The sequence below is a fragment of the Rathayibacter sp. VKM Ac-2856 genome, assembly GCF_013205055.1.
Classification (GTDB): Bacteria; Actinomycetota; Actinomycetes; order Actinomycetales; family Microbacteriaceae; genus Rathayibacter.
Genome location: NZ_JABMLF010000004.1, coordinates 282,593 through 483,839, shown reverse-complemented (window position 1 = coordinate 483,839; position 201,247 = coordinate 282,593). Strand labels below are relative to the sequence as shown.

Below are 201,247 nucleotides of genomic sequence, written 5' to 3'. Positions count from 1 at the left end.
TCACAAGACCCGGACGGGGTTATAAATTTGGCATTGAACATAGTGCACGCTGTTGAGTTCTCAAGAATCGGACACATTCCGCCTCCACACCACAGAAGGTGCTTCACAACGGAAGTGATCGAAGATGTTGCCTTAGTCAGTAGACTTCGCTAAGCTGAGGAAGTTGTTCTCTCAGCCGCCGTGGCAACTTGACTAACTTAGCACATCCGCAGGCCGTGTCAAGTCCGGCTTTTCCGCCCTGCCGAAACGCTCGTAGGCGCTCCGACGTTGCTCGGTTCCGGACCTGAGTCCGTCGCCGGGCGGCGAAGGTGCCGGATCCGATGGATCCTGCGAAGGCTTTACATCCGTGCGGCAGACGTGACCCGAAGGACTGTCTTACCGAGTGGATGGTGCCGAATGAGGCCGGGACGTCGAACCGTGCTCCAGCGGAGCTCGTTTCTTCCGTTTCCCTGCGGCCTGTGTGGCGACTTGGAATAAGTTACGGCTCGTTCCGGGTGCTGTCAAACCGGCGGCCCGGAACCGCTCATCCCGGGCGTGTCGCGTATCGGCGTCCCCATCGGCTCTCCTCCCCATGGCAAGGATGTCCGCCACTCTCCACGGAGTGGACGACGCACCGGGAGGGGCGCTCGTCCCCTGACGAGAATGGGCGCATGCCACGCCCCGATCGGTCCCGACCCGAGTCCCGCCCCGCCCTCACCTCGATCGACGAGGCGGTGACCGCGATCCTTCGTGCCGGCGAGGACCGCCCGCTCCTGCTGGTCGGACTCACCGGATCGCCCGGCGCCGGCAAGTCCACGATCGCCGAGCGGCTCCGCACCCGGATCCCCGGTGCTCTCGTCCTCCCGCTCGACGGGTACCACCTCCCCCAGGAGCGCCTGCGCGAACTCGGCCGGCGCGATCGGATGGGCGCTCCCGACACCTTCGACGTCGACGGCTTCGTCCGGGCGGTGCGGAGACTGCGGTCCGCTCGCCCGGGCGAGGTCGTGCGGGTCGCCGCCTTCGACCGCTCGATCGAGGAGCCCGTGCCGGATGCGCTCCCACTCCCCGTCGGCGAGCGGACGATCGTGCTGGTCGAGGGCAACTACCTGCTGCTCGAGGACGACGGGTGGGCCGAGGTCGCCGGCCTGCTCGACCTCACACTGCACCTGCGGATCGAGCCGACGCTGCGCCGACGGCGACTCGTCGCCCGGCATCTCCGCTTCGGCAAGACCCTCGAGGAGGCGATCGCCTGGACCGACGGTCCCGACGAGCGGAACGCCGAGCGGATCGAGGCGGCGGGAGAGCGGGCGGACGCGGTCCTCGAGGAGCGGGCTCCCCGCACCTTGCGAATGCTCCACCTCTCGGACACTCACCTCCTCGCCGACCCGACGGCGCGGTACAACCGCATCGTCGATCCGCGCGCCGCGCTCGAGGCGCTGCTCTCCGCGCACTCGGCCGTCGCCGACCTCGATGCCGTCGTGGTGTCGGGCGACCTGACCGACGACGGGGATCCGGAGTCGTACCGGGTCCTCCGCGCACGGCTCGAGGAATGGTGCGCCGAGAAGGGCGCCGCGCTGGTGCTCGCCCTCGGCAATCACGACGACCGGGAGGGCTTCGGCTCGGACGGGCCGTGGAACACCGAGGTCCGGGTGCGCGGGGTGCGGATCCTCGTCCTGGACTCGTCCGTTCCGGGCGGAGCGTCCTGGGGGCTGCTCGCCGAGCCGACGCTCGCGTGGCTGCGGGAGCGGATCGCCGCGGACCCGTCGGCCCCGACCGTCGTGGTGCTGCACCACCCGCCGATCGAGGCGGTCACTCCCCTGCACCGGCGGATGGGACTCGCGAATCCGCACGACTTCTGGGAGGCCGTCGCCGGGTCGAGGCTGCTCGCGGTGCTGGCGGGGCACTGGCACCACGCCTTCGTCGACACCTCGAACGCGGCTCCGGTGGTGGTCGCACCCGGTTCGGCGAATCGCACCGACGTCCTCGCGGGGCCCGGGCACGAGCGGTCGATCGCCGCGTCGGGAGCCGCGATCGTGGAGATCCTGCCGACCGGAGTGCGGGTGACGAGCACCGAGATCGATGCTCCGCACCGGGGTGCGGAGCTCTTCGACGTCATTGGGGAGGTGCTCGCCGAGTGGCAGCGGCGCCTCGGCTTCCCGGGCTGAGACTCCCGTGCCGGAGGGCGGGGACGACTCGAACGGGGAAGCGGACGGTGCGGGGCCGCATGCGACAGCCCGCACCGCCCGCTGCTCGTGGGCGCTCGGTCCGGGGGGACCGGGCGGAGGAGCGCGGTGCCCGGGAGTGATCACCCGGGGACCGCGCTCCGGAGGTCAGGCGTGGATGCCGACCTCTTCCGGCGAGACGTCCGCACCCGGGGCGGACGGCTCGAGGGCCTCGGCGACGCGCTGCGACAGCGAGCTGTCGACGTTCGCCCAGTACTGGAGCACGCGCTGGCGCAGCTCCGGGCGGGTCACCTTGGAGACGTGGCCGGCGATGTTGGCGACGAGGCGCGCCTTGGCGTCGTCGTCGAGGACGTCGCGGTAGAGCGTGCCGGCCTGGCCGAAGTCGTCGTCCTCGGGGTGCAGGGTCGCCGCGGCCCGCGTGAGCGCGCCGTCGGTCTCCCAGCCGGGTCCCTCCGCCGCACGGGCGGGGTCGGCGTGCGCGCCGCCCGTCGTGTTGGGCGCGTAGACGGGCAGCTCGGAGCGCTGGAAGTCGAAGCGCATCGCGCCGTCCTTCGAGTACGAGTGCACCGGCGACTTCGCCGCGTTGACCGGCAGCTGCGCGTGGTTGGTGCCCACGCGGTAGCGGTGCGCGTCGGCGTAGCTGAAGATGCGCGCGAGCAGCATCTTGTCGGGGCTGGCCTCGATCCCGGGCACGAAGTTCGAGGGGGCGAAGGTCGCCTGCTCGATCTGCGCGAAGTAGTTCTCCGGATTGCGGTCGAGCGTCATCGTGCCGACCTCGATCAGCGGGTAGTCCGCGTGCGGCCAGACCTTGGTGAGGTCGAACGGGTTGAACCGGTAGGACTCGGCCTCGGCGTACGGCATCACCTGGACCGACAGGGTCCACGAGGGGTGGTCGCCGCGGTCGATGGCGGCCGAGAGGTCGCGGATGTGGAAGTCCGCGTCCTCGCCCGCGATCTGGTCGGCCTGCTCCTGGCTGAGGATCTCGATGCCCTGGTTCGTCTTGAAGTGGTACTTGACCCAGAAGCGCTCGCCCGCGGCGTTGACCCACTGGTAGGTGTGCGAGCCGAAGCCGTCCATGTGCCGCCACGAGCTCGGCAGGCCGCGGTCGCCCATCAGCCAGGTGACCTGGTGCGCCGACTCGGGCGACAGGGTCCAGAAGTCCCACTGCATGTCGTGGTCGCGCAGGTGCGTGCCGGGGAGGCGCTTCTGCGAGCGGATGAAGTCGGGGAACTTGATGCCGTCGCGGAGGAAGAACACCGGGGTGTTGTTGCCGACGAGGTCGTAGTTGCCCTCGCTCGTGTAGAACTTCAGCGCGAAGCCGCGCGGGTCGCGCCAGGTGTCGGGCGAGCCCTGCTCGCCGGCGACGGTGGAGAAGCGCGCGAGCATCTCGGTCTCGACGCCGGGCTGGAACAGCGCGGCGCGGGTGTAGGCGCTGACGTCGCCGGTGGTGACGAAGCGGCCGAAGGCGCCGCCGCCCTTGGCGTGGACGACGCGCTCCGGGATGCGCTCGCGGTTGAACTGCGCCAGCTTCTCGAGGAGGTAGTGGTCGTGGAGAGCGATGGGGCCGTCGGCTCCGACGCTCAGCGAGTGCTCGTCGCTGGCGACGGGCGCTCCGGCGTCGGTCGTCGTGAATCGTTCCTCGGTCATGAGTCCTCCTGTCGGCGGGGACCGGTGGGGCCCTCCGCGGCGGTGATGGCGGGCGCGGGCCGGGTCTCGGCCTGCGCGAGGCAGTCGGGGCAGGTGCCCCAGAACGTGATGTCGGCCGTGTCGACGGCGAAGCCGCTCGACGAGGACGGGTGCAGGCAGGGAGCGTGGCCGACGACGCAGTCGACGTCGGCGACGGCGCCGCAGCTGCGGCAGACGACGTGATGGTGGTTGTCGCCCACGCGCAGCTCGAAGCGGCGGGCGTGACCCTCCGGCTCGATGCGGCGGGCGAGGCCGGCCTCGGTGAACGCGGCGAGCACTCCGTACACGGCCTGCGCCGAGGTGTCGGGCAGATCGCCGCGCACCCGCGCGAGGATCTGGTCGACGTCGGAGTGCGGGTGCCCCTCGAGCGCCAGCAGGACGGCCCGCCGGGTGGCGGTGGCCTTGAGCCCGGAGGCTCGCAGGCGGTCGTCCGTCATCGTCATGGGGACAAGGCTACCGAGTTGTGTTGAGTTATTCAAAACAACGGCGCGTCGCGAGGGGTGCGGGCGCGCGGTGCGGTGGGCGGGTCTCGATACGCCGCTGCGCGGCTGCTCGACCAGCATGAAGGGGGGCGCCGCGACGTGACTCCCCCGAGAGCACGCGATCCATGCTGATCGAGTAGCGCCCGCAGGGTGCGTATCGAGATCCACCGTCATCGACACGTGGGTCTCGATACGCCGCTGCTCGACCGGCATCTGGTCAGGCGACCGGGCCCTCGACGAGGGTGACCGCGGCGGACTGCGAGGTGCCGGCGGCGGTGGTCCAGGTGAGGGTGACGGACTCGCCGGGCTCGCGCTGGGCGAGGGCCGCGGAGAGGGCGTCGGCCGAGGTGACAGCGGTGCCGTCGACCGCCGTGACGACGTCGCCGGCGGCGAGCCCCGCGTCGGCCGCGGGAGTCCCCTCGATGACGCCCGCGATGAGGGCGCCCGCGACGGTGGACGTGGACGGGACTCCGTAGACCGCGCCGGAGGCACCGCCCGCGGTGCCCGAGGACAGCGAGACGCCGAGGAAGGCGGGGTAGCCGATCTCGATGGTCGCGGTGTCGGCTCCCGCCTCGATCCCGGCCACGATGTCGAGCGCGGTGGAGATCGGGACGGCGAAGCCGGTGATGTCCGCCGTCCCGCTCGAGGCGGCCGTGTCGATGCCGACGACGGCGCCGGACGCGTCGACCAGGGGGCCGCCGGAGTCGCCGGCGACGATGTCGGCGTCGACCTGGATCAGCCCGGTCAGCGACTCGCCGGTGATGCCGGCCTCGGACTGGGTGGTGATGCTCTGCCCGAGCGCGGTGACCGTGCCGGCCGCGGCGACCAGGTTGCCGGTGCCCTTCGCGTTGCCCACCGCGGTGACCGCATCGCCGACCGCGACACCGTCGGTGTCGAGCGTCGCCGGGGTGAGGCCCGAGGCGCCCTCGAGCTGGAGCACGGCGATGTCGTTCGTCTTGTCGGTGCCGACCACGCGGGCGGTGTACTCCCGGCCGGTCGACTCGACGGTGACCGTGATGCTGGTGGAGCCCTCGACGACGTGGTTGTTGGTGAGGATCATGCCGTCCGAGGTGAGGATGACGCCGGTGCCGGCGGAGGTCGCTCCCTGGTAGGTGAGGTCGGAGGTGATGGTGACGACGCCGGCGGTCTGCGCAGCGCTCGCGGCGACGGCGTCGGTCGAGGTCGAGGTGGAGGTGGAGGTGGAGGTGGAGGACGAGCCGGAGCCGTAGCCGGGGACCGATCCGCTGCCGTACCCGTAGGTCGACGAGCCCCCGGAGTAGGGCAGCACGACGATGCCTCCGCCGAAGGAGCCGCGGGAGCCGCCCGGGTAGACGGTCGTGGTGGCCGTGCTGGACGAGGCGGCGGTGCCCGACTCCGCGCCGCCGGCGAGCGAGACACCCCCGGCCGTGACGCCGATCAGCAGGGCGAGCCCGGCACCGCCGGCGATCAGCGCACGACGGCGCCGACGGCGGTCGTCGGTGCGCAGCGCCCGGCGCTCCTCGGCGCCGGGGTCCACCGGGGTGGAGTCGGTGCCGGGCTCGCGCTCGGCGCCGTCGGATTCGTGTCGCTCGTTCATGGTTCGTCCTCGTGGCCGGGGCCGCCCCTGACGGCGACCGGAGTCCATTCGACGACCCTCCGCCTCGCGCGGGCTGGACGGGAGCTATGCCGATCCTATGAACCCGAGACGTCGCTCCGCCGGCTCGTTCTTCGAGGAGGAAATAGTTGTGGCTACAACTGAGTTGGACCTAGCATGACCGGCATGACCACCTCCTCCCCCGACCTGCTCGCCCCCGACACCGTGATGGGGGCGGTCACGCTGCGCGTCGCCGACCTCGACGGGATGGTCGCCTACTACCGCGACGCCGTCCTGCTCGACCTGCTCTCGCAGGACGGCTCGGTCGCGGTCCTCGGCCGGGGCGGCGTCCCGGCGGTGATCCTCCAGCACGCCCCCGAGCTGCGGCACGCGGCCCCGCGCAGCGCCGGGCTCTTCCACACCGCGATCCTCTTCGAGACCGAGGCGGCGCTCGCGGCCGCCGTGCACAGCGTCGCGACCCGGCACCCCGGCTCCTTCACCGGCAGCTCCGACCACCTCGTGAGCAAGGCGTTCTACTTCGACGACCCGGAGCACAACGGCGTCGAGCTCTACTGGGACCGCGACCGCACGCAGTGGTCCTGGACGCACGGGCGGATCGAGATGTCGACGCTCTTCCTCGACCCGAACGCCTTCCTCCGCGAGCACCTGACCGAGGAGGCGATCGCGCAGCCTCGGCTCGGCGGCGCCTCGGTCGGGCACGTGCACCTGAGCGTGGGCGACGTCGCGACGGCGAAGGAGTTCTACGTCGACCGGCTCGGCTTCGAGACGACGATCGCGTACGGCGGTCAGGCGCTGTTCGTCTCGGCAGGCGGCTACCACCACCACATGGCGATGAACACCTGGAACTCGCTCGGCGCCGGGCGGCGGCAGCTCGCCCTCGGACTCGGGCAGGTCGAGATCGTGGTGCCGGCGGCGGACGACCTCGGTGCCCTCGGCGAGCGGCTGCGCGCGGCGAGCGTCGCGACGGCGGACGACGGGCGCACGCTGTCCTTCGAGGACCCGTGGGCGAACACGCTGCGGGTGACCGCGGCGGCCTGACCGGGCCGATCCGCCCCCGTCCATCGGGCGGCGGATCGCCGGAAAGCCGGGCGGGTACGATGGGCCCGCGGAGATCCGCACAGCCCTCGAGACCCTCGGAGAACCCGGTGCCCACGATCGTCGTTGAAGTCATGCCCAAGGCCGAGCTGCTCGATCCGCAGGGGAAGGCCGTCGCCGGCGCGCTCTCGCGCCTCGGCCACTCCGCCGTCACGGGCGTGCGGGTCGGCAAGCGCTTCGAGATCACGGTCGACGAGGTCACCGACGAGGTCCGCGCCTCCGTCGCCGCGCTGGCCGACGAGATGCTGTCGAACTCGGTGATCGAGGACGTCGTCGGCATCCACTACCCGGAGGCGTGAGCATGCGCATCGGCGTCATCACCTTCCCCGGCTCGCTCGACGACCGCGACGCGCAGCGCGCGGTCCGCTTCGCCGGCGCGGAGCCCGTGGCCCTCTGGCACGGCGACCACGACCTCGACGGCGTCGACGCGATCGTGCTGCCCGGCGGCTTCTCCTACGGCGACTACCTGCGCTGCGGCGCCATCGCCTCGCACTCGCCGATCATGCGCGAGGTCATCGACGCCGCGAACGCCGGCACCCCCGTGCTCGGCATCTGCAACGGCTTCCAGATGCTGACCGAGGCGCACCTGCTGCCCGGCGGCCTGATCCGCAACGACGTCGGCTCCTTCGTCTGCCGCGACCAGCGGCTCGTCGTCGAGAACGCCTCCACCGCGTGGACGAGCGACTTCGAGGCCGGCCAGGAGATCACCATCCCGCTGAAGAACGGCGAGGGCGGCTACATCGCCTCGGCCGAGACGCTCGCCGAGCTCGAGGGCGAGGGCCGCGTGGTCTTCCGCTACCTCGGCGCCAACCCGAACGGCTCGATGAACGACATCGCCGGGGTCGCGAACGCGCGCGGCAACGTCGTCGGCCTGATGCCGCACCCCGAGCACGCGGTCGAGCCCGGCTTCGGCCCGGACACCCCGGCGGCGATGCGCTCCGGCGTGGACGGGCTCGCGTTCTTCACCTCCGCGGTGCGCGCGCTGGTCGCCTCGGCCTGACGACCGTCGCTCTGCGCGGTCGCGGCGCCCGGTCGCGCTAGCGGCCTGAAGCGCGACGGGCGGCGATCTCGCGCGCCGCGGCGTGCAGGGCGAGGAGCGCCTGGGCGTGCGCCTCGGGCGCGAAGCCGGCGAAGGCCCGGCGGGCCGCCGCGGCGGCGGCGCGGACCGGGGCGCGGTCGCGGCAGAGCCGCTCGAGGTGCTCGGCGAAGGCGGCGGGCTCCACGGGGGCGAGCAGCCCCGGGCCGTCGAGGCCCTCGGTGAGGGCGGGGTCCACGTGGAGGACGCCGCGGCCGCCCTGCAGCGCCTCGACGACGACCATCGGCTGGTTGTCGAAGCCGAACGAGGTGAGGACGACGAGGTCGGACCGGCGGACGGCGTCGCCGATCAGGCGGTTCTCGACGAAGCCGCTGAAGACGATCGCCGGGGATCCCGCGGCGAGGCGGCGGGCGCGCGCGAGCTCGGGGCCGGTGCCGACGACCTCGACGGCGAGGGCTCCGGGGTCTCGCGCGAGGACGGCGAGGCAGGACTCGAGGAACGGCACGAGCCGCTTCTCCGGAGCGCACCGGCCGACTAGAGCAGGCGGAGCGGGCCGGTCCTGTCCGCGGAGTCGGCCGGTCCGCTGTCGGCGGGGTCCGAGTCGTCGGGGTCGGAGTCGGCGGGGTGGGGGTCGCGGGGGACGACGGTGTTGGGGAGCACCGCGACCGGTGAGAGTCCGGAGCGGCGGAGCGCCTCGGCCTGATGGGCCGACGGCGAGATCACGAGGTCGGCGCGGGCGGCGGCGCTGCGCGTGACGTCGCGGAGGAGGGCGCCGAGACGGTCGTCCCTCGCGTCTCGGCTCGGGTGCGGGCGGCGGCCGGTCACGGCGGCGACGTGCGCGGCGGCGAGCGGAGCCAGCAGTCGCCCCGCGAGTCCGGGCACGCCGCGCCAGAAGAAGGTGTGCACCGTGGCGATCGAGGGGATCGCGAGTCGCTCGGCGACCGCCAGGGCGGCGACCGCGAGGCCGAACTCGGAGTGCACGTGGACCGTGCGGACGTCCTCGTCGCGGAACAGGCGCTCGAGCAGCGCGCGGGTGCGCCGGCTGCTGCGGACGATCGGCAGCTGGACGACCGGGATGCGCACCGCCGGGATCGGGCGGACGTCGATTCCGGCGAGCGGGAGGGTGGTGTCCGAGCGCGGGACGACGAGCAGCACGCGCAGGCCCGCCTGCACGAGGGCCCGGCCCTCCGCGACCATGGCCGTCTGCGCGCCGCCCGTGTAGTCGAGCGCGTAGTCGCTGACGACGGCGACGGTCGTCGGCACGTGCGGGGGGACGCGAGGGTTGCTCATGATCATCGGGTGACGCTAGCAGCGGAGCGCGGTGGGGGCGGCTCGCAGGCGCGTCGGGGCGCGTGGGGAGTGGGGGCTCCGGGGTGGTCGAGCAGGCCTGGAGGGGCGGATGGAGGCCGCCGTCTCTGCGGTGGGAGATCTCGATACGCCCGCGAAGCGGGCTACTCGATCAGCATGGAGCGGCCCGCGACGCGGGCTACTCGATCAGCAGGGAGAAAGGGGCGCGGCACACTGCAGGGCGGCACGTTCATGCTGGTCGAGTAGCCCCGGAGGGGCGTATCGAGACCTCACGTGTCTGCGGCGGGAGATCTCGATACGCCTGCGGAGCGGGCTGCTCGATCAGCATGGAGAGGAGCGGGGCGCCGCGGGGCGGCGCCTCCATGGCGGCTACGGGCCGGTGAGGACCTCGGGCTCGGGGGTCATCGAGATGGTGGGGATGGAGGCGGTGATGACGGTGCCGTCGGAGCGGCGGGTGCCCTCGATGTCGGAGGTGGTGGGGGCGCCGACGAGGCGCGGGCCCTGGTGGCCGAGGTCGACGCGGACGGGGTTGCCGGCCTCGACGTGCACGCGCTCGCCGCGGACGGTGATCGCCGCTGCGTCGCCGTCCTCGACGGTCAGCAGCACCTCGGCCTGGGTCACCTCGACCCGCACCCGCGTGCCGTGCAGCGTGATGCGGAAGATCAGGCGGTCCCAGTCGTCGGGCAGGCGCGGGTCGAGCGTGATCCGACCGCCGTGGTCGCGCATCCCGCCGAAGCCGTAGACCAGCGCGCTCCAGACGCCGCCGGTCGAGGCGACGTGGATGCCGTCGGCGGTGTTGCGGTGCAGGTCGGCGAGGTCGACGAACAGCGCCGAGAGGAAGTAGTGCCGCGACAGATCGCTGTAGCCGACCTCGGCCGCGATGATCGACTGCACGACCGCCGACAGCGTCGAGTCGCCGGTGGTCAGGGCGTCGTAGTACTCGAAGTCGGCGCGCTTCTGCTCCGCCGTGAACTCGTTGCCCTGCAGCAGCAGGGCGAGCACGACGTCCGCCTGCTTGAGCACTTGGAAGCGGTAGATCACCAGCGGGTGGAAGTGCAGCAGCAGCGGGCGCTTGGTCGCCGGGGTGTTCTCCAGGTCCCACAGCTCCTTCTCGAGGAAGGCCGCGTCCTGCGGGTGGATGCCGGCCCGCTCGTCGAAGGGAATGTGCATCTTGTCGGCCGCGCGGGCCCACTCGAGGACCTCGTCCTCGTCCAGCAGCAGCCGGGCGACCATCCGCTCGTAGGCCGACGGCTCGACGGCCTTCAGCAGCTCGACGGCGCGGGCGGCGGCGCGGAGGTTCGAGCGCGCCATCACGTTCGTGTACAGGTTGTCGTTCACGACGGTCGTGTACTCGTCGGGCCCGGTGACGCCGTGGATGTGGAAGTGGTCGTCGCCGTTGCTGCGCCAGAAGCCCAGGTCGGCCCACATCCGCGCGGTCTCGACCAGGATGTCGATGGCGCCGCGGGCGAGGAAGTCGTCGTCGCCCGTCGCGGCGACGTACTGCATCAGCGCATACGAGATGTCGGCGTCGATGTGGTACTGCGCGGTGCCGGCGGCGTAGTACGCCGACGACTCCTGGCCGTTGATGGTGCGCCAGGGGAAGAGCGCGCCGCGCTGGTTGAGCTCGGCCGCGCGGGAGCGGGCCGCCTCGAGCATGTTCTGGCGGAAGCGCAGGGCGTTCCGCGCCACGAGCGGTGCGGTGTAGCTGAGGAACGGGAGGACGTAGACCTCGGTGTCCCAGAAGTAGTGGCCGCCGTAGCCGGAGCCCGAGACGCCCTTCGCCGCGACGCCGCCGCCGTCGGTCCGGGCGGTGGACTGGGCGAGCTGGAAGAGGTTCCACCGGGTGGCCTGCTGGATCGCGGACTGGCCGTCGATCCGCACGTCGGAGCGGGCCCAGAAGTCGTCGAGCCACTCGCGCTGCTTGGTGAACTGCTCCTCCACCGGCGTCTCGCGGGCGCGGTCGAGCGTGCGGTCGCAGCGGTCGGCGAGCTCGCGCACGGGGACGCCGCGCGAGGTGTGGTACGTCAGCGTCTTGATCAGGCGCACCGGCACGCCGGCCTTCGCCTTGACGCGGTAGACGTGCTTGGCGAGGTCGTCGTCGATCTGGGAGGTCTGGTCCCACTCGTTGTCGGTCTCGAGCACGTGCTCGGCGCCGCAGGCGACGGTCATCCGCGAGTTGGTGGTGCGGTAGCCGAGCAGGTAGCGGGTGCCGCTGACGCGCTTGAGGCTCGGCTGGAGCACGCGGTCCTCGAAGGACTCGGCCTTCCGCGGGTCGAAGCCGGCCGCCTCGCTGCCCGAGGGCGCGTGGTACTCGTCGACGCCGTCCTGGCGGTTGAGGATCTGGCTCGAGATGAGCACGGAGGCGTCGTGGTCGAGCATCTCGACCTCGTAGTCGAGGATCGCGAGGTGGCGGTCGGTGAAGGAGACCAGCCGGCGCGAGCGGATCAGAACGCGCTTGCCGGAGGGGGTGCGCCACTCCAGCTCGCGGGTGAGCACGCCGTTCGCGAAGTCGAGGCGGCGCGTGTAGGCCAGGACGTCGGCCTCGCTGAGCACGAACGGCTCGTCGTCGACGTAGAGCCGGATGATCTTCGCGTCGGGCACGTTGACGATGGTCTGGCCGACGCGGGCGAAGCCGAACGCCTCCTCCGCGTGCCGGATGGGCCAGGTCTCGTGGAAGCCGTTGATGAAGGTGCCGTAGGCGTAGCCGTCGCGGCCCTCCTCGACGTTGCCGCGCAGCCCCAGGTAGCCGTTGCCGGTCGCGAAGAGGGTCTCGGTGCGTCCCTGCAGCTCGGTGGCGAACTCGGTCTCGATCAGAGCCCACTCGTCGACCGGGAAGCGGTTGCGGTCGAGCGGGTCGGAGGTGATGGGGTTCATGCGGCGTCCTCGGGGGCGGGGGCGGAGGGGAGGAAGGGGAGCAGCTCGGCCAGGTCGTCGACGACGATGTCGGCGCCGTGCTCGAGCAGCGTGTCGCGGCCGACGCCGCGGTCGACTCCGACGACGAGGCCGAAGGCGCCCGCGCGGCCGGCGGCGACTCCGGAGTGGGCGTCCTCGACGACCACGCACTCGGCGGCGGTGAGGCCGAGCAGCTGCGCGGCGTGCAGGTAGGTGTCCGGGGCGGGCTTGCCGGCGATCGAGTCGCGGGCGGCGAGCAGCCCGTCGACGACGACGTCGAAGCGGTCGCGGATCCCCGCGGCCTCGAGCACCGGGACGCCGTTGCGCGAGGAGGTGACCACGGCCACCTCGACGCCCGCGGCGATCGCGGCGTCGACCAGGGCGAGCGAGCCCGGGTAGGGGGCGACGCCGTTCTCGGCGAGGGTCGCGTTGAAGGCGTCGTTCTTGCGGTTGCCGAGGCCGCAGACGGTCTCGAGCGCTGGGTCGTCGCTCGGCGAGCCCTCGGGGAGGGTGATGCCGCGGGAGGCGAGGAGCGCCCGGACGCCGTCGTAGCGCGGTCGGCCGTCGATGTAGCGGAAGTAGTCGGCGTCGGTGTAGCCCTCGGCGACGCCGCGCGACTCGAGGTAGGGCGTGAAGAGGCGCGCCCAGGCCTGCATGTGCACGTCGGCGGTCGGGGTGAGCACCCCGTCGAGGTCGAAGAGCAGCGCCCGGGCCCGGCGGAGGGCGGAGGCGTCGGGGCGCGTCGGGGAAGCAGTCACAGCGGTGAGGACCTCTGGTCGGGGCACGGGTGCGTCGGGCTCCGCCGTCGACAGGCCGTCCGCGCGGACAGCAGGTATCGTATACGCCCCCCGGTCGCTGTCTGGAACCGTTTGCACGTCCGGCCTCCCCCGTCTCGGAGGGTCTGCGCGCCCTGCGCGCGCCGGTGCCCGCGGAGTCGCCCGCAGGACGACGGCCGGACGACCGGATCCGCCGATTCCACGGCGATCCCGGACGCTCGGCCTTCGTTCCGCGGTGGCGTCAGGCGGTCCTGTCGAGCGCGTCCCCCGCGTCGGGGACGGCGGTGAGCTGCGAGACGCGTGCGGGGCTGATCCGCAGGGCGGCCGCGACCGCCTCGACGGTGTAGCCGTCGGCGCGCAGGGCGCGGACGGCCTCGCGGCGGAGCTCGCCCGCGTGCCGCAGCGCGGCGCGCGCCTCCTCCTCGGCGCGGGCGCCCTCGTTCCACCGCGCCAGGACCTCGGGCGGCGCCTCGACGGTCACGCTGACCTCGACGTCGTCGACGCCGACGTCGAGGTGCACGGCGGCGAGCTCGCGGGCGGCGGCCTGGATGCCGCGGGTCGAGACCGCGCCTCCGGTCGCGACGATCTCCGCTCCGTTCGGGGCGATCGACGTCAGCTCGGGGATCTCGATCGTCCACCAGGGAGTGCCGTCCCGGTAGGCGCGGGCCGCGAGGACCCGGGGTCCGCTCGTCATGGTCGGTTCCAATCGCTCGGGGTGTCCGCGAAGACCGCCTGCAGTTGTCGGACGACACCGGGCGAGACCTCGCCCCGGTGCTGCACGAGGGTGACGGTCGCCCCGCCCCCGGCCGGGCTCCACGTCTCGTGGCTCCCTCGCTGCCGAGTGCGCTCCCACCCGCGCGAGCGGAGGAACCTCGTGACGTCGCGGTACTTCTGCGGCCTGGTCATCAGGGTATTCCAGCCCACCCTTCCACTCAAGAGCCAGGGTGGGCTTGAACTTCGTGGAGAGCTCGGCGATCACGCGCCTGGGGAGGAGCTCCGCTCCGCCGGCGTCCAGCTCCTCGCGTGCACCTTTCGAGGCGCTCGGCCGCGAGTGGACGCGGAACGGGCTCCGACACGACGCCGGGCCCCGTTCCGTGTCCACTCGGTCGGAGTGCGGCCCGCGAGACGACTCGGGACGGGGGCTGCTCCGGCCGCGGGGCCCGGTGGGCGTCCGGTCGGCGCGGCGGAGCAGGGGTCAGCCGAGGGGCTGGAGATCGGCCTCGCTCGGGCCGCCGGTCAGGCGGTGGCGGCCGAGCGGCAGCATCAGCGGGGTGCCGGAGGTCGGGTCGGTGATGATGCGGCTGTCCAGGCCGAAGACGGCGCGGACGGTGTCCTCGGTCAGCACGTCGGCGGGGGTGCCGGCGGCGTGCACCGCTCCGCCGGCGAGGGCGACGAGGTGGTCGGCGTAGCGGGCCGCGAGGTTGAGGTCGTGCAGCACCATCACGACCGTGGTGCCGCGGCTGCGGTTGAGGTCGACGAGGAGGTCGAGCACCTCGACCTGGTGGCTGACGTCGAGGAAGGTGGTCGGCTCGTCGAGCAGCAGCAGGTCGGTCTCCTGCGCGAGGGCCATCGCGATCCAGACCCGCTGGCGCTGGCCGCCGCTGAGCTCGTCGACGGCGCGGTCGGCGAGGGCGGCGGTGTCGGTCGCGTCGAGGGCGGTGGCGACGGCCTCGTCGTCGTGCGCGTTCCAGCGGCTGAGGATGCCCTGGTGCGGATGGCGGCCGCGGCCGACGAGGTCGGCGACGGTGATCCCCTCCGGAGCGATCGGCGACTGCGGCAGCAGGCCCAGGGTGCGCGCGAGCTGCTTGGCCGGCGTCCGGTGCACCGCCTTGCCGTCGAGCAGCACGGTGCCGGCGCGCGGGGCGAGCAGGCGCGACATCGAGCGGAGGAGGGTCGACTTGCCGCAGGCGTTCGCGCCGACGATCGCGGTGATCCGGCCGGGCGGGACGACGAGGTCGAGGCCGTCGACGACGGTGCGGTCGCCGTAGCCCAGCGTGAGCGACTCGACGGTGAGGGTGTGCTCGGCGGTCACAGGGACCCTCCCGATCGGTTGCTGCGGACGATGAGGTAGATCAGGTACGGCGCGCCGAGGACGCCGGTGACGACTCCGACCGGGTAGCGCAGGCCCAGCGCGTACTGCCCGACGAAGTCGGCGACGAGCACGAGCAGGGCGCCGACCAGGGCCGAGGGGATCAGCAGCGAGCGGCCGGGGCCGACCAGGCGGGCGGCGATCGGGCCGGAGAGGAAGGCGACGAACGCGATCGGGCCGGCGGCCGCGGTGGCGAAGGCGATCAGGCCGACGGCGGCGACGATGACGACGAGGCGCGTGCGGTTGACCCGGATGCCCAGCGCCGAGGCGGTGTCGTCGCCGAGCTGCGTGCCGGAGAGGTCGCGCGAGCGGGAGAGCAGCACCGGGGTGAGCACGACCAGGGCGATCAGCACCGGCACGACCTCGCTCCAGCGCGCGCCGTTGAGGCTGCCGGTGAGCCAGCGGCTCGCCTCCTGGTAGTCGAACGCGGCGGCGCGGGAGAGCACGTAGGCGGTGACGCTGTCGAGCATCGCGGCGACGCCGATGCCGATCAGGATCAGCCGGGTGCCGGCGACTCCGCTGCGATAGGAGAGGGCGTAGACGACCAGCGCGACCAGCAGGCCCGCGAGGATCGCGACGACCGAGACCTGCGTCGCTCCGAGCGACAGGGTCACGATCGCGAAGGCCGCGGCGGCGCTGGCTCCGGCGCTGATGCCGATGATGTCGGGGCTCGCGAGCGGGTTGCGCAGCATGGTCTGGAAGGCGACGCCGCCGAGGCCGAAGCAGAGGCCGACGAGCACGCCGAGGATCGCGCGCGGCAGGCGCAGCCGCCCCACGGTGAAGGAGGCGCCGGGCACCTGCTCGCCGAGGATCACCCGGACGACCTCGGACGGCGAGTAGACCGTCTGCCCGACGATCAGCGAGACGGCGAAGACGAGGACGAGGAGCGCGACGAGCACCGCGACCACGAGGCGGCGGCGGGCGCCGCGGCGACGACGGCCGACCGCGACGGCGAGGGCGGTGGTGGTGGGCGCGGCCGGGCGGGCGGCGGGCCGGGACTGCACGGCGGTCACAGCTCGCGCACCTTCTGCCGGCGCACGATCGCGATGAAGACGGGGGCGCCGATCAGCGCGGTGATGATGCCGACGTCGATCTCGCTCGGGCGCGCGACGATGCGGCCGGCGATGTCGGCGGTGGTGAGGAGGACGGCTCCGGCGACCGCGGAGAAGGGCAGCAGCCAGCGGTGGTCGACGCCGACGATCAGGCGGCAGGCGTGCGGGACGACCAGGCCGACGAAGCCGATCGGCCCGGTGATCGCGGTGGTCGCTCCGCAGAGGACGACGGCGCCGAGGGCCGCGGCGCCGCGGGCGAGGGCCACGCGCTCGCCGAGGCCGGCGGCCAGCTCGTCGCCGAGGGCCAGGGTGTTGAGGCTCTTCGCCGAGACCACGCAGAGCGCGAGCCCGGCGGCGAGGAAGGGCAGGACCTTGCCGATGCTGTCGAAGCCCCCGCCGCCCACTCCGCCGATCTGCCACGAGCGGATGCCGCCCGAGAGGTCGGCGCGCGGCAGGACGATCGCGCTGATCACCGAGACGAGCGCGGCGGAGGTGGCGGCGCCGGCCAGCGCGAGCTTGAGCGGCGTCGCTCCCCCGCGCCCGAGCGACCCGACCACGTAGACGAAGACGGCCGCGACGGCGGCGCCGCCGATCGCGACCCAGATGAACCCGGTCGCGGTCGACAGGCCGAAGAAGACGATTCCGGTGACGACCGCGAGCGAGGCGCCGGTGTTGACGCCGAGGATCCCCGGGTCGGCGAGCGGGTTGCGGGTGACGCCCTGCATCAGGACGCCGGAGACTCCGAGGGCCGCCCCCGCCACGCAGGCGAGCACGGTGCGCGGGATGCGCTTGGCGACCGCGGCCTGCGCGAAGCCGTCGGTCGAGCCGCCGAGCGCCGCGACCACGTCGCTCCAGCTCACGTCGCGCGAGCCGATCATCACCGAGAGCACGCCCACCGCGGCCAGCACCAGGAGGGAGACCAGCAGCCAGAGGGCGCGCAGACGCCTCGGGCGCCGCACGGTGGCGGCACCCGAGGCGGGAGGTGCGGTGAGGATCACGCGGGGTCGGGGGTGACGGTGATCACGCCGCCTTGTCCGCGGCCTCGGCCAGCATGGCGAGGTAGTCGTCGAGGACGTACGAGATCGACAGCGGGGTCGGGTTCGCGGCGGTGCCCAGCGGCGTGGAGGGCAGGCGCACGATGGCGTCGTTCGCCACGGCCGGGATCTGCGAGAGCAGCGGGTCGGCCTTGAGCGTGCTCACGAGCTCGTCGTCGCCGTAGGTGACGATGACGTCGACGTCGTTGAAGGCGTCGGCCTGCTCGGCGCTCTGGGTGAGCGAGAACGCCTCGGTGGTCGCCGACGCGGTCGCGATGCTGTCCGGAGTGGTCAGGCCGAGGTCCTCGAAGAAGGCCGGACGGGTGTCGTGCGTCGTGTAGAAGCTGACCTGGCTGAGGTCGGTCGGGTCGACGTGGGTGAGGAACATCGCCGAGGTGCCGGCGAGCTGCGGGTGCGCGGCGACCTTCTCCTCGATCTCGCCCTCGAGCTCGGTGATCAGCGCGGCGCCCTCGTCGGCCATGCCCATCGCCTCGCTGTTGAAGGTGATGGTGTCGCGCCAGGAGGTGCCCCAGGCGGTGTCGGGGTAGGCGACGACCGGCGCGATCTCGGTCAGCGTGTCGTAGTCCTCCTGCGTGAGGCCGGAGTAGGCGGCGAGGATCACGTCGGGCTGCGTGTCGGCCACGGCCTCGAAGTCGATGCCGTCGGTCTCGTCGAAGAGGACCGGGGTCTCGCCGCCGAGCTCGTCGAGCTTCTCGGACACCCAGGGGAGCAGTCCGTCGCCGTCGTCGTCGCCGAAGTTCGCGGCGGCCATGCCGACCGGGACCACGCCGAGCGCGAGCGGGACCTCGTGGTTGGCCCAGTTGACGGTCGCGACGCGCTCCGGCTGCGACTCGATGGTCGTGGTGCCGAGCGCGTGCTCGATGGTGATCGGGGTGAAGCCGGAGTCGGCGCCCTCCGATCCCGTCGCGGCGGACGAGCAGCCGGCGAGGCCGACGGTGAGCAGAGCGGTCGCGACGAGGGCGAGCGACTTGGTGGCGCGGGGCATTGTTCCCTTTCGGAAGGCTGTGGTCGTGAGGCGCGGCGGGCTGTGGACGCCGGGCACTAAGGACAGCCTAACCAAAGAATGTGCAGTCTCTCAGCCCGAAAGGGCTGGGCGATCCGCATCTCAGGCCGAGACGAGCTTCTCCACGGTGCGGAGGTTGCGGGTCGTGGTCGTCGAGCGGAAGACGGCGCGCGCCAGGATCCTCGCCGCCGGGGTGTCGGTGGAGGAGCCCTTCGGGCAGCGCCAGTAGAGGACGCCGTCGCCGCGGGCCAGCAGCTCGACGGCCGGGTCGGTCGCGCCGATCGCGGTCTCGGCCGCGTCGAGGGCGGCGGGGTCGGAGCCGAAGACGACGTAGGGGTGCGCGGTCTCGTCGATCCGCTCGAAGGGGTAGGCGGCGGCCGCCGCGGCGAGCGCCTCCTGCGTCACGAGGACGATCCAGGCGTCGTAGCCGAAGCGCTCGCCGAGGGCCGCCTCGAGCGCGGGCTTCAGCTCGGCGGCGGCGCGGTCGGAGTCGAAGGCGGCGTTGCCGCTGGCGAGCACGGTGCGGACGGCGGTGCCGCCGACGCTCTCGACGGTGGCGGCGAGGTCCGCGCTGCGGACGGTGCGGCCGTTGACGTTCACTCCCCGGAGCAGGGCGACGAAGCGGGTCATGCCGCCGACGGTAGCGTGGCGGGATGGCGCGCGGTGGACGGATCTTCGGGAGCGGGACGGGTCTGCGGAGCGGGGCGGATCAGCGGGGCGGGGCGCGCGAGTCGGGTGAGCCGCTCGAGGCGCTCGAGGCGGCGATCGTGCGCGCGAGCACCCGCGGGCCGGGCGCGCGGACCCGGGCGGAGATCGTGCCGCCGTCGGGTCGGCACCTGGTGCTGCCGTCGTCCTCGGGGACGGTGCTGGCCGTCGACGTCGACGCACTCGTGGCGCTCGCCGCGGCGGAGGACCTGCTGATCGCGCTGGAGCGGCGGCCGGGCGACTTCGCCGTGGCGGCGACTCCGCTGCTCTCGTGGTGGTCGGCGGACGAGACGGTGCCGGACGAGGAGACGGAGCGACGGCTCGACGCGCGCGCGCTCGCGGCGGTGACGCTCGGGGCCGGTCCCGGGGCGGACGTGGAGTCGCGGCTGCGCGGGCTCGTCGCGCGGGCGGACGTCGACGGGCTCGCGGCGGCGCTCGCGATGCTCGCCCGGGTGCCGGATCCGCCGGCGGGCTTCCAGGACGCGGCGGGATTCTGGCGGGTGCTGGTGCCGGAGGCGCCGTTCGAGCGCCGGCTCGCGCTGGCACTGGCGGTGGACGCGCCGGCCGAGCGGGTGCTGCTGATGCTGCGGGACTGCGGCTTCACGGCGACGCTGCCCCGGCGGCGCGCGGTGATCGCGGCGGCCTGCGCGCGGGTCGTCGAGGCGTCGCCGGACCCCGCGGCGCTGGCCCCGCTGGCGGAGGCCGTCGACGACGCGCTCGAGAAGCGCTGGCGCGCCCTCTGACGGCCGGCGGCGCGCAGCCCGTCCGCGTCCGCCCGACTACCTCCGGCACGCGGAACCACCCTCGGCACGCCGAAACCACCCGATTCCGCGAGCCGGAACCGAATCCACGAGCCGAACCTCCACCACGCACCACCTCCGGCACGCGAAAACACTTTCGGCACGCCGAAACCACCCGATCCCGCGAGCCGAAGCCGAATCCACGAGCCGAACCTCCACCACCCACCACCTCCGGCACGCGAAACCACCCTCGGCACGCCGAAACCACCCGATTCCACGAGCCGAAGCCGAATCCACGAGCCGAACCTCCACCACCCACCACCTCCGGCACGCGAAAACACCCTCGGCACGACGAAACCACCCGATCCCGCGAGCCGAGGCCGAATTCACGAGCCGAAGCTCCCCACCCACCACCTCCGGCACGGGAAACCACCCTCGGCACGCGAGAACCCTCGATTCCCACGAGCCGACGCCGAATCTCCGAGCCGAACCTCCCCCATTGCCACCTCCGGCACGCGGGAACACCCTCGGCACGCGGAAACCACCCGATTCCGCGAGCCGGAACCGAATCCACGAGCCGGAGCTCCGCCGCACCCACCTCCGGCACGCGGAAACACCCTGGGCACGCGGGAACCGCTCGATTCCGCGAGCCGGGGACGGTTCCACGAGCCGGAGCTGCGCCGCCCGGCGCCCGGAGCACCCGCGCAGGACGGGTGCCTAAGCTGGACGGATGTCCCTCCCCGGTCTCGAATTCCGTCGCTTCCCCGCCGCCCTGACCGCCGAGGGCGGGCCCGATGCCGCCACGGCCGCCTGGGGCGCCGCGATCAACGCGGGCTTCCACGAGAAGGAGTACACGCCGGAGCAGTGGCGCGACTGGGCCGAGCACATGGTCGCCGACCGGCGCGAGCTGACCGCGGTGCACGACTCCGCCTCCCCCGAGGGCATCGACGGCGAGGCCGTCCCGGTCGCCACCTACGCCGCGTTCCCCGGCTCGCTGCAGGTCGGGCGCGGACGCGAGCTCGCGGCGCACCTCGTCTCGCAGGTCACCGTGCGGGCCACGCACCGCCGCCGCGGCATCCTCCGCGCCATGATCACCGATGACCTGCGCCTGGCGCGCGAATCGGGTGCCGCCGTCGCCGTGCTCACCGCGAGCGAGGCCTCGATCTACCGCCGGTTCGGCTTCGGCCGCTCGGCGTTCACGCGCTCGATCCGCGTCGACACCGGCCCGCGCTTCGCTCTGCAGGTCGCGCCGGCCGGTCGCGTCGAGGTCGTCGCGACGACCTGGCTGCAGTCGCGGGTCGAGGAGGTCTTCCGGGCCTTCCACGCGCGCACCCCCGGCTCGCTGACCCGCCAGTCGCGCTACGCGGCGAACGCCGTCGGCACCGAGCCGGGCGAGACCGCGCCGGGCCGCGCCGTCCGCTCGGCCGTGCACCTCGACGCCGACGGCGAGCTCGACGGCTACGTCACCTACAAGGCGGTCGGGCCGGACGAGGACGACCGCACCCTCGAGGTCGTCGACCTGGTCGCCGCGACCTCCGACGCCTACCTCGCGCTCTGGGGCTTCCTCGGCGCCGTCGACCTCGCGTCGACCGTCACCTGGGACATGGCGCCCGTCGACGACCCGCTGACCTGGGCGCTGCGGGACGCGCGCGTGGTCTCGGTGACGACCGTCGCGGACCTGATCTGGACCCGTGTGCTCGACGTGGCGGCCGCCTTCTCCGCGCGCCCGTGGACGAGCGACGGCACGCTGGTGCTGGCGGTCCGCGACGAGCTCGGCCTCGTCGACGGCGGCTACCGGATCACCGTCGAGGGCGGCGAGGGCCGCGTGGAGCGCACCGATGACGCGCCGACCCTCGAGCTCGACGTCGCCGACCTCGGCACGCTGCTGCTCGGCTCCGCCCGCCCGTCCACGCTGGCCCGCGCCGGCGCCGTGACCCTGGCCGCCGCGGACCACGAGAGCGTCGACCGCTTCTTCGCGCCGATCGCGGCGCCGTACTGCATCTCCTTCTTCTAGGCCGCGCTCCCTTCCGGGACGTGCTCCCTCCCGGGCCACGCGGAGGTCACGCCGCCCCCTGTCCGATCTGCAGGCGATCCGAGCGGGAGACCGTTTCCCGCCGCGCCGCTCGCGCCGTGCGGCCCGGATCACCTGCAGATCAGACGAGGACCTGCAGATCAGACGGGGACCTGCAGAGCGGTTGAGGACCTGCAGATCAGACGAGGGCCTGCAGGTCGGACGGGGACCTGCAGATCGGACGAGAGCCTGCAGATCGAACGAGGACCTGAAGATCGAACGAGGACCTGCAGATCGGACGAGAACCGGCGGCCCGCACCGGCACCGGCACCGGCACCCGCAGCCCACCCGCCATCGCACCCGACGCGCCGCGCCAGGGACTCGCAGGCTCCTCCGGGTGTCCCCGCATCCGCCGTCGGTCATGCTGGAGCATCCCGACCCGACCGCGAGGAGTTCCGCATGGGCGCATCCGTGATCGTCGACGTCATCGTCGTGCTGAGTCTCATCGGCGCGCTCGTCGACGGCCTGCGCCGCGGCTTCCTCCGCACCCTCGGCGGCCTGGCGGGCGTCGTGGCCGGCGCGATCGCCGCCTCCTTCGCCGTCCCCGCCGTCTCGGCCTGGGCCGCGGGCAGCGAGTGGCGACTCCTCGCCGTGATCGGCACCGCCGTCCTGCTGCTCGGCGTCGGCTACGCGATCGGTGCGACGATCGGTGCCGTGGTCGGCCGCGGCGCCGACAAGGTGAAGCTGGGCCTCCTCGACCGCCTCGCCGGAGGAGTGGCCGGCGTCGCCATCACCGGGCTGGTCTGGATCGCGGTCACCTCCGCCGTGTCGCTGCTCGGCGTCCCGCTCGTCACGACCAGCGTCGCCGGCTCCACCGTCATCCGGACCATCGACGACCTCACCCCGGACCCGGTGCGCGGCTTCCTCGCGCAGCTGCAGTCGACCGTCGTCGACGAGGGCACCTCCTGGGTCGTCGAGGCCCTCGACGCTCCGACCGAGGCCCCGGCCATCCCCAGCGTCGCGACCGACGACCCCGAGGTCGCCACCGCCTCCGACTCGGTCGTCCGCGTGTCCGGCACCGCCTGGGCCTGCGACGTCGGAGTCACGGGCAGCGGCTTCGTCGTCTCCGACGACCGGGTGATCACCAATGCGCACGTGGTGGCCGGAGTGGAGCAGCCCGTCGTCGAGGCGCCGAACGAGCCGCCGCGCACCGGCCGCGTCGTCTACCTCGACGCCGCCGCCGACCTCGCGGTCATCGCGGTCGACGGGCTCTCCGCCGCGCCGCTCGCCCTCGACGACGCGGTCGTGGCGGGCGACGACGGCGTCGTGGCGGGCTACCCGTTCGGCGGTCCGCTGACCCTCGGCTCCGCCCAGGTCTCCTCCGACGCCACCGTGTCGCTGATGGTCGACGGCGCACCGACCTCCCGCGAGGTGCTGACGCTCGCGGCCCTGGTGAACCAGGGCAACTCCGGCGGACCGCTGCTCTCGCTCGACGGCACCGTCTCGGGCGTGGTCTTCGGCAAGGCGGCCTCGGTGGACAACGTCGGCTACGCCATCCCGCTCTCGGTGCTCGGCCCCGTGGCCGCCGAGGCGCCCGCGCTGACCGCGACCGTCGACTCCGGACCCTGCCGCGAGGCCTGATCCGGGCCGGCACCGGCGGGCTGCGCGCAGAACATCAGCCGAGAGCCGAGCTCATCGCTCATCGGCGATGACGGGCACTCCTGGCTGATGTTCTGCGCGCAACTGCCGCCCGCACCGAGCCGGTGGCCGCTTCACCCGGCCGATCCGCGCACACGCCCTGATCGCTGGCCCCCCAAACGCCCTGTTCGCGCGACCCCCGAGGGGCGGGCGCCCGCCCCGGTAGGATCGTCGCGCATCCCCACCCTCTCTCCTGGAGCCTCCAGCACATGGCAGACAGCCGCACTGCAGACAGCCGCATCGCCGTTCCCGACACCACCGCGAACGCGGAGGCCACCCCCGAGAAGGAGCAGCCCTACGCGGCGCTCGGGCTGAAGCCCGACGAGTACGCGAGCATCCGCGAGATCCTCGGCCGGCGCCCCACGAGCGGCGAGCTGGCGATGTACTCGGTGATGTGGAGCGAGCACTGCTCGTACAAGTCGTCGAAGATGTACCTCCGCCAGTTCGGGCAGAAGGTCTCGCCCGCCATGAAGAAGAACCTCATGGTCGGCATGGGCGAGAACGCCGGGGTCGTCGACGTCGGCGAGGGCTGGGCCGTCACCTTCAAGATCGAGAGCCACAACCACCCGAGCTACATCGAGCCCTTCCAGGGCGCGGCGACCGGTGTCGGCGGCATCGTCCGCGACATCATCTCGATGGGCGCCCGCCCCGTCGCCGTGATGGACGCGCTGCGCTTCGGCCACATCGACGACCCGGACACCGCCCGCGTCGTGCACGGCGTCGTCGCCGGCATCTCCTTCTACGCGAACTGCCTCGGCCTGCCCAACATCGGCGGCGAGACCTACTTCGACTCCGTCTACCAGGGCAACCCGCTCGTCAACGCGCTCGCGGTCGGCGTCCTCCGCCACGAGGACCTCCACCTCGCCAACGCCCGCGGCGTCGGCAACAAGGTCGTGCTGTTCGGCGCGCGCACCGGCGGCGACGGCATCGGCGGCGCGTCGATCCTCGCCTCCGACAGCTTCGCCGACGGCGGCCCGACCAAGCGCCCGGCCGTGCAGGTCGGCGACCCGTTCGCCGAGAAGGTGCTCATCGAATGCTGCCTCGAGCTGTTCCGCAAGGACCTCGTCGAGGGCATCCAGGACCTCGGCGCCGCCGGCATCTCCTGCGCCACCTCCGAGCTCGCCTCCAACGGCGACGGCGGCATGTTCATCGAGCTCGACTCGGTGCTGCTGCGCGATCCCTCGCTCACGGCCGAGGAGATCCTGATGTCGGAGTCGCAGGAGCGGATGATGGCGGTCGTCCGCCCCGAGAAGCTCGACGCCTTCCTCGAGGTCGTCCGCAAGTGGGACGTCGAGACCAGCGTGCTCGGCGAGGTCACCGACTCCGGCCGCCTCGTCATCAACTGGCACGGCGAGGAGATCGTCAACGTCGACCCGCGCACCGTCGCCGTCGACGGCCCGGTCTACGAGCGCCCGATCGCCTACCCGGCCTGGCTCGACGCCCTGCAGGCCGACTCCTCCTCGCGGCTGCCGCGCTCGAGCGACGGCGACGCCCTGCGCGCCGAGACCCTCGCGCTGCTCGGCTCGGCCAACCTCGCCGACAAGAGCTGGATCACCTCGCAGTACGACCGCTACGTGCTCGGCAACACCGCGCTGAGCTACCCCGACGACGGCGGCATGGTCCGCGTCGACGAGGAGTCCGGGCTCGGCTTCGCGGTCGCCACCGACGCCAACGGCCGCTGGTGCCAGCTCGACCCGGCGCAGGGCGCGCGCCTCGCGCTCGCCGAGGCGTTCCGCAACGTCGCCGTCACCGGAGCGACCCCGGTCGCCGTCTCGGACTGCCTCAACTTCGGCAGCCCCGAGAACCCCGAGGTGATGTGGCAGTTCCGCGAAGCGGTCGGCGCCCTCGCCGACGCGTGCCTCGAGCTCGAGATCCCCGTCACCGGCGGCAACGTCTCGTTCTACAACCAGACCGGCGACGTGCCGATCTTCCCGACGCCCGTCGTCGGCGTCCTCGGCGTGATCGACGACGTGGCGCGCCGCATCCCCTCCGGCTGGCAGGACGAGGGCGACAACGTCTACCTGCTCGGCGTCACCCGCGACGAGCTCGACGGCTCCGCGTGGGCCGGGACCGTGCACGACCACCTCGGCGGCCGTCCTCCGCAGCTCGACCTCGCGGCCGAGAAGGCGCTGGCCGACCTGATCGCGGCCGGCTCGACCGAGTCGCTGATCGCGTCCGCGCACGACCTCGCCGACGGCGGCCTCGTCGTCGCGCTGGCCGAGTCCGCGCTGCGCTTCGGCGTGGGCGTGCGGATCTGGCTGGACGAGCTGATGGAGCGCGACGGCGTCGACGCGACCGCCGCCCTCTTCTCGGAGTCGACCGGCCGCGTGCTCGTGTCGGTGCCGCGCGAGGACGACGTGAAGTTCCGCGGGCTCTGCGAGGGCCGGGGCTACCCGGTGCTCCGGATCGGCGTCACCGACGCCGAGTCGCCCGTCGTCGAGGTCCAGGGCCTCTTCACGGTCCCCCTCGAGGAGCTGCGCGCCGTCAACGGCGCCGTGCTGCCCTCCCGCTTCGCCTGAGGCGGGCGGCCTCCCCACCCCTCCTTTACGTCCTCCACTCCCCAAAAGTTGCGGTAGTCGCACCCGACTACCGCAACTTTCGAGGAGTCGCGCGGGGGTGCACCTGCGGGGGCCTCGTCAGTACGCAGAAGTTGTCGGAGTCGCGGGGCGAGTACGACAACTTTCGAGGAGTGGGCAAGATGCACCCGCGAACACTCGCGAGCGGACAGACACTGCTTCACTCTGCAGAAGTTGCGGTAATCGCGCGCCACTACCGCAACTTTCGAGGAGTCGAGCGGGGCTGCACCCGCGGGAGCCTCGTCAGGACGCAGAAGTTGTCGTAGTCGCGGCGCGAGTACGACAACTTTCGAGGAGTCGGCGGGGGTTGTACCCGCCGGGCGCCCGCGAGTGCGCAGACGCTGCTCACTCTGCAGAAGTTGCGGTAGGCGCACTCGACTACCGCAACTTTCGAGGAGTCGAGCGGGGGTGCAGCTGCGGGGCCTCGCGAGTGCGCAGAAGTTGTCGTGGTCGTGGGGCGAGTACGACAACTTTTGCGGAGTGGGTGCGGGCGGGTTCCGGGATTACGGAATGTTTGCAATAGTGGAGCATGGCCTCTTCGCGTGATCTCGCTGCCGAGCTGGACGAGCTGCGGGAGCGGGTGGAGCGGATCGAGAGCGCGGGCCCCGTCGCCGCGGCGCCCGGCACCGCCGATCCGACGCAGGACGACCCGCTCTGGGCGCTCACGGCGCTCAAGCAGCGGATTCCCGCGCCCGGCGGGGTCGTGTTCGCCGGCGCGGTCGCCACTCCGGCCGGCCCGGTCGAGTGGCAGTACGGCCTCAGCACCGACGCGTTCTTCGAGCGCGACTGGGGGTCGAGCCCCGGCCCGGCGGCGCTGGCCGCGCTGGGCAGTCCGGTGCGCCTGCGCTTCCTCCAGGCGGTCGCGGGCGGAGTCGAGACGGTCGCGCAGCTCGCCGAGAGCGAGGGCGCGGGCACGACCGGCCAGATCTACCACCACGTCAATCAGCTGGTCGCGGCGGGCTGGCTCGAGGCGCGCGGGCGCGGACGCTACGGCATCCCACCCGAGCGGCTGGTGCCCCTGCTGACGATCCTGCTCGCCGCAGGAGGTCCCCGATGAGAACCCGCACCCGCGTCATCGCGGCCGCCGCGGCCGTCGCCGTGCTCGCCGGAGGGGTGCTGCTGCGCCCGGCCGCACCCCGGCTCTCGGACGAGCGGACCGGCGACGCCGCGATCGCCGCCTGGCTCGCCGAGCACGGCGGGGGCGGCACCCGCGACAGGCTCGTCGCCGCGGTGGTCACTCCCGAGCGCGTCCGCTTCGCGGGGCTCGGCGCCGACGAGAGCACCGAGGTCGAGATCGGCTCGGTGACGAAGACGATGACGGCCCTGCTGCTCGCGCAGAGCGCCGAGGCGGGGACGGTCGCCCTCGCCGACCGCGCCCGCGACCACGCCGAGCTGGACGGCTTCGACGGCACCCTCGAGGAGCTGGCGAGCCACCGCTCCGGACTCCCGCGCCTCTCGCCGAACCCGCTCGACCTGGCGGCGACGCTCGTCGCGCAGCTGCGCGGCGTCGATCCGTACGCCACGTTCTCGGCGGAGGACGTGCTGGGCCAGGCGGTGAGCGCCGGTGGCGGCGGGGCGGACGAGGTCGCGTACTCCAACCTCGGGGCCGCCGTCCTCGGGCAGACCCTCGCCCGCGCGGAGGGGGCCGACTACGCCGATCTCGTCCGCGAGCGGATCTTCGCGCCGCTCGGCATGACCGCCAGCACAGTGCCCGTCTCGATCTCGGCCCTCGCGCCGGACGCGCCCCGGGGCCACTCCGAGAGCGGCCGCCGGGTGGGCCCGTGGACGCTCGAGGGCTACGCGCCGGCGGGAGGCGTCTGCTCGACCGCCGCGGACATGGCGCGGTACGCGCGCGCCCTCCTCGCCGACGACCCGGCGCTCGGCGTCCCGGCCGCGACCGTCCTCGACCCCCGCTTCGACGCCGGCGACGGGGACCGGATCGGCCTCGCCTGGTTCACCTCCGAGGCGCCCGGCGGAGGAGCGACGACCTGGCACAACGGCGGGACCGCCGGCTACGCCACGATGCTCGCGATGGACCGGGAGCGCGGGGTCGCCGTCTTCGTGAGCTCGACCACCGCGACCTCCGTCGACGCCCTCGGCCTCGACCTCCTCGCGCATGTGCGGGAGGAGGTGTCGTGATCATCGCCTCGCTGATCGCGCTGGCCATCACGGTCTACACGGTCGGCCGCTTCGCGCTGGGGACCATCCCCTGGCGCCGCACCGCTCAGCACCTCGACCGCGACCGGCTGCGCGTGCTCACCCGCGGCGTCGAGTCGGTGCTCGTGCTGCTGCTGGCGCGGGTCTTCGCGGACTGGACGCTCGTGAGCCTCGCGCCGTGGTTCGCGCTCGTCGTCCTGGCGGCGGCGGGAGCGGCCGGCGCCGTCGTGCGCTGGCGGAGCCTGCCGTGGCTCGAGGACCCCGCGAAGCGCCGCGCCCGGACCACCGGCTTCGCCGGCACCGTCGCGCTCTCGGCGCTGCTCGTCGGCGTCGTCGGGCTCTGACGGCGGCGGATCTCGATGCGCTTGCTCCGTGGGCTGCCCGATCAGCACGGGTGGGGCGCAGCTCCATGCTGGTCGAGTAGCCCCGGAGGGGCGTATCGAGACCCACGCTCATCGACAGGGCGGTCCGCAGACCCGACATCCGGCCACGGTGGATCTCGATACGCCCGCTCCGCGGGCTACTCGATCAGCATGACCGCGGGCTGCTCGATCAGCATGAGTGGGGCCGCGCGTCGCAACTCCGGCTCAGCCGGCCTGGCGGGGCAGCGGCTCGGGCTCGGCGTTGGCGCGGACGCGGCCGTTCTGGTCGCCGACAGTGAGGACCGTCGAGGGATTCAGGTTGAGGGTGTCGCCGCCGTAGAGGCTGTCGAGGGTGACGCCGTCGCGGCGGACCGAGTTGAGGGCGTCGAGGTAGCCGGCGCTCACGCAGAAGCGGTCGGCGATCCGCGCCGGGCTGTCGCCGGCCGCGACGACGTACGCGGCGGGCGCGCCGTCGGTCGCGGTCCGCACGGTCCCCGCCGCGCCCTCGCGGGTCCCCCGGTCGCGCACGACCTCGAGGTCCACGTCGCCGATCGAGCCGGCGGTGTCGAGGGCGGAGACCACGCACTCGCCGGTCGCGGCGACGGGCGCCGGCGCCAGCGTCACGCTCGGCACGGGCCGCGGGCCCGCCTCCGCGGCGTCGGCGGTCGGCGTGCTCGCCACGGACGACGAGCCCACCGCGCCGGAGCCCTCGGTCGGCGTCGCGTCCGGGATGTCGGCCGCCGACGTGCAGCCGGCGAGCAGGAGGGTGCTCGCGAGCACGATCACGATGCGCTGAGTCGTCTTCGATGCCACTCCCAGACTCTAACCCGCAGCGCGATTGACCTCCTCCCCCGCTGAATCCCATCGCCACCCCCTGTTGGACACCGCGCCCTCGACGGCGTGGACTGGAGGCATGAAGTACACGCACCTCGGCCGCACCGGTCTGTCCGTCTCCCGCGCCGTCCTGGGCACCATGAACTTCGGCCCTGAGACGACCGAGCCCGACTCGTTCGCGATCATGGACCGCGCCCACGAGCTCGGCGTCAACTTCTTCGACACGGCGAACGTCTACGGCGGCGAGGGCGCCCGCGGCGCGACGGAGGAGATCGTCGGCCGCTGGTTCGCCCAGGGCGGCCAGCGCCGCGAGCGCACCGTCCTCGCGACCAAGCTCTACGGCGACATGGAGCAGCACGCCGCCCCCGGCGCCGAGCGCGGCCGCGACTCCTGGCCCAACGGCGGGCGCCTCTCGGCGCTGAACATCCGCCGCGCGCTCGACGACAGCCTCCGCCGCCTGCAGACCGACCACATCGACCTGTACCAGTTCCACCACGTCGACCGCACGACTCCGTGGGACGAGATCTGGCAGGCGATGGAGGTCGCCGTCCAGCAGGGGAAGGTCCTCTACGTCGGCTCGAGCAACTTCGCCGGCTGGCACCTCGCCCAGGCCCAGGAGGCCGCGCGCGACCGCCGCTTCACCGGCCTCGCCTCGGAGCAGTCCATCTACAACCTGCTCGTGCGCGACATCGAGCGCGAGGTCCTGCCCGCCGCCCGGCACTACGGACTCGGCGTCATCCCCTGGTCGCCGCTGCAGGGCGGGCTGCTCGGCGGAGTGATCGAGAAGACGGAGTCGGGCAGCCGCCGCGCCTCCGCCCGCTCGCTCGAGGCGATCGAGAAGCACCGCCCGGCCCTCGAGCAGTACGAGGCCTTCGCGCGCGACCGCGGCATCGCGCCGGGCGAGCTCGCGCTGGCCTGGCTGCTGCACCAGCCGGGCGTCACCGGCCCGATCACGGGCCCGCGGACGATGGAGCAGCTCGAGAGCGCCGTCGCGGCCGTCGACATCGCGCTCGAGCCCGGCGACCTGGCCCGCCTCGGCGAGATCTTCCCGGGGCACCGCACGGCGCCGGAGGACTACGCCTGGTGAGTGCCCTGCCCCGCTGATGCGGCGGGCTCTGCACTCCTTGCTGATCCAGCGGAGCCCCCTCCTCATGCTGATCGAGCAGCCCGCGCAGCGGGCGTATCGAGATCCGCCGGGTTCGATGTCGATGGGTCTCGATACGCCCCTCCGGGGCTACTCGACCAGCATGAGCCCGCCCCTCCGGGGCTACTCGACCAACATGAAGCGGGGCCGCCCCTCCGTGGCTGCTCGACCAGCATGCATTCCCCACCACCCACGACCCCGAAGAGAGACACCCATGAAGCAGCGCAGCATCGGCGACGTCAGCGTCGGCAGCATCGGACTCGGCGGCATGCCGATGTCGATCGAGGGCCGCCCGGACCGCGAGCGGTCGATCGCCACCATCCACGCCGCCCTCGACGCCGGCGTCACCCTCATCGACACGGCCGACGCCTACCACCTGGCCACCCAGGACGACCTCGGCCACAACGAGCTGCTGATCGCCGAGGCCCTCCGCGGCTACGGCGGCGACACCTCCGCCGTCCTCGTCGCCACCAAGGGCGGCCACCTGCGCCGCGAGCCCGGCCCCTGGGACCAGGACGGCCGTCCCGAGTACCTGAAGGAAGCGGCCCGCGCCTCCGCGCAGCGCCTCGGCGTCGACGCGATCGGCCTGTACCAGTACCACCGCCCCGACCCCGCGGTGCCCTACGCCGACTCGATCGGTGCGCTCGCCGAGCTGCTCGACGAGGGAGTCATCCTCCGCGCCGGCATCTCGAACGCCGACCCGGACCAGATCCGCGAGGCGCACGGGATCCTCGGCGACCGCCTGGTCTCGGTGCAGAACCAGTTCTCGCCGAAGTTCCGCTCCAGCGAGCCGGAGCTCGAGCTCTGCGCCGAGCTGGGACTCGCCTTCCTGCCGTGGAGCCCGCTGGGCGGCATCACCTCGGCGGCCGAGCTCGGCACGTCCTTCGCGGCGTTCGCGACCGTCGCCGAGGCGCACGACGTGTCGCCGCAGGTCGTCTGCCTGGCCTGGGAGCTGGCGAAGGCGCCGATCGTCGTCCCGATCCCCGGCTCGTCGCGTCCCGAGAGCATCCGCGACTCGGCCACGGCGGCCGAGCTGGAGCTCACCCCGGAGGAGCTCGCCTCCCTCGACTGAGACGCGGCGGATCCGTGCTGGTCGAGTAGCGCGGAGCGCGTATCGAGACCCACGTCCGATCGACGGTGGATCTCGATACGCCCGCTCCGCGGGCTACTCGATCAGCATGGGGGGGCCGCGCCGCGGGCTACTCGATCAGCATGAAGGCGGCAGCCCGATCAGCGTGAGTGGGCGGCGCCCCCATGCTGGTCGAGTAGCGCGCAGCGCGTATCGAGACCCACGTCCGATCGACGGTGGATCTCGATACGCCCGCTCCGCGGGCTACTCGATCAGCATGGGGCCCGCTCCGCGGGCTACTCGATCAGCATGGGGCCCGCTCCGCGGGCTACTCGATCAGCATGCAGGCGGCAGGGCCGCGACGAAGGCGCGGGCCGCCGCCGTCGGGCGCTCCGGCAGGGCGACCATGGTCCGCCAGACGAGCAGAGGGTCCTCCAGGGGCACCGCGCGCAGGCCACCCGGCCGCTTCTCGGCGAAGTGCGCCGGCACGACCGCCACGCCCATGCCGTACTCGACGAGGTCGAGCAGGGTGTGCACGTCGTTGACCTCGAGCTCCACCTCGAACGGCAGCCCGTGCGCGGCGAACGCCTGCGCGGCGAGGTGGCTCGCTCCCCAGTGCTCCTGCAGCCCGACGATCGTCTGGCCCTCGAGGTCCGGGATGCGGCACACCGGCCGGTCGGCGAGCGGGTGCTCCGGATGCGCGAGCACCGCGAAGCCCTCCGCGGCGAGCGGTCGCGTCACCACTCCCGCCGGCGTCGCGCCGATGTCCGCGACCAGCGCGAGGTCGAGCCGCCCGCTGCCGACCGCCTCCAGCAGTGTCCCCGATCCGTCGTGGGTCAGCCGCAGCCCGACGCCCGGGTGCTGCTCGCGGAAGGTCGCCAGCTCGCGCGGCAGGTGCACGCCGCCCAGGCACTCCTCGGTGCCGACCGCGAGGCTGCCCCGGAGCACGCCCTGCACCGCCAGCACCGCGTCGCGGGCCGCGAGCGCACTGGCGACCGACTGCTCCGACTCCGCCAGCATCGCCCGCCCGGCCGGCGTCAGCTCGACCCGGCGGGTGCTCCGCGTGAACAGCGGACTGCCCAGCTCGCTCTCGAGCGCGCGGATCGACGCCGAGAGGCCCGACTGCGAGATCTGCAGCGCGCTCGCCGCGCGGGTGAAGTGCTGCTCCTTCGCCACGGCGAGGAAGTGTTCGAGCTGGCGCAGTTCCATGGGTCCATCCTCGTCTCGCGCGGGCACCACCGGTTACCCGTTGCGCGCCGGCCGATCAGCGGCGACGCATCGGCACACGGCCGTTCAGCGGCGCCGCGTCAGCGCCGGCCCCGTCAGCGCCCGCCCCGTCAGCGCTCGACCGAGATGACCAGCACCACGTCGGTCAGCGTCGCCCGCAGCCGCTCGAGCGCCGCCTCCTCCGAGTCGTCCTCGAGGATCGACGACTTCACGGCGTCGTCGTAGCTCGCGATCAGCAGCCGGACGGCGGTGGTCGGCGGCAGGCTGAAGTCGCGCTGCACCTGCTGCAGCGCGCCCCGCACGATCCCGATCAGGGTCGCGTCGAAGCCGGCGCGGAAGTCGCGGTACTGCGGGGCGATGGCCGGATCGCGCATCGCCAGCAGCTCGAACTCGGACTGCACGACGCACCAGCGCCGGTTGTCGGTGAACGGCCCCTGCAGGAAGTCCAGGATGACCACCGCGAGCGTCTCCGCCGTGAGCGGCTCCTCGGACTCGGCGACCTTGGGGATCGTCCGCCCCATCTGCTCGATCAGCCCGTTCAGCCGGGCGGTGTTCTCGCGCTCCATCAGCGCGAAGAACAGCTCCTCCTTCGTCGAGAAGTTGGAGTAGAACGCCCCGCGGCTGAAGCCCGCGCGCTCGCAGATCTGCTCGACCGAGGCCGTGTGCACGCCCGTCTCGGCGAAGACGTCGTACGCGGCGTCGAGGAGCCGCTCGCGCGTCCTGCCACGGCGCGAGGTCTCGACGGAGTCGGTCATCCTGAGTCCTTCCCCGGCGGGCGTCAACGGCATTGAGATGCATCACTGTATCGGATACATTCGCGTATCGGATACGTTCTTGTATCGAGCAGGGTCCTGCCTCGAGCAGGCTCCGGTTCCGAGCACAGAGTCGTGTCCCTTTCCACTCCCCGTCGTCAGGAGACACGCGTGTCGTCGATGCTCTACCGACTCGGCCGCTGGGTGTTCCGCGCCCACCGGCTGGTCGCCGTCCTCTGGCTCGCCGTCGTCGTCCTCGCGGGCGGCGGCGCGCTGCTGCTCAACCAAGGCACGGACAACACCTTCTCCATCCCGGGCACCCAGTCGCAGACCGCGCTGGACCAGCTCGAGCGGACCTTTCCGCAGGTCAGCGGCACCTCGGCGCGCTACGTCGTCGTCGCGCCCGACGGCGGCAGCGTCGAGGACGGGGACATCAGCGGCCCGGTCGGCGAGGCCGTCACCGCGCTCGAGGGGATCGAGGGCGTCGCCGCCGTGACCGACCCCTACTCCGACACCGTCGAGGGCACGATCTCCGAGGCCGGGAACGCGCTCGTCATCACCACGCAGATGGACGGCTCCGCCACCACCACCTCCGAGGCGTCCCGCGACGCGCTGCAGGCCGAGGCGACGACCCTCCGCGACGCGCTCCCCGAGGGCTCCGTGGTCTCGCTCGGCGGCGACCTCTTCTCGCAGAGCCTGCCCGGTGTCACCGTCACCGAGGCGATCGGCCTCGTCGTCGCGCTGGTGGTCCTCGTGCTCACCTTCGGCTCGTTCCTCGCGGCCGGCATGCCGCTGGTGACCGCACTGCTCGGCGTCGCGCTCTCGATGTCGGCGATCTTCATCGCGACCCGCTTCGCCTCGATCTCCTCGACGACGCCGCTGCTGGCGCTGATGCTCGGCCTCGCCGTCGGCATCGACTACGCGCTCTTCATCATCAGCCGGCACCAGGACCAGCTGAAGCAGGGCATGGCCCCGGAGGAGTCGGCCGCCCGCGCGACCGCGACCGCCGGCTCCGCTGTCGTCTTCGCGGGACTGACGGTCATCATCGCCCTGGCCGGCCTGTCGGTCGCGGGCATCCCGTTCCTCACCACGATGGGCATCGCGGCGGCGGGCGGAGTCGCGATCGCCGTGGTCATCGCCCTCACGCTCACCCCCGCTCTGCTCGGCTTCGCCGGCGAGCGCCTCCGGCCGAAGGAGCGCCGCGCGAAGAAGGCCGCGGAGAAGAAGGACGCCGCGGTGGCCCGGACGACCGCGAGCGCCTCCGCCGGTGCCACCGCCACCGCGACCACCGGCGCCCACGCCGACCCCGACGCCGCGGCGGACGCGAGCGCCCCCTCCCCCGGCGCGCACCCGCACGCCGAGGTCCCGCGCGGCTTCTTCCGCGGCTGGGTCCGCGTCGTCACCCGCTTCCCGATCCTCACGATCATCGCGGTCGTCGGCGTGCTCGGCATGGCGTCGATCCCCGCGCTCAGCCTCCGCCTCGCCCTGCCCGACGCCGGCTACCAGGCCGAGGGCACCCCCGCCCGCGACACCTACGACCTGCTCGCCGAGAACTTCGGCCCCGGCTACAACGGCCCCCTGATCGTCACCGGCACCATCATCGGCTCGACCGATCCGCTCGGCCTGATGGACGACCTCAAGACCGAGATCGAGGGCCTGGACGGCGTCGCCTCCGTGCCGCTGGCCACTCCGAACGAGACCGCCGACACCGGGATCATCCAGGTGATCCCCGAGGGCGGCCCGGACTCCGAGGCGACCAAGGCGCTCGTCGCCGAGATCCGCGACAGGCACGACTACTTCGAGCAGGAGTACGGCGTCGACCTCGCGGTCACCGGCCAGACCGCGGTCGGCATCGACATCTCCGACACGCTCGCGAACGCGCTGCTGCCGTTCGGCCTGCTGGTGGTGGGGCTCTCCCTGGTGCTGCTGACGATGGTCTTCCGCTCGCTCTGGGTGCCGCTCAAGGCGACGCTCGGCTACCTGCTCTCGGTCGGCGCGTCCTTCGGCGCCGTCGCCGCGGTCTTCGAGTGGGGCTGGTTCGCCGACGCCCTGCACGTGGACAAGACCGGCCCGATCATCAGCTTCATGCCGATCATCCTGATGGGCGTGCTCTTCGGGCTGGCCATGGACTACGAGGTGTTCCTCGTCTCGCGGATGCGCGAGGACTACGTGCACGGCCGTCCGGCGCGCGCGGCGGTCGAGTCGGGCTTCGTCGGCTCGGCGAAGGTCGTCACCGCGGCCGCGGTCATCATGTTCTCCGTCTTCGCGGCGTTCGTCCCGGAGGGCGACACCAACATCAAGCCGATCGCGCTCGGCCTGGCGGTGGGCGTGTTCGTCGACGCCTTCATCGTCCGGATGACGCTCGTGCCCGCGGTGCTGCACCTGCTCGGCGACCGCGCCTGGCACATGCCGCGCTGGCTCGACCGCGTGCTCCCCTCCTTCGACGTGGAGGGCGAGGGCCTGACCAAGGAGCTCGCGCTCGCGGACTGGCCCGAGCCCGGCGCCACCGACGCGGTCGCGGCCGAGGGGCTCCGCCTCGACGGACCCGACGGCCCGGTCTACCGCGACGTCGACGTCCGCGTGCCCGCCGGCGGCGCGCTGGTGGTGCACGGCCCGCACCGCTCGGGCCGCACCGCCCTGCTGCTCACGATCGCGGGGCGCCTCGCCCCCGACTCCGGCCGGCTGAAGGTCGACGGCCTCGTCGTCCCGATCCGCTCCTCGGCGGTCCGCGGGCGCGTCGGACTCGTCCGGCTCGCGGGCGCGGCCGACCCCGTCGGCGAGGTGCGGGCCGCGCTCGAGACGGCCCCGCCGCTGCTCGTGCTCGACGACCTCGACACCGTCACCGACCCGCTGGTGCGCGAGGGCGTCCGCGCCGAGCTCGACCGGGCCCGCTCCAGGGCCGCGCAGAAGGAGCACTCCTTCACGGTGATCGCCTCCTCCGTCGACGCGGACGCGCTCGACGACCTCCTCCCCTCCGACCGCGACGAGCTCGCGGTCTCCCCCGCGGCCGAGCGCCGCGCGATCGCAAAGGTCCGCTGACAGATGGCTCTCTTCTCCCTCGAACGCCCCCGCGGCGTCAAGAAGGTGTCCTGGGTGACCCTTCTCGGCATCGTCCTGGTCCCCCTGGTCATCGGCGGCCTGCTGGTCTGGGCGCTGTGGAACCCGACCGAGCGCCTGGACACGATCACGGCCGCGGTCGTGAACGAGGACACCCCGGTCGAGATCAACGGGCAGACCGTGCCGCTCGGGCGCCAGCTCGCGGCCGGTCTCGTCACCGGCGGCGAGACGGACGACTCGGCGACGCCCGCCCCCTCCGCCTCGGCCACTCCGTCGGCGTCCGCGAGCCCCGCGGCGAACGTGTCCGGCTCCGACTCGACCGGCAACTTCACCTGGGTCCTCACCGACAAGGACGACGCCGCGAAGGGCCTCGCCGACGGCAGCTACGCGACCGTCGTCACCATCCCGTCCTCGTTCTCGGCCGCCGCCACCTCCTACTCCGGAGACGCCGCCGCCGCGACCAAGGCCACGATCGACATCGCGACCAGCGAGAAGGCGAAGCTCGTCGACGACGCGATCTCGACGACCGTCACCAGCACCGCCACCGCGCTGCTGAACACCCAGCTGACCACCGCGTATCTCGAGAACATCTACGTCGGCTTCAACACGCTGAACGAGCAGATCGGCCAGGCGGCGGAGGGCGCGGGCACTCTCGCCGACGGCGCAGACGAGCTCGGCACGGGCGCCTCGACGCTCGCCGACGGCACCAGCACCCTCGCCGACGGCATCGACGACCTCGCGACCGGCGCCTCCGGCCTCTCGGACGGCGTCGCGCAGCTCGGCACGGGCGCATCGTCGCTGGCGGACGGAGTCGCGCAGCTCGGCACCGGCGCCTCGGACCTCTCGGGCGGCGTCTCGCAGCTCGCGACCGGCGCGCAGCAGTCGGCCGGCGGGGCGACCGAGCTCGCCACCGGCGCGGGCTCGCTCGCCGACGGGCTCGACGGCCTCGCCGCGGGAGTCTCGACGCTGGGCGACACCGCCGCGACCGCCTCCGGGCTCGCCGCCCAGTCCGCGACCACCACGGGCACCTCGCTCGGCACCATCGCCGCGCTGGCGCAGTCCTGCGCCGCGACCGACCCCGTCTGCGCCGCCATCCTCGCGGAGGCCGGCAGTCAGCTCGACACCACGAACCAGGCCGGCGCGCTCTACCAGGCGGGCGCGACCGCGCAGTACGCCGCGGGAATCTCGGCCGGCATCAACGACGGAGCGAACGGTCAGCCGTCGCTCGTCGCGGGGACCGCGCAGTCGGCCGCCGGAGCGCGCGGCGTCGCCGACGGAGCCGGTGCTCTCGCCGGCGGGCTGACCCAGCTCTCGACCGGCGCCGCCACGGCCGCAGGCGGGGCCTCGCAGCTCGCCACGGGTGCGACGTCCGCCGCCGACGGCGCGCGGCAGCTCGCGACCGGGGCCACATCGGCCGCGGACGGCGCCACGCAGCTCGCCACCGGCGCCTCCTCGGCGGCCGACGGCGCGCGACAGCTCGCCGACGGCGCGGGCGGAGTCTCGGACGGGGCCCTCCAGCTCGCCGACGGCACCCGCTCGCTCGCCACCGGCCTCGACGCGGCCGTCGCCCAGCTGCCGACCTACACGGAGTCGGAGTCGCAGAACCTCGCCGACGTCGTCTCCGACCCGGTCGAGAACTCGAGCAGCAGCACGGACCTGTTCGGAGCGTCGAGCGTGCCGTTCTTCGCGACGATCGCGCTCTGGCTGGGCGCCCTCGCGACGTTCCTCGTGCTCGCCGCGTTCTCGCACCGCGCGCTGTCGTCGACCCGCTCCTCCGCGGCGCTCGCGCTGTCGTCGTACGTGCCGGCGCTCGTGATCGGACTCGTGCAGGGCCTCGCCGTCGCGATCGTGATGAGCGCGGTCGCGAGCCTCGACCTGGTGACCTGGTTCGGCTTCGCCGCGCTGGCGATGCTGGCGGGCGCGTCCTTCGCCGCGGTGAACCAGGGCCTGGTGGCGCTGCTCGGCGGGCTCGGCCGGTTCGTCTCGATGGTCGCGGCGGTGATCGGCCTCGGTGCCGGCATCATCTCGACCGTGCCGGGCGTCTTCGACGACGCCCTCGCCTTCCTGCCGCTCTCGGCCGCGCAGAACGCGCTCGCCGGCGTGGTCGAGGGCACCGGAGGCGTCGCCGCCGCGGTCGTCGGCCTGCTGATCTGGCTGCTCTTCGGCCTGCTCCTGACCGTCGCCGCCATCGCCCGCCGCCGCGTCACGTCGGTCCGAGCCCTCTCCCGCCCGGCCGCCGCCTAGTCGCGCTTTCGCGAGATGCCACTTGTGCACGCGACACGCCGTGTCGAGCGTGCACAAGTGGCATCTCGCGGGGATCTCGATACGCCCACCATGCTGGTCGAGTAGCCGCCGCCGGCGGCGTATCGAGACCCGGCGGCGTCAGTCGGCCGCGCCGCTCGCGATCTGCTCGTGGTGGTGGATGACCTCGGCGACGATGAAGCCGAGGAACTTCTCCGCGAAGGCCGGGTCGAGGTGCGCGTCCTCCGCGAGGGCGCGCAGGCGCGAGATCTGGCGCGACTCGCGCTCGAGGTCGGCGGGCGGCAGGCCGTGCGCCGCCTTCAGCCGACCGACCTTCTGGGTGAACTTGAAGCGCTCGGCGAGCAGGTGGATCAGCGCCGCGTCGATGTTGTCGATGCTCTGACGGATCTGCTCGAGCTCGGCCAGCGCGTCCGCGTCCGACCCCTCGCGCGACGGTTCCTCGATCATGCCTCCGACCCTAACGGACGGGTGCCGCAGGACCGGCGGCGGCACGACGAAGGCCCCCGCCCGCTGTCGGGAGGGGGCCTTCGCGAGGGGTGGCGTCAGTCGACGATGTTGAGGACGACGTCGACGTTGCCGCGGGTGGCGTTCGAGTACGGGCACATCGTGTGCGCCTTCTCGGCGACGGTGTGCGCGTCCTCCGAGCTCGCCTTGGGCACGTGGATGTCGAGCTCGACGGCGAGGCCGAAGCCGCCGTCGTCGTTCTTGCCGATCGAGACGCTCGCCGACACCTGGGCGTCGGTCGTGTCGATCGAGAGCGCCTTGCCGGAGCCGTGCAGCGCGCTGAGGAAGCAGGCCGCGAAACCGGCGGCGAAGAGCTGCTCGGGGTTCGTGCCCTCCCCGGAGCCGCCGAGCTCCTGGGGCGGACGGGTGTCGAGATCGAGTCGGTCGTCCTCGGTGCGGACGTGGCCGTCGCGTCCTCCACCGGAGGCGTGGGCGATGGCGGTGTAGAGAGCATCCATCCCTCCATCACACCACTGCGCAGCCGGGTGCGGGGTGAGCATCGGATGCACGTCCTCCCGACATCGGCTCAGAGACCGAGGGGAGGAGGACCGACCCGCTGTGGACGGAACCGCTGCCCCACGGCCCGGGAGGAGCCTCCGAATCCGGCTCACCGCCCGTCAACCCCCTCCCGGCGCGACGGCGACAGGTGTGGCCTGGTAGCACCGGCGAGAGCCGGAGGATCACCGGCGAGAGCCGGGAGAAGGAGGAAGCATGCGCGCACTCACGTGGCAGGGCATCGAGAAGGTCTCGGTCGAGACGGTTCCCGACCCCCGCATCCAGCAGCCGACGGACGCCATCGTCCGCATCACCTCGACCGCGATCTGCGGCTCCGACCTGCACCTGTACCGCCTGCTCGGCCCGTACCTCGACAAGGGCGACATCCTCGGCCACGAGCCGATGGGCATCGTCGAGGAGGTCGGCGCCGGCATAACGAAGCTCAAGGTCGGCGACCGCGTCGTCGTCCCGTTCAACATCGCCTGCGGCGAGTGCTTCATGTGCCGCCGCGGTCTGCAGTCGCAGTGCGAGACCACCCAGGTCACCGAGTACGGCTCCGGGGCCTCGCTCTTCGGCTACACGAAGATGTACGGCCAGGTGCCCGGCGGCCAGGCGGAGTTCCTCCGCGTGCCGCTCGCCGACTACAACACCGTCGTCGTCGGCACGGATCTTCCCGACGAGAACTACCTCTTCCTCAGCGACATCGTGCCGACGGCCTGGCAGGGCGTCGAGTACGCGAACGTGCCGGACGGCGGCTCGCTCGTCGTGTTCGGCCTCGGGCCGGTCGGCCAGTTCGCGGCCCGCATCGGCGCGCACAAGGGCTACCGCGTCCTCGCGGTCGACCCGGTCGCCGAGCGCCGGGCGATGGCCGCTCGCCACGGGATCGAGGTCTTCGACTTCACCGACGACATCAACGACCAGCTGCGCGACCTCACCGACGGCCGCGGCCCCGACTCCGTCGTCGACGCGGTCGGCATGGAGGCGCACGGCTCGCCGATGGGCTCGTTCGCCCAGACGATGGCCGGGCTGCTGCCCGACCCGATCGCGCGGAAGGCGATGGACACGGTCGGAGTCGACCGGCTCGCCGCGGTCGTCTCCTCGCTCGACCTCGTGCGCCGCGGCGGCACCGTCTCGCTGAGCGGCGTCTACGGCGGCGAGGCGGACCCGCTGCCGCTGAAGTCGATGTTCGACAAGCAGATCACCCTGACGATGGGCCAGTGCAACGTGAAGCGCTGGATCGACGACCTGCTGCCGCTCGTCGAGGACTCCAGCGACCCGCTGGGCGTGAACGACCTCGTCACCCACCGCGCCCCGCTCGAGGACGCCCCCGGTCTCTACGAGACCTTCCAGAAGAAGGAGGACGGCTGCATCAAGGTCGTCCTGCAGCCGTAGGCGGGCGCGGAGCGCCGCTCCATGCTGCGCGAGTAGCCGCGCAGCGGCGCCCCATGCTGATCGAGTAGCCGCGCAGCGGCGTATCGAGATCCCGCGTCTGCACACGTCGGTCTCGATACGCGCCTGCGGCGCTACTCGACCAGCATGGGTGGGCGTCTGCGCCCCGGCCGAGGAGTGCAGCGCGCCGCAGGACGGCGCTCCATGCTGATCGAGTAGCCGCGCAGCGGCGTATCGAGATCCGGCGGACACGACGAAGGCGGCGTCCCCGAGGGGGCGCCGCCTGAGTCGTGGTGCGGAGAAGACCTACTTGAAGACGTCCTTGATGTCCTCGCCGGTCTGCTTCGCGGAGGCCGAGGCCTGGTCCTTCTGGCCCTCGGCCTTCAGGCTGTCGTCGTTCTTGTGGTCGCCCAGGGCTTCCTTCGCCTTGCCGGCGATGTCCTGAGCGGCGTTCTTGATCTTGTCATCGAGCCCCATAGTGGTGCCTCCTTCGTGATCGTCGTGCGCTGAACTGTCACCCGAAGGTAGGAGCGCTGTCTGCTCGTCGGCTGGGAGCGTGAAGGGGCTTGCCCGAGCGCTCCCCGGGGTGGCACGATCGTCCGTTGCCCGCGCGACGGGACGCCGGCTCAGGTAGCGGGAGTCGCCGTCTCGGACGGCGCGGTCTGCGTCGGCTCCATCGTGGGCGTGGGCGTCGAGCCGTCGTCGGCGCTGGTCGGCACGGCGCTGCCGGACTGGTTGGGGGTCTGCGCGTCGCCGGTGCAGCCGGCGAGCAGGCCGATCGTGAGGGCGGAGGCGCCGAGCGCGCCGAGGACGCGCACGGTGCGGGACGGACGAGTGCTGAGCATGGGGTGCCTTTCCGGATGCGGTGACGGGCGGTCGTCACCCCGTCCCCTCGACGCTAGGCAGCGCTCCTCTCGGGCGAGAAGGGCTTGACGCTGCGCGTCCGACGGATCAGCAGCCGACGTCCAGGAAGGCCGACGCGAGCGCCCGCCCACGAGGGGGCGTGATGGTACGCCTCCGAGCCGCCGCTCCGCTACGCCCTATCTCGGTGCGGTCCGCACTGCCCAGACTGGCGACGCCGGCACGCAGATCACCACTCCTCGATCCTGGAAGGGACAGACGATGTCGAACATCGATCCCGCTTCACCTCCATTCGGAGACGGCGCGGCGAACGCCCGCGCCGCCGACCCCTCGAACGACAGCACCTACGACGCACCGCTCGGCTCCGAGCCGTTCTCGTCGGACAGCACGACCACCGACACCACCTTCGGCGCGCACAGCGTCGGCGGCGGCTCGGTCGGCGGCAGCACCTCGGGCGGCAGCGCCTCGGACGCAGCCGGATCCGCCAAGGAGAAGGCCGCCGAGACCGCGGGCGCCGCCAAGGAGCAGGCCGGCGCCGTCGCCGGTGACGCCAAGCAGGCCGCGAGCGACGTGCTCGAGACCGGCAAGGAGGAGGCCGCCAACGTCGCCCAGGAGGCGAAGGTGCAGGTCAAGGACCTCCTCGACCAGAGCCGCACCCAGCTCACCGAGCAGGCGCACGCGCAGAAGGAGAACGCCGCCAAGGGTGTCCGCGCCTTCAGCGACGACCTCACCTCGCTCGCCAACGGCGAGGGCGGCGAGGGCAACGCCGCCGCGAAGCTCGTCTCCCAGGCCGCCGAGCGCGCCCAGGGCGTCGCCTCGTGGCTCGAGAGCCGCGACCCGGGCGAGCTGCTGGACGACGTCCGCTCGTTCGCGCGCCGCCGTCCCGGAGCGTTCATCCTGATCGCCGCCGCGACCGGCCTCGTCGCCGGACGCCTCGTCCGCGCGCTCACCGCCGAGGCGAAGGACGAGAAGGCCGCGACGACCGACACCGCCGGACCCGAGTTCGCCGCGCCCGCCGCGGCCGACTACTCCGCGCCCGCCGCGGCCGACTACACCGGAGGCGGCACGACCTCGTTCGACGAGCGCGGCGGCGAGTACGCGCCCACCGAGCCGGTCGCCGACCCGCTGAGCACGCCGATCACGCCCGGCTACGACGGCTTCCCGAACGGGACCCGACCGTGACCGATCCGCTGGGCGCGCATCGCGCCGCCGCAGAGCCGACCCCCGAGCAGCGCGCCGGGTCGACGTCGCTGGGCGATCTGCTCGGCGAGGTCTCCCGCGACCTGTCGACGCTGATCCGACAGGAGATGGCGCTGGCGAAGGCCGAGATCAAGGAGTCGGCCGGCAAGGCCGGGAAGGGCGCCGGTCTCCTCGGCGGCGCGGGCTACGCGGCGCTGATGGCTGTGCTCTTCCTCTCGATCGCCCTCTGGTGGGCGCTCGGCACCCTGATCGGCAACGGCTGGTCGGGCGTCGTCGTCGCCGTCATCTGGGGCATCGTCGCCGCGATCCTCTTCGCCGTCGGCCGCAAGAGCCTCAAGCAGGTCGACGGTGCTCCCGAGACGGTCGACTCCCTCAAGCAGATTCCCGAAACCCTCAAGCCGAACGGGGCAGGACGATGACCTACGACGCAGGACAGAACAAGACACCGGAGGAGATCCGGGCCGACATCGAGCGCACGCGCCTCGAGCTCGGCGGCGACGTCGACGCGCTGGCCGAGAAGGTCAGCCCGAGCGCGATCGTCGACCGGCAGACCGACAAGGTCAAGGCCGCCGTCGGCTCCGTCCGCGACCGCGTGATGGGGTCGGCGCACGACGCCGGCGACTCCCTCTCCGGCACGGCCGGATCGGTGAAGAGCAAGGCGAACGGCAACCCGTTCGCGGTGGGCCTGATGGCCTTCGGCGCGGGCCTCCTGGTCGCCTCGCTCATCCCGGCCTCCAGCGCCGAGAAGGACGCGGCCGGCAAGGTCAAGGAGCAGGCGCAGCCCGTCGTCGACTCCGTGACCGGCGCCGCGAAGGACGTCGCGAACGAGCTGCGCGAGCCGGCCGAGCAGGCCTTCGCCTCGGTGAAGGACACCGCGACCGACGCCGCGCAGAACGTCAAGGAGGCGGGCGGCAGCGCCGCCGCCGACGTGCAGGACTCCGCCCGCGAGGCCAAGCACGCGGTGCAGGAGAACGTGACGCAGGACAGCGACCGCACGTAGTCCCTGCCCTCCCTCCGCGAGATGCCACTTGTGCGCGCCCGTCACGGCGTGTCGCGCGCACAAGTGGCATCTCGCTGTTCGTGGGAATAGGGAGGGGGCCCGGGGGCTTCGGGTTCGTATGCGATCCGTCATCTACTCCCGTTCCGGCTCCTCCTCCGTCCTGTCCCTCGTCGAGCGCGAGCCGGGCACTCCCGGCGCCGGCGAGGTGCGCGTGCGCGTCCTCGTCTCGGGGGTGAACCCGACCGACTGGAAGGCGCGGGCCGGCGGCGAGCCGCCCTTCGCCGAGGTCGTGCCGAACCAGGACGGCGCCGGTGTGATCGACGCCGTCGGCGAGGGCGTCGAGGGATTCACCGTGGGCGACCCGGTCTGGTTCTACCTCGCGGCGCACCAGCGCCCCACCGGCTCCGCGCAGGAGCACGCCGTCCTCCTCGCCGAGCACGTCGTCCGCCTCCCCGCCGGCGTCGACGCCGAGCTCGGAGCGAGCCTCGGGGTCCCCGCGATGACCGCGCACCGCGCCCTGACCGTGCACGAGGAGGGCCCCGCCCGTCTGGCGCCCGGCGCCCTCGCCGGCCGCACCGTCCTCGTCCAGGGCGGCGCGGGAGCGGTCGGCCACGCCGCGATCCAGCTCGCCGTCTGGGCCGGGGCGACCGTCATCGCGACCGTGAGCAGCGACGCCAAGGCGGAGCTCGCCACCGCGGCCGGCGCGCAGCACGTCCTCCAGTACCCCGACGAGGAGCTCGCCGCGAAGATCCTCGAGCTCGCCCCGGACGGCGTGCACCAGATCGTCGAGGTGGCGCCCGCGCAGAACGCCGCCCTCGATGTGGAGGTGCTCGCCAACCACGGCAGCATCGGCTACTACGCGAACAACAACGGCGACGAGTTCACGATCCCGATCGTGCCGAGCTTCGCCAAGAACGCCCGCTGGCAGGGCCTGCTGCTCTACACGGTCGGCGAGGCACCGCTCCAGGCCGCGGCCGAGGACATCACCGCCGCACTCGTGGACGGCGCCCTCCCCGTCGGCGAGGAGGCGGGCCTGCCTCTGACCTGGTTCCCGCTCGAGGACACCGCCGCCGCCCACGACGCCGTCGAGAGCGGCGTCACGGGCAAGGTGCTGATCCGCGTCGCCGAGGACGCCGCGGCGTCGTAGCGGCCGCTGCCCTCGCAAAGGGCGCCCCTCCATGCTGATCGAGTAGCCCTCGGAGAGGGCGTATCGAGATCCACCGTTCTGCAGACAGCGGGTCTCGATACGCCGCTCCGCGGCTACTCGACCAGCATGCAAGCGCGTGCTGATCGAGCAGCCCTCGGAGAGGGCGTATCGAGATCCACCGTTCTGCAGACGCCGGGTCTCGATACGCCGCTCCGCGGCTACTCGACCAGCATGGAGCGCTCCGCGCCCGTGTGGCATGAGCGCCTGGGCGCCCGTTCTCGCATGGGAGCGCGGCCGCGCCCGCTCCTGTGGCGCGGCGCGCTTGCGCGTCCCTGCGGGGCGGGCGGGCTCAGCCGCGCAGCGGCGGGGAGCCCGCGATCGTCGCGCGGTCGCCGAGGCCGTCGAGCAGCTCGCGCAGGGCGTCCTCCGCAGTGGCCGTCGGCTCCCAGCCGAGAACGGTGCGCGCCTTCTCGGTGGACATGACCGGAGTGTTCGTCGCGATGTCGAGCCAGCCCGCGTCGGTGCGCTGCAGCCGGAGCCGCCAGGTCGCGGAGACGACGGAGCGGAGCAGGCCCGCCGGCACCGTCACGAGGCGCGCGCCGACCACGTCCGCGATCCGCTGCGGCGTGAGCACCGGCTCCGCCGCGATGTTGAAGGCGCCACCGGCGCGGCGGTCGAGCGCGCGCCAGAAGGCGTCCGCGACGTCGTCGGCGTGCACGCCCTGGAAGATCAGCGTCCGCGGCAGCGGCAGGACGGGCGGCCGCACCGCTCGCAGCCAGCGCGTCGGGTACCTCGGTCCGGCGAAGAGGCCGGCGATCTCGGTCGCCGCGCCGCGCTGGAAGACCAGCCCCGGGCGCAGCCGGGTGAGCACCACCTCCGGGTGCTCCGCCTCGAACGCGTCCATCGCGCGCTCGTTCGCCGCCTTGTGCCGGCTGTAGGTCGACGTGTGCAGACCGCCCGTGGGCCAGGTCTCGTCCACGCGCAGGCTCTTCGGCGCCGCGCTGTAGGCACCGACGGAGGACGCCACGGCGACCTGGCCGACACCGCTCGCCGCCGCCGCCGCCGCGAGCACCGCCGCGGTGCCGCCGACGTCGACGAGGCGCTGGAACGGCTCGTCGTGGCTCGGCTGCAGCGCCCACGCCAGGTGCACGACCGCGTCCACGCCGGTGAACGCCTCCCGCAGCCGCCGGCCCGCGTCGCTCGCGGCCACGTCCACCTCGTGCCAGCGCACGTCGCGGTACTCGGCCGCACCGGGCCGGGGCTCGCGCCGGGCGATGCCGACGATCTCCTCGACCGACGCCTCCCGCTGGAGCCGCCTCAGCAGGGCGGTGCCCAGGTTGCCCGTCGCTCCGACGATCGCGATCCGCATGATGTCCCTCCGCGAGCGGCACCCGCCGCCCTGCTCCGAGGCTAGGCAGCGCTCCTGCGCCCCGGCAGCCGCTTGACACTCCCCACCCGGCGCCACTCCCGCCCGACGCCACTCCCGCCCGCGCCACTCCCCCGCCCGGCCCCGCTCCTAGCCCACCCGACCGCCGCCGCGCATCCCCGCGCGGCGAGCCGAGCACCTGCCTAGCCTGGAGGGCATGCCCCGCACCCGCCGCTCGTCCGCCTTGCGCCACGAGATCGACGGGATCGAGCTGCGCACCGTCGCGACCGGCGCCGGCGACGCCGAGCGCACCTTCGTCCTCATCCACGGCATCGGGATGTCGCACCACACCTTCTCGACGCTCGCCGTCGCCCTCCGCGCGCACGGCCGGGTGGTCGCCGTCGACCTCGCCGGCTTCGGCGCCAACCGCTCGCCCCGCCGCCGCGTCGGCATCGCCGACCACGCGCGCCTGGTCGAGCGGGTGCTGGCGCAGCGCGGCGTCACCCGCGCGGTCGTCGTCGGCCACTCGATGGGCAGCCAGGTCGTCGTCGAGCTCGCCGCGCGCGCCCCCGAGCTGGTCGAGGGCGCCGTCCTCATCGGCCCGGTCGTCGACCCGCAGCGCCCCGGCGCCGTGCGGCAGGGACTCGCGCTCGCCCGCGACTGCCTCGGCGAGCCCGTCGGCGTCGACGCGCTGCTCTTCGTCGACTACGTCCGCGGCGGCCTCGCCTGGTACCTCCGTCAGCTGCCCGAGATGCTGCACTACCCGATCCAGCGGCGGCTCGCCGCGGTGACCGTCCCCGTGCTCGTCGTCCGCGGCGAGGACGACCCGATCGCCACCCGCGACTGGTGCGAGCGGCTCCTGGCGCACGCCGTGGACGGGCGCCTCCTCGAGTTCGCCGGCTCCCGGCACGTGGTCCCGCGCACGCAGCCGGAGGAGCTCGCACGGGCCCTGGCCGCCTTCGCGACGGCCCCTCGACCGCGCCCGGCCCCGCCCGTCGCCGCCGTCCCCGCATGAGCCACCTCGTCCGCGACGCCGTCTGGTGGATCCGCGACTACGCCTACGCCGTCGCCTGGCAGGTCCGCGCCTTCGTCTCGCGCCGCGCCCCCGAGGACTACCTCGACGGCGACCAGCGTCCGATCGTCGTGCTGCCGGGCATCTGGGAGACCTGGGCCTTCCTCCGCCCGATCATCGATCCGCTGCACCGCCGCGGCCACCCGATGCACGTGCTCACCAGCCTCGGCTGGAACGGCCGCCCGGTCGCCCGCACTGCGGAGGACGTCGCCGCCTACCTCGCCGAGCACGATCTGCGCGACGTCGTGATCGTCGCGCACAGCAAGGGCGGGCTGATCGGCAAGTACGTGATGACCGAGCTCGACCCCGACGGCCGCGTCGACCGCATGGTCGCCGTCGCGACGCCCTTCGGCGGCTCCCGCTACGCCCCGTACCTGCTGCTGAAGAGCCTCCGCTCCTTCTCGCCGCGCGACGCGACGACCCTGCTGCTGTCCAGCCGGGCGGGCGCGAACGCGCGGATCACCTCGGTCTTCGGCCTGTTCGACCCGCACATCCCCGAGGGCAGCATGCTCGAGGGCGCCGTGAACGTGCGGATCGAGACGGGCGGCCACTTCCGCATCCTCAGCGACCCCGAGACGCTCGCCGCGGTCGTCGCGGCGGTGGACGCCCCCTGACAAGGCCCGGTCCGCGAGCGCGGTGAGGACCCGCCGCGGAGGCGCCGGCTCAGGCGGAGGCGTCTGCTCAGGCGGCCGGCGGGGTGATCGTCTCGGCGTCCGCCGGGCACTCGATCACGGCGACTCCCCCGCCGTCGGCGTCGTCGACCACGGCCCCGGCCGAGGCGAACGGGGCCCGGAAGCAGTAGGCGTCGGGCAGATCGGCGACGTCGGGGAACGAGGCGGCGTCCACCGGCGCGCGGAACGACAGCGCCCCGAACTCACCGCCCTCGGTCATGGCGTCGTAGGACTCGATCCCGATCAGGTCCACGCCCTCGACGGCCTGCTCGCTCGCGAGGCGCGCGTAGCCGAAGGCGTCGTCCTGCGGACCGGTGAGGGAGGAGACCAGGGCGAGGACGCGGTCGCGCGACTCCTCGCGCGGCGCCGCGTCGTTCGAGACCGTCACGTCGGGCGCCGGCGCGGTGCACCCCGCGAGCGCGAGCACCGCCAGGGCCGCGGCGATCGTCAGGGCCGGTCGGGTCCGCGTCAGCTTCACGCGACCGACCCTAGCCGCTGCGCGCCCGCCCGGCCGTAGCAACTGCTCCTCGCCCGGCGGAAGCCCCTCGGCGGCGGCGGCACCGGAGCGGAGCATGGAGGGATGAGCTCACGCACCAGCACCGGACCGACCGAGCTCCTCCTCGTGCGCCACGGGGAGAGCGTCGCCAACATCGCGGCCAGCGCCGCCGAGGCGGAGGGCGCCCACGACATCGCCGTCGACCGGCGCGACCCCGACGTCGAGCTGTCGGCGGCGGGGCAGGAGCAGGCCCGTGCGCTCGGGCGCTGGCTCGCCGACGGCAACGCCCCCGTCGCCGCCTGGTCCTCGCCGTACGTCCGCGCCTCCTCGACCGCGCGGCTCGCCTTCGAGGAGGCGGGCCTTGACCTCTCGCCCCGCCTCGACGAGCGCCTCCGCGACCGCGACCTGGGCATCGCCGACCGGCTGACGACGGCGGGCTTCCGCGCCCGCTTCCCCGAGGAGGCGGCCCGGCGCGACTGGCTCGGCAAGTTCTACTACCGGCCGCCGGGTGGCGAGTCCTGGACCGATCTCGCCCAGCGCGTGCGGTCCTTCCTCGACCACCTCGACCTCGTCGCGCCGGCCGGGCCGGTCGCGCTGTTCTGCCACGACGCGGTCGTCCTGATCATCCGCGCCGTCTGCGAGGGCCTGTCCGAGCGCGAGCTGCTCGACATCGGCGGGGCGACCCCGGTCGCGAACGCCTCCGTCACCCGGCTCCTCCGCGACGGCGACGCCTGGACGCTCGAGCGCTTCAACGAGACCGCGCACCTCGAGGACTCGAGCGCGCCCGTCACCCGCCACGACGATCGCGAGGACCCCTCGCACGGAAGGAGCGACGCATGAGCGCCGTCGTCGACCGCCCCCTGCTCGAGCGGCGCTGGCCGCTGCCCGACCCGGCGGGCTCCAAGCACGCCCGCGGCGACGTGGTCGTCGTCGGCGGGGCCCGCAAGACCCCCGGGGCCGCGATCCTCGCGGGCGTCTCCGCCCTCCGCGTCGGTGCGGGGCGCCTCACCCTCTGCGTCGCCGAGTCCGTCGCCGCGGCGACCGCCGTGGCGCTGCCCGAGTGCGGCGTCGTGCCCTTGGCCGAGACGCGCGGCGGCTCGATCTCGGGCCGCGGACTCGAGGACCTCGAGGGCGAGCTGAGCTCGGCGGACGTCGCGCTGGTCGGCCCGGGCCTGGACGATCCGAAGGCGACCGCCGCCACCCTGCGCACCATCGCCCCGCTGCTGGCCGGCGTCCCCGCGGTGCACCTCGACGCGTTCCCGCTCGGCGTGCTCCCCGGGCAGCGCCGGGTCGCCCGCGCACTGGCCGGTCGGCTGCTGATGACGCCCAACACCGAGGAGGCCGCGCGGCTGCTGGGCGCGGAGGTCGACGATGTCGAGGCCGCGGCGATCGCCCTCGCGCGGCGCTACGACGCGGTCGTCAGCCTCTTCAACGTGATCGCGGCCCCCGACGGCGTCGCGGTCAGGATCGAGGGCGAGCACCCGGGTCTCGCCACGGCGGGCAGCGGCGACGTCCTCGCCGGAGCGACCGCCGGACTCCGCGCGCGCGGCCTCGACCCGCAGGGCGCCGCCGCGTGGGGCGCGTTCCTGCACACGGAGGCGGACACCGTGCTGACGCGGCGGCTCGGCCCGGCGGGCTACCTCGCCCGCGAGATCCCGGGCGAGTTCCCGGCGCTGCTCACGGGGTGAGGAGGCTCAGTGCGCGACGTCCGCGACCGAGAACGCCACTCCCGGCGTGATCAGGATCGACGTCTCGCGCGGCTGCCCCTCGCCCTGGTTGACGGTCAGCCACGGGGACGCGGAGCCGTCGAGCGCCTGCTCGATGCTCGCGCGGACGTCCGCGGCCGTGGTGTCGTGCAGGCTGTAGGGCGTTCCGCCGTACAGGATCTCGACGCGCTTCACAGCATTCCCTCCTCGGTCTGACGGGCGTTCCCGTGCGGCTCCTCGCTGATGCGCAGGCCGTGGGCGCTGTGCGAGTCGGCGAGGAGCTGGCGGATCCAGTCGGGGTTGATCGCCGGTGCGCGACCGCCGTGGTACTTGAAGCGCAGCGGGATCGCCGGGTGCAGCCAGATCGAGGTGCGCCCGTCGCCGACCGACTGGGAGTCCTTCCACGACAGGTAGAAGGACTCGTTGCGCGAGAGCTTCGAGCCGATGACGATCTGCAGGTGCGCGAGCAGCCGATCGTCGAAGTCGGCTTCGAGGGTCGAGTCGTAGATCAAGCGGCCCATGGGGGCGGTCTCCGTTCGCAGTGCACTCCGGCCGGCGGGGGCTCGGCAGGACGGTAGGGGTGGATTCTATCGAGCGGAGGGCCGACGCTCAGCGTCGATCGTCGAGGGAGAAGTCCTCGTACTCGAGGTCGGGCAGCGGGTGGGCGTCGTCGTCGTCCGTCTCCGCGACCGGCTGCGAGACGCCCAGTCGGGCGATCTCGACGGTCAGCATCTCGACCAGCGCGGCGTCGACGAGCTCCTCGCCGGCGTCGTCCTCGACCTCGGAGAAGAGCTGACTGGCCGGCCCGATCAGCAGGGTGGCGCGTCCGATGCCGCCGGTCGGTCGCCGGATCGGGATGTCGACGGTCATCGCGCCCTTCCGCAGCGCGAGCGCCTCGGCGCAGCCCACGAGCGAGTGCGCGATGCGGCTGCCGGTGAGCACCGAGCTGCCCGCGTAGTGGAGACGATCCATGCTCCGTTTCTACCGCGCGTCCCCCGCACGGGGCATCCCGTTGCGCCGAGCGGGCCCGATTGCTAGGCCGCCGCGATCCGCCGCTCGAGCCCCTCGCGGACCGCCGGCCACTCCTCGACCAGGATCGAGTGCACCGCCGTGTCGCGCCAGGAGCCGTCCGCCCGCCGCTGGTCGTGCCGCAGCACGCCCTCGAAGACCGCGCCGAGGCGGAGGATCGCGGCCCGCGAGCGCTCGTTCGCCGCGTCCGCCTGCAGCTTCACCCGCGAGAAGCCGCTGCGGAAGGCGAGATCGAGCAGCAGCAGCTTGGTCTCGGGGTTCACGGCGGTGCCCCAGACCTCGGGGGCGTAGGCGGTCCAGCCGAGGTGCGCCGACTCGCGCCGCTCGTCGAAGTCGGTCAGCGAGGAGGTGCCGACGACGCGGCCGTCGACGAGCACGGCGTACGGGTTGCCGGTCTCCCACGGGTAGTAGGCGCGGGCGAAGGCGCGGAACGCCTCGGCACCGTCGGGCAGGCCCGAGGGACCGCCGCCGTACCCGGCCGCGAACACCTCCGAACGCCCGATCGCCGCTCGGAGCGGCTCCAGGTGCTCCTCGGTCAGCGGCTCGAGGAGCACGCGAGCGCCGACGAGGGCGGTGCGGGCCGGGCGGACGGCGCGGCCCGGACGGTCGGGGGAGGCAGGGCTGCTCATCCGGCCAGTCTGCTGGTCGCCGCGGCCCGCCGGCGAGTCCAGGACCCGTGCCAGCATGAGGTCCATGGACAGCCTCGCGATGTTCGCCGCCTCGGCCGGCGCCCTGCTCCGCCTCGTCGAGCGGATCGGCGACGAGCAGTGGGTGCTCCCGGGGCTGGGCGTCTGGGACGTCCGCGGGCTGACCGGGCACGCCTCCCGGGCGATCACGACGGTCGAGACGTACCTGCTGGCCGACGAGCCGCCTGCGGCGACGGTCCCGGACGCACTCGGCTACTACGCGGCGCTCGCGGGCGGGCGGGCCGATCCCGCGGCCGTCGCGCGGCGGGGCGTCGAGACCGGCGCTCTGCTCGGCGAGCGGCCGGCCGAGGCGATCGCCGCGTCGCTCGGGCGGACGCTCGAGCTGCTCGCGCAGCAGCCGCCGGGGCGCCTCGTCGCGATCGGCGAGCACGCCCTGGCGCTCGACGAGTACCTGCGGACGCGCGTGCTCGAGCTGGTCGTGCACACCCTCGACCTGTCGCGGGCGACCGGCCTCGCGCAGACGATCCCGCCCGAGGCGGTCGAGGCCTGCTCCGCGATGGCGGGAGCCCTCGCCGCTCGGGCGGGACGGGGCGAGGAGCTGCTGCTCGCGCTGAGCGGGCGGGAGCGGCTCGCGGAGGGCTTCTCGGTGGTCTGAGGGTCCGGGCCCGGCGCTCAGGCCACGGCGAGCGCCTCCACCGGCGACACGCGCGTCGCCCGGCGGGCGGGCAGCACCGCGGAGACGGCGGTGAGCACGATGCTCACCGCGAGGACGGCGACCAGGATCCCGACCGGGATCGTCGGCGGCACCAGCCCGATGCCGGGCAGCGAGCCGAAGATCGCGACGGCGCCGCTCCAGCCGTAGAAGGCGCCGAGCACGAGGCCCAGGACCGCCGCGGCGATCACCATCTGCGCCGCCTCGACGACGACCATCCAGCGCACCTGCGAGCCCGTGAAGCCGAGCGCGCGGAGCAGGCCCAGCTCGCGCCTACGCTGCAGCACGCTGAGCGAGAGCGTGTTGACCATGCCGACGGCCGCGAGCAGCACCGAGAAGCCGAGCAGGACGCTCATGATCGCCGTGCTGACCGAGACGAACTGGTCGAGCGCCGCGAAGACCTCCGGGCTCATCTGGGACGAGGCGCGCATGATCGACGCGAACGTCGCCGCGGCGACCGCGAACATCGTGACGAGCGTCACTCCGATCACGAGCCCGACGACGGCCCGCGCGCTCCTCGCGGGGTTGCGCGTGGCGTTCGCCGACGCGAGGCGGGCGACCGGGCCGCCGCCGAACGCCCGCCCGACCAGCGAGATCAGAGGCGGGAGCAGCACGGGCGCGCCGAGGACGACGCCGGTGAAGGAGAGCATCGCGCCGGCCAGGCCGATCAGGACGCCGAAGGGGCTCACGAGGCCGACGACGACCCCGAGGCCGAGGAGCGCGAGACCGACCACCAGGAGCACGATCGCGAGGACGTTCCGCCCCGTGCGGCCGCGGAGCTCGTCGTAGCGGGGCTCGGCGGCCGAGCCGGCGGCCTGCGACGGGGCGACCGAGAGCACACGCCGCGATCCGGCCCACGAGGCGATCACGGTCGACGCGATCACGGCGAGCGCCGGCAGCAGCAGCCCGGGCGAGGCGAGCGGCACGGCGATCCGCGTGAAGGTCCCGGTGCTGAAGGCGATCTCGGCGCCCACGGCCACCAGCACGACCGCGGCGACGAGGCCGAGGACCGCGCCGATCAGCCCCTGCACGAGGCCGGTCCGCACCACCTCGGCGCGGAGCGAGCGGCCGGAGGCGCCCAGCAGGCGCAGCAGCGCGATCTCGCGGGTGCGGCCGGCGATCACCGTCGAGACCGCGTTGGAGGTGACGATCGCGCCGACGAACACCGCGATGCCGAAGAAGACTCCGCCGACCACGCCGAGGGTGGTCGCCGCCTGCGCGATGCCGGTCAGGCCGGCGGCGTCGAAGGCCGCGACCAGATCGGCGATCACCATCACCAGCACCCCGCCGAACGCGGCCGAGAGCGCGGCGACCGTGATGATCGCCCCGCCGCCCTGCCCCGAGGCGGCGCGCAGACCGGTGCGGGCGCTCACGACGCTCCCTCCATCGAGAGCATCGCGCGCGAGATCTCCTCGGCGCTCATCCCGCGGCGGTCGTCGACGACGGCCCCGTCGCGGAGGAAGACGATGCGGTCGGCGAAGGCCGCGGCGATCGGGTCGTGGGTGACCATGGCGATCGACTGGCCGTACTCGCGGGTGGAGGCGCGGAGGAGGCTGAGCACCTCGCGGCCGGTGCGCGAGTCGAGGTTGCCGGTCGGCTCGTCGGCGAAGATCAGCTGCGGGCGGGTGGCCAGGGCGCGGGCGATGGCGACGCGCTGCTGCTGGCCGCCGGAGAGCTCGTGCGGGCGGTGGGTGAGGCGCTCGCGGAGGCCGAGCGACTCGATCAGGCGGGCGATCCACTCCTCCTCCTCGGCTGTCACGCGGCGGCCGTCGAGCTCGAACGGGAGGCGGATGTTGCCGCGCACATCGAGCGTGGGCACGAGGTTGAAGGCCTGGAAGACGAAGCCGACGCTGCGCCGGCGGAGGACGGTGAGCTCGGCGTCGCCCATCGCGGTGATCTCGACGTCGCCGAGGAAGACGCGACCGGCCGACGCGGTGTCGAGCCCGGCCAGGACGTGCATCAGCGTCGACTTGCCGGAGCCGCTGGGGCCCATCACCGCGGTGAACTCGCCGCGCTCGATCGAGAGGGTGACGTCGTCGAGGGCGACGACGGGCGGCGTGCTGCCGTAGAGCTTGCGCACGCCCTCGACGCGCGCCACGACGGAGGAGGTCTGGTTCTGCATGCCTCCGACGCTACGGACGCGCCTCCGTCGCGGTCATCGCCCCCGATAACCGCCCCCGTCATCCCCCCGAGGGACCCGTGCTGGTCCCTCCGGCCCCGCGAGATGCCACTTATGGGCGGAATCCTCGGCGTGTCGTGTGCACAAGTGGCATCTCGCGGCGGGGAGCAGAGGGTGCGGGTCAGTGGGGGCGGAGGCCGGCTCGGCGGAGGGCGAGGGCGGAGAGGGCGGTGGTGGCGGCGGGGTCGCCGGCGCGCCAGGCGGGGACGGCGCGGGGGTGGGCGGCGAGGACGTCGCGGAGCGGCGCCTCGGCGAGGGCGCGGAGGGCCAGCAGCTCTGCGCCCTCGGGGGTCGCGCCGAGCGCGCGCAGCTCGGCGGCGCGGCGCGCGAAGCGCAGGCGCGGGCGGAGCCAGACCAGGGCGAGCAGGAGCAGCGGCAGCCCGCCCACGGCGAGCCCGGCGACGATCGCCAGCGCGCTCGCGAGCTGCTGCTGGTCGCGCCCGGCCGCGGCGAGCACCGAGCCGGCGCCGCTCGCCTCGTCGAACGGCGTGCGCACCGCGTCGCCGAGCAGCGGGATGCCGCCGAGCGTCGATCCGGCGTCGCTCATGGTCGAGCCGAAGCCGCTGCCCGCGCTCTCGAGCCGGCGGCCGATCTCGGCGAGGCCCGCGATCAGCGAGCCGACCGCGATCCCGGCGGCGATCGCGATCACCGCGACGGCGAGCGCCAGGGCGTCGGCCGTGAGCTGGCGGGCGCGGACGGCGGGGAGGTCGGCGTAGATCTGCACCAGCCGATCATCCCCCGCCCGCGGCCCGCGAGGGACCCCGCCGAGCCTCAGTCGAGGAGGTCGTGCAGGACGACGACCTGCTCGCGCTCCGGCCCGACGCCGATCGCGGAGAAGCGGGCACCGCTCATGGCCTCGAGGGCGCGGACGTAGTCCTGCGCGGCCTGCGGCAGGTCGGCGAAGGTGCGGCAGCCGGTGATGTCCTCCTGCCAGCCGGGGAACTCCTCGTAGATCGGCTTCGCGTGGTGGAAGTCGCTCTGCGAGACGGGGACCTCGTCGTGGCGCACGCCGTCGACGTCGTAGGCGACGCAGACCGGGATGGTCTCGAGGCCCGAGAGGACGTCGAGCTTGGTGAGCACGAAGTCGGTGACGCCGTTGATCCGCGCGGAGTAGCGGGCGATCGGGGCGTCGTACCAGCCGCAGCGGCGCGGGCGGCCGGTGGTGGTGCCGAACTCGAAGCCCTGCTTGCGGAGGTACTCGCCCCACTCGTCGAAGAGCTCGGTCGGGAACGGGCCGGCGCCGACGCGGGTCGTGTACGCCTTGATGACCGCGATGACGCGCTCGATGCGGTTGGGCGCCACTCCGGAGCCGGTGGCCGCGCCGCCCGAGGTGGCGTTGGAGGAGGTGACGAACGGGTAGGTGCCGTGGTCGACGTCGAGCATCGTGGCCTGGCCGGCCTCGAAGAGCACGGTCTTGCCGGCGTCGAGCGCCTGGGCGAGCACGAGCGAGGTGTCCGCGACCATCGGGCGCAGGCGCTCCGTGTACTGCAGCAGGTCCTCCATGACCTGCTCGACCAGGATCGCGCGGCGGTTGTAGACCTTCACCAGCAGGTGGTTCTTCTGGTCGAGGGCGCCCTCGATCTTCTGGCGGAGGATGTTCTCGTCGAAGAGGTCCTGGATCCGGATGCCGACGCGGTTGATCTTGTCGGCGTAGGCCGGGCCGATGCCGCGGCCGGTGGTGCCGATCTGGCGCTTGCCGAGGAAGCGCTCCGTCACCTTGTCGAGGGTGCGGTGGTAGCTGGTGATGACGTGCGCGTTGGCGCTGACGAGGAGCTTCGACACGTCGACGCCGCGGGCGCTGAGCGCCTCGAGCTCGTGGAAGAGCACCTCGATGTCGACGACGACGCCGTTCGCGATGACGGGCACGACGCCCGGCGTGAGGATGCCCGAGGGCAGCAGGTGCAGCGCGTACTTCTCGTCGCCGACGACGACGGTGTGGCCGGCGTTGTTGCCGCCGTTGAACTTGACGACGTAGTCGACGCGGCTGCCGAGCAGGTCGGTCGCGCGTCCCTTGCCCTCGTCGCCCCACTGGGCGCCGGTGATGACGATTGCTGGCATGGCGTGTCCTTCGCGGGTGGGAGCGGAGTCGTGGGCGTGCACTCGGTCTCGAGCGCGAACCTCGGCGGGCCGGCGGGGTGGAGACGGCGCGACAGCGCGACCAGCCGATCGATTCTAGCGGAGGGGGCCCTCCGGCGGCTCGTGCCCGTCCGCCCGGATCCGGGGCGGGGATCCGGAGCCCGATCCGGAGCGCCGACCGATAGCCGAGCGATGCTCTCGAACCCGTAACGACGCGTTCACACGTGGCGCATAGATTCGAAGTCGTTCACACTCCACCGATCACGCGAACAGGAAACCGATGCGCAGACTCCGCGCCGCAAGCCTCCTCGCCGTCGTCGCACTCGGAGCGGCCACCGCCGCTCCCGCCGCGACCGCGGACACCCTCGACGACGGCGTCGAGCTCACCCTGGTGTCGACGACCGACACGCACGGGCACGTCTACAACTGGGACTACTTCGCGAACGCGCCCTACGAGGGCGAGGACACGCTGGGTCTCACCCGCGTCGCGACCGAGGTCGACCGCCTCCGCGCCGAGAAGGGCGACGACTCCGTCCTCGTCTTCGACAACGGCGACGCGATCCAGGGCACGCCCCTGACCTACTACTACGGCCTCGGCGACGGCGCCGCGGGCGTCCTCTCGGGCGAGACGACGCACCCGATGGCGACCGCGTTCAACACCATCGGCTACGACGCGCAGGTCGTCGGCAACCACGAGTTCAACTACGGCCTCGACATGCTCAGCGCCTACGAGGGCGACCTGGACGCCCCGCTGCTCGGCGCGAACGTCGTCGACGTCGCCACCGGCGAGCCGTACCAGAAGCCGTACACGGTGATCGAGCGCGAGATCGACGGCGAGACCGTGCGGGTCGGCGTGCTCGGCCTGGTCACCCCGGGCGTCCGCGTCTGGGACAAGCAGTACGTCGACGGCGTGCTCGAGTTCCGCGACATGGTCGAGACCGCGAAGGAGTGGGTCCCGAAGGTCGAGGCCGAGGCCGACGTGGTCGTCGTCCTCGCGCACACGGGCCAGGGCACCGTCCCGGACGCCGAGTACGACCCGGCCGACCTGAACGAGGACGTCGTCAACAACATCGCGACGCAGGTCCCCGGCATCGACGTGGTCGTCGCCGGCCACAGCCACCAGGACGTGCCTGAGACGCTCTACACGAACGTCGCCGGCGAGCAGGTGCTCGTCACCCAGCCGTACTTCTGGGCGCAGGGGCTGACCGAGGTCACCCTGAACCTGGTGCCGGACGCCGCGGGCGACCTGCAGGTCGACTGGACCGCCGGCAACGCGCCGGTCGTCACGCCGGTCTACGCGCGCGACATCGCCGAGGAGTCGACCGCCGTGGTCGACGCCCTCGCCGAGCCGCACGCGACGACGATCGAGTACGTGAACACCCCCGTCGCCGAGTCGCTCGAGGAGCTCTCGGCCGAGACCTCGCGCTACGAGGACACCCCGATCATCGACTTCATCAACAACGTCCAGGCCGAGACGGTCGACACCGCGCTCGAGGGCACGGAGTGGGCCGACGTCCCGGTGATCTCGCAGGCGTCGCCGTTCTCGCGCACCGCGGTCTTCCCGAAGGGGCAGGTCACGATCCGCGACATCGCCGGTCTCTACATCTACGAGAACACCCTCCGGGGCGTCGAGATGACGGGTGCGGAGGTGCGTGCGTACCTCGAGTACTCGGCCCGCTACTTCACCCAGGTCGCCCCGGGCGCTCCGTTCGACCCGGCCACCGGCACGAACGCGATCACCGCGGACCGCCCCACGGGCATCCCGGACTACAACTACGACGCGATCTCGGGCCTGGACTACGTGATCGACATCTCGCAGCCGGCCGGCTCGCGCATTCGCGGCCTCGCGCAGCTCGACGGGACCCCCGTCGCGGACGACGACCGCTTCGTGATGGCCGTCAACAACTACCGGCAGAGCGGCGGCGGCGCCTACCCGGCCGTCGCCGCGGCGCCCCTCGTCTACGACGAGCGGCTCGAGATCCGGCAGCTGCTGATCGACTGGGCGAGCGCGCGCGGCGTGATCGACCAGGCGGACTTCTACGACCAGAACTGGTCGCTGACGTCGGTCGCGGCGGAGGTCCCGGCAGAGCCCGGCGCGCCCGGCCAGCCCGGTCAGCCGGGTGAGCCCGGTCAGCCCGGCACGCCCGAGCCCACCGAGCAGCCGACGGCCACCCCCGTGCCGCTGCCCTCCGCCACGCCCGTCCCTGTCGCCGGGGGCTCGCACTCCGGCCCGCTCGCGAACACGGGCGTCGAGACGGCCGGCTACGCGGGAGCCGCGGTCCTGCTGCTGCTCGCCGGCCTCGCGCTGACGGTGCTCCGCCGCCGCCGCTCCGCCCACCAGGCGGAGTAGCCGCCCGCAGCACGCGCACGACCAGACGGCGCCGCCCTCACTCCCGAGGGCGGCGCCGTCTCGCGTTCCAGGCGGCCAGCGCACCCGTCGACCACAGCGCCCAGAGCACGAGCAGCGGCTGGAAGAGGAGCCGGATCGCGCGCGCCGCATCGGTCTCGAGGCCGAAGGCCGGGGTCCGGGTCACGAGCTGCGAGACGTTCCCCGGGAACACGGCGACGAAGAACGCGGCGACCACGATCCCCACGAGCACCCGCCGGCGCCGCAGCAGCAGCAGCGCGAGTCCGAGCGCGATCTCGACCACGCCCGACGCGAGGACCACGACGTCGGGGTCGAGTGGCAGCCACGGCGGGACCTGCGCCTGGAAGGACTGCCGCGCGAAGGTCAGGTGCCCGGTCCCCGCGAAGACGAGCACCAGACCGAGGAGGAGGCGGGCGATCGTGCGCGGCAGGCTCATCGTCCCAGTCTGCGCCCGCGCTTCCCGCGCACCGGCCGTGCCGCCCCGTATCCTCAATACCGCGCGAGCCGCGCCGACCTGTCCGCAGACCGTGAAACGAGTTCCATGAGCACCCTGCCCCGCCTGATGGCCTTCGACCTCGACGACACCCTCGCCGCCTCGAAGTCCCCCGTCGACCCGGCGATGGCCGACCTCTTCGTGAAGCTGCTCCAGGCCACCGAGGTGTGCATCATCTCCGGCGGCCAGATCGGCCAGTTCCGGATGCAGGTGCTCGACCGCCTCGAGGGCGCCGACCCCGCCGTCCTCGCGAAGCTGCACCTCATGCCCACCTGCGGCACGCAGTACTACCGCTACGAGAACGGCGACTGGGCGCAGATCTACGCCGAGAACCTCACCGAGGACGAGAAGTCGCGCGCGCTCGCCGCCGTCGAGGAGAAGGCCAAGGAGCTCGGCTACTGGGAGTCCGAGACCTGGGGGCCCATCCTCGAGGACCGCGACTCGCAGATCACCTTCTCCGCGCTCGGCCAGGCCGCCCCGGTGCCCGTCAAGCAGGCGTGGGACCCGACGGGTGAGAAGAAGAACACCCTCCGCGAGGCCGTCCAGGCCGTGCTGCCCGACCTCGAGGTCCGCTCCGGCGGCTCCACCTCGGTCGACATCACCCGCAAGGGCATCGACAAGGCCTACGGGATGAACAAGCTCACCGAGCTCACCGGCATCCCCCTCGACGAGATGATCTTCGTCGGCGACCGCCTCGACCCCGACGGCAACGACTACCCCGTCAAGGCGATGGGCGTCGAGACCTTCGCCGTCGAGGGCTGGCACGACACCGCCGCCTACCTCCGCTCCTACGGCCTCTAGCCCCTCCGCGAGATGCCACTTGTGCGCGCGACACGCCGTGCGAGGCGGTCACAAGTGGCATCTCGCGGGGAGCGCCGGGCTCGGGCGGGGGACGGGGTCGGGCGGGTCAGGCGTCCTCGGTGAGGGAGCCCGTCGCGGTGCCGTCGAGGGCGAGGCGGAGGCGGCGCGGCAGCTTGGCGACGATGATCGCGTGCGACTCCGCCAGCAGCTCGCGCACCAGGCCCTCGTCGACGCGGCCGCCGGCGTCGACGGTCACCCAGTGCTTCTTGTTCAGGTGGTAGCCGGGCTCGATGCCGTCGACGCCCGCGACGAGGTGCACGACGTTCTCGGGCAGCGCCTTCACGCTGACGACCGGACGATCGAGCCGCACCATCTCGAGGGCGAAGACCTTGCCCTCGACCTTCCACACCCGGGTCTCCGGGCCGAAGGGGAAGCTCGCTCCCGCGCCCGGCAGGTCGGCGAGGAAGGTCTCGAGTGCGGCGGCGTCCACGCCCCCATCATGCCCGCGGAGACACCGCGCGCATAGGCTCGTCCTGTCGTCCGTCCAGCCAGTGGAGCAGCCTCCGCCGTCGGACGACCGGAATCGGATCCGACCATGCCAGATCAGGCCACCTCCTCCTCCCCGTCCCCCGTCGCCTCACCGCTCGGCCGAGCCGCCTCGCGGTACGCGCGGACCTTCGCCCTCCCGGGCTCGCTCGCCTTCTCCTCCGCCGGCTGGTTCGGCCGCTTCCCCAAGGGCAGCCTCGCGATCGGGGTGCTCGTCCTCGTCTCTGCGCAGTCGGGCAGCTACGCGCTCGGCGGCGCGGTGTCCGGCGCGCTGACCCTCGCCCTCGCCGTCACCGGACCGCTCTGGTCGCGCGCGATGGACCGGTGGGGGCAGCGGCGGGCGCTCGCCCTGTCGCTCCCGCTCCTCGTCGCCGCGTCGGCAGGCCTCGTCGCCGCCGTGCTGCTCGGCGCCCCCGTCTGGACCTGGTTCGCGCTCGCCGTCCTCGCCGGCGCGGCCGTCCTCGACGTCGGATCCGCGGTCCGCTCGCGCTGGAGCGCCGCGACCGCGGACCCGGGGCTCCGCCACACCGCCTACTCGGTCGAGTCGGTGGCGGACGAGGCGGCCTTCGTGGTCGCGCCGCCGATCGTCACGCTGCTCGCCTCGCTGGTGCACCCGGCGGCCGGGGTCCTGGTCGGGCTCGGGATCGGCGTGGCCGGCGGGCTCGCGCTGCTCGTGCAGACGGGGACGCAGCCGCCGCTCGCCCCCGCTCGCACGTCCGCGTCGCCCGCACGCGTGCGACTGCCGCTCGGCCTCCTCGGGATCACCGCGGTCTTCGCCACCATCGGCGGGGTCTTCGGATCCTTCAACGTCGCGGCGATCGCGACGGCGGAGGCGTCGGGCGCGGGGGCCGCGTCGGGACTGCTGCTCTCGGCCTACAGCATCGGCAGCGTCCTGACCGGGGTCGTCGTCGGCGCCGCACGCCTGCCCGGCGGACCGCGCTCGAGGTTCCTGGTCGCGGGCGCCGTGTTCGGAGTCGTCGTGCCGGTGCTCGTGCTCGCCGGGTCGCTGCCCGCGCTGATCGCGCTGGCCTTCGTCGCCGGCCTCGCGACGTCGCCGCTGCTGATCACCGGATCGAGCCTCGTCGAGTCGATCTCGCCGCGGAGCCGCCTCACGGAGGCCCTCGCCTGGCCGCCGACGGGCGTCGCGCTCGGCGCCACGGCCGGCTCCACCCTCAGCGGCCTGGCCGTCGAGGCCCTCGGCCCGCAGTCCGGCTTCCTCGTCACCGCGGGCTCGGCCGCCCTCGGCACGCTGCTCACCCTCGCGACGGTCCTGCTCCTGCGCGCCCGCGCCTGACCCCGCCGCGCGACGAGCCGCCGCGGCGGCCCGCCTTCATGCTGATCGAGTAGCCCGCACAGCGGCCCCCGCTCATGCTGATCGAGTAGCCCGCGCAGCGGGCGTATCGAGATCCACCGCTCTGCACACGCCGGGTCTCGATACGCCCCGCCGGGGCTACTCGACCAGCATGGGCGGCGCGCATCCGGATCATGCTGATCGAGGCATGCAGGCGGAGCAGCCGCCTTCATGCTGATCGAGTAGCCCGCACAGCGGGCGTATCGAGATCCACCGTGCAGAGACGGCGGACCGTCGGCCTACCCGATCGACAGGGGACGGATCAGTCCGCGCCCAGGATGACGATGGCCGCCGTGGGAGGCAGCGCGTCCTCGTGGTAGCGCTCGATCTCGGGGATCGCGGCCGGGTCGGCCTGCTCGAGGAAGCCGGTCAGGCGGGCGACCTCGTCGGTCTCGCCGATCGACTCGGCGGCGCGGCGGAGGGCGTAGAGCGCGAGCAGGAAGCCGCGATTGGGTCCGTGGCGCCACGGGATCGGGCCCTGACCGCGCCAGCCGGCGGTGCGGAGGAGGTCGAGCCCCCGGTGGTAGCCGACGCGCGCGTAGGCGTAGGACGGCAGGGCGGCGTCGATCCCCCAGACGCTGTCCGCGAGCAGCGCCCACGCCAGCGGCGAGCGCGGGTGGGCGGCGGCGAGCGCGGCGTACTCGACGGCTCCCGGGTTCGCGTGCTTCGCGACAGCCGCGGTGACCGCGGGGTCGTCCGGGAGGAGGGTCGGTTCGGGGCCCAGCAGGTTCTCGCCATTCATGTCCTCAGGGTAACCCGCGCGCGCTGTGCCGCCACGGGGAGCCTCCCGGCCCCCTCCCCCGACCTCCTCGCGCGCCGCTGCGCCGATAGCATCGACCCCATGGCGACGAACCGCAGTGAAGTCGAGGCCTGGCTCACGGACATGGACGGTGTGCTGGTGCACGAGAACCAGGCGCTCCCCGGCGCGCCCGAGCTGATCCAGCAGTGGACGGACTCGGGAACCCCGTTCCTGGTGCTCACGAACAACTCGATCTTCACCCCGCGGGATCTCGCGGCGCGGCTGCGGGCGTCGGGCCTGCACGTGCCGGAGGAGCGGATCTGGACGAGCGCGCTCGCGACCGCCGACTTCTGCGCGTCGCAGATGCCCGGCGGCAGCGCCTTCGTCATCGGCGAGGCCGGCATCACCACGGCCCTGCACGAGGCCGGCTTCATCATGACCGAGACGGCGCCCGACTACGTCGTCGTCGGCGAGACCCGCAACTACAGCTTCGAGGCGATCACCAAGGCGATCCGGCTGATCGTCGGCGGCGCCCGCTTCATCGTGACCAACCCGGACGCGACCGGCCCGAGCGCCGAGGGCGTGATGCCCGCGACCGGAGCGATCGCGGCGCTGATCACGAAGGCGACCGGCAAGGACCCGTACGTGGTCGGCAAGCCGAACCCGATGATGTTCCGCTCGGCGATGAACAAGATCGGCGCGCACAGCGAGAACACCGGCATGATCGGCGACCGGATGGACACGGACATCGTCGCCGGCATCGAGGCCGGACTGCACACGGTCCTCGTCCTCACCGGCATCAGCGACCGCGCCGAGATGGACCGCTACCCGTTCCGCCCCGACGAGGTGCTGACCGGCGTGCACGAGCTGCTCTCGACCGACCCGTACGAGTCCGAGTTCCCGCCGGACGACGCGATCCTCTGACGGGCGGCGGGGGCTCCCCGTCACTCGTCCGCCACTCCTCCTGCTCCTCGTCCCCGCCCCGCCGCTCCCCCACTCCTCAGAAGTTGCGGTAGTGGCGCACGACTACCGCAACTTCTGCGTACTCGCAGCGCACCGGCCGGGCGACCGGGCTGCCACTCCTCGGAAGTCGCGGTAGTCGGGCGCGAGTACCGCAACTTCTGGAGGGTGGGGGCGGGATCGGGCGGGCGGGGCGCGTCAGAAGCGCACGTGCTGCAGGATCCAGGCGTGCATCGCGACGGCGGCGGCGGCGGACGCGTTGATCGAGCGGGTCGAGCCGAACTGCGAGATCTCGAGGACGGCGACGGAGGCGGCGATCGCCTCCTCCGAGAGGCCCGGACCCTCCTGCCCGAAGAGCAGCACGCAGCGCTCCGGCAGCGCGAAGGTCTCGATCGGCACGCAGCCGGGCACGTTGTCGATCGCGAGCAGCGGCACGTCCGCCTCGGCCGCCCAGCGGGCGAGGTCCTCGACGCTCTCGTGGTGCTGCACGTGCTGGTAGCGGTCGGTGACCATCGCGCCGCGCTTGTTCCAGCGCCGTCGGCCCACGATGTGCACGCTCTCGGCGCCGAACGCGTTGGCGCTGCGCACGATCGAGCCGATGTTCATGTCGTGCTGCCAGTTCTCGATGGCCACGTGGAAGGGGTGCCGCGACCGGTCGAGCTCGGCGACGATCGCCTCCATCCGCCAGTAGCGGAAGCGGTCGATCACGTTGCGCGAGTCGCCCCGCTCGAGCAGCTCGGGGTCGAGGCGGTCGTCGTCGGGGTGCGGGCCCACCCACGGCCCCACGCCGTTCGTCGTCGCCTCGCGAGAGGCGGAGGGCCCGGCCTCGTCCACGTCGCGCGCCGCCCGGCTCAGGCCGACGGGGTGCCGTCGACCGAGCCCAGCATGTCGCCGCCGCCGGCGCGGTCGACGAAGCAGTAGTAGCTGCGCTCGCCCGCGTCCCACTGCTCCTGCGTCACGGGGAACGAGCCGGAGACCTGCACGTCGCCGTACGCCTCGGCGCCCGTGACGTCGACGACGCCCTGCGCCTGGCAGAGCGAGGAGACCGAGACGGCGAGGGCGTCCTGCCCGGGGAACGCCGCGTCGGTCAGCTCGCCGGTGGCGACCATCTCGCCGGTGTGCGCGGTCGCGCAGTCGACGACCGTGAACTGCTCCGCCCAGACGGAGTCGAACGGCTGGAGGCACTCTCCGCCCAGCAGCGCGGTCCAGGCGTAGCTGCCCGCGGGGAGCGGGCCGACCGTGGGCAGGGCGGCGGTCGGCGCCGTCGTGGGAGTGGCGCTGGGCGCGGACGGAGCGGCGGTGGTGGCGGCGGGAGCGGGCGCCGCCTGCTCGCCGCGGTCACCGGCCGCACCGACGGCGAAGCCGATGGCGAGGAGGGCGCCGAGCAGGAGCACGACGCCGAGCGAGATCAGGCCGATCAGCAGACGACGGCGGCTGCGGGCGCGCGCCGGGGTCGGCGCGCCGACGCTCGTGAGCGAGGGGACCGGGGCGGGCGCGGGAGTCCTCGCGGGCTTGTCGGCGCGCGGCTTCTCCGGACGGGGCGTGTCGGCGCGGGGCTTCTCGGCACGGGGCTTCTCGGCGCGGGACTTCCGGCCGCCGCGGGTCGAGCGCTGGGCGGCGTTGACGTGGTCGCGGGCCGGGGTACTGAAGGGCGCGCCGGGAGTCGCACCGGCCGGCGTCGCGGCGGCGGCGGAGTCGCCGTCCGGCGCACCGGCCGCGTCGGAGCCGGCGGGCTCGGCCGCGGCGTCGTCCTCCGGCTCGAGATTCCAGGCGTAGGCGCCGGCGGTCTCGCGCCACAGCTCCTCGTCGCCGCCGTCGTCGTCGGGCTCGTCGCGCGGGGCGACGACGTCCTCCCAGACCGGGGGCTCGTCCCAGCCGCCGCGCGGATCGGGCCACTGGTAGACGTTGGGGGCCGCGGGCTCGCGGGGCTCGGGCTCGGTCGCGCCCTCGGGGCGGTCGCCGCGCAGCTCGGCGCGGTCCCGCCGATCGCGGAGCGCGGGGGGCGCGGTCGGCAGATCGGCCGGCGGGGACGCGACGGGAAGGATCGGCGCGGCGGAGGGCTGCTCCGAAGCGGGCGCCGCGGGAGTCGGCGCGTCGGAGGCCGGCGTCGCCGTCGGCGCGGCGGCGGGCGGCCGCACGGCCGTCGGCTCGGGGGTCTGCGGGAGCACGGGGCCGAGCGGGAATCGGGGAGCGGGGGTGACCGGGCGCCCGGGAGCGGGCTCCGCGGTGACGTCGGCGGCGGACTCCGGAGCGGCGGAGTCGTCGGCGCCGGGCTTCGACCGTGGTGCCGTGAAGGCGGCCCAGATGCCGCGGCGCACGGAATCGGCGTCGTTCTCGGGCTCGGGCGCCGACTCGACACGGGCGGTCGGCTCGGCAGCAGGTTCGGCCTCGCCCGAGGGCGCGGCCTCGACGGCGGGCCCGGCATCGCCCGGGCGCTCGCCCTCGGCGGCGGGCGCACCGGTCGTGGGCGCGTCGTCCTCATCGGAGGAAGTGGATCCGGCCGAGGCGTCGGCCCCGGACACGTCGGAGCGCTCGGTCTCGACCGGTTGCTCGGCGTCGACCTGCGCGCTCGGCTCCGCCTCGGGGGATCGCTTCGCCTCGGCGTGCGGCTCGGCGTCGACCGGCTGCTCGGTCTCCACGGACTGCCGGGTCTCGGCGGGCTGCTCGACCTCGGCGGGCTGGTCGGCTTCGACGGACCGCTCCCCCTCGACCGACTGCTCGACCTCGACCGACTGCTCGACCTCGGTGGAACGCTCGACGTCAACGGGTCGCTCGGCCTCGATGGAGGGCTCAGCCTCGACGGACCGCTCTGCCTCCACGGGCCGCTCGGCCTCCACGGATCGCTCGGCCTCCACGGATCGCTCGGCCTCGGTCGGCTGCTCCACGGCGGCGACCTGCTCGGTCTCCGCGGTCTCGACGGTCTCGGAGGCCTCCTGCGTCTGGGCGGGCTGCGGCTCCTCCGCGGGTGCGGGCTCGCCCGCGGGCACGGTCGCGCTCGGCGACGCGGGGGTGCGCGGCGCGTCGAAGATGCTCTTGAGGCGGCCTCCGCTCAGCTGCTCGAGCAGCCACTCGCTGCCGCCGGCCCGGCGCTCGGGCTCGGGCCGGTCGCCGGCGCCGTGCTCGCCGTCGTGCTGATCGCCGCGCTCGCGGCCGCCGTCGTCCACCATCAGCTCAGCCCGAGGTCGGCCAGCCCGATCGCGGCGAAGTAGGGGTATCCGGCGTCCTCGATGATCTCGCGGGCGCCGGTCGCGCGGTCGACGACGACGGCGACTCCGGCGATCTCGGCGCCGACCTTGAGCAGCGCCTCGATCGCGGCGAGCGGCGAGCCGCCGGTGGTGGAGGTGTCCTCGACGACGACGACGCGCTTGCCCGCGAGGTCCGGCCCCTCGACCTGGCGGCCGCGGCCGTGGTCCTTGGGCGCCTTGCGCACGACGAACGCGTCGTACTCGAGGCCGCGGAGGACGCCGCGGTGCAGGATCGCGGAGGCGATGGGGTCGGCTCCCATGGTCAGACCACCGACGGCGTCGACCCGCTCGATCGGGGCGATCAGGTCGAGCATCACGTCGCCGATCAGCGGGGCGACCCGGTGGTCGAGGCTGACGCGGCGCAGGTCGACGTAGTAGCTCGCCTTCTTGCCGCTCGTCAGGGTGAAGTCCCCGTGGAAGACGGCGTCGGAGCCGATGTACTCGATGAGCTGCTGGCGTGCGTCGTTCACGCGCCTACTCTACGGGCACGCCTACGGCGCGGACTCGGCCCCGCCCGCGCGCGTCGCGCCCGTCTTCTCGCCCCGGCCCTCCTCCGCTCCGCCGCGGAACTGCGTCATGTAGAGGTCGTAGTAGACGCCGCGCCGCTGCAGCAGCGCCTCGTGGGCGCCCTGCTCGACGATCCGGCCCGCCTCCATCACCAGGATGGTGTCGGCGTCGCGGATGGTGGAGAGGCGGTGCGCGATCACGAACGACGTGCGGTCGGTGCGCAGCGCCGCCATCGCGTGCTGCACGAGCAGCTCGGTGCGGGTGTCGACCGAGGAGGTCGCCTCGTCGAGGATCAGCAGCGACGGGTTGGCCAGGAACGCGCGGGCGATCGTGATCAGCTGGCGCTCTCCGGCCGAGACGCTGCCGCCGTCGGCGTCGAGCACCGTGTCGTAGCCGTCGGGGAGCTGCTGCACGAAGCGGTCGACCATCGTCGCCCGGGCGGCGTCGGCGATCTCCTCGTCGGTGGCGTCGAGGCGTCCGTAGCGGATGTTCTCGCGGATCGTGCCCTGGAAGAGCCAGGCGTCCTGGAGCACCATGCCCACGCGCGAGCGGAGGTCGCCGCGGCCGATCCGGGTGATGTCGACGCCGTCGAGCAGGATCCGTCCGCCGGTGAGCTCGTAGAAGCGCATGACCAGGTTGACCAGCGTGGTCTTGCCGGCGCCGGTCGGCCCGACGATGGCCACCGTCTGACCGGGCTGGGCCGAGAAGGTCAGGCCCTCGATCAGCGGCTGCTCCGGGTCGTAGGAGAAGGAGACGTCCTGGAACTCGACGTGGCCGTCCGTGCGCTCGGGCAGCGATTCGACCGCGGTCTCGGGCTCCTGCTCCTCGGCGTCGAGCAGCTCGAAGGTGCGCTCGGCCGAGGCGACGCCCGACTGCAGCATGTTCGCCATGCTCGCCAGCTGGGTGACCGGCTGCGTGAACTCGCGCGAGTACTGGATGAACGCGGTCGCATCGCCCAGGGTGAGCTGGCCGGAGGCGACCCGCAGGCCGCCGACGACGGCGATCAGCACGTAGGACAGGTAGGACACGAAGGTCATCGCGGGCATGATCATGCCGGAGACGAACTGCGCGCCGAACGAGGCGGAGTAGAGCGCGTCGTTCCGGCGGTCGAACTCCTCGAGCATCTCGCGGTCGCGCCCGAAGGTGCGGACGATCTCGAGCCCGGAGAAGGTCTCCTCGATGTGGCCGTTCAGCGCGCCGGTGTTCTTCCACTGCGCGGCGAAGAGCTTCTGCGAGCGGGCGCCGATGACGCCCGCGATCACGACGGACAGCGGGATCGAGACGAGGGCGATCAGCGCCAGCTGCCACGAGACGATGAACATCATCACGGCGATGCCGATGATGGTGAGCACCGACTGCACGAGCTGCGAGAACGCCTGCTGCAGCGCCGTCTGGATGTTGTCGACGTCGTTCGTCACGCGCGACATGACGTCGCCGCGCTGCCGGGTATCGAAGTAGCGCAGCGGGAGGCGGTTGATCTTCGCCTCGATGTCCTGCCGCAGCCCGAAGACGACCCGCATCACCAGGCCGTTGAGGATGTAGCCCTGGGCCCACATCAGCACGGACGCGACGATGTACATCAGCAGCACGACGATGATGAGGCGCCCGAGGACCGTGAAGTCGATGCCCTCGCCGGGCACGATCGCGGTCTTCGAGAGCATGTCGGCGAAGGTGTCGTTCCCCGAGGCGCGCTGCTGCTCGATGATCTGCTCGAGCGGGACGCCGGCGGGCAGCTGCGCGCCGATCACCCCGTTGAAGATGGTGTCCATCGCCTGGCCGAGGATCTTCGGCGCGATGACGGTGAGCACGACCGACGCCGAGACGAGGGCGACCACGAGGATCATCCGCGCGCGCTCGGGGCCGAGCAGGCTGAAGAGCCGCTTCGCCGAGGGCCAGAAGTTCTGGGCCTTCCGCGCGGGCGGGCCGTCGCCGAACATCCCGCCGTCGCCCTCCCCGGGCTCGAACGCGGGCTCGAGGGACTCGTCGACCGGAGGCTTCTCGGCCGCGGTGTCGCGTGTGCGCGCCATCTCAGGCCACCCCTTCCACGCTCAGCTGGGATTCGACGATCTCGCGGTAGGTCGCGTTCGTCTCGAGGAGCTCGTCGTGCGTTCCGCGGCCGACGATGCGGCCCGCGTCGAGCACGACGATCTGGTCGGCGTTCCGGATGGTGGACACGCGCTGCGCGACGATGATCACGGTCGCGTCGGTGGTCGCCTCGGCCAGCGACTCGCGCAGGCGGGCGTCGGTCGCGACGTCGAGCGCCGAGAACGAGTCGTCGAACAGGTAGACGCGGGGCTTCGCGACGAGCGCCCGGGCGATGCAGAGCCGCTGCCGCTGACCGCCGGAGACGTTCGTGCCGCCCTGCGAGACCGGCTCGTCGAGGCCGCGCTCCTTCGCGCGGACGAAGTCCTCGCCCTGGGCGATGCGCAGCGCCTCCCACAGCTCGGCGTCGGTCGCGTCCGGGCGGCCGAAGCGGAGGTTGGAGGCGATGGTGCCCGAGAAGAGGTACGGCCGCTGCGGCACGAGGCCGACGACCTTCGCCAGCTGGGCGCGGTCGAGCGAGGAGACGGGGACGCCGTCGATCGAGACCGAGCCCTCCTGCGGGTCGAACAGCCGCGGAACGAGGCCGAGCAGCGTGGTCTTGCCCGCGCCGGTCGAGCCGACGATCGCCGTCGTCCGGCCCGGCTCGGCGACGAGGTCGAGCTGCGAGAGCACGGGCCGCTCGGCACCGGGGTAGCCGAAGACCACGCCCGAGAACTCGACGCGGCCGGCGGTGGGCGCCTCGACCCCGCCGGTCGGCGTGGTCAGGCTGGTGCGCGTGTCGAGGACCTCCTGGATCCGCTCGGAGCAGACCACCGCGCGCGGGATCATCATCACCATGAAGACGCCCATCATCACGGCGGTGAGGATCTGCAGCAGGTACTGGAGGAACGCGGTCAGCGAGCCGATCTGCATCTGACCCGCGTCGACCCGCTGCCCGCCGAACCACAGCACGGCGGCCGTGGCGAGGTGCAGGATCATCATGATCGCGGGGAACATCAGCACGAAGATGTTGCCGACCTTGATCGACACCTCGGTGATCGCCTCGTTCGAGCGGCGGTAGCGCTCCGACTCGAAGGGCTCCCGGACGAAGGCGCGGACCACGCGGATGCCGGTGATCTGCTCGCGCAGCACGCCGTTGATCCCGTCGATGCGGTCCTGCATGAGGCGGAACAGCGGCAGCAGGAGGAAGACCAGCACGCCGACGACGAGGAACAGCACGGGTACCGAGACCCAGACCAGCCAGGAGAGGCCGACGTCCTCGCGCAGGGCGAAGACGATCCCGCCGACGCACATGATCGGCGTCGACACCATGAAGTTGAGCGTCATCAGCACGAGCATCTGCACCTGCTGCACGTCGTTCGTGCCGCGGGTGATCAGGGTGGCGGTGCCGAAGCGGCCGACCTCGAGCCCGCTCAGCGAGTCGACCCGGCGGTAGACGTCGCGGCGCAGGTCGCGGCCGACGGCCATCGCGGTGCGCGCGCCGAAGTAGACGCCGCCGATGGCCGCGGCGACCTGGACGAGGCAGACCGTGAGCATCGTCATGCCGGTGGCCCAGATGAAGTCGGTGTCGCCCCGGCCGATGCCCTGGTCGATGATCTCGGCGTTGAGGCTCGGCAGGTAGAGCGCCGCCAGCGTCGCGATCAGCTGGAGCACCACGACCGCCGCGATCGACCGGGAGTAGGGCTTCGCGTACGAGGACGCGAGACGGAGCAGGATCATGGGTCCTCCGGTCGGGGCGGGGCGGGGCTGGGGAGCACTGGGGTGGAGAGAGCGGAGGGAGGCCGGGCCCGACGGGCTCGGGAGAGACCGGCGGAGGATCGGCCGGCACGGGCCGGCCGGGGCTTCGGGGCCCGGGCCGGGCGGAGCGGAGGAGCGGCCGCTTCGGGGACGGCGCAAGACAACCATCGACCACCGACACCGCTTCCGCAATCGGTCGTCAGGAGGAGAAGCCGGCCCGCCGCCGATGCGCGGGCGGCCCGGCCGCCGGCGGCCGCGCGCAGGAGTCGTGTCGGCGGCGGCTCCTAGACTTCCGGAATGCGCATCGCCACCTGGAACGTCAACTCCATCCGGGCCCGCACCGGCCGCGTCGTCGACTGGCTCGTGCGCGAGGACGTCGACGTGCTGGCCATGCAGGAGCTCAAGTGCAAGCCCGAGCAGTTCCCGCACGAGGCGTTCGCCGAGGCGGGCTACCACGTCGAGATGGTCGGCCTCAGCCAGTGGAACGGCGTCGGCATCGCATCCCGCCTGCCGATGGAGGACGTCCAGGTCGGCTTCCCCGGGATGCCCGGCTTCGCCAAGGAGGCCTCGGCCGAAGGCTCCTTCCCGCTCGAGGCCCGCGCGATCGGCGCCACGGTCGACGGCGTGCGCGTCTGGAGCCTCTACGTGCCCAACGGCCGCGCGGTCGGCGACCCGCACTGGCACTACAAGCTCGAGTGGTTCGCGGCCCTCGAGGCGAGCACCCGCGCCTGGCTCGCCGCCGAGCCCGAGCTGCCGCTCGCGCTGGTGGGCGACTGGAACGTCGCTCCGCTGGACAGCGACGTCGGCGACCCGACGCTCGGCCCCGGCTCCACCCACGTCTCCCCCGAGGAGCGCGCGGCCTTCGAGGCGTTCACCGCCGCCGGCCTGCACGACGTGGTGCGCCCGCTCGTGCCCGAGGGCTACACGTACTGGGACTACAAGCAGCTGCGCTTCCCGCGCAACGAGGGGCTGCGGATCGACTTCGTGCTCGGCTCGCGGGCCTTCGGCGACCTCGTGACCGGTGCCTCGATCCACCGGAACGAGCGCAAGGGCGACGCCCCGAGCGACCACGTCCCGGTGGTCGTCGACCTCGACCTCGACACCTCGCTCGACGACGACCGCCCGATGATCTTCTGACCGTGGCCTCCTCGAAGAAGAAGCGCGCCCGCTCCGAGCAGCCGCGCCCCTCCACCGCCCAGCGCGCCGCCGCGAGCCGTCCCGCCGTCGCGCGCGCGCACGACGAGTTCCGCACCGAGGCGTACCGCTCGGTCCGCGAGACCTTCGCGGCCGGGAAGCCGCTGCGCCGCCGCTGGGACCTCGTGCTCTCGATCCTCGGCTGCCTCGCGCTCGGGGCGCTCTGCGTCGTGCTCGGCTACCTCGCCGCGGTCCTGGCCGTCTTCCCCGCGCAGTGCGAGGGTCAGAACATCGCCTGCGACTACGACCGGATCGACTGGGGCGTCTCGATCGCCCTGCTCGGCCCGCCGATCCTGACGCTGATCGCCGTGGGCGTGACGGTCATCCGCTACCTCGTCGGCCGCCGGGTGTTCTGGATCCCGATCGTCGCCTTCGCGCTCTGCGTCGGCACCGCGTTCCTCGCGTCCTGGCTCGTCACCAGCTCGATCCCCGGCTCCGCGCTGGCCTGAGCCGCGGGCCGGGGCTCGGCGTCAGCCGGCGCAGGTCGGGTCGTCGTTCAGCGTCACCTCGGTCTTGTTGATCATCGGCGTGACCCGGACGGCCTGCTCGCCGAAGGTCGCGGCGGGGTCGGCGGCGGTGAAGCCGACGGTCACCGTGGTCGACTCGCCGGGAGCGAGCTGCACCGCGACGCGCGCCACCGGACGGCCGAGGTCGTCGGTCGGCTCGAGCACCCGGGCCGCGTCGCCGAGCGGGTCGGACCACGAGGCCTGCGCCTGCGAGGTCGTCGTGCCGGGAGGGCCGTAGACGTAGACGTTGGTGACGAAGTCGCCGAGCGGGAAGCGGTTCCCGCCGTTGGCCGCCACGTACTTGGGCAGCGTGCGCGCCACCTTCTCGCTGATGGTGTTGGTCAGCGTGACCTGGGTGGAGAAGCTCGTGCCGCCGGCGGCGCAGCGGTTCGTGCTCGACTGGGTGACCGCGGTGTCGAGGTAGTAGTCCATCTTCGAGCCGACCGACGCGTCCTGGAAGAAGACGCCGGTGGTCGAGGTGTCGTCGTTGTCCGTCGGCAGCACGCCCGCGATCGGCGTCGGCGCGAGCAGCGTCTGCTCGTCCGCGTCGGTGCTGTAGGCGAGGATCCGGCTCTCGCCGACCGCCTTCACGATCGCGGGGAGCATCTTCGAGGGCTCCATGTCGCCGCCGAGGATCTTGCCGAGGATGGTGGCGCTGGCCTCGGAGAAGAACGCGTCCGTCGCCGCGCCGACCGTCGCGTCCGGGTAGCGGAAGTAGACCTTGTTGAGGAGCGTCGAGACGGTGTTCTCGCTGGTGAGCTCGGTGCCGTCGGTGAGCGTCACCGGGCCGGTCGAGGCGAGCAGGTACTGCAGCGCCATCGGGTCGATCGCGAGCACGCCGTCGATCTTCTGCTCGGGGAACTTCTGCGCCCAGAACTGCGTCGCGATCGATGCGGCGGTGGGGAAGTCGGGGCGGCTGGTCGACACGTTGAACGTGGTCGCGAGGTTGCCGCCGAAGGTGTCGAGCGCGCTCTGGTCGACCGTGACCGACTGCAGACCGCGGAAGTCCTGGCTCGACTGCTGGGTGCCGACCGAGATCGCTCCGCCGTCGACGTTCAGCTGCATCACCGAGGAGGCGCCGCCGCCCAGGGCCTGCGCCTCGGCGAGGTTCTGGAAGAGGACGAGGTAGCTGCGCGGGCCGCTCGCGCCCAGGGCGTCCGGGAGGATCGCCGTGATCGGCTGCACCTGGTCCATCGCGCTGGTCGCCGTCGCGAGCTGCGGCGCGAAGGCGTCGAGCGCGGAGGCGACCTGCGGCACGAGCGCGCCCCGGTCGATCCCCTCGACGCGCGCCTGCGCCTCGTCCACGACGCCCTTGGCGACGGTGATCTTGTCGGAGAGCGCGGTGATCGCCGCGATGTCGACCCGGCCGTCGACAGGCTTGAGCACGTCGAGCGAGGTGGAGGAGAGCGGGGTGACGATCTTGCCCGAGACGTCGTCCGCGATCTCGGTCGCGGCGCGCACGGCCGAGAGGTTCGGGCCGAGGAACGGCACGATCTCCATGACCCGCCACACCGGGTCGTCGGTCTCGTCGCGCGCCTCACCGGTGAGGGTCGCGATCTGGCCGGCCGTCGACTCCGCGCCGGCGGTGTCGAAGCCGGTGAGCTGGTCGGCGACCTGCGAGACCAGCGGGATGGCCGAGGTGAGCCTCGCGCGCACCGTCATGGCCTTGTCGTAGGTCTGGACCGCGAGGAGGACGGCGACGACCGCGCCGATCACGAGGACCAGCAGGACGGTCAAGGTGATCCAGAGGCCCCGTCTGCTGCGGCGAGGGGAGCCGGAGGCGCGGCGAGAGGCGGTCGTCGTGGTGCTCATTCGAGAGAGCCTAAGCGACGCCCGCCCGGCCGCGGGGGCCGCCCGCCCGCGCGATCAACCCAGGAGGAGGGACACGGCGATGAGCACGGGCACCGCCGTGACGGTGGTCACGAGGGCCGTGTCGCGCGCCACGGCGACCCCGCGGTCGTAGCGCGAGGCGAAGTTGAAGATGTTCTGCGCGGTCGGCAGCGCGGCCGTCACCGTCACCGCGAAGAGGTGCTCGGCGTCGAGCGCGAAGGCGAAGCGGCCGAGCAGGTAGGCGGTCGCGGGCATCACCAGGGTCTTCAGCAGCGAGGCGACGGCGACCTCGATCCGACCGGGCCCCGGCTCGAGCGGGCGCTGGCCGCGCAGCGACATGCCGAACGCCATCAGCACCAGCGGGATCGACGCGTTGCCGATGATCGAGAAGGGCTCGAGCAGCGGCGCCGGCAGCTGCACCCCGGTGACCGAGACGACGAGGCCGAGCGCCGAGGCGATGATCATCGGGTTCCGCAGCGGCTGGGTGAGGATGCTCCCGACCGAGGCGCGCCCGCTCGTCGTGATGTCGAGCACCGTGAGGATGGTCGGCGCGAGCAGGAGCAGCTGCAGGAGCAGGGTCGGCGCGACCCACTGCGGGTCGCCGAGCACGTAGATCGCGACCGGCAGGCCGATGTTGTTGGCGTTCACGTAGGAGGAGGAGGCGGTGCCGATCACCGTCTCCGGCACGGGCCGGCGGAAGAACAGCCGCGACGCGAGCAGGTAGAGCACCGCCACGATCGCCACCGAGGTGAGGGAGACCAGGAGGAACGAGGAGAACAGCACGGTCACGTCGGCGCGGGCGAGCACGGTGAAGAGGAGCGCCGGCGTGGTGACGAAGAATGCGATGCGGGTCAGGACGGCGCGGCCCTCGGGCGGGACCAGCCCGAAGCGGGCGATCAGGTAGCCGACCGCGATGACGGTCCCGATGATCGCGAAGCCGGTGAGCACTCCCTCCACGGCGTCCTCCGTCTCGTCGGCGGAGCCTGGCGGCTCGCGGGCTGGATCCTCGGCGCGGGTCGGCGCACCGCCTCCAGCCTAGGAGGCGCTGATCGTTGCTCCGCCGCGGGGCCGGGCCTACGGTGGGCGCATGCCGCATCTCGAGGTCCTCGGAGCGACCCTGCACTGGGAGGCGGACGGCCACGCCTCCGCTCCCGCCCTCCTGCTCGTGCACGCGGGCATCACCGATCTGCGGATGTGGGATCCGCTCGTCCCGGCGCTCGCGGAGGACCACCTCGTGATCCGGTACGACACCCGCGGCTTCGGTGGGACCAGGACGGACGACGTCGAGTTCGATCCGAGGAAGGACGCGCTCGACGTGCTCGAGCACCTCGGCGTCGAGCGCGCGACGGTGATCGGCTGCTCGCGCGGCGGCTCGCTCGTGCTCGACCTGACCCTCGAGCACCCGGACCGCGTCGCCGGCCTGGTGCTGATCGCCCCCGGCGTCGGCGGCTTCCCCTACCCCGACCTGACGGAGGAGGAGGACCGCCGCTTCGACGAAATCGACGCGGTGCTGACCAGCGGCGACCACGAGCGCGTCGCGCGGATGGAGGCGGAGCTGTGGGCGGTCGGCCCCGACCGCGACCCCGCCTCGCTCGATCCCGCCTTCGTCGAGACGGTGCGCGAGCTCGCCCGCGGACGCTCCGGCCACGAGGCGGAGAAGCCCCGGCCGATCGCGATCGAGCCGCCGGCGTACGACCGCGTCGTCGACATCGCCGTGCCGACGCTCGTCACGGTCGGCGCGCACGACGTCTCCGAGTCGTTCCCGGTGCACGAGTACCTCGCGGCGACGGTTCCGGGCGCCGAGGCCCACGTCTTCGAGGACGCCGCGCACCTGCCCAGCGCCGAGCACCCCGAGGAGTTCCTCGCCGTGCTGCGGCCCTGGCTGGCGGCCCACGGCCTCTGATCCGGGCCCGTCAGCAGCCCGTCGGCGACGAGCTCCGCCGGCTCGACCCCGGCGCGCGTGCAGATCATCAGTCAGGAGTCGTCCTCATCGCCCATCAGCGATGAGAAGTCGTGCCGGCTGATGTTCTGCGGCCGGAGCCGCGCGCAACGTCAGCTGAGAAGGGGGTCCCTCCTCCGACAGGGGACGCCCTGTGCTCTCAGCTGACGTTGTGCGAGCCGACGTGTGGGGCGACGACGGCGATCCTCGGCGGGACCGGGCGCTACGGCGCGCCTTCATGCTGGTCGAACAGCCCCGCAGGGGCGTATCGAGACCCATCGACCTCGGCACGCCCGCTCCGCCCGCTGCTCGATCAGCATGATCGGCCAGCGCGGGACACCTGCTCGGAGGTTCGGGAGTTCATGCTGGTCGAGTAGCGCGCAGCGCGTATCGAGACCCCACGCCTGCAGAACGGTGGATCTCGGTGCACCCGCTCCACGGGCTGCTCGATCAGCGTGAGGGGCCCAGGGGCGCCGTCAGCGGTTCTTGAAGTAGCGGAACAGGTGCCTCTCGCGCGTCGTCAGCACGCCGAGGAGGACGCCCGTCACCGCGCCCAGCAGGGCGACGGCCGGCGCGCGGAGGCCCTGGACGAGGGTCGCGCCCGCGTCGAGGGGCGGGCCCGTGCTCGAGAAGAACAGGGCCACGGCGAGGCCCGCCGCGACGATCGGGATCAGCCACCCGAGCGACTCCAGCAGCAGGATCGCCAGCAGCTCGACGCGGTGGATCCGCGAGTGCAGGGCCGAGGCGAGCTCCACGCGGCGCAGGGCCGTCGCCGCCCAGCACGCCGCGAGCGCGAGCAGGCCCCCGAGCGGCACTGCGGCCACGGTGATCCGCTCGGCGTTGCGGGCACCGCCGTCGAAGGCCGTGCCGAGACGTGCGTTCAGCGGTGCGAGCGCGGGCGGCGGCTCGTCCGGGGCGGTCTCGCCGAGCAGCACGGTGGTGAGGAGGAGGGCGCGGACGCCCTCGCTCTGCGGCCAGGCGTCGATCCAGCACTCGTCGAAGGGCCGCTCGCCGGCCGGGGCGCCCGCCAGGGCCGCGTAGCCGAAGCCGCGTCGGCGCCCGTCGTCCGGGTAGTCGTAGTCGCCGCGGATCACGACGGAGCCGCCGTCGGCGAGCGCGAGGTCGCCGCCGCGCCCGAGGGCGTCCGAGGCCTCAGGGCCGAGGACCACGCCGGTCCCGGGCCTCGCCGCTGAGCGGAGGATCCCGGGGACGCCGGCGGTGACCTCGAAGAGCGGGATCGGCGAGCGGGGCAGCGCGGCCGCGACGAGATCGGCGGCCGCGGTGCGGATCGCTCCCGCCGCCCGCACCGTCGCCGAGTCGGCGAGCGCCGCGCAGGCCTCCCCGTCGATCCGGCCGGGCGCCGCGAGGGTCTGCACGGAGGCGCCTGCCCGCTGGTACGCCTCCGCCTCCCGCACGTGCTGCCGCGTCACCGCGAGGTCGGCGATCTGGATCGGCAGGGCGACGAGGAGGACGCACGCGCAGAGCAGCAGCGCCCGCGAGGCGCCGGTCGAGACGTTGCGCCAGGCCTCCCGAACCAGGGTCGACAGCCTCACTCGCCGCCTCCGAAGGAGTGGAGGGCGAGGTCGAGCGACGCCGTGCAGGAGTCGCGGGTGCCGTGATCATGCGTCGCGACGACGATGGCGCAGTCCGGCGTCGCGGCCTCGGCGATCGCCCGGTTCACGGTCTGCGCCGTCCGCTGGTCGAGCTGGGCCGTCGGCTCGTCGATGAGGAGGAGGGTGGGGCGCGCCGCGAGGGCCCGTGCCAGCATCAGCCGCTGGGCCTCGCCTCCCGAGAGCTCGCGGAAAGCGCGGTCGGCCGCGTGCCCGAGCTCGAACCGGTCGAGGAGGGCGGCCGCCGACCGATCGGCCTCGGCGCCGGAGACCCCGCCGGCCAGGAACGGCAGGGCGACGTGATCGAGCGCCGACCGCCGGGCGACGCCGTGCGGATTCTGGAACACCCAGCCGATCCGCTCGCGAGCGCCCCGCTCGACGCCGCCCTCGGCCGGCTGCACCCAGCCCGCGAGCAGCGCGAGCAGCGTGCTCTTGCCGGATCCCGACGGGCCGACGACGGCGCGGGTCTCGCCGACCCGGAAGTCCGCGTCGACCCCGCGGAAGAGCCAGGAGCCGCCGTCGAACCGGTGCCCGAGCCCGTGCACCCTCACCCGCAGCTCCGCGCCTCGGGCAGGACCGCGACCGAGGCCGGCTCTTCACCGTCGGGGAAGACGACCGCCGTCCGGCCGAGCTCGGAGGAGACGACCTCGACGCGAGCCGGGGAGCCGTCGGCCAGGACGCAGCCGTGCACGCCCTCGAGCGCGACGAGCGCGGACGGCGGGACGACGCCGACCCGGACGGGAGCCGCGAGCTCGGAGGTGGCGCGGACGCTCGTCGTCCCCTCCGTGGCGAGCGCCGACCGGGCGGACACCGTGGCCGCGAACGATCGCAGATCCGCCTCAGCGGTGACCGCGCCCTCCGGGGAGAGCGCCAGCACCGCGTCGTCCACGAGAAGCCGCCGCTCACCCGGCAGCGCGTCCGTCGGCACGGACCCGAGACGCAGCGCCGCGATCCCGCCGGAGACGACGGCCACGGTGCTCCCCGGCTCGACCGGGCCGCCGACCGAGAGCCCGCAGGACGCCGTGGTGACCGTCGGTGCGGGGATCCAGAGCAGCCGCGACCGCGGGATCGACGTGAGCCGCTCCTCCTCCCCCGACGCCTCCTCGAGCAGGTGCTCGAGGGCGCGGATCGAGCCGTCGCCGAGGATCCCGTCGGCGACCAGCGGTGCGCCGAGGCGGATCAGCTCCTCCTGCAGCGCGCGCACGTCGGAACCGGTGTCGCCCTTCACGAGGTCGCGCCAGAGCGGCGTCGCCGTCGCGAGGGACAGCACCGGCGCGCCGTCGACGGCGAGGGCCGACGAGCCCGACGAGAACGATCCGCCCGCCCGGCAGGAGGAGGCGGTCAGCAGTCCCGCCACCGCGGAGACGAGGGACACGTCCGGCGCGCGCTCGAACCCGACCTCGACCTGACGAGGATCGACGAACTCCTCGAACGGGACGGGAACCGTCTCCGGACCGGACGACTCCGCCAGGCTCGCGGGCACCGTCGGCGTCACCAGCAGCAGGGCGGTCCCCGCGCCGCCCGCCGCGAGCAGCACCGCGACGACGACGCCGAGCGAGAGGCGAGCGGCCCGCGACGGCCTCATGCCCGGACCGGCTCAGCCATCGATGAGCCCCAGCGGATCGTCGGAGCACTCCTCGTACTCGCCCTTGCGGTCGGCGGGGACCGACGCGGGCAGCGACGACACCGCGTTCTCGCGCGTCCAGTCCTCCGCCGTGTAGTCGGCGCCGACCAGCCCCGTCCGATGCAGGCAGTCGACCATGATCGACGCCTCGTCCACGTTCTCCGGATTCCGGTTGATCCACGTATAGAGAGCGCCGATGGTCCGCTCGCCCGACTCGACTCCGCAGTCGTCGGTGACCTGCCGAGTCGTGTCGGGGTCGACGGGCGAGAGTGGCGTGGCGGAGTAGGAGCCGTCGCGTCCGAAACCGGAGAAGTCGTACCCCGCGGCCTCGAGGCAGCCCGAGAAGCGGTCGGTCATCTCCGAGTACTCCTGGTCGGTGATCTCGCCGTCAGCGAGAACGCCACGCTCGAAGTCCGACACAGCGTCGTCGAAGTGCGAGCGGAACTCCGCCGCCCAGGGGCCGGCGAACGCCGGTCCGTTGACGGCGGCAGCCGGAGCATCGGGGCTCGACTGTGCGCATCCCCCGAGCAGAGCCGTCAGAGCGACTAGGACGGGCGCGACCATCGCCGCGCGATATCGACACATCGGTTGCTATCGGACGTCGTAATACCAGTGGTTGGTTCTGGTGTTGTAGTTCGAAGCCTGCTCGGGAGCCTTCGCCCATTCGCCCCTCTTGATCCAGCCGGAGGTCTTCAGCGAGCCATCGTGCTTGATAGTGCTCGCTTTGTGTTCTTTCGAATCGTGCAGGTACTCGGAGTAGAGGTACGGGGTGCTCGAGTACTCGCGGATGCCGTACTCCCACGTACCGCCCTCCGGGTGATCCGTCGTGGCGCTGGCACTGATCGCGCCTGCTCCGACCAAGGCGGCGACCGCACCGGCGGTCACCAGGACTCGTAGTGCGGATCGCTTGATCTTCGTGTTCATGAGGCTGGTCCTCTCCGCCCTCTCGGCCAGGCCCGAAGGGATCTCGGAGCCAGGACGAGCGGAGGGGACGATCCTCGGCCCGCACGGCGACACTATTCGAGATATCCTCGACACACCTCGCTGGACGTACAACGTCGCATCCGATCGACGCCGCGCACTAGCTGGAGCGAGTCAGCCGCGTCGATACCCAGTCGTCGTAGAGCGCGAAAAGCCAGGGCCGACCGAGATCGAGCCGCCCGCCTGCGGCCCGAAGAGTTCCTCTCGGTGCTGCGCCCGCGGCCGGCGACCCACAGCCTCCGACGCGAGCGGCGTCAGCGATCCGCACCGGCGGCAGCGGGCGCGACGGCGCACCGGGATGCTGGTCGAGTAGCCCCGCAGGGGCGTATCGAGACCCGGCGTCCTCAGCAGGCCGGTTCTGCAGACTCGACTTCTGACGCTGGTGGATCTCGATACGCCCGCTGCGCGGGCTACTCGATCAGCAAGGACGGGCCCAGCGCGGCCGAGACGCGTGAACATCCCGGCACCCCGCTGGTCGCGGAGCACGCAGGGAACGGGCGCGACGGCGCGCGATTCGGTCGCGGAGCTCGCAGGGAACGGGCGCGACAGCGCGCGATCATGCTGGTCGAGTAGCGCGAAGCGCGTATCGAGACCCCGCGCTCTGCAGGAGGGTGGATCTCGATACGCCCGCTGTGCGGGCTACTCGATCAGCATGGTCGGCCAGCGCCGGGAGCGGGGCGCGCCGCCGCTAGGCCACGTCCGCCAGGTCGAAGGCCCAGTCGGCGTAGAGGGCCGGCGGGTCGCCCGCCTCCACGACGTCGACGCGGTCGAAGCCGGCCTCCACGCAGATCGCGCTGTCCTCAGCGTCGTCCGCGGGGACGTACGCGTGCACGAAGCGCGGCATCGGGAACGCCGCCGCCTCCGCGAGGAGCAGGCGCACCGACCGTGCGACGACGCCCCGATCACGGGCGGCGGGAGCGATGCTCCAGCCCGTCTCGTAGGCAATGACGCCACGCGAGTGGCCGTACCAATAGCCGATGGAGCCGACGCAGTGCCCGTCGAGCTCGATCGCGTAGAAGAACCCGCTCCCCTCGGCCCAACCGCGCAGGTAGCGGTCGTGCCGGTCGAGGAACTCGCCTTCGGTCTCGAGACCGTCGTCCGACTCCGCGAGGTCGCTGCGGAGTGCGGTGACGTCCGCCTGCGGCCAGGGCAGGAGGCGGAGGGTCTCGGACTGCTGATCGATGCTGACTGTTCTGTGGTCGCTTCCGGGTTCGGGTCCCGTCACGCGATCCGATCCTTTCTCTCAGGATGGACCGACGTCCGTGCCGCTCCGCCAGGGTGTTCGGAGCTGCAGGTCGATCGGATGGCCGCAGGGTGGGGGCGGCCGTGATGTCCGCACCATCTTCGACCCCCAGGGCGGGTCACGGCGGGAACCCAGTGAATCTAGCCCCGGAAGGGGGGTCCTACCTGCGAAAAGGCTGGTCGCGGGCTGAAATCACCGACGGTCACCCCCGCCGATCCGGCGAAGAGGGGCCTTTCCGGCGGAGACGTGCGCGCCGATCGCCGACCTCGCGGATTCGCTCCGGCCCCACGCAAGAAAAGCGCGCGCCACGGCCCATACGCTCGGAGACGGGCCGCATCCGGTCCGCACCACCCGGTTATACGAGCGTGAGGAGGATCACCATGTCGCAATTCGTGCAGAGCACCGTCGTCGGAGAACCCGAGGTCGTCGAGGACCGCATCGAGACCTCCCGCGACTGGCTCCGCCTCAAGGCCGCCGCGACCGCGCTGCAGCCGCTGCAGGCGCAGGACGGCTCGCTGGCAGATCCGGACCGCCTCGACGAGGCCCGCGCCGAGATCGAGCAGCTCGTGGACGCCGTCCGCGCCCTCGCACCCGCCTTCCCGCACGACGCGGCCTACCTCGAGGCGCTCGTCCTCGACTTCGAGCGCTGGAGCGCGGAGGGCCTCGGCGTTCCCGACTTCCTCGACTCGCTCCAGGCGTTCCAGCCGCAGCTCGACCGCATCGACGGGCTGCGCCACCTCGTGGTCTTCCCGATGCTCACGCAGAACGGCAGCCGCGACCGCCACGTCGAGGCCGTGCTGGTCGAGGTCGTCTGGCCGCGCTTCGTCGCCGAGCTCGAGGCGGGCGACTACTCGAACGCGCTGTTCGTGCCGGTCCGCTTCGTCGACTTCACCGCGGGCTACGACACGGACAGCGCCGTGCTCTTCCCCGAGACCGTCGCGATGCGCGCCGTCCCCGCCTTCACCTGGGGCGCGATCTTCGCCGACCGCGAGGCCGCGCGCTTCCGCCGCGTCGTCTCGGCGGCGGCGGAGATCACCCGGCTGGAGCTGCCGGCGGACGCCCGGCGGATGCTCGAGGACCAGCACACCGCGGAGGAGGCCTTCGTGATGTGGGACCTCATCCACGACCGCACGCACATGCGCGGCGACCTGCCGTTCGATCCGTTCATGATCAAGCAGCGGATGCCGTTCTTCCTCTACTCCCTCGAGGAGCTGCGCTGCGATCTGACCGCGTTCCGCGAGTCGGTGGCGATCGAGCGGCGCCTGGCCGGGCAGGAGCGTCGGGACGCCGACGAGGACGCGCTCGCCGCCCGGGCGCGCTCCGTGCAGTACGCGATCCTGTTCGACCGGCTCTTCCGCTTCCCGCTGACCGGCTCGCGCGTGCGCAACTACGACGGGCTCGGCGGCCAGCTGCTCTTCGCCTGGCTGCACCAGCACGGCGTGCTGCACTGGACGGACACCCGCCTCGCCTTCGAGTGGGACAGCGTCGCGGACGTCGTCGTCGCCCTGTCGGACGCCATCGACGAGCTCTACTGGCGCTCGATCGACCGGCCGAAGACGGCGCACTGGCTCGCCGCGCACGCGCTCGTGGCCGCGACGGTCACGCCGCACCCCGCCTCCGCCTGGGCGCGCGGACTGCCGGACGAGGTGCTCCTGGGCGCCCCGCGAGGACTCACCGACGCGGTGCTGGACGACGAGTTCCCGCTGTCGATGTTCTACGAGGCCCTCGGCAAGAAGATGGGCGACGTGATCGCGTCGACCGCCGGCATCACCGGCCGCGACTGACGTGGCGGTGCCCCGGCAGCGGGTCCCACCACGCTGATCGAGCGGGTCCGCTGAGCGGGTCCCGCCAGCTGATCGAGCAACCCCGCGCAGCGGGTCCCACCATGCTGATCGAGTAGCCCGCGGAGCGGGCGTATCGAGATCCACCGTCCGTGCACCGGGTCTCGATACGCCGCCTCCGGCGGCTACTCGACCAGCATGGGCGCCGACCAGCATGGAACGAGCACCGTGCGGCTGCTCGACGACCGAGGGAGGAGCGTCATCGTGCGTCTCTTGCGGCGGCCTGCCCGACCGTCGTCGGTTAGCGTGGGGCGCATGCCCTCAGGCGCCGTCACTGCCGACCCGTTCGACGCGGGCTGGACGCGGCGACCCCCGACCCGCGCGGCCTACGTCCGCGACACCGTCGCCGCCGGGGTCCTCCTGGGCGCGACCCTCCTCTCCGTCGCCCTCTACACGTCCGCGGGCTTCACCGACGCCGCCCACCCCGCCGTGAGCACGCTCTGGGCGCTCACGATGACCCTTCCGCTCGCCCTGCGCCGGCGCTTCCCGGCGTCCGTGGCGGTCGCGCTCAGCGCCGTCTACGCACTCGGGCTGATCCTGCAGGTGCCGGAGTCGCTGTTCAACCAGATCTGCCTCTTCCTCGCGCTCTACACGGTCGGGGCCTGGTGCCGGGATCGGCGCCTGGCGCTCGTCGTGCGCACGGTCATCGCGGTCGGCATGCTCGGCTGGCTGCTCGTCACCCTCGCCACCGGAGCCCCGGTGAGCAGCCCGCTCCCGGCCGAGGAGTCCGCGGGACTGCTCCCGCCCTACGTGGCCGAGTCGGCGCTGGCCGTGGTCGCGAACCTCCTCTACTTCGGCAGCGCCTACGTCTTCGGCGACGCGTCCTGGCAGTCGGCGCGCCGGCTCGAGGCGCTCGAGTCGCGCACGGCCGAGCTCGACGACGAGCGCGACCGCTCCTCCCGCCAGGCGGTGACGTCCGAGCGGCTGCGCATCGCCCGCGAGCTGCACGACGTCGTCGCGCACCACGTCAGCGTGATGGGCGTGCAGGCGGGCGCGGCGCGGCGGGTGCTCGCGCGCGATCCGGCGCGGGCGGCGACGGCGCTCAGCGCGATCGAGAACGACGCGCGCTCGGCGATCGAGGAGCTGCACCGCATCCTGATCGCCCTCCGCGCCGAGGACTCGGCCGTCGATCCGCTGACCGACGCCGCCTCGACCCGCGGTGCCGGGCAGCTGGAGGAGCTGGTGGCCGCCGCCGCCGACTCCGGCGTCCCCGCGGTGTTCCGCACGATCGGCGAGCCCCGCGAGATCCCCGCGACCGTCGGGCTCAGCCTCTACCGGATCGCGCAGGAGTCGCTCACGAACGTGCGCAAGCACGCGGGCCGCGGCGCGAGCGCCGAGGTGCGCCTGCGCTACCTCGACGACGCGGTCGAGCTCGAGATCGCCGACGACGGCGGGGAGGGCGCGCATCCCGTCGCGGCGACGTCCTGCGGACTCGGGCACACCGGCATGAGCGAGCGCGCGGCGGCCGTGGGCGGCACGGTCGAGGTCGGTCCGAGCGGCGCGGGCTACCTCGTGCGCGCCCGCGTCCCCCTCACGAGCGTCCGCGTGATCGCCGGGGAGCCGGTAGCGTCGTCCGAGGTGTCGTGGGGGCGCCGGGAGCGAGCGAGCGGGGAGCGCGCATGACGGCCGAGGTCCGAGTGCTGCTCGTCGACGATCAGGAGCTCGTGCGCGCCGGTTTCCGCACCATCCTCGAGTCCGAGCCCGGGATCGTCGTCGTCGGCGAGGCCCGCACGGGGATCGAGGCGATCGACCGGGCCTCGGAGCTCTGCCCCGACGTCATCTGCATGGACGTGCAGATGCCCGGCATGGACGGCCTGGCCGCCACTCGCGAGATCGTCAAGGACCCGCGGCTGTGCTCCAGCGTCCTCATCCTGACCACCTTCGACCGCGACGACTACCTCTTCGAGGCGCTGTCCTCCGGAGCGAGCGGATTCCTGCTGAAGAACGCGTCGCCGGAGGAGCTCGTCGAGGCCGTCCAGGTCGTGGCGCGCGGCGACGCGATGCTCGCACCCGACGTCACCCGCCGCGTGCTGGAGCGCTTCGCGACGGCGCCGGCGCGTCCCGACGTCCACCCCGGCATCGACGAGCTGACCGACCGCGAGCGCGAGGTGCTGGTGCACCTGGCGCGCGGCTCGTCCAACGCCGAGATCGCCGCCGAGCTCTACGTCGGCGAGGCCACGGTGAAGACCCACGTGTCGAAGATCCTGATGAAGCTGCGCGTCCGCGACCGGATCCAGGCCGTCGTCTTCGCCTACGAGCACGGGATCGCGGTGCCCGGGCGCTCCTGACCGATCAGGTCCGCGACCGCGTCCGATCGTGCCCGCTGCCGCTGCTCGCGCGCCCGTTCGGGCGTCAGCGCCGGGGCTGCGCCGGGGCCGGACGTGGCGGGATACGACGGACGAACTCCATGCGGATGTCGGGGACGATCTTCCGGTCGAGCACGACGGTCATGTAGCGGCCGTCGACGCGGGCGCCGATCGCGACCACGTCGGGGTCGGTGTCGACGCGGTAGCCGCGCAGCGCCTCGCCGTCGACGATCACCGGCACGCCGCGCACGACGTCCTCGTCGCGGAGCGCGGCGGCGACCACCGGCATGCCGCCCCGGCGGGTGCGGACGCGGCCGGGGAAGGTGTTGCGGAGCACGTCGCCCATGTGCGCGGCCAGGCGCGACTCGAGCGGGCGGCTGCGCTCGGCGGGGATCGGCACGGAGGTGCGGACCGCCTCCCACAGCACGGGATAGCGCATCCGCGTGACCTGATCGACCATCCACGGCGGGAGGTGGTCGTTCTCGGCGCGCTCGATCGCGCGCTTCTGCTCGGGGGTGAGCGGGACGTGGTTGACCGGGTCGGCCCGATTGCGCGGATTCTTGAAGAACGAGTACGAGAGGGAGATCTCGACGAAGCGCCCGAGCGCCATGGTCTGCGCCGCCGCGAACTCCTCGAGACGGGGCTGCGGGGCGAAGGCGAGGACGGGATCGCCGAAGCGTGCCGCGATCTCGTCCACCCCGGGAGGAGCGGGCATGTCGCGGACAGCCCCCGAAGTGTCCATGCGCATACGACAAGAGTGGCCTGCCTCCCACCCGATACCAACTTCTTGACGGCAATCGGCCTGCAGGAGATCGTGCGTTCACATGTTGGAAACACAGGAGGGACGGGCGCACGCCACCAGGATCGGCCTGCGGCGGGCTGCGAGGATGGAGGCATGAGCGCTCTGCACGACCCCGACCTCCGCGGCTTCGCCTCCGACAACTACTCCGGCGTGCACGAGGAGGTGCTCGCCGCGATCGCCGCCGCGAACGGCGCGCACCAGGTCGCCTACGGCGAGGACGTCTACACCGCGGAGCTGCAGCGCGTCTTCCGCCGCGAGTTCGGCGAGCAGGCCGAGGCCTTCCCCGTCTTCAACGGCACCGGGGCGAACGTCACCGGTCTGCAGTCGATGCTGCCCCGCTGGGGCGCGGTCGTCTCGGCCGGCACAGCGCACATCAACTCCGACGAGGGCGGGGCGCCCGAGAAGGTCGGCGGCATCAAGATCCTCACCGTCGAGAGCCCGGACGGGAAGCTCACGCCCGCGCTCGTCGACCAGCAGGCCTGGGGCTTCGGCGACGAGCACCGCGCCCAGCCGCTGGTCGTGTCGATCACGCAGTCGACGGAGCTCGGCACGGTCTACACCCCGGAGGAGGTGCGCGCCCTGGCCGACCAGGCCCACGAACGGGGGATGCGCCTGCACATGGACGGCGCCCGGATCGCGAACGCCGGCGCGGCCCTCGGACTGCCGCTGCGCGCCTTCACCACCGACGCCGGAGTCGACGTGCTGTCCTTCGGCGGCACCAAGAACGGCATGCTGCTCGGCGAGGCGATCGTCGTGCTCGACCCCGAGGCGTCCAGCGGGCTGACGTTTCTCCGCAAGACCAACATGCAGCTCTCCTCCAAGATGCGCTTCCTCTCCGCGCAGCTGCTCGCGATGCTCGGCGGGGACGGCGAGGCGGAGCCGCTCTGGCTGCGCTCGGCGCGGCACGCGAACGCGATGGCGGCGCGGCTGCGCTCGCAGCTGGACGAGGCGGTGGCCGCGGGGCGGATCACCGGGCTCGCCTTCACGCAGCCGACGCAGGCGAACGCGGTCTTCGCGACCCTGCCCGAGGGGGTCGCCGACCGGCTCCGCGCCGCCTACCGCTTCTACGACTGGAACCCGGCGACGGGCGAGGTGCGCTGGGTCTGCTCGTTCGACATGGCCGAGGACGACATCGACGCCTTCACGGCGGCGATCGAGCGCGAGCTGGCCGCGTGAGGGCGCGCGCCGTCGGGGCGGGGGCGGCGCTGCTCGTCGCGCTGGGGCTGCTCGCGGGCTGCTCGGCGGCCGAGCCGGAGGGCGAGGGGACGGCGAGCGCGACGGCGTCGGCTTCGGCTTCGGCTTCGGCCGACGCCTCTCCGAGCCCGACCCGCTCGTCGGCCGCGCGGCTCGATTGCGACGCCCTGCTGCCCGTCTCGCGCGCCTCGAGCGCGCTCGGGGTCGCCGCCGGCTCGCTGGAGGGGACGCGGGACGAGGCGGTGCGCTCCTCGGCCGAGCTGATCCGCGAGTCCGCGCAGGAGAACGGCGGGCTGCTGACCTGCGCCTGGTACCAGGAGGACGGCACGGCGTCGATCACCGCGTCCGCCGCCGAGGACGCGGCCGACGCGTTCGCCGCGGCCGGCCTCTCGGCGAGGACGCGGCTGGCGACCGACGTCGAGGCCTGGAGCTCCTGCTCGGTCGAGGTGTGCTCCGTCGATCTGCTGACCGGAACGACCTGGGTGACGCTCGCGCTGACCGGCTCACCTGCCGATACGGACCTCGCCGCACTGGCGACCGTCACCGCCGCGGTCGCCGTCGGGCGGCTCGACGAGCCCGTCACCGCGACCGCGCCGGTCTGCGCCGATCTGCTGACCGGCGAGCAGCTGGCGACGGCCGCGGGTCTCGTCGACGCGACGCCGGGGAGCGGGACCGAGGGCGTCGCTCCCTCGACCGCCTCCGCCGCGGCCGCGGCCCGCGCAGGCTACGCCTCGTGCACCTGGACCGACGCGACGAGCAGCAGCTACGCCGGGCTGACTGTCGACGCGCTGCCGAACGGCGAGGACGGCTGGCGGAACCTGTCGCTGACGACGGGGCTCGCCGTGCCGCTCACGCCTCTCGACGGCCTCGGCGACAAGGCCCTCTCCGGCTGCGGCGGCGGCTCGTGCGAGATCGACGTGCTGGCCGACGACGTCTGGTGGCGCGTGCTCGTCACGGGCGACGCCGCCCGCGCCGAGTCCGTGGCCCGCACGCTCCTCGCCGGCTGACGCCTCTCCCCCCTCCGCGAGATGCCACTTGTGCACGCTTTCCACGGCGTGTCGCGTGCACAAGTGGCATCTCGCGGAGGGCGGGGGGCGGGGTCACGCGCGCCAGTAGTCGTAGGAGGAGGAGGCGCGGCAGCCCAGGGAGGCGTAGAGGCGGCGGGCGGGGGCGTTGTCGGCGAGCACCTGGATCCAGAGGCGGTCGACGCCGCGGGCGGCCGCCTGCCCGAGGAGGGCGCGGAGGATCGCGGCGGCGTGGCCGCGGCGGCGGGCGCCGGGCCGGGTCGCCAGGGCGAACAGGCCGCACCAGGGCTCCCCGTCCTCAGCGGTGGCCCGGGCGAGCCGACCGCAGGCGGCGGGGCCGCTCGCGTCGCGCAGCAGGGCGTAGGAGGAGTCGCAGCCCCGGAGGATCCGCTCGGCGATCGCGCGCTCGGCGTCGCCCCCGCGGCCGTCCACCGACCACCAGAGCGAGAGCCAGTCGTCGCCGGGGGCGTCGGCCGTCTCGACCGGAGCGGAGGCGGGTCCCAGTGCGGCGAGCGCCTGCGTCACGGAGCCGGTCAGCACGAGCGTGCGATCGTGCGGGGCGTAGCCGCGGCGGGCGAGCCGCACGGGCAGATCGTCGGGGAGCGTCGCGGGGCCGAGCTGGAACAGCGGCGGGATGCGCTGCTCGCGGGCGAACGCCTCCGCCGCCGTGATCGCCTCCTCGACGTCGTCGACCGCGCCGGAGGTCAGCACCGAGTTGGCCCGCTTGGTCACGCCCCCGGCGGCGCGCAGCTGCCAGCCGCCGAGCGCGCGGCGCTCGAGGGGCGGCCAGGCGTCGGCGGCGAGGCGGTCGAGGAGGCGCGGATCCATCCGCTCACGCTAGCGGCGGGCGTAGGCGGGCTCGTCGAGCCGGAGGTCCGGCCCTCCGGCTCGCGGAAACACCCCCGGCTCGCAGAAACGGCTCCGGCTCGCAGGATCCGCGCGATCGGACGAGCCGAGGCGGGTTCTGCGAGCCGGAGCCGGTGCAGTCGCGAGCCGGAGCACGCGGTGCGGGGGAGCTACATGTTGATCATGTGGCCCTTGAGACCGTGGAAGCCCTCCTGGAGCGCCTCCGACAGCGTGGGGTGGGTGTGCACGTTGCGGGCCAGCTCGGTCGCCGTGAGGTCCCACTTCTGCGCGAGCGTGAGCTCGGGGAGCAGCTCGGACACGTCGGGGCCGATCATGTGGGCGCCGAGGAGCTCGCCGTACTGCTTGCTCGCGATGAGCTTGACGAAGCCGGTGGGCTCGCCGAGGCCGTGCGCCTTGCCGTTGGCCATGAACGGGAAGGTCGAGACGGTGATCTCGTGGCCCTCGTCCGTCGCCTGCTTCTCGGTGAGGCCGAAGGACGCGATCTGCGGCTGGCAGAAGGTGGCGCGCGGCATCATCCGGTAGTCGCCGAGCGTCTGGGTCTCGGCCCCGGCGATGGTCTCGGCGGCGACGACGCCCTGCGCCTCCGCGACGTGCGCGAGCTGGAGCTTCGCCGTGACGTCGCCGATCGCGTAGATGTGCGGCACGTTGGTGCGCATGTACTCGTCGATGCCGATGGCGCCGCGCTCGGTGACCTCGACGCCCGTCTTCTCGAGGCCGAAGCCCTCGACGCGGGGGACCCAGCCGATCGACATGAGGACCTTGTCGACCTCGAGGGTCGACTGCGTGCCGTCCTTGCCGGTGTACGTGACGGTGACGTAGCCGTCCTTGTCGACGACGGACTCGACCTTGGTGGAGGTGAGGATCTCGACGCCGAGCTTCTTGTACTGCTTCTGGATCTCCTTGGAGACGTCCGGGTCCTCGTTGGGGAGGGCGCGGTCCATGAACTCGATGATCGTGACGTCGACGCCGTAGTTCTTCAGGACGTAGGCGAACTCCATGCCGATCGCGCCGGCGCCCACGATGGCCATCGTGTCGGGCAGCTCGCGGGTCATGATCTGGGTCTCGTAGGTGACGACGTTCTCGGAGAGCTCGACGCCGGGGAGGAGGCGGACGCTCGCGCCGGTCGCGATGATCGCGTCGTCGAAGGTGAGCGACTCGGAGCCGCCCTTGGTGAGCTGCACGTCGAGGCCCTGCGGGCCGGTGAAGGAGCCGGTGCCGTCGAACTCGGTGATCTTGTTCTTCTTCATCAGGAAGTGGACGCCCTTGGTGCGTCCGTCCGCGACGGTGCGGCTGCGGTCGAAGGCAGCGCCGAAGTCGAAGGAGACGTCGCCCGAGATGCCGAACTGCTTCGCCTGGGAGTGGAAGATGTGGGCGAGCTCCGCGTTGCGCAGGAGGGCCTTGGAGGGGATGCAGCCCACGTTGAGGCAGACACCGCCCCAGTACTTCTTCTCGACGATGGCGACGGACTTGCCGAGCTGGGCTGCACGGATCGCGGCCACGTATCCACCGGGGCCTGCCCCCAGGACGACGACGTCGAAGTGCTGGGCCATGGATGATCCTCCATCAGAGTCGTGAGATGTCGCGCGGGGAACCACGCCGTCTACCAGGGTACCGTTCCGCACCGACAGGACCCCGTGCTCCTCCGTGGGCGAACGGGACCCGCGCGGCGGGCGGGGAATGCCGGGGCGCGGCCCGCGGTTGGGACGGTGGGGCGACGAGGCCCTCCCTGCTCGGCACATCCCCGGAGAGAAGCACCCCATGACCGATACCGCCACCCGCACCGCCTCGACCAGCGCCCCGATCCTCGACGTGCTGGCCGAGCGCTGGAGCCCCCGCTCCTACGACGCCACGGCCGAGATCCCCGACGCGACGCTGACCGCGCTGCTCGAGGCCGCCCGCTGGTCCCCCTCGGCCGGCAACTCGCAGCCCTCGCGCTTCATCGTCGCGCGCCGCGGGACGCCCGAGTTCGACAGCATCGTCGGCACCCTCGTCGGCTTCAACGCCGCCTGGGCCGGCTCGGCCGGCGCGCTGATCGTCGCGCTCGCCGAGACCGTCGACGAGAAGGGCGAGGCGCGCCCGTGGGCCGTCTACGACCTCGGCCAGGCCGTCGCCCACCTCAGCGTCCAGGCGCACCACGAGGGACTGCACGTGCACCAGATGGCCGGCTTCGAGAAGGACGGCATCCGCACGGCCTTCGGCGTCGACGAGCGCTTCGACCCCGTGACCGTCGCCGCCGTGGGCGTGCTCGCCGGCCCGGAGGCGCTCGCCAGCGACGTGCTCCGCGAGCGCGAGACCGCGCCCCGCACGCGCCTGCCGCTCGAGGAGCTCGTGCTCGTCCAGGCGTAGTCGCACGACTCCCGGGCCCCGTCGGCCGCCGCACTCCGGTGCGGTGCCGGCGGGGCCCTCGTCGTGCGGGCTGCGGCTCGGCCGCCCGCGCTGTGTTACTCCGCGTTTCGTCCCGAGTCGGACTGCCGGGCGCGCGTCCGTACGATCGGACGGTCCGCCCGCCCGCCCCGCCTCGGAGCCCTCATGACCGGAACGCCCGCCCGCACGAGCCTCGCCTTCGACGCCGCGCTCGGGCAGTCGGCGTTCCCGGTGCGCTTCGACGGGGTCGGCCGCACCTTCGCCCCGGGAGCCCCCGTGCTGGCCGACGTCTCGCTCGACGTGCGCGCCGGCGAGGTGATCGCGATCCTCGGCCCGAGCGGCTGCGGCAAGTCGACGCTGCTGCGGATCGCCGCCGGGCTCGACACGGCGAGCGCCGGCACCGTGCTGATCGACGACTCCCCCGTGTCGGGCATCGACCCGCGCTGCGCGGTCGCGTTCCAGGAGCCGCGGCTGCTGCCCTGGCGCTCCCTCGCCGCGAACGTGGCCCTCGGGCTGCCGCGCGGGACGAGCCGCGAGGCCGGGCGCACCGCCGTGGACGAGCTGCTCTCGCTGGTCGGGCTGACCGCGCACGCCGGCTCCCGGCCGCGCGAGGTGTCCGGCGGGATGGCGCAGCGCGCGTCGCTGGCCCGCGCTCTCGCGCGGAACCCCGGCGTGCTGCTGCTGGACGAGCCGTTCGGCGCCCTCGACGCGCTGACCCGGCTGCGGATGCAGGACCTGCTGCTCGAGGTGCACGCGGCCGCGCCCGCGACGATCCTGCTCGTGACGCACGACGTCGACGAGGCGCTGCAGCTGGCCGACCGCATCGTGCTGCTCGGCCGCGACGAGCCCGGCGGCGTCTCGCGGATCCGGCAGATCATGACGGTCCCCGGAGCGCGGCCCCGCGACCGCGGCTCGGCGGAGCTCGCCGAGCGGCGGGTCGAGCTGCTCGAGGGCCTCGGGATCGAGCGGCACTAGCCCGCCCGGCCGTCGCAGCCGCTCCTCCCCAGGCGCCGATCCCGCCGCCCGTCCACGGATCGCGCGACCCGCTCCCCTCCGACTCCCCTGCTCCCGCACACTCGTCCCACTCCCGGAACCGCACCGAACTCGAGGCCCCCATGTCGTTCTCCCCCCTGTCGCTCACGAGCTCCTCGCTCACCCGCCGCACCGCGCTCGCGGGCCTGCTCACCGCCGCCGCGGTCCCGCTCCTCGCGGGCTGCGTGCAGGGCGAGGGCAGCGGCGGCGCGGCGGCCGCACCCGCCGCCTCCGACGCGTCCGGCACCAGGACGCAGGGCGGGACGCTGACGCTCGACTTCGCGACCTACAACCCGCTGAGCCTCGTCATCAAGGAGAAGGGCTGGCTCGAGGCCGCCCTCGCCGAGCAGGAGGTCACGGTCACCTGGGTGCAGTCGGCCGGCTCGAACAAGGCCAACGAGGCCCTGCGCGCCGGGGCGATCGACGTCGGCTCGACCGCCGGGTCCGCCGCGCTGCTCGCCCGCTCGAACGGCTCGCCGATCAGGACGATCGACATCTTCTCGCAGCCGGAGTGGTCCGCCCTCGTGGTGCCCGCCGGCTCGGCGATCACCGGCGTCGAGCAGCTCGCCGGCAAGCAGATCGCGGCCACCAGCGGGACCGACCCCTACTTCTTCCTGGTGCAGGCGCTCGAGGCCGCCGGGCTGAGCATCGACGACGTCACCGTGCAGAACCTCCAGCACGCCGACGGCTGGGCCGCCCTGCAGAACGGCTCCGTCGACGCGTGGGCCGGGCTCGACCCGATCATGGCGGGCGCCGAGGCGGCAGGGGCGACCCTGCTCTACCGCAACGTCGACTTCAACTCCTACGGGCTGCTCAACGCCACCGAGAGCTTCCTCGCGGCCAAGCCCGACCTCGCGCAGACCGTCGTGAACGCGTACGAGCACGCCCGCGTCTGGGCCCTGGAGAACCAGGAGGAGACGGCGGGCATCCTCGCCTCCGTCGCCGGGCTCGACGTCGCCGTGGCGACCACGGTCATCACCGAGCGCAGCAACCTCGACGTCGACAACGTCCCCGGCTCGGCGCAGACCGACGTGCTCTCCGTGATCGGCCCGATCTTCGTCGCGAACGGCGACGTCGCCTCGCAGGAGCAGGTCGACGCGGCCCTCGACTCGCTGATCGACGACACCTACGCGACGGCTGCCGACCCGTCCGCGATCGGCTGACGCGCTCCTGACTCCCGCCAGGACCTGCCCCACCGCACCCACCGCTTCACGCTCGAGGAGACGACGATGGCGACACGCGACGACCAGACCGTGACCGGCGCCGAGACCGCGACCGACGCCGACCTCGTGCGCCGGAGCACCGGACTCGTGCAGGCGCCCGGCGCCGTCGGCACCGCCGTGGTCGGACCGAGCGTCGAGGCGTCGCAGAAGCGGCTGCGCGACGACGAGGCGGCGCACGCCAGGCCGCTGACCTCGCGGCGCTGGTTCCTGCTCGTGGGCGGGGCGATCCTGCCGGTGCTGCTGCTCGCGGCCTGGCAGATCGCGACCACCACCGGGATGGTGTCGGTGTCGGTGTTCCCCTCGCCGGCGATGGTGTGGGCGGCGGCGGTCGACCTCGCGCAGCGCGGCGACCTCGGGCAGGACGTGGCGATCTCGACCCAGCGGGTGCTGATCGGCTTCGGCCTCGGCTCCGCGCTGGGGCTGCTGGTCGGCGCGCTCTTCGGGCTCTCCCGGGTCTGGGAGGTCGTGCTCGCGCCGACTCTCGGCGCGATCCGCGCGGTGCCGTCGCTCGCCTGGGTGCCGCTGCTGCTGCTCTGGATGGGGATCGGCGAGGAGTCGAAGATCACCCTGATCACGATCGGCGCGTTCTTCCCCGTCTTCACCACGGTCGCAACCGCCCTCGGCCACGTCGACCGTCAGCTGGTCGAGGCGGGCCGGGCGTTCGGGCTCTCGGGGGTGCGGCTGTTCACCGCGGTGCAGCTGCCCGCGGTGATCCCCTCGGTGATCGCCGGGCTGCGCCTGGCGCTCGCGCAGTCGTGGCTGTTCCTGGTCGCCGCCGAGCTGATCGCCTCGTCGATGGGCTTGGGCTTCCGCCTGACCGACAGCCAGAGCAACGGACGGATCGACCGCGTCTTCCTCGCGATCATCCTGCTGGCGGTGCTCGGCAAGCTCACCGACTCGATCGTGGGCGTGTTCCAGCGCTACGCGATCCGGAAGTGGGCGTGAGGATGACCGGCACGACGACCACGCCCGCGACGACCACGGAGGGACGACGATGAGCGACACGATCGCCAACCTGCTCGAGGAGTTCCGCCGCTTCCCGGCGCCCGAGGCCTTCGCCGCGCAGGCGAACGTCGGCCCCGACGAGCACGCCCGGGCCGGCGCCGACCCGGTCGCGTTCTGGGAGGAGGCCGCTCGGCGCCTCGACTGGGTCGAGCCCTGGCACACCGCCCACCGCTGGGAGCCGGCCTTCCCGCAGGAGGACGGCACGCTCTCCGTCCCGCGCGCCACCTGGTTCGAGGGCGGCACGCTCAACGTCGCCGTCAACTGCGTCGACCGGCACGTCGACGCGGGCCGCGGCGACAAGACCGCCCTGCACTTCGAGGGCGAGCGCGGCGACCGGCGCTCGATCAGCTACGCCGAGCTGCAGCGGGACGTCGCCCGGGCCGCGCACGCGCTCACCGCGCTCGGCATCGGCAAGGGCGACCGGGTCGTCGTGTACCTCCCGGTCATCCCGGAGACCGTCGTCATCACGCTCGCCATCGCGCGGATCGGCGCGATCCACTCCCTCGTCTTCGGCGGCTTCTCGGCCGAGGCCGTGCGCTTCCGCGTGGAGGACACCGGCGCGAAGCTGCTCGTCACGACCGACGGCCAGTTCCGGCGCGGCGCGGCCGTGCCGGTGAAGGCGAACGCCGACCACGCGGTCGCCGGCGTCGCCTCGATCGAGCACGTGCTCGTCGTGCGCCGCACCGGCGACGAGACCCCGGACATCCCGTGGACCGAGGGCCGCGACGTCTGGTGGCACGACGTGGTCGACGCGCAGCCCGACGTGCACGAGGCCGAGGCCTTCGACGCCGAGACGCCGCTGTTCATCATCTACACCTCGGGCACGACCGGGAAGCCCAAGGGCCTCGTGCACACCAGCGGCGGCTACCTCACCCAGGCCTCCTGGACGCACTGGGCCGTCTTCGACACGAAGCCCGACGACGTGCACTGGTGCACTGCCGACCTCGCCTGGGTCACGGCGCACACCTACGAGATCTACGGACCGCTCTCGAACGGCCTCACGCAGGTGATCTACGAGGGGACGCCGAGCACACCGCACAGCGCGCGGCACTTCGAGATCATCGAGCGCTACGGCGTCACGGTCTACTACACGGCGCCGACGCTCATCCGGACCCTGATGACCTGGTTCCCCGAGGGCGTGCCGGCGCAGTACGACCTCTCGAGCCTCCGCCTGCTCGGCACGGTCGGCGAGTCGATCAACCCCGAGGCGTGGGTGTGGTTCCACGAGAGGATCGGCGGCGGGCGCTGCCCGATCGTCGACACGTGGTGGCAGTCCGAGACGGGCGCGGCCGTGATGTGCCCGCTGCCCGGCGTCTCGACCCTCAAGCCCGGCTCCTCACTCGGCGCCCTGCCCGGACTCGGCGCACTCGTCGTCGACGAAGCCGGTGAGCGGGTGCCGAACGGCTCCGGCGGCTACCTCGTCGTCGACCGCACCGGCCCGGCGCTCGCGCGGACGGTCTGGGGCGACCCCGAGCGCTACCGCGACTCGTACTGGGCCCGCTACGCCGACCGCGGCTACTTCTTCTCCGGCGACGGCGCGAAGTACGACGCCGACGGCGACATCTGGGTGCTCGGCCGGGTGGACGACGTGATCAACGTCTCCGGTCACCGGCTCTCGACCATCGAGATCGAATCGGCGCTCGTCGCGCACCCGGCGGTCGGCGAGGCCGGAGTGGTCGGCGTCGCCGACGCGACGACCGGCCAGGCGATCGCGGCCTTCGTGATCCCGTCCGACGAGGCGATCGACCGCGCCGAGGACGACCCCGCCTACTGGACGGCGCTCGAGGCCGACCTGTCGAAGGTGCTGCGCGAGCACGTGGCCACGGCGATCGGTCCGATCGCCAAGCCGCGCGACGTGGTGGTCGTCCCCGACCTGCCGAAGACGCGCTCCGGCAAGATCATGCGGCGCCTGCTCGGCGACATCCGCGACGGCCGGGAGCTCGGCGACGTGACGAGCCTCCAGGACGACACGGTTCCGGAGCGGATCGCCCGCATCGTCGCTGCGCGCGGCTGAGGCGGCTCGGTCGTCGCGAGGACTCCTCGTCCGGCAGGGTGGGTCTCGATACGCCGCCGCCGGCGGCTGCTCGACCAGCATGGGCGCCCGCAGGGCGGGCCCCCAATCTATGGTGATCGAGTAGGCCGCGGAGCGGCCGTATCGAGATCCACCAGGGTCGAACAGTGAGTGTGCAGGCCCCCGTGCCGACGTCGCCGGGTCTCGATACGCCCCTGCGGGGCTACTCGACCAGCAGGGACGGCCCTGCGGGGCTGCTCGACCGGCAGGGGGGCGGGCGAGGCTGCCCGTCGGCTCCGAAGCGGGGCGGGGCGGGGGCATCCGGAGTAGCGTGGGAGCGTGCGCGATGTCCAGCAGCGAATCATCTCCGAGCTCCACGTCTCCCCCGCCGTCGACCCGGCCGCCGAGGTCGAGCGGCGCAGCGGCTTCCTCGCCGACTACCTCCGGCACACCGGCGCGAAGGGCCTCGTGCTCGGCATCAGCGGCGGGCAGGACTCGAGCCTGGCCGGCCGGCTCTGCCAGCTCGCGGTCGAGCAGGTGCGCGCCGACGGCGGCGACGCCTCCTTCATCGCCGTGCGGCTGCCGTACAAGGTGCAGGCCGACGAGGAGGACGCGCAGCTCGCGCTGAGCTTCATCCGCCCGGACCGTCAGGTGACCTTCGACATCCACGCAGGGGTCGACGGCATCGCCTCCGCGTTCGGCGACGCCGTGGGCGAGCCGATCTCGGACTTCGTCAAGGGCAACGTCAAGGCGCGCGCCCGGATGATCGCGCAGTACGCGATCGCCGGCCAGACGGGCATGCTCGTCGTCGGCACCGACCACGCGGCCGAGGCGGTGACCGGCTTCTTCACCAAGTTCGGCGACGGCGGCGCGGACGTCCTGCCGCTGACCGGCCTCACCAAGCGCCAGGGCCGCTCGCTGCTCGTGCACCTCGACGCCCCGGCCCGCCTCTACGAGAAGGCCCCGACGGCCGACCTCCTCGACGAGAACCCCGGCCAGACCGACGAGTCGAACCTCGGCCTGGTCTACGCCGACCTGGACACCTACCTCGAGGGCGGCGACGTCGCCCCCGAGGTCGCCGAGGCGATCGAGGCCCGCTACGCCGCGACCGAGCACAAGCGGCAGGTGCCGCTGTCGATGTTCGACGACTGGTGGCGCGCGTCCGCCGTGTACACGCCCGGCAACAACTGACAGCACGAGCCGCCCCGGAGGATCCTCCGGGGCGGCTCGCTCGTTCAGGGGTGCGTCAGTCCGCGGCGCGGGCGTTGTAGACGAGCACCTCGCCCGCGTCGACGTGCGCGCGGTAGGCGCGGAAGACCTCGAGCGCCTCGTCGCGCAGGACGCCGTCGACGACCTCGATGCCGCGCGCCTCGAACTGCGCGGCCCAGTCCTCGCGCATCGGACCCTCGTCGAACGTGGAGATCTCCTCGAGCTCGGGACCGGACCCGGCGACGACCAGGCGCCGCACGCCCGACCACAGCGTCGCTCCGTAGCACTGCACGCACGGCCGCCAGTTCACGACCAGCTCGTGCGCCGGCAGACCCTCGCCGCCGAGATCCCACGAGCCGAGAGCGGTCTGCGCGAGACCGAGCGCGGTGACCTCCGCGTGCCCGGAGGAGACCCCGCTGCCCAGGACCACGTTCACACCCACCGAGACCACGCGGCCGGAGTCGCGCTCCACGACGATCGCGGCGAACGGACCGCCGTTGCCCTCGCGGAAGTTGCGGTCGGCGAGAGCATGCACGAGAGCCATGCGGTCCTCGCGCTCGGGCAGGAACTCCGGGACGTCGCGCACGGCGTCCTCGATCCAGGCGGGCAGGGCGATCTCGTAGCGGGTGGCGAGGCGGTCGATGTCCATGCCCCCATCGTGGCATCAGCGCTGCCGGTGGTCGGACTCCCCGGCCGGGCGGAGGGGGGCCGGGCGGACGGCACGCGGGCGGACGTCAGCCGGCGAAGGCGGCCTCGAGCGCCGAGGCCTGTGCCGCCCAGAAGCGCTTCGCCACTCCGGTGCGGCGGAAGAGGGCGTCGAAGCCGTGGAAGGCGCCCTCGACGATCTCGAGCGCGCACGGCACTCCGGCGGCGCGCAGGCGCTCGGCGTAGCGCACGTCCTCGGCGTGGAAGAGGTCGAGCGTGCCGACGCCGATCCAGGCGGGCGGGAGTCCGGAGAGGTCCTCGCGGCGGGCGGGGGCGGCGTAGGGCGAGACGCCGGGACCGCCGGGCTCGGTGCCGAGGTACGACGTCCAGCCGAAGCGGTTGCTGCCCGGCGTCCAGACGCGCAGGCCGCGGGGAGCGGCGCCGGGACGGGTGACGGTGCGGTCGTCGAGCATCGGGTAGGCCAGCAGCTGGAGGACGGGCTGCGCTCCCCCGCGGTCGTGCGCCATGAGGGTCGCGCCCGCGGCCAGCCCGCCGCCCGCGCTGGCCCCGCCGAGCGCGATCCGCTCGGGATCGACGCCGCGCTCGTCGGCGTGCTCGGCCAGCCAGCGGAAGGCCGCCAGCACGTCCTCGAGGGCGGCCGGCGCCCGGTGCGCGGGCGAGAGGCGGTAGCCGACGGACAGCACGCTGATGCCGAGGGTGCGGGCGAAGGCGATGTTCGACGCCTCGTCCTGCAGGTGGCTGCCGAGCACCATGCCGCCGCCGTGCACCCAGACCAGCGCGGGCGCGGCGCCGCGCAGGGTCCGCGGGCGGTAGCTGCGCGCCCGGATCGAGGCGCCCTCGGGCCCGGGGATCTCGAGGTCCTCGACGATCAGGTCGGGCGGCGCCTCCCCGCCGGTCTGCTCGCGGCGGGTGGCGAGGCGGAGCAGCCGCGGGCCGAGCGAGACGGGCGGCAGGAAGCGGCCGAGCGCGAGATCGGGGTGGAAGAGGGGCGCCGAGGCGCCGCGCGGTGACGCGGTCATGCGCGGGAGGCTACTCCTCGCGGCCGCACGGCGCCCCTCCTCCGATACCGCGCTACGGACGGACGAGCGTCTTGATCGCGCGGCGCTCGTCCATCGCGGCGTAGGCCTCCGCGATCTCCTCGAGCGGGAGCTCGAGGTCGAACACCAGGCCGGGCTCGATCGCGCCGCTGAGCACGTCGGGGAGCAGCTCCGCCATGTAGCCGCGGACGGGGGCGACGCCGCCGTTGACGCCGACGTTCGAGCCGAACATCTGGCGCACGGGCAGCTCGGGGCCGCCGTTGGGGACGCCGACGTAGCCGACCATGCCGCCGGGGCGGGCGGAGTCGAGCGCCTGCTGCATCGACTCCTTGGTGCCGACGCACTCGAGGACGCAGTCGGCGCCGATGCCGTCGGTGAGCTCGCGGACGCGCGCGACGCCCTCGTCGCCACGGGTGTCGACGATGTGGGTCGCACCGAAGCGGGTGGCGAGCGCCTGGCGGGACTCGTGCCGCGACATCGCGATGATCGTGGTCGCGCCGAGGCGCTTGGCCGCCAGCACGGCGCAGAGGCCGACCGCTCCGTCGCCGACGACCGCGACGGTCGAGCCGGCGGTGACTCCGGCGGAGACGGCGGCGTGGTGGCCGGTGCCCATCACGTCGGCGAGGGTCAGCAGGCTCGGGATGAGGGCCGGGTCCGGGTCGGTGCCGACGCGGAAGAGCGTGCCGTCGGCGAGCGGGACGCGGACCTTCTCGCCCTGCGCGCCGTCGGCGAAGCCCTGCTCGCCGACCTCGGCGCCCCACCAGCCGCCGGTGAGGCAGGAGGTCGAGACGCCGTTCGCGCAGTTCGCGCAGGTGCCGTCGCAGACGTAGAAGGGGGCGATCACGAAGTCGCCGACCGCGATGTCGTGGACGTCGTCGCCGATCTCCTCGACGACTCCGACGAACTCGTGGCCGATGCGGTGCGCCTCCTTCGTCGGGGTGACGCCGCGGTACGGCCAGAGGTCCGACCCGCAGACGCACGCGGCGGTGACGCGGACGATCGCGTCGCGACCGGTGGAGAGGACGGGGTCGGGCACCTCCTCGAGTCGGACGTCGCGCTCGCCGTGGATGATCGTTGCTCGCATGGGGGTCTCCTGCTCGAGAGGGGGTGGGCGTCGTCCACCGTACGCCGGTGGCGCGGAGGCATCGGTGCCGGGACAGGGGCTTGCACGAACGTCCGCGGGCGCTACGGCGGCGCCTCCCGCCAGCCGTCGGCGCCGATGACGACGTGCGCGACGAAGCGCACCCCGCAGGCCGCGCAGGCGTCGGCCAGCGCCCGGGTCGCGGCGCGGTCGGACGGGAGGACGTGCGCGCCCGCCGCGTGGCTGTGCGCGAGACCGACCGCCGCCGCTCCCCGCGCGAGCACCTCGGCGAGGATCTCGGACACCGGCACGTCGGCGTGGGTGGGCGGACCGTCGGCGAGCGCGATGACGTCGCGCACCGCTCCGGCGGCGGTCAGGGCGACCGCGAGCACGGTCTCGCTCGGGCGGGCGGCCAGGAGGGGCGCGACCAGCTCGGCGAGGCCGGCCGCGTCGGCGATGCGTGCGGCCCGCCCGGCGCGGTTCATCCTCCGCCGCAGCTCGAAGGACGCGACGATGCGGCAGGCCGCGACCTCGCCGACGCCGCGCTGGCGGACCAGGTCGGCCACCCCCGCCCGCGACACCGCGTCGATGCCGCCGAAGCGCGCCAGCAGCCGCTGCGCGACGACGGTGGCGTTCGCTCCGCGCACCCCGCTGCCGATCAGCACGGCCAGGGTCTCCGCGTCGGTCAGCGCCTCGGGCCCGCGCTGCCGCAGCCGCTCGCGCGGGCGCTCCTCGGGCGCGAGGTCGGCCATGCGGGGGCCGATCGGGAGTGTGCTCATGGGCGGGACGCTACCCGCCGGTACCCGCCCGGCGAGGGCCTCGATCGGCGACTGTGGACGACCCGCCCGACTCCGCCCCCTGTGGAGGAGCGTCCGCCGCCGACCGCCCGCCCGACCCCTCGAAAGTTGCGGTAGTCGAGCGCGACTACCGCAACTTTTGAGGGATGGGGAAGGGAGGGGAGGGGCTGAGCGGTCGAGGCGCGGGGAGGAGCGGCGCGGTGGAAGGGCGGGCCGCGGCCTACGGGGTCGTCAGGCCCGCGGAGACCTGGAGGCCGTCGGGGCCGACGTCGACGAGCACGACGTCGCCGTCGCGGATCGAGCCGTCGAGCAGGGCCGTCGCCAGGCGGTCGTCGATCTCCTGCTGCATCAGGCGGCGCAGCGGACGGGCGCCGTACTGCGGGTCGTAGCCGCGCTCGGCCAGCCATCCGCGGGCGGAGGGCGTGACCGCGAGGTCGAGCCGTCGCTCCGCCAGCCGGCGCGAGAGCCGGTCGACGTAGAGCGAGACGATCTCGCCCAGCTCGGTGCGGTCGAGCGCCTCGAACACGACGATGTCGTCGAGCCGGTTCACGAACTCGGGCTTGAAGGCCTGCCGCACCATCTGCTGCACCGCCTCGACCTTCTGCGGGCGGGTCAGCGTCGGATCGACGAGGAACTGCGAGCCGAGGTTCGAGGTGAGGATGAGGATCGTGTTGCGGAAGTCGACCGTGCGCCCCTGGCCGTCGGTCAGGCGGCCGTCGTCGAGCACCTGCAGCAGCACGTCGAAGACCTCGGGGTGCGCCTTCTCGATCTCGTCGAGCAGCACGACCGAGTACGGACGGCGGCGCACCGCCTCCGTCAGCTGGCCGCCCTGCTCGTAGCCGATGTAGCCGGGAGGGGCGCCGACGAGCCGCGAGACGGCGAACTTCTCGCCGTACTCCGACATGTCGATCCGCACCATCGCCTTCTCGTCGTCGAAGAGGTGGTCGGCCAGCGCCTTCGCGAGCTCGGTCTTGCCGACCCCGGTCGGGCCGAGGAAGAGGAACGAGCCGGTGGGCCGGTCGGGGTCGGAGACGCCCGCGCGGGTGCGGCGGACGGCGCCGGCGACGGCCGAGACCGCCTCGTTCTGGCCGATCAGGCGCCGGTGCAGCTCGGTCTCGAGGTGCAGCAGCTTCTCCGTCTCGCCCTGCATCAGCCGGCCGACGGGGATGCCGGTCCAGGCGGCGATCACCGCGGCGATGTCGTCCGAGGTGACCTGCTCGTTGACCATGCGGCCCTCGGCCGGCTGCTCCTCCTGCTCGGCGGCGGCGAGCTCGCGCTCGGCGGCCGGGATGTCGCCGTAGAGCAGGCGCGAGGCGCGCTCGAGGTTGCCCTCGCGCTGGGCCCGCTCGGCCGCGATCCGCAGCGCGTCGAGCCGGTTCTTCAGGTCGCCGATGCGGTTGAGGGAGGCGCGCTCGCGCTCCCAGCGCTGCTGCAGCTCACCGAGGTGGGCGCTGCGCCGGGCGAGGTCCTCGCGCAGCACCTCGAGCCTCGCCTTCGAGGCCTCGTCCTTCTCCTTCTTCAGCGCGAGCTCCTCGAGCTTCAGCCGGTCGACGGAGCGGCGGAGCTCGTCGATCTCGACGGGCGCCGAGTCGATCTCCATCCGCAGTCGCGAGGCGGCCTCGTCGATGAGGTCGATGGCCTTGTCGGGGAGCTGCCGCGCCGTGATGTAGCGGTTGGAGAGCGAGGCGGCGGCGATCAGCGCCGAGTCGGCGATGGCGACCTTGTGGTGCGCCTCGTAGCGCTCCTTGAGACCGCGGAGGATCGCGACCGTGTCCTCGACGGTCGGCTCGCCGACGAACACCTGCTGGAACCGGCGCTCGAGGGCCGCGTCCTTCTCGATGTACTGGCGGTACTCGTCGAGCGTCGTGGCGCCGATCATCCGCAGCTCGCCGCGCGCGAGCATCGGCTTGAGCATGTTCGCGGCGGCCACGGAGCCCTCGCCGCCGCCCGCGCCCATCAGCGTGTGCAGCTCGTCGATGAAGGTGATGATGCGGCCGCCGGAGTCGTTGATCTCGGCGAGGACGGCCTTCAGCCGCTCCTCGAACTCGCCGCGGTACTTCGCGCCCGCGATCAGCGCGGAGAGGTCGAGGCTGACGAGGCGCTTGCCCTTGAGGCTGTCGGCGACGTCGCCCGCGACGATCCGCTGCGCGAGCCCCTCGACGACCGCCGTCTTGCCGACGCCGGGCTCGCCGATGAGCACGGGGTTGTTCTTGGTGCGGCGCGTGAGCACCTGGCTGACGCGCCGGATCTCGGCGTCCCGCCCGATCACCGGGTCGAGCTTGCCGCTCGCCGCGATCGCGGTCAGGTCGACGCCGTACTGCGCGAGAGCGGACGACTCGTCCTGCTGGGGCATCCGACCGGCCTGCATCTGCATCTCCTCCTTGCGGTTCGAAAGTTGAGTTCGAATGACTCAACTTTACGCCCGCCGGAGATGTTCCCGCGGGTCGATGAGAGATTTCGGGACGCGGCCCCGCGGATCAGGCGGTGAGCCGGCCCTCGCCGAGGCCGCCGAGGCCACCGCGGAGCGAGCCGAGCGCATCGCGGAGCACGGCGCGCAGGCGCGACTCGCGCACCCCCGTCAGCGCGGCGATCTCGCTCTGGGAGTAGCGGCCGGCGACGGCGAGCAGCAGCAGCTCCCGGTCGGGGCAGGCCAGCGCGAGGAGTCCGTCGGACAACGGGCGGCGCGCGGTCGCCGAGGCGGAGCCGAGCGTCTCGCAGAGGACCTCCAGCAGCCACAGCACCGGCTCGGGCGAGCGGGCGCCCTCGCGGGCGCGGCGCCAGACGGACGCGAAGGCCTCGATGCAGAGCCGGTCCCGGGTGGCGGCATCGGCCTGCACGGTCGCGATCGACGCGGTGAAGAGGCCGCCGAAGCGGTCGAACAGCTCACCGAACGCGGCGCGGTCCCCCGTCGCGACGGCCCGGAGGAGCCGCGCGGCGGTCTCCGTCAGGGCAGGGCGGTCCCGCTCCGGACCCGCGTCGTCGCCGTGTTCATGCATCTGCACACAATGACACCGCAACCCCGTCCGTGGCACCAGTTGCGGTCACACCCGTCAGGGGGTAATTAACGCGGCGGGCCGCCCGTCAGAGCTTCGGCCAGCGCGCCCGGGCGAAGCAGAACGCGCCGTAGGCGATGAGGCCGACCGCGACGGCGCCGAGCAGCGCGACACCGAACGGCAGCTCGGTCAGGGACTTCAGCGCCTCGTCCAGGCCGCCCGCCTGCTCGGGGTCGTGCTTCACCGCGGCGACGATCAGCAGGACGCCGAGCGCTCCGAGCACGATGCCCTTCGCGACGTAGCCGGCGATGCCGAGGTAGGTGACGACACGACCGGCCGTGCCACCGGGCAGGGCGACGTTCTCGAGGAACTTCTTCGAGGCGCCGCGGTAGACGAAGACGCCGCCGACCACGAGGACCGCGAGTCCGGCGATCACGAGGAGCACCACTCCGCCCGGCGCCGCGAGGAGCTGAGCGCTCGCGCTCTGCGACGTCTCGGACGAGTCGGAGCTGCCGCCCATCGCGAAGCGCAGCGTGGTCACGCCGAGGGCGGCGTAGACGACGGCCTTCGCCGCCTCCTTGAGCCGGCTGCCCCAGCGGGACGCGGCGCTGTCGCCGCCCGCGACCAGGAACGCCTCGAGGATCCCCCAGAGGGCGAGGCCGAAGAGACCGATCGCGCAGACCCAGAGCACGACCGTTCCGCCGGGCTGCGCGGCGAGCTGCCCGAGTGCTCCGCTCTGATCGGCCTCGCCGCCGCCGCCCTGCGCGACCTGCAGCGCGATGACGCCGATGAGGAGGTGGACGAGGCCGTTCGCCGCGTAGCCCCCGCGGGCGAGGGTGCGCACCGCGGTCGAGTCCTGCGCGTCGTCGGCGGCGCGCTTGGCCTGGGTTCCTGAGGGAGTGTTCACACGCCGGACCGTACGCGGTTCGGGCCGCCGCGTCTAACCCGGAGCGGATCGCCCCGGTCCGCGGGCGGCCGTTCACCGGTCGGACACCCCCTGTTTCCACACCTTGTGCACACCCGGATCCGCCGCGGGACCAGCGATGCGCGGCGGGCGGCGGCGGTGAGGACGCTCGTTCTCCACATCTCTCCACAGGGTTGTCCACAGCTGTGGAGATCTTTCGGTCCTCTAGCGACCGGCGGAGCCGACGCCGCCGTCAGCGACGCCCTCGGCGGCTCCGGCCGGTGGGTCCGGAGAGGTCGGCGTGGGCCGCGACCGTCTCGATGAAGGCCGCGACGAGCGGATCGGGGTCCGCCCGGGTGAAGGCCCGGACGGCCCTCGTGCGCGCGGGGTCGAGCGGCAGGACGGCGCCGCGGAAGCCGCTGTCGAGGATGTTCCGCGGGACGAGTCCGAGCCCGACTCCCGCCGCCGCGAACCGGGGCACGGCGGCGGTCTGCGGCGTGCGCAGCGCGACGCGCGGCACGAAGCCGGCCTCGGCGGCGTACCGGTCCAGGACTCCCGCGAGCCCGTGCTCGAGCGCGAAGTGCACCCACGGCTCGTCCGCCAGTGCCGCGAGGTCGACCGACGACCGCCCCGCCAGCGGATGATCGGAGCCGGCCACGACGACGAACTCCTCCCGCCCGATCAGGCGCGACGGCCCGCTCCACGACCGGGGCATCGGCGCGAGGGCGACGTCGCCCGCGCCCGCGCTCATGGCGGCGACCACCGCGTCGACGGACTGGTGCTCGATCACGGTCACGCTCGCTCCCGGATGCTCCTGCAGCCAGACCTCGAGCACCCCGGGGAGGACGCCCAGCCCGAGGGAGGTGATCGTCACGACGTCGATCGTCCCGGTCTCGGCCGCGAGGACGGCGGCCGCGGCGGCGAGGGCCCGCTGAGCATCGGCGACGACCGCTCGAGCCGGCGGGAGGACGGCGCGGCCGAGCGGGGTGAGGGCGACACCGCGCGGCAGCCGGTCGAGCAGGCGACCGCCGAGCTCGCGCTCGAGTGCGCGGATCTGCTGCGAGAGGCCGGGCTGGGTGACCCCCAGCTCGTCGGCGGCGCCGGTGAAGGACCCGAGGTCGACGACTCGGAGGAGGTACTCCCACTGCCGGACCGAGACCATCAGCAGAGCTTATCGGAAAAGGAATAGCGAGTACTTTGACTTCTTCTCAGCTCGGCGGCACGCTCTCCTGCATGACCTCACTCCTCGAACCGATCGCACTCGGATCGCTCAGCCTCCCCCACCGCATCGTGATGGCGCCGATGACGCGATCGCGCTCCGCGCAGCCCGGGAACAGCCCCCGGCCGCTGAACGCCGAGTACTACGCACAGCGCGCCACCGCCGCGCTCATCGTCTCGGAGGCGACGCAGATCTCGCCCTCCGGCCAGGGCTACAGCTTCACGCCGGGACTGCACTCCGCCGAGCAGATCGCCGGCTGGCGGCTCGTCACGGCGGCCGTCCACGCCGAGGGCGGGCGGATCGTCGCGCAGCTCTGGCACGTCGGGCGGATGTCGCACCGCTCGTTCCACGACGGGGCGGCGCCGGTCGCCCCGAGCGCTCTCGACTCCGGAGCACGGGTGTGGATCAGCACCGACGGGGTCGGCGCGATGGTGCCCACGAGCACGCCGCGGGCGCTGAGCACCGCCGAGGTCCGGGGAGTCGTCGAGGACTACCGTCGCGCGGCGGCGTCCGCGGTGGCGGCGGGCTTCGACGGCGTCGAGATCCACGGGGCGAACGGGTACCTCGTCGACCAGTTCCTCCGCACGACCTCCAACCACCGCACCGACGAGTACGGCGGCTCCGTCGACGGGCGCCTCCGCTTCCCGGTGGAGGTCGTGACCGCGGTCGCCGAGGAGATCGGCGCCGGCCGGGTGGGGCTCCGCCTCTCCCCGCAGATCACCGCACGGGGGATGGACTGCCCGGAGATCGAGAAGACGACCCTCGAGCTCGCGCGCCGGATCGATGCGATCGGCGTCGCCTACCTGCACCTCGCCGAGGCGGACTGGGACGACGCGCCCGCGATCCCGGAGGAGTTCCGGACGAGGCTCCGCGAGGCGTTCTCCGGCCGGATCGTCGTCGCCGGCGGCTACACGGCCGAGCGCGCCGAGCGGATCCTCGCCGCCGGGCACGCCGACCTGGTGGCGTTCGGCCGGCCCTTCGTCGCGAACCCCGACCTGCCCGCCCGCATCGCGGCCGGCGCGCCCCTGGCGGCACTCGATCCGGACCGGCTCTACGGCGGGGACGCGCGGGGGTACACGGACTTCCCGGCGTGGGAGGGGCCCGGCGCGGCCGTCGCGGCGCAGGGTGTCGCGGCGCAGGGTTCCGCGGCGCAGGCCGTCGCGACCCGGGGCGGAGCGCTCTGATGCGCGCCGTCGCGATCACCCGGCACGGGGCACCCGAGGTGCTCACCGACGTCGAGCTGCCCGACCCGGTGGCGACCGGTCACGACCTGCTGGTGCGGGTCCGGACCGTGTCGGTGAACCCCGTCGACACCAAGGTCCGCGCATCCGGACGCCCCGAGGCGAGGCCGAAGGTCCTCGGCTTCGACGCGGTCGGCTCGGTCGAGGCGGTGGGCGAGCACGTCACGCTCTTCGCGCCGGGTGACGACGTGTTCTACGCCGGCTCGCTCACCCGGCCCGGGACGAACGCGGAGCTGCACCTCGTCGACGAGCGCATCGTCGGCCGGAAGCCCGCCCGCCTCGACGACGCGGAGGCCGCGGCGCTGCCGCTGACGGCGATCACGGCGTGGGAGCTGCTGTTCGACCGGCTCGGGGTCGAGCGCGGCGGCGGACGCGGCCGGCGCCTGCTCGTCGCCGGTGCCGCCGGGGGTGTCGGATCGATGCTGGTCCAGCTCGCCGCCCGCCTGACCGATCTCGAGGTCGTCGCGACGGCCTCGACGCCCGAGTCGCGGCAGTGGGTCCGCGACCTCGGTGCCCACGAAGTGATCGATCACCGCGATCTCGCTGCGGAGCTGCGCCGCGTCGGACCCGTCGACCTCATCGCCTCCCTGACCGGGACGACGCGGAACCTCCCGGCGTTCGTCGAGGCGATCGCGCCGCAGGGGGCCATCGCCGTGATCGACGATCCCGAGACCCTCGACATCGTGCCGCTCAAGCGCAAGTCGGTGTCGGTGCACTGGGAGCTGATGTTCACCCGGCCGATGTTCGCGACGCCGGACCTGCGCGCGCAGCACGACCTGCTGCAGGAGGTGTCCGCGCTGCTGGACGAGGGGGTGCTGCGGACGACGCTCACTCGGGCGCTGTCGCCCCTGAGCGCGGCGACTCTCGCGGAGGCGCACCGGCTCGTCGAGGCCGGCGGGACCCCGGGCAAGGTCGTCGTCAGCGGCTGGGAGCGGAGCGGGCGGTAGCCCTCAGACGTCGATGGCGTGGACGAGACCGTCCTGCACGCTGCCGAGCCAGTCGTAGACGGCGCGGATCGCCTGGCCGGTCTCGTTCTCGGGCTCGACGTCGTCGGTGTCGACGATGCCCAGGCGGGCGGCGAGCGCGAGGCGCATGTCGGTGAGTCCGCGGAGCCAGGAGAGCGCCTGCGGCGGCTCGAGGCGGACGGCGACCTCGCCGAGGCCGGCGAAGACGCGGGCGTGCCCGGAGCCCTCGCCCGCGTCGAGGGCGGCGGTGATCGCGCGGGCGTCGTCCATCTTCCGGGCGGCCAGGTCGGGGGCGGTGAAGCGGCGGAACTCGTCGGCGGCCTCGCGGTCGTCGCGGTAGGCGTCGGGGAGGAGGCGGGCCAGCGCGGGGTCGGCGAGCGCCTCGTCCGAGGCGTGGCGGTCGAGCAGCTCGAGCATCTCGCCGGCGAGGTGGCGGAGGATCCCGGCCTCCTCGCGGTCGAAGCGGGCCACGGCGGCGCCGGAGGAGTCGCGGCGGAACGAGCGCATCAGCGGCGGCCGATCGCGGGGCGGGGGGTGCGGGTCATGCGTCGGCCTTCTGCAGCGTCGCCCACAGGCCGTAGCCGTGCATCGCCTCCACGTGCCGCTCCATCTCCTCGCGGTTGCCGGTCGCGACCACGGCGCGCCCCTCCGTGTGCACCTGGAGCATCAGGCGCTCGGCCTCGGCTCGGCCGAAGCCGAAGTAGCTGCGGAAGACGTAGGACACGTAGGACATCAGGTTCACCGGGTCGTCCCAGACGAGCACGATCCACGGCACCTCGGCGGCGGCGCGGGTCGCCAGCCGCTCGTCGGCGCGCTCGATCGTGTCCACCATCCCTCCAGCCTAGGTCGCGGGCGGCGGCCGTCGGCCGCGGGGCGGCGGATCTCGACACGCCCGCTGCGCGGGCTGCTCGATCAGCAGGGATCGGGTGCGCCGCCCCCCCTCTTGCTGGTCGAGTAGCCGCGCAGCGGCGTATCGAGACCCCACGCCTGCAGAACGGTGGATCTCGATACGCCCGCCAAGCGGGCTACTCGATCAACATGGATCGGTTGGGTGCCGCCCCCCCCTCTTGCTGGTCGAGTAGCCGCGCAGCGGCGTATCTCTTGCTGGTCGAGTAGCCGCGCAGCGGCGTATCGAGACCTCACGCCTGCAGAGCGGTGGATCTCGATACGCCCGCTGCGCGGGCTACTCGATCAGCATGGAGGGGGCGCCCGCGACGCGGACTGCTCGATCAGGAGGGGGCGCCCGCGGAGCGGGCTCCTCGGCGGTCAGGCCGAGAGGCGCGGCAGGACCTCGCGGGCGAAGAAGTCGAGGTGGTCGAGGTCCTGGAGGTCCATGAACTGGAGGTAGACGCGCTCGGCGCCGGCCTCGCGGAGGGACTCGAGGCGGTCGACGGTCTCGTCGACGCCGCCGGCGACGCCGTGCTCGCGCAGCTCGGCGGGCTCGCGGCCGATCGCGGCGGCGCGGCGCACGAACTCCGCCTCGTCCGCTCCGCCGACCGCGATCAGCGCGACCGAGTGCACGAGCGAGGACGGCTCGCGGCCGATCGCGACGCACGCCTCGTCCACGCGCGCGAACGCGGCGGGGATCGCGTCGAACTCCGGGAACGGCAGGTTGAACTCGCTCGCGAAGCGGGCTGCGAGGCGCGGGGTGCGCTTCGGGCCGCCGCCGCCGACGATCACCGGCAGCGGGAGCCGCGCGGGCTTCGGCAGCGCGGGCGAGTCGGTGAGCGTGTAGTGCTCGCCGGCGAAGGAGTAGCGCTCGCCGACCGGCGTCGACCAGAGGCCGGTGACGATCTCCAGCTGCTCCTCGAGCAGGTCGAAGCGGCGGGGCGGGAACGGGATGCCGTACGCGGCGTGCTCCTCCTCGAACCAGCCGGTGCCGAGCCCGAGCTCGACGCGGCCGCCCGACATGGCGTCGACCTGCGCGACCTGGATCGCGAGGATCCCCGGCGGCCGGTAGGTGACGGAGGAGACCAGGGTGCCGAGCGCGATCCGCTCGGTCTCGCGCGCGAGGCCCGCGAGGGTCGTCCACGCGTCCGACGGACCGGGGCCGGGGTCGCCGTCGCCCATCCGGAGGTAATGGTCGGAGCGGAAGAATCCGTCGAAGCCGAGGGCTTCGGTGGCCTGCGCGACCGCGAGGAGATCCTCGTAGCTGGCGCCCTGCTGGGGTTCGGTGAAGACTCTGAACTGCACGGCTCCAGCCTCCCCCATCCCGGTCGCCGCGGGCGCGACCGACCCGCCCGCCGCGCCCCGCCGGTCCCTCGATCAGGCGCTCGGCAGCGTCGGCGGCCGAGCCCGTGCCGAGCGGTCCGTGTACCGTTGCAGGCTGCCCACGACGAGAGGACCCCATGTCCGACACGCCCGCCTCCCCGGACATCGCCGTCCCTCCCGCCGCTGACAAGCGGCCCCCGCACAGCCTCGCCCGCTGGGTGTTCTGGCCCGCGGCGGTGATCACGCTCTCGATCGCCGCCTTCGCGATCGTCGCCCCCGACGTCGCCACCGGCGTCTTCTCGGCGCTGCAGAGCACGGTGATCGACACCTTCAGCTGGTACTACGTGCTGATCGCCGCGGTCTTCGTCGCCTTCGCGATCTGGATGGGCCTCAGCCGCTTCGGCGACATCAAGCTCGGTGCCGACGACGACGAGCCGGAGTTCTCGCTGCTCTCCTGGATCTCGCTGCTCTTCGCGGCCGGGATGGGCATCGGCCTCGTCTTCTACGGCGTCGCGGAGCCGCTCACCCACTTCGCCACTCCGCGGCCCGGCGTCACCGGCACCGACACGGAGCTCGCGCAGAGCGCCATCTCGCAGACCTATCTGCACTGGGGCGTGCACGCCTGGTCGATCTACGTCGTCGTCGGCCTCGCCCTCGCCTACGCGATCCACCGCCGCAAGCGCCCGGTGTCGATCCGCTGGGCGCTCGAGCCGCTGCTCGGCCGCCGGGTCCGCGGCGGCTGGGGCAACACGATCGACGTCGTCGCGCTCGTCGGCACGATGTTCGGCGTCGCGACCTCGCTCGGCCTCGGCGTCACGCAGATCTCGGCCGGGCTCGAGGCGAGCGGCATCGTCGACTCCTCGCTCACCGTGCAGATCGTCGTGATCGCGGTCGTGACGGCGCTCACCGTGTTCTCGCTCGTCTCCGGCGTCGGCAAGGGCATGAAGTGGCTCTCGACCGGCAACCTGCTGCTCGCGGCCGCCCTGCTCGTGTTCGTGCTGGTCGCCGGCCCGACCCAGTTCCTGCTGCGTGAGTTCGTGCAGTCGCTCGGCAACTACCTGCAGAACTTCATCGGCCTGACCTTCACGGTCAGCGCCTACCAGGGCACCGCGGGCGAGACCTGGCAGGCGAGCTGGACCACGTTCTACTGGGGCTGGTGGATGTCGTGGGCGCCGTTCGTCGGCATCTTCATCGCCCGCGTCTCCAAGGGCCGCACCGTGCGCGAGTTCGTCGCGGGCGTGCTGCTGGTCCCGACGATCATGACGTTCCTCTGGTTCAGCGTGCTCGGCGGCACCGCCCTCTACCGCGAGCTCTACGGCTCCGGCGGGCTCGTCGGCACCGACGGCGCGGTGAGCACCGACACCGCGCTCTTCCAGATGCTGCAGGGCCTGCCGGCCGGCTCCGTGCTCACGGTCGGCGCGATCCTCCTGATCGGCGTCTTCTTCGTCACCTCCGCCGACTCCGGCGCCCTGGTCATGTCGATGATCGCGACCGGCGGCGACGCGGAACCGCGCAACGGCATCCGCGTCTTCTTCGCGCTGGCGACGGCGCTGCTCGCGCTCTCGCTGCTCATCGCCGGCGGGCTCGACGCCCTGCAGACGGCCGCGATCCTCTCGGCGCTGCCGTTCAGCGTGGTGATGATCCTGATGTGCGTGGCGACGGTGATCGCGTTCCGCAGGGAGATCCGCGCCTACGACAAGGCCCGCCGGGCCGCCTTCGTCGGCGACATCGGCTCCTTCTACGGCCTCGAGGTGGAGGAGCCGGTCGAGCGCGAGCCGGCGCACCCTCTGAAGCGGCTGGCGCAGCGGATCAAGCCGGGCGCGGCGCCGCGGGAGTAGGGCGCGGCGGCGTCCGACGCGGGGGATCTCGATACGCCCGGCTGCGCCGGGCTACTCGATCAGCATGCAGGGGGGGCGGACTCGCGATCAGCACGGTGGTCGAGTAGGCGCCGCAGGCGGCGTATCGAGACCGGGTGGGGCGGCGGGCGCGACGTCGTGTGACGTCGCGTGGCGCCGTGTTACGGGCGGGGTGACAGTCTCCTGAGCGGGCTCGTAGGTTGGCCGGGTCGTCAGCCCACGCCGCTAGGAGTACCGCCCGCATGTCACGCTTCACGCCCGGATCGTCCCCCTTCCGCTCGCGCCTCGCCGCGGCCGTCGGCGCCGTCCTCGTGGCCGGCCTGCTCGCGGGCTGCACCGCGCAGGCGGCGGACGTGGCCGGCTCCTCCTCCGGCACGCCCGTCGAGGGCGGCTCGCTCGTCTTCGCCGACATCGAGCTGCAGACCGACTTCCAGGTGCAGAAGGGGTTCAACTACACGCAGGCGAACGTCTTCCGCACCATCGCCGACCGCCTCACCGCCTTCGACCCGGAGACCGGCGAGGTCATGCCGTGGATCGCCTCCGAGTGGAGCGTCAACGGCGACAACACGGAGTTCACCTTCACCATCCGCCCGGGCGTCACCTTCTCGGACGGCACGCCGCTCGACGCCGCCGCGGTCAAAGCCAACCTCGACCAGCTCGGCCTGGGCGACGAGGCGAAGAAGATCGTCAAGAACCGCGACTTCATCGGCTACCAGAGCTCGGAGGTGACCGGCGAGGACACCGTCGTCGTGCGCCTCTCGGAGCCGAACGCCGACTTCCTCAAGGCGACCGCCGCCTCCACCGCGAGCCTGGTCTCGACCTCGACCCTCGCGCTGGACTACGCCGGGCAGGCCGACATCTCGAAGATCGTCGCCTCCGGCCCCTTCGTCTTCGCCTCGCAGGTGCCCGACCAGGAGATCGTCTTCGACAAGCGCGAGGACTACGCCTGGCCGTCGTCGATCTCGACGAACACCGGCGCGGCGCACCTGGACGAGGTCACCTTCCGCGCGATCCCCGAGGTGGGGCTGCGCGTGGGCGCCGTCTCCTCGGGTCAGGCGGACATCGCGCGCGGCGTGCAGCCGACCGACGAGGCAGCCGCGGCCGCCTCCGGGATCGAGCTCGCCGTCGCGCAGGCGCCGGAGCTCACCGCGAACTGGCTCGCCTTCCGCGGCGACGCGCCCGTCGTCTCCGACCAGGCCGTCCGCCGCGCTCTGCAGATCGGCTTCGACCGCGAGGCGCTGAAGACCACCGTGCTCAGCGACAGCTACCCGCTCTCGGGCTCGGTGCTCAACCGCTCGGCCCCCGGCTTCGTCGACCTCGGCGACGAGCTCGCCTACGACCCCGACGAGGCCGAGAAGCTCCTCGACGACGCGGGCTGGACCGTCGGCTCCGACGGCGTCCGCGAGAAGGACGGCCAGCGGCTCGCCCTCTCGGTCGCCGCCAGCCCGCGCAGCGTCGTGATCAAGCCCGCCTTCGAGTTCATCGAGTCGGAGTGGCGCAAGCTCGGCGTCGAGCTGACCAACAACGCCGGCGACAGCGCCATCCTCGCCACCGCGCTGGGCGACCCCGCCTACCCCGCCATCGGCTCGCGCCAGTTCTACCTCGGCGGTCTCGGCCCGCTGTTCAGCGCCGCCGGCAACACCAACACCTACGTCTCGGACGACGAGCTCAACGCGCTGTTCGCGACCGAGCGCGCGGCCACCGACCCCGCCGCCCGCGACGAGGTCCTCGCCGACATCCAGGAGCGCCTCGTGCTCGGCACCAACCTGCTCGTGCCGCTCTGGGACGAGGTGCAGGTGCACGCCGTCGGCTCGGGCGTCCACGTGAGCTTCGACGGCGGCACCGCGCCGCTGCTCCACGAAGCCTGGGTGCAGAGGTAGCCGCGGTGCTCCGGTATCTCGCCGGCCGGGCCGGTCAGGCGGTGCTCGTGCTGTGGCTGACGTACACGATCGTCTTCGCGGTCGTGCAGCTGCTGCCGTCCGACCCCGTCACGATCTTCCTGGCCGGCGACGCCGGGGCCGACCCCGCCCTGATCCAGCAGGTCAGCGCGCTCTACGGCTACGACCGCCCCTGGCACGAGCAGTACCTGCTGCAGCTGGCGAACCTGCTGCGCGGCGACTTCGGCTTCTCGCTCTCCTCCGGCCAGCCCGTGCTCACCCGCATCGGCGACGTCGTCGGCAGCACCGTCCTGCTGGCCTCGACGGGACTGCTGCTCAGCATCGTGATCGCGGTGGGCGTGAGCGCGGCGGCGTTCCTGATCGACGCGCCGCGGCTGAAGGCCCTCGTCGTCGCCGTGCCGTCGCTGTTCAGCTCGATCCCCGTGTTCTGGCTCGGGATCGTGGTGCTGCAGGTGTTCTCCTTCCAGCTGCGGATCCTCTCGCTCTTCCCGGACGGGTCGCTGCTGTCGCTGCTCATCCCCGCCCTGGTGCTCGCGATCCCGGTGTCCGCGCCGATCGCGCAGGTGCTGCTGAGCGGAGTGGAGCAGGCCGCCGAGCTCGCCTTCGTCAAGACCGCCCGCGCGAAGGGCGCCCGGCCGCTGCGGGTCTTCCTGCGGCACGTCCTGCGCTCCTCGCTCGGCGCGACCACCGCCGTGATCGGCACCACACTCGGGATCCTCCTGGCCGGCTCCGTCATCACCGAGACCGTCTTCGCCCGCCCCGGCCTCGGCTCGGTGCTGCTGAAGGCCGTCATCGCGCAGGACGTGCCGCTCGTGCAGGGCCTCGTCCTGCTGACGACGCTCGTCGTCGTCGTCACCACGCTGGTGCTCGATCTGATCGCGCCGGTGCTCGACCCGCGCGTCCTGCGCACCCGCGGACAGAAGGGACTGGTGCGCCTTGGCGCTTGAGCTCACCCGGACGGCGGACGACCGCCGCGCCGGCCTCCTCCGCAGCCTGCCCGCGCCGGGCCCGGCCGCGATCCTCTCGGCGGCGCTGATCGTCCTGGTCGTGCTCTGGCTGATCGCGCCCGGCTGGTTCACCTCCTCCGACCCGCTGACCGGCGACTCCTCGCAGGTCTTCCTCGCCCCGAGCGCCGCGCACCCCTTCGGCACCGACCACCTCGGCCGCGACGTGCTCGCCCGGGTGGTCTTCGGCACGCGCCAGACCGCGCTGACCGCGGGGCTCGCCGTGATCGTCGGACTGGCGCTCGGCACCCTCGTCGGCATCGTCTCCTCGACGCTCGGCTCATGGGCGGAGGCCGTGAGCATGCGCGTGATCGACGCCCTGATCGCGCTGCCCGCGTTCATGATCGCGCTGTTCGTGGTCTCGGCCTACGGAGCGGGACCGGTCTCGCTGGGCATCGGGGTCGGCATCGGCTCGGTCGTGCTGTTCGCGCGGGTGACGCGCGCCGAGATCCTCCGGGTGCGCTCGCTCGACTACCTCGAGGCGAGCCTCCTGGCCGGCGCCGGATACCTCCGCCAGCTGACCGGCCACGTGCTGCCCGCGATCGCCGGGGCGCTCGTCGCCCTCGCGGTCGTCGACTTCGGCGCCGCGGTTCTGGCCGTGTCCGCGCTCGGCTTCCTCGGCTTCGGCACACCGCCGCCCACTCCCGAGTGGGGGCTCATCATCGCCGAGGGCCGCAACTACCTGGCCAACGCGTGGTGGATGACCGCACTGCCCGGGACCTTCGTGCTCGTCGTGGTCGTCGCGCTCGGCGTGCTCAGCCGCTACCTCGGAAAGGCGACCCGTGCCTGACGCCATCGACTCCTCCTCCCCGGCCGCCGCGGCCCCCGCGGCCCCCGCCCTGCAGCTCGAGGGACTCTCGCTCGACTACCGCGCCGGCCGCCGCTCGGTGCGCGCCCTCGACGACGTCTCCTTCACGGTCGGCCGCGGCGAGATCGTCGCCCTGGTCGGCGAGTCCGGCTCGGGCAAGTCGACCATCGCGAACGCGGCGACCGGGCTGCTGCCCGCCTCGGCCCGGGTCGCCTCCGGCCGGCTGCTCGTCGACGGCGCCGACGCGACGCGGCTCTCGGAGTCGCGCTGGAGCCGCCTCCGCGGTCGGCGGGTCGGGCTCGTCCCGCAGGACCCGGGCTCGAGCCTCACCCCGGTGCTCACCATCGGCGCGCAGGTCGCCGAGATCTTCGCGATCCGCGGCGAGCGCCTCTCGCGCAGCGAGCGCCGGGCCCGCTCGATCGAGCTGCTCGAGATCGCCGAGGTGTCGCGCGCCGCCGACCGCCTGACGCAGTTCCCGCACGAGCTCTCCGGCGGGCTGAAGCAGCGCATCCTGATCGCGATCGCCTTCGGCCTCGACCCCGCCCTGCTGGTCGCCGACGAGCCCACCTCGGCGCTGGACGTGACGGTGCAGAAGCAGATCCTGCGCGTGCTCGACCGCCTGGCCGCGGAGCACGGCACCAGCGTGCTGCTCGTCACACACGACCTCGCGCTCGCGACCGACCACGCCTCGCGCGCCCTGGTGCTGCAGCGCGGGCGGCTGGTCGAGGACGCGCCTGTCGAGCGGATCGTCCGCTCCCCCGCCGTCGACTACACGGCCGAGCTGATCGCGCACGCCCGGGCGACGCAGACCGCGCCGCCGCCGAGCGCGCCGCCGCTCAGCTCCGCCGCCTCCTCCGCCGCCCGCACCGCCTCGAACGCCGTGCTCGAGGTGGAGGGGCTGTCGAAGACCTTCCCCGGTCGGCGCGGGGCGGACGCGGTCGCCGCCGTCGACGACGTCTCGTTCTCGCTGGAGCGCGGCCGCACCCTCGCGCTGGTCGGCGAGTCCGGCTCGGGCAAGTCGACGACCGCGCGGATGATCCTGCGCCTGCTCGACCCGACCGCGGGCACGATCCGCCTCGGCGGGCGGGACGTCACGCGCGTCTCCGGCCGCGACCGGCTCGCGCTCTGGCGGACGGTGCAGCTCGTCTACCAGAACCCCGACTCGGCGCTGGACCCGCGCTGGACCGTGGGGCGGATCGTCGCCGAGCCGATCGCCGGCTCCGTGCCGTCGCGCGAGCGCCGGGCCCGCGTCGAGGAGCTGCTCGAGGCCGTCTCGCTGCCGGACGGCGTGATCGACCAGCGGCCGGGCGAGCTCTCCGGCGGCCAGCGCCAGCGGGTCGCGATCGCGCGGGCGCTCGCTCCGCGCAGCTCGCTCGTGGTGCTCGACGAGGCGCTCAGCGCGCTCGACGTCATCACGCAGGAGCGGGTGCTGCAGCTGATCGAGCGGATCCAGCGCGAGCAGGGCGTCTCCTACCTCTTCATCTCGCACGACCTCTCCACCGTCCGCCGGCTCGCCCACGACGTGGTCGTGCTGCGCGCCGGCCGCGTCGTCGAGCAGGGCGCCTCGCGCGAGCTGTTCGCGACGCCGCGGACGGACTACGTGCGCGAGCTGCTCGACGCCGTACCCGGGCGGCGGCTGCTCGGGGACGGCGACGGCGCGGGCGCGGCGAGCCCGACCACCGCGACCGCCGTCACCGCGACGACCACCGCCACCACCTCCACCACCACCGCGACCCCTGCCGAGGAGCCCCGATGAGCACCGCCCCGAAGCCCCTGCGCTTCTCCGCCTTCGTGATGAACACGAGCTCGCACATCCAGCACGGCCTCTGGCGGCACCCGGACGCGCGCCAGCACGAGTTCACCTCGCTCGCCCTCTGGACCGACCTGGCGCGCACCCTCGAGCGCGGCCGCTTCGACGCGATCTTCTTCGCCGACGTCCTCGGCCTCTACGGACCGGCCCGCGGCGACTACACCGTCAACGCCCGCGAGGGCCTGCAGTTCCCGAGCAACGACCCCTCGGTGCTGCTCGGCGCGCTCGCGGCCGTCACCGAGCACCTCGGCCTCGTCTTCACCTCCTCGGTGCTGCAGGCCCACCCGTTCGAGTTCGCCCGCCGGGTCTCGACGCTCGACCACCTCTCCGGCGGCCGCGTGGGCTGGAACGTCGTCACCAGCGCGCAGGAGAGCGCGGCCCGCAACTTCGGCGCCGACGGACTCGAGGAGCACGACGAGCGCTACCGCTGGGCCGAGGAGTACCTCGAGGTCGTCTACAAGCTCTGGGAGGGCTCCTGGGACGACGACGCGCTGAAGCGCGACAAGGCGCTCGGCCACCCGGAGGACGCGGTCTTCGCCGATGCGGGCGGGATCCACCGCATCGACCACGTCGGCGAGCGCTACCGGGTGGCCGGGCCGCACCAGAGCCCGCCGTCGCCGCAGCGGACGCCCGTGATCTTCCAGGCCGGCTCCTCCCCCGCCGGCAGCGCCTTCGCCGCCCGGCACGCGGAGGGCCAGTTCGTGCTCACCTCGGGCATCGACAAGACCCGCGCGCTGATCGAGCAGACCCGCGCGAAGGTCGCCGCGACGGGCCGCTCCGCCGACGACCTCGCGTTCTTCCTCGGCCTCGCCTTCGTCACCGGCGACACCGAGGAGGCGGCGCAGCGCAAGGCGGCGGAGCTCGACGAGTACCTCTCCAGCGACGGCTTCCTGCTGCACAGCAACCTCGCGTTCGATCCGAGGACCGGCGAGCCGCTGGATCCGGACACCCCGCTCTCGGAGCTCTCGACCGGCACCAACGTCAGCCACCTGCAGTGGATGCGCGAGCTCTCGCCCGACCCGGACCCGAAGGTGCGCGACCTGGCGACCCTGGCGGCGAAGCTGCGCGGCCGGATCGTCGGCACGCCCGAGCAGATCGCCGACCGCCTCGCCGAGTGGCAGGACGCGGGGATCGACGGCATCAACGTCATGAACTGGATCCTGCCCGGCAGCTTCGAGGAGTTCGTCGACCACGTGATCCCGGTGCTGCAGGAGCGCGGGCTCGCCCAGCGCGAGTACGCGCCGGGCACGCTGCGGCAGAAGCTGTTCGGCCGCGACCAGCTGCCGGACGAGCACCCGGCGCGCGCCTGGCGCGGCGCGTTCGCGGGCGACGCCCAGCACGACGCGGCCGGTCTCGCTGCGGAGCCCGCGGCCGACCTCGCGACGGAGCCCGCCCGATGAGCCTCACCGCCGACGACCTCGCCCGCTTCCGCACCGTCATCGCCGAGGTGGGCGCGGAGTCGCTCGTCCGCGAGCGGGAGCGCCGCCTGCTGCACCCGGAGATCGCGGCGCTCGTCGCCTCCGGCTTCACGGCGATGCGCGTGCCGGTCGAGTGGGGCGGCGCGGGAGCGACGCTGCCCGAGCTGTTCACCCTCCTGGTCGAGCTGGGCGCGGCCGACCCCAACCTGCCGCAGGCCCTGCGCGGCCACTTCGGCCTGATCGAGCGCTTCCTCGTCGGCGGCACGGCGCGCGACGAGGCCTGGCTGCGGCGCGCGGCGGCCGGTGCGCTGTTCGCCAACTCGCAGGCCGAGAAGGGCTCCGCGACCACGACGGAGGCGCGACTCGTCCCGGCCGACGGCGGCTGGCGGCTCACCGGCCGCAAGTTCTACACGACCGGCACCCTCTACGCCGACTACACCTGGACCGGTGCGCTCGACCCCTCGGGCGAGCGCTGCGGCGCCGTGGTGCCCACCGGCGCGCCCGGGGTCGAGGTGCTCGACGACTGGACCGGCTTCGGCCAGCGCCTCACCGCGAGCGGCACCACCGTCTTCGCCGACGTGCCGCTCGGCGACGAGCACGTCTACCGCGTGCTGCAGGAGCCCGACTGGTACACGCTCGACTTCCGCCTGCTGCTGCACCTGCTGCTCCAGGCGACGATGGCGGGCATCGGCCGCGCCGCGCTGGAGGACACGCTGCGCTTCGTCCGCGGCCGCTCGCGCTCGTTCGGCGTCGCCGGCGAGAGCCTGCCCCGCGAGGACCCGCGGGTGCAGTCGGTCGTCGGCGAGCTGGCGAGCCGGGTCGCCGCGGTGGAGGCGCTCGTGCACGACGTCGCCCGCGACTACGCCGCCGTGCGCGACCGGGAGCACGCGGACGAGACGGAGCGCACCCGCGACTACGTGCGCGTGCAGATCCGGCAGTTCGAGGCGCAGCAGATCGCGGTGGCCGACATCGTCGCGGTGACCTCGCGCCTCTTCGAGGTGGGCGGCGCCTCCGCGGTGCTCACCGAGTCCGGACTCGACCGTCACTGGCGCAATGCCCGTACGATCGCCTCGCACAACCCGGCGGTCTTCCGCCAGGCCGCGATCGGCGCCTACCTGCTGAACGGCACCGAGCCCGAGACCGACTTCCGCACCAGCGTCCCGCCCGAGGCGCATCCCGCATGACCGGAGCACCCGCATGACCGATCCCCGCCCCCTGCTCTTCAACGCGTTCGTGATGAACACGCCCTCGCACATCCACCACGGCCAGTGGCGGCGGCCCGGGGTGCGGCACGACGCGTTCGAGGACCTCGGCCACTGGATCGAGGTGGCGCGGACGCTCGAGCGCGGGGTGTTCGACGCGATCTTCTTCGCGGACGTCGTAGGCACCTACGGCGCGGTCGGCGCCTCGCTCGAGGTCAACGCGCGCGAGGGCCTGCAGCTGCCCAACAACGATCCGTCGATCCTGCTCGCCGCCCTGATCGGCTCGACCGAGCACCTCGGCCTGGCGATGACGAGCTCGATCCTGCAGGCGCACCCGTTCGAGTTCGCGCGGCGCATGTCGACCCTCGACCACCTCTCGAAGGGGCGCGTCGCCTGGAACATCGTCACCAGCTACCAGGAGAACGCGGCCCGCAACTTCGGCCACGACCGCCTGACCGAGCACGACGCCCGCTACGCGCAGGCCGAGGAGTACCTCGACGTCGTCTACAAGCTGTGGGAGGGGTCGTGGGACGACGACGCCTCGGTGCGCGACAAGGCCGGCGCGTACTCGCGGCCGGAGTCGGTGCACCGGATCGACCACGTCGGCGAGGCGTACCGGGTGGAGGGGCCGCACCTGTCGGCGCCGTCGCCGCAGCGCACGCCGTTCCTCTTCCAGGCCGGCTCCTCCCCCGCCGGTCGCGCCTTCGCGGCGCGGCACGCGGAGGCGCAGTTCGTCGGCGGCTCGACGACGGAGCAGACCCGCGAGCTGATCGCCTCGACCCGCGCGCTGACGGAGGCGGCCGGGCGCCGCGGCGACGACGTGCTGTTCTTCTCGCCGCTGTCCGTCGTGGTCGGCAGCACCGAGCGCGAGGCCCGCGAGCGCGAGGCCGAGCTCGACGCCGCCACGAGCGTCGACGCGCACCTGCTGCACGCGGGGCTCAGCGTCGACCAGGCCGACGGGCGCCCGTTCCCGCCGGAGACGAAGCTGCGCGACATCGTCACCAACGGCAACCGCAGCACGCTCGAGTCGATGATCCGCCTGCTGCCCGACCGCGACGCGACCGTCGCCGACCTCGCCCGCCTGGCCGTCGGCCGGCACCAGCGCGTGGTCGGGACGCCCGAGCAGATCGCCGACCGGCTCGCCGAGCTGCGCGACGCGGGTGTCGACGGCATCAACCTCGCGCACTGGACCCTGCCGGACAGCTACGTGGAGTTCGTCGACGAGGTGATGCCGGTGCTGCGGGCGCGGGGTCTCGCCCGCTCGGAGTACGCGCCCGGCGGGCTGCGCGAGCGGCTAACCGGAGCGGCGCGGCTGAACGCGCGGCACCCGGCGGCGCGCTACCGCGGGGCGTTCCGGGGCTGACGGAGGCGGGGCGGCCCTCTGCTGGTCGATCGCGGCGTCGGCCGGGCGAGGCGTGCACGACCGAGGCGGGAAGCGCCGATCCTGCGACTCCCGCAGGGGAGGCGTGGACGACTGAGGCGGGAAGCGCCGATCCTGCGATCTCCCGCTGATCCGCTGCTTCCCGCCTCACTCGTGCACGCACCGGGCCGGAGCCCGGGTCCGCCGCTCAGCTGGGCGAGGGGACGAAGGGGTGCTCGGGCGGGTCCTGGTCGTCGTCCAGGCGGGCGTCGGCGCCCTCGCCGGTCGCCTCTGCGTCGTCGGCCTGGGCGCCGTCGACCTGCGAGTCGTCGATCTGCGCGGGATCCTCGGGCGGGACCGGCAGGGAGTCGGCGTCGGGACGGGTGGTGTCGGTGACGTCCTCGGGGGCGTCGAAGCCGAAGCTGCTCATGGTGTCCTCTCCGCGGCGCACCGGGAGGCGGCGCCGCTGCCGGCAGCCTAGGTCGCCCCTCCGGCCCCGGTCACCTGCTTGACGCCGCCCCGCCCCGACCCGCGAGACCACCTCCGGCACGCGGAAACGGCCTCGGCACGCGGAATCCGCCGATTCCCACGAGCCCGAGCTGGAACCACGAGCCGAAGCCCGACCTCACCCACCTCCGGCACGCGAAAACGACTCCGGCACGCCGAATCCGTCGATTCCCACGAGCCCGAGCTGGAACCACGAGCCGAAGCCCGACCTCACCCACCTCCGGCACGCGAGAACGACTCCGGCACGCCGAATCCGTCGATTCCCACGAGCCGGAGCTGAATCAACGAGCCGGGGCCCGACGTCACCCACCTCTCACCACCTCCGGCACGCGAAAACAGCCTCGGCACGCGGAATCCGTCGATTCCCACGAGCCCGAGCTGAATCCACGAGCCGAAGCCCGACCTCACCCACCTCCGGCACGCGAAAACGACTCCGGCACGCCGAATCCGTCGAATCCCACGAGCCGGAGCTGGATCAACGAGCCGGGGCCCGACCTCCCCCGCCACCCGGCACCTCCGGCACGCGAAAACAGCCTCGGCACGCGGAATCCGCCGATTCCCACGAGTCCGAGCTGGAGAAGCGAGCCCGGGCCCGACCTCCCCAGCCACCCGGCAGCTCCGGCACGCGGAAACGGGCTCGGCACGCGGGAACGGGCGGTTCCGGCGAGCCGGAGCGCGTTCCGCGAGCCGGAGCACGCGGCGGCGCGGCTCAGTGCACGTACTCCAGCAGGTCGATGCCGAGGGTGCGCATGCCCTCGAGGACGGCCAGGCGGTAGCGGAGGCTCGCGTCGTCGAACTGCGTGATGACCGCGTAGGCGACGCCGGCGCGCGGGCCGCGGAGGGCGCCGACCTCGGCGCGGACGCCGGCATCGGTGCCGGTCTTGTTGACCAGGAGCACGCCGTGGTCGGGCTGGCGGTGCGAGAGGGCGTCGAGGCCGAAGGCGGCGGCGACCATCGACTGGTCGGAGTTGAGCGAGAGCCAGCCGATCACGCGCGAGCTGACCGCGGAGTCGACGATCTCGCCGTTCGCGAGGGTCGCCAGCAGCCAGGTCAGCTCGCGGGCCGAGCCGATGGAGAGCTGCGGGGCGTCGTCCGGGCCGCGCTCGTCGCGGACGACGTCGAGCAGGGCCGTGCGCGAGAGGCCGAGCGCCTCGGCCCGCTCGCGGACGGCGTCGAGACCGACGCGGCGGAGGAGGACGTTGGTGGCCAGGTTGTCGCTCGTCGCGCCGACGAGGGCGGCGAGATCGGCGATCGGCATCGACGGGATCTGCAGGTGCTGCCAGATCCCGGTCCCGGTGACGGCGTCGGCGGCCGTGCGGTCGACCAGCCGGAGGTTCTCCTGCGGGTCGGAGGCGAGCCGCGCCGCGACCTCGATCAGCAGCACGATCGTGCCGATGGAGGCGGTGGGCATCGAGACGGAGTCGTCAACGGCGAAGAGGGTGCGCCCGGTGCCGAGGTCGACCGCGCGCGCCGACACCGCGACGCCGTCCAGCGCGAGCCGACCGAGCGCGTCGAAACCGCGCTGGAAGTCGTCGTGGTCGTAGTCGCCCTTGTGCCGACCGCGGCGGGCGCGGCGGCTCTCACGACGGGTCTCGTGCGCGGGGATCACCACGGGGGCGGCTCCTCTCCGGAGTCGGTGGAACGGTCGGTGCGGAGCGGGAGGACCGGAGTCCGCCACTCCACCCGCGGTGCGGGACGGAGGCGGGCGACGGCTACCAGATGGCGACGCGCTCGCTCGGCGCGAGCCAGAGGGCGTCGCCCTCGGTGACGTCGAAGGCGGCGTAGAACTCGTCGAGGTTGCGCACGATCTGGTTGCAGCGGAACTCCGACGGAGCGTGCGGGTCGATCGCGAGGAGGCGGATCGTCTCCTCGTCGCGCGACTTCTGCTGCCAGGCCTGTGCCCAGGAGAGGAAGAAGCGCTGCGCGCCGGTGAGGCCGTCGACGACCGGCGGCTCCTGGCCGTCGAGCGAGAGCAGGTATGCCTTCCACGCGATGCCGAGCCCGCCGAGGTCGCCGATGTTCTCGCCGATGGTGAGCGCGCCGTTGACGTTGTGGCCGGGGGTCGTCGCGGGAGCGAGGGCGTCGTACTGGGCGATCAGGACCTTCGTGCGCTCCTCGAACGCGGCGCGGTCCTCCTCCGTCCACCAGTCGGTGAGGCGGCCGTCGCCGTCGAAGCGCGAGCCCTGGTCGTCGAAGCCGTGGCCGATCTCGTGGCCGATCACCGCGCCGATCGCGCCGTAGTTGGCGGCGGCGTCGCGCGACTCGTCGAAGAAGGGGAACTGCAGGATCGCGGCGGGGAAGACGATCTCGTTGAAGCCGGGGTTGTAGTACGCGTTGATCGTCTGCGGCGTCATGAACCACTCGTCGCGGTCGAGCGGCTTCCCGATCTTGCCGAGCTCGCGGTCGAACTCGAAGGCGGCGACCCGGCGCGCGTTGCCGACCAGGTCGGCGGGATCGATCGACAGCGCGGAGTAGTCGCGCCAGCGGACCGGGTAGCCGATCTTGGGGGTGAACTTGGCGAGCTTCTCCAGCGCGCGCTCGCGGGTGTCCGGGCCCATCCAGTCGAGGTCGACGATCGAGCGGCGGTAGGCCTCGATCAGGTTCGCGACGAGGACGTCCATCGCGGCCTTGGCCGTCTCGGGGAAGTGGCGCTCGACGTAGGTGCGGCCGACCGCCTCCCCGAGCGAGCCCTCGACGAGCGAGACGGCGCGCTTCCAGCGCTCGCGCTTCTGCGGGGTCCCGGTGAGAGTGCGGCCGTAGAAGTCGAAGTTGGCGTCGACGAAGTCGCTGGAGAGGTAGGCCGCGGCGCCGCGGATCACCTGCCAGGACAGCCAGTCGCGCCAGGCGGGGAGGCGGTCGTCGGTCAGCAGCCCGGCGAGGCCCTCGAGGAAGCTCGGCTGGCGCACGACGACCTCGGCGAGCGCCCCCTCCGGAGCGCCCATCGCGGTCAGCCAGACGTCGAGGTCGACGCCCGCGGCGAGCTCGGTGACCTCGGCCCAGGAGCGGAGGTTGTAGGTGGCCTGGCTGTCGCGGCTGCGGACCTTGTCCCAGTGCACGGCGGCGAGGTCGGTCTCGAGCGCGACGATGCGCTCCGCGCGCGCCTCGGGGGCGTCGATGCCGGCGAACCCGAGCATCCGCGCGACGAAGGGCAGGTAGGCCTCGCGGACGGAGGCGAACTCCTCCTCGCGGTAGTAGCTCTCGTCGGGCAGGCCCAGGCCGCCCTGGTTGACGAAGACGAGGTAGCGCTCGGGGTCGCCCGGGTCGTTGTCGACGAAGAGGCCGAAGAGGCCGGGGACGCCCGCCAGCTCGAAGGCGCCGACGGCCTGCAGCAGCCCGGCGATCGAGTCGACGCGCTGCACGGCGGCGAGGTCGTCGGCGAGCGGGGCGGCGCCGAGCTCCTCGGCGCGCTCCTCGTCGAGGAAGGAGGTGTAGAGGTCGCCGAACATGCGCGCCTCGGAGCCGCGCTCGGCCGACTGCGCCTCGACGATGATGTCGCGGACCGCCTTCTCCGCCTCCTCCTGGAGCACGTGGAAGGAGCCGTATCGCGCCTTGTCGCTCGGGATCTCGGTGCGGTCGATCCACAGGCCGTTGACGTGGCGGTAGAGGTCGTCCTGCGGACGCGTCGCGGGGTCGAGTTCGGGGAGGTCGATACCGGAGCGAGGCGTCGTCGAGGTCATGGCGGTAAGCCTACGTCGGGGCTCGGACACCCGGGCCCGGGGGCGCGGCGTCGGCTCGTGATGCCGTGCGGGAACCGCTCGGTGCCGACGCGGGGCGACGGAGCGTGGACGCGCCGCAGGCCCGCGGGTAGGGTCGTCTCATAACCACCCGGATGTCTCGACTACCGGGCGCGGCCCCCGACTCGTCGGGGGCCTGCTTCGTTCCCGGGGTCGAACCGGGCGCTGGACCGGTGCTCGGACCGTGGTGCTCAGACCGTGGTGCTCGGACCGTGGTGCTCAGACCCAGCGTCGAGGCCGATGGACGATCCGTCCCGCTGCGTCCTCCAGCGAGTCGGGGAACTGCGACGATGCCAGCGTTCCCGCACGGATCTGGCGGACGGTCTCGAGTCCGATGGAGGCGAACGCCTTGTTGTAGCGGTCGCCGGCGACCGAGACCAGCGCCAGGGAACGGCCGCGCGCGGCGAGCATCCGCATCGGCGGAACGAGGTCGGAGTCGTTCGTGACGACCGCGAACGAGTCCGCCGCGCCGTCGAAGGCGTCGACGAGCAGGTGCGACGCGAGTGCGACGTCGGTGCCCTTCTCCTCGGGACGCTTCACCCGGACGGTGACGACGCGGCCCGACGGATCGAGCACCTCCGGGTGCAGGGGCAGGTACTGGCGGTTGAAGAGGAAGGTGCCCTCGACGATCTCGACCGAGGTCGTGCGGAGGGCGCGCCAGTACACCTGCTGCCGCTGACCGATGCCCGGGTCGTTCGTCAGCGGTTTCAGTGCGGCAGTGAAGTACTTGACTCCGACGACCGTCCGATGGGGGAAGAGCCTCCGCGCCATCGCTTCGAGGTCGAGCCACTTGAATGCCGGGTGTCGACGCTGGAGCAGCGCTTTGTAGAGCGCGAATCCGTCGACGTAGACGAGGACGGTTCGGCGCGAGCGCATCCGGCGAGAGTAACGAGCCGGCAGCGCTCGGATGACGGATGGCGCGGGGTGTGGTTCATCCACGCCTCCGGACGCGGAGGGGCCCCGCACGCGCGGCGAGCGGTCGAGGCCACGATCCCGAGCAGGAACCGCGAGCCGGAGATCAGGGGGCCGATACCTCCGGCACGCGGAAACGGTCTCGGCACGCGGGAAACGGCCGATTCCACGAGCCGGAGCCGACATCACGAGCCGGACGTCAGGTGGCGATACCTCCGGCACGCAGAAACGACTCCGGCACGCGGGAAACGGCCGATTCCGCGAGCCGGAGCCGATAATGCGAGCCGGACGTCAGGCTGCGGTACCTCCGGCACGCGGAAACGGCTCCGGCACACGGGAAACGGCCGATTCCGCGTGCCGGAGAGGGAATCGCGAGCCGGAGGTGCAGCCCGCGCCGCGGGTCAGCGGGCGAGCTGCTCCTCGACGTAGGTGCGGATTGGGGTGGTGGGGCGGCCGATCAGGCGGGCGAGGGAGCCGTCGGTCTCGCCGAGGAGGCCGTCGGCGATGTTCGCGTCGAGGCCGACGAGGAAGCCGACGCCGCCCTCGGGCACGCCGGCGTCGGTGAGGAGGCGGGCGTGCTCGGCGGAGTCGACGTGCGTGATCGCGGCGTCGCGGCCGGCGACCTCGGCGACGAGTGCGGCGAGCTCGTCGAAGCTCCAGGCGGTGTCGCCCGAGAGCTCGTGCACGGTCCCGACGAGGGAGGCGTCGAGCAGCGCGACGGCGGCGGCCTCGGCGTAGTCGGCGCGGGCGGCGCTGGAGACGCGGCCGTCGCCGGCGCTGGAGAGGGTGCTGCCGGTCGAGGCGAGCTCGGCGACGGTCTGCTCGTAGTTCTCGTTGTACCAGCCGTTGCGGAGGATCACGGCGGGGAGGCCCGCGGCGGCGATCGCCTCCTCCGTCGCCTTGTGCTCGGGGGCCAGGATCAGCGGGCTCGTCGTCGCCTTCGGCGCGCTCGTGTAGACCAGGCGCGCGCCGGCGCGGGCGGCGGCCTCGATCGCGGCGGTGTGCTGCGCGACGCGCTTGCCCACCTCGGAGCCCGAGACGAGCAGCACGGCCTCGGCGCCGGAGAAGGCGGCGTCGAGCGAGGCCGGGTCCTCGAAGTCGGCGACGGCGGTGCGGACGCCGAGGTCCGCGGCGAGCGCCTCGAGCTTGGCGGAGTCGCGGCCGGTGGCGACGATGTCGGTGGCGGCGGTGCCGCGGGCGAGCAGGTGCTCGACGGCGAGACGGCCGAGGTGGCCGGTGGCTCCGGTGACGACGAGGGTCATGGGGGTGGTCCTTCCGTTCGGGAGACGGCGGGTGGGGCGCCGTCGGAGAAGGGAACCGGCACCCCGCGCGGAAGCTTCCCGGAATGCAGTACCCACTATTTCGTTAGTACCTGCATGACCCTCATCACCAGCCCCCTCCTCACCGGCGACGTCTACTCCGCCGACTGCCCGAGCCGCGAGGTCTTCGGGCACGTGACGAGCAAGTGGGGCGTGCTCGTCCTCGCCGCCCTGGCCGAGCGCGGCCTGCGCTGGGGCGAGCTGCGGCGCCGGATCGGCGGGATCAGCGAGAAGATGCTGGCGCAGACCCTCCGCACCCTCGAGCAGGACGGCTTCGTGCACCGCGAGGCGCACGCCGTGATCCCGCCGCGCGTCGACTACGCACTGACGCCGCTGGGGGCCGAGCTGGCGGAGCGGCTGCTGCCCGTCGTCGAGTGGATCGCGGGGAACGTCGGGGCCGTCCTCGAGGCCCGTGCGGCCCTCCGGAGCGACGAAGGATAGCCTCACCTTCTTGTGAGAACGTTCATGTTCCGTTCAGGGAGAGGCCTCCGCTGAGCGGCGTGCGCGTCCCCTCGCCCTGGTCGACTCGGTCGCACTGCTGCCGATCGAAGGACACCGCATGACCGACACCGCCCGTCGCCCGCTCCTCCTCCCCATGGCGGGGCACGTGCGCGGGAAGCGCAGCCCCGTCACCTGCGCCCTGAAGTGCGCCAACGCGTGCTCGACCGCCACCTGCAACACCTCGCACAACAGCTCGTTCCGCGACATCGTCGCGCGCCAGATCTCGCGCCGCAGCGCCCTCGGCCTCGGCCTCGCCGGCGCGGTCACCGTCGCCGTCGCCTCGGCCGGGAGCGCCCCCACCGCGGAGGCCGCCGTCGCCGCGGCCGGCTCGCCGCTCGCCTTCACGCCGATCGCCCCGGTGCCGTACACGGTCGACGAGTTCACCGTCCCCGAGGGCTTCGCCTGGCAGCCGATCATCCGCTGGGGCGACCCGCTCTTCGCGGACAGCCCCGCCTTCGACATCCAGAACCAGACGGCGGCGGCCCAGGCCGCGCAGTTCGGCTACAACAACGACTACACCGACATCGTCGAGATCCCCGGCTCGAAGCGCCTGCGCGCCCTCCTGGTCGTGAACCACGAGTACACGAACGAGTCGATCATGTTCCCGGCCGCCCAGCTGGAGGCGGAGCCCGAGCGCGTGCGCGCCGTCGGCCGCGCCGCGCACGGCCTCAGCGTGGTCGAGCTGGTCCGCACCGCCGTCGACCGCCCCTGGGCCTACGTCCGCGGCGGCGAGCACAACCGCCGCTACCTCCTGGACACCCCCTACGAGGTGACCGGCGCCGCCGCGGGCTCCGCGCTGCTGAAGACGGCCGCGGACCCCGAGGGCCGCACCGTGCTCGGCACGCTCGGCAACTGCTCCGGCGGCACCACGCCGTGGGGCACGATCCTCTCGGGCGAGGAGAACTTCAACGGCTACTTCCGCGCCACCGCGACGAGCGACGCCGAGAAGCGCTACGGCCTCGCCGACGCCGAGACCGCGCGCCTCTGGGAGCTCGACGACCCCCGCTTCGACGCCCGCACGCCCGGCTACGAGAACGAGCCGAACCGCTTCGGCTGGATCGTCGAGTTCGACCCGTTCGAGCCGGAGTCCACCCCGAAGAAGCACACGGCGCTCGGCCGCCTGAAGCACGAGGGCGCGAACGTCATCGTCGCCCCCGACGGCCGCGTGGTCGCCTACCAGGGCGACGACGAGCGCTTCGACTACCTCTACAAGTTCGTCTCGAGGAAGCGCTACATCGAGGGCGACCGCGCGCACAACAAGACGCTGCTGGAGGAGGGCGACCTCTTCGTCGCGAGCTTCACCGGCGACTCCCCCGTCGCCGAGATCACCGGGACCGGCGCCGTCCCCTCCGACGGCGGCTTCGACGGCATCGGCGCCTGGCTGCCCCTGGTCGTCGACGGGGCGTCGATGATCGCCGGCATGAGCGTCGAGGAGGTGCTCGTGCACACCCGCATGGCCGCCGACATCGCCGGCGCGACTAAGATGGACCGCTGCGAGGACGTGCAGCCGAGCCTGGTCAGCGGCCGGATCTACGTGGCCTGCACCAACAACTCCAACCGCGGCACCGAGGGCAAGGAGGGGCCGACCGAGATCAACCCGCGCTCGGAGAACCGCGACGGCCACATCGTCGAGATCATCGAGGACGGCGGCGACCAGACCGGCCGCACCTTCACCTGGAACCTGCTGATGCTGTGCGGCGACGTCGCGCAGGGCGACACCGTCTACTTCTCCGGATTCCCGGCGGACCAGGTCTCGCCGATCTCCTGCCCCGACAACCTCGCCTTCGACTCGGTCGGGAACCTCTGGATCTCGACCGACGGCGCCCCGAGCGGCATCGGCTACAACGACGGTCTGTTCAAGGTGGCGCTCGAGGGCGCCGACCGCGGCCGGGTGGAGCAGTTCCTCTCGGTCCCGCGCGACGCCGAGACCTGCGGGCCGATCGTGCACGACCAGGACCAGCACGTCTTCGTGGCCGTGCAGCACCCGGGCGAGGAGGGCACCTTCGAGGCGCCGACCTCGTACTTCCCGGACTTCGCGGCCGCCGGAGCCCTCGCGGCCGGTGCCGTCGCGGCGCCGCGCCCGGCGATCGTGCAGATCCTGCCGGCGTCGCAGCTCGTCGCGCCGACGGCGACGCCCACCGCCGGGCCGACCACGGCGCCGACGGCGACCCCGACGGCCGGGCCGACCTCGGTGCCGACCGCCGGGCCTACCGCCGGGCCGACCGCGGCTCCGACCGCCGGGCCCACGGCGGTGCCGACGGCCGGGCCGACTGCTGTCCCGACCGTCGCGCCGACCGGGACGCCTGTCCCCCTGCCCGTGGGCGGGAGCGGCGGCGGACTCGCGTCGACCGGTGTCGAGAGCGTCGGCCTCATCGGCGGCGCCGCCGCGCTGCTCACCGCGGGCGCCGCGGCGCTCGGCCTCGCGCGTCGCCGCGCGGCCGAGCCGGACGCCGAGCCGGACGCCTGATCGGACGGGGGCGGCTGTTCGCCGGCCGCCCCCGCCCGTCCTGCCGCCGGTCCTGCCCTGCACCTTCCTCCGCCATCTTCCGCGGGACCTTCCGCCACGTCTCCTGGACCCCGTCCCGGAGACGCGCGTTCGTTGTGCAGGCGATCGGACGCCCGCCGGCCGACTCCCTGCGGCGGAAGGGGCTTTCCGTGGACCAGGCACCTGCAGAACGGACGGACACCTGCAAATCGGACCAGCACCTGCACAACGGACAGGCACCTGCAGAACGGACGGGCACCTGCAGAACAGACCAGCACCTGCAGAACGGACGGGGACGTGCAGGACGGCGGGGCCTGGGCGGGTGCGCTAGGTTGAGCGCGATGTCGACCCTCCGCAGCCGCGAATCCGCGGTCATCGTCGCTGTGCAGCGCTCGCCCCTGGCCCGGCCGATGCGACCCGTCGCCCGGTGGCTCAGCTTCTTCGGCGAGCACGCCGCGGGGTGGCTGCTGCTCGGCGTGGTGGGCGCGTTCGCCGATCCGTCGCGGTTCTGGGCGTGGGCGCTCTGCGACGTCGCGATCGTGGTGGCGCACGGGCTGTCGATCGTGATCAAGCGCGTGGTGCGGCGGCCGCGGCCGCTCGGCGCGGGCGTCCAGGTGCTCGGGACAGCGCCGAGCAAGCTCAGCTTCCCGAGCTCGCACGCCTCCTCGACCACCGCCGCCGCGATCGTCTTCGCGGTGATGCTGCCGGCGCTCTGGCCGGTCGCCGTCGTCGTGGTGCTGGTGATGCTGCTGTCGCGGCTCGTGCTCGGGATGCACTTCCCGACGGACGTGCTCGCGGGCGCCGCCCTCGGCACCCTCGCGGCGTCGGCCGCACTGCCGTTCCTGCCGCTGCTGTCGTCCTAGCGTCCGGGCGCGGGCGCCTTCGGGCCCGCCGTCGTCCGCTGGGTGGATCTCGATACGCCCTCTGCGAGAACTACTCGATCAGCATGGAGCGCGCGGGTTCCTCGACCAGCATGGATCGTCCGCTCCTGCTCATGCTGGTCGAGTAGCCCCGCAGGGGCGTATCGAGACCCACCCGGCTAATGCTGGTCGAGTAGCCCCGCAGGGGCGTATCGAGACCGACCCTGCCCATGCTGGTCGAGCAGCCCGCAGGGCGCATCGTGACCCACCCGTCCCGAGGGCGCTCTGCGTCGTCGGAGGGAGCCCCTCCGCTCCGCGGGTTCAGAGCAGGCGGCGGGCCGAGGCCCAGGCGGTCAGCTCGTAGCGGGAGGAGAGCTGGAGCTTGCGCAGCACGGCGGAGACGTGGGACTCGACGGTCTTGACCGAGATGAAGAGCTCGGCGGCCGCCTCCTTGTAGGCGTAGCCGCGGGCGATGAGGCGCATCACCTCGCGCTCGCGGGCCGAGAGGCGGTCGAGCTCGTCCACCGACTCGGCCTGCTCGCCGGAGAGGGCGCCGAACGCGTCGAGGACGAAGCCGGCCAGGCGCGGCGAGAAGACCGCGTCGCCGCCGGCCACCGCGACCACCGCCCGGCTGACCTCGGCGCCGGAGCTCGCCTTGGTGATGTAGCCGCGCGCCCCGGCGCGGATGACGCCGACCACGTCCTCCGCCGCGTCCGAGACGCTGAGGGCCAGGAAGCGCACGGCGTCGAGGTGCGCGGCGCTGCGCCGCAGGACCTCGGCACCGCCGCCGCCCGCGCCGCCGGGCAGGTGCACGTCGAGCAGCACGACGTCGGGCCGCTCCGCCGCGACCAGCGCCACGGCGGAGTCGACGTCGGCCGCCTCGCCGACCACGTCGAGCTCGGGGGCCAGGTCGGCGCGGAGGCCGGAGCGGAAGATGGAGTGGTCGTCGACCAGCACGACGCGGATCACCGCTCGGCTCCCGCCGGCAGGCGCAGGTGGACCTCGGTGCCCGAGCCGCCCGCGCCGGGCCGGACCGTCGCGCTGCCGCCCGCGCGCGCCATCCGCCCGACGATCGACTCGCGGATGCCGAGGCGGTCGCCGGGGAGCGCGCCGAGGTCGACGCCGGGGCCGCGGTCGCGGACGAAGACGTCGACGCCGTCGGCCGACGACTCGACGTAGACCGAGATCTCGCCGCCCGCGTGCCGAGCGGCGTTCAGCATCGCCTCGCGGGTCGCGGCGAGCACGGGGGCGGCGCCCGGGACGGACGCCCCCACCGCGACCACCTCGAGCTGCGCCGGGTAGTCGAGCTCGATCGCGGCGGCGATGGCACGGATCTCGGCCGCGAGGTCGTTCGCGACCGGCACGTCGCGCTCGAACAGCCAGTCGCGCAGCTCGCGCTCCTGCGCGCGCGCGATGCGGGCGACCTCGCTCGACGCTCCGGCCCGGTTCTGGATGAGGGCCAGGGTCTGCAGCACCGAGTCGTGCAGGTGCGCGGCGATCTCGGCGCGCTGCTCCTCGCGCACCCGCGCCGCCCGCTCGCCCATCAGCTCGGTCCAGAGCGTGACGACCCGGGGCGCAGCGAGCACACCCGCGGCGACCAGCAGGACTCCGACGGCCAGGACCGCGTTGACCGCGCTCGGGCGGGCGCTCAGCACGGCGGCCCCGGCGACGACGAGGACGGCGCAGGAGGCGAGGCGCACCAGGGACGACGATCGGGCCGACCGCCCGGCGTCGGCGCGGTCGAGGCCCAGGCTCCAGGCGACGGCGCCGCCCGAGAGCAGCGCGACGGCGGCGAGCGCCCGGGTGACGTCGACGTCGACTCCCCCGCGCAGCGCCACGACGACCGCGAGCGCCGCGACGGCGGCCCCGGCGACCAGCACGGCGGCGACCGGGACCGTGCGGCGGACCCCGGTCGCCTCCGCACCGGAGGGCGAGCCGGGGGCGGCGTCGCGCAACGGGACGAGCGCCCAGAGCCAGAGATACAGGAGTGCGCCGCCGCCGCCCAGCAGCGTCGCGAGGACGGTGAGGAACCGGACCACCCCGACGCCGAGGCCGAGGTGCTCGGCGAGCGCCGCGCACACCCCGCCGAGGACGACCCGGCGCGGGCGGCGCAGCGGCGGTCGGCTCAGCGGCGGCCGGCCCGACGGGGCTCGGCTCGCGGCCGGCCGTCGCAGCGGCGGCGTGCTCGGGAGGGTGGGTGTGCTCACCCCTGCATCCAAACAGGTCGTCGGGGTCGTCGGGGCCGGAGTCGGGGTCGGATCAGGGGTTCCCCCGATGGTCGGCGGCTGTGGAGGAGCGTCACACTCGAGCCATGACAGCAGCGAGCATGACCCCGCCGGATCCGGCGCAGGAGGCGACGGCGCAGGAGGCGACGGCCGGCGATCCGCCGGCGCCCGACCCGACGGCGTCCGGAACCGGCGACCCCGGACACGACGGCACGGACCCCGGCGGCCCCGGCGCCCCCGGCACGACCGGCCCCGGCACCCCCGGCACCGCCCCCACCTCCGACAACCGCTTCCTCCTCTGGCTGCGCTCGCTCGATCTGGCCCGCCGGCCCGGCTGGGTCGGCGGCGTCTGCTCCGGCATCGCCGATCGCCTCGGCATCGATCCGCTGATCGTGCGCGGCGTCTTCGTCGTCGTCGCCGTCCTGGGCGGCCCGGCCTTCCTCTTCTACGCCGCCGCCTGGCTGCTGCTGCCCGACGAGGACGGCGTGCTGCCGGTCGAGGAGCTGCTCGCCGGCCGCCTGACCCGCGTGCACGCCGGCATCGGCGCCCTGGTGCTCGCCTCGATGCTGCCGGTCGCGCAGGGCTTCTGGTCGCTCGGCGGCGCGTACACCGGAGCGACGCCCTGGGCGCCCGCGACCGGCCGCGCCCTCTGGACCGTCGTCGTCCTGGCGCTGATCGTCGTCTTCGTGGTCTGGATCGCCCGCCGCTCCGGCCGCACCGATGCGACGACCCCGCCGTACGGCACTCCTCCCGGGCCCGGCGCCTCGACCGCCGACCACCCCGCGCCGACCGGCGAGCCGGTGGGCACCGCTCCCCTCCTCCCGCCGCAGCGCCCCGCCGAGGCGCGCCCGAGCGCCCCGGAGGACGTCGCGCAGTGGCGCGAGCGCCAGGACGAGTGGAAGGCCGAGCGCGAGGCGTTCCGCGCCCAGCAGACCGCGACCGCCCGCGAGACCGCCCGGGTGCGAGCGGAGGAGTCGCGCCGTCAGGCGGCCCTGATCACCGCTGCCCGGCTCGAGCGGCGGCGCCTGCACCGCGAGGCGAACCCGCGGCTGCGGCCCAGCGCGACCCTGCTCGTCCTCGGCCTGGCCGCCGTCACCGGCGCGATCGCCTCCCTCACCGCCACCGGCTCGACCGCCGTGGTCGTCGGCTTCGCCGTCGCGACCCTCGTGCTCGCCCTGGCGATCGTCGTCGCGGGACTGCTCCGCCGGCGCGCGGCCCTGCTGATCGCCGTCTCGGTGATCACGGTGCTGACCGCCGCCACCGCGTCGCTCCTGCCGCCCGACCGGCAGCTGCTGCCGTCCCTCAGCTCGTACGGCCTCTCGAGCGCGACGCCGGGCCGCTACGCGATGGCGGCGGGGGACGTGCAGATCACGATCGACCCGTCCCTGGGGGAACCGGGCGGGGTGATCGACGTCTGGCAGGGCGCCGGGACCGTCACCGTCGTCCCGCTGGAGAGCGCGGCCGTCCGCCTCGAGGCGTCCACCGCGAACGGCTACTACTGGCTCACCACCGCCTTCGCCGACGGCGACGTGGGGTCCGACCCGGAGGACGTCGTCTACAGCCGCGACGGAGCGTCCTGGACGCAGACCTTCGGCGACCCGGACGCGGAGCCGTTCGTCGTCCGGATCGCGCAGGGCCGCGGCGGGGTCACCGTCTACGACCGCTCCGCCGAAGGCACGCCAAGCGGCACCGCGCTCGACCCGGACGGCACCGCGCCCGACCAGGACGGCACCGCCACGGCCGAGCCGACTCCCGGAGCGACGCCCGCCGACCCGCAGGCCGGCACCGACCCCGGCGGCAGCACCGAGACCGGCACCACCACCCCGACCGACAGCACCACCCCGACGGAGGCAGGACGATGACCGCGCAGAGCACCACCGCCACGCAGACCAGCACCGCCACCGCCACCACGAGGCGCCCGAGGATCCGCTCCGGCGCGATCGTCTGGGGCCTCGTCCAGACCGCCGTCGCGATCCTCCTGCTGCTCGTCGCGGCGGACCAGGGCGTGCGGACCGCCGTCGTCGACTGGCTGCTCGCCCTCGGACCGGCCGGAGCCGCGGCGATCGCCGTCGCCGCGCTCGGCACCATCGCCCTCCTGATCGGCCTCGTCCGCCTGCTCGACCGGCGCTGACCCCGATCCGCGGCGCACAGCATCAGCCAGGAGCACTCCTCATCGCCCCTCAGCGATGAGACCGCCTCCTGGCTGATGCTGTGCACGGCGCCGCCCCGCACCGCCGCGAAACGGCGCGGAGCGACTCCCCCGCCCACCCGCAACCCCCTGCCCCGAGGCCGGACGCGAGCGCAGACTCGGAGTCCGGCCTCGTCCGCGTGCGCGGGCCCCGCCCGCCCGGACCGGCTCCTCCCCCACCCCGAATCGAGTTCGCCGATGCCCCACGCCGCCCGCAGGACGCTCTGATGGAGCTCGGCATCGCCGTCGTCGTCGGCGTCGCGGTCCTCGTCGGCGTCGCCGCGTTCGCCCGCCGCCTCGGTGTCGCCGCGCCCATCGCGCTGGTGCTCGCGGGCGTCGGGCTCTCCTTCCTCCCCGGAGTCCCCGAGGTCGTCGTGCCGCACGAGTGGGTGCTCGACGGCGTGCTGCCGCCGCTGCTCTACGCGGCCGCGATCAGCGTGCCGTTCGTCGACTTCCGCCGGAACATCGCCACAATCAGCGGCCTCTCGGTGGTGCTCGTCCTCATCTCGGCCGCCGGGATCGGCGCGCTCCTCTTCCTCCTGCTGCCCGAGCTGGGCCTGCCGCTCGCCATCGCGGTCGGCGCGATCATCAGCCCGCCCGACGCCGTGGCCGCCACCAGCGTCGGCCGCCGGCTCGGCCTGCCGCCGCGACTGCTCACCCTGCTCGAGGGCGAGGGGCTGATCAACGACGCGACCGCGCTCGTCCTCCTCCGCTCCGCCCTGGCCGCCGCGGCCGGCACCCTCGCGACGCCGTGGGCGGCCATCGGCGACTTCCTCTACGCCGTCGTCGTCGCGGTGGTCGTCGGCCTCGTCGCCAGCATCGTCACCGTCTTCGTCCGCTCGCGCCTCGAGGACCCGGTGCTCAACACCGTCGTCTCCTTCGTCGTGCCGTTCGTCGCGTTCATCCCCTCCGAGAGCCTGGGCGCCTCGGGCGTGCTCGCGGTCGTCGTCGCCGGACTGCACACCGGGCACGCCTCCTCCCGCGCCTTCACCGCGCAGTCGCGCGTCAACGACCGGATCAACTGGCGCACCGTGCAGTTCCTGCTCGAGAACGGCGTGTTCCTCCTGATCGGCCTCGAGATCCGCAGCCTGATCCAGGACGCCGACAGCGCCGCCCTGACGATCCCCGCGGCGGTCGGCATCGGCCTGATCGCGACCGCCGGCCTGATCGTCGTCCGCTTCGCCTGGGTCGGCCCGGTCCTCCTCGGCGAGCGCTGGCAGACCCGCCGGGCCGAGCGGCGGGCGCGCGAGCAGAAGGAGCTCCTCGAGTCGGACGGCGTCGACCTGCCCCGCGAGGAGCTCGGCCGCGCCAAGCGCCGCTACCAGCTGCGCCGCTCCGACTACCGCCACTTCAGCACCAACAGCATCGGCTGGCGCGGCGGCCTGGTGCTCGGCTGGTCGGGCATGCGCGGCGTGGTCACCCTCGCCGCCGCGCAGTCGCTGCCCGAGGACATCCCGTACCGCCCGCAGCTGGTGCTGATCGCCTTCACCGTCGCGGTGTCGACGCTGCTGATCCAGGGCAGCACACTGCCCCTGCTGATCCGGGCGACCGGGATCCGCGGGGTCGACGTGCCGGAGGACCAGCGCGAGCTCGCGGGCCTGCTCGACGAGATCACCGAGAAGGGGCTGTCCGTCCTCGAGCGGCCGGGCGACGTCGTGGAGGGCGTCGACGACGTCGATCCCGACGTGCTCGAGCGGGTGCGGCAGACCTCGTTCCTCCGCTCCGAGGCGGCCTGGGAGCGGGCGCGCGGCACCCGGCGCGACGCGGCCGACACTCCGCACCGCCTCTACCGGGCGCTGCGGCTGGCGGTCGTCACCGCCGAGCGCGAGGCCCTGCTCGACGCGCGGTCGCGGCGGGCGTATCCGCAGCGGATCCTCGGCCAGGCGCAGGCGCTGCTCGATCTCGAGGAGACCCGCCTCCGGCTGCGGCGCGGCTCGACCTCGTAGCGGCGGCAGCGGCTCAGGAGCTCCAGGATCGTCAGCCCGTGCTCCAGGATCGTCAGCCCGTGGTCGTCCGCGTCATGATCGCGACGACGAACAGCGCCGCCCAGAGCGCCCCGCAGATCAGCAGCCGCAGATTGCCGAGCACGATGTCCTCCGGCGCCGACGCCCGGCCCCGCTCGATGTCGAGTGCGTAGAGGAACAGCGCGGCGCCGAACGGCACGACCGACGCCATCGACCAGAGCGAGTTCTCGCCGTTGATGAACAGCGCCCAGAGCGCGTAGGAGATCATCGTCAGCGACGCGGCGACCGACCAGATGAAGCGCAGGTAGCCCGGCGTGTAGACCTTGAGCGTCGAGCGGGTGTGGCTCTCCTCTTTCCCCTCGCTCTGCAGCTTCTCGGAGTAGCGCTTGCCCGCGACCATGAACAGCGAGCCCGACGACACGGCGAGCAGGAACCACTGCGTGAGCGGGATGTCCGCGATGGCCGCGCCCGAGATGGCGCGGAGGACGAAGCCGCCCGCCACGATCAGGATGTCGATCACCGGCTCGTGCTTCAGCCAGATGCAGTACGAGATCTGCATCACCAGGTAGGCCGCGAGGGTCGCCGCGAACCAGGTGAAGCCGAGCAGGAGGGTGACCAGCACCGGCACGATCATCAGCACGAACGCGGCCGGCCAGGCGACCTTCAGCGGCAGCGCGCCGGAGGCGATCGCGCGGAAGCGCTTCTTCGGGTGCACGCGGTCCGACTCGACGTCGAGCAGGTCGTTCAGCAGGTAGCCGCCGGAGGAGGCGAGGCTGAACGCGATCACGCCGACGACGGTCGCGACGAGGATCTCGGGCTCGAGGATCCGGGAGGCGGAGATCGGTGCGGCGAGAACGAGGACGTTCTTCAGCCACTGGCGCGGACGCATGGCGGCGACGAGCGCGCGGGCGGTGTTCACGACGTCTCCCTCTCGGAGAACGGGGCCGGGGGCGGCCGGGTTTGACGGGTCTGGGTGGCGCGGGGCCAACCTACAATCGGGGGGGAAAGCGCTCTATCCGACCGGATCCGCAGCGCCCACGACCGGAGCTCCACGGAGGGAAGCGCATGCGGACGGCCGCGCTGTACGTCGTCTTCGCGATCCTTGCAACGGCGGTGAATCTGGGCACCCAGATGCTCGTCGAGCTCGCGATGAGCGGGGAGTGGGCGACCGTCGTCGCCGTGCTCGCGGGCACCCTGACGGGGGTGATCACCAAGTACGTCCTGGACAAGCGCTGGATCTTCCGGCACGAGACGATGAATGCGGCGCACGGGCTGAAGACGTTCTTCCTCTACGGCGTGATGAGCGGCGTGACGACCCTGATCTTCTGGGGCTTCGAGTTCGGCTTCGACGCCCTCTTCGGCACCGACGTCGCCCGCTACACCGGCGCCGTGATCGGCCTGGCCATCGGCTACGTCGCCAAGTACCACCTCGACAAGAACGTCACGTTCTCCGGCCCGCGTGAGGAGCCCGCATGACCACCCCCGTGTCCTCCTGGGGACTGCTCTCGCGCGACGAGCACCGCGTCACCCGGATCACGAGCATCGAGCAGGCGCAGGCCGCTCTGGCCGCGGGCGACAGCGGCATCGCCTACGGGGTCGGTCGCAGCTACGGCGACGTGGCCCTGAACGGCGGCGGCCGGATCTGGGACTTCAGCGGCTTCGACCGCCTGCTCGCCTTCGACGAGGAGACCGGCGTGCTGCGGGCCGAGCCGGGCGTGCTGCTGCGCGACGTGCAGGCCGTCTTCGCGCCGCGCGGCTGGATGCTCGCCGTCACCCCCGGCACGCGGAACGTGACCCTCGGCGGCGCGATCGCGAACGACGTGCACGGCAAGAACCACGCCTCGGTCGGCACGTTCGGCCGGCACGTGCGCTCCTTCACGCTCCTGCGCAGCGACGGCTCGTCCTCGCGCTGCACCCCGACTGAGAACATCGAGCTCTTCGAGGCGACGATCGGCGGCCTCGGGCTCACCGGGCTGATCGTCGAGGTCGAGCTGGCCCTCGCCCGCGTCCCCGGGCCGTGGCTCCTCAGCGAGGACGTGCCCTTCCAGACCCTCGACGGGTACCTCGACCTCGTGCACGAGTCGATGGACGTCTTCGAGCACACGGTCGCGTGGATCGACGTGACCACGGACGGCGGGCGCCGCGGCGTCTACTCCCGCGCCGACAGCACGGCCGCCCCGGAGCTGCCGGAGACGCGACCGGGCTCGCTGAAGGTGCCGTTCGCCTTCCCGCTGTCGGTGGTCAACCGCGCGACGCTGCCGCTGCTCAACCGCGCCTACTACCGACTGAAGGCGACCCGCGCCCGCCGCTCGGTGCAGCACTACGAGCAGTTCTCGTACCCGCTCGACGCGATCGACGGCTGGAACACCATGTACGGCCCGCGCGGCTTCTACCAGTACCAGAGCACGGTGCCGTGGGAGGGAGCGCTCGAGACGACCCGCGAGATGCTCGCGCTGATCGCCGCCTCGGGCACCGGCTCCTTCCTCGGCGTGCTGAAGACCTTCGGCGATCTGGAGTCGCCGGGGCTGCTGAGCTTCCCGGCGCCGGGGGTCTGCTTCGCGCTCGACTTCCCGAACACCCCCGCCGCGCCGGCGCTGTTCGAGCGCCTCGACGCGCTGGTGCTGGCCGCGGGCGGGCGGCTGTACGCCGCCAAGGACGCGCGCATGTCGCGCGAGATGTTCGAGGCCGGCTATCCGCGCCTCGCAGAATTCGCCCTCCAGCGCGACCCGGGGATCTCCTCCGGCTTCTCGCGCCGAGTCCTCGGGAGCTGACATGAGCACGGGAACCCCCTCGAAGATCGTCGTCGTCGGAGCCACCTCCGCCATCGCCGAGCACACGCTGCGGCTGTGGCTGGGCACGGGCGCGCGCTCGGCGCTGCTGGTCGGCCGCGACGCCGCCCGGCTGGAGGCGCTGGCGACGGATCTGCGCGTCCGCTTCCCCGCCGCCGCGCTGTCGGTCGCCGCGACCGACCTGACCGACCCCGCCGCGATCTCCTCGGTCGTCGCGACCTCGCTCGAGGGCGGCGCCCCCGACACCGTGCTGATCGCCCACGGCGCGATGACGACGCAGGACGAGGCGTCCGCCGACCTCGCCGTCGCCCGCGACGTCCTCGTCGTCACCGGCGTCTCGGTGGCCCTCTGGATGGAGGCGTACGCGAACGCGCTGACCTCCGGCAGCATCGGGGTCATCGGCTCCGTCGCCGGCGACCGCGGCCGGAAGACCAACTACGTCTACGGCTCCGCGAAGGGCCTCGTCGAGCGCTTCGCCGAGGGCCTGCAGCACCGCCTGGCCGGCTCGCGGCTGTCCGTCGTGCTGATCAAGCCCGGCCCGACCGACACCCCGATGACCGCGTCGCTCAAGCAGACCGGAGCCTCGCTGGCCCCGGTCGACTCCGTCGCGAAGGACGTCGCCGCCGCGATGGCCGCGGGCCGCGCGGTCGCCTACGCCCCGGCCAAGTGGCGCGTCATCATGACGGTCATCCGCCTGCTGCCGCGGCCCATCTTCACCAAGCTCAACATCTGACGCCGCCGGGTCTCGATACGCCCCTCCGGGGCTGCTCGACCAGCATGGGCCGCGACCGGGTCGGGGCTGCTCGACCAGCATGGAGCGCCGAGGCGCCCGCCCTGCTGATGCAGCACCCCGGCGAAGCGGGCGCCCCCTCGAGCTGGTCCAGCACCCCTCCCAGCGGGCCCCCATTCATGCTGATCGAGTAGCCCGCGCAGCGGGCGTATCGAGATCCACCACCGTCAGGCCCGGGCCGATCGGAGCGAAGCGCTGTTATACATCGGCCCGATGTATAACGCCGAGCAGCCCGCGAGGCCGGAGGTGGAGCCACCCCCGAATCACCACCGGACGGGGGACTCGCAAGGGGGTCCGCTCGGAACCGCCGCGATCTACGCTCGGCGCATGCCCCTCCGCATCGCCGCGAGTGCCTCCGCCACCGTCCCGCGCGCCGCCGCGCCGAGTGCCCGGCAGCGCGCCGCGGCCGAGCTGCTCGGGCACGTCGTCGTGGCCCTGGCGATCGGATCCGCGCTGCTGCTCGTGGCATCGGCGAGCGTCGCGGGGCTGCCGTTCCTGCCCGGCCCGCACCGCGTGCCGCCGTTCGAGGCCTGGTCGCTGATGCGCACCTCCGCGACGGTGCAGATCGGCGCCGCCGTGCTCGCGGCCGGCCTCGCCGCCCTCGCCCGCGCGGGCGGCTGCCGCGTCCGCGCCGACCGCTGGTGCCTCGTCGCGGCCCTCAGCGCCGCCGCCGGCGCCGTGCTCCTGGCGGCCCCGCCGCTCTGAACCGCAGACGCCGCGGCTCATGCTGATCGAGTAGCCCGCGCAGCGGGCGTATCGAGATCCACGTCGATCGGAGGTGGGTCTCGATACGCCCCTGCGGGGCTACTCGACCAGCATGGACGGGGACCCCTGCGGGGCTACTCGACCAGCATGGGGCGGGGCACCTCAGGCCACCGCGGATCCCCCTACGCCGGCGCGCCGATCGTCGAGTCCTCGTAGTCCTCCGTGAGGCCGTGGGGCGTCTTCTCCCACTTGTGCGGGCTGAAGACGATCTGCCAGGCCGCACGCCACGCGGAGATGGAGTGCAGCACCCAGTACACGGGGTTCAGGATCGCGAACGCCGCGACCCGCCAGTTGTAGCGCTTCCACGCCGCGATCCCCGACACCACGATCATCAGCGTGTTCGAGAACAGCATGTTCGTCGTCCCCGCCACGATCAGCCACTCCGGCAGGTCGAGCCCCAGGAACTGCACGCCGATGTACGTGATCACCGTGAAGCCCAGCACCAGCGGATAGAGGAGGAACGCGACCGGCGTCCCCATGATCAGCGCCACGAGGCTCAGCGACCCCAGCACCCCGTTCACCTTGAACCAGCGGATCGGGTGCCGCGTGTTCACGCCCGCGGTCATCATGTAGCCCTTGATCCAGCGGGTGCGCTGCTTGATCCACGCGGGGACCTCGGCGCACGCCTCCTCCCAGGTGTTGGAGTCGACGACGCCCACCCGGTAGCCGTGCGCGGCCACGCGCAGGCCGAGGTCCGCGTCCTCCGTCACGTTGTACGGGTCCCACGCGCCGAGCTCGCGCAGCACGCGGGTCTCGAAGTGGTTCGAGGTGCCGCCGAGCGGGATCGGCAGGTGCGACTGGTCGAGCCCCGGCAGCATCGCGCCGAACCAGTGCGCGTACTCGACCGCGAACATCCGGGTCAGCACGTTGTAGTCGGCGTTGAAGTAGCTCAGCGCGCCCTGCAGGCAGACCAGCTGCTTCTGCTCCGGATCCACGTGCTCGCGCTCGAACGCGTCCTCGCGGAAGAGCCGCACGCACTTGCGCAGCTGGTCCGGGTCGGGCCGGTCCTCCGCGTCGTAGATCACGACGAACTCGCCGCGGGCGAAGCTCAGCCCGTAGTTGCAGGCGCGCGGCTTCGTCTGCGGCCCGCCCGGGGGCACGATCACCATCCGCACGTACTCCGGCGGGCTCATCCGGCGCACCGCCGAGATCGTCTCGTCGTCGTCCGCCTCGAGCAGCACCAGCACCTCGAGCTTGGCCTTCGGGTAGTCGAGGGCGCCGATGTTCACCAGCAGCTTGCTGATGATGTTGGCCTCTTTGTAGGCGGGGATGAGGATCGTGTAGATCGGCAGCTCGTCGTCCGTCATCCGCGGCGGCGACACGTCGAGGCCGCGACGGCCGCGCTCGATCGCCACCTCCTCCTCCCACGCCCGCACCGAGCTCTGGTTGAGCGGCGCGCGCAGGCCCGCGAGCGCTTTGAAGCCGATGTTCATCAGGAAGAGCAGGTTCGCCGAGGCGAGCACGATCACGAAGGTCAGGCTCGGCGCCAGCACCGCCCCGACGACCACGATCGCGGCGACCACGAGCGGAGTGATCACCTGCCAGCGGCGCAGCCCCGACTTCGCCGACTCGTCGCCGCTCTGCACCGCGAGCGAGTCGGCGGCACCGAAGAGCAGCGCGGCCCGGCAGGCGCTCTCGACGGCCTGGAAGACGTCCCAGTCGGTCGTGGTGCGCACGGTCACGACGTCGACCTCGAGCATTTCCCGCGCCTCGGCGAGCATCTCCTCGGTCGGCGGGACGGAGGTGGCGATCACGCCGGTCCCGTCGGGCAGCACCCGCCAGGGCAGCCAGCCCGCGCCGACCAGGCTGGAGGCGCCGATGCGGGCGAGCAGGTCCGCTCCCGGCGGCTCCTCGACCAGGTCGATCATCGGCGCGTCCCACTGCTCCGCCAGCGCCGCGTACATCTCGCGCCGGGTGACGGCGCCGTCGATGATCAGGTGCCGACCGAGCAGGCCGCCCTCGCGCGACTGCCGGCGCAGGGCCTCGTCGAGCTGCTCGGTCGTGATCAGACCGCGGGCGAGGAGGATCTCGCCCACGCGGGCCGTGGTGGTCGCCATGCTCAGCCTCCGAGCCGCTCGTAGATGACGTAGATCCCCTGCGCGAACACCGGGCGGTAGCGGGTGTCGAAGGAGGAGTCGCGCGTGATCGCGTCGTAGACGAGGTCGGCGACACCGGTCTCGCTGAGCTCGGGGGCGTCCGCGGTGGTCACGAAGACCCACTTCGCGTGGGTGTACGGAGCGGCGAGCGCCTCGTCGAAGAGCTCGCCGGCCGAGCGGTTGTAGTACTCGGACAGCGGCACGCCGATCTCGGGCAGCAGCGCGTTGCCGGCCGCGCTCTCGTCGATCAGGATGCCGCCGCCGTCGTAGTTCTCGCTGAGGAAGCGGGCCGCGGCGGTCGCCCCCGACGCCTCCTTGATCGACACGTAGCCGGTCGCCTCCGCGATCACCGCGTTGCGGTCGAGGTCCTGCGCCCACCAGGCGGTCTGCGCGCCGAGCAGCACCAGCACGAGGCCCAGCGCGCCCGCGCCGACCCGGGGCACCCGCCGCAGCGCGTCGACCAGTACCGCGCCGAGCACCGCGAGGAACGGCAGCACCGACAGCGCGTAGCGGTTGTTCCACCAGTTCGTCGGCAGGGTCTGGTCGTTGTTCATGTGCGTCTGGCCGAGGTAGAGGCTCAGCAGCGAGAAGGCGTAGGAGACGATCATCAGCCAGATCACCAGCGCGTCGTCCGAGATCCCGCGCCGCCAGGCCAGCACCAGGGCGCCGGCGATCCCGAGCGCGACCGTCAGCAGGCCGGAGGTCTCCAGGACCGCCCAGTTGTACGACCACAGCGTCAGGCCCGCGTTGCCCTGGTAGGCGAGCAGCCCCGCGTCGGCGACCGCCTTCTGCAGGTTCGCGGCCGAGTACTGGCCGTTCATGAACTCCAGCGGGTTGCTGTAGACGGCGAAGTTGTAGACCAGCCACCAGACGATCGCGATCAGCGGCAGGATCCCGAACGCGCTCGCCATCTTGATCGCGTAGACGAACGACCGCTTCTTCCGCCACGCGACGATCAGCACCACGAGGGTGCCGCCGAAGACGAGCACCCAGCCCTCGTAGCGCGACAGCGTCGCGGCCGCGGCGGGCAGGCCGGAGAAGACCATCATCTCGCCGGCGCTGAGGTTGCGCCGGCTGGTCACCCAGTGCGCCAGCCCGGAGAAGCAGCCGACCATCGTGACGATCAGCACCGGCTCCGTCATCGCCGTCGAGAACGCGTAGAGCACCCCGGGGTTCGCCAGCACGAGGAGCACCGCGGTGACGCGGCCGGCGCGCAGGTGGCCGACGCGCGCCGAGATCCGGTAGACGCCGCAGGCCGTGCCGGCGAGGCAGATCATCCCGAGCAGCCCGGCCGCCCAGCCCGTGTGCCAGAGCCAGAGCGACTGCACGAACGGGATGAGGATCAGGCTCGGCACCGGCAGCCAGACCGTGCCGAGCTGCGTGAAGCCGGGCGCCTTCGAGTCGAAGATGCGCCGCGAGATCGAGAGGTGGCTCTGGGTGTCGGCGTAGGCGAGATTGATCCCGGAGGAGGTGGTCACCAGGCAGGCCGCGAAGCCGACCAGGAGCGAGACCACCAGGATCACGACGGTGCCCGGCACCTGGCGGCCGGTGACGGGCCGGCCGAGGCGGTCCCACGCCTCGCGCCACCACGGGTGGCGGGCGGGCGCGCCGGCCACCGGCGGCGGGGCGGCGATCGTGCTGGTCATGCGCTCGGTCAGTCGGTCGAGGAGTGGCGTGCGCCGGGCTGCTCGCCCGTCGCGGCGGGTGCGGCCGGCGCGGAGTCGGCGGCGGGATCAGCGGCGGAGTCGGCGGCGGGATCAGCGGCGGAGTCGGCGGCGGGATCGCCCGCCGCCCGCTCCTGCGCGTCGACGTACGCGGCGACCTTGCGCGAGCGGCGGCGGCGCGCCAGCCAGCCGAGCAGGATCAGCAGGCCGATCACCACGACCGCGATGACGAACCAGATCGCGTAGGAGGAGTAGTCGTCCTTCACCTCGTCCTGCGGCGTGATCTCGTTGCTGTCGATCGCGACCGGGTCGCTCTCCGCCGATCCCGAGACCGCGAGGTTGCCGGACAGCGAGGTCCAGCCCTCCTCGGCGGCCCAGCCGGCGATCGAGGACTGCAGCGCGGAGGACGCCGTGGCCTCGCCGTCCGCGCTCCAGCCGCCGAGCAGCACGATGTCGCGGCCGTCGGTGGTGAAGGCCTCGAGGGCCGCGTACGGCGCCTCGGTCCCGACGCCGTAGCTCAGGCGCGCGGCGTCGATCGCGGTGAAGGGGGCGAGGCGGAGCGGGGTCCGCAGCGCCTCGGCCTCGTCGGTCCCCGCGCCGACGACGATGCCGGAGCGGTCCGAGTCGACGAACTCGTCGACGCCGACGACCGAGACGGCGAGAGGGTCGGCGTCGACGCGCTGCAGCGCCGTCACGAGGTCGCCCGCGCTGCGCAGGGCGTCGGCACCGGTCGCCGAAGCGCCGAACGCCACGGCGAGCTCGCCGCCGAACGCCTGCGGGAAGCGGCCGAAGCCGGGCTCCGCCGACTCGCCGCGGACGCCGGTCACGGTCGAGCCCGCGCCGTCGACGAAGAACTCGATCGGCACGGAGTCGGCCGAGCCGACGCAGGCGCCGTCGCTCTCGCGCACGGCCGAGAGCGTCACCGAGAGACCGTTCGAGGCGCTGAGCTGCCCGGTCGGCACCTCGAGCCGCATGTCCACGGCCGTCTCCTCGCCCAGCACGGACGAGCCGATCAGGAAGTCGTTCCAGTACACGTTGGCGGTCGCCGTGATCCCCTCGGGGACGGCGGAGTGCGTGCCCACCAGGTCGACCGCGACGCTCGAGACCGGCCCGCCGAAGGCCGACTGCGTGATCGTCGTGTAGCTCGCGGCCGAGCCGGTGCTGCCGCCGAGAGCGATCCGGTCCGTGCCGAAGTCGGCCAGCGAGTGCTCGAGCGAGCTCGACGGGACGACCTTCTGCGCGAGGCCGGTGGTCGTCGCGCTCGAGGCGAGGCCGGCGTACTCGCTGCCGAGGGCGGCCCCGGCGGCGGCGAGATCCGCCTCGGCGCCGGTGAGCGTCAGCTCCGGCACGCCGTCGACGGCGCCGATCGCGGTGACCACGTCGCCCTCGCCCGCGGCGAAGCGGACGATGCGGCCCTGCGCGGCGTCGAGCGCCGGGCGTCCGTCGGTCGCGCTCTCCTCCGACACCGTGATTGCGGTCCCGGCGGAGTAGCGGGAGGCGAGCGAGGCGGCCGCGGACAGCCCGGCCGCGCGGAGGGAGTCGTCGGCGCCGTCGGGCACGACGATCGAGACGGCGGTGACCGCGTCCGGGAAGAAGTCGCCGACGGTGGTCGGCGCGGCGGGGGTGCCGTCGACGAGGACGCCCAGGTCCGAGACGGTCAGCGCGTCGGCGTCGACCTCGCAGAGTCCGCCGGTCGCGCCGTCGGAGCCGCTCAGCCGGAAGCCGACCGCGAGCACGCCGTCGACCACGTCGGAGGCCTGGACCGGTGCGTCGAACGAGGTCGCCGTGGCGGCGTCGAGCGTCTGCACCACGCGACCCGACACGATGACCGCGAGCTCGCCGGTCAGCGGCTCGAGCGGGGCGAGCGAGCCGATCACGCGGGTCGGCGAGACGCCGTCGGCGACCGCGACGGTGAGGAACTGCGGCTCGGCCCCGGGGGCGATCGAGACGACGGCGTCGCTGGCGAGGCCCTGGACGACGCCGCCGGTCACCGGGTCGACGAGGTCGGCCGCGGCGGCGGGGGTCGCGGCACCGAGGGCGAGGCCGAGGCAGAGCACCGGTGCGAGCACCGGGACGAGGGCGCGACGGAGGAGGGAGGAGGAGGCCATCAGGCGGGTTCCGATCGGCATACGGGAGCCCGGCGGGTCCGGCGCTCGAGGATGGAGAGTGGAACGGTCGTGCACGAAAGCTCGGCGGAGAACCGCGGAAGTGCGGGGGAAACGCCCCGTTCTCGCGTCAGTCTAGGCATTCGCTGACACCCGAACCGGTGGTGAGCAATCGGTGCTCCGCCCCCGTCCGAGTGTCAGGACGGCCGTAGACGAAACCCTGCACATCGGTGACGCCCAGCTCGCGCAGGGCCGCGACCGTCTCCTCGTCCTCCGCGCCCTCGACGATCATCCGCACCTCGACCGCGTCGGCGAACGACTGCATCGCCCGGACGATCTCGCGCTGGCGCACCTCGGTCGTCAGCTGGGCGATCAGCGCGCGGTCGAGCTTCACCACGTCGAGCGGGAAGGTCGCGACGGCGAGCGCCGACGAGCCCTCGGTGCCGAAGTCGTCCAGCGCCACCAGCACGCCCGCGTCGCGCAGCAGCTGGGCCTGCGCGCGCAGCTCGTCCGTCGCCCCCGCGAGCGACCCCTCGCTCAGCTCGATGCAGAGCCGCACCCCGGGGAAGCGCTCGGGCAGCGCCGCGAAGTGCGGGCCGAGCCGGTCGGCCGCGAGCTGCTCCAGATCCGCGTTGACGCTCATGCACTCGACCCCGACGCCGGCGTCGCGGAAGCAGGCCGCGGCGGACATCGCCTTCTCCACCACCTGCACGGTCAGCTCGTCGAGCAGACCGGCCTCGCGCACCGTGCAGACGAGCAGGGCCGGATCGATCCGCCCGAGCTCCGGGTCCTCGAGCCGCACCAGCGCCTCGTACGCCCAGATCCGGTCGGTGCGGAGATCGACGACCGGCTGGAAGGCGAGGTCGAGCGTCCCGTCGCGCAGGGCCCGCGCCGCGGCCTGCCGGACCGGATCGGTCAGCACCGAGATGACGTCGAGGCTGCTCGAGCGCCCCCGGCCCGACCTGCCCCGCCCGCGCTTCAGCGCGAGCATGCTGCGGTCGGCCTCGATCACGATGGTCGCCGGGTCCGGCTCCTCCTGCGCCGAGAAGGCGACGCCGACGGTCACGACCGGGGCGAGGGTGTCGCCGTCAACGGTCGCGGGCGCGCTCAGCCGCTCGACGAGGGCCTGCGCCCGCCGGCGCGCGTCCTCCGCCGAGTCGAGCCCGCGCAGGATCAGCGCGAACTCGTCGCCGCCGACCCGCGCCGCGACCGCGCCCTGCCGGGCCGACTCCGCGAGCCGCTCGCCGACCAGCCGCAGCATCTTGTCGCCCACGTGGTGCCCGCGGCCGTCGTTGAGGTCCTTGAAGTCGTCGAGGTCGAGGAAGAGCACGGCGATGCCCTCGTCGGCGCGCCGGTCGCGGTTGGCCGCGGTGAGCGCCTCCTGGAACACGCGGCGGTTCGGCAGCCCGGTCAGCACGTCGAGGTCGACGGAGCGCCGCAGCGACTCGACGTCGTAGCGGGTGCTGAGCGTGTCGGCGCCCATGTGCGCGAGGGCGTCGAGGATCTGCTCGTCCTCGTCGTTGAACGGGATCGCGCTGACGCGCTTGGACGCGACGACGTACCGCGTCCGTCCATCGGGCAGGACCATCGCCGAGGAGATCTCGCGCCCGGTCGCCGGCTCGTCGCGCACCTCGATCGCGTCCGCCTCGATCGAGGTCTCCGCGTGCAGCACGATCTTCCGCTCCGCCTGCGCGACGGTCCCCCAGGGCAGTGCGAGGGCCGCGTCGAGCACGCCCGAGAGCCGCCGCCGCACGCCGCGCACCTCGATCCGCTTCGCCACGCTGAAGACCACCGCGCCCACCACGAGCACGACCATCGGGCTCTGCTCGATCGCCGGATCCCCCGCCATCGCCGGCACGACGACGGCGTCCAGGAGCCACACGACCGCGCCGAGCAGCCAGACGAGAGCGAGGTAGAGGCCGACCCGCTTGAGCGAGAGGGCGCCGAAGCCGCGCTCCCACTGCATCCCCCAGCGGCCGCGCTGGCGGACGAGGTCGACGAGCAGGATCACCGCGACGAAGACGACGCTCGCCGCGAGCAGGGCGAGCGGCGGCGTGAGGGCGTTCCTCGTCGCCTGGAACACCGTCACGTAGAGGAGCCCGGCGAGCGAGCCGAGTCCCGTGACGTAGCCCGCGACCGCGAGGTTCCGGGTCTGCAGCAGCTGCGTGAGCAGGCTCGCCGCCGTCCAGACGCCGAGCAGGCGGAACGGGTCGGCCTCCGGCTGCATGATCACCAGGAGCGTGACCGTCAGCCCGGCGATCGGCATGCCCGAGCGGCGGCCGAGGTCGATCCGGAACGCCGCGGTGAGCGCGACCGCGACGCCGAACGCCGCGACGAACGCCCAGCTGATCGGCGGCGTGATGACGAGCAGCGCCGTCGCGCGGACGACGAGGACGAGCGCGAACAGGCTCAGCAGACCCGCGATCGCCAGATCGAGGAGGCTCAGCTCGCGCGTACGGGGCATGGTGGCATGGTAGGCCGTGGGTCGGCGCGCGGCACCGGGCTCCGGCTGTCGACGATCCCTGCGGTGGTTACGCCCCAGTTCGGAGGTGTGCACGCTCCGCCGCGGCGCAGGACTGTGAGCCCATGCCTCCCCTCTCCGCTCTGACCGCCGACCTCACGCGCCGCAGCCTCTTCGCCTCCCCCCTGGGCGTCGCGGCGGCGGGCGCCGCCCCCGCCGACCCCGTCCTGCACTCCGAGATCGCCGCACCGGGCGGTGTCGCCGGCCTCGACTCCACCGCCACCGTCCCCGTCGCCCAGCTCCCGGAGGCGGTCCGCACCGTCTCCGGCGAGCGCCCTGTCGCGAAGGGCGAGCTCGTCTACAACGTGCAGGACTACGGCGCGACCGGCGACGGCAGCACCGACGACCTCCCCGCCATCGACGCCGCGATCGACGCCGCCGTGGCGACCTACGGAGGAGTGGTCTACTTCCCCCGCGGCATCTACCGCATCGCCGGCTCCATCGGCCGGGCCGAGGGCCTCGCGAGCATCGCCTTCCGCGGCGCGGGCGAGCTGTCCACCCGGATCCGCTCGCTGACGAACGCCCCCGTCGTCACCGGCGCCTTCTCCGCGTGCCGCTTCGACAACCTGATCCTCGACGCGAACGGCCTCGGCTCGCCCTGCGTCTCGGCGCACCTGGACAAGACCGTGCTCGACTCGCTGCAGCTCTACGGCTGGACCGACTACGGCATGCGCCTGAACGACGGCACCTTCGGCGACCTCGGGCTCCTCAACCGCATCCAGCGCTGCAGCATCGACCAGTGCACCGGCATCGGCATCTGGACGGGCTACCGGATGATCGACTCCTGGATCGTCGAGAACAACATCGGCGCGAGCTACGCCGACCTCTCGATCGAGGGCGGCCCGATCCGCATCCTCGGCAACCATCTCGACGGCTCGCCGCAGATCAACATCGAGCTGCGCGGCAACCGCCGCATCACCATCGCGAACAACATCATGGAGGGGGCGCGCCGGCAGTCCCTCGTCTACACGATGCCGCCGTGGCTGACCGAGGACCTCGCCCAGATCCAGATCGTCGGCAACGCGATCAGCAACGGGGGCAAGGCCGCCGCGAACACCTACCCCGCGATCGCCATCCTCGGCGTCTCCCCGACCGCCCGCACCGTCGGCTTCAGCATCACCGGCAACATCTTCGCCTGCGAGGACGCCGGAGCCGGCTGGACCCACTGCGTCGAGGCCCTCAACGCCCGCGCCGTCTCCGTCGTCGGCAACCAGTGGGCCACCGGCCACCTGAACGCCAAGCCTGTCCGCGCCGTCGGCAGCACCGCCTACGAGGTCCTCGGCAACCACGGAGACAACGCGGTCAAGACCACCTAGCCCCGGCCCGCATCGAGCGGCCCCGCACCCGACCCGCGCTGGTCGAGCAGCCCCGAAGGGGCCCCATGCTGGCCGAGTAGCCCCGCAGGGGCGTATCGAGACCCACCCTGATCAACGCCGGATCTCGATACGCCCGCTCCGCGGCCTGCTCGATCACCATGAATCCCGCAGGCGTCCCATGCCGGTCCACCATCCCTGCGCCGCCCCCATGCCGGCCGACCAGCCCCGCAGGGGCCCCATGCTGGTCGAGTAGCCCCGCAGGGGCGTATCGAGACCCCCCTCACCCCCAAGCGAGCGCAGCCCGCTCCCGCCAGTACTCCCCCGCATCCTGCGCCACGACCCCCTCCGGTACCGCCCGCGCCCGCGCCCGCACGTTCTCCCGCAGCTGCTCCGGCGTCGCCGCACCGATCAGCACCACGTCCGTCCACGGCTGCCCGAGCGCCGCGCCCAGCGCGACGTCCTCCGGCGCCCCCGGCAGCCGCCGCAGCGCCTCCGGCGCGCGATCGCCCACCAGCCGCCCGTTCGCGAGCGCCTCCTTCACCACCACCGTCCATCCCGCGTCGTGCGCCTCGACCAGCGCCGCGCCCGCCGAGCGCTCGAGCAGGTTCCACGTCGTCTGCACCGTGCTGAACGGCGAGTACGGGATCGCCAGCGCGAGCCGGATCGTGCGCGCCTGCTCCGGCCCGCTCGTCGACAGCCCCACCGTCACCCCGGACCCGGCGAGCCCGCGCAGCCGGTCCAGCAGCGCCTTCTCCACGAGCGCCGGGCTCTCCGGCGTGATCGAGTGCACGAGATAGCGGTCCGGCGCCCCGCCGAGCGCCGCGAGGGTCGCCGGCCACTGGCGCTCGAGCATCGCGACGGAGTGCTCCTTGCGCTCGTGCACGGCCGCGTCCATCGCCCAGTCGCCGACGTACTCGTAGCCCCACTTCGACTCGACGGTCAGCTCGGCGCGGCGCTCGGGATGCGCGGCCAGCCAGCCGCCGAGGAACTCCTCCGCGAGCCCGTAGGAGCGGGCGACGTCGAGGAAGCGGATCCCCTCGTCCCACGCCGTGTCGAGCAGCTCGTGGCTCCGCGCGCGCAGGGCGTCCACGCTGCGCCGCCCGGGCGGCCCGAGATCGCCCTCCCGACCCGCCGTGATGTACGCCGGTCGCCCCACGGCGGCCAGGCCGAGGCCGAGGTGCGGAGTGCTGGATGCCATGGTGCTCGTTCCGTCCGGAGGTGCCTCCACCGTAGCCGGGCACCGCGCGACGCCGAGGGGCACCCCACCGCCGCTCCCCGATGTGCCACCGTGGGCGCATGACCCGGCTGAACCCCGCCGCCACCCGGCACGTCGACGCGATGGACCACCCCCGCCGCGCGCAGATCGAGCGGCTGCGCGAGGCGGTGCTCGCCGCCGACGAGCGGCTGGTCGAGTCCGTGAAATGGAACGCCCCGAGCTACGCGATCGGCGAGCACCTCGTCACCCTCCGACTGCGCCCCGGTGACCGCGTCGAGGTGATCCTGCACCGCGGAGCCGCGCCGCGGACCGACGGTCTCGCGCCCGTCCTCGACGACGACCGCCTCGACCGGCGCGCACCGGACCGCGCCGTCCGCGCCCTCGACGCCGACGAGGACCCGGCCGCGCTCCTCCCGCTCCTGCGCCAGTGGCTCGCCGCGGTCGGCCCGGCGCGGCCCGACGGCGAGCACCCCCCGGTGATCCCCGCGCCCTCCCGTCCCGCTACCGTCGAGCGGTGACCACCGCCGACCGCCGCACCCTCGACCGCAGCATCCTGCGGCTCGCCGTGCCCGCGCTCGGAGCGCTGATCGCCGAGCCGCTGTTCCTGCTCACCGACTCCGCCCTCGTCGGCCACCTCGGCGCCGTGCCGCTCGCCGGCCTCGCCCTCGGCGGCGCGGTGCTGCAGACGATCGTCGGCCTGATGGTCTTCCTCGCCTACAGCACGACCCCCCGCGTCGGCCGCGCGCTCGGCGAGGGCGACGAGCGCCGCGCGGTGGCCGCCGGGATCGACGGCGGCTGGCTCGCACTCGGCCTCGGCGCCGTCATCGCCGTGGCCGGCGCGATCGCCGCCCCGGCCCTCATCGGCCTCTTCGGCGCGGAGCCCGCGGTCGCCGACGCGGGCGTCCGCTACCTCGCCGTGAGCATGGCCGGGATCCCCGCGATGCTCGGCGTCTTCGCCCTCACCGGACTGCTCCGCGGCTTCCAGGACACCCGCACTCCGCTGATCATCGCGGGCGGCGGATTCGCGGTGAACGCGGGCCTGAACGCCGTGCTGATCTACCCCGTCGGCCTGGGGATAACCGGGTCCGCCCTGGGGACGGTCGTGGCCCAGTGGGCGATGTTCGGCGCCTATGCGGCGATCGCGCTGCGCCTCGCCCGCCGCGTCGGCGCGCCCGTCCGCCCGCACGCGGCCGGTGTCCGCGCCTCCGCAGGCTCGGGCGGCTGGATGCTCCTGCGCACGGCGTCCCTGCGCGCCGCGATCCTCGTCGCCGTCGCGGTCGCCGGCTCGCTCGGCGCCGAGGAGCTCGGAGCCTTCCAGGTCGCGATGACGCTGTTCTCCACGGTCGCCTTCGCCCTCGACGCGGTGGCGATCGCGGCGCAGGCGCTCCTCGGCCGCCTGCTCGGCGAGGGCGATCACGCCCGAGCGCGCGCGGTGGCGAAACGCTGCCTGACCTGGGGAATCGGTGCCGGAGTCGTCCTCGGCGCCGTGATCGTGGCGACCAGCGGAGTGCTCCCGTTCGTCTTCTCCAGCGACCCGCAGGTGCTCCGGCTGCTCCCCGCCGCCCTCGTCGTGGTCGGCCTGACCGCCCCGCTCGGCGGCCTCGTCTTCGTCCTCGACGGCATCCTGATCGGCGCCGGCGACGGCCGCTACCTCGCCCTCAGCGGCCTCGTGAACCTCGCCGTCCTCGCCCCGCTGGCCCTCCTCGCGCCCCTCGCGCCCGCGGATCAGCGCCTCCTGGCCCTCTGGATCGCCTACGCCGTCGGCTACCTGGGCGCCCGCGCGGCCACCCTCGGCCTCCGCTTCCGCAGCGACGCCTGGCTCCGCTGACCTCGAACGAAGTTTCGAACACCCTGTGGACAACCCTGTGCACAACTCCCGGCACCCCCCGAGCTTTCCCCCCGCCGCGAGATGCCACTTGTGCACGCGACACGCCGTGAAAACCGTGCACAAGTGGCATCTCGCGGAGGGGGATCAGCGCTCCGAGCGCGGGGGCGCGCTCGTCGTCCCGCGATGGAAGACGGCCTCGAAGCAGACCGGCTCGGCCTCGTCGCCCGCGATCATCGCGAGCACGGCGCGCGCCGCCGCCCGGCCCTTCTCCACCGCGGGCTGCGCCATCGTCGTCAGGTCGTACTCGCCGGCGAGCCCCGGCACCTGCACGCCGTCGAAGCCGACCACCGACACGTCGGCCGGCACCCGCAGCCCGAGCTGCTCGGCGGCGAGGATGACCCCGGCCGCCAGCAGGTCGCTCTGCGCGATCACGGCCGTCGGCGGCTCGTCGACCTCGAGCAGCGCCCGCCCGGCCGCCGTGCCCTCGTCCACGGTGCTCGCACCCGCGGCGACGACGAGCGGATCGCCGAACACGTCCTGCGCCCCCAACAGCCGCTCGACCGCCGTGATGCTCGGGCTCGAGCGCCAGTCGGCGGGGATGGGCCCGCGCCGGCGGTCCTTGGCGAAGGGGAGCGAGACGACGGCGACGCGCTCGTGCCCGAGCCCGCGCAGGTGCTCGGCCAGCGTCCGCGTCGCCTCCCGGTTGTCGAGCGACACGACGGCCGCCCCGAGATCGGAGACACCCTCGACCACCACGACCGGCACGCCGCGGCGCCGCAGCACCGCCACCGAGTCGTCGACGGAGGGGCTGCAGCCGACCAGGATCATCGCGTCCACCGGCGCCGTCGCCAGCAGTCCCGATCCGCCCTCGGTCTCGGTGAGCAGCAGGATGCCCGCGTCGGCCCCGCCGAGCACATCGGCGATCCCGTCGAGCATCGCGATCTTGATCGGATCACGGAAGGCGTGCAGCACCCGCTCGTCGACGACGACCCCGACGATGCCCGAGCGACCGCGCCGCAGCGACTGCGCGCGCGGATCCGGCCCCGCGTAGTCGAGCTCGGCGGCGGCCTGCAGCACCCGCTCCCGCGTCGCGGCCGCGACCGGCCCGGCACCACTGAAGACGAGGGAGGCGGTCGAGGGCGACACGCCCGCCCGGCGCGCCACCCGCGCGAGGGTCGGCCGCGACGCCGGCGCCTCGGCGGCGCCCGGCGCCCCGGCGGTGCCCGACTCGGCCACGCCTGACCCCTCGGCCCGGCTCGCCTCGGTGCTGCTCGACTCCACGGTGCTCCTCGTCCCGGGCCCTGCGACCCGCGCCCGGCGACGCGTCCTTGACCGGTCCCGGCGTTCCGGATAGCTTAGACCGGCCCGCATCGAATCGATTCGATCACGGGGTCCCCGCCCGGATCCCCCGCCGAGTCGCCGTCGATCGCGCCGCCTCCGACCGCCCCGCGATCAGCCAGAACCTCCGCATGACCTCGACCTCCGCCCTCAGCCGCCCCCAGCTCGTCTCCTGGCGGAACGCCGTCTTCACGATCTTCGTGCTGAGCGGCCTCTCGATCGCGACCTGGGTCTCGCGCACCCCCGCGATCCGCGACGAGCTTCAGCTCCCGACCTCGGGCGTCGGCCTCCTCATCCTCTCGATGTCGATCGGCGCGATCGTCGGCCTGAGCCTGTCCACCGCGATCATGTCGGCACTCGGCGCCCGCCGCGGCATGGTCGCCGGGCTCACGGTCTGCGCGTCCGGTCTCGCACTCCTGGGTCTCGCCGCGGACACCTTCGGCGCCCTCCCGCTCGCCTTCGCGGGCATGGTGCTGCTGGGCTTCGGCAACGGCGCGGTCGACGTCATGATGAACGTCGAGGGCTCCGCGAACGAGAAGGCCTTCGGCAAGACGCTGCTCCCCCTCTTCCACGCCTTCTTCAGCCTCGGCACGGTCGCCGGCGCGATCGTCGGCGCCGCCGCCTCCGCGCTCGCCGTGCCGGTCGCCGCCCACCTCTGCGGCGTCGCGGTCGTCGTGGTCGTCACCGCGGTCGTCGCGATCCGCTTCGTCCCGGTCCGCCAGGAGCTCGACACCGCCGGCGTCGCGACCACGGCGAAGGCCCCGGTCCGCGAGCGCGTCGCCGCCTCGCTCGGCGTCTGGCGCGACCGCCGCCTCGTGCTGATCGGCCTGATCATGCTGGGCATGGCCTTCGCGGAGGGATCGGCCAACGACTGGCTGACCCTCGCGATGGTGGACGGCCACGGCACGGACAAGACCACCGCCGCCGTCGTCTTCGGCGTCTTCGTCGCCGCGATGACCGTCGGCCGCGTGCTCGGCGGCCCCGTGCTCGACCGCTTCGGCCGGGTGCCGGTGCTCCGCGGCTCGGCGGGCCTCGCCATCGTCGGCATCCTGCTCTTCATCCTGGCGCCGGTCGACGGCCTCGTCATCGTTGGCGCGGTCGCCTGGGGGCTCGGCTGCTCGCTCGGCTTCCCGGTCGGCATGTCCGCCGCGGCCGAGGGTCCGCACTCCGCGGCCCGCGTCAGCGCCGTCGCGATGCTCGGCTACGTCGCCTTCCTCGTCGGACCGCCCGCGATCGGCTTCCTCGGCGAGCACGTCGGCCTCCTGAACGCCCTCTTCCTGGTCCTCGCCCTCGTCGTCCTGGCCGGCCTCGCCTCCCCCGCCGCCCGCCCGCAGAAGGCCCCTGCCCCCTCCCTGCCGGTCGAGTAGCCCCGCCCCCATGCTGGTCGAGTAGCCCCGCAGGGGCGTATCGAGACCCACCATCGCCGACAGTCGGGGCATGCAGACCCACGTCCCCACCCGGCCGGATCTCGATACGCCCGCTCCGCGGGCTACTCGATCAGCATGGGACGCCCGCCCTCCACGCCTGTCGAGCCGCCCCGCCCACCACGCCGATCGCCCAGCCCCGCAGGGCCCCCTCCATGTCGGTCGCCCAGCCCCGCAGGGCCCCCTCCATGCTGGTCGAGTAGCCCCGAAGGGGCGTATCGAGACCCACCCCGTCCGACCGCTCCCGACCCCTGCCGTCTATCCTCGACGGGTGCGTCTCGTCATCGCGCGCTGCTCCGTCGACTACACCGGCCGTCTCAGCGCCCACCTCCCCCTCGCCACCCGACTCCTGCTGGTCAAGGCCGACGGCAGCGTCCTCGTGCACTCGGACGGCGGCTCCTACAAGCCGCTGAACTGGATGAGCCCGCCCTGCACGCTCACCACCGGCGAGCCCGACGAGGACGCGAAGGCCACCGGCGTCCTCGAGCAGTGGACCGTCTCGCACCGCAAGACCGGCGACGCCCTCGTGGTCTCGATCCACGAGATCCTGCACGACTCCGCGCACGAGCTCGGCGTGGATCCCGGCCTCGTCAAGGACGGCGTCGAGGCGCATCTACAGCGCCTGCTGGCCGAGCAGATCGATCTCCTCGGCGAGGGCCACACCCTCGTCCGGCGCGAGTACATGACGGCGATCGGCCCGGTCGACATCCTCGCCCGCGATTCCTCGGGAGCGGCCGTCGCGGTCGAGATCAAGCGCCGCGGCGAGATCGACGGAGTCGAGCAGCTCACCCGCTATCTCGAGCTGATGAATCGCGATCCGCACCTCTCACCGGTGACCGGAGTCTTCGCGGCGCAGGAGATCAAGCCGCAGGCGAGGACCCTCGCGCAGGACCGCGGAATCCGCTGCGTGGTCCTCGACTACGAGTCGATGCGCGGCGTCGACGATTCGCACACGCGCCTCTTCTAGAGATCCGCGTCCCCCTTTCCAGGGTATTAGCGCCGAAAAGGAAGCGCTCTCACGAAGAGCAGGAGAAAGGCCCCGCCGACGGATCGACGGGGCCTCTCGACGGCGGGAGCGCGATCGCGCTCCCCGTGCCGCCCGGCTCTACTTGTGAGCGGCCGCGTAGGCCGCCTGGACCTCGGCGGGGATGCGCCCGCGGTCCGAGACCTGGTGTCCGTTGGCGTTCGCCCACTCGCGGACGGCCTTCAGCTGCTTCGGGTCGCTCTTGGACGCCGAGGCGACCGACGCGGCCGCAGCCGGACGCGATCCGACGCGGCGGCCGTTGGAGACGAACTTCTCGAGCGCGGAGTGCAGCTCGGCGATGTTGTCCGGTCCGAGGTCGATCTCGTAGTTGGCTCCGTCGATGCTGAAGCGGACGGTGCCGCCGTCTCCGGAATCGATAGGGGTTCCGTCGATATCGTCGACAAGCGTGATCTTCTGGGCCACTTTTCCTCCTGGATGTCACTGACAGAAGAAGACATTACCCCGTTCTCATCGGCGGGTGAACGCTTATCCCTGCCATTCGCGCGAATCTCCGCCGCGATCTGCGCCGATACTCAGGATAAGAGCGCGCAATCCTCTGAGAATCGGCTCATGTCCCCGCCAATCGTCGTATAGCCCACATCGACATCGAATGGGCACGATTGTCGCGACTGATTCGAGACATGGCGCGATCCCGGATACCGTGAGGGGATGCCCCGGAGGAACGGACCCCCTGCCCGCCCGTCGAGACCCGGTCCCTACCGCAACGCGGCGGCACGCGAGGCGCTCGAGGCCCTGGTCGCCGACGCGACGCCGGAGCGCGTGCAGCGCCTGCTCACCGCCTGCCTCGAGGGCTCGCTCGTCGTCGACGTGACCGGCTCGCAGCCCGGCGGAGTGCCGCAGGTGCGGGTCGTCGCGACGACCACCGGCGAGCAGGTGCTCCCCCTCTTCACCTCGACCGACGAGCTGCGCGCCGCCGTCCCCCGGCAGCAGCACCCGCGCGTGCAGATGCTGGTGCTGCCCGGCCGCGAGGCCTTCGCCCTCATCCGCACCGCCGACTTCGTCGCCGTCCAGCTCGACGCGGGCTCGATCGCCCAGGTCGTCGCCCGGTCGTTCATCGAGCAGTCCCTCGACGCCCCGGCCCCGTAGAGTGTTCCCCCCGACGGGGCACTCCGCCGGGATCACGACGTCCCTCCGAGGGCAGGAGCCCGCCATGTCCGACACCACCCTCGCGCCCGACGCGCAGCCCGGCCTCGAAGCGACCTGGACCTGCATCCTCTTCGACCTCGACGGCACGATCACCGACTCGGCGCCCGGCATCACCGGCACCCTCGCCGACACGTTCGTCGAGCTCGGCCGCCCGGTGCCCACCCCCGCCGAGCTGCTCGCCTACGTCGGGCCGCCGCTGCTCGACGCCTTCCGCGAGCTCGGCGGGATGAGCGTCGAGGAGTCGCAGGCCGCCCTGGTGGTCTACCGCCGCCGCTACAACGCCGGCGGGCTCTTCGACTCGAGCGTCTACCCCGGCCTCCCGGAGCTGCTGGCGAGCATCGCCGCCGCCGGCGTCCCGCTCTCGCTCGCCACCTCGAAGCCGGAGTCGGCCGCCCGCCGGATCCTCGAGCACTACGGCCTCGCGCAGCACTTCACGGTGATCTGCGGAGCATCGGAGGACGAGGTCCGCAGCGCCAAGGCGGACGTGGTCGAGGAGGCGCTGCGCCGACTCCGCGAGATCGGCGTCGACCTCTCCACGCCCGTCATGGTCGGCGACCGCGAGCACGACGTCCTCGGCGCCGCCGCGCACGGGGTCCCGACGATCATGGTCGAGTGGGGCTACGGCTCGCCGATCGAGGCGGTCGGCACGATCGCGGTGGCGTCCGGCGCCGACGAGCTGCGCGCACTCCTGCTGCCCTGAGCCGCGCACGCCCCCGCCCGGCCCCGCACCGGCGGGAGCCCCTTCGCGCCGAGAGCCCCGTACGATGAACGCATGACTGGTCTGGGCGTCGTCCTCTCTTTCGTGCTCTTCCTCGGCGGGGTCCTCGTGCTCGGCAACTCGTTCCTGCTGCCCGACATCGCCGGCTTCCTCTTCTTCGGCGGCATCCTGATGATCTCGGCGTCGCTCGCGCTCGGCTTCCACCTGCTGCCGAAGTCCGAGTAGCGCCGAGCCCCTCGCTCAGCACCGCGGCGCTCGGCCTCGCGGCCCTCGGCACCGCTCGAGCGGCTCAGCCCAGCGAGTTCGCGTCGAGGTTGATGACGTTCCCGATGTAGACCGCCTCGCCCGCCCCCGCGACCCCCGGGTTCATCCGCAGCAGCTGCTGCACCGGGATCCCGAAGCGCTGGGCGATGTCGAAGAAGCTGTCCCCTTCGACGACGGTGTAGGTGATGATGTCGCCGGCGCCGTTGCGCGTCGGCTCGCCGGTCGCACCCGGCACCGCGCCGTTGTCGACGGCGAAGGCCGTCTCCGGGATCACGGGGACCGCGTTCGGCGTGAAGCTGACGGTCGCCTCCGGCACGGGCACGAACACCGTCGCGGTCGACTGCGGCAGCGCCGCGGTGACGGTCGGGTCGGGAGTCGGCGTCGGCGTCACGGTCGCGAAGACCGTCACCGTCGGTGCGGGGGCCGGTGCGGAGCAGCCCGCGAGCATCATCGCGGCCACCAGCGCCAGAGCGCCTCCGAGTGCCGTCGCGCGCATGTGCTCCCCCTCACGGCGCCCACCCCCGGGCGCACGGGTCCCACCCTAGGAGATGCCAGGGACAGGGCGGGGACGGGATCGCGCCGGTCGACGCGCGGCACCCGATCAGGCGTGCGGCTCGGGGAGCAGCCGCAGCCCGCCGCCGCCGTTCGCGGCGTCCATCAGCACCTCGACCCAGGACGGGTTGATGGTCGGCTGGCGACTGCCGGCGAAGTGGAACTGCAGCGCGATGTTCGGATTCATCCAGAAGGAATGCCGGCCGCGCGCCCCCTCGGGCATCGAGTCGAGCGTCAGACTGAAGCGCTCGTCGCGCCGGAACTTCGCGTACACGACGATCTGCAGGTGCGCGAGGGTCCGATCCTCGATTTCGATGACGGCCGGCGGTGTGCCGTAGAGGAACTGACCCATGACACCAGCCTATCCCTAGTTCGGCTCTTTACTAGAAGGTCTAGCTAATTCTCGGATTCCGCGATGGAGTCCTCGTCCGCGTCGATCTCGTCGACGGCCGAGCCCATCCGCCGGAGGAAGTTCACGACGACCTCCGCCTCGCCCGCGTCGAGGTCCTCGGCGATCTCGAGCATCCGGCGGTGCATCTCCTGCAGGGTCTCGCGGACCTCCTGGTCGCTGTCCACCGTCGCCTCGACGACGATCCCGCGCCGATCGCTCGGGTGCGGCTTCCGCACCAGGTGGCCGCTGCGGACGAGGCGGTCGATCAGCACGGTCGTGGAGGCGGACGAGATGGACAGGTGCGCGGCGAGGTCCTTCGCACTGACGAGCTCGCTCTCGCGCTGCCGGCGCAGCAGGTACTGGATCGCGATGAGGTCTGTCTCGCCCATCGCCATCTTCTCGCGCGTGCGGCGGCGCATCGCGACCTCGGAGACCCGGTAGCGGCGCATCGCGCTCAGCACCTCGACCGCGCGACGCGTCGAGGACTCGTCCGGATACCAGTAGCCGGCTCCGCCCCGGACCGTCGTCTCGTTCATCACGCCATCCTAGACTCGCGTGTAATCAGAGGCTCTAGCGAGCTCGGGCCGGTACCGCGCGCCCGTCCGCCTACGCTGGACCGGTGACCGCCACCCTCGTCGCCAAGGGCCTCTCCGGAGGCTATGCGCACCGCACCCTGTTCGACCGCCTCGATCTCACGGTCGCCCCGGGCGACGTCGTCGGCGTCGTCGGTGCGAACGGAGCGGGCAAGTCGACCCTCCTGCGCATCCTCGCCGGCGAGACCGCCCCGCTCGAGGGCAGCGTCGTGCTCGCCCCAAGCGATGCCTTCGTCGGCTGGCTGCCCCAGGAGCACGAGCGCCGCGAGGGCGAGACGGTCGCCGCCTACATCGCCCGGCGCACCGGTGCCGCGGAGGCGTCGGCCGAGCTCGACGAGGCCGCCTCGGCGCTGGCCGAGCCCGACCCCGACGGACGGATCGCGGACCGCTACGCCCTCGCGCTCGACCGCTGGCTCGCGAGCGGCGCCGCGGACCTCGACGAGCGGACCCCCGTCGTCCTCGCCGACCTCGGCCTCGCGCTCGACTCGACGGGCCGCGCCGGCGGCCAGGGCACGCCCAGCGCCGTCGCCGCCACCTCCCTGATGACCTCGCTCTCCGGTGGGCAGGCGGCCCGCGTCGGCCTCGCCGCCCTCCTGCTCTCGCGCTTCGACATCGTGCTGCTCGACGAGCCGACCAACGATCTCGACCTCGACGGCCTCGAGCGGCTCGAGGCGTTCGTCCGGGGCCTGCGCGGCGGAGTGGTGCTCGTGAGCCACGACCGCGAGTTCCTGGCCCGCAGCGTCACCCGCGTGCTCGAGCTCGACCTCGCGCAGGGCACCACGACGGTCTACGGCGGCGGCTACGACGCGTACCTGGAGGAGCGCGAGACAGCGCGCCGCCAGCGCCGCGAGAAGTACGAGGACTTCGCCGACAAGAAGGAGGACCTCGTCTCGCGCGCCCGCACCCAGCGGGAGTGGTCGAGCCAGGGCGTCCGCAACGCGATGAAGAAGGCGCCCGACAACGACAAGATCCGCCGCAAGGCCTCGGTCGAGTCGAGCGAGAAGCAGGCCCAGAAGGTCCGCCAGATGGAGAGCCGCATCGCGCGCCTCGAGGAGGTGGAGGAGCCGCGGAAGGAGTGGCAGCTCGCCTTCACCATCGGCAGCGCCCCGCGCTCGAGCTCGGTCGTGTCGACGCTGAACGGCGCGGTCGCCCGCCGCGGCACCTTCACCCTCGGCCCGGTATCGCTGCAGGTCGACGCCGGCGACCGCATCGGCATCACCGGGCCCAACGGCGCCGGCAAGTCGACGCTGCTGTCGCTCCTCCTCGGCCGCTCCGCCCCGGAGGAGGGCGGCGCCTCGCTCGGCGCGAGCGTCGCGATCGGCGAGATCGACCAGGCGCGCGCGATGCTCGCCGCTGACGTGCCCCTGGCCGACGCCTTCGAGGCGCTCGTGCCGGAGTGGCCGACCGCCGAGGTGCGCACGCTGCTGGCGAAGTTCGGGCTGAAGGCCGACCACGTCTCGCGCCCCGTCGGCGAGCTCTCGCCGGGCGAGCGGACCCGCGCGGCCCTCGCGCTGCTGCAGGCCCGCGGCACCAATCTGCTGGTGCTCGACGAGCCGACCAACCATCTCGACCTCGCCGCGATCGAGCAGCTGGAGCAGGCGCTCGAGGCCTACGAGGGCACGCTGCTGCTGGTCACCCACGACCGCCGCATGCTCGAGACCGTGCAGCTGACGCGCCAGTGGCACGTCGAGGCGGGCGTGGTGACCGAGGGCTGACCCCCGGCGGGAACGTCAGTCGCGCTCGGCGCGCGCCTTCTCCTCCTCGCGCCAGCCGGCCTCCTTCTGGAGGTACTCGTTGTCGGCGAAGTCCGCGAAGTCGCTCTCGTCGGTGACGCGGCGCACCTCGAGCTTGTTGCCGGGGACGAGCGGGCAGCGCAGCGCCCACTCCTTCGCCTCGTCCTTCGAGGCGACCTCGATGATCCAGAAGCCGTTGAACAGCTCGTGCGTCGCGCCGTAGGCCCCGTCGGCGACGGCGGGCGGCTCGGAGGAGAAGTCGACGACGAAGCCGGAGGTCGCGACGTCGTCCGCGAGACCGTCGCCCGCGAGCAGGACGCCCGCGGTGATCATCGCCTCGTTGTACTGCCCCATCCGCGTGATGATCTCGTCGAACGGGATCTCCGCGTATGCGGCCTTGGCGGCGTCGGTCGCGCGCATGATCAGCATGTACTTCACGGTGTTCTCCTCGACGGTGACGGGCGCGCTCTGCGCCCCCCCTACTATCCCGCCGAACGCCCCCTCCGCGCTGGTCGACCAGCCCTCACGGGCGTATCGATCATGCTGCTCGATCACCCCTCCCCCACGGGCGAATCGATCATGCTGGTCGAGTAGCCCCAGAGGGGCGTATCGAGACCCACGCTGTCCGACCACCCCCGCAGGCGCGTCCCGACACCCCCTTCACCCCACCGCCCCGAGCAGCACCCGCACCACCGCGGCCGACCGATCGGCCGCATCATCCACGTGCGCCTCGAACGACCCCGGCTCGCAGAGGTCCGAGATCCCGCGCACCGACACGAACGGCAGCCCGTGCACGAACGCGGTCTGCGCGAGGGACACCGACTCCATGTCGGTCGCGAGCGCCCCGTCGTACAGCCCGCGCACCCGCGCGACGTGCTCCCCGGACACGAAGACGTCGCCCGACACGATCAGCCCGCGGCGCACCGTGATCGCGGAGCCGTCCGGCATCGTCGCGTCGAGGTCCGCGGCGAGCGCCGACCCGTGCCCGGAGTAGCGCGCGGGCATCCCCGGCACCTGCCCCATCGCGTAGCCGAACGCCTGCGCGTCCGCGTCGGTCTGCACGTACTCGTCGCCGACGACCACGTCGCCGACCCGCACCTCCGCGCCCAGTCCGCCCGCCGATCCGGCGCTGATCACCAGCGGCGCACCGCCGACGCGGAGGATCGCCGCGGTCAGCCCGCCGGCCGCGTTGACGAGACCGACGCCCGTCCGCACGAGCAGCACCGAGCGGCCGCCGACCTCGAGCTCCCACTGCAGCGAGTTGCCCACCGCCACCGGCTCCGGCCCGCCGCCCGCCGCCGCGAGGAAGGGCTCCGCCTCCTCGTCCATCGCGACGAGGACGATCGCCCCGACTCCGCTCACGCGGTGACCTGCTCCCACTCGTCGCGCTTCGCGAGGAACGTGCGCGCCGCGTCCTGCGCGCCCTCGAGCGAGTGGTTCGCGCCCCAGCCGCACTGCGTCTCGTTCGCGGCGGGCACCTCGGTGGCCTCGGTGATGTCGCGGAGGGTCGACTCGACGAGGTCGAGCACCTCGGGGAGCTCCGGCTCGCCCTGCAGGATCAGATAGAAGCCGGTCTGGCAGCCCATCGGCGAGAAGTCGACGACGCGGTCGGAGTGGTTGCGCGACTTCTCCGCGAACAGGTGCTCGAGCGAGTGCACGGTCGGCATCTCGAGGTGCCCGTGGTTGGGCTGGGTGAAGCGCACGTCGTACTTGACGAGGTGGTCACCGGCCGGGAGGGTCTTCGCGTCGGCCAGGCGCACGTAGGGCGCGGCGACGGTGCGGTGATCGAGGTTGAACGACTCGACGTTCATGCGCGGCTGATCCACGGTGGTCTCCTTCTCCTGGGGTCCCTCCATTGTCCCCCCGCGTCCGGGCAGGGCCCCGAGCCATGCTGATCGAGTAGCCGGCGACGCCGGCGTATCGAGATCCCCTACCGCGCCGCCGCGTCCTCGCCCGGCACGAAGCGGTACCCCATCCCCGCCTCCGTCAGCAGGAACCGCGGGTGCGCCGGATCGGGCTCGAGCTTCTTGCGCAGCTGCGCGAGGTAGAGCCGGAGGTAGCCGGTGTCGGTGACGTGCGTCGGCCCCCAGATCTCGTCGAGCAGCGAGCGCCGCGTGACCAGCCGGCCCGCGTTGCGGACGAGGATCTCGAGCACCTGCCACTCGGTCGGCGTCAGCCGCACGGCCGCGCCGTCGCGCATCGCGCTCTTCGCCGCCAGGTCCACGGTCACGTCGCCGATCCGCACCAGCGGCTCGCCCTCGGCCGGCTGCACGCGACGCGACAGCGCCCGGATCCGCGCGAGCACCTCGTCCATCGAGAACGGCTTGGTCACGTAGTCGTCCGCGCCGGCGTCGAGGGCGCCGACCTTGTCGGCCGACCCGGTGCGCCCCGACACCACGAGCACCGGCGCGCTCGTCCAGCCGCGCAGCGCCTGGATCACCTCGACCCCGTTCAGCCGCGGCATGCCCAGATCGATCATGTAGAGGTCCGGCCGCTCGTCGACCGCCCGGTTGATCGCCTCGGTCCCGTCGCCCGCGGTGACCACCTCGTAGCCGCGCGCGGTCAGCGTGATCCGCAGCGCGCGGAGGATCTGCGGGTCGTCGTCGGCGATCAGGATCTTCATGCGGCTCCTCCGGAGGCATCGGTCTCGGCGGCGACGGTCTCGCCTGCCGCACGGTCGTCGGCGACGACCGGCAGCGCCACCACCGGCAGCGTCACCACCATCGTCAGCCCGCCGCCCGGGGTGTCCTCGGCCTCGAGCGTCCCGCCCATGCCCTCGGTGAAGCCCTTCGACAGCGCGAGCCCGAGCCCGAGCCCCGTCGTGTTGTCGTCGTCGCCGAGCCGCTGGAACGGCACGAAGACCTCCTCCCGGCGCTCGATCGGGATCCCCGGGCCGTGGTCGACGATCCGCAGCTGCGCCGTCCCGCCGAAGACGCTGGTCGAGACGCGCACCCGGGTCCCCGCCGGCGCGTGGCGCACCGCGTTCGCCAGGAGGTTCACCACGACCCGCTGCAGCAGCACCCCGTCGGCGAGCAGCTCCGGCCCGTCGGGATCGAGGTCGAGATCGACCTCGGCCGGCCCGAGTCCCAGCTCGTCGAGGGCGGGCAGCACCACGTCGACCGCGTCGAGCGGCGCGAGCGACACCGCGAGCACCCCCGCTTCGAGCCGGGTCACGTCGAGCAGATCGGTGACCAGCGAGCCCAGGGTGGTGAGGCTCTCGTCGGCGGTCGCGAGCAGCTCCGACCGGTCGCTGTCGCTCCACTCGACGTCGCGCGAGCGCAGCCCCGAGACGGCGGCGGTCGCGGCGGCGAGCGGCCGGCGCAGATCATGGCTGACCGCCGAGAGCAGCGCGCTGCGCATCCGGTCGGTCTCGGCCAGCGGAGCCAGCGAGCTCGCCGTCTCGCTCAGCGCCGCGTGCTCGAGCACGGCGTCGAGCTGAGCGGCGACCACCTGCAGCAGCCGCCGCTCGCTGCCCTCCAGCTCCCGGCCGTGCAGCTCGAGCTCGGCGTGCGGGCCCACCGCGATCCGCGCGGGCTCCGCGTCGGCGCGCGGCTCCCCGTCGGCGGCGACGACCACTCCGTCGCGCACGAGTCGGACGCCCGCGAGGCCGAACGCCTCCCGCGCCCGCTCGAGGATCGCCTGAAGCGCGCCCTGCCCGCGGATCACCCCGCCCGCGATCGTCGCGAGCATCTCCGCCTCGGCGCCGGAGCGCTTCGCCGCGCGCGAGCGGCGGGCCGCGCGGTCGACCACGGCGCTCACCAGCACCGCGTTGAGCACGAAGAGCACGAGTGCCAGCGCGTGCAGCGGCTCCGCGACCGTGACCGTGTAGAGCGGATCGACGAAGAAGTAGTCGAGGGTCAGCGCCGAGAGGACGGCCGCGAACAGCGCCGGCCAGAGTCCGCCGACGATCGCGACGAGCACGACGAGCAGCTGGTACGCCAGGACGTCGCTCGTGATCGACTCGTCGCTGCGCAGTCCCGAGAGCAACCAGGTGACGAGCGGCCCGCCGACGAGCGCGACGGCCGCGCCGAGGAGGCGGCGCCGCACGGTCAGCGCACCGTCGATCCGCGGGAGCACCGCCGTCCGCCCGGCCGCCGCGTGGTTCACGATGTGCACGTCGATGTCGCCCGACTCGCGCACCACGGTCGCGCCGATCCCGGGGGTCAGCGCCGCGGCGAGGCGGCTGCGCCGGCTCACGCCGAGCACCAGCTGCGTGGCGTTCACCGAGCGCGCGAACTCCACGAGGGTGCGCGGCACGTCCTCGCCGACGACCTGGTGGTAGCTGCCGCCGAGCGACTCGACCAGCGCCCGCTGCGACTCGAGCAGCTGCGGCCGCGGCGTCCGCAGCCCGTCCGGCGTCAGCACGTGCACGGCGAGCAGGTCGCCGCGGGAGGCGCGCGCGGCGATCCGCGCACCGCGCCGCAGCAGGGTCTCCCCCTCCGGCCCCCCGGTAAGCGTCACGACGACGCGCTCCCGCGCCTCCCAGGTGCTGTCGATGCCGTGCTCGCCGCGGTAGTCGCGGAGAGCGCTGTCGACCTCGTCGGCCAGCCAGAGCAGGGCGAGCTCGCGCAGCGCCGTGAGGGTGCCGAGGCGGAAGTAGTGGGAGAGCGCCGCGTCGATCCGCTCCGGCGGGTGGACCAGGCCGGCGGCGAGCCGGTCGCGCAGGGCCTGCGGAGCGAGGTCGACCAGCTCCACCCGGTCGGCGGCGCGGAGCACGGCGTCCGGGACGCTCTCGCGCTGGGGCACTCCGGTGATCGACTCGACCACGTCGTTCAGCGAGGCGACGTGCTGGATGTCGACCGTCGAGAAGACCGTGATCCCGGCCTCCAGGAGCACGGCCACGTCCTCCCAGCGCTTCCGGTTCCGCGAGCCCGGGGCGTCGGTGTGCGCGAGCTCGTCCACCAGGGCGACCTCGGGCCGGCGGGCGAGCACCGCCTCCAGGTCCATCTCCTCGAGCCGCGTCCCGCGGTGCATCGCGACCCGCGGCGGGACGACCTCGAGACCCTCGACCAGCGCGGCCGTCGCGGCGCGGCCGTGCGTCTCGACGACGGCGACCACGACGTCGCGGCCCTCGGCGGCCAGCCGGTGGCCCTCCTCCAGCATCGCGACGGTCTTGCCGACGCCGGGCGCCGCTCCGAGCAGCACGCGCAGGCGGCCCTTCGTCATGCTCCGGCCTCCACCCTCGGCTCGCGAGATCGGCTCCGGCTCGCGGGATCGCGGCGTTCCGCCGAGCCGAGGGTGATTCTACGAGCCGGAGGCGCTCCCGGCTCAGCCGTTCAGGCGGTAGGCCTTCCAGAACTGGCGCATCGTCAGGCCGTACTCCTTGCGGAACAGCCGGGCCGCCGTGACGTACTCGTGCAGGCCGCACCGGGCGGCGAGCACGTCGAAGCCGTCGGGGCTGTCGGCCGCGCTGATCTCCGCCGCGAGCGCCGTCAGCCGGCTCGTCCGGATGTACTCGGACAGGGTCGGGCCGTCGCTGGCGAAGAGCCGGTGGATCGTGCGGGGACTGGTGTGGAAGACCTCGGCCAGGACGCCCACGCCCAGGTCGCGCTGGGCGATGTGATCGCGCACGTAGCCCTCGACGTGCTCGCGGGAGAGCTTGATCCGCTCCAGGTCGCCGACGGCGAGGTGCGCCCTGTTCGCCAGCGACGCCTCGATCAGACCCGTCATCTGCGCCATCTGCGCGCGGAAGGCCTCGGGCGCGATCGAGTCCTGCGTCGCGAGGTCGTGCGCGAGGGTCTGGAAGAGGCGCATGAGCCGCGGCGGCGAGAGGACCTCCAGCCCGTAGAGCGGCACCGAGGCCCGGAAGCGCTCGCTCAGCTGCTCGACCGGGAGGCTGACGTAGACGCACTCGCTCACGTCGTAGGTCTCGGACGACACCGCCTCGCCACCGCCCGCCACGCCGATGCAGCCGCGGGTGAGGCGATAGCGCTGAGTGCCGACCGAGATGAAGCACTCGCCCTCGATGAGGGCGACGATCTCGACCCGATCCCTTCTCGTGGAGTCACCCGGACCGGTTTCCGGAGAGGTGAAGTAATTGGCGCGAGCGGTCATCCGCTGGGCACTCACCTGGTCGATGATCAGGCGCTCGGACTCGGCCTCGAACGCCTCTCGACTGCGCGGATGGAATTCCCCGGCTCCCATCCACTCGCTGATCGCCTTCTCGGCACCGGGGCCGCTGAAGCGCTGCCGATCGATGCGGCAGGGCGCGCCCGGCCTGAGGGGGGAGTCCGTGGACCGCAGTGCGTCTTTCATGAGTGCTCAATCGTCTCGAGGAGTGCTGAGAGCGCCCGGGATCGGGATCCGCTCGCCACATGCCCGCGTCGCCAGAACATGTGATTTCTCATAGCCGCTGCCCGCGTATCCACCCGGTGAACGGGGATTCCTGCAGGCCGACCGAGCGGTGAGTGTAACAGCAGGAAAGGCGCATTCTTCAAGTCCGGCGCCATTTCCGCGCTTACGCGCCGAATCCGCCGATCTCCGCCATCGCACTTCCCCGGCTTTCTGCGGATGGCTGTCTTTCTATACACAGCTATCGACCTTTCTATACGTCCACATGAATGGAGAGGGCTTTCAGGATTCGACCATTGGCCATCGAGCGTCATCGGCTTTTCCTGCCAACTCCACTCGTCTGTGCCAGGCATTTCGGCGGGCGGCCCGAGGGGCGCACCATTCGGAGGACGACCGGGGCAGCCGGCGCTCCGATCCACCGGACCGGCCGAGGGCGTCGCCCGCCTCGGCCACCGCTCGCCCTGCCCCCCAGCGAAAGGGAATCCGAGATGAGAACACGACTGAACCGCCTCCTGGCGGCAGTGGCCGTCGCCGCCGCAGTGGCCGTTCCGAGCGCGATCGTCGTGGGCGGGCCCGCGCCGTCCGCCGTCGCGGACACCGCCGCGAGCGTCCCCGGCCTCCGCGTCTCCTACCTCCAGCTCGGAGCGACGGGCTCGCTGGCCCAGATCGACCCCGCCGGCATCGCGGCCTCGAACGTGATCGTCTTCGCCTTCGCCGACCCGGCGGGCAGCACCGCCGATCCCGCCGTCCTCGCGGCGATGCAGAAGGTCATCGACCACGAGGAGAAGGGGACGGTGAACCTGCTCAGCCTGGGCGGTCAGACCGTCACCCGCGACACGGTGAACACGGGGACGGCGAGCGCCGTCGGCTCCCGGCTGCTCGCCCAGATCGAGGACTACAACGCGAAGCTCACCGGCGGCAGCATCACCGGTGTCGACCTCGACCTCGAGAACGGCATCGACGCCGAGACGATCAGCGCCCTCGGCGCCACCGTCACGGGCGCGGGCCTCTCGCTCGCGGTCGCCCCGCAGGTCTACCTGAGCAGCGGGACCGACGTCGACCCCGCGTCCCCCACGAACCTGACCCTCACCTCCGGTGTCCACGACGGCGCGAACGACCAGTTCGGCCCGCTCGTCGCCTCCGGCACGGTCGACTACCTGCTCGCGCAGACGTACAACACCGGCGGCTGGACGGTCGGCGGAGTCGGCGAGAGCGATCCGCGGTTCTTCAGCACCATCGGCGACGCCCTGAACAGCGCGGTCCGACCCGACTGCTCCGGGGCGACCTCGCTCTGCATCGCCGATCGCACGAAAATCGTGATCGGGCAGGTCAGCAACGCCGGCGCCAGCGGCACCGCGAACAACGTCTTCGGCGGATCGGGCGCCGCGGCGTACGACCAGGCCGCGGTGCTGGCGAGCCTCGCGTCCCAGTGGAAGGCGATGGCGCAGGAGCCCGCGCTCTACGGCCACGTCGCCGGCGTCATGCAGTGGTCGCTGAACAACGACTACGCGCCCTCCGCCTGGGGTGACGCCTCGGCCGCTCCCGGTGCCTTCAGCGTCGCGCTCTTCGGGGCGACCCCGCCGGCGCCCTCGCCCTACTTCCTCCTGCAGGTGAGCAACACCGGCCCCGACAGCCCCGACTCCGGCGCCTACGCCTCGGCCACGCTCGTGGTCGACTCGCAGTACTGGATCTTCGGCAACAAGTGGGGCACGGCGCTCAGCCCGGGCGCGAACGAGTCCTACGGCACCTCGGCCTCGTCGCGGAACCCCGCGACCCCGTACGTGATCGACAGCAGCAGCCTCGACTCGATCTTCGCCGGCGGCCGGACGTCCTTCGCCGCCTCGCAGGTGCTGATCAACGGCTACTCCTCGCAGAGCGACGTCGGCGCCCCGGGCGTGCAGTACTCCTGCCCTCTCGGCGCGGGCTACACCTTCGAGGCCGGCCACTCCTACAACGTGCAGGTCAACGCGAACTCGGGCTACAGGTCCTGCGCGATCTCGAAGGTGAGCTGACCCGTCCGCACTCCTCGGGCGGGCCGCACCGTGCCCATCCTCCCCAGCGGCCCGCCCGAGGTCGCGACCGGCCCCCCGCCGGTCGCCGTCCCCCGTCTCCCGGACATCCCGTCCGGGAGACCTCGAGAACGAGAGGAACACCCCATGTCCCGACACCCGCTCCCCCAGGCGATCGCCGGAGTCGTGCTCGTCGCCGGCCTGCTCACCGGCTGCGCTCCCAGCACCGGCACCGCGTCGCAGTCGTCCACCGGCTCCAGCACCGCCGCCGCGAAGACCGCGGAGCCGTCGACCCTCGCGCCGGTCGGCGAGAGCCGCGCGGGCGACTTCGAGGGCCTCAACGGCAAGACGGTCGCCGGCACCGCGACAGTGGACGGCACGACCGTCGACCTGAGCGGCTTCTCCTCCGACGAGGGCCCCGACCTGCACCTCTACCTCACGAACGGCACGGACGAGAAGGCCGTGAGCGCCGGGCTCGAGATCGGCGAGGTCTCCTTCGACACGGCGACGCAGTCCTTCTCGGTCGAGAACGCCGGCGACTACGGCTACGTGGTCGTTCACTGCGACAAGGCCAAGGCCGTGTTCGGCGCCGCGAAGCTCTCGTGAGCCGGTCCGGGTGGCGCTGGGCGGCCGCGGCCCTCGGCGCCGCCGTCCGCGTCGCCCTGGGCGTCCTCTGGATCAACGAGGGCGCGATCAAGCTCCGCTCGGGGTTCGGCGGCTCCGACATCCTGCTCGTCGCCTCCGGAGCCGTCGACAACGACCGGGTGCCCGAGTACTTCCGGTTCTTCGCGTCCACTGCTCTGCACGATCACTCGGCTCTCCTCGGATTCGTCACCCCGGTCGTCGAGATCGGGCTGGGCGCTGCGCTGATCGCGGGGATCCTCACCGCGCCGGTCGCTCTCGCGTCGCTGGCGACGCTGCTGATGTACTGGTCGGCCGATCAGCTCATCGACGAGTACCCGGTGATGGCACTGCTCTCGGGCGTCGTCCTGGCCATCGCCGGGACCTGCTCGCGGATCACCGTCACCACCGCCCTCCTCCGCGTCGTGCGGAGCCGGCACGGCACCCTGGCCGACGCCCTGGAACGACCGGGCGTGCGCCGCTGGCTCTGACGGGCCGACCGACCGGGCGGCCGGGTGCCGCCGGGTCCGACGACGCGAGCGTCGCGCCCGGCGGCACTCCGGTCAGACGGTGATCGAGACGGTCTGGCTCGTAGCACCGAGGGTCGCGATGATGTCCCCCTCGGTCCCGGTGTAGACCGGGCCCCTGGTCACGGTGGCGGTCACGCGGTACGTGCCGGTCGGGGACGTGCTCAGGCTGCTCGTCGAGGTGGGGACGGCCTGCTTGACCTGGAACTTCCTCCCGCCGGAGAGCGAGACCGACACCGCGCTCCGGTACTCGCCCGCGGGGATCAGGATGTGCCCGGTGCGAGGGCTGTCCACCACCACGCCCTGCCCCCAGCCCTCGACGTCCTGCTCCGAGACGATGTCCACCCGCGCCTCCACGGGCAGCACCACCGGGGTGAAGGACTCGGCGATGGTGCCCACGCTCACCTCGATGGAGAACAGGGCTCCCCTCGGCAGGATGCGGAGGCCGACGAAGGGTCCGGGGTCCTCCGGCGGGACCGTCGAGGCAGCAGCGCCCGGTGCGCTCACGGCCGCGGCGAGCACCGGAGCGGTCCAGGCGACCGCGAGGCCGTCCCGGCGCCGGAAGGTTCCGGTGGTTGCGCTGTCATTCTCGGGCTGGGTCGTCATGTCGTCCTCTTTCGCGGTGGGTCAGTGGTCCGTCGTCCTCGCAGCCTAGGAGCCGTCGGCGCCCGCGATCCGGCCCGAGCAGCCCCCCTTCCGTGCCACTGCCGCGGCTCGACGACTCCCTCCGACGCGGCCCCCGACCGCGCTCCCCCGCGCTCGCGTCCGTCGCGCACCGCTCGTTCTGAGAGCGGTCTCCCCTAGTACTGGCGCGGGTCCCCCTCGGAAGATCACGGTTCGGCAACGCTGCCGATCCGTCGGCCTCCGCGCTTTACAGAGCGGGGATCGCCCAATATGTTGTCTCCGTGGACAAAGCCCCTCGGGGCTTCCCCGCCCTCCCGGGCGACGACACGACGACGTGCTCCCACCTGCACGCTCTCGCGCCGTCCTCATCCTCGGACACTGCTTTCAGAGAGGAATGCACTCCATGAAGTTCTCCCGCAGCATCACCACGCTGGCCGCCGCCGGCATCATCTCCCTCGGCCTCGCGGCCTGTTCCGCGAGCCCCGCCAACTCGGGCGGCGCCGCTGCAGGCGCCGGCGCCGAGGGCGACTGCACCGTCGGCATCTCGATGCCCACCCGCAGCCTCGAGCGCTGGATCAACGACGGCGAAGGCCTCCAGTCCCAGCTCGAGGGCGACGGCTGCACCGTCGACCTCCAGTACGCGGACAACAAGACCGACCAGCAGATCTCGCAGATCCAGAACCAGATCGCCGGCGGCTCGAAGATCCTCGTGGTCGCGGCCATCGACGGCGAGGCCCTCGCCCCCGTCCTCGCCGAGGCGAAGAAGCAGAACGCGACCGTCATCGCCTACGACCGCCTGATCAACGGCACCGCCGACGTCGACTACTACGCGACGTTCGACAACTACAAGGTCGGCCAGCTCCAGGGCCAGTACATCGAGTCGACCCTCGACCTCGCGAACGCCGCGGGTCCGTTCACCCTCGAGCCCTTCGCCGGCAGCCCCGACGACAACAACGCGAAGTTCTTCTTCTCCGGCGCGTGGGACGTCCTGCAGCCCTACATCGAGAGCGGCAAGCTCGTCGTCCCGTCCGGCAAGTCGCCCGCCTCGGACGACGACTGGGCCTCGATCGGCATCCAGGGCTGGGCCTCGGACAAGGCGCAGTCCGAGATGGACAACCGCCTCTCCTCCTTCTACACGGGTGACCAGAAGGTCGACGTGGTCCTCTCTCCCAACGACAGCCTGGCCATCGGCATCGAGGCCTCGCTGAAGTCGGCCGGCTACGCGCCCGGCGCCGACTACCCGATCATCACCGGACAGGACGCCGACAAGGCGAACGTCAAGGCGATCCTCGCCGACGAGCAGTCGATGACGGTCTGGAAGGACACCCGCACCCTCGGCGACCGCGTCTTCCAGATGGTGCAGTCGATCGTCGCGGGCGACGAGCCCGAGGTGAACGACACCGAGACGTACGACAACGGCGAGAAGGTCGTCCCGTCCTACCTCCTCGAGCCGCAGGTCGTCGTCAAGGACGACGTGCAGTCGACCCTCATCGACTCCGGCTTCCTCAAGGCCGGCGACGTCGGACTCTGATCGGTCGGGCGGGGCAGGGGAGGAGTGATCCTCCCCCACCCCGCCCTTCTTCCCCGCGTCCCCACCCATCCTCTGCACAACGAAGTGAGGCCCTGTTGGCCAGTCCCATCCTCATCATGCGCGACATCGTCAAGGAGTTCGGCGGCGGCGTCCGCGCCCTCGACGGGGTCTCGCTCTCGGTCCAGCCGGGCGAGGTCCACGCCATCTGCGGCGAGAACGGCGCCGGCAAGTCGACGCTCATGAAGGTGCTCTCGGGCGTCTACCCCGTCGGCAGCTTCGACGGCTCGATCGAGTTCGAGGGCCGCCAGGCGCAGTACCGCTCGATCAACGACAGCGAAGCCGACGGCATCGTCATCATCCACCAGGAGCTCGCGCTGAGCCCCTACCTCTCCATCGCCGAGAACATCTTCCTCGGCAACGAGAAGTCCACCCGCGGCGTCATCAACTGGAACGCCACGAACGCGGAGGCGGCCAAGCTGCTCGCCCGCGTCGGCCTCGCCGAGAGCCCGGCCACGAAGATCCTCGAGCTGGGCGTCGGCAAGCAGCAGCTCGTCGAGATCGCCAAGGCGCTCGCGAAGGAGGTGAAGCTCCTCATCCTCGACGAGCCCACCGCCGCTCTCAACGACGAGGACAGCGACCACCTGCTCGGCCTGATCGACCAGCTGCGCCGCCAGGGCATCACCTGCATCATCATCAGCCACAAGCTGAAGGAGATCCGCGCCATCGCGGACACGGTGACGATCATCCGCGACGGCCGCACCATCGAGAGCTTCGCGATGGCCGGCGAGGACGCCTCCGAGAGCCGCATCATCCGCGCGATGGTCGGCCGCGACCTCAACAGCATGTTCCCGCCGCGCGATCCGCAGATCGGCGAGGAGAAGCTCCGCGTCGAGAACTGGACGGTGCACCACCCGGTCGACATCGACCGGGTCGTCGTCGAGGACGCCTCCTTCACCGTGCGCGCCGGCGAGATCGTCGGCTTCGCGGGCCTGATGGGCGCCGGGCGCACCGAACTGGCGATGAGCATCTTCGGCCGCAGCTACGGCACCGGCATCTCCGGACGCGTCTTCAAGGACGGGAAGGAGATCCAGACCCGCACCGTCGAGGAGGCGATCCGCAACGGCCTCGCCTACGCGACCGAGGACCGCAAGCGCTACGGCCTCAACCTCATCGGCGACATCACCGTCAACGTGTCCGCTGCGGCGCTGTCGCGACTCGCCCGCCTCGGCGTGATCGACAAGCACCGCGAGTACAAGGTCGCCGACTCGTACCGCTCGAAGATGAACATCAAGGCCCCGAGCGTCTCCGCCGTCACCGGCAAGCTCTCGGGCGGCAACCAGCAGAAGGTCGTCCTCTCGAAGTGGATCTTCTCGGGTCCCGACGTGCTGATCCTCGACGAGCCCACCCGAGGCATCGACGTGGGAGCCAAGTACGAGATCTACGGCATCATCAACGAGCTCGCGGCCCAGGGCAAGGCGGTCGTCGTCATCTCGTCCGAGCTGCCCGAGCTGATCGGGCTGGCCGACCGGATCTACACCATCTCCGAGGGGCGCATCACGGGCGAGATCGACCGTGCCGACGCCACCCAGGAGCACCTCATGCACTACATGACCGCCGGAAAGGAACAGGCCCGATGAGCGCCACGACCACGACAGCCCCGAGCGGCACGCCGGCGAGCACGCCGTCGACGCCGCCCAAGCGCGCACGCCGACTGAACATCAACCTCCGCCAGTACGGCATCCTCGCCGCGCTCGCGATCATCATCCTGCTGTTCCAGGTCCTGACGGGCGGCCGCCTCCTGCTGCCGGGCAACGTCAACAACCTGATCCAGCAGAACGCGTACGTCCTGATCCTCGCCATCGGCATGGTGATGGTGATCATCGCCGGCCACATCGACCTCTCGGTCGGCTCGGTCGTCGCCATGGTCGGCGCCATCTCGGCGATCGCGATGAACAACTGGGGCCTGCCCTGGTGGGCCGCCGTCGTCGTCGCCCTGGTCACCGGCGCCGCCGTCGGCGCCTGGCAGGGCTTCTGGGTCGCCTTCGTCGGCATACCGGCGTTCATCGTGACGCTCGCGGGCATGCTGATCTTCCGCGGCTTCACCCTGGTGCTGCTCACCGGCGGCACGATCAACGGCCTCCCGACCGAGTTCACCGCGATCGGCGCCGGCTGGCTGCCGGGCGTGCTCGGCGGCATCGCCGGCCGCGACGCCCTCACCCTGGTGCTCGGCCTGCTCGTCTGCGTCGTGTTCGTCGTCCAGCAGCTGCGCTCCCGGGCGACGCTGCGCCGCCTCGAGCTCCCGCGCGAGCCGATCGGCGCCCTCTGGGCGAAGTCGGCCGTCACGGTCGTCGCGGTCATGGCGCTCGCCTGGCTGCTGGCCGGCTACAGCGGCACCCCGATCATCCTGATCGTGCTCGCCGTGCTGATCCTCGCCTACAGCTTCGTGCTCGGCCGGACGGTCTTCGGCCGCCACATCTACGCGATGGGCGGCAACCTGTTCGCCGCGATGATGTCCGGCGTGAAGACGAAGTGGGTCAACTTCTTCATCTTCGTGAACATGGGCGCCCTCGCCGGTGTCGCGGGCATCGTCAGCACCGCCCGTGCCGGCGGCGCCGTCGCCTCCGCCGGTCAGAACTACGAGCTCGACGCGATCGCCGCGGTCTTCATCGGCGGCGCGGCCGTCCAGGGCGGCGTCGGCACCGTGATCGGAGCGGTCATCGGCGGTCTCGTGATGGGCGTGCTCAACATGGGCCTGTCGATCCTCTCCGTCGACGCCGCCTGGCAGATGGCGATCAAGGGCTTCGTGCTCCTGCTGGCCGTCGCGTTCGACATCTTCAACAAGAGGAGGGCGGGCGGGCGCTAGCCTTCTCTCCTCCCTGCACCGTGCTCGGGCGCGCGCTCTCCCCGGAGGGCACGCGCCCGAGCGCATCCCCGGACCGGTGCCCCACCGCGCCGACGAGAGGCTGAGCAGCATGGCAGGAGCAGTCGGAGCATCGAGCAACGCTCTGCTCCGTCGGCACAACCTCGCCGCCATCGCGACCCTGGTGCACCGCTCGGGGCCGATCAGCCGCGCGGAGCTGGGCCGTCTGACGGGCCTGAACCGCTCGGCCGTGGCGAACCTGGTCGGCGAGCTGAGCGAGCTCGGCTGGGTCGAGGAGGAGACGGCGGCCTCCGACGGCCGCATCGGCCGGCCGAGCGCCACGGTCGTGCCGGGCCGACGGGCCGCCGTGGTCGGCGTGCACCTCGACACCGACGCGATCATCGTCGGGCTGGTCGGCCTGCACGGCGATCTGCTGCGCCGGGTCCGCTTCGACACTCCGAAGCCCGCGAGCCCCGCGACCGTCGTGCGGGTGGTCAGCGGCATCGTGGCCGGGTTCCGCGCCGAGAGCGAGACCCACCGCGTCCTCCTCGGCGTCGGCGTCGCCGTGCCGGGGCTCGTCCAGGCCGACTCCGGCTTCGTGCACCGCGCCCCGCACCTGGGCTGGCGCGACGTCGACCTCGCCTCGCAGCTCGGCCGGGCCCTCGACCTCCCCGTCTCCGTCGGCAACGACGCGACCCTCGGCGCGATCGGCGAGTCCCTCTTCGGCGCCGCGCGGGGCGTCGCCGACGTCGTCTACGTCAGCGGAGGAGCCAGCGGGATCGGCGGCGGCGTCATCATCGGCGGCGTCCCACTGCAGGGCTCCTCCGGCTTCGCCGCCGAGCTCGGCCACACCCTCGTCGCCGCGAACGGCCGCCTCTGCGGCTGCGGACGGCACGGCTGCCTCGAGGCCGAGGTCCGGATGCGCTCGCTCCTGGACGTGCTCGGCGCCCGCGTCCTCGACCAGGACGAGCTCGACATCGCGCTGGGCACCTCCCGCGACCCCGCCGTCCTCGCCGAGGTCGCCCGGCAGGTCGACCTGCTCGCCGAGGGTCTGTCGACGTACATCAACCTCTTCAACCCGACCGCGGTCGTCCTGGGCGGCTTCCTCGGCTCCCTGCTCACGGTCGACCGGGAGCGCCTGGCCGCGCGGGTCTCAGCCCGCGCGCTCAGCGACCTCGCCCGGGGCGTGCGGATCGAGCGCGCGGCGCTGCGATCGAGGCTGGAGCTGGTGGGCGCCGCGGAGCTACCCTGGCGTCGCGCGCTCGCGGATCCCGCGGCGGCGGGCGGATCCGAACCGTCCGCCTCCTCCGGCCCCGGCACGCGCACGGACGCTCTCGGCGCCCGCGCCTGACCCGACGTCGAGGAGCACGACCATGGCCGACTTCAACGAGCAGATCATCGCCGAGTTCCGCGCGAACGGCGGCACGGTCACGACGGCCGGCTTCGGCCGAAGCCTCGTCCTCGTTCACCACACCGGCGCGCGCTCCGGCGAGGAGCGCATCGCCCCGCTGATGGGCCTGCACCCCTCCGACGACGTCTGGCTGATCGCCGCCTCCGCCGCTGGCGCTCCGAAGCACCCGGCCTGGTTCCACAACCTCGAGGCGAACCCCGACACCGAGATCGAGACGCCCGACGACGGCACCGTCCCCGTCCGCGCCCGCACCCTCGAGGGCGCCGAGCGCGACGCCGCCTGGAAGCGCTTCACCGACGCCTCCGACGGCTTCAAGGGCTACGAGGCCAAGACCACCCGCACCATCCCCGTCGTCGAGCTCACCCGCCGCTGACCCCCGCCCCTCCCTCTTCGCGAGATGCCACTTGTGCACGCGACACGCCGCGAAAAGCGTGCACAAGTGGCATCTCGCGGGAGGGGAGGGGACGACGCGGCCCCTGGGAACGACGAAGCCCCCGACCGGGATCCGGTCGGGGGCTGTCTCTGGTGCGCGAGGGGGGAGTTGAACCCCCACGCCCTTTCGGGCACACGGACCTGAACCGTGCGCGTCTGCCTATTCCGCCACTCGCGCTCACCAACGGCACCGAAGCACCGACGAGAAAGACTAGCATCCCCGCGCCGAGACCCGAAACCGCGCCCGCTCCACCGGCCTTCGCGCAGCTCCTCCGGCTCGCGGACAACCCGGCGCCCGCACCCCGAAAGCCCCTCGGGGAGGCCGTACGCAGAGCATCCCAGTAACATGCCCGTAGCCGTGCGCGGCGCAGACAGGAGATCGGAAGCGGACCGGGCGCGCAGACACCTCGATCCGCACGCGACCGCCGAGAGGCGAAGAAACGGAAGATCGGAAGACTGTGGGCATTCTGGACAACTTCGAGAAGGGACTCGAGCGCGTCGTCAACGGCGCGTTCGCTCGGACCTTCAAGTCGGGTCTGCAGCCGGTCGAGCTCGCTTCCGCCCTCCGCCGGGAGCTCGACACCACCGCGGCCGTCGTCACCCGCGACCGCATCCTCGTGCCCAACCAGCTGACCCTGCGCATGTCCGCCGCCGACCTCGACCGGATGGAGCGGATGGGCCCGACGCTCATCGACGAGCTCACCACCGTCGCCACCGAGCACGCCAAGAAGCAGGGCTTCCGCTTCTCCGGCCCGATCGACATCTCCCTCGCCGCCGACGAGTCGCTCAGCGCCGGGATGGTCGAGGTCGACTCCCGCAGCGTCAAGGGCGTCGTCTCGTCGAACCCCGCGCTCGAGATCGACGGCAAGCGGTACCCGATCACGAAGTCCCGGACCGTCATCGGCCGCGGCAGCGACGCCGACATCACCGTCGACGACTCCGGCACCTCGCGCAAGCACGTCGAGATCCTCTGGGACGGCGTCCGCGCCCAGGTCCACGACCTCGGCTCCACCAACGGATCCAAGCTCGACGGCAGGCCCGTCACCCAGGCGCCGCTCTCGCCCGGCCAGACCATCTCGATCGGACGCACGCGGATCGTCTTCCGCGTCGTCCAGGGCGCCGCACCCGCGCGCGCCGACCGCTCGCCGTCCGGTCCGTCCGGGCGCTCCTCCGAGGGATTCTGGGACGACCGGCTATGAGCGAGCTCACTCTCTTCCTCCTGCGCATCGCGTTCCTCGCGCTGCTGTGGTTCTTCGTGTTCGGAATCGTCTACGCGCTGCGCTCCGACCTGTTCGGTCAGCGGGTGCGCAAGCTCCCGGCCGGCCAGCAGCCGGCCGCCGGGCAGGACGCCGCCCCGTTCGTCACCGCGGCCCAGCCCGTCGTCGCTCCGGCGGCCGCCCCCGCCGCGGCGCCGCAGCCGTCCGCCCCGTCCGCGCGGCGCTCCCGCGAGGAGCGGACCGACTCCGGCGGCGTCGCGACGGTGCACTCCGCGCAGCGGCTCGTCATCACCTCGGGCCCCAAGCGCGGCACGGAGCTCGAGCTCAACGGCGAGCCGCTCACGATCGGCCGCTCCTCGGAGTCGGCGCTGGTGATCCGCGACGACTACACCTCGACCCACCACGCGCGCCTCCTGATCTGGAACGACGAGTGGATGATCCAGGACCTCGACTCCACGAACGGCACGTTCCTCGATGGCCGCCGGGTCGGCGCGCCCACCAAGGTGCCGCTGAACACCCCGGTCAAGGTCGGCACGACGACCTTCGAGCTGCGGCGGTCGTAGCGCGTGGCAGCCACACCCGACAGCGCCGCGGAGACGGGCGTCACGCGCGAGAGCGCCGCCGTCTCGCACGTCGGCAGGATCCGCTCCAACAACCAGGACTCCGGCTACGCGGGCCGGCAGCTCTTCGTCGTCGCCGACGGCATGGGCGGGCACGCGGGCGGCGACGTCGCCTCCTCCATCGCGATCACGCGCATCGCGCAGGCCGACCGCACCTACGCCTCCACCTACGAGGCCGAGGACGAGCTCAAGCGCACGCTCCTCGCCGCGAACACGATGCTGGCCGACGCCGTCGTCGACCACCCCGAGCTGACCGGCATGGGCACCACCGTCAGCGCGATCGTCCGCGTGGGCGAGTCGGTCGCGATCGCGCACATCGGCGACTCCCGGATCTACGTGCTGCGCGACGGCAAGCTCGAGCAGGTCACCACCGACCACACCTTCGTGCAGCGCCTGGTCGACTCCGGTCGCATCACCGAGGAGGAGGCGATGACGCACCCGCGCCGCTCCGTCCTCATGCGGGTCCTCGGCGACGTGCACACGAACCCCGAGATCGACACCCTCACCCTCGAGACCGAGCCGCACGACCGCTGGCTGATCTGCTCCGACGGCCTCTCCGGCGTGGTGCCGCACGACGAGATCCAGAAGGAGCTCTCGCGCGACGAGACCGCGCAGCAGGTCGCCGACCGCCTGATCCGCGACAGCCTGTCGCACGGCGCGCCGGACAACGTGACGGTCGTCATCCTCGACATCCCGGGAGCCGGCGACACCGCGCAGATCCTCGCCCCGGTCTCCGCGCCCGTGATCGTGGGCTCCGCCGCCGCCCCCACCCCGATCAGCACCGACGACTCGCAGAACCGGATCCGCATCCCCGGCCTCCGGCTGCACACCCGCGCCCCGGCCGCGCAGGGCCCGACCCACTTCGAGCCCGCCTCGGAGGACTACCTCGACGAGCTGATCGAGGAGGACCGCCGCCGGCACCTGCGCCGACGCATCACCTGGCTCGTCGGACTCTCGCTCGTGCTGATCGCCGGCTTCCTCGGAGTCCTGCTCGCGTACGACTGGACGCAGTCCCGCTTCTACGTCGGCACCGACGGCCAGAACGTGATCATCTACCAGGGCATCCAGCAGTCCGTCGGACCGCTCTCGCTCTCCGGGGTGAAGGAGGACACGGGGATCCCCCTCGACTCCCTCCGCGACTACGACGTCGAGCAGCTCGAGCAGACGATCAGCGCCGACTCCTACGCCGGAGCGGTCGACATCGTCGAGCGCCTGACGGATGCGAACGGAGCACCGTGACCGCCACCGCCACCCCTCCCGTCACCCGCGAGCGGCCCCGGTTCCTCCGGCAGCGGCTGCGCAATCTCGAGCTCCTCCTGCTGATCGCGGCCTGCCTGATCGACGCCTCGGCGATCGTGCTGGTGCAGCTCGGCGCCCTCGGCGCGGTCGACACCACCCTCGTCTCGCTCGGCGCCGGCCTGTCGGCGCTCGTGCTCGTCGTCCACGTCGTGCTGCGCTTCGCTGCACCCGAGGCGGATCCGTTCCTCCTCCCCATCGCCACCGTCCTCAACGGGCTCGGGGTCGCCGAGATCTACCGGATCGACATCGCCGACGGCGCGACCGGCTGGGAGTCGGTGGCCGTGCGCCAGATCATCTGGAGCGGTCTCGCGATCGTCGCCGCGATCGTCGTCCTCCTCGTCATCCGCAACCACCGGGTGCTCTTCCGCTACACCTACGTCGCCGGCTTCGCGGCGATCGTGCTGCTCCTTCTCCCCCTCCTGCCGTTCATCGGCCGCGAGGTCAGCGGCGCGCGCGTCTGGATCGGCATCGGCAGCTTCTTCAGCTTCCAGCCCGGCGAGATCGCGAAGATCGCCCTCGCGGTCTTCTTCGCGGGCTACCTCGTCCGCAACCGGGACTCGCTGTCGATGGTCGGCAAGACGTTCCTCAAGGTCCGCTTCCCGCGGCTGCGCGACCTCGGCCCGATCCTCGTGGTCTGGGCCGTCACGATGGGCGTCATCGTCTTCCAGCGCGACCTCGGCACCGCGCTGCTCTACTTCGGCCTCTTCCTCGTCATGCTCTACGTGGCGACCGGCCGCACCGGCTGGGTCCTGATCGGCGTCGGCCTCTTCCTCGGCGGCGCGATCCTCGCCAGCCAGACCCTCGGCTACGTCGGCAACCGCTTCGCGAACTGGCTCGACGCCTTCAGCTCCGAGCGCTACGGCGCGGACCCCGGCGGCAGCTACCAGCTCGTGCAGGGCCTCTTCGGTCTCGCGCACGGCGGCCTGCTCGGCACCGGTCTCGGGCAGGGCATGCCGGACATCACGCCCGTCCCGCAGTCCGACTACATCATCGCGAGCCTGGGCGAGGAGCTCGGCCTCGCGGGTCTGTTCGCGATCTTCGGCCTCTACCTCCTGCTCGTCTCGCGCGGCTTCCGGATCGGCTTCGCCGGCCAGGACGACTTCGGCCGCCTCCTCGGCGTGGGGCTCTCGTTCGTGATCGCGCTGCAGTGCTTCATCGTGATCGGCGGCGTCACGCGCGTCATCCCGCTCACCGGCCTGACCACGCCTTTCCTCGCCGCGGGCGGCTCGTCCCTGGTCGCCAACTGGATGATCGTCGCCGTCCTCCTCCGCCTGTCCGACACAGTGCGCAATCAGCCGCGTCTGGTGGTGTGACCCTTCGATGAACCGAGAACTCAAGCGCGTGAGCTTCGTCGTCCTGGCGATGTTCGTGGCGCTCTTCGTGTCCACCTCCACCATCCAGGTCCTCCAGGCCGACACCCTCTCCGAGGACTCCAGGAACACCCGGACGCTCTACGAGAGCTTCTCCACCGAGCGCGGCGCGATCCTCGCCGGCGGGGAGCCGATCGCCTCGTCGACCCCCTCCGAGGACGTCTACAGGTTCCAGCGCCAGTACGCGAACGGGCCGCTCTACTCCGGCGTCACCGGCTACTTCACGCTCAACCAGGGCACCACCGGCATCGAGCGCTCGCTGAACGACTACCTCTCCGGCACCTCGAACTCGCAGTTCTTCGACGAGATCGACAACCTCGTCTCCGGTCAGGACCCCAAGGGCGCCTCGGTCGAGCTCTCGATCGATCCGGTCGCGCAGCAGGCCGCCTTCGACGCGCTCGGCGACTACACCGGGGCCGTCGTCGTCACCGAGCCGGCGACCGGCCGCATCCTGGCGATGGTGTCCAAGCCCACCTTCGACCCCACCGCCCTGACGTCGCACGACACCGACGACGTGCTCGCCGCCTACCGCGCACTCGACGACGACCCGGACGAGCCGCTCGTCAACCGCGCCATCGGCGGCTCGCTGAACCCGCCCGGCTCGGTCTTCAAGCTCGTCGTGGCCTCCGCCGCCCTCGAGTCGGGCCGCTTCACGCCCGACTCGAGCTTCCCGAACGTCCAGGCGTACACACTGCCGGGCTCGAGCTCGCAGGTGACGAACTCCGGCGGCGGTCTCTGCGGCTCGGGAGAGACGGTCACGCTGGCGACAGCCGTGTCGCTCTCCTGCAACGTGCCGATGGCCGAGATGGGCGTGCAGCTCGGCGCCGACGCGATCCGCTCCCAGGCCGAGAAGTTCGGCTTCGACACCGAGCTCGAGATCCCGATGTCGGTCGAGGCGAGCACCTACCCGCAGACGACGGACGACGCGCAGACCGCGCTGACCGCGTTCGGCCAGTACGAGGTCCGGGCGACCCCGCTGCAGATCGCGATGGTCTCCGCGGCCATCGCGAACGGCGGCGAGGTGATGCAGCCGAACCTCGTCGACGTCATCCGCTCGCAGGACCTCAGCGTGCTCCAGCGCTTCGAGGAGAAGTCGCTCGGACGGGCCGTGAGCAAGGAGACGGCGGACGCCGTGAAGGCCATGATGGTCGCCAGCGTCCAGGGCGGGGCGGCGACGAATGCAACAATAGGTGGCGTCACGGTGGCCGGTAAGACCGGTACCGCTGAGAACGGCGGGGACGACCCGTACACCCTCTGGTTCACCGGATTCGCTCCTGCGGACGATCCGCAGTACGCCATCACCGTCCTCGTGGAGAACGGTGGGGGGCTCGGCCAGACCGGGTACGGCAACCTGATCGCCGCACCCATCGCACAACAGGTACTAGAGGCGGTGCTGAACAAATGAGACCCACATCAGGCCTCACCTTCGGGGGACGCTACGAACTGCAGTCCCGGATCGCCATCGGCGGCATGGGAGAGGTGTGGCAGGCGACGGATCTCGTCATCGGCCGCACCATCGCGATCAAGATCCTCAAGGACGAGTACCTCGGCGACCCCGGGTTCCTCGAGCGCTTCCGCGCCGAGGCGCGGCACGCCGCCCTCGTCAACCACGAGGGCATCGCCAACGTCTACGACTACGGCGAGGAGGACGGCTCCGCCTACCTCGTGATGGAGCTGGTGCCCGGCGAGGCGCTCTCCACGGTCCTCGAGCGCGAGCGGGTGCTGTCGACCGACAAGGTCCTCGACATCGTCGCGCAGACGGCGCTGGCCCTGCACGCGGCGCACGCCGCCGGCCTCGTGCACCGCGACGTGAAGCCCGGCAATCTGCTGATCACTCCGGACGGCCGCGTCAAGATCACCGACTTCGGCATCGCCCGCATCGCCGACCAGGTCCCGCTCACGGCGACCGGCCAGGTCATGGGCACGGTGCAGTACCTCTCCCCGGAGCAGGCGAGCGGCCAGCCCGCCTCCCCCGCCACGGACATCTACTCGCTGGGCATCGTCGCGTACGAGTGCCTGGCCGGGCGCCGCCCCTTCACCGGCGAGTCGCAGGTGGCCATCGCGATGGCCCAGATCAACGACACTCCCCCGGAGCTGCCGGTCACGGTCGCCGAGCCCGTGCGCAACCTCGTCTACTCCTGCATCGCGAAGAAGCCGGTCGACCGTCCGGCGACGGCCGCCCACCTCGCGCGCGCCGCCCAGGCCCTGCGCTCGGGAGACGTCCGCGGCGCGGCCCTCGCCGTCCCCGCTGTCGCCGGCGACCAGCCGACCACCCAGGCCACCACCGTCCTCCCCTCCTCGAGCGCCGGGGCGACCCAGGCGACGACGGTCCTCGGCGCCGGCGCGGCGACGACGGCCTTCGCGGCGAACCCGCCCACGGGTGCTCTGGACGCGCCGATCGAGGCCGACGAGCCGCGCAAGCGCAGCCCGTGGACCTGGCCGCTCGTCGCCCTGATCGTCATCCTCGCCGTCGTCATCGCCGGCACGATCTTCGCCCTGACCGCGAACGGCGGAGCGGAGGCCGAGCCGTCGGCGAGCCCGACCGCGAGCCAGCCCCCGTCGCAGACCCCGACTCCGACGCCGACCCCCACGGCGACGCCGAGCTCGAACATCGTCGTGATCAATTCCTCCGACTACGTCGGCCGCCCGTTCGACGAGGTCGAGGCCGAGCTCACCGAGCTGGGCATGGGCGTGCAGCGCGAGGAGGGCTCGAGCGCCCCCGCCTCCGACCAGATCGGAACGGTCGAGGAGGTCAACCCGACCGCCAACGTGATCAAGGGCACCACGATCGTCGTCACGACCTACACCGAGGTCGCCGTCCCCGGCGCTCCGACCGCCGTTCCGACCGTCACTCCCGCCGCCTCGAGCGTCGAGACCGGCGAGACGTTCAACGTGACCTGGAGCAACTACAACCAGTGCCCGAGCGGAACCTCCGTGACCGGTTACCGGGTGACCGTCGCCGGCGAGGGTGCAACCGTCACGAGCACCAACCCGTCCACCTCGACCACCGCGACGATCCAGGCGGGCGAGTCCGCCGGTACGATCGACATCACCTACACGGTGCTCTGCGGCGAGCCCGAGTCGCCCGCGTCGCCGACCCTCTCGGTCCCCGTCGAGGCCCCGGCCCCGACGCCGACCCCGACGGCGACGGCCACCGCCACTTCGGCGCCCTCCCCCACGAACGGACCCGACGAGCGCTAGACCCGCCCGCTCCTCCCCTCGAGCCCGCCCTCCGACCGCCCCGCGGCCCGGAGGGCGGGCTTCTGGCTGTCAGCGGGGCCGGCCGCCCCGCCCGCGACGGAGGGAGTGGGTGATCGCCGCCGCGATCGCCCCGCACGAGGCGGAGACGCCGATCCGCACGACCGCCGGCAGATCCGTGCCGAGGGAGAGCGCCACCCCGACGACGAGGATCACCAGGACGAGGACGAGACCGGCGAGGCGGTCGGGCGATCCCGGGGACGAGGACTCGGGGCTCCCGGGGTGCTTCATCGACCCGTCCCGTCCCCTCGGCGTCGTCGGCGTCCTGCCGCGACACCGGGTGCCGCGACGCGGACGGCGAGGCCCAGCTCGGCGACGACGGCGGCCGACGGCACGAGCACCGTCAGTGCTCGCGCCCGTCCCGCGAGGTAGTGCGCTCGGACGAGCAGCGGCGCCGCGGACCCCGGGACTCCCACCGCGGTCACGAGGTGGAGCGCGCTGACCGTCACCACCTGGTCCTGATCGCTCGTCAGGCGGATCCGCCGGAGGACGAGACCACCCTCGACCGCCATCGACGCGGCGCGGAGTCGGGCGGCCGACGCCGTCACCGCGATGACGGCGAGGGCGGCGAGGAGGATCAGCCGCGACGGGAGGAACGACCACGGGAGAAGGCAGAGAAGGCAGACGAGCGCCGGCAGTGCGATGACCGCGGCGGAGACGGCGGCCCGCCGGAGCGAGGCGCGCCCGCAGACCGCCACCACGGTCTTCGAGACGTCGGCGCCGAGGCTCTCCAGGAGGACCGCCGGGAGGCCGACCCGCGGGACCGACGGCAGGACGACCCGCGACGTGCTCCGTCCGGCCGAGTCGGCGCTCATCACCTCGACGCGCACGCGGTCGAGCATCATCTCGACGGGGTTCCGCCGCAGGCGCAGGCCGATGACGGAGTCCGTGCGGACCTCCCGCTCCCGGCGCCCGATCAGACCGGAGCGGATCACCAGCACTCCCTCGCGGTCGATCACTTCGAGCGCATGGAACCGGACCAGCACGACACCGGCGGCGGCGAGCGCGGAGAGGAGCACCACCACGACTCCCGCGACGGCGGGGACCTCTCCGGCCACCGAGAGGAGGAGCGGGAGGACTCCGAGCTCGTCCGCGGCGTTCACGCCCGCCACCGCGCAGACCGCTGTCAGCACGACGAGCCTCCCCTCCGCCAGCCCGGCGAGGAGCAGGTCGCCGCTGCTCATCCGGAGCAGGACCCGGCCGCGAGTGCTCGCAGGCGCCCTCTCGCTCGGCGGCACCTGTGCCGAGGCCCCCGCGAGCCGCACCCGCTCGGCGACCTCCTCGGCACTCGACCGGAGGACGCCGGGAAGGACGATCGTCGACTCTCCCGCAGCGGCCACCGACACGCAGCGGAGCCCGAGGATCCGGTCGGCCCAGGTGGTCCGGACGTCGAGGGCGACGACGTCGCGCCACACCACGGTCCGGACCCGGTGGACGACGAGGCCGGTCCTCACCTCGAGACCGTCCTTGCCGATGCTCACGAACGTGGAGAGCCAGGCGTGCACGGGATGGAGGATCCGCACGGCGAGGAGGAGAAGGAGGACCGGCCTCAGCCAGGGGCCCGCCCAGGCGGTCTGCCCGGCACCCGAGACGACGAGCGCTACGACGAGGCCGCCGGAGAAGGGCAGCTCCGCGAGATGCACGGCGCCGACGGAGCGAAGCGGCAGCCGGCATCGGCGCGGTACCGGGCGCTCAGGCACGACTCGCTCCGGCTCCGAGGAGATCCAGTGCGCGGGAGCGCACCCGGTGCGCCTCCTCGCGGCCGAGCGGGCCGAGGCGCTCGGAGGTCGCCGCGCAGGAGAAGACGACGACCACGAGGCCGAAGCGACGGAGAAGGGGCCCCTCGACGAGAGTCACCCCGACGAGCTGCGCCGTGGGCAGCACGACGGTCCTCCGGAGCAGGAGGCCGCGGCCGATGCGCACCGCGCAGTCGTCGACCTCGTAGGAGGTGGAGCGGATCGACGCGCGGTTCACCAGCGGCGTCTCGACGGTCGCCGCGAGGACGACGAGCACCCCGAGAGCGGCCAGTGCGCCCGACCGATGCTCCTCGGGCACGCCCAGGAGCACACCGCCCGTCAGCAGGACGCTCGACACGAGCAGCCCGGCCCAGGAGCGGATGTTCCGATAGCGGAGCGCCGCCGCGGGAAGCACGGACGAGCCCGGATCACGTCGCATCAGCGATCCCTCCCCCTCCTCGTGCCGCCGCGAGGATCGACCGCGGCACCGACGCGCGTGACACTAGCACTCGTATGTGAGGTGCACTCACCTCACGACGCGATGCCGCGCCGGATGCTCGAAGCCGAGCGAGGGCGAGCCGGAGACGCCGGGCGGCCGCGGGGCGCCCGGGTACACTTGCCGTGGCTCCCCGGGGGCCGTGCCACACGGAAGTACAGGCGGGAGCGTGCGCGTGACGGATGAGGGACGCCTGATCGCAGGACGGTATCAGGTCGGGCCCCGGCTCGGACGCGGCGGCATGTCCGAGGTCTACCTCGGCACCGACACCCGCTTGGGCCGCACGGTCGCGATCAAGGAGCTCAAGCTCTCGCTGTCCTCCGACTCGGCCTTCCGGCTGCGCTTCCGCCAGGAGGCGCAGTCCGCCTCGCGGATGTCGCACCCGACCATCGTCCGCGTCTTCGACGCCGGCGAGGAGGTCTCGCTCGACGACACCGGCGCCGAGGCGCGCCGCCCGTTCATCGTGATGGAGCACATCGAGGGCCGGCTGCTCAAGGACGTCGTCGCGGAGGGGCCCGTGGACGTCGACGAGGCCGTCCGCATCACCGAGGGCATCCTCACCGCGCTCGAGTACTCGCACCGCGCGGGGGTCGTCCACCGCGACATCAAGCCGGGAAACATCATGCTGACCCCCTCGGGCCAGGTGAAGGTGATGGACTTCGGGATCGCCCGCGCCGTCTCCGACTCCGCCGCGACCGTCGCCCAGACCACCGCGATCCTCGGCACCGCCGCCTACTTCTCGCCCGAGCAGGCGAAGGGCGAGCAGGTCGACGCGCGCAGCGACCTCTACTCGGCCGGCATCGTGCTGTTCGAGCTCCTCACCGGTCGCGCGCCGTTCCGCGGGGACACTCCTGTCGCCGTCGCCTACCAGCACGTCAGCGAGACGCCGCCGGCGCCCAGCTCGATCAACCCCGCCGTCCCGGCGGCGATCGACGGGGTCGTCGCCCGTGCCCTGTCGAAGGACCGCTACGAGCGCTTCCAGGGTGCCGCCGAGTTCCGCGACGACCTCCGCGACGCCGCGGCGGGGCGCCTCCCCGACCACCGGCCGATCGACGAGCTGACCACCTCGCTCTTCGCGGCGCGCAGCGGCGGCGGCATGAACGACTCCGAGCTCGCCCTCCGCCAGCTCGCCGAGGACAACTCGATCGTGCGCACGCAGCGTCGTCCGCCCGTGCTCTGGATCTGGTCGTCGATCGTCGTGCTCGCCGTGATCGTGGCCGCACTGGTCATCTGGGTGCTCACGCTCCAGCCGACGACCACGCTGCCCTCGCAGTCGCGGGAGGTCCCGGCGCTGACGGGCACGAGCTACGACAGCGCCCAGTCGACGCTCACCGAGCTCGATCTGGTGGCGAGCCAGCTGGCCGAGTTCAACGACTCGGTCCCCGCCGGCGAGGTGATCCGCACCGACCCCGGCTCCGGCACCATCGTCGCGCCCGACACCGTCATCCGGGTCTACGTCTCGCAGGGCGCTCAACCGGTGGCCGTCCCCGACACGGCAGGGTCGACCCTCGAGGAGGCGATCGCCGCCCTCACCGGCGCCGGCTTCTCGGAGGGGTCGCAGACCCGGCAGAACTCCCCCACCGTCCCGGCCGACGTCGTGCTCTCGAGCACACCGGCCGGCGGCCAGCAGCTCGAGCCGGGCACGCAGGTCGACCTCGTCGTGTCCTCCGGCCAGGTCACGCTGCCCGACCTGGTCGGTCAGACGCTGAGCACCGCCCTCGCCACCCTGGCCTCCCAGCAGCTCCAGCTGATCGGCGAGGAGGCCCCCGACGAGACCTGCGAGTCCGTCCGGGCCAACCCGCCGATCACCACGCAGTCCCTCGCCCCGGGCGACGTGCCGCAGGGCTCGACAGTCGAGCTCGGCTTCTGCGCCGGCTGACCCGCGCGCGAGCGGACTAGGCCCGGCGCACCGCGTCCGCGAGCGGCACCGCCAGCCGCAGGAGGCCGTCCTCCGGCGAACCGGCCTCGCCCTGCGTCGCGACCCGCCCGCGGATGTCGCTCGGCGTGAGGCCCTCACGGCGCTTCAGCGCCCGGCGGAGGTGATCGGCGGAGGAGAACCCCGAGGCCGCGGCGATCGCCTCGAGCGGCACCTCGCGCGGCCGTCGTCGCAGCAGCTCGACCGCACTCGCGACCCGCGCTCGCTCGATCTCGCTCGCCACCGTCGTGCCCGCGTCCTCGAAGAGCCGCTGCAGGGACCGCGTGGAGACGTTGACCGCGTCGGCGACCGCCTCCGGGGTGCAGCGCGGCGTCCGGTGGGTCCGGTCGATGACGGTGCGCGCCCGGCCGAGAGTCGCCGCGCGCACGCTGGTCGTCCCGGGCTGGGAGCCCGACGACGCGAGGAACGCGCTCACGAGCAGCTGCTTGACGACATGGCCGAAGCCGTCGATCTCGCTGTCCGTCGGGAGCCCCGTGCCCGATTCCGCCGCGAGCGCGAACGCCGTGGTGAAGGCGAAGGCCGCCCGCGTCGACCGGGCATCGGCGTCGAGCGCGTACACGCCGGCGCCGAGGTCGAAACCGTAGCGGCGCATCTCGTCCGCCCGGATCGTGATCTGGAGGCAGGTGACGGGCATGGTCGCCTCGGTGGTGAAGCTGGTCGTGCCGGGCTGGTACGCGATCGAGCCGGGGCGCAGGAGCACCGTCCGGTCCGGTCCGACGAGCCGGACCGCTCCCTCGATCAGGAAGCTGAAGTTGAGGAACGACGTGTCGTCCGCGGCCCAGGTCCCCCGCAGGACGCGCAGCGGCGAGCTCGTCACCAGCACGACGCTGATCCCGGCCGCGCTGAACCCCGACCCTGTCAATCGCGGCACCGTGCCCGGCTTGACGACGATCCGCGGCCCGAGTGTCTCGAGCTCCCTTATTCCGGAATAAGCCCAAGAAATCGATTCCACCATGTGATGCCTCGGATTTCTCTTGAGAAGCACCGGTCCCCTAACCGGCGCCCTCCGATTATGCCTGGCAGGGCCCGCGCATCATCCGCCGCGGCTCCGTCAAATCACGCCACCTGCTTGGGGGGGCTCCCCAAACCGCCCGAGAGGTGCGTTGGCGTCCTGACGCCGATCCCGCTCGGAGCACGCGCTCTCATACCGCGTCGGTGGCGCAGATCGCACCTGCAGTGACGTACATTTCCTCCCCCCATCAGGGGGGCACAGAAGCGGGTGATTTCTCGGCACCATCTGGCGCGAATAGGCCTCCGCTAATCACTGCAATGGTCCGATGCCGACTCGAGGATAAGCACCGCTCCCGTGATCGCCGCGCCCAGCACTCGATACTTCTCAGTGCTTTCCAGGCGCCGCAGGAGAGGGATCCGCCTCGGCGAGCCAGTTCGCCAGCAGCCGTCGGCCGCCCTCGGTGAGCACCGATTCGGGATGGAACTGGACGCCGACCGCGGGCGCCGTCCGGTGCCGCAGGGCCATGACGACCCCCTCGGGAGTCCCCGCGATCACCTCGAGCTCCGGCGGCAGCGTCGCGCGCTCGACGGCGAGCGAGTGGTAGCGCATCGCAGTGAACCCCGTCGGGAGTCCGGTGAACAGCGGGTCGCCGTCGTGCTCGATCGACGAGGTCCTGCCGTGCAGGAGCTCCGGCGCCTCGCTCACCCGGGCGCCGAGCGCGTGAGCGAGCACCTGGTGCCCGAGGCACACCCCGAGCAGCGGCCGGCCCTCGGCGACGGCGTGCCGCACGAGCGCCGTCGACGTCGGGACGTCCTCCGGTCGCCCCGGGCCCGGGGAGATCAGGACGCCGTCGCTCCGCGCCGCGCGGTCGATCGCCTCGCGGGGGGACAGCTCGGCCCCCTCGACGACGTCGACCTCCGCCCCGGCCTCCCGGAGATAGGCGACCAGCGTGAAGACGAAGCTGTCGTAGTTGTCGACCACCAGCACGCGCGTCATCGCGGTGACCGCCTCCGCGCCCGCGTCACGACCCGACGGTGACGTTCTGATCGAGCACCAGCGACTGCACCCACGGGAAGACCCACTCGGCGAGCGCGGCGAGCACCGCGACCACGAGGACGATCACGAGGAGCAGCCGGAGCCACCAGGGCCCGGGCAGGATCCGCCACAGCGCTGCGTACACGGTCAGCCCTCCTGTGCGAGTGAGGCGGCGATCTCGGCCGGTGCCCCGGCGGAGCGCGGCTGCCACGACTCGAAGACGCCGTAGGCGATGATCCGCTCGGCGGTCGAGTACAGCGGATTGCAGCTGGTGAGGGTGATCAGCCGGTCGGTCGCGACCGCGCCGCTCGTCCACGGCACCGGGTCGATGACCTGGACCTCGGAGGGCTGCACGTATTCGAGGTTGCGGAAGCGGTAGGTGTACCAGCCGTCCGCCGTCTCGATGTAGATCGCGTCGCCGAGCTGGAGCTGGTCGATGAGGTGCATCCCGCCGCCGTACGCGCTGCGGTGCGCCGCCAGCGCGAAGTTGCCGACCTCCCCCGGCATCTGCGTGCCCGGGTAGTGGCCGATGCTGCCCTCGTCGAGCACGTTCTCCGCGTCGACGCCCTCGGCGATGGTGCGGACCCAGCCCTCGCCGTAGCGCGGGATGTAGAGATTGCCGAACGAGGTGTCGAGCGCGGACACCGGAGCGACCACCGGGTCGCCGAAGCCCGCCGGGGCCTCGCTCGGCGCCTGGGACGACTCGGGCGCCGGGGCGGTGTCGCCCCAGCTCTCCCGGAGCTCCGCGGCCTCGGAGGTCTGCTGGTTCGCGATCACGGCGTCGTTCCACCACAGCTGCCAGCCGAGATAGAGGAGCACGAGAGCGCCCGCCGTCATCAGGAGCTCGCCCAGCACGCCGAAGAACGTCAGCCGGCGGCGCGGACGCCGCGGGCTCCGGCGCCGGGACCGCACCGGAGCAGCGGCGGGCGTCGGGGCGGTCATGCGACGAGTCTAAGCCGGGGTCGAGCACGGAGGCCCGGCGCTCCGCGACGCTTGGCGCGTTCTCGACAGCGGACACAGCCTCCACAGCGGACACGGTCTCAGCAGCGGACACGGTCTCCACAGCGGACACCGCGCGCCTGCACGGCATCCCCCCGGTTCCGCGCTCCCGGGCGGGCGCCCTCGCCCGGTACAGTGGTCGGCATGGCACGAGCGACGAAGAGCCCGAAGCCCGAGCGCGACGAGGCCCGGACCGGTGAGGACGCACCCAATCCGGTGTGGTTCAAGCCCGTCATGTTCGGGTTCATGCTGCTGGGCCTCGCCTGGATCATCGTCTTCTACGTGAGCCAGGGCACCCTCCCCGTGCCGGACCTCGGCAACGCCAACATCCTGATCGGCTTCGGGATCGCCTTCATCGGCTTCCTGATGACCACGCGCTGGCGCTGATCACCCGCGCATGAACGACGCCCCGTCCGGTCCGCCGACGGGGCGTTCGTCGTCGGCGGAGCACTCGTCACCCCGGGAGCGCTCGTCCTGGACGGATCCGGCCTCCGTCGTCGCGCGCCTCCGCGCCGCCGGCTGCGTCTTCGCGGAGGACGAGGCGGACCTCCTCCTCGAGGCCGCCGAGGGCGCCGATCGCCTCGAGCAACTGCTGCGCCGCCGCGAGGGCGGTGAGCCACTGGAGCAGATCCTCGGCTGGGTCGCCTTCCGCGGGCTGCGCGTCCCCGTCGCCCCCGGGGTCTTCGTGCCCCGGCGCCGCACCGAGGCGGTCGTCGACCTCGCACTGCTCCACCTGGAGGACCGCACAGCCGCGACGGTCCTCGACCTGTGCTGCGGAGTCGGAGCGATCGCCCGGTCCCTGGCCGCGGAGCGGGACGGCCTCCGCCTCCACGCCGCCGACCTCTCCCCCGCCGCCGTCGCCGTCGCCCGGCGCACGCTCGCGGGACTCGCCCCGGTCCATCAGGGCGACCTCTTCGACGCCCTGCCCGAGGACCTCCGCGGCGGGATCGACCTCGTCGTCGTCAACGCGCCCTACGTGCCGACCGCCTCCATCGCCCTGATGCCGCCCGAGGCGCGGCTGCACGAGCCGGCGACGACGCTCGACGGCGGAGCGGACGGACTCCTGCTGCACCGCCGGATCGCGGCCGAGGCCCTCCCCTGGCTGCGCGAGGTCGGCGGCGTCGTGATCGAGACGAGTCGCGAGCAGGCCGAGCGCACGGCGCGGCTCTTCAGCGAGGCGGGGTTCGACTGCTCGATCCACCTCGACGACGACCGCGACGCCACGGTCGTCTCGGCCTCGCGCCGACGAACTACACGCGTGTAATTATCCCCAGGTGTTGAAACTCCTGTGGAGAACTCCCGGGGGGCCGGAGTCCCGCGGATCCGAGTGGCTCACGAGCCCCCATCGGCGGTCTGGCGCGGCAGGATCGCCGGCCGGATCCCGGTCGCGGACGCGGTGCCGAATGACAACCGCGTAGTTCTCCCCAGTGTTAACAACTCTGTGGATAACTTCGTCCCCAGCTGTGGACAGGGGCTGTGGAGAGCTCGGAGGGCCTGGGGACAGCCGCGCGGACCGCTCAGGCCAGGACGTAGGCGCCGACCGTGACGGCGACGAGGCCGACCCCGATCAGCCCGACGAGGAGGTTCTGCGTGCGCCGCTGCGAGCGCTGCCGGGTCCGGGTGAAGACGAGGCCGATCAGCGCGCCGGCGACGAGACCGCCGACGTGCGCCTGCCACGCCACGTTCATCCCGGGCAGGAACCCGATCACGAGGTTGAGGCCGACCAGGACCAGCAGCTGCGACGCCTGCCCGCCGAGGTGGCGGAGGATCACGAGGTACGCGCCCATCAGGCCGAAGATGGCGCCCGAGGCGCCGATCACCGGCGTCAGCGGGCTGGAGAGGAGCAGGACGCCCACCGAGCCGGCGAAGCCGCTGAGGAGGAACAGCGTCAGGTATCGGCCGCGGCCGAGCATCCGCTCGAGCGCCATGCCGAACACCCACAGCGTGTACATGTTCAGCAGCAGGTGGAACGGCACCACGAAGAAGAGGGACGTGCTGTGCGCGAAGATCGACGTGATCATGCGCCACGGCTCGAAGCCGGCACCGAAGCCGGGCAGCGTGTACGCCGGGAAGTACGCGATCGCGTTCAGCACGGGCCCGCCGATGAACGGCAGCACCTCGAGGATCCAGACCAGGACGCACAGCGCGATGATCGCGTAGGTGACCGTCGGCTGGTCCGCCCGGGTCATCGCCCGCACCCGCGAGACCAGCGGTCCGCGCACGCGCGGCGCCTCGCTGCGCTGCTGCGCCATGTCGTCCGGGCAGATGACGCCCACCGGAGCAGGGGTCTGGCACTCGCCGCAGATCGTGCGGCCGCACCGCTGGCAGCGCACGAAGCTCTGACGATCGGGGTGGCGGTAGCAGGTGTAGGTGCTGCTGCTCGGCGGGACCTGGGTCACGGACGTTCCTTCGGGAGAGAGAGAACGAGGGCCGGGCCCAGACGGACCCGACCCTCGAGGAGTGGTGGAGAGGCGATCAGACCTCGGTGATCTCGACGCTCTCGATGACGACGTCCTCGAGAGGCTTGTCGCGACCGTCGGTCGGGACGGCCGACAGGGCGTCGACGACCTTCTTGGACTCGTCGTCGGCGACGG

At 72.9% G+C, this 201,247-nt stretch carries 182 protein-coding genes, 1 tRNA gene and 2 pseudogenes (1 of these 185 only partly in view); 89 read left to right on the top strand and 96 right to left on the bottom strand.

What is annotated here, in order from left to right:
* Positions 1-650 precede the first annotated feature (650 nt).
* Positions 651-2,144, top strand: coding sequence for a metallophosphoesterase (locus HQQ82_RS15190; RefSeq protein WP_173234646.1), 1,494 nt, complete (start codon positions 651-653; stop codon positions 2,142-2,144).
* A 165-nt stretch (positions 2,145-2,309) separates the two neighbouring features.
* Here the strand turns inward: HQQ82_RS15190 and HQQ82_RS15185 are convergent, their stop codons facing one another.
* The 3 genes from HQQ82_RS15185 to HQQ82_RS15175 all read right to left on the bottom strand — a co-directional run bounded on the left by HQQ82_RS15185 (position 2,310) and on the right by HQQ82_RS15175 (position 5,906).
* On the bottom strand, positions 2,310-3,809 hold the full coding sequence (locus tag HQQ82_RS15185; protein WP_173234645.1) for a catalase: 1,500 nt from the start codon (positions 3,807-3,809) through the stop codon (positions 2,310-2,312).
* Positions 3,806-4,291 (bottom strand): Fur family transcriptional regulator, encoded by a 486-nt coding sequence (locus HQQ82_RS15180; RefSeq protein ID WP_216848617.1) that lies wholly within the window; start codon positions 4,289-4,291, stop codon positions 3,806-3,808. Before HQQ82_RS15180 ends, HQQ82_RS15185 begins: the two co-directional genes overlap by 4 nt.
* A 256-nt stretch (positions 4,292-4,547) precedes the next feature.
* The gene (locus HQQ82_RS15175; protein ID WP_173234643.1) at positions 4,548-5,906 is read right to left on the bottom strand and encodes a S1C family serine protease; all 1,359 of its coding nucleotides are present in this window, start codon (positions 5,904-5,906) and stop codon (positions 4,548-4,550) included.
* Positions 5,907-6,080: 174 nt separating this feature from the next.
* Here HQQ82_RS15175 and HQQ82_RS15170 point away from each other — a divergent pair, with 174 nt between their 5' ends.
* The 3 genes from HQQ82_RS15170 to purQ all read left to right on the top strand — a co-directional run bounded on the left by HQQ82_RS15170 (position 6,081) and on the right by purQ (position 8,019).
* Positions 6,081-6,962 (top strand): VOC family protein, encoded by an 882-nt coding sequence (locus HQQ82_RS15170; protein ID WP_173234641.1) that lies wholly within the window; start codon positions 6,081-6,083, stop codon positions 6,960-6,962.
* A 107-nt stretch (positions 6,963-7,069) separates the two neighbouring features.
* Positions 7,070-7,318, top strand: coding sequence for a phosphoribosylformylglycinamidine synthase subunit PurS (gene purS / locus HQQ82_RS15165; RefSeq protein WP_173234639.1), 249 nt, complete (start codon positions 7,070-7,072; stop codon positions 7,316-7,318).
* Between the two features lie 2 nt (positions 7,319-7,320).
* Positions 7,321-8,019 (top strand): phosphoribosylformylglycinamidine synthase subunit PurQ, encoded by a 699-nt coding sequence (gene purQ, locus HQQ82_RS15160; RefSeq protein ID WP_173234716.1) that lies wholly within the window; start codon positions 7,321-7,323, stop codon positions 8,017-8,019.
* A 37-nt stretch (positions 8,020-8,056) separates the two neighbouring features.
* Here purQ and HQQ82_RS15155 read toward each other — a convergent pair.
* From HQQ82_RS15155 to HQQ82_RS15105, 11 genes and pseudogenes are all read right to left on the bottom strand, one after another.
* A pseudogene (locus tag HQQ82_RS15155) lies at positions 8,057-8,578 on the bottom strand (glycosyltransferase); the annotation flags it as partial.
* 11 nt (positions 8,579-8,589) lie between these two features.
* Positions 8,590-9,351 (bottom strand): glycosyltransferase family 4 protein, encoded by a 762-nt coding sequence (locus tag HQQ82_RS15150; RefSeq protein WP_173234635.1) that lies wholly within the window; start codon positions 9,349-9,351, stop codon positions 8,590-8,592.
* 381 nt (positions 9,352-9,732) lie between these two features.
* On the bottom strand, positions 9,733-12,237 hold the full coding sequence (locus HQQ82_RS15145; RefSeq protein WP_173234633.1) for a glycoside hydrolase family 65 protein: 2,505 nt from the start codon (positions 12,235-12,237) through the stop codon (positions 9,733-9,735).
* Positions 12,234-13,013: a beta-phosphoglucomutase family hydrolase gene (locus tag HQQ82_RS15140; RefSeq protein ID WP_173234631.1), complete on the bottom strand. Its 780-nt coding sequence runs from the start codon at positions 13,011-13,013 to the stop codon at positions 12,234-12,236. The genes HQQ82_RS15145 and HQQ82_RS15140 overlap by 4 nt, the downstream gene beginning before the upstream one ends.
* A 259-nt stretch (positions 13,014-13,272) precedes the next feature.
* Complete coding sequence (locus HQQ82_RS15135) at positions 13,273-13,725, bottom strand: hypothetical protein (protein ID WP_173234629.1); 453 nt, start codon at positions 13,723-13,725, stop codon at positions 13,273-13,275.
* A complete protein-coding gene (locus HQQ82_RS20660; RefSeq protein WP_173234627.1) occupies positions 13,722-13,937 on the bottom strand; it encodes a type II toxin-antitoxin system HicA family toxin in 216 nt (71 codons plus the stop codon). Before HQQ82_RS20660 ends, HQQ82_RS15135 begins: the two co-directional genes overlap by 4 nt.
* Before the next feature lie 289 nt (positions 13,938-14,226).
* Positions 14,227-15,063: an ABC transporter ATP-binding protein gene (locus HQQ82_RS15125; protein ID WP_173234625.1), complete on the bottom strand. Its 837-nt coding sequence runs from the start codon at positions 15,061-15,063 to the stop codon at positions 14,227-14,229.
* The gene (locus tag HQQ82_RS15120; protein WP_367947945.1) at positions 15,060-16,133 is read right to left on the bottom strand and encodes a FecCD family ABC transporter permease; all 1,074 of its coding nucleotides are present in this window, start codon (positions 16,131-16,133) and stop codon (positions 15,060-15,062) included. The genes HQQ82_RS15125 and HQQ82_RS15120 overlap by 4 nt, the downstream gene beginning before the upstream one ends.
* Positions 16,130-17,170: an iron ABC transporter permease gene (locus HQQ82_RS15115; protein ID WP_173234623.1), complete on the bottom strand. Its 1,041-nt coding sequence runs from the start codon at positions 17,168-17,170 to the stop codon at positions 16,130-16,132. The genes HQQ82_RS15120 and HQQ82_RS15115 overlap by 4 nt, the downstream gene beginning before the upstream one ends.
* A gap of 22 nt (positions 17,171-17,192) precedes the next feature.
* Positions 17,193-18,212, bottom strand: a complete 1,020-nt coding sequence (locus tag HQQ82_RS15110) for an iron-siderophore ABC transporter substrate-binding protein (protein ID WP_173234621.1) — start codon at positions 18,210-18,212, stop codon at positions 17,193-17,195.
* Between the two features lie 120 nt (positions 18,213-18,332).
* Positions 18,333-18,860 (bottom strand): DUF1697 domain-containing protein, encoded by a 528-nt coding sequence (locus HQQ82_RS15105; RefSeq protein WP_173234619.1) that lies wholly within the window; start codon positions 18,858-18,860, stop codon positions 18,333-18,335.
* Positions 18,861-18,883: 23 nt separating this feature from the next.
* Between HQQ82_RS15105 and HQQ82_RS15100 the strand changes: the two genes are divergently transcribed.
* The 7 genes from HQQ82_RS15100 (at position 18,884) to HQQ82_RS15070 (ending at position 28,461) form a co-directional block, all read left to right on the top strand.
* The gene (locus HQQ82_RS15100; protein WP_173234617.1) at positions 18,884-19,678 is read left to right on the top strand and encodes a DUF2254 family protein; all 795 of its coding nucleotides are present in this window, start codon (positions 18,884-18,886) and stop codon (positions 19,676-19,678) included.
* Positions 19,679-20,405: 727 nt separating this feature from the next.
* Complete coding sequence (locus HQQ82_RS15095) at positions 20,406-21,689, top strand: GNAT family N-acetyltransferase (protein ID WP_173234615.1); 1,284 nt, start codon at positions 20,406-20,408, stop codon at positions 21,687-21,689.
* 456 nt (positions 21,690-22,145) lie between these two features.
* Positions 22,146-23,327: a MarP family serine protease gene (locus HQQ82_RS15090; RefSeq protein WP_173234613.1), complete on the top strand. Its 1,182-nt coding sequence runs from the start codon at positions 22,146-22,148 to the stop codon at positions 23,325-23,327.
* A gap of 266 nt (positions 23,328-23,593) precedes the next feature.
* Positions 23,594-25,903: a phosphoribosylformylglycinamidine synthase subunit PurL gene (gene purL, locus HQQ82_RS15085; RefSeq protein WP_173234611.1), complete on the top strand. Its 2,310-nt coding sequence runs from the start codon at positions 23,594-23,596 to the stop codon at positions 25,901-25,903.
* 586 nt (positions 25,904-26,489) lie between these two features.
* Positions 26,490-27,017 (top strand): helix-turn-helix transcriptional regulator, encoded by a 528-nt coding sequence (locus HQQ82_RS15080; protein ID WP_173234609.1) that lies wholly within the window; start codon positions 26,490-26,492, stop codon positions 27,015-27,017.
* The gene (locus HQQ82_RS15075) at positions 27,014-28,099 is read left to right on the top strand and encodes a serine hydrolase (RefSeq protein ID WP_173234607.1); all 1,086 of its coding nucleotides are present in this window, start codon (positions 27,014-27,016) and stop codon (positions 28,097-28,099) included. Before HQQ82_RS15080 ends, HQQ82_RS15075 begins: the two co-directional genes overlap by 4 nt.
* Entirely contained in the window at positions 28,096-28,461 is a 366-nt protein-coding gene (locus HQQ82_RS15070; RefSeq protein WP_173234605.1) for a hypothetical protein, read from the top strand. Before HQQ82_RS15075 ends, HQQ82_RS15070 begins: the two co-directional genes overlap by 4 nt.
* Positions 28,462-28,704: 243 nt before the next feature.
* On the opposite strand, the gene HQQ82_RS15065 is transcribed toward HQQ82_RS15070, so the two are convergent.
* Positions 28,705-29,292: a hypothetical protein gene (locus HQQ82_RS15065; protein ID WP_173234603.1), complete on the bottom strand. Its 588-nt coding sequence runs from the start codon at positions 29,290-29,292 to the stop codon at positions 28,705-28,707.
* A gap of 100 nt (positions 29,293-29,392) precedes the next feature.
* On the opposite strand from HQQ82_RS15065, the gene HQQ82_RS15060 reads away from it, so the two are divergent.
* Positions 29,393-30,400 carry an aldo/keto reductase gene (locus HQQ82_RS15060; protein WP_173234601.1) on the top strand — a complete coding sequence of 336 codons (1,008 nt, stop codon included), beginning with the start codon at positions 29,393-29,395 and terminating at the stop codon, positions 30,398-30,400.
* Between the two features lie 271 nt (positions 30,401-30,671).
* A complete protein-coding gene (locus HQQ82_RS15055) occupies positions 30,672-31,529 on the top strand; it encodes an aldo/keto reductase (RefSeq protein ID WP_173234599.1) in 858 nt (285 codons plus the stop codon).
* Positions 31,530-31,862: 333 nt separating this feature from the next.
* Here the strand turns inward: HQQ82_RS15055 and HQQ82_RS15050 are convergent, their stop codons facing one another.
* Positions 31,863-32,735 carry a LysR family transcriptional regulator gene (locus HQQ82_RS15050; RefSeq protein ID WP_173234596.1) on the bottom strand — a complete coding sequence of 291 codons (873 nt, stop codon included), beginning with the start codon at positions 32,733-32,735 and terminating at the stop codon, positions 31,863-31,865.
* 128 nt (positions 32,736-32,863) lie between these two features.
* On the bottom strand, positions 32,864-33,508 hold the full coding sequence (locus HQQ82_RS15045; protein ID WP_173234594.1) for a TetR/AcrR family transcriptional regulator: 645 nt from the start codon (positions 33,506-33,508) through the stop codon (positions 32,864-32,866).
* Positions 33,509-33,685: 177 nt separating this feature from the next.
* On the opposite strand from HQQ82_RS15045, the gene HQQ82_RS15040 reads away from it, so the two are divergent.
* Both HQQ82_RS15040 and HQQ82_RS15035 read left to right on the top strand, forming a co-directional pair.
* Positions 33,686-36,544, top strand: coding sequence for an MMPL family transporter (locus HQQ82_RS15040; protein ID WP_216848665.1), 2,859 nt, complete (start codon positions 33,686-33,688; stop codon positions 36,542-36,544).
* A 3-nt stretch (positions 36,545-36,547) separates the two neighbouring features.
* Entirely contained in the window at positions 36,548-38,806 is a 2,259-nt protein-coding gene (locus HQQ82_RS15035; RefSeq protein ID WP_173234591.1) for a YhgE/Pip domain-containing protein, read from the top strand.
* A gap of 138 nt (positions 38,807-38,944) precedes the next feature.
* Here HQQ82_RS15035 and HQQ82_RS15030 read toward each other — a convergent pair whose 3' ends face one another.
* Positions 38,945-39,271 (bottom strand): chorismate mutase, encoded by a 327-nt coding sequence (locus HQQ82_RS15030; RefSeq protein WP_173234589.1) that lies wholly within the window; start codon positions 39,269-39,271, stop codon positions 38,945-38,947.
* Between the two features lie 95 nt (positions 39,272-39,366).
* Positions 39,367-39,786: an organic hydroperoxide resistance protein gene (locus tag HQQ82_RS15025; RefSeq protein WP_173234587.1), complete on the bottom strand. Its 420-nt coding sequence runs from the start codon at positions 39,784-39,786 to the stop codon at positions 39,367-39,369.
* Between the two features lie 253 nt (positions 39,787-40,039).
* On the opposite strand from HQQ82_RS15025, the gene HQQ82_RS15020 reads away from it, so the two are divergent.
* Entirely contained in the window at positions 40,040-41,215 is a 1,176-nt protein-coding gene (locus tag HQQ82_RS15020; RefSeq protein WP_173234586.1) for a zinc-dependent alcohol dehydrogenase, read from the top strand.
* A gap of 303 nt (positions 41,216-41,518) precedes the next feature.
* Here HQQ82_RS15020 and HQQ82_RS15015 read toward each other — a convergent pair whose 3' ends face one another.
* On the bottom strand, positions 41,519-41,689 hold the full coding sequence (locus HQQ82_RS15015) for a CsbD family protein (RefSeq protein ID WP_123447107.1): 171 nt from the start codon (positions 41,687-41,689) through the stop codon (positions 41,519-41,521).
* Between the two features lie 149 nt (positions 41,690-41,838).
* Positions 41,839-42,057 (bottom strand): hypothetical protein, encoded by a 219-nt coding sequence (locus tag HQQ82_RS15010; RefSeq protein WP_173234584.1) that lies wholly within the window; start codon positions 42,055-42,057, stop codon positions 41,839-41,841.
* Between the two features lie 277 nt (positions 42,058-42,334).
* On the opposite strand from HQQ82_RS15010, the gene HQQ82_RS15005 reads away from it, so the two are divergent.
* The 4 genes from HQQ82_RS15005 to HQQ82_RS14990 all read left to right on the top strand — a co-directional run bounded on the left by HQQ82_RS15005 (position 42,335) and on the right by HQQ82_RS14990 (position 45,420).
* Positions 42,335-43,255, top strand: coding sequence for a hypothetical protein (locus HQQ82_RS15005; RefSeq protein ID WP_173234583.1), 921 nt, complete (start codon positions 42,335-42,337; stop codon positions 43,253-43,255).
* A gap of 8 nt (positions 43,256-43,263) precedes the next feature.
* A complete protein-coding gene (locus tag HQQ82_RS15000; RefSeq protein ID WP_173234713.1) occupies positions 43,264-43,692 on the top strand; it encodes a phage holin family protein in 429 nt (142 codons plus the stop codon).
* Complete coding sequence (locus HQQ82_RS14995; RefSeq protein ID WP_173234581.1) at positions 43,689-44,273, top strand: DUF3618 domain-containing protein; 585 nt, start codon at positions 43,689-43,691, stop codon at positions 44,271-44,273. The genes HQQ82_RS15000 and HQQ82_RS14995 overlap by 4 nt, the downstream gene beginning before the upstream one ends.
* A gap of 118 nt (positions 44,274-44,391) precedes the next feature.
* Positions 44,392-45,420, top strand: coding sequence for an NADPH:quinone reductase (locus HQQ82_RS14990; protein WP_173234579.1), 1,029 nt, complete (start codon positions 44,392-44,394; stop codon positions 45,418-45,420).
* 349 nt (positions 45,421-45,769) lie between these two features.
* On the opposite strand, the gene HQQ82_RS14985 is transcribed toward HQQ82_RS14990, so the two are convergent.
* A complete protein-coding gene (locus HQQ82_RS14985; RefSeq protein ID WP_173234578.1) occupies positions 45,770-46,789 on the bottom strand; it encodes an NAD-dependent epimerase/dehydratase family protein in 1,020 nt (339 codons plus the stop codon).
* 214 nt (positions 46,790-47,003) lie between these two features.
* Here HQQ82_RS14985 and HQQ82_RS14980 point away from each other — a divergent pair, with 214 nt between their 5' ends.
* Both HQQ82_RS14980 and HQQ82_RS14975 read left to right on the top strand, forming a co-directional pair.
* Entirely contained in the window at positions 47,004-47,801 is a 798-nt protein-coding gene (locus tag HQQ82_RS14980; RefSeq protein WP_173234576.1) for an alpha/beta fold hydrolase, read from the top strand.
* Entirely contained in the window at positions 47,798-48,472 is a 675-nt protein-coding gene (locus HQQ82_RS14975) for a triacylglycerol lipase (RefSeq protein ID WP_173234574.1), read from the top strand. Before HQQ82_RS14980 ends, HQQ82_RS14975 begins: the two co-directional genes overlap by 4 nt.
* 67 nt (positions 48,473-48,539) lie before the next feature.
* Here the strand turns inward: HQQ82_RS14975 and HQQ82_RS14970 are convergent, their stop codons facing one another.
* Positions 48,540-49,007, bottom strand: a complete 468-nt coding sequence (locus HQQ82_RS14970) for a hypothetical protein (protein ID WP_173234573.1) — start codon at positions 49,005-49,007, stop codon at positions 48,540-48,542.
* 102 nt (positions 49,008-49,109) lie between these two features.
* On the opposite strand from HQQ82_RS14970, the gene HQQ82_RS14965 reads away from it, so the two are divergent.
* Positions 49,110-49,865, top strand: a complete 756-nt coding sequence (locus tag HQQ82_RS14965; RefSeq protein ID WP_173234571.1) for a histidine phosphatase family protein — start codon at positions 49,110-49,112, stop codon at positions 49,863-49,865.
* A complete protein-coding gene (locus HQQ82_RS14960) occupies positions 49,862-50,713 on the top strand; it encodes an ADP/ATP-dependent (S)-NAD(P)H-hydrate dehydratase (protein ID WP_173234569.1) in 852 nt (283 codons plus the stop codon). The genes HQQ82_RS14965 and HQQ82_RS14960 overlap by 4 nt, the downstream gene beginning before the upstream one ends.
* Before the next feature lie 6 nt (positions 50,714-50,719).
* Here the strand turns inward: HQQ82_RS14960 and HQQ82_RS14955 are convergent, their stop codons facing one another.
* The 4 genes from HQQ82_RS14955 to HQQ82_RS14940 form a co-directional block, all read right to left on the bottom strand.
* Positions 50,720-50,926 carry a hypothetical protein gene (locus HQQ82_RS14955; protein WP_173234567.1) on the bottom strand — a complete coding sequence of 69 codons (207 nt, stop codon included), beginning with the start codon at positions 50,924-50,926 and terminating at the stop codon, positions 50,720-50,722.
* Complete coding sequence (locus HQQ82_RS14950) at positions 50,923-51,252, bottom strand: ATP-dependent DNA ligase (protein WP_173234565.1); 330 nt, start codon at positions 51,250-51,252, stop codon at positions 50,923-50,925. The genes HQQ82_RS14955 and HQQ82_RS14950 overlap by 4 nt, the downstream gene beginning before the upstream one ends.
* Before the next feature lie 88 nt (positions 51,253-51,340).
* Entirely contained in the window at positions 51,341-51,703 is a 363-nt protein-coding gene (locus tag HQQ82_RS14945; RefSeq protein ID WP_173234563.1) for a hypothetical protein, read from the bottom strand.
* 62 nt (positions 51,704-51,765) lie between these two features.
* Positions 51,766-52,389, bottom strand: coding sequence for a GNAT family N-acetyltransferase (locus HQQ82_RS14940; RefSeq protein WP_173234562.1), 624 nt, complete (start codon positions 52,387-52,389; stop codon positions 51,766-51,768).
* Positions 52,390-52,453: 64 nt separating this feature from the next.
* Here HQQ82_RS14940 and HQQ82_RS20395 point away from each other — a divergent pair, with 64 nt between their 5' ends.
* Positions 52,454-53,062: a maleylpyruvate isomerase N-terminal domain-containing protein gene (locus HQQ82_RS20395; protein ID WP_173234559.1), complete on the top strand. Its 609-nt coding sequence runs from the start codon at positions 52,454-52,456 to the stop codon at positions 53,060-53,062.
* A gap of 17 nt (positions 53,063-53,079) precedes the next feature.
* Here the strand turns inward: HQQ82_RS20395 and HQQ82_RS14930 are convergent, their stop codons facing one another.
* The 4 genes from HQQ82_RS14930 to HQQ82_RS14915 all read right to left on the bottom strand — a co-directional run bounded on the left by HQQ82_RS14930 (position 53,080) and on the right by HQQ82_RS14915 (position 57,356).
* Positions 53,080-54,492 (bottom strand): FtsX-like permease family protein, encoded by a 1,413-nt coding sequence (locus tag HQQ82_RS14930; RefSeq protein WP_367947946.1) that lies wholly within the window; start codon positions 54,490-54,492, stop codon positions 53,080-53,082.
* Positions 54,489-55,241, bottom strand: coding sequence for an ABC transporter ATP-binding protein (locus HQQ82_RS14925; RefSeq protein ID WP_123447122.1), 753 nt, complete (start codon positions 55,239-55,241; stop codon positions 54,489-54,491). Before HQQ82_RS14925 ends, HQQ82_RS14930 begins: the two co-directional genes overlap by 4 nt.
* 178 nt (positions 55,242-55,419) lie before the next feature.
* Positions 55,420-56,022, bottom strand: coding sequence for a hypothetical protein (locus HQQ82_RS14920; RefSeq protein WP_173234557.1), 603 nt, complete (start codon positions 56,020-56,022; stop codon positions 55,420-55,422).
* A 47-nt stretch (positions 56,023-56,069) separates the two neighbouring features.
* Positions 56,070-57,356 (bottom strand): adenylosuccinate synthase, encoded by a 1,287-nt coding sequence (locus tag HQQ82_RS14915; protein ID WP_173234555.1) that lies wholly within the window; start codon positions 57,354-57,356, stop codon positions 56,070-56,072.
* 298 nt (positions 57,357-57,654) lie between these two features.
* Between HQQ82_RS14915 and HQQ82_RS14910 the strand changes: the two genes are divergently transcribed.
* Positions 57,655-59,724 carry a 5'-nucleotidase C-terminal domain-containing protein gene (locus tag HQQ82_RS14910; RefSeq protein WP_173234553.1) on the top strand — a complete coding sequence of 690 codons (2,070 nt, stop codon included), beginning with the start codon at positions 57,655-57,657 and terminating at the stop codon, positions 59,722-59,724.
* Between the two features lie 37 nt (positions 59,725-59,761).
* Here HQQ82_RS14910 and HQQ82_RS14905 read toward each other — a convergent pair whose 3' ends face one another.
* Positions 59,762-60,178, bottom strand: coding sequence for a DoxX family membrane protein (locus HQQ82_RS14905; RefSeq protein WP_173234551.1), 417 nt, complete (start codon positions 60,176-60,178; stop codon positions 59,762-59,764).
* Between the two features lie 105 nt (positions 60,179-60,283).
* Here HQQ82_RS14905 and HQQ82_RS14900 point away from each other — a divergent pair, with 105 nt between their 5' ends.
* Positions 60,284-61,036 carry an HAD-IIB family hydrolase gene (locus HQQ82_RS14900; protein ID WP_173234549.1) on the top strand — a complete coding sequence of 251 codons (753 nt, stop codon included), beginning with the start codon at positions 60,284-60,286 and terminating at the stop codon, positions 61,034-61,036.
* Between the two features lie 106 nt (positions 61,037-61,142).
* Here the strand turns inward: HQQ82_RS14900 and HQQ82_RS14895 are convergent, their stop codons facing one another.
* Positions 61,143-61,526, bottom strand: a complete 384-nt coding sequence (locus HQQ82_RS14895) for an MmcQ/YjbR family DNA-binding protein (protein ID WP_173234547.1) — start codon at positions 61,524-61,526, stop codon at positions 61,143-61,145.
* 105 nt (positions 61,527-61,631) lie between these two features.
* On the opposite strand from HQQ82_RS14895, the gene HQQ82_RS14890 reads away from it, so the two are divergent.
* The gene (locus HQQ82_RS14890; RefSeq protein WP_173234545.1) at positions 61,632-62,876 is read left to right on the top strand and encodes an MFS transporter; all 1,245 of its coding nucleotides are present in this window, start codon (positions 61,632-61,634) and stop codon (positions 62,874-62,876) included.
* A 319-nt stretch (positions 62,877-63,195) separates the two neighbouring features.
* Here HQQ82_RS14890 and HQQ82_RS14885 read toward each other — a convergent pair whose 3' ends face one another.
* Positions 63,196-63,675, bottom strand: a complete 480-nt coding sequence (locus HQQ82_RS14885) for a DUF3151 domain-containing protein (RefSeq protein WP_173234543.1) — start codon at positions 63,673-63,675, stop codon at positions 63,196-63,198.
* A gap of 99 nt (positions 63,676-63,774) precedes the next feature.
* Between HQQ82_RS14885 and HQQ82_RS14880 the strand changes: the two genes are divergently transcribed.
* Complete coding sequence (locus tag HQQ82_RS14880; RefSeq protein ID WP_173234542.1) at positions 63,775-64,596, top strand: HAD-IIA family hydrolase; 822 nt, start codon at positions 63,775-63,777, stop codon at positions 64,594-64,596.
* A 234-nt stretch (positions 64,597-64,830) separates the two neighbouring features.
* On the opposite strand, the gene HQQ82_RS14875 is transcribed toward HQQ82_RS14880, so the two are convergent.
* The 5 genes from HQQ82_RS14875 to HQQ82_RS14855 all read right to left on the bottom strand — a co-directional run bounded on the left by HQQ82_RS14875 (position 64,831) and on the right by HQQ82_RS14855 (position 72,146).
* A complete protein-coding gene (locus HQQ82_RS14875; protein WP_173234540.1) occupies positions 64,831-65,466 on the bottom strand; it encodes a TrmH family RNA methyltransferase in 636 nt (211 codons plus the stop codon).
* Positions 65,467-65,483: 17 nt separating this feature from the next.
* Positions 65,484-67,799 (bottom strand): septum formation family protein, encoded by a 2,316-nt coding sequence (locus tag HQQ82_RS14870; protein WP_173234538.1) that lies wholly within the window; start codon positions 67,797-67,799, stop codon positions 65,484-65,486.
* Positions 67,799-68,347, bottom strand: coding sequence for an orotate phosphoribosyltransferase (pyrE, locus tag HQQ82_RS14865; protein ID WP_173234536.1), 549 nt, complete (start codon positions 68,345-68,347; stop codon positions 67,799-67,801). Before pyrE ends, HQQ82_RS14870 begins: the two co-directional genes overlap by 1 nt.
* A gap of 21 nt (positions 68,348-68,368) precedes the next feature.
* Positions 68,369-70,321 (bottom strand): ABC transporter ATP-binding protein, encoded by a 1,953-nt coding sequence (locus tag HQQ82_RS14860; RefSeq protein WP_173234709.1) that lies wholly within the window; start codon positions 70,319-70,321, stop codon positions 68,369-68,371.
* A gap of 91 nt (positions 70,322-70,412) precedes the next feature.
* Positions 70,413-72,146: an ABC transporter ATP-binding protein gene (locus HQQ82_RS14855; RefSeq protein ID WP_173234534.1), complete on the bottom strand. Its 1,734-nt coding sequence runs from the start codon at positions 72,144-72,146 to the stop codon at positions 70,413-70,415.
* Between the two features lie 315 nt (positions 72,147-72,461).
* Here HQQ82_RS14855 and HQQ82_RS14850 point away from each other — a divergent pair, with 315 nt between their 5' ends.
* Together HQQ82_RS14850 and HQQ82_RS14845 are read left to right on the top strand one after the other, a co-directional pair.
* Positions 72,462-73,301: an exodeoxyribonuclease III gene (locus HQQ82_RS14850; RefSeq protein ID WP_173234532.1), complete on the top strand. Its 840-nt coding sequence runs from the start codon at positions 72,462-72,464 to the stop codon at positions 73,299-73,301.
* A gap of 2 nt (positions 73,302-73,303) precedes the next feature.
* Entirely contained in the window at positions 73,304-73,807 is a 504-nt protein-coding gene (locus tag HQQ82_RS14845) for a hypothetical protein (RefSeq protein WP_173234530.1), read from the top strand.
* Positions 73,808-73,828: 21 nt separating this feature from the next.
* On the opposite strand, the gene HQQ82_RS14840 is transcribed toward HQQ82_RS14845, so the two are convergent.
* Together HQQ82_RS14840 and HQQ82_RS14835 are read right to left on the bottom strand one after the other, a co-directional pair.
* Positions 73,829-75,676: a DUF4012 domain-containing protein gene (locus tag HQQ82_RS14840; protein WP_173234528.1), complete on the bottom strand. Its 1,848-nt coding sequence runs from the start codon at positions 75,674-75,676 to the stop codon at positions 73,829-73,831.
* A 54-nt stretch (positions 75,677-75,730) separates the two neighbouring features.
* Positions 75,731-76,651 carry an AEC family transporter gene (locus HQQ82_RS14835; protein WP_173234526.1) on the bottom strand — a complete coding sequence of 307 codons (921 nt, stop codon included), beginning with the start codon at positions 76,649-76,651 and terminating at the stop codon, positions 75,731-75,733.
* Between the two features lie 130 nt (positions 76,652-76,781).
* On the opposite strand from HQQ82_RS14835, the gene HQQ82_RS14830 reads away from it, so the two are divergent.
* Positions 76,782-77,597, top strand: coding sequence for an alpha/beta fold hydrolase (locus tag HQQ82_RS14830; RefSeq protein ID WP_173234524.1), 816 nt, complete (start codon positions 76,782-76,784; stop codon positions 77,595-77,597).
* A gap of 512 nt (positions 77,598-78,109) precedes the next feature.
* On the opposite strand, the gene HQQ82_RS14825 is transcribed toward HQQ82_RS14830, so the two are convergent.
* From HQQ82_RS14825 to HQQ82_RS14800, 6 genes are all read right to left on the bottom strand, one after another.
* Positions 78,110-79,186: a hypothetical protein gene (locus tag HQQ82_RS14825; protein WP_173234522.1), complete on the bottom strand. Its 1,077-nt coding sequence runs from the start codon at positions 79,184-79,186 to the stop codon at positions 78,110-78,112.
* Positions 79,183-79,794: an ABC transporter ATP-binding protein gene (locus HQQ82_RS14820; protein WP_367947947.1), complete on the bottom strand. Its 612-nt coding sequence runs from the start codon at positions 79,792-79,794 to the stop codon at positions 79,183-79,185. The genes HQQ82_RS14825 and HQQ82_RS14820 overlap by 4 nt, the downstream gene beginning before the upstream one ends.
* The gene (locus HQQ82_RS14815) at positions 79,791-80,828 is read right to left on the bottom strand and encodes a peptidoglycan-binding protein (RefSeq protein ID WP_173234520.1); all 1,038 of its coding nucleotides are present in this window, start codon (positions 80,826-80,828) and stop codon (positions 79,791-79,793) included. The genes HQQ82_RS14820 and HQQ82_RS14815 overlap by 4 nt, the downstream gene beginning before the upstream one ends.
* A gap of 12 nt (positions 80,829-80,840) precedes the next feature.
* Complete coding sequence (locus HQQ82_RS14810; protein ID WP_173234518.1) at positions 80,841-81,431, bottom strand: hypothetical protein; 591 nt, start codon at positions 81,429-81,431, stop codon at positions 80,841-80,843.
* Positions 81,432-81,458: 27 nt separating this feature from the next.
* Complete coding sequence (locus HQQ82_RS14805; RefSeq protein ID WP_173234516.1) at positions 81,459-81,791, bottom strand: lactococcin 972 family bacteriocin; 333 nt, start codon at positions 81,789-81,791, stop codon at positions 81,459-81,461.
* A 745-nt stretch (positions 81,792-82,536) separates the two neighbouring features.
* Positions 82,537-83,073, bottom strand: coding sequence for a GNAT family N-acetyltransferase (locus HQQ82_RS14800; protein WP_173234514.1), 537 nt, complete (start codon positions 83,071-83,073; stop codon positions 82,537-82,539).
* A gap of 398 nt (positions 83,074-83,471) precedes the next feature.
* Here HQQ82_RS14800 and HQQ82_RS14795 point away from each other — a divergent pair, with 398 nt between their 5' ends.
* The 3 genes from HQQ82_RS14795 (at position 83,472) to HQQ82_RS14785 (ending at position 87,220) form a co-directional block, all read left to right on the top strand.
* Complete coding sequence (locus HQQ82_RS14795) at positions 83,472-84,875, top strand: DUF6421 family protein (protein ID WP_173234512.1); 1,404 nt, start codon at positions 83,472-83,474, stop codon at positions 84,873-84,875.
* Between the two features lie 312 nt (positions 84,876-85,187).
* Positions 85,188-86,555 (top strand): sensor histidine kinase, encoded by a 1,368-nt coding sequence (locus tag HQQ82_RS14790; protein WP_173234510.1) that lies wholly within the window; start codon positions 85,188-85,190, stop codon positions 86,553-86,555.
* Positions 86,552-87,220 carry a response regulator transcription factor gene (locus tag HQQ82_RS14785; RefSeq protein WP_173234508.1) on the top strand — a complete coding sequence of 223 codons (669 nt, stop codon included), beginning with the start codon at positions 86,552-86,554 and terminating at the stop codon, positions 87,218-87,220. The genes HQQ82_RS14790 and HQQ82_RS14785 overlap by 4 nt, the downstream gene beginning before the upstream one ends.
* Positions 87,221-87,284: 64 nt before the next feature.
* Here the strand turns inward: HQQ82_RS14785 and HQQ82_RS14780 are convergent, their stop codons facing one another.
* Positions 87,285-87,980 carry a hypothetical protein gene (locus tag HQQ82_RS14780; RefSeq protein ID WP_173234506.1) on the bottom strand — a complete coding sequence of 232 codons (696 nt, stop codon included), beginning with the start codon at positions 87,978-87,980 and terminating at the stop codon, positions 87,285-87,287.
* A 153-nt stretch (positions 87,981-88,133) separates the two neighbouring features.
* On the opposite strand from HQQ82_RS14780, the gene HQQ82_RS14775 reads away from it, so the two are divergent.
* Together HQQ82_RS14775 and HQQ82_RS14770 are read left to right on the top strand one after the other, a co-directional pair.
* Entirely contained in the window at positions 88,134-89,216 is a 1,083-nt protein-coding gene (locus tag HQQ82_RS14775; RefSeq protein ID WP_173234504.1) for a low specificity L-threonine aldolase, read from the top strand.
* Entirely contained in the window at positions 89,213-90,241 is a 1,029-nt protein-coding gene (locus HQQ82_RS14770; protein ID WP_173234502.1) for a hypothetical protein, read from the top strand. Before HQQ82_RS14775 ends, HQQ82_RS14770 begins: the two co-directional genes overlap by 4 nt.
* Positions 90,242-90,334: 93 nt before the next feature.
* Here HQQ82_RS14770 and HQQ82_RS14765 read toward each other — a convergent pair whose 3' ends face one another.
* Positions 90,335-91,087: an N-acetyltransferase gene (locus HQQ82_RS14765; protein WP_173234500.1), complete on the bottom strand. Its 753-nt coding sequence runs from the start codon at positions 91,085-91,087 to the stop codon at positions 90,335-90,337.
* 188 nt (positions 91,088-91,275) lie between these two features.
* On the bottom strand, positions 91,276-92,676 hold the full coding sequence (lpdA, locus tag HQQ82_RS14760; protein ID WP_173234498.1) for a dihydrolipoyl dehydrogenase: 1,401 nt from the start codon (positions 92,674-92,676) through the stop codon (positions 91,276-91,278).
* Positions 92,677-92,884: 208 nt separating this feature from the next.
* Between lpdA and HQQ82_RS14755 the strand changes: the two genes are divergently transcribed.
* From HQQ82_RS14755 to nadE, 6 genes are all read left to right on the top strand, one after another.
* Positions 92,885-93,472: a nitroreductase family protein gene (locus HQQ82_RS14755; RefSeq protein ID WP_173234496.1), complete on the top strand. Its 588-nt coding sequence runs from the start codon at positions 92,885-92,887 to the stop codon at positions 93,470-93,472.
* 183 nt (positions 93,473-93,655) lie between these two features.
* A complete protein-coding gene (locus HQQ82_RS14750) occupies positions 93,656-94,465 on the top strand; it encodes an ABC transporter ATP-binding protein (protein ID WP_173234494.1) in 810 nt (269 codons plus the stop codon).
* Between the two features lie 140 nt (positions 94,466-94,605).
* Positions 94,606-95,685, top strand: a complete 1,080-nt coding sequence (locus HQQ82_RS14745) for an aliphatic sulfonate ABC transporter substrate-binding protein (protein WP_173234492.1) — start codon at positions 94,606-94,608, stop codon at positions 95,683-95,685.
* 66 nt (positions 95,686-95,751) lie between these two features.
* Entirely contained in the window at positions 95,752-96,690 is a 939-nt protein-coding gene (locus tag HQQ82_RS14740) for an ABC transporter permease (protein ID WP_173234490.1), read from the top strand.
* A 49-nt stretch (positions 96,691-96,739) separates the two neighbouring features.
* The gene (gene acs / locus HQQ82_RS14735; RefSeq protein ID WP_173234488.1) at positions 96,740-98,764 is read left to right on the top strand and encodes an acetate--CoA ligase; all 2,025 of its coding nucleotides are present in this window, start codon (positions 96,740-96,742) and stop codon (positions 98,762-98,764) included.
* Positions 98,765-99,100: 336 nt separating this feature from the next.
* Positions 99,101-99,952, top strand: coding sequence for an ammonia-dependent NAD(+) synthetase (nadE, locus tag HQQ82_RS14730; RefSeq protein ID WP_173234486.1), 852 nt, complete (start codon positions 99,101-99,103; stop codon positions 99,950-99,952).
* A 55-nt stretch (positions 99,953-100,007) separates the two neighbouring features.
* On the opposite strand, the gene HQQ82_RS14725 is transcribed toward nadE, so the two are convergent.
* The 8 genes from HQQ82_RS14725 to HQQ82_RS14690 all read right to left on the bottom strand — a co-directional run bounded on the left by HQQ82_RS14725 (position 100,008) and on the right by HQQ82_RS14690 (position 108,610).
* Positions 100,008-100,619, bottom strand: a complete 612-nt coding sequence (locus tag HQQ82_RS14725; protein ID WP_173234484.1) for a nucleoside deaminase — start codon at positions 100,617-100,619, stop codon at positions 100,008-100,010.
* A gap of 85 nt (positions 100,620-100,704) precedes the next feature.
* Entirely contained in the window at positions 100,705-101,655 is a 951-nt protein-coding gene (locus HQQ82_RS14720; RefSeq protein WP_173234481.1) for an alpha/beta hydrolase, read from the bottom strand.
* Positions 101,656-101,707: 52 nt separating this feature from the next.
* Positions 101,708-102,757 (bottom strand): zinc-dependent alcohol dehydrogenase family protein, encoded by a 1,050-nt coding sequence (locus HQQ82_RS14715; RefSeq protein ID WP_159982817.1) that lies wholly within the window; start codon positions 102,755-102,757, stop codon positions 101,708-101,710.
* Positions 102,758-102,858: 101 nt separating this feature from the next.
* On the bottom strand, positions 102,859-103,533 hold the full coding sequence (locus tag HQQ82_RS14710) for a RadC family protein (RefSeq protein ID WP_173234479.1): 675 nt from the start codon (positions 103,531-103,533) through the stop codon (positions 102,859-102,861).
* Positions 103,534-103,771: 238 nt separating this feature from the next.
* A complete protein-coding gene (locus HQQ82_RS14705; RefSeq protein ID WP_173234477.1) occupies positions 103,772-105,919 on the bottom strand; it encodes an ATP-dependent Clp protease ATP-binding subunit in 2,148 nt (715 codons plus the stop codon).
* A 109-nt stretch (positions 105,920-106,028) separates the two neighbouring features.
* Positions 106,029-106,547: a hypothetical protein gene (locus HQQ82_RS14700; RefSeq protein WP_173234475.1), complete on the bottom strand. Its 519-nt coding sequence runs from the start codon at positions 106,545-106,547 to the stop codon at positions 106,029-106,031.
* Between the two features lie 85 nt (positions 106,548-106,632).
* Complete coding sequence (locus tag HQQ82_RS14695) at positions 106,633-107,451, bottom strand: DUF1206 domain-containing protein (protein ID WP_173234473.1); 819 nt, start codon at positions 107,449-107,451, stop codon at positions 106,633-106,635.
* Positions 107,452-107,701: 250 nt separating this feature from the next.
* Complete coding sequence (locus HQQ82_RS14690) at positions 107,702-108,610, bottom strand: LysR family transcriptional regulator (RefSeq protein WP_173234470.1); 909 nt, start codon at positions 108,608-108,610, stop codon at positions 107,702-107,704.
* A gap of 71 nt (positions 108,611-108,681) precedes the next feature.
* On the opposite strand from HQQ82_RS14690, the gene HQQ82_RS14685 reads away from it, so the two are divergent.
* Together HQQ82_RS14685 and HQQ82_RS14680 are read left to right on the top strand one after the other, a co-directional pair.
* Positions 108,682-109,851 carry an alkene reductase gene (locus HQQ82_RS14685; RefSeq protein ID WP_173234468.1) on the top strand — a complete coding sequence of 390 codons (1,170 nt, stop codon included), beginning with the start codon at positions 108,682-108,684 and terminating at the stop codon, positions 109,849-109,851.
* Complete coding sequence (locus HQQ82_RS14680; protein WP_173234465.1) at positions 109,851-110,855, top strand: zinc-binding alcohol dehydrogenase family protein; 1,005 nt, start codon at positions 109,851-109,853, stop codon at positions 110,853-110,855. The genes HQQ82_RS14685 and HQQ82_RS14680 overlap by 1 nt, the downstream gene beginning before the upstream one ends.
* Positions 110,856-110,858: 3 nt before the next feature.
* Here HQQ82_RS14680 and HQQ82_RS14675 read toward each other — a convergent pair whose 3' ends face one another.
* The 3 genes from HQQ82_RS14675 to HQQ82_RS14665 form a co-directional block, all read right to left on the bottom strand.
* On the bottom strand, positions 110,859-111,380 hold the full coding sequence (locus tag HQQ82_RS14675; protein ID WP_173234463.1) for a DUF2017 domain-containing protein: 522 nt from the start codon (positions 111,378-111,380) through the stop codon (positions 110,859-110,861).
* A 34-nt stretch (positions 111,381-111,414) separates the two neighbouring features.
* Positions 111,415-111,705 carry an ATP-dependent Clp protease adapter ClpS gene (gene clpS, locus HQQ82_RS14670; protein WP_173234461.1) on the bottom strand — a complete coding sequence of 97 codons (291 nt, stop codon included), beginning with the start codon at positions 111,703-111,705 and terminating at the stop codon, positions 111,415-111,417.
* A 434-nt stretch (positions 111,706-112,139) separates the two neighbouring features.
* On the bottom strand, positions 112,140-113,066 hold the full coding sequence (locus HQQ82_RS14665) for an LLM class F420-dependent oxidoreductase (RefSeq protein WP_173234459.1): 927 nt from the start codon (positions 113,064-113,066) through the stop codon (positions 112,140-112,142).
* Between the two features lie 155 nt (positions 113,067-113,221).
* Between HQQ82_RS14665 and HQQ82_RS14660 the strand changes: the two genes are divergently transcribed.
* The 8 genes from HQQ82_RS14660 to HQQ82_RS14625 all read left to right on the top strand — a co-directional run bounded on the left by HQQ82_RS14660 (position 113,222) and on the right by HQQ82_RS14625 (position 124,443).
* Complete coding sequence (locus HQQ82_RS14660) at positions 113,222-114,922, top strand: BCCT family transporter (protein WP_173234457.1); 1,701 nt, start codon at positions 113,222-113,224, stop codon at positions 114,920-114,922.
* 260 nt (positions 114,923-115,182) lie between these two features.
* Complete coding sequence (locus tag HQQ82_RS14655) at positions 115,183-116,820, top strand: ABC transporter substrate-binding protein (RefSeq protein WP_173234455.1); 1,638 nt, start codon at positions 115,183-115,185, stop codon at positions 116,818-116,820.
* A 5-nt stretch (positions 116,821-116,825) separates the two neighbouring features.
* Positions 116,826-117,785, top strand: coding sequence for an ABC transporter permease (locus HQQ82_RS14650; protein ID WP_173234453.1), 960 nt, complete (start codon positions 116,826-116,828; stop codon positions 117,783-117,785).
* Positions 117,775-118,632 carry an ABC transporter permease gene (locus HQQ82_RS14645; protein ID WP_254071520.1) on the top strand — a complete coding sequence of 286 codons (858 nt, stop codon included), beginning with the start codon at positions 117,775-117,777 and terminating at the stop codon, positions 118,630-118,632. Before HQQ82_RS14650 ends, HQQ82_RS14645 begins: the two co-directional genes overlap by 11 nt.
* Positions 118,625-120,406 (top strand): dipeptide ABC transporter ATP-binding protein, encoded by a 1,782-nt coding sequence (locus tag HQQ82_RS14640; protein ID WP_367947948.1) that lies wholly within the window; start codon positions 118,625-118,627, stop codon positions 120,404-120,406. The genes HQQ82_RS14645 and HQQ82_RS14640 overlap by 8 nt, the downstream gene beginning before the upstream one ends.
* A complete protein-coding gene (locus tag HQQ82_RS14635; RefSeq protein ID WP_173234451.1) occupies positions 120,403-121,860 on the top strand; it encodes an LLM class flavin-dependent oxidoreductase in 1,458 nt (485 codons plus the stop codon). The genes HQQ82_RS14640 and HQQ82_RS14635 overlap by 4 nt, the downstream gene beginning before the upstream one ends.
* Positions 121,857-123,062, top strand: coding sequence for an acyl-CoA dehydrogenase family protein (locus HQQ82_RS14630; protein WP_173234449.1), 1,206 nt, complete (start codon positions 121,857-121,859; stop codon positions 123,060-123,062). The genes HQQ82_RS14635 and HQQ82_RS14630 overlap by 4 nt, the downstream gene beginning before the upstream one ends.
* A gap of 13 nt (positions 123,063-123,075) precedes the next feature.
* A complete protein-coding gene (locus HQQ82_RS14625; RefSeq protein WP_173234447.1) occupies positions 123,076-124,443 on the top strand; it encodes an NtaA/DmoA family FMN-dependent monooxygenase in 1,368 nt (455 codons plus the stop codon).
* A 205-nt stretch (positions 124,444-124,648) separates the two neighbouring features.
* Here HQQ82_RS14625 and HQQ82_RS14620 read toward each other — a convergent pair whose 3' ends face one another.
* The 5 genes from HQQ82_RS14620 to HQQ82_RS14600 all read right to left on the bottom strand — a co-directional run bounded on the left by HQQ82_RS14620 (position 124,649) and on the right by HQQ82_RS14600 (position 130,855).
* Entirely contained in the window at positions 124,649-124,870 is a 222-nt protein-coding gene (locus HQQ82_RS14620; protein ID WP_173234445.1) for a hypothetical protein, read from the bottom strand.
* A 786-nt stretch (positions 124,871-125,656) separates the two neighbouring features.
* Positions 125,657-126,559: a serine hydrolase gene (locus HQQ82_RS14615; RefSeq protein WP_173234443.1), complete on the bottom strand. Its 903-nt coding sequence runs from the start codon at positions 126,557-126,559 to the stop codon at positions 125,657-125,659.
* A 100-nt stretch (positions 126,560-126,659) separates the two neighbouring features.
* Positions 126,660-128,624, bottom strand: a complete 1,965-nt coding sequence (locus tag HQQ82_RS14610; protein ID WP_173234441.1) for a M13 family metallopeptidase — start codon at positions 128,622-128,624, stop codon at positions 126,660-126,662.
* A gap of 276 nt (positions 128,625-128,900) precedes the next feature.
* A complete protein-coding gene (locus HQQ82_RS14605) occupies positions 128,901-129,557 on the bottom strand; it encodes an NYN domain-containing protein (protein ID WP_173234439.1) in 657 nt (218 codons plus the stop codon).
* Between the two features lie 437 nt (positions 129,558-129,994).
* Positions 129,995-130,855: an NAD(P)H-binding protein gene (locus tag HQQ82_RS14600; protein WP_173234437.1), complete on the bottom strand. Its 861-nt coding sequence runs from the start codon at positions 130,853-130,855 to the stop codon at positions 129,995-129,997.
* Between the two features lie 114 nt (positions 130,856-130,969).
* Here HQQ82_RS14600 and HQQ82_RS14595 point away from each other — a divergent pair, with 114 nt between their 5' ends.
* From HQQ82_RS14595 to HQQ82_RS14585, 3 genes and pseudogenes are all read left to right on the top strand, one after another.
* Positions 130,970-131,353, top strand: coding sequence for a helix-turn-helix domain-containing protein (locus HQQ82_RS14595; RefSeq protein ID WP_173234435.1), 384 nt, complete (start codon positions 130,970-130,972; stop codon positions 131,351-131,353).
* Between the two features lie 118 nt (positions 131,354-131,471).
* Positions 131,472-133,511: pseudogene (locus HQQ82_RS14590) on the top strand (PhoX family phosphatase); the annotation flags it as partial.
* Between the two features lie 728 nt (positions 133,512-134,239).
* Entirely contained in the window at positions 134,240-134,761 is a 522-nt protein-coding gene (locus HQQ82_RS14585; RefSeq protein ID WP_173234431.1) for a phosphatase PAP2 family protein, read from the top strand.
* 318 nt (positions 134,762-135,079) lie between these two features.
* Here HQQ82_RS14585 and HQQ82_RS14580 read toward each other — a convergent pair whose 3' ends face one another.
* Together HQQ82_RS14580 and HQQ82_RS14575 are read right to left on the bottom strand one after the other, a co-directional pair.
* Positions 135,080-135,727: a response regulator transcription factor gene (locus tag HQQ82_RS14580; protein ID WP_173234428.1), complete on the bottom strand. Its 648-nt coding sequence runs from the start codon at positions 135,725-135,727 to the stop codon at positions 135,080-135,082.
* Positions 135,724-136,965 carry a PspC domain-containing protein gene (locus tag HQQ82_RS14575; protein ID WP_367947949.1) on the bottom strand — a complete coding sequence of 414 codons (1,242 nt, stop codon included), beginning with the start codon at positions 136,963-136,965 and terminating at the stop codon, positions 135,724-135,726. Before HQQ82_RS14575 ends, HQQ82_RS14580 begins: the two co-directional genes overlap by 4 nt.
* Before the next feature lie 104 nt (positions 136,966-137,069).
* On the opposite strand from HQQ82_RS14575, the gene HQQ82_RS14570 reads away from it, so the two are divergent.
* The 3 genes from HQQ82_RS14570 (at position 137,070) to HQQ82_RS14560 (ending at position 141,117) form a co-directional block, all read left to right on the top strand.
* The gene (locus HQQ82_RS14570; protein ID WP_173234426.1) at positions 137,070-138,845 is read left to right on the top strand and encodes a PspC domain-containing protein; all 1,776 of its coding nucleotides are present in this window, start codon (positions 137,070-137,072) and stop codon (positions 138,843-138,845) included.
* Positions 138,842-139,114, top strand: a complete 273-nt coding sequence (locus tag HQQ82_RS14565) for a hypothetical protein (RefSeq protein WP_173234424.1) — start codon at positions 138,842-138,844, stop codon at positions 139,112-139,114. Before HQQ82_RS14570 ends, HQQ82_RS14565 begins: the two co-directional genes overlap by 4 nt.
* Before the next feature lie 284 nt (positions 139,115-139,398).
* Positions 139,399-141,117: a sodium:proton antiporter gene (locus HQQ82_RS14560; protein WP_173234422.1), complete on the top strand. Its 1,719-nt coding sequence runs from the start codon at positions 139,399-139,401 to the stop codon at positions 141,115-141,117.
* A gap of 52 nt (positions 141,118-141,169) precedes the next feature.
* Here HQQ82_RS14560 and HQQ82_RS14555 read toward each other — a convergent pair whose 3' ends face one another.
* Positions 141,170-142,054 (bottom strand): decaprenyl-phosphate phosphoribosyltransferase, encoded by an 885-nt coding sequence (locus HQQ82_RS14555; protein WP_173234420.1) that lies wholly within the window; start codon positions 142,052-142,054, stop codon positions 141,170-141,172.
* Positions 142,055-142,200: 146 nt separating this feature from the next.
* Here HQQ82_RS14555 and HQQ82_RS14550 point away from each other — a divergent pair, with 146 nt between their 5' ends.
* The 4 genes from HQQ82_RS14550 to HQQ82_RS14535 all read left to right on the top strand — a co-directional run bounded on the left by HQQ82_RS14550 (position 142,201) and on the right by HQQ82_RS14535 (position 145,419).
* Positions 142,201-142,611 carry a GtrA family protein gene (locus tag HQQ82_RS14550; RefSeq protein WP_173234417.1) on the top strand — a complete coding sequence of 137 codons (411 nt, stop codon included), beginning with the start codon at positions 142,201-142,203 and terminating at the stop codon, positions 142,609-142,611.
* Positions 142,608-143,906 (top strand): FAD-binding oxidoreductase, encoded by a 1,299-nt coding sequence (locus tag HQQ82_RS14545; RefSeq protein ID WP_173234415.1) that lies wholly within the window; start codon positions 142,608-142,610, stop codon positions 143,904-143,906. Before HQQ82_RS14550 ends, HQQ82_RS14545 begins: the two co-directional genes overlap by 4 nt.
* A 1-nt stretch (position 143,907) precedes the next feature.
* Positions 143,908-144,657, top strand: a complete 750-nt coding sequence (locus HQQ82_RS14540; protein ID WP_173234413.1) for an SDR family NAD(P)-dependent oxidoreductase — start codon at positions 143,908-143,910, stop codon at positions 144,655-144,657.
* A 384-nt stretch (positions 144,658-145,041) separates the two neighbouring features.
* On the top strand, positions 145,042-145,419 hold the full coding sequence (locus HQQ82_RS14535; RefSeq protein WP_173234411.1) for a hypothetical protein: 378 nt from the start codon (positions 145,042-145,044) through the stop codon (positions 145,417-145,419).
* A 182-nt stretch (positions 145,420-145,601) separates the two neighbouring features.
* On the opposite strand, the gene HQQ82_RS14530 is transcribed toward HQQ82_RS14535, so the two are convergent.
* The 4 genes from HQQ82_RS14530 to HQQ82_RS14515 form a co-directional block, all read right to left on the bottom strand.
* Positions 145,602-147,536, bottom strand: a complete 1,935-nt coding sequence (locus tag HQQ82_RS14530) for a glycosyltransferase (protein ID WP_173234409.1) — start codon at positions 147,534-147,536, stop codon at positions 145,602-145,604.
* A 2-nt stretch (positions 147,537-147,538) separates the two neighbouring features.
* Positions 147,539-149,221 (bottom strand): glycosyltransferase family 39 protein, encoded by a 1,683-nt coding sequence (locus HQQ82_RS14525; RefSeq protein WP_173234407.1) that lies wholly within the window; start codon positions 149,219-149,221, stop codon positions 147,539-147,541.
* Positions 149,222-149,229: 8 nt separating this feature from the next.
* Positions 149,230-151,347 carry a hypothetical protein gene (locus tag HQQ82_RS14520; protein ID WP_173234405.1) on the bottom strand — a complete coding sequence of 706 codons (2,118 nt, stop codon included), beginning with the start codon at positions 151,345-151,347 and terminating at the stop codon, positions 149,230-149,232.
* A gap of 127 nt (positions 151,348-151,474) precedes the next feature.
* Positions 151,475-153,808: a bifunctional diguanylate cyclase/phosphodiesterase gene (locus HQQ82_RS14515; protein WP_173234403.1), complete on the bottom strand. Its 2,334-nt coding sequence runs from the start codon at positions 153,806-153,808 to the stop codon at positions 151,475-151,477.
* Positions 153,809-153,930: 122 nt separating this feature from the next.
* Here HQQ82_RS14515 and HQQ82_RS19600 point away from each other — a divergent pair, with 122 nt between their 5' ends.
* Positions 153,931-155,181 (top strand): glycosyl hydrolase family 28-related protein, encoded by a 1,251-nt coding sequence (locus HQQ82_RS19600; protein WP_216848615.1) that lies wholly within the window; start codon positions 153,931-153,933, stop codon positions 155,179-155,181.
* A gap of 280 nt (positions 155,182-155,461) precedes the next feature.
* Here the strand turns inward: HQQ82_RS19600 and HQQ82_RS14505 are convergent, their stop codons facing one another.
* The gene (locus HQQ82_RS14505) at positions 155,462-156,379 is read right to left on the bottom strand and encodes an aldo/keto reductase (RefSeq protein ID WP_173234401.1); all 918 of its coding nucleotides are present in this window, start codon (positions 156,377-156,379) and stop codon (positions 155,462-155,464) included.
* A 98-nt stretch (positions 156,380-156,477) separates the two neighbouring features.
* On the opposite strand from HQQ82_RS14505, the gene HQQ82_RS14500 reads away from it, so the two are divergent.
* Together HQQ82_RS14500 and HQQ82_RS14495 are read left to right on the top strand one after the other, a co-directional pair.
* Complete coding sequence (locus HQQ82_RS14500) at positions 156,478-156,915, top strand: DUF1801 domain-containing protein (protein WP_173234399.1); 438 nt, start codon at positions 156,478-156,480, stop codon at positions 156,913-156,915.
* Positions 156,912-158,225: an MATE family efflux transporter gene (locus tag HQQ82_RS14495; protein ID WP_367947950.1), complete on the top strand. Its 1,314-nt coding sequence runs from the start codon at positions 156,912-156,914 to the stop codon at positions 158,223-158,225. Before HQQ82_RS14500 ends, HQQ82_RS14495 begins: the two co-directional genes overlap by 4 nt.
* Before the next feature lie 144 nt (positions 158,226-158,369).
* Here the strand turns inward: HQQ82_RS14495 and HQQ82_RS14490 are convergent, their stop codons facing one another.
* Positions 158,370-159,506, bottom strand: a complete 1,137-nt coding sequence (locus tag HQQ82_RS14490) for a LacI family DNA-binding transcriptional regulator (protein ID WP_367947951.1) — start codon at positions 159,504-159,506, stop codon at positions 158,370-158,372.
* Between the two features lie 188 nt (positions 159,507-159,694).
* On the opposite strand from HQQ82_RS14490, the gene HQQ82_RS14485 reads away from it, so the two are divergent.
* Complete coding sequence (locus HQQ82_RS14485; RefSeq protein ID WP_173234396.1) at positions 159,695-160,930, top strand: MFS transporter; 1,236 nt, start codon at positions 159,695-159,697, stop codon at positions 160,928-160,930.
* 328 nt (positions 160,931-161,258) lie between these two features.
* The gene (gene nucS, locus HQQ82_RS14480) at positions 161,259-161,954 is read left to right on the top strand and encodes an endonuclease NucS (protein ID WP_173234394.1); all 696 of its coding nucleotides are present in this window, start codon (positions 161,259-161,261) and stop codon (positions 161,952-161,954) included.
* A 138-nt stretch (positions 161,955-162,092) separates the two neighbouring features.
* On the opposite strand, the gene HQQ82_RS14475 is transcribed toward nucS, so the two are convergent.
* Entirely contained in the window at positions 162,093-162,434 is a 342-nt protein-coding gene (locus HQQ82_RS14475; RefSeq protein WP_159982719.1) for an Lsr2 family protein, read from the bottom strand.
* A gap of 246 nt (positions 162,435-162,680) precedes the next feature.
* Here HQQ82_RS14475 and HQQ82_RS14470 point away from each other — a divergent pair, with 246 nt between their 5' ends.
* The 3 genes from HQQ82_RS14470 (at position 162,681) to HQQ82_RS14460 (ending at position 164,121) form a co-directional block, all read left to right on the top strand.
* The gene (locus HQQ82_RS14470) at positions 162,681-163,118 is read left to right on the top strand and encodes an SseB family protein (protein WP_173234392.1); all 438 of its coding nucleotides are present in this window, start codon (positions 162,681-162,683) and stop codon (positions 163,116-163,118) included.
* Positions 163,119-163,182: 64 nt separating this feature from the next.
* Complete coding sequence (locus HQQ82_RS14465; RefSeq protein ID WP_173234390.1) at positions 163,183-163,878, top strand: HAD hydrolase-like protein; 696 nt, start codon at positions 163,183-163,185, stop codon at positions 163,876-163,878.
* 72 nt (positions 163,879-163,950) lie between these two features.
* Positions 163,951-164,121, top strand: a complete 171-nt coding sequence (locus tag HQQ82_RS14460) for a hypothetical protein (protein WP_173234388.1) — start codon at positions 163,951-163,953, stop codon at positions 164,119-164,121.
* A 64-nt stretch (positions 164,122-164,185) separates the two neighbouring features.
* Here HQQ82_RS14460 and HQQ82_RS14455 read toward each other — a convergent pair whose 3' ends face one another.
* The 3 genes from HQQ82_RS14455 to HQQ82_RS14445 form a co-directional block, all read right to left on the bottom strand.
* Positions 164,186-164,656, bottom strand: coding sequence for a LysM domain-containing protein (locus tag HQQ82_RS14455; RefSeq protein ID WP_173234386.1), 471 nt, complete (start codon positions 164,654-164,656; stop codon positions 164,186-164,188).
* 105 nt (positions 164,657-164,761) lie between these two features.
* Positions 164,762-165,064, bottom strand: coding sequence for an ATP-dependent DNA ligase (locus tag HQQ82_RS14450; protein ID WP_123447216.1), 303 nt, complete (start codon positions 165,062-165,064; stop codon positions 164,762-164,764).
* Positions 165,065-165,108: 44 nt separating this feature from the next.
* The gene (locus HQQ82_RS14445) at positions 165,109-165,639 is read right to left on the bottom strand and encodes a MarR family winged helix-turn-helix transcriptional regulator (RefSeq protein WP_173234384.1); all 531 of its coding nucleotides are present in this window, start codon (positions 165,637-165,639) and stop codon (positions 165,109-165,111) included.
* A gap of 83 nt (positions 165,640-165,722) precedes the next feature.
* On the opposite strand from HQQ82_RS14445, the gene HQQ82_RS14440 reads away from it, so the two are divergent.
* Positions 165,723-167,411 (top strand): ABC-F family ATP-binding cassette domain-containing protein, encoded by a 1,689-nt coding sequence (locus HQQ82_RS14440; protein ID WP_173234382.1) that lies wholly within the window; start codon positions 165,723-165,725, stop codon positions 167,409-167,411.
* A 15-nt stretch (positions 167,412-167,426) separates the two neighbouring features.
* Here the strand turns inward: HQQ82_RS14440 and HQQ82_RS14435 are convergent, their stop codons facing one another.
* From HQQ82_RS14435 to HQQ82_RS14410, 6 genes are all read right to left on the bottom strand, one after another.
* Positions 167,427-167,867 (bottom strand): YciI family protein, encoded by a 441-nt coding sequence (locus HQQ82_RS14435; RefSeq protein WP_173234694.1) that lies wholly within the window; start codon positions 167,865-167,867, stop codon positions 167,427-167,429.
* 222 nt (positions 167,868-168,089) lie between these two features.
* The gene (gene mtnN / locus HQQ82_RS14430) at positions 168,090-168,791 is read right to left on the bottom strand and encodes a 5'-methylthioadenosine/S-adenosylhomocysteine nucleosidase (protein WP_367947952.1); all 702 of its coding nucleotides are present in this window, start codon (positions 168,789-168,791) and stop codon (positions 168,090-168,092) included.
* Positions 168,788-169,285 carry an S-ribosylhomocysteine lyase gene (locus HQQ82_RS14425; RefSeq protein WP_254073005.1) on the bottom strand — a complete coding sequence of 166 codons (498 nt, stop codon included), beginning with the start codon at positions 169,283-169,285 and terminating at the stop codon, positions 168,788-168,790. The genes mtnN and HQQ82_RS14425 overlap by 4 nt, the downstream gene beginning before the upstream one ends.
* Positions 169,286-169,359: 74 nt before the next feature.
* Positions 169,360-170,052, bottom strand: coding sequence for a response regulator (locus tag HQQ82_RS14420; protein ID WP_173234380.1), 693 nt, complete (start codon positions 170,050-170,052; stop codon positions 169,360-169,362).
* Positions 170,049-172,595 (bottom strand): DUF4118 domain-containing protein, encoded by a 2,547-nt coding sequence (locus HQQ82_RS14415; protein WP_173234378.1) that lies wholly within the window; start codon positions 172,593-172,595, stop codon positions 170,049-170,051. The genes HQQ82_RS14420 and HQQ82_RS14415 overlap by 4 nt, the downstream gene beginning before the upstream one ends.
* Before the next feature lie 102 nt (positions 172,596-172,697).
* Complete coding sequence (locus HQQ82_RS14410) at positions 172,698-173,573, bottom strand: AraC family transcriptional regulator (protein WP_173234376.1); 876 nt, start codon at positions 173,571-173,573, stop codon at positions 172,698-172,700.
* Positions 173,574-174,208: 635 nt separating this feature from the next.
* On the opposite strand from HQQ82_RS14410, the gene HQQ82_RS14405 reads away from it, so the two are divergent.
* The 3 genes from HQQ82_RS14405 to HQQ82_RS14395 all read left to right on the top strand — a co-directional run bounded on the left by HQQ82_RS14405 (position 174,209) and on the right by HQQ82_RS14395 (position 176,841).
* Positions 174,209-175,732 (top strand): hypothetical protein, encoded by a 1,524-nt coding sequence (locus tag HQQ82_RS14405; RefSeq protein WP_173234374.1) that lies wholly within the window; start codon positions 174,209-174,211, stop codon positions 175,730-175,732.
* A 144-nt stretch (positions 175,733-175,876) separates the two neighbouring features.
* Positions 175,877-176,335: a DM13 domain-containing protein gene (locus HQQ82_RS14400; protein WP_173234372.1), complete on the top strand. Its 459-nt coding sequence runs from the start codon at positions 175,877-175,879 to the stop codon at positions 176,333-176,335.
* Complete coding sequence (locus HQQ82_RS14395; protein WP_173234370.1) at positions 176,332-176,841, top strand: DoxX family membrane protein; 510 nt, start codon at positions 176,332-176,334, stop codon at positions 176,839-176,841. The genes HQQ82_RS14400 and HQQ82_RS14395 overlap by 4 nt, the downstream gene beginning before the upstream one ends.
* Positions 176,842-176,913: 72 nt before the next feature.
* On the opposite strand, the gene HQQ82_RS14390 is transcribed toward HQQ82_RS14395, so the two are convergent.
* Positions 176,914-177,483 (bottom strand): hypothetical protein, encoded by a 570-nt coding sequence (locus tag HQQ82_RS14390; RefSeq protein ID WP_173234368.1) that lies wholly within the window; start codon positions 177,481-177,483, stop codon positions 176,914-176,916.
* A gap of 412 nt (positions 177,484-177,895) precedes the next feature.
* Between HQQ82_RS14390 and chvE the strand changes: the two genes are divergently transcribed.
* The 5 genes from chvE (at position 177,896) to HQQ82_RS14365 (ending at position 183,676) form a co-directional block, all read left to right on the top strand.
* Complete coding sequence (chvE, locus tag HQQ82_RS14385) at positions 177,896-179,032, top strand: multiple monosaccharide ABC transporter substrate-binding protein (RefSeq protein ID WP_173234366.1); 1,137 nt, start codon at positions 177,896-177,898, stop codon at positions 179,030-179,032.
* A 116-nt stretch (positions 179,033-179,148) separates the two neighbouring features.
* Positions 179,149-180,669: a multiple monosaccharide ABC transporter ATP-binding protein gene (gene mmsA, locus HQQ82_RS14380; RefSeq protein WP_173234688.1), complete on the top strand. Its 1,521-nt coding sequence runs from the start codon at positions 179,149-179,151 to the stop codon at positions 180,667-180,669.
* Positions 180,666-181,895: a multiple monosaccharide ABC transporter permease gene (mmsB, locus tag HQQ82_RS14375; protein ID WP_173234364.1), complete on the top strand. Its 1,230-nt coding sequence runs from the start codon at positions 180,666-180,668 to the stop codon at positions 181,893-181,895. Before mmsA ends, mmsB begins: the two co-directional genes overlap by 4 nt.
* A 109-nt stretch (positions 181,896-182,004) precedes the next feature.
* Positions 182,005-183,243, top strand: a complete 1,239-nt coding sequence (locus HQQ82_RS14370) for an ROK family transcriptional regulator (RefSeq protein ID WP_173234363.1) — start codon at positions 182,005-182,007, stop codon at positions 183,241-183,243.
* 22 nt (positions 183,244-183,265) lie between these two features.
* Positions 183,266-183,676, top strand: coding sequence for a nitroreductase/quinone reductase family protein (locus HQQ82_RS14365; RefSeq protein ID WP_173234361.1), 411 nt, complete (start codon positions 183,266-183,268; stop codon positions 183,674-183,676).
* Positions 183,677-183,826: 150 nt separating this feature from the next.
* On the opposite strand, the gene HQQ82_RS14360 is transcribed toward HQQ82_RS14365, so the two are convergent.
* Positions 183,827-183,913, bottom strand: a tRNA-Leu gene (locus tag HQQ82_RS14360).
* A gap of 280 nt (positions 183,914-184,193) precedes the next feature.
* Between HQQ82_RS14360 and HQQ82_RS14355 the strand changes: the two genes are divergently transcribed.
* From HQQ82_RS14355 to HQQ82_RS14330, 6 genes are read left to right on the top strand one after another with little or no spacing between them, the layout of a single operon-like run.
* The gene (locus HQQ82_RS14355; protein ID WP_173234353.1) at positions 184,194-184,934 is read left to right on the top strand and encodes an FhaA domain-containing protein; all 741 of its coding nucleotides are present in this window, start codon (positions 184,194-184,196) and stop codon (positions 184,932-184,934) included.
* Positions 184,931-185,515 (top strand): FHA domain-containing protein, encoded by a 585-nt coding sequence (locus HQQ82_RS14350; protein ID WP_173234351.1) that lies wholly within the window; start codon positions 184,931-184,933, stop codon positions 185,513-185,515. Before HQQ82_RS14355 ends, HQQ82_RS14350 begins: the two co-directional genes overlap by 4 nt.
* 3 nt (positions 185,516-185,518) lie before the next feature.
* The gene (locus HQQ82_RS14345) at positions 185,519-186,811 is read left to right on the top strand and encodes a Stp1/IreP family PP2C-type Ser/Thr phosphatase (RefSeq protein ID WP_173234349.1); all 1,293 of its coding nucleotides are present in this window, start codon (positions 185,519-185,521) and stop codon (positions 186,809-186,811) included.
* A complete protein-coding gene (locus HQQ82_RS14340) occupies positions 186,808-188,184 on the top strand; it encodes an FtsW/RodA/SpoVE family cell cycle protein (RefSeq protein ID WP_173234347.1) in 1,377 nt (458 codons plus the stop codon). The genes HQQ82_RS14345 and HQQ82_RS14340 overlap by 4 nt, the downstream gene beginning before the upstream one ends.
* A 7-nt stretch (positions 188,185-188,191) precedes the next feature.
* Positions 188,192-189,646, top strand: coding sequence for a penicillin-binding protein 2 (locus HQQ82_RS14335; RefSeq protein ID WP_173234346.1), 1,455 nt, complete (start codon positions 188,192-188,194; stop codon positions 189,644-189,646).
* A complete protein-coding gene (locus HQQ82_RS14330; RefSeq protein ID WP_173234344.1) occupies positions 189,643-191,442 on the top strand; it encodes a protein kinase in 1,800 nt (599 codons plus the stop codon). Before HQQ82_RS14335 ends, HQQ82_RS14330 begins: the two co-directional genes overlap by 4 nt.
* Before the next feature lie 69 nt (positions 191,443-191,511).
* On the opposite strand, the gene HQQ82_RS14325 is transcribed toward HQQ82_RS14330, so the two are convergent.
* From HQQ82_RS14325 to HQQ82_RS14315, 3 genes are read right to left on the bottom strand one after another with little or no spacing between them, the layout of a single operon-like run.
* Positions 191,512-191,730, bottom strand: a complete 219-nt coding sequence (locus tag HQQ82_RS14325) for a hypothetical protein (protein ID WP_173234342.1) — start codon at positions 191,728-191,730, stop codon at positions 191,512-191,514.
* Positions 191,727-193,142 carry a PH domain-containing protein gene (locus HQQ82_RS14320; RefSeq protein ID WP_173234340.1) on the bottom strand — a complete coding sequence of 472 codons (1,416 nt, stop codon included), beginning with the start codon at positions 193,140-193,142 and terminating at the stop codon, positions 191,727-191,729. Before HQQ82_RS14320 ends, HQQ82_RS14325 begins: the two co-directional genes overlap by 4 nt.
* A 49-nt stretch (positions 193,143-193,191) precedes the next feature.
* Positions 193,192-193,674, bottom strand: coding sequence for a PH domain-containing protein (locus HQQ82_RS14315; protein ID WP_173234332.1), 483 nt, complete (start codon positions 193,672-193,674; stop codon positions 193,192-193,194).
* 199 nt (positions 193,675-193,873) lie between these two features.
* Between HQQ82_RS14315 and pknB the strand changes: the two genes are divergently transcribed.
* The gene (pknB, locus tag HQQ82_RS14310; protein WP_367948281.1) at positions 193,874-195,610 is read left to right on the top strand and encodes a Stk1 family PASTA domain-containing Ser/Thr kinase; all 1,737 of its coding nucleotides are present in this window, start codon (positions 193,874-193,876) and stop codon (positions 195,608-195,610) included.
* Positions 195,611-195,626: 16 nt separating this feature from the next.
* Here pknB and HQQ82_RS14305 read toward each other — a convergent pair whose 3' ends face one another.
* The 4 genes from HQQ82_RS14305 to HQQ82_RS14290 form a co-directional block, all read right to left on the bottom strand.
* Complete coding sequence (locus tag HQQ82_RS14305) at positions 195,627-196,622, bottom strand: helix-turn-helix domain-containing protein (protein WP_173234324.1); 996 nt, start codon at positions 196,620-196,622, stop codon at positions 195,627-195,629.
* A gap of 381 nt (positions 196,623-197,003) precedes the next feature.
* Positions 197,004-197,615, bottom strand: coding sequence for an aminodeoxychorismate/anthranilate synthase component II (locus tag HQQ82_RS14300; protein ID WP_173234322.1), 612 nt, complete (start codon positions 197,613-197,615; stop codon positions 197,004-197,006).
* 25 nt (positions 197,616-197,640) lie between these two features.
* The gene (locus HQQ82_RS14295; RefSeq protein WP_173234321.1) at positions 197,641-197,799 is read right to left on the bottom strand and encodes a hypothetical protein; all 159 of its coding nucleotides are present in this window, start codon (positions 197,797-197,799) and stop codon (positions 197,641-197,643) included.
* Positions 197,800-197,801: 2 nt separating this feature from the next.
* A complete protein-coding gene (locus HQQ82_RS14290) occupies positions 197,802-198,596 on the bottom strand; it encodes a class E sortase (RefSeq protein WP_173234319.1) in 795 nt (264 codons plus the stop codon).
* Positions 198,597-198,797: 201 nt separating this feature from the next.
* Between HQQ82_RS14290 and HQQ82_RS14285 the strand changes: the two genes are divergently transcribed.
* Both HQQ82_RS14285 and HQQ82_RS14280 read left to right on the top strand, forming a co-directional pair.
* Positions 198,798-199,040, top strand: a complete 243-nt coding sequence (locus tag HQQ82_RS14285) for a cell division protein CrgA (RefSeq protein ID WP_123447247.1) — start codon at positions 198,798-198,800, stop codon at positions 199,038-199,040.
* A gap of 10 nt (positions 199,041-199,050) precedes the next feature.
* Positions 199,051-199,917, top strand: a complete 867-nt coding sequence (locus HQQ82_RS14280) for a putative protein N(5)-glutamine methyltransferase (protein ID WP_173234317.1) — start codon at positions 199,051-199,053, stop codon at positions 199,915-199,917.
* A gap of 253 nt (positions 199,918-200,170) precedes the next feature.
* Here HQQ82_RS14280 and HQQ82_RS14275 read toward each other — a convergent pair whose 3' ends face one another.
* Together HQQ82_RS14275 and HQQ82_RS14270 are read right to left on the bottom strand one after the other, a co-directional pair.
* Positions 200,171-201,052, bottom strand: a complete 882-nt coding sequence (locus HQQ82_RS14275; protein ID WP_173234316.1) for a rhomboid family intramembrane serine protease — start codon at positions 201,050-201,052, stop codon at positions 200,171-200,173.
* Between the two features lie 76 nt (positions 201,053-201,128).
* On the bottom strand, positions 201,129-201,247 hold the final stretch of the coding sequence (locus HQQ82_RS14270) for a peptidylprolyl isomerase (protein ID WP_173234314.1). 421 nt of this gene lie beyond the right edge of the window; the window shows 119 of its 540 coding nt (coding positions 422-540); its start codon lies off the right edge, out of view; it ends in the stop codon at positions 201,129-201,131.

Bases quoted from the DNA above. Each gene is read 5' to 3' on its own strand.
- HQQ82_RS15190 (WP_173234646.1), top strand. From the start codon at position 651: ATGCCACGCCCCGATCGGTCCCGACCCGAGTCCCGCCCCGCCCTCACC.
- HQQ82_RS15185 (WP_173234645.1), bottom strand. From the start codon at position 3,809: ATGACCGAGGAACGATTCACGACGACCGACGCCGGAGCGCCCGTCGCC.
- HQQ82_RS15180 (WP_216848617.1), bottom strand. From the start codon at position 4,291: ATGACGATGACGGACGACCGCCTGCGAGCCTCCGGGCTCAAGGCCACC.
- HQQ82_RS15175 (WP_173234643.1), bottom strand. From the start codon at position 5,906: ATGAACGAGCGACACGAATCCGACGGCGCCGAGCGCGAGCCCGGCACC.
- HQQ82_RS15170 (WP_173234641.1), top strand. From the start codon at position 6,081: ATGACCGGCATGACCACCTCCTCCCCCGACCTGCTCGCCCCCGACACC.
- purQ (WP_173234716.1), top strand. From the start codon at position 7,321: ATGCGCATCGGCGTCATCACCTTCCCCGGCTCGCTCGACGACCGCGAC.
- HQQ82_RS15150 (WP_173234635.1), bottom strand. From the start codon at position 9,351: ATGATCATGAGCAACCCTCGCGTCCCCCCGCACGTGCCGACGACCGTC.
- HQQ82_RS15145 (WP_173234633.1), bottom strand. From the start codon at position 12,237: ATGAACCCCATCACCTCCGACCCGCTCGACCGCAACCGCTTCCCGGTC.
- HQQ82_RS15135 (WP_173234629.1), bottom strand. From the start codon at position 13,725: ATGACGAGCGGACCCCGGGTCCTCGCGGCCCGCGCCTACCGGGACGGC.
- HQQ82_RS20660 (WP_173234627.1), bottom strand. From the start codon at position 13,937: ATGACCAGGCCGCAGAAGTACCGCGACGTCACGAGGTTCCTCCGCTCG.
- HQQ82_RS15110 (WP_173234621.1), bottom strand. From the start codon at position 18,212: ATGCCCCGCGCCACCAAGTCGCTCGCCCTCGTCGCGACCGCTCTGCTC.
- HQQ82_RS15105 (WP_173234619.1), bottom strand. From the start codon at position 18,860: ATGACCCGCTTCGTCGCCCTGCTCCGGGGAGTGAACGTCAACGGCCGC.
- HQQ82_RS15100 (WP_173234617.1), top strand. From the start codon at position 18,884: ATGGCGCGCGGTGGACGGATCTTCGGGAGCGGGACGGGTCTGCGGAGC.
- HQQ82_RS15095 (WP_173234615.1), top strand. From the start codon at position 20,406: ATGTCCCTCCCCGGTCTCGAATTCCGTCGCTTCCCCGCCGCCCTGACC.
- HQQ82_RS15090 (WP_173234613.1), top strand. From the start codon at position 22,146: ATGGGCGCATCCGTGATCGTCGACGTCATCGTCGTGCTGAGTCTCATC.
- purL (WP_173234611.1), top strand. From the start codon at position 23,594: ATGGCAGACAGCCGCACTGCAGACAGCCGCATCGCCGTTCCCGACACC.
- HQQ82_RS15080 (WP_173234609.1), top strand. From the start codon at position 26,490: ATGGCCTCTTCGCGTGATCTCGCTGCCGAGCTGGACGAGCTGCGGGAG.
- HQQ82_RS15075 (WP_173234607.1), top strand. From the start codon at position 27,014: ATGAGAACCCGCACCCGCGTCATCGCGGCCGCCGCGGCCGTCGCCGTG.
- HQQ82_RS15060 (WP_173234601.1), top strand. From the start codon at position 29,393: ATGAAGTACACGCACCTCGGCCGCACCGGTCTGTCCGTCTCCCGCGCC.
- HQQ82_RS15055 (WP_173234599.1), top strand. From the start codon at position 30,672: ATGAAGCAGCGCAGCATCGGCGACGTCAGCGTCGGCAGCATCGGACTC.
- HQQ82_RS15050 (WP_173234596.1), bottom strand. From the start codon at position 32,735: ATGGAACTGCGCCAGCTCGAACACTTCCTCGCCGTGGCGAAGGAGCAG.
- HQQ82_RS15045 (WP_173234594.1), bottom strand. From the start codon at position 33,508: ATGACCGACTCCGTCGAGACCTCGCGCCGTGGCAGGACGCGCGAGCGG.
- HQQ82_RS15040 (WP_216848665.1), top strand. From the start codon at position 33,686: ATGCTCTACCGACTCGGCCGCTGGGTGTTCCGCGCCCACCGGCTGGTC.
- HQQ82_RS15035 (WP_173234591.1), top strand. From the start codon at position 36,548: ATGGCTCTCTTCTCCCTCGAACGCCCCCGCGGCGTCAAGAAGGTGTCC.
- HQQ82_RS15030 (WP_173234589.1), bottom strand. From the start codon at position 39,271: ATGATCGAGGAACCGTCGCGCGAGGGGTCGGACGCGGACGCGCTGGCC.
- HQQ82_RS15025 (WP_173234587.1), bottom strand. From the start codon at position 39,786: ATGGATGCTCTCTACACCGCCATCGCCCACGCCTCCGGTGGAGGACGC.
- HQQ82_RS15020 (WP_173234586.1), top strand. From the start codon at position 40,040: ATGCGCGCACTCACGTGGCAGGGCATCGAGAAGGTCTCGGTCGAGACG.
- HQQ82_RS15015 (WP_123447107.1), bottom strand. From the start codon at position 41,689: ATGGGGCTCGATGACAAGATCAAGAACGCCGCTCAGGACATCGCCGGC.
- HQQ82_RS15010 (WP_173234584.1), bottom strand. From the start codon at position 42,057: ATGCTCAGCACTCGTCCGTCCCGCACCGTGCGCGTCCTCGGCGCGCTC.
- HQQ82_RS15005 (WP_173234583.1), top strand. From the start codon at position 42,335: ATGTCGAACATCGATCCCGCTTCACCTCCATTCGGAGACGGCGCGGCG.
- HQQ82_RS14995 (WP_173234581.1), top strand. From the start codon at position 43,689: ATGACCTACGACGCAGGACAGAACAAGACACCGGAGGAGATCCGGGCC.
- HQQ82_RS14990 (WP_173234579.1), top strand. From the start codon at position 44,392: ATGCGATCCGTCATCTACTCCCGTTCCGGCTCCTCCTCCGTCCTGTCC.
- HQQ82_RS14985 (WP_173234578.1), bottom strand. From the start codon at position 46,789: ATGCGGATCGCGATCGTCGGAGCGACGGGCAACCTGGGCACCGCCCTG.
- HQQ82_RS14980 (WP_173234576.1), top strand. From the start codon at position 47,004: ATGCCCCGCACCCGCCGCTCGTCCGCCTTGCGCCACGAGATCGACGGG.
- HQQ82_RS14975 (WP_173234574.1), top strand. From the start codon at position 47,798: ATGAGCCACCTCGTCCGCGACGCCGTCTGGTGGATCCGCGACTACGCC.
- HQQ82_RS14965 (WP_173234571.1), top strand. From the start codon at position 49,110: ATGAGCTCACGCACCAGCACCGGACCGACCGAGCTCCTCCTCGTGCGC.
- HQQ82_RS14960 (WP_173234569.1), top strand. From the start codon at position 49,862: ATGAGCGCCGTCGTCGACCGCCCCCTGCTCGAGCGGCGCTGGCCGCTG.
- HQQ82_RS14950 (WP_173234565.1), bottom strand. From the start codon at position 51,252: ATGGGCCGCTTGATCTACGACTCGACCCTCGAAGCCGACTTCGACGAT.
- HQQ82_RS14945 (WP_173234563.1), bottom strand. From the start codon at position 51,703: ATGGATCGTCTCCACTACGCGGGCAGCTCGGTGCTCACCGGCAGCCGC.
- HQQ82_RS14940 (WP_173234562.1), bottom strand. From the start codon at position 52,389: ATGAGCAGCCCTGCCTCCCCCGACCGTCCGGGCCGCGCCGTCCGCCCG.
- HQQ82_RS20395 (WP_173234559.1), top strand. From the start codon at position 52,454: ATGGACAGCCTCGCGATGTTCGCCGCCTCGGCCGGCGCCCTGCTCCGC.
- HQQ82_RS14925 (WP_123447122.1), bottom strand. From the start codon at position 55,241: ATGCAGAACCAGACCTCCTCCGTCGTGGCGCGCGTCGAGGGCGTGCGC.
- HQQ82_RS14915 (WP_173234555.1), bottom strand. From the start codon at position 57,356: ATGCCAGCAATCGTCATCACCGGCGCCCAGTGGGGCGACGAGGGCAAG.
- HQQ82_RS14910 (WP_173234553.1), top strand. From the start codon at position 57,655: ATGCGCAGACTCCGCGCCGCAAGCCTCCTCGCCGTCGTCGCACTCGGA.
- HQQ82_RS14905 (WP_173234551.1), bottom strand. From the start codon at position 60,178: ATGAGCCTGCCGCGCACGATCGCCCGCCTCCTCCTCGGTCTGGTGCTC.
- HQQ82_RS14900 (WP_173234549.1), top strand. From the start codon at position 60,284: ATGAGCACCCTGCCCCGCCTGATGGCCTTCGACCTCGACGACACCCTC.
- HQQ82_RS14890 (WP_173234545.1), top strand. From the start codon at position 61,632: ATGCCAGATCAGGCCACCTCCTCCTCCCCGTCCCCCGTCGCCTCACCG.
- HQQ82_RS14885 (WP_173234543.1), bottom strand. From the start codon at position 63,675: ATGAATGGCGAGAACCTGCTGGGCCCCGAACCGACCCTCCTCCCGGAC.
- HQQ82_RS14880 (WP_173234542.1), top strand. From the start codon at position 63,775: ATGGCGACGAACCGCAGTGAAGTCGAGGCCTGGCTCACGGACATGGAC.
- HQQ82_RS14870 (WP_173234538.1), bottom strand. From the start codon at position 67,799: ATGGTGGACGACGGCGGCCGCGAGCGCGGCGATCAGCACGACGGCGAG.
- HQQ82_RS14860 (WP_173234709.1), bottom strand. From the start codon at position 70,321: ATGTTCGGCGACGGCCCGCCCGCGCGGAAGGCCCAGAACTTCTGGCCC.
- HQQ82_RS14855 (WP_173234534.1), bottom strand. From the start codon at position 72,146: ATGATCCTGCTCCGTCTCGCGTCCTCGTACGCGAAGCCCTACTCCCGG.
- HQQ82_RS14850 (WP_173234532.1), top strand. From the start codon at position 72,462: ATGCGCATCGCCACCTGGAACGTCAACTCCATCCGGGCCCGCACCGGC.
- HQQ82_RS14840 (WP_173234528.1), bottom strand. From the start codon at position 75,676: ATGAGCACCACGACGACCGCCTCTCGCCGCGCCTCCGGCTCCCCTCGC.
- HQQ82_RS14830 (WP_173234524.1), top strand. From the start codon at position 76,782: ATGCCGCATCTCGAGGTCCTCGGAGCGACCCTGCACTGGGAGGCGGAC.
- HQQ82_RS14815 (WP_173234520.1), bottom strand. From the start codon at position 80,828: ATGAGGCCGTCGCGGGCCGCTCGCCTCTCGCTCGGCGTCGTCGTCGCG.
- HQQ82_RS14810 (WP_173234518.1), bottom strand. From the start codon at position 81,431: ATGGTCGCGCCCGTCCTAGTCGCTCTGACGGCTCTGCTCGGGGGATGC.
- HQQ82_RS14805 (WP_173234516.1), bottom strand. From the start codon at position 81,791: ATGAACACGAAGATCAAGCGATCCGCACTACGAGTCCTGGTGACCGCC.
- HQQ82_RS14795 (WP_173234512.1), top strand. From the start codon at position 83,472: ATGTCGCAATTCGTGCAGAGCACCGTCGTCGGAGAACCCGAGGTCGTC.
- HQQ82_RS14790 (WP_173234510.1), top strand. From the start codon at position 85,188: ATGCCCTCAGGCGCCGTCACTGCCGACCCGTTCGACGCGGGCTGGACG.
- HQQ82_RS14785 (WP_173234508.1), top strand. From the start codon at position 86,552: ATGACGGCCGAGGTCCGAGTGCTGCTCGTCGACGATCAGGAGCTCGTG.
- HQQ82_RS14780 (WP_173234506.1), bottom strand. From the start codon at position 87,980: ATGGACACTTCGGGGGCTGTCCGCGACATGCCCGCTCCTCCCGGGGTG.
- HQQ82_RS14775 (WP_173234504.1), top strand. From the start codon at position 88,134: ATGAGCGCTCTGCACGACCCCGACCTCCGCGGCTTCGCCTCCGACAAC.
- HQQ82_RS14765 (WP_173234500.1), bottom strand. From the start codon at position 91,087: ATGGATCCGCGCCTCCTCGACCGCCTCGCCGCCGACGCCTGGCCGCCC.
- lpdA (WP_173234498.1), bottom strand. From the start codon at position 92,676: ATGGCCCAGCACTTCGACGTCGTCGTCCTGGGGGCAGGCCCCGGTGGA.
- HQQ82_RS14755 (WP_173234496.1), top strand. From the start codon at position 92,885: ATGACCGATACCGCCACCCGCACCGCCTCGACCAGCGCCCCGATCCTC.
- HQQ82_RS14750 (WP_173234494.1), top strand. From the start codon at position 93,656: ATGACCGGAACGCCCGCCCGCACGAGCCTCGCCTTCGACGCCGCGCTC.
- HQQ82_RS14745 (WP_173234492.1), top strand. From the start codon at position 94,606: ATGTCGTTCTCCCCCCTGTCGCTCACGAGCTCCTCGCTCACCCGCCGC.
- HQQ82_RS14740 (WP_173234490.1), top strand. From the start codon at position 95,752: ATGGCGACACGCGACGACCAGACCGTGACCGGCGCCGAGACCGCGACC.
- acs (WP_173234488.1), top strand. From the start codon at position 96,740: ATGAGCGACACGATCGCCAACCTGCTCGAGGAGTTCCGCCGCTTCCCG.
- HQQ82_RS14725 (WP_173234484.1), bottom strand. From the start codon at position 100,619: ATGGACATCGACCGCCTCGCCACCCGCTACGAGATCGCCCTGCCCGCC.
- HQQ82_RS14720 (WP_173234481.1), bottom strand. From the start codon at position 101,655: ATGACCGCGTCACCGCGCGGCGCCTCGGCGCCCCTCTTCCACCCCGAT.
- HQQ82_RS14715 (WP_159982817.1), bottom strand. From the start codon at position 102,757: ATGCGAGCAACGATCATCCACGGCGAGCGCGACGTCCGACTCGAGGAG.
- HQQ82_RS14710 (WP_173234479.1), bottom strand. From the start codon at position 103,533: ATGAGCACACTCCCGATCGGCCCCCGCATGGCCGACCTCGCGCCCGAG.
- HQQ82_RS14705 (WP_173234477.1), bottom strand. From the start codon at position 105,919: ATGCAGGCCGGTCGGATGCCCCAGCAGGACGAGTCGTCCGCTCTCGCG.
- HQQ82_RS14700 (WP_173234475.1), bottom strand. From the start codon at position 106,547: ATGCATGAACACGGCGACGACGCGGGTCCGGAGCGGGACCGCCCTGCC.
- HQQ82_RS14690 (WP_173234470.1), bottom strand. From the start codon at position 108,610: ATGGTCTCGGTCCGGCAGTGGGAGTACCTCCTCCGAGTCGTCGACCTC.
- HQQ82_RS14685 (WP_173234468.1), top strand. From the start codon at position 108,682: ATGACCTCACTCCTCGAACCGATCGCACTCGGATCGCTCAGCCTCCCC.
- HQQ82_RS14680 (WP_173234465.1), top strand. From the start codon at position 109,851: ATGCGCGCCGTCGCGATCACCCGGCACGGGGCACCCGAGGTGCTCACC.
- HQQ82_RS14675 (WP_173234463.1), bottom strand. From the start codon at position 111,380: ATGCGCTCGTTCCGCCGCGACTCCTCCGGCGCCGCCGTGGCCCGCTTC.
- clpS (WP_173234461.1), bottom strand. From the start codon at position 111,705: ATGGTGGACACGATCGAGCGCGCCGACGAGCGGCTGGCGACCCGCGCC.
- HQQ82_RS14660 (WP_173234457.1), top strand. From the start codon at position 113,222: ATGTCCGACACGCCCGCCTCCCCGGACATCGCCGTCCCTCCCGCCGCT.
- HQQ82_RS14655 (WP_173234455.1), top strand. From the start codon at position 115,183: ATGTCACGCTTCACGCCCGGATCGTCCCCCTTCCGCTCGCGCCTCGCC.
- HQQ82_RS14635 (WP_173234451.1), top strand. From the start codon at position 120,403: ATGAGCACCGCCCCGAAGCCCCTGCGCTTCTCCGCCTTCGTGATGAAC.
- HQQ82_RS14630 (WP_173234449.1), top strand. From the start codon at position 121,857: ATGAGCCTCACCGCCGACGACCTCGCCCGCTTCCGCACCGTCATCGCC.
- HQQ82_RS14625 (WP_173234447.1), top strand. From the start codon at position 123,076: ATGACCGATCCCCGCCCCCTGCTCTTCAACGCGTTCGTGATGAACACG.
- HQQ82_RS14620 (WP_173234445.1), bottom strand. From the start codon at position 124,870: ATGAGCAGCTTCGGCTTCGACGCCCCCGAGGACGTCACCGACACCACC.
- HQQ82_RS14610 (WP_173234441.1), bottom strand. From the start codon at position 128,624: ATGACCTCGACGACGCCTCGCTCCGGTATCGACCTCCCCGAACTCGAC.
- HQQ82_RS14605 (WP_173234439.1), bottom strand. From the start codon at position 129,557: ATGCGCTCGCGCCGAACCGTCCTCGTCTACGTCGACGGATTCGCGCTC.
- HQQ82_RS14600 (WP_173234437.1), bottom strand. From the start codon at position 130,855: ATGACCCTCGTCGTCACCGGAGCCACCGGCCACCTCGGCCGTCTCGCC.
- HQQ82_RS14595 (WP_173234435.1), top strand. From the start codon at position 130,970: ATGACCCTCATCACCAGCCCCCTCCTCACCGGCGACGTCTACTCCGCC.
- HQQ82_RS14585 (WP_173234431.1), top strand. From the start codon at position 134,240: ATGTCGACCCTCCGCAGCCGCGAATCCGCGGTCATCGTCGCTGTGCAG.
- HQQ82_RS14570 (WP_173234426.1), top strand. From the start codon at position 137,070: ATGACAGCAGCGAGCATGACCCCGCCGGATCCGGCGCAGGAGGCGACG.
- HQQ82_RS14565 (WP_173234424.1), top strand. From the start codon at position 138,842: ATGACCGCGCAGAGCACCACCGCCACGCAGACCAGCACCGCCACCGCC.
- HQQ82_RS14560 (WP_173234422.1), top strand. From the start codon at position 139,399: ATGGAGCTCGGCATCGCCGTCGTCGTCGGCGTCGCGGTCCTCGTCGGC.
- HQQ82_RS14550 (WP_173234417.1), top strand. From the start codon at position 142,201: ATGCGGACGGCCGCGCTGTACGTCGTCTTCGCGATCCTTGCAACGGCG.
- HQQ82_RS14545 (WP_173234415.1), top strand. From the start codon at position 142,608: ATGACCACCCCCGTGTCCTCCTGGGGACTGCTCTCGCGCGACGAGCAC.
- HQQ82_RS14540 (WP_173234413.1), top strand. From the start codon at position 143,908: ATGAGCACGGGAACCCCCTCGAAGATCGTCGTCGTCGGAGCCACCTCC.
- HQQ82_RS14535 (WP_173234411.1), top strand. From the start codon at position 145,042: ATGCCCCTCCGCATCGCCGCGAGTGCCTCCGCCACCGTCCCGCGCGCC.
- HQQ82_RS14530 (WP_173234409.1), bottom strand. From the start codon at position 147,536: ATGGCGACCACCACGGCCCGCGTGGGCGAGATCCTCCTCGCCCGCGGT.
- HQQ82_RS14525 (WP_173234407.1), bottom strand. From the start codon at position 149,221: ATGACCAGCACGATCGCCGCCCCGCCGCCGGTGGCCGGCGCGCCCGCC.
- HQQ82_RS14520 (WP_173234405.1), bottom strand. From the start codon at position 151,347: ATGGCCTCCTCCTCCCTCCTCCGTCGCGCCCTCGTCCCGGTGCTCGCA.
- HQQ82_RS14515 (WP_173234403.1), bottom strand. From the start codon at position 153,808: ATGCCCCGTACGCGCGAGCTGAGCCTCCTCGATCTGGCGATCGCGGGT.
- HQQ82_RS19600 (WP_216848615.1), top strand. From the start codon at position 153,931: ATGCCTCCCCTCTCCGCTCTGACCGCCGACCTCACGCGCCGCAGCCTC.
- HQQ82_RS14505 (WP_173234401.1), bottom strand. From the start codon at position 156,379: ATGGCATCCAGCACTCCGCACCTCGGCCTCGGCCTGGCCGCCGTGGGG.
- HQQ82_RS14500 (WP_173234399.1), top strand. From the start codon at position 156,478: ATGACCCGGCTGAACCCCGCCGCCACCCGGCACGTCGACGCGATGGAC.
- HQQ82_RS14485 (WP_173234396.1), top strand. From the start codon at position 159,695: ATGACCTCGACCTCCGCCCTCAGCCGCCCCCAGCTCGTCTCCTGGCGG.
- HQQ82_RS14470 (WP_173234392.1), top strand. From the start codon at position 162,681: ATGCCCCGGAGGAACGGACCCCCTGCCCGCCCGTCGAGACCCGGTCCC.
- HQQ82_RS14465 (WP_173234390.1), top strand. From the start codon at position 163,183: ATGTCCGACACCACCCTCGCGCCCGACGCGCAGCCCGGCCTCGAAGCG.
- HQQ82_RS14460 (WP_173234388.1), top strand. From the start codon at position 163,951: ATGACTGGTCTGGGCGTCGTCCTCTCTTTCGTGCTCTTCCTCGGCGGG.
- HQQ82_RS14455 (WP_173234386.1), bottom strand. From the start codon at position 164,656: ATGCGCGCGACGGCACTCGGAGGCGCTCTGGCGCTGGTGGCCGCGATG.
- HQQ82_RS14450 (WP_123447216.1), bottom strand. From the start codon at position 165,064: ATGGGTCAGTTCCTCTACGGCACACCGCCGGCCGTCATCGAAATCGAG.
- HQQ82_RS14445 (WP_173234384.1), bottom strand. From the start codon at position 165,639: ATGAACGAGACGACGGTCCGGGGCGGAGCCGGCTACTGGTATCCGGAC.
- HQQ82_RS14425 (WP_254073005.1), bottom strand. From the start codon at position 169,285: ATGGAGGGACCCCAGGAGAAGGAGACCACCGTGGATCAGCCGCGCATG.
- HQQ82_RS14420 (WP_173234380.1), bottom strand. From the start codon at position 170,052: ATGAAGATCCTGATCGCCGACGACGACCCGCAGATCCTCCGCGCGCTG.
- HQQ82_RS14415 (WP_173234378.1), bottom strand. From the start codon at position 172,595: ATGACGAAGGGCCGCCTGCGCGTGCTGCTCGGAGCGGCGCCCGGCGTC.
- HQQ82_RS14410 (WP_173234376.1), bottom strand. From the start codon at position 173,573: ATGGGAGCCGGGGAATTCCATCCGCGCAGTCGAGAGGCGTTCGAGGCC.
- HQQ82_RS14405 (WP_173234374.1), top strand. From the start codon at position 174,209: ATGAGAACACGACTGAACCGCCTCCTGGCGGCAGTGGCCGTCGCCGCC.
- HQQ82_RS14400 (WP_173234372.1), top strand. From the start codon at position 175,877: ATGTCCCGACACCCGCTCCCCCAGGCGATCGCCGGAGTCGTGCTCGTC.
- HQQ82_RS14390 (WP_173234368.1), bottom strand. From the start codon at position 177,483: ATGACGACCCAGCCCGAGAATGACAGCGCAACCACCGGAACCTTCCGG.
- chvE (WP_173234366.1), top strand. From the start codon at position 177,896: ATGCACTCCATGAAGTTCTCCCGCAGCATCACCACGCTGGCCGCCGCC.
- mmsA (WP_173234688.1), top strand. From the start codon at position 179,149: ATGCGCGACATCGTCAAGGAGTTCGGCGGCGGCGTCCGCGCCCTCGAC.
- mmsB (WP_173234364.1), top strand. From the start codon at position 180,666: ATGAGCGCCACGACCACGACAGCCCCGAGCGGCACGCCGGCGAGCACG.
- HQQ82_RS14370 (WP_173234363.1), top strand. From the start codon at position 182,005: ATGGCAGGAGCAGTCGGAGCATCGAGCAACGCTCTGCTCCGTCGGCAC.
- HQQ82_RS14365 (WP_173234361.1), top strand. From the start codon at position 183,266: ATGGCCGACTTCAACGAGCAGATCATCGCCGAGTTCCGCGCGAACGGC.
- HQQ82_RS14350 (WP_173234351.1), top strand. From the start codon at position 184,931: ATGAGCGAGCTCACTCTCTTCCTCCTGCGCATCGCGTTCCTCGCGCTG.
- HQQ82_RS14335 (WP_173234346.1), top strand. From the start codon at position 188,192: ATGAACCGAGAACTCAAGCGCGTGAGCTTCGTCGTCCTGGCGATGTTC.
- HQQ82_RS14330 (WP_173234344.1), top strand. From the start codon at position 189,643: ATGAGACCCACATCAGGCCTCACCTTCGGGGGACGCTACGAACTGCAG.
- HQQ82_RS14325 (WP_173234342.1), bottom strand. From the start codon at position 191,730: ATGAAGCACCCCGGGAGCCCCGAGTCCTCGTCCCCGGGATCGCCCGAC.
- HQQ82_RS14315 (WP_173234332.1), bottom strand. From the start codon at position 193,674: ATGCGACGTGATCCGGGCTCGTCCGTGCTTCCCGCGGCGGCGCTCCGC.
- HQQ82_RS14305 (WP_173234324.1), bottom strand. From the start codon at position 196,622: ATGGTGGAATCGATTTCTTGGGCTTATTCCGGAATAAGGGAGCTCGAG.
- HQQ82_RS14300 (WP_173234322.1), bottom strand. From the start codon at position 197,615: ATGACGCGCGTGCTGGTGGTCGACAACTACGACAGCTTCGTCTTCACG.
- HQQ82_RS14290 (WP_173234319.1), bottom strand. From the start codon at position 198,596: ATGACCGCCCCGACGCCCGCCGCTGCTCCGGTGCGGTCCCGGCGCCGG.
- HQQ82_RS14285 (WP_123447247.1), top strand. From the start codon at position 198,798: ATGGCACGAGCGACGAAGAGCCCGAAGCCCGAGCGCGACGAGGCCCGG.
- HQQ82_RS14280 (WP_173234317.1), top strand. From the start codon at position 199,051: ATGAACGACGCCCCGTCCGGTCCGCCGACGGGGCGTTCGTCGTCGGCG.